The sequence below is a fragment of the Pseudomonas sp. UTLPPB19802 genome, from assembly GCF_059730225.1.
This window is the reverse complement of record NZ_AP048545.1, coordinates 6,095,511-6,315,046: the sequence shown is the minus strand read 5'-3', so window position 1 is coordinate 6,315,046 and position 219,536 is coordinate 6,095,511. Positions and strand designations below refer to the sequence as shown.

At 61.3% G+C, this 219,536-nt stretch carries 232 protein-coding genes, 1 other RNA gene and 4 pseudogenes (2 of these 237 cut by a window edge); 137 read left to right on the top strand and 100 right to left on the bottom strand.

What is annotated here, in order from left to right; translation table 11 throughout:
* The 13 genes from AC6I6U_RS27545 to AC6I6U_RS27485 form a co-directional block, all read right to left on the bottom strand.
* On the bottom strand, positions 1–118 hold the 5' portion of the coding sequence (locus tag AC6I6U_RS27545; protein ID WP_497879136.1) for a hypothetical protein. It extends 206 nt beyond the left edge of the window; 118 of the gene's 324 nt are visible here — the first part of the coding sequence; its start codon is at positions 116–118; its stop codon lies off the left edge, out of view.
* Between the two features lie 56 nt (positions 119–174).
* The gene (locus AC6I6U_RS27540) at positions 175–504 is read right to left on the bottom strand and encodes a hypothetical protein (RefSeq protein WP_497879135.1); all 330 of its coding nucleotides are present in this window, start codon (positions 502–504) and stop codon (positions 175–177) included.
* 46 nt (positions 505–550) lie between these two features.
* Positions 551–739: a YfdS family phage-associated protein gene (locus tag AC6I6U_RS27535; protein ID WP_497879134.1), complete on the bottom strand. Its 189-nt coding sequence runs from the start codon at positions 737–739 to the stop codon at positions 551–553.
* Positions 736–1,416, bottom strand: a complete 681-nt coding sequence (locus AC6I6U_RS27530) for a hypothetical protein (RefSeq protein ID WP_497879133.1) — start codon at positions 1,414–1,416, stop codon at positions 736–738. Before AC6I6U_RS27530 ends, AC6I6U_RS27535 begins: the two co-directional genes overlap by 4 nt.
* Before the next feature lie 45 nt (positions 1,417–1,461).
* Positions 1,462–2,406: a helicase-related protein gene (locus AC6I6U_RS27525; protein WP_497879132.1), complete on the bottom strand. Its 945-nt coding sequence runs from the start codon at positions 2,404–2,406 to the stop codon at positions 1,462–1,464.
* A gap of 15 nt (positions 2,407–2,421) precedes the next feature.
* Positions 2,422–3,225, bottom strand: coding sequence for an SNF2-related protein (locus tag AC6I6U_RS27520; protein ID WP_497879131.1), 804 nt, complete (start codon positions 3,223–3,225; stop codon positions 2,422–2,424).
* Positions 3,222–3,614, bottom strand: a complete 393-nt coding sequence (locus AC6I6U_RS27515) for a hypothetical protein (protein WP_497879130.1) — start codon at positions 3,612–3,614, stop codon at positions 3,222–3,224. Before AC6I6U_RS27515 ends, AC6I6U_RS27520 begins: the two co-directional genes overlap by 4 nt.
* A complete protein-coding gene (locus AC6I6U_RS27510; protein ID WP_497879129.1) occupies positions 3,611–3,889 on the bottom strand; it encodes a hypothetical protein in 279 nt (92 codons plus the stop codon). Before AC6I6U_RS27510 ends, AC6I6U_RS27515 begins: the two co-directional genes overlap by 4 nt.
* Complete coding sequence (locus AC6I6U_RS27505; RefSeq protein ID WP_497879128.1) at positions 3,886–5,118, bottom strand: hypothetical protein; 1,233 nt, start codon at positions 5,116–5,118, stop codon at positions 3,886–3,888. Before AC6I6U_RS27505 ends, AC6I6U_RS27510 begins: the two co-directional genes overlap by 4 nt.
* Positions 5,115–5,312 (bottom strand): hypothetical protein, encoded by a 198-nt coding sequence (locus AC6I6U_RS27500; RefSeq protein ID WP_497879127.1) that lies wholly within the window; start codon positions 5,310–5,312, stop codon positions 5,115–5,117. Before AC6I6U_RS27500 ends, AC6I6U_RS27505 begins: the two co-directional genes overlap by 4 nt.
* The gene (locus AC6I6U_RS27495; protein WP_497879126.1) at positions 5,309–5,797 is read right to left on the bottom strand and encodes a DUF4406 domain-containing protein; all 489 of its coding nucleotides are present in this window, start codon (positions 5,795–5,797) and stop codon (positions 5,309–5,311) included. Before AC6I6U_RS27495 ends, AC6I6U_RS27500 begins: the two co-directional genes overlap by 4 nt.
* Before the next feature lie 30 nt (positions 5,798–5,827).
* Positions 5,828–7,285: a phosphoadenosine phosphosulfate reductase domain-containing protein gene (locus AC6I6U_RS27490; RefSeq protein ID WP_497879125.1), complete on the bottom strand. Its 1,458-nt coding sequence runs from the start codon at positions 7,283–7,285 to the stop codon at positions 5,828–5,830.
* A 267-nt stretch (positions 7,286–7,552) separates the two neighbouring features.
* Positions 7,553–9,610, bottom strand: coding sequence for a DNA cytosine methyltransferase (locus AC6I6U_RS27485; RefSeq protein WP_497879124.1), 2,058 nt, complete (start codon positions 9,608–9,610; stop codon positions 7,553–7,555).
* Positions 9,611–9,694: 84 nt separating this feature from the next.
* Here AC6I6U_RS27485 and AC6I6U_RS27480 point away from each other — a divergent pair, with 84 nt between their 5' ends.
* Positions 9,695–9,922 (top strand): hypothetical protein, encoded by a 228-nt coding sequence (locus tag AC6I6U_RS27480; RefSeq protein WP_497879123.1) that lies wholly within the window; start codon positions 9,695–9,697, stop codon positions 9,920–9,922.
* Positions 9,923–9,946: 24 nt separating this feature from the next.
* Here AC6I6U_RS27480 and AC6I6U_RS27475 read toward each other — a convergent pair whose 3' ends face one another.
* From AC6I6U_RS27475 to AC6I6U_RS27445, 7 genes are all read right to left on the bottom strand, one after another.
* Positions 9,947–10,690, bottom strand: a complete 744-nt coding sequence (locus AC6I6U_RS27475; RefSeq protein WP_497879122.1) for a GIY-YIG nuclease family protein — start codon at positions 10,688–10,690, stop codon at positions 9,947–9,949.
* A gap of 83 nt (positions 10,691–10,773) precedes the next feature.
* Positions 10,774–11,844 carry a hypothetical protein gene (locus tag AC6I6U_RS27470; protein WP_497879121.1) on the bottom strand — a complete coding sequence of 357 codons (1,071 nt, stop codon included), beginning with the start codon at positions 11,842–11,844 and terminating at the stop codon, positions 10,774–10,776.
* Positions 11,845–11,903: 59 nt separating this feature from the next.
* Entirely contained in the window at positions 11,904–12,911 is a 1,008-nt protein-coding gene (gene yejK / locus AC6I6U_RS27465; protein ID WP_497879120.1) for a nucleoid-associated protein YejK, read from the bottom strand.
* Between the two features lie 44 nt (positions 12,912–12,955).
* Positions 12,956–14,113 carry an RNA-directed DNA polymerase gene (locus tag AC6I6U_RS27460; protein ID WP_497879119.1) on the bottom strand — a complete coding sequence of 386 codons (1,158 nt, stop codon included), beginning with the start codon at positions 14,111–14,113 and terminating at the stop codon, positions 12,956–12,958.
* 205 nt (positions 14,114–14,318) lie between these two features.
* A complete protein-coding gene (locus tag AC6I6U_RS27455; RefSeq protein WP_497879118.1) occupies positions 14,319–14,672 on the bottom strand; it encodes a four helix bundle protein in 354 nt (117 codons plus the stop codon).
* A 55-nt stretch (positions 14,673–14,727) separates the two neighbouring features.
* A complete protein-coding gene (locus AC6I6U_RS27450; protein ID WP_497879117.1) occupies positions 14,728–15,315 on the bottom strand; it encodes an Lcl C-terminal domain-containing protein in 588 nt (195 codons plus the stop codon).
* Between the two features lie 117 nt (positions 15,316–15,432).
* Positions 15,433–15,909 carry a hypothetical protein gene (locus AC6I6U_RS27445; protein WP_497879116.1) on the bottom strand — a complete coding sequence of 159 codons (477 nt, stop codon included), beginning with the start codon at positions 15,907–15,909 and terminating at the stop codon, positions 15,433–15,435.
* A 113-nt stretch (positions 15,910–16,022) separates the two neighbouring features.
* Between AC6I6U_RS27445 and AC6I6U_RS27440 the strand changes: the two genes are divergently transcribed.
* The gene (locus tag AC6I6U_RS27440; RefSeq protein WP_497879115.1) at positions 16,023–16,244 is read left to right on the top strand and encodes a hypothetical protein; all 222 of its coding nucleotides are present in this window, start codon (positions 16,023–16,025) and stop codon (positions 16,242–16,244) included.
* Here AC6I6U_RS27440 and AC6I6U_RS27435 read toward each other — a convergent pair.
* The 6 genes from AC6I6U_RS27435 to AC6I6U_RS27410 form a co-directional block, all read right to left on the bottom strand.
* The gene (locus AC6I6U_RS27435) at positions 16,241–16,723 is read right to left on the bottom strand and encodes a hypothetical protein (RefSeq protein ID WP_497879114.1); all 483 of its coding nucleotides are present in this window, start codon (positions 16,721–16,723) and stop codon (positions 16,241–16,243) included. The two genes, AC6I6U_RS27440 and AC6I6U_RS27435, sit on opposite strands and share 4 nt — an antisense overlap.
* A gap of 75 nt (positions 16,724–16,798) precedes the next feature.
* Positions 16,799–17,110, bottom strand: coding sequence for a hypothetical protein (locus tag AC6I6U_RS27430; protein WP_497879113.1), 312 nt, complete (start codon positions 17,108–17,110; stop codon positions 16,799–16,801).
* Positions 17,107–17,469: a hypothetical protein gene (locus AC6I6U_RS27425; protein ID WP_497879112.1), complete on the bottom strand. Its 363-nt coding sequence runs from the start codon at positions 17,467–17,469 to the stop codon at positions 17,107–17,109. The genes AC6I6U_RS27430 and AC6I6U_RS27425 overlap by 4 nt, the downstream gene beginning before the upstream one ends.
* Positions 17,470–18,165: 696 nt before the next feature.
* Positions 18,166–18,651 (bottom strand): Lcl C-terminal domain-containing protein, encoded by a 486-nt coding sequence (locus AC6I6U_RS27420; RefSeq protein WP_497879111.1) that lies wholly within the window; start codon positions 18,649–18,651, stop codon positions 18,166–18,168.
* A 66-nt stretch (positions 18,652–18,717) separates the two neighbouring features.
* Entirely contained in the window at positions 18,718–18,843 is a 126-nt protein-coding gene (locus tag AC6I6U_RS27415) for a hypothetical protein (protein ID WP_497879110.1), read from the bottom strand.
* A 508-nt stretch (positions 18,844–19,351) separates the two neighbouring features.
* Complete coding sequence (locus tag AC6I6U_RS27410; protein ID WP_497879109.1) at positions 19,352–19,609, bottom strand: hypothetical protein; 258 nt, start codon at positions 19,607–19,609, stop codon at positions 19,352–19,354.
* A 47-nt stretch (positions 19,610–19,656) separates the two neighbouring features.
* Between AC6I6U_RS27410 and AC6I6U_RS27405 the strand changes: the two genes are divergently transcribed.
* Complete coding sequence (locus tag AC6I6U_RS27405) at positions 19,657–20,484, top strand: hypothetical protein (protein ID WP_497879108.1); 828 nt, start codon at positions 19,657–19,659, stop codon at positions 20,482–20,484.
* A gap of 91 nt (positions 20,485–20,575) precedes the next feature.
* Here AC6I6U_RS27405 and AC6I6U_RS27400 read toward each other — a convergent pair whose 3' ends face one another.
* Positions 20,576–21,340: a S24 family peptidase gene (locus tag AC6I6U_RS27400; RefSeq protein WP_497879107.1), complete on the bottom strand. Its 765-nt coding sequence runs from the start codon at positions 21,338–21,340 to the stop codon at positions 20,576–20,578.
* Between the two features lie 88 nt (positions 21,341–21,428).
* On the opposite strand from AC6I6U_RS27400, the gene AC6I6U_RS27395 reads away from it, so the two are divergent.
* From AC6I6U_RS27395 to AC6I6U_RS27190, 42 genes are all read left to right on the top strand, one after another.
* A complete protein-coding gene (locus tag AC6I6U_RS27395) occupies positions 21,429–21,674 on the top strand; it encodes a hypothetical protein (protein WP_497879106.1) in 246 nt (81 codons plus the stop codon).
* Positions 21,675–21,742: 68 nt separating this feature from the next.
* The gene (locus AC6I6U_RS27390) at positions 21,743–22,165 is read left to right on the top strand and encodes a phage regulatory CII family protein (RefSeq protein WP_497879105.1); all 423 of its coding nucleotides are present in this window, start codon (positions 21,743–21,745) and stop codon (positions 22,163–22,165) included.
* Between the two features lie 148 nt (positions 22,166–22,313).
* A complete protein-coding gene (locus AC6I6U_RS27385; protein WP_497879104.1) occupies positions 22,314–22,979 on the top strand; it encodes a phage antirepressor KilAC domain-containing protein in 666 nt (221 codons plus the stop codon).
* A 1-nt stretch (position 22,980) separates the two neighbouring features.
* Positions 22,981–23,961 carry a phage replication protein gene (locus AC6I6U_RS27380; RefSeq protein ID WP_497879103.1) on the top strand — a complete coding sequence of 327 codons (981 nt, stop codon included), beginning with the start codon at positions 22,981–22,983 and terminating at the stop codon, positions 23,959–23,961.
* The gene (locus tag AC6I6U_RS27375; protein ID WP_497879102.1) at positions 23,948–24,763 is read left to right on the top strand and encodes a hypothetical protein; all 816 of its coding nucleotides are present in this window, start codon (positions 23,948–23,950) and stop codon (positions 24,761–24,763) included. Before AC6I6U_RS27380 ends, AC6I6U_RS27375 begins: the two co-directional genes overlap by 14 nt.
* Positions 24,756–24,971, top strand: a complete 216-nt coding sequence (locus tag AC6I6U_RS27370; RefSeq protein ID WP_497879101.1) for a hypothetical protein — start codon at positions 24,756–24,758, stop codon at positions 24,969–24,971. Before AC6I6U_RS27375 ends, AC6I6U_RS27370 begins: the two co-directional genes overlap by 8 nt.
* Positions 24,968–25,399: a VRR-NUC domain-containing protein gene (locus tag AC6I6U_RS27365; RefSeq protein ID WP_497879100.1), complete on the top strand. Its 432-nt coding sequence runs from the start codon at positions 24,968–24,970 to the stop codon at positions 25,397–25,399. The genes AC6I6U_RS27370 and AC6I6U_RS27365 overlap by 4 nt, the downstream gene beginning before the upstream one ends.
* Positions 25,396–26,688: a tyrosine-type recombinase/integrase gene (locus AC6I6U_RS27360; RefSeq protein ID WP_497879099.1), complete on the top strand. Its 1,293-nt coding sequence runs from the start codon at positions 25,396–25,398 to the stop codon at positions 26,686–26,688. The genes AC6I6U_RS27365 and AC6I6U_RS27360 overlap by 4 nt, the downstream gene beginning before the upstream one ends.
* Positions 26,685–27,182 (top strand): hypothetical protein, encoded by a 498-nt coding sequence (locus AC6I6U_RS27355; protein WP_497879098.1) that lies wholly within the window; start codon positions 26,685–26,687, stop codon positions 27,180–27,182. Before AC6I6U_RS27360 ends, AC6I6U_RS27355 begins: the two co-directional genes overlap by 4 nt.
* On the top strand, positions 27,179–27,496 hold the full coding sequence (locus AC6I6U_RS27350) for a hypothetical protein (RefSeq protein ID WP_497879097.1): 318 nt from the start codon (positions 27,179–27,181) through the stop codon (positions 27,494–27,496). Before AC6I6U_RS27355 ends, AC6I6U_RS27350 begins: the two co-directional genes overlap by 4 nt.
* A gap of 11 nt (positions 27,497–27,507) precedes the next feature.
* A complete protein-coding gene (locus AC6I6U_RS27345) occupies positions 27,508–28,086 on the top strand; it encodes a hypothetical protein (RefSeq protein ID WP_497879096.1) in 579 nt (192 codons plus the stop codon).
* On the top strand, positions 28,083–28,688 hold the full coding sequence (locus tag AC6I6U_RS27340) for a phage holin family protein (protein ID WP_497879095.1): 606 nt from the start codon (positions 28,083–28,085) through the stop codon (positions 28,686–28,688). Before AC6I6U_RS27345 ends, AC6I6U_RS27340 begins: the two co-directional genes overlap by 4 nt.
* A 19-nt stretch (positions 28,689–28,707) precedes the next feature.
* Complete coding sequence (locus AC6I6U_RS27335) at positions 28,708–28,971, top strand: hypothetical protein (RefSeq protein WP_497879094.1); 264 nt, start codon at positions 28,708–28,710, stop codon at positions 28,969–28,971.
* A gap of 72 nt (positions 28,972–29,043) precedes the next feature.
* On the top strand, positions 29,044–29,223 hold the full coding sequence (locus AC6I6U_RS27330) for a hypothetical protein (RefSeq protein WP_497879093.1): 180 nt from the start codon (positions 29,044–29,046) through the stop codon (positions 29,221–29,223).
* Complete coding sequence (locus AC6I6U_RS27325; protein ID WP_497879092.1) at positions 29,214–29,600, top strand: HNH endonuclease; 387 nt, start codon at positions 29,214–29,216, stop codon at positions 29,598–29,600. The genes AC6I6U_RS27330 and AC6I6U_RS27325 overlap by 10 nt, the downstream gene beginning before the upstream one ends.
* 253 nt (positions 29,601–29,853) lie before the next feature.
* The gene (locus AC6I6U_RS27320; RefSeq protein ID WP_497879091.1) at positions 29,854–30,333 is read left to right on the top strand and encodes a phage terminase small subunit P27 family; all 480 of its coding nucleotides are present in this window, start codon (positions 29,854–29,856) and stop codon (positions 30,331–30,333) included.
* Entirely contained in the window at positions 30,333–32,060 is a 1,728-nt protein-coding gene (locus AC6I6U_RS27315) for a terminase large subunit (protein ID WP_497879090.1), read from the top strand. The genes AC6I6U_RS27320 and AC6I6U_RS27315 overlap by 1 nt, the downstream gene beginning before the upstream one ends.
* Complete coding sequence (locus tag AC6I6U_RS27310) at positions 32,060–32,224, top strand: hypothetical protein (protein WP_497879089.1); 165 nt, start codon at positions 32,060–32,062, stop codon at positions 32,222–32,224. Before AC6I6U_RS27315 ends, AC6I6U_RS27310 begins: the two co-directional genes overlap by 1 nt.
* Positions 32,217–33,527, top strand: a complete 1,311-nt coding sequence (locus AC6I6U_RS27305) for a phage portal protein (RefSeq protein WP_497879088.1) — start codon at positions 32,217–32,219, stop codon at positions 33,525–33,527. Before AC6I6U_RS27310 ends, AC6I6U_RS27305 begins: the two co-directional genes overlap by 8 nt.
* A gap of 3 nt (positions 33,528–33,530) precedes the next feature.
* A complete protein-coding gene (locus AC6I6U_RS27300; RefSeq protein ID WP_497879087.1) occupies positions 33,531–34,388 on the top strand; it encodes a head maturation protease, ClpP-related in 858 nt (285 codons plus the stop codon).
* Positions 34,389–34,390: 2 nt separating this feature from the next.
* Positions 34,391–35,581 (top strand): phage major capsid protein, encoded by a 1,191-nt coding sequence (locus tag AC6I6U_RS27295; RefSeq protein ID WP_497879086.1) that lies wholly within the window; start codon positions 34,391–34,393, stop codon positions 35,579–35,581.
* Positions 35,582–36,131: 550 nt separating this feature from the next.
* Positions 36,132–36,608: a head-tail connector protein gene (locus tag AC6I6U_RS27290; RefSeq protein ID WP_497879085.1), complete on the top strand. Its 477-nt coding sequence runs from the start codon at positions 36,132–36,134 to the stop codon at positions 36,606–36,608.
* Positions 36,608–36,949, top strand: a complete 342-nt coding sequence (locus tag AC6I6U_RS27285) for a phage head closure protein (protein ID WP_497883115.1) — start codon at positions 36,608–36,610, stop codon at positions 36,947–36,949. The genes AC6I6U_RS27290 and AC6I6U_RS27285 overlap by 1 nt, the downstream gene beginning before the upstream one ends.
* On the top strand, positions 36,942–37,427 hold the full coding sequence (locus AC6I6U_RS27280; RefSeq protein ID WP_497879084.1) for an HK97-gp10 family putative phage morphogenesis protein: 486 nt from the start codon (positions 36,942–36,944) through the stop codon (positions 37,425–37,427). Before AC6I6U_RS27285 ends, AC6I6U_RS27280 begins: the two co-directional genes overlap by 8 nt.
* A complete protein-coding gene (locus AC6I6U_RS27275) occupies positions 37,424–37,792 on the top strand; it encodes a DUF3168 domain-containing protein (protein WP_497879083.1) in 369 nt (122 codons plus the stop codon). Before AC6I6U_RS27280 ends, AC6I6U_RS27275 begins: the two co-directional genes overlap by 4 nt.
* 52 nt (positions 37,793–37,844) lie before the next feature.
* On the top strand, positions 37,845–38,570 hold the full coding sequence (locus AC6I6U_RS27270; protein WP_497879082.1) for a phage tail tube protein: 726 nt from the start codon (positions 37,845–37,847) through the stop codon (positions 38,568–38,570).
* A gap of 9 nt (positions 38,571–38,579) precedes the next feature.
* Positions 38,580–38,930 carry a phage tail assembly chaperone family protein, TAC gene (locus tag AC6I6U_RS27265; protein WP_497879081.1) on the top strand — a complete coding sequence of 117 codons (351 nt, stop codon included), beginning with the start codon at positions 38,580–38,582 and terminating at the stop codon, positions 38,928–38,930.
* 29 nt (positions 38,931–38,959) lie between these two features.
* Entirely contained in the window at positions 38,960–39,214 is a 255-nt protein-coding gene (locus tag AC6I6U_RS27260; RefSeq protein ID WP_497879080.1) for a hypothetical protein, read from the top strand.
* Positions 39,215–39,234: 20 nt separating this feature from the next.
* A complete protein-coding gene (locus tag AC6I6U_RS27255; RefSeq protein ID WP_497879079.1) occupies positions 39,235–42,003 on the top strand; it encodes a phage tail tape measure protein in 2,769 nt (922 codons plus the stop codon).
* Complete coding sequence (locus tag AC6I6U_RS27250) at positions 42,004–42,342, top strand: phage tail protein (RefSeq protein ID WP_497879078.1); 339 nt, start codon at positions 42,004–42,006, stop codon at positions 42,340–42,342. It begins immediately after the preceding gene.
* The gene (locus tag AC6I6U_RS27245) at positions 42,339–43,532 is read left to right on the top strand and encodes a hypothetical protein (RefSeq protein ID WP_497879077.1); all 1,194 of its coding nucleotides are present in this window, start codon (positions 42,339–42,341) and stop codon (positions 43,530–43,532) included. The genes AC6I6U_RS27250 and AC6I6U_RS27245 overlap by 4 nt, the downstream gene beginning before the upstream one ends.
* The gene (locus AC6I6U_RS27240) at positions 43,532–43,867 is read left to right on the top strand and encodes a hypothetical protein (protein WP_497879076.1); all 336 of its coding nucleotides are present in this window, start codon (positions 43,532–43,534) and stop codon (positions 43,865–43,867) included. The genes AC6I6U_RS27245 and AC6I6U_RS27240 overlap by 1 nt, the downstream gene beginning before the upstream one ends.
* 23 nt (positions 43,868–43,890) lie before the next feature.
* A complete protein-coding gene (locus AC6I6U_RS27235; RefSeq protein WP_497879075.1) occupies positions 43,891–44,574 on the top strand; it encodes a phage minor tail protein L in 684 nt (227 codons plus the stop codon).
* Between the two features lie 5 nt (positions 44,575–44,579).
* Positions 44,580–45,344 (top strand): C40 family peptidase, encoded by a 765-nt coding sequence (locus AC6I6U_RS27230; protein ID WP_497879074.1) that lies wholly within the window; start codon positions 44,580–44,582, stop codon positions 45,342–45,344.
* Positions 45,345–45,382: 38 nt separating this feature from the next.
* Positions 45,383–45,730 (top strand): hypothetical protein, encoded by a 348-nt coding sequence (locus tag AC6I6U_RS27225; protein ID WP_497879073.1) that lies wholly within the window; start codon positions 45,383–45,385, stop codon positions 45,728–45,730.
* Between the two features lie 52 nt (positions 45,731–45,782).
* Positions 45,783–46,361, top strand: coding sequence for a tail assembly protein (locus AC6I6U_RS27220; RefSeq protein ID WP_497879072.1), 579 nt, complete (start codon positions 45,783–45,785; stop codon positions 46,359–46,361).
* A 57-nt stretch (positions 46,362–46,418) separates the two neighbouring features.
* Positions 46,419–49,496: a TipJ family phage tail tip protein gene (locus AC6I6U_RS27215; RefSeq protein WP_497879071.1), complete on the top strand. Its 3,078-nt coding sequence runs from the start codon at positions 46,419–46,421 to the stop codon at positions 49,494–49,496.
* A 1-nt stretch (position 49,497) separates the two neighbouring features.
* Positions 49,498–49,800 carry a hypothetical protein gene (locus tag AC6I6U_RS27210; RefSeq protein ID WP_497879070.1) on the top strand — a complete coding sequence of 101 codons (303 nt, stop codon included), beginning with the start codon at positions 49,498–49,500 and terminating at the stop codon, positions 49,798–49,800.
* 895 nt (positions 49,801–50,695) lie between these two features.
* Entirely contained in the window at positions 50,696–51,334 is a 639-nt protein-coding gene (locus AC6I6U_RS27205; protein WP_497879069.1) for a glycoside hydrolase family 19 protein, read from the top strand.
* Positions 51,331–51,699, top strand: coding sequence for a ubiquitination-like system serine protease family protein (locus tag AC6I6U_RS27200; protein WP_497879068.1), 369 nt, complete (start codon positions 51,331–51,333; stop codon positions 51,697–51,699). Before AC6I6U_RS27205 ends, AC6I6U_RS27200 begins: the two co-directional genes overlap by 4 nt.
* Positions 51,684–52,046, top strand: a complete 363-nt coding sequence (locus AC6I6U_RS27195; protein ID WP_497879067.1) for a hypothetical protein — start codon at positions 51,684–51,686, stop codon at positions 52,044–52,046. Before AC6I6U_RS27200 ends, AC6I6U_RS27195 begins: the two co-directional genes overlap by 16 nt.
* Positions 52,043–52,369, top strand: a complete 327-nt coding sequence (locus tag AC6I6U_RS27190) for a hypothetical protein (RefSeq protein ID WP_497879066.1) — start codon at positions 52,043–52,045, stop codon at positions 52,367–52,369. The genes AC6I6U_RS27195 and AC6I6U_RS27190 overlap by 4 nt, the downstream gene beginning before the upstream one ends.
* A gap of 299 nt (positions 52,370–52,668) precedes the next feature.
* Here AC6I6U_RS27190 and AC6I6U_RS27185 read toward each other — a convergent pair whose 3' ends face one another.
* Entirely contained in the window at positions 52,669–53,337 is a 669-nt protein-coding gene (locus AC6I6U_RS27185; protein ID WP_497879065.1) for an SOS response-associated peptidase, read from the bottom strand.
* A 107-nt stretch (positions 53,338–53,444) separates the two neighbouring features.
* On the opposite strand from AC6I6U_RS27185, the gene AC6I6U_RS27180 reads away from it, so the two are divergent.
* Positions 53,445–53,738 (top strand): hypothetical protein, encoded by a 294-nt coding sequence (locus tag AC6I6U_RS27180; RefSeq protein ID WP_497879064.1) that lies wholly within the window; start codon positions 53,445–53,447, stop codon positions 53,736–53,738.
* A gap of 644 nt (positions 53,739–54,382) precedes the next feature.
* Here AC6I6U_RS27180 and AC6I6U_RS27175 read toward each other — a convergent pair.
* The 4 genes from AC6I6U_RS27175 to AC6I6U_RS27160 form a co-directional block, all read right to left on the bottom strand.
* Positions 54,383–54,937, bottom strand: a complete 555-nt coding sequence (locus AC6I6U_RS27175) for a hypothetical protein (protein WP_497879063.1) — start codon at positions 54,935–54,937, stop codon at positions 54,383–54,385.
* Between the two features lie 476 nt (positions 54,938–55,413).
* Positions 55,414–55,971, bottom strand: a complete 558-nt coding sequence (locus tag AC6I6U_RS27170; RefSeq protein ID WP_497879062.1) for a Smr/MutS family protein — start codon at positions 55,969–55,971, stop codon at positions 55,414–55,416.
* A 76-nt stretch (positions 55,972–56,047) separates the two neighbouring features.
* Positions 56,048–56,371, bottom strand: a complete 324-nt coding sequence (locus tag AC6I6U_RS27165) for a hypothetical protein (protein WP_497879061.1) — start codon at positions 56,369–56,371, stop codon at positions 56,048–56,050.
* Between the two features lie 137 nt (positions 56,372–56,508).
* Positions 56,509–57,099: a cysteine hydrolase family protein gene (locus AC6I6U_RS27160; protein ID WP_497879060.1), complete on the bottom strand. Its 591-nt coding sequence runs from the start codon at positions 57,097–57,099 to the stop codon at positions 56,509–56,511.
* 219 nt (positions 57,100–57,318) lie between these two features.
* Between AC6I6U_RS27160 and prmB the strand changes: the two genes are divergently transcribed.
* Positions 57,319–58,227 (top strand): 50S ribosomal protein L3 N(5)-glutamine methyltransferase, encoded by a 909-nt coding sequence (gene prmB, locus AC6I6U_RS27155; protein WP_497879059.1) that lies wholly within the window; start codon positions 57,319–57,321, stop codon positions 58,225–58,227.
* Positions 58,228–58,266: 39 nt separating this feature from the next.
* Here the strand turns inward: prmB and AC6I6U_RS27150 are convergent, their stop codons facing one another.
* A complete protein-coding gene (locus AC6I6U_RS27150) occupies positions 58,267–59,058 on the bottom strand; it encodes a hypothetical protein (protein WP_497879058.1) in 792 nt (263 codons plus the stop codon).
* Positions 59,059–59,157: 99 nt separating this feature from the next.
* Positions 59,158–60,159, bottom strand: a complete 1,002-nt coding sequence (locus tag AC6I6U_RS27145) for an alpha/beta hydrolase (protein ID WP_497883114.1) — start codon at positions 60,157–60,159, stop codon at positions 59,158–59,160.
* 82 nt (positions 60,160–60,241) lie between these two features.
* Here AC6I6U_RS27145 and aroC point away from each other — a divergent pair, with 82 nt between their 5' ends.
* From aroC to AC6I6U_RS27125, 4 genes and pseudogenes are all read left to right on the top strand, one after another.
* Positions 60,242–61,333, top strand: a complete 1,092-nt coding sequence (gene aroC / locus AC6I6U_RS27140) for a chorismate synthase (protein ID WP_497879057.1) — start codon at positions 60,242–60,244, stop codon at positions 61,331–61,333.
* Entirely contained in the window at positions 61,333–62,487 is a 1,155-nt protein-coding gene (locus AC6I6U_RS27135; RefSeq protein ID WP_497879056.1) for an MFS transporter, read from the top strand. The genes aroC and AC6I6U_RS27135 overlap by 1 nt, the downstream gene beginning before the upstream one ends.
* Before the next feature lie 25 nt (positions 62,488–62,512).
* Entirely contained in the window at positions 62,513–63,058 is a 546-nt protein-coding gene (locus AC6I6U_RS27130; protein WP_497879055.1) for an acireductone dioxygenase, read from the top strand.
* 391 nt (positions 63,059–63,449) lie between these two features.
* Positions 63,450–63,635, top strand: a pseudogene (locus AC6I6U_RS27125) (response regulator transcription factor); the annotation flags it as partial.
* A 40-nt stretch (positions 63,636–63,675) separates the two neighbouring features.
* Here AC6I6U_RS27125 and AC6I6U_RS27120 read toward each other — a convergent pair.
* Positions 63,676–63,948, bottom strand: a complete 273-nt coding sequence (locus AC6I6U_RS27120; RefSeq protein ID WP_010449793.1) for a DUF3509 domain-containing protein — start codon at positions 63,946–63,948, stop codon at positions 63,676–63,678.
* A 391-nt stretch (positions 63,949–64,339) separates the two neighbouring features.
* On the opposite strand from AC6I6U_RS27120, the gene AC6I6U_RS27115 reads away from it, so the two are divergent.
* The 5 genes from AC6I6U_RS27115 (at position 64,340) to AC6I6U_RS27095 (ending at position 70,117) form a co-directional block, all read left to right on the top strand.
* Positions 64,340–66,178, top strand: a complete 1,839-nt coding sequence (locus tag AC6I6U_RS27115) for a long-chain-acyl-CoA synthetase (RefSeq protein ID WP_497879054.1) — start codon at positions 64,340–64,342, stop codon at positions 66,176–66,178.
* A gap of 107 nt (positions 66,179–66,285) precedes the next feature.
* Entirely contained in the window at positions 66,286–66,804 is a 519-nt protein-coding gene (locus tag AC6I6U_RS27110; protein WP_497879053.1) for an ankyrin repeat domain-containing protein, read from the top strand.
* Between the two features lie 93 nt (positions 66,805–66,897).
* Positions 66,898–67,428, top strand: coding sequence for a hypothetical protein (locus tag AC6I6U_RS27105; RefSeq protein ID WP_497879052.1), 531 nt, complete (start codon positions 66,898–66,900; stop codon positions 67,426–67,428).
* Positions 67,429–67,502: 74 nt separating this feature from the next.
* Positions 67,503–67,694 (top strand): PLDc N-terminal domain-containing protein, encoded by a 192-nt coding sequence (locus tag AC6I6U_RS27100; protein WP_010449788.1) that lies wholly within the window; start codon positions 67,503–67,505, stop codon positions 67,692–67,694.
* Between the two features lie 341 nt (positions 67,695–68,035).
* Complete coding sequence (locus AC6I6U_RS27095) at positions 68,036–70,117, top strand: LTA synthase family protein (protein ID WP_497879051.1); 2,082 nt, start codon at positions 68,036–68,038, stop codon at positions 70,115–70,117.
* Between the two features lie 98 nt (positions 70,118–70,215).
* On the opposite strand, the gene AC6I6U_RS27090 is transcribed toward AC6I6U_RS27095, so the two are convergent.
* Positions 70,216–70,368 carry a DUF3309 family protein gene (locus AC6I6U_RS27090; RefSeq protein ID WP_186677347.1) on the bottom strand — a complete coding sequence of 51 codons (153 nt, stop codon included), beginning with the start codon at positions 70,366–70,368 and terminating at the stop codon, positions 70,216–70,218.
* A 284-nt stretch (positions 70,369–70,652) separates the two neighbouring features.
* Between AC6I6U_RS27090 and AC6I6U_RS27085 the strand changes: the two genes are divergently transcribed.
* A complete protein-coding gene (locus AC6I6U_RS27085) occupies positions 70,653–71,468 on the top strand; it encodes an SDR family oxidoreductase (RefSeq protein WP_497879050.1) in 816 nt (271 codons plus the stop codon).
* 178 nt (positions 71,469–71,646) lie between these two features.
* Positions 71,647–71,838: a carbon storage regulator CsrA gene (gene csrA, locus AC6I6U_RS27080; protein ID WP_497879049.1), complete on the top strand. Its 192-nt coding sequence runs from the start codon at positions 71,647–71,649 to the stop codon at positions 71,836–71,838.
* A gap of 10 nt (positions 71,839–71,848) precedes the next feature.
* Here csrA and AC6I6U_RS27075 read toward each other — a convergent pair whose 3' ends face one another.
* The 17 genes from AC6I6U_RS27075 to AC6I6U_RS26995 all read right to left on the bottom strand — a co-directional run bounded on the left by AC6I6U_RS27075 (position 71,849) and on the right by AC6I6U_RS26995 (position 84,846).
* Complete coding sequence (locus AC6I6U_RS27075) at positions 71,849–72,076, bottom strand: YheU family protein (RefSeq protein WP_497879048.1); 228 nt, start codon at positions 72,074–72,076, stop codon at positions 71,849–71,851.
* A 116-nt stretch (positions 72,077–72,192) separates the two neighbouring features.
* Positions 72,193–73,386, bottom strand: coding sequence for an osmoprotectant NAGGN system M42 family peptidase (locus AC6I6U_RS27070; RefSeq protein WP_497879047.1), 1,194 nt, complete (start codon positions 73,384–73,386; stop codon positions 72,193–72,195).
* A gap of 70 nt (positions 73,387–73,456) precedes the next feature.
* On the bottom strand, positions 73,457–75,202 hold the full coding sequence (ngg, locus tag AC6I6U_RS27065; protein WP_497879046.1) for an N-acetylglutaminylglutamine synthetase: 1,746 nt from the start codon (positions 75,200–75,202) through the stop codon (positions 73,457–73,459).
* A 4-nt stretch (positions 75,203–75,206) separates the two neighbouring features.
* Positions 75,207–76,979 (bottom strand): N-acetylglutaminylglutamine amidotransferase, encoded by a 1,773-nt coding sequence (locus tag AC6I6U_RS27060; RefSeq protein ID WP_497879045.1) that lies wholly within the window; start codon positions 76,977–76,979, stop codon positions 75,207–75,209.
* Positions 76,980–77,014: 35 nt separating this feature from the next.
* The gene (locus AC6I6U_RS27055) at positions 77,015–78,139 is read right to left on the bottom strand and encodes a tyrosine-type recombinase/integrase (RefSeq protein WP_497883113.1); all 1,125 of its coding nucleotides are present in this window, start codon (positions 78,137–78,139) and stop codon (positions 77,015–77,017) included.
* Positions 78,040–78,384 carry a hypothetical protein gene (locus AC6I6U_RS27050; protein ID WP_497879044.1) on the bottom strand — a complete coding sequence of 115 codons (345 nt, stop codon included), beginning with the start codon at positions 78,382–78,384 and terminating at the stop codon, positions 78,040–78,042. The genes AC6I6U_RS27055 and AC6I6U_RS27050 overlap by 100 nt, the downstream gene beginning before the upstream one ends.
* A 74-nt stretch (positions 78,385–78,458) precedes the next feature.
* Entirely contained in the window at positions 78,459–79,937 is a 1,479-nt protein-coding gene (locus tag AC6I6U_RS27045; RefSeq protein ID WP_497879043.1) for a phosphoadenosine phosphosulfate reductase domain-containing protein, read from the bottom strand.
* Positions 79,934–80,572, bottom strand: a complete 639-nt coding sequence (locus AC6I6U_RS27040) for a hypothetical protein (RefSeq protein WP_497879042.1) — start codon at positions 80,570–80,572, stop codon at positions 79,934–79,936. Before AC6I6U_RS27040 ends, AC6I6U_RS27045 begins: the two co-directional genes overlap by 4 nt.
* The gene (locus tag AC6I6U_RS27035) at positions 80,569–81,123 is read right to left on the bottom strand and encodes a phosphohydrolase (protein WP_497879041.1); all 555 of its coding nucleotides are present in this window, start codon (positions 81,121–81,123) and stop codon (positions 80,569–80,571) included. Before AC6I6U_RS27035 ends, AC6I6U_RS27040 begins: the two co-directional genes overlap by 4 nt.
* Complete coding sequence (locus AC6I6U_RS27030) at positions 81,123–81,326, bottom strand: hypothetical protein (RefSeq protein ID WP_497879040.1); 204 nt, start codon at positions 81,324–81,326, stop codon at positions 81,123–81,125. The genes AC6I6U_RS27035 and AC6I6U_RS27030 overlap by 1 nt, the downstream gene beginning before the upstream one ends.
* A 14-nt stretch (positions 81,327–81,340) precedes the next feature.
* A complete protein-coding gene (locus AC6I6U_RS27025) occupies positions 81,341–81,925 on the bottom strand; it encodes a hypothetical protein (RefSeq protein ID WP_497879039.1) in 585 nt (194 codons plus the stop codon).
* A gap of 45 nt (positions 81,926–81,970) precedes the next feature.
* Entirely contained in the window at positions 81,971–82,297 is a 327-nt protein-coding gene (locus AC6I6U_RS27020) for a pyocin activator PrtN family protein (protein WP_017127891.1), read from the bottom strand.
* A complete protein-coding gene (locus AC6I6U_RS27015) occupies positions 82,294–82,719 on the bottom strand; it encodes a hypothetical protein (RefSeq protein WP_497879038.1) in 426 nt (141 codons plus the stop codon). Before AC6I6U_RS27015 ends, AC6I6U_RS27020 begins: the two co-directional genes overlap by 4 nt.
* A gap of 140 nt (positions 82,720–82,859) precedes the next feature.
* On the bottom strand, positions 82,860–83,144 hold the full coding sequence (locus AC6I6U_RS27010; RefSeq protein ID WP_497879037.1) for a phage antirepressor KilAC domain-containing protein: 285 nt from the start codon (positions 83,142–83,144) through the stop codon (positions 82,860–82,862).
* A gap of 10 nt (positions 83,145–83,154) precedes the next feature.
* Positions 83,155–83,733, bottom strand: coding sequence for a hypothetical protein (locus tag AC6I6U_RS27005; protein WP_497879036.1), 579 nt, complete (start codon positions 83,731–83,733; stop codon positions 83,155–83,157).
* On the bottom strand, positions 83,730–83,987 hold the full coding sequence (locus AC6I6U_RS27000; protein ID WP_497879035.1) for a hypothetical protein: 258 nt from the start codon (positions 83,985–83,987) through the stop codon (positions 83,730–83,732). Before AC6I6U_RS27000 ends, AC6I6U_RS27005 begins: the two co-directional genes overlap by 4 nt.
* 79 nt (positions 83,988–84,066) lie before the next feature.
* Positions 84,067–84,846, bottom strand: a complete 780-nt coding sequence (locus tag AC6I6U_RS26995; protein WP_497879034.1) for an XRE family transcriptional regulator — start codon at positions 84,844–84,846, stop codon at positions 84,067–84,069.
* A gap of 107 nt (positions 84,847–84,953) precedes the next feature.
* On the opposite strand from AC6I6U_RS26995, the gene AC6I6U_RS26990 reads away from it, so the two are divergent.
* From AC6I6U_RS26990 to AC6I6U_RS26830, 33 genes are all read left to right on the top strand, one after another.
* Complete coding sequence (locus AC6I6U_RS26990; protein WP_497879033.1) at positions 84,954–85,244, top strand: transcriptional regulator; 291 nt, start codon at positions 84,954–84,956, stop codon at positions 85,242–85,244.
* Positions 85,245–85,579: 335 nt separating this feature from the next.
* Positions 85,580–86,098 (top strand): phage regulatory CII family protein, encoded by a 519-nt coding sequence (locus AC6I6U_RS26985; RefSeq protein ID WP_497879032.1) that lies wholly within the window; start codon positions 85,580–85,582, stop codon positions 86,096–86,098.
* Entirely contained in the window at positions 86,091–86,318 is a 228-nt protein-coding gene (locus AC6I6U_RS26980; protein WP_497879031.1) for a TraR/DksA C4-type zinc finger protein, read from the top strand. The genes AC6I6U_RS26985 and AC6I6U_RS26980 overlap by 8 nt, the downstream gene beginning before the upstream one ends.
* Positions 86,308–88,524 carry a VapE domain-containing protein gene (locus AC6I6U_RS26975; protein WP_497879030.1) on the top strand — a complete coding sequence of 739 codons (2,217 nt, stop codon included), beginning with the start codon at positions 86,308–86,310 and terminating at the stop codon, positions 88,522–88,524. Before AC6I6U_RS26980 ends, AC6I6U_RS26975 begins: the two co-directional genes overlap by 11 nt.
* Positions 88,517–88,879, top strand: coding sequence for a PA0613 family protein (locus AC6I6U_RS26970; protein ID WP_497879029.1), 363 nt, complete (start codon positions 88,517–88,519; stop codon positions 88,877–88,879). The genes AC6I6U_RS26975 and AC6I6U_RS26970 overlap by 8 nt, the downstream gene beginning before the upstream one ends.
* Positions 88,880–89,395: 516 nt before the next feature.
* The gene (locus tag AC6I6U_RS26965; RefSeq protein WP_497879028.1) at positions 89,396–89,740 is read left to right on the top strand and encodes a phage holin family protein; all 345 of its coding nucleotides are present in this window, start codon (positions 89,396–89,398) and stop codon (positions 89,738–89,740) included.
* 195 nt (positions 89,741–89,935) lie between these two features.
* Positions 89,936–90,538, top strand: coding sequence for a terminase small subunit (locus tag AC6I6U_RS26960; protein ID WP_497879027.1), 603 nt, complete (start codon positions 89,936–89,938; stop codon positions 90,536–90,538).
* A gap of 4 nt (positions 90,539–90,542) precedes the next feature.
* The gene (locus AC6I6U_RS26955; protein ID WP_497879026.1) at positions 90,543–92,588 is read left to right on the top strand and encodes a phage terminase large subunit family protein; all 2,046 of its coding nucleotides are present in this window, start codon (positions 90,543–90,545) and stop codon (positions 92,586–92,588) included.
* A 1-nt stretch (position 92,589) separates the two neighbouring features.
* A complete protein-coding gene (locus tag AC6I6U_RS26950) occupies positions 92,590–92,796 on the top strand; it encodes a phage head-tail joining protein (protein WP_054064802.1) in 207 nt (68 codons plus the stop codon).
* Positions 92,793–94,274 carry a phage portal protein gene (locus AC6I6U_RS26945; protein WP_497879025.1) on the top strand — a complete coding sequence of 494 codons (1,482 nt, stop codon included), beginning with the start codon at positions 92,793–92,795 and terminating at the stop codon, positions 94,272–94,274. Before AC6I6U_RS26950 ends, AC6I6U_RS26945 begins: the two co-directional genes overlap by 4 nt.
* Complete coding sequence (locus tag AC6I6U_RS26940) at positions 94,271–95,422, top strand: head maturation protease, ClpP-related (protein ID WP_497879024.1); 1,152 nt, start codon at positions 94,271–94,273, stop codon at positions 95,420–95,422. Before AC6I6U_RS26945 ends, AC6I6U_RS26940 begins: the two co-directional genes overlap by 4 nt.
* Positions 95,419–95,766, top strand: coding sequence for a head decoration protein (locus AC6I6U_RS26935; RefSeq protein ID WP_054064799.1), 348 nt, complete (start codon positions 95,419–95,421; stop codon positions 95,764–95,766). Before AC6I6U_RS26940 ends, AC6I6U_RS26935 begins: the two co-directional genes overlap by 4 nt.
* 61 nt (positions 95,767–95,827) lie before the next feature.
* Entirely contained in the window at positions 95,828–96,823 is a 996-nt protein-coding gene (locus tag AC6I6U_RS26930; protein ID WP_497879023.1) for a major capsid protein, read from the top strand.
* A 2-nt stretch (positions 96,824–96,825) separates the two neighbouring features.
* Positions 96,826–97,140: a head-tail joining protein gene (locus AC6I6U_RS26925; RefSeq protein ID WP_497879022.1), complete on the top strand. Its 315-nt coding sequence runs from the start codon at positions 96,826–96,828 to the stop codon at positions 97,138–97,140.
* Positions 97,137–97,802 carry a hypothetical protein gene (locus AC6I6U_RS26920; RefSeq protein ID WP_497879021.1) on the top strand — a complete coding sequence of 222 codons (666 nt, stop codon included), beginning with the start codon at positions 97,137–97,139 and terminating at the stop codon, positions 97,800–97,802. Before AC6I6U_RS26925 ends, AC6I6U_RS26920 begins: the two co-directional genes overlap by 4 nt.
* Positions 97,792–98,301 (top strand): hypothetical protein, encoded by a 510-nt coding sequence (locus tag AC6I6U_RS26915; RefSeq protein ID WP_497879020.1) that lies wholly within the window; start codon positions 97,792–97,794, stop codon positions 98,299–98,301. The genes AC6I6U_RS26920 and AC6I6U_RS26915 overlap by 11 nt, the downstream gene beginning before the upstream one ends.
* Positions 98,298–98,858 (top strand): phage baseplate assembly protein V, encoded by a 561-nt coding sequence (locus AC6I6U_RS26910; protein WP_497879019.1) that lies wholly within the window; start codon positions 98,298–98,300, stop codon positions 98,856–98,858. The genes AC6I6U_RS26915 and AC6I6U_RS26910 overlap by 4 nt, the downstream gene beginning before the upstream one ends.
* 52 nt (positions 98,859–98,910) lie before the next feature.
* On the top strand, positions 98,911–99,159 hold the full coding sequence (locus tag AC6I6U_RS26905; protein WP_497879018.1) for a hypothetical protein: 249 nt from the start codon (positions 98,911–98,913) through the stop codon (positions 99,157–99,159).
* Between the two features lie 5 nt (positions 99,160–99,164).
* Entirely contained in the window at positions 99,165–99,491 is a 327-nt protein-coding gene (locus AC6I6U_RS26900) for a GPW/gp25 family protein (RefSeq protein ID WP_497879017.1), read from the top strand.
* Positions 99,488–100,372 (top strand): baseplate assembly protein, encoded by an 885-nt coding sequence (locus AC6I6U_RS26895; protein ID WP_497879016.1) that lies wholly within the window; start codon positions 99,488–99,490, stop codon positions 100,370–100,372. Before AC6I6U_RS26900 ends, AC6I6U_RS26895 begins: the two co-directional genes overlap by 4 nt.
* Positions 100,372–100,983, top strand: coding sequence for a phage tail protein I (locus AC6I6U_RS26890; protein WP_186680640.1), 612 nt, complete (start codon positions 100,372–100,374; stop codon positions 100,981–100,983). The genes AC6I6U_RS26895 and AC6I6U_RS26890 overlap by 1 nt, the downstream gene beginning before the upstream one ends.
* Entirely contained in the window at positions 100,976–102,880 is a 1,905-nt protein-coding gene (locus AC6I6U_RS26885) for a phage tail-collar fiber domain-containing protein (RefSeq protein WP_497879015.1), read from the top strand. The genes AC6I6U_RS26890 and AC6I6U_RS26885 overlap by 8 nt, the downstream gene beginning before the upstream one ends.
* Before the next feature lie 10 nt (positions 102,881–102,890).
* On the top strand, positions 102,891–103,319 hold the full coding sequence (locus AC6I6U_RS26880; protein WP_497879014.1) for a phage tail assembly chaperone: 429 nt from the start codon (positions 102,891–102,893) through the stop codon (positions 103,317–103,319).
* A gap of 91 nt (positions 103,320–103,410) precedes the next feature.
* On the top strand, positions 103,411–104,574 hold the full coding sequence (locus tag AC6I6U_RS26875; protein ID WP_497879013.1) for a phage tail sheath C-terminal domain-containing protein: 1,164 nt from the start codon (positions 103,411–103,413) through the stop codon (positions 104,572–104,574).
* A gap of 15 nt (positions 104,575–104,589) precedes the next feature.
* On the top strand, positions 104,590–105,099 hold the full coding sequence (locus AC6I6U_RS26870; protein WP_497879012.1) for a phage major tail tube protein: 510 nt from the start codon (positions 104,590–104,592) through the stop codon (positions 105,097–105,099).
* Positions 105,100–105,132: 33 nt separating this feature from the next.
* The gene (locus tag AC6I6U_RS26865) at positions 105,133–105,429 is read left to right on the top strand and encodes a phage tail assembly protein (RefSeq protein ID WP_497879011.1); all 297 of its coding nucleotides are present in this window, start codon (positions 105,133–105,135) and stop codon (positions 105,427–105,429) included.
* A 130-nt stretch (positions 105,430–105,559) separates the two neighbouring features.
* On the top strand, positions 105,560–108,103 hold the full coding sequence (locus AC6I6U_RS26860; protein WP_497879010.1) for a phage tail tape measure protein: 2,544 nt from the start codon (positions 105,560–105,562) through the stop codon (positions 108,101–108,103).
* A 9-nt stretch (positions 108,104–108,112) separates the two neighbouring features.
* The gene (locus AC6I6U_RS26855; RefSeq protein ID WP_497879009.1) at positions 108,113–108,958 is read left to right on the top strand and encodes a phage tail protein; all 846 of its coding nucleotides are present in this window, start codon (positions 108,113–108,115) and stop codon (positions 108,956–108,958) included.
* Positions 108,933–109,139: a tail protein X gene (locus AC6I6U_RS26850; protein ID WP_054064903.1), complete on the top strand. Its 207-nt coding sequence runs from the start codon at positions 108,933–108,935 to the stop codon at positions 109,137–109,139. Before AC6I6U_RS26855 ends, AC6I6U_RS26850 begins: the two co-directional genes overlap by 26 nt.
* 56 nt (positions 109,140–109,195) lie before the next feature.
* Positions 109,196–110,242 (top strand): phage late control D family protein, encoded by a 1,047-nt coding sequence (locus tag AC6I6U_RS26845; RefSeq protein ID WP_497879008.1) that lies wholly within the window; start codon positions 109,196–109,198, stop codon positions 110,240–110,242.
* Between the two features lie 27 nt (positions 110,243–110,269).
* Positions 110,270–110,833: a glycoside hydrolase family 19 protein gene (locus AC6I6U_RS26840; RefSeq protein WP_497879007.1), complete on the top strand. Its 564-nt coding sequence runs from the start codon at positions 110,270–110,272 to the stop codon at positions 110,831–110,833.
* The gene (locus tag AC6I6U_RS26835) at positions 110,815–111,357 is read left to right on the top strand and encodes a lysis system spanin subunit (RefSeq protein ID WP_497879006.1); all 543 of its coding nucleotides are present in this window, start codon (positions 110,815–110,817) and stop codon (positions 111,355–111,357) included. The genes AC6I6U_RS26840 and AC6I6U_RS26835 overlap by 19 nt, the downstream gene beginning before the upstream one ends.
* Positions 111,358–111,506: 149 nt before the next feature.
* Entirely contained in the window at positions 111,507–112,301 is a 795-nt protein-coding gene (locus AC6I6U_RS26830) for a DNA adenine methylase (RefSeq protein WP_497879005.1), read from the top strand.
* A 71-nt stretch (positions 112,302–112,372) separates the two neighbouring features.
* On the opposite strand, the gene AC6I6U_RS26825 is transcribed toward AC6I6U_RS26830, so the two are convergent.
* The 3 genes from AC6I6U_RS26825 to AC6I6U_RS26815 form a co-directional block, all read right to left on the bottom strand.
* Complete coding sequence (locus tag AC6I6U_RS26825) at positions 112,373–112,912, bottom strand: hypothetical protein (protein WP_497879004.1); 540 nt, start codon at positions 112,910–112,912, stop codon at positions 112,373–112,375.
* A gap of 200 nt (positions 112,913–113,112) precedes the next feature.
* Complete coding sequence (locus AC6I6U_RS26820; protein WP_497879003.1) at positions 113,113–114,183, bottom strand: ParA family protein; 1,071 nt, start codon at positions 114,181–114,183, stop codon at positions 113,113–113,115.
* Positions 114,184–114,260: 77 nt separating this feature from the next.
* The gene (locus tag AC6I6U_RS26815) at positions 114,261–114,983 is read right to left on the bottom strand and encodes a hypothetical protein (RefSeq protein ID WP_497879002.1); all 723 of its coding nucleotides are present in this window, start codon (positions 114,981–114,983) and stop codon (positions 114,261–114,263) included.
* Between the two features lie 491 nt (positions 114,984–115,474).
* Between AC6I6U_RS26815 and AC6I6U_RS26810 the strand changes: the two genes are divergently transcribed.
* The gene (locus AC6I6U_RS26810; RefSeq protein WP_497879001.1) at positions 115,475–120,340 is read left to right on the top strand and encodes an NEL-type E3 ubiquitin ligase domain-containing protein; all 4,866 of its coding nucleotides are present in this window, start codon (positions 115,475–115,477) and stop codon (positions 120,338–120,340) included.
* Between the two features lies 1 nt (position 120,341).
* On the opposite strand, the gene mnmC is transcribed toward AC6I6U_RS26810, so the two are convergent.
* Positions 120,342–122,342 carry a bifunctional tRNA (5-methylaminomethyl-2-thiouridine)(34)-methyltransferase MnmC2/FAD-dependent 5-carboxymethylaminomethyl-2-thiouridine(34) oxidoreductase MnmC1 gene (gene mnmC, locus AC6I6U_RS26805; RefSeq protein WP_497879000.1) on the bottom strand — a complete coding sequence of 667 codons (2,001 nt, stop codon included), beginning with the start codon at positions 122,340–122,342 and terminating at the stop codon, positions 120,342–120,344.
* A gap of 139 nt (positions 122,343–122,481) precedes the next feature.
* Here mnmC and pap point away from each other — a divergent pair, with 139 nt between their 5' ends.
* Positions 122,482–124,011 carry a polyphosphate:AMP phosphotransferase gene (gene pap / locus AC6I6U_RS26800; RefSeq protein ID WP_497878999.1) on the top strand — a complete coding sequence of 510 codons (1,530 nt, stop codon included), beginning with the start codon at positions 122,482–122,484 and terminating at the stop codon, positions 124,009–124,011.
* A 102-nt stretch (positions 124,012–124,113) separates the two neighbouring features.
* Positions 124,114–125,298: a thiolase family protein gene (locus AC6I6U_RS26795; RefSeq protein WP_497878998.1), complete on the top strand. Its 1,185-nt coding sequence runs from the start codon at positions 124,114–124,116 to the stop codon at positions 125,296–125,298.
* Positions 125,299–125,441: 143 nt separating this feature from the next.
* Here AC6I6U_RS26795 and AC6I6U_RS26790 read toward each other — a convergent pair whose 3' ends face one another.
* The gene (locus tag AC6I6U_RS26790) at positions 125,442–125,645 is read right to left on the bottom strand and encodes a DUF6316 family protein (RefSeq protein ID WP_497878997.1); all 204 of its coding nucleotides are present in this window, start codon (positions 125,643–125,645) and stop codon (positions 125,442–125,444) included.
* A 28-nt stretch (positions 125,646–125,673) separates the two neighbouring features.
* Positions 125,674–125,838: a hypothetical protein gene (locus AC6I6U_RS26785; RefSeq protein ID WP_497878996.1), complete on the bottom strand. Its 165-nt coding sequence runs from the start codon at positions 125,836–125,838 to the stop codon at positions 125,674–125,676.
* An 18-nt stretch (positions 125,839–125,856) separates the two neighbouring features.
* Between AC6I6U_RS26785 and AC6I6U_RS26780 the strand changes: the two genes are divergently transcribed.
* On the top strand, positions 125,857–126,810 hold the full coding sequence (locus AC6I6U_RS26780; protein WP_497878995.1) for a DMT family transporter: 954 nt from the start codon (positions 125,857–125,859) through the stop codon (positions 126,808–126,810).
* A gap of 192 nt (positions 126,811–127,002) precedes the next feature.
* On the opposite strand, the gene AC6I6U_RS26775 is transcribed toward AC6I6U_RS26780, so the two are convergent.
* A complete protein-coding gene (locus AC6I6U_RS26775) occupies positions 127,003–128,397 on the bottom strand; it encodes a class II fumarate hydratase (RefSeq protein ID WP_497878994.1) in 1,395 nt (464 codons plus the stop codon).
* Between the two features lie 205 nt (positions 128,398–128,602).
* Here AC6I6U_RS26775 and AC6I6U_RS26770 point away from each other — a divergent pair, with 205 nt between their 5' ends.
* The 7 genes from AC6I6U_RS26770 (at position 128,603) to AC6I6U_RS26740 (ending at position 136,501) form a co-directional block, all read left to right on the top strand.
* Entirely contained in the window at positions 128,603–129,124 is a 522-nt protein-coding gene (locus tag AC6I6U_RS26770) for a DUF2059 domain-containing protein (protein ID WP_497878993.1), read from the top strand.
* A gap of 12 nt (positions 129,125–129,136) precedes the next feature.
* Complete coding sequence (locus AC6I6U_RS26765; RefSeq protein ID WP_497878992.1) at positions 129,137–129,433, top strand: BolA family protein; 297 nt, start codon at positions 129,137–129,139, stop codon at positions 129,431–129,433.
* Positions 129,434–129,625: 192 nt separating this feature from the next.
* Positions 129,626–130,564: an oxygen-dependent tRNA uridine(34) hydroxylase TrhO gene (gene trhO, locus AC6I6U_RS26760; RefSeq protein WP_497878991.1), complete on the top strand. Its 939-nt coding sequence runs from the start codon at positions 129,626–129,628 to the stop codon at positions 130,562–130,564.
* Positions 130,565–130,600: 36 nt separating this feature from the next.
* A complete protein-coding gene (locus tag AC6I6U_RS26755; protein ID WP_497883112.1) occupies positions 130,601–131,203 on the top strand; it encodes a DsbA family protein in 603 nt (200 codons plus the stop codon).
* Entirely contained in the window at positions 131,196–132,995 is a 1,800-nt protein-coding gene (locus tag AC6I6U_RS26750; protein ID WP_497878990.1) for an ABC transporter ATP-binding protein, read from the top strand. The genes AC6I6U_RS26755 and AC6I6U_RS26750 overlap by 8 nt, the downstream gene beginning before the upstream one ends.
* Positions 132,996–133,206: 211 nt before the next feature.
* On the top strand, positions 133,207–135,663 hold the full coding sequence (locus tag AC6I6U_RS26745) for an EAL domain-containing protein (RefSeq protein ID WP_497878989.1): 2,457 nt from the start codon (positions 133,207–133,209) through the stop codon (positions 135,661–135,663).
* A gap of 82 nt (positions 135,664–135,745) precedes the next feature.
* Entirely contained in the window at positions 135,746–136,501 is a 756-nt protein-coding gene (locus tag AC6I6U_RS26740) for an iron-containing redox enzyme family protein (RefSeq protein WP_497883111.1), read from the top strand.
* A 44-nt stretch (positions 136,502–136,545) separates the two neighbouring features.
* Here the strand turns inward: AC6I6U_RS26740 and AC6I6U_RS26735 are convergent, their stop codons facing one another.
* The 5 genes from AC6I6U_RS26735 to AC6I6U_RS26715 form a co-directional block, all read right to left on the bottom strand.
* On the bottom strand, positions 136,546–137,472 hold the full coding sequence (locus tag AC6I6U_RS26735) for a GGDEF domain-containing protein (RefSeq protein ID WP_497878988.1): 927 nt from the start codon (positions 137,470–137,472) through the stop codon (positions 136,546–136,548).
* 359 nt (positions 137,473–137,831) lie between these two features.
* Entirely contained in the window at positions 137,832–138,572 is a 741-nt protein-coding gene (locus AC6I6U_RS26730; protein WP_497878987.1) for a YciK family oxidoreductase, read from the bottom strand.
* 59 nt (positions 138,573–138,631) lie between these two features.
* Positions 138,632–139,303 (bottom strand): N-acetylmuramic acid 6-phosphate phosphatase MupP, encoded by a 672-nt coding sequence (mupP, locus tag AC6I6U_RS26725; protein ID WP_497878986.1) that lies wholly within the window; start codon positions 139,301–139,303, stop codon positions 138,632–138,634.
* Positions 139,304–139,306: 3 nt separating this feature from the next.
* The gene (gene ubiG, locus AC6I6U_RS26720; RefSeq protein WP_497878985.1) at positions 139,307–140,005 is read right to left on the bottom strand and encodes a bifunctional 2-polyprenyl-6-hydroxyphenol methylase/3-demethylubiquinol 3-O-methyltransferase UbiG; all 699 of its coding nucleotides are present in this window, start codon (positions 140,003–140,005) and stop codon (positions 139,307–139,309) included.
* A gap of 65 nt (positions 140,006–140,070) precedes the next feature.
* Positions 140,071–141,402, bottom strand: a complete 1,332-nt coding sequence (locus AC6I6U_RS26715) for a TRZ/ATZ family hydrolase (RefSeq protein ID WP_497878984.1) — start codon at positions 141,400–141,402, stop codon at positions 140,071–140,073.
* A 115-nt stretch (positions 141,403–141,517) separates the two neighbouring features.
* Between AC6I6U_RS26715 and mtnA the strand changes: the two genes are divergently transcribed.
* From mtnA to AC6I6U_RS26650, 13 genes and pseudogenes are all read left to right on the top strand, one after another.
* A complete protein-coding gene (gene mtnA, locus AC6I6U_RS26710; protein ID WP_497878983.1) occupies positions 141,518–142,594 on the top strand; it encodes an S-methyl-5-thioribose-1-phosphate isomerase in 1,077 nt (358 codons plus the stop codon).
* 325 nt (positions 142,595–142,919) lie between these two features.
* Positions 142,920–145,718, top strand: a complete 2,799-nt coding sequence (gene gyrA / locus AC6I6U_RS26705; protein WP_497878982.1) for a DNA gyrase subunit A — start codon at positions 142,920–142,922, stop codon at positions 145,716–145,718.
* 202 nt (positions 145,719–145,920) lie between these two features.
* Positions 145,921–147,006, top strand: a complete 1,086-nt coding sequence (gene serC / locus AC6I6U_RS26700; RefSeq protein WP_497878981.1) for a 3-phosphoserine/phosphohydroxythreonine transaminase — start codon at positions 145,921–145,923, stop codon at positions 147,004–147,006.
* Positions 147,006–148,100, top strand: a complete 1,095-nt coding sequence (gene pheA / locus AC6I6U_RS26695) for a prephenate dehydratase (RefSeq protein ID WP_497878980.1) — start codon at positions 147,006–147,008, stop codon at positions 148,098–148,100. The genes serC and pheA overlap by 1 nt, the downstream gene beginning before the upstream one ends.
* Positions 148,101–148,111: 11 nt before the next feature.
* Complete coding sequence (gene hisC / locus AC6I6U_RS26690; RefSeq protein ID WP_497878979.1) at positions 148,112–149,224, top strand: histidinol-phosphate transaminase; 1,113 nt, start codon at positions 148,112–148,114, stop codon at positions 149,222–149,224.
* A gap of 28 nt (positions 149,225–149,252) precedes the next feature.
* Positions 149,253–150,152, top strand: a pseudogene (locus AC6I6U_RS26685) (prephenate dehydrogenase/arogenate dehydrogenase family protein); the annotation flags it as partial.
* Between the two features lie 20 nt (positions 150,153–150,172).
* Entirely contained in the window at positions 150,173–150,862 is a 690-nt protein-coding gene (gene cmk, locus AC6I6U_RS26680; protein ID WP_497878978.1) for a (d)CMP kinase, read from the top strand.
* A 120-nt stretch (positions 150,863–150,982) separates the two neighbouring features.
* Positions 150,983–152,668 carry a 30S ribosomal protein S1 gene (gene rpsA, locus AC6I6U_RS26675; protein ID WP_010449734.1) on the top strand — a complete coding sequence of 562 codons (1,686 nt, stop codon included), beginning with the start codon at positions 150,983–150,985 and terminating at the stop codon, positions 152,666–152,668.
* A gap of 192 nt (positions 152,669–152,860) precedes the next feature.
* On the top strand, positions 152,861–153,151 hold the full coding sequence (locus AC6I6U_RS26670) for a hypothetical protein (protein ID WP_497878977.1): 291 nt from the start codon (positions 152,861–152,863) through the stop codon (positions 153,149–153,151).
* 123 nt (positions 153,152–153,274) lie between these two features.
* Positions 153,275–153,571, top strand: coding sequence for an integration host factor subunit beta (gene ihfB / locus AC6I6U_RS26665; protein ID WP_497878976.1), 297 nt, complete (start codon positions 153,275–153,277; stop codon positions 153,569–153,571).
* 656 nt (positions 153,572–154,227) lie between these two features.
* Positions 154,228–155,247 (top strand): MraY family glycosyltransferase, encoded by a 1,020-nt coding sequence (locus AC6I6U_RS26660; RefSeq protein WP_497883110.1) that lies wholly within the window; start codon positions 154,228–154,230, stop codon positions 155,245–155,247.
* A gap of 80 nt (positions 155,248–155,327) precedes the next feature.
* A complete protein-coding gene (locus AC6I6U_RS26655; RefSeq protein WP_497878975.1) occupies positions 155,328–157,322 on the top strand; it encodes a polysaccharide biosynthesis protein in 1,995 nt (664 codons plus the stop codon).
* A gap of 111 nt (positions 157,323–157,433) precedes the next feature.
* A complete protein-coding gene (locus tag AC6I6U_RS26650; protein WP_497878974.1) occupies positions 157,434–157,769 on the top strand; it encodes a ComEA family DNA-binding protein in 336 nt (111 codons plus the stop codon).
* A 68-nt stretch (positions 157,770–157,837) separates the two neighbouring features.
* Here the strand turns inward: AC6I6U_RS26650 and AC6I6U_RS26645 are convergent, their stop codons facing one another.
* The 3 genes from AC6I6U_RS26645 to eat form a co-directional block, all read right to left on the bottom strand.
* Positions 157,838–158,398, bottom strand: a complete 561-nt coding sequence (locus tag AC6I6U_RS26645) for a TetR/AcrR family transcriptional regulator (protein ID WP_497878973.1) — start codon at positions 158,396–158,398, stop codon at positions 157,838–157,840.
* A gap of 99 nt (positions 158,399–158,497) precedes the next feature.
* A complete protein-coding gene (locus AC6I6U_RS26640) occupies positions 158,498–158,665 on the bottom strand; it encodes a DUF2897 family protein (protein ID WP_497878972.1) in 168 nt (55 codons plus the stop codon).
* 121 nt (positions 158,666–158,786) lie between these two features.
* Positions 158,787–160,151 (bottom strand): ethanolamine permease, encoded by a 1,365-nt coding sequence (gene eat / locus AC6I6U_RS26635; RefSeq protein WP_497878971.1) that lies wholly within the window; start codon positions 160,149–160,151, stop codon positions 158,787–158,789.
* Positions 160,152–160,411: 260 nt separating this feature from the next.
* Here eat and pyrF point away from each other — a divergent pair, with 260 nt between their 5' ends.
* Positions 160,412–161,110, top strand: a complete 699-nt coding sequence (pyrF, locus tag AC6I6U_RS26630; protein WP_497878970.1) for an orotidine-5'-phosphate decarboxylase — start codon at positions 160,412–160,414, stop codon at positions 161,108–161,110.
* 48 nt (positions 161,111–161,158) lie between these two features.
* Here pyrF and AC6I6U_RS26625 read toward each other — a convergent pair whose 3' ends face one another.
* Positions 161,159–162,163, bottom strand: a complete 1,005-nt coding sequence (locus AC6I6U_RS26625) for an NADP-dependent oxidoreductase (protein ID WP_497878969.1) — start codon at positions 162,161–162,163, stop codon at positions 161,159–161,161.
* A gap of 250 nt (positions 162,164–162,413) precedes the next feature.
* On the opposite strand from AC6I6U_RS26625, the gene AC6I6U_RS26620 reads away from it, so the two are divergent.
* The 4 genes and pseudogenes from AC6I6U_RS26620 (at position 162,414) to AC6I6U_RS26605 (ending at position 166,933) form a co-directional block, all read left to right on the top strand.
* A complete protein-coding gene (locus AC6I6U_RS26620; protein ID WP_497878968.1) occupies positions 162,414–163,175 on the top strand; it encodes an SDR family oxidoreductase in 762 nt (253 codons plus the stop codon).
* A 251-nt stretch (positions 163,176–163,426) separates the two neighbouring features.
* Entirely contained in the window at positions 163,427–164,851 is a 1,425-nt protein-coding gene (locus AC6I6U_RS26615; protein WP_497878967.1) for an aminotransferase-like domain-containing protein, read from the top strand.
* A 72-nt stretch (positions 164,852–164,923) separates the two neighbouring features.
* Positions 164,924–166,024: pseudogene (locus AC6I6U_RS26610) on the top strand (methyl-accepting chemotaxis protein); the annotation flags it as partial.
* A gap of 27 nt (positions 166,025–166,051) precedes the next feature.
* Positions 166,052–166,933 (top strand): methyl-accepting chemotaxis protein, encoded by an 882-nt coding sequence (locus tag AC6I6U_RS26605; protein ID WP_497883109.1) that lies wholly within the window; start codon positions 166,052–166,054, stop codon positions 166,931–166,933.
* A gap of 158 nt (positions 166,934–167,091) precedes the next feature.
* Here AC6I6U_RS26605 and AC6I6U_RS26600 read toward each other — a convergent pair whose 3' ends face one another.
* Positions 167,092–168,282 carry a benzoate/H(+) symporter BenE family transporter gene (locus AC6I6U_RS26600; protein WP_497878966.1) on the bottom strand — a complete coding sequence of 397 codons (1,191 nt, stop codon included), beginning with the start codon at positions 168,280–168,282 and terminating at the stop codon, positions 167,092–167,094.
* Positions 168,283–168,500: 218 nt separating this feature from the next.
* Here AC6I6U_RS26600 and AC6I6U_RS26595 point away from each other — a divergent pair, with 218 nt between their 5' ends.
* Positions 168,501–169,256, top strand: coding sequence for a GntR family transcriptional regulator (locus tag AC6I6U_RS26595; protein ID WP_497878965.1), 756 nt, complete (start codon positions 168,501–168,503; stop codon positions 169,254–169,256).
* Between the two features lie 135 nt (positions 169,257–169,391).
* Here AC6I6U_RS26595 and guaD read toward each other — a convergent pair whose 3' ends face one another.
* From guaD to xdhA, 4 genes are read right to left on the bottom strand one after another with little or no spacing between them, the layout of a single operon-like run.
* Positions 169,392–170,696, bottom strand: coding sequence for a guanine deaminase (gene guaD, locus AC6I6U_RS26590; RefSeq protein WP_497878964.1), 1,305 nt, complete (start codon positions 170,694–170,696; stop codon positions 169,392–169,394).
* An 8-nt stretch (positions 170,697–170,704) separates the two neighbouring features.
* Entirely contained in the window at positions 170,705–171,547 is an 843-nt protein-coding gene (gene xdhC / locus AC6I6U_RS26585) for a xanthine dehydrogenase accessory protein XdhC (protein ID WP_497878963.1), read from the bottom strand.
* A complete protein-coding gene (xdhB, locus tag AC6I6U_RS26580; protein ID WP_497878962.1) occupies positions 171,544–174,021 on the bottom strand; it encodes a xanthine dehydrogenase molybdopterin binding subunit in 2,478 nt (825 codons plus the stop codon). The genes xdhC and xdhB overlap by 4 nt, the downstream gene beginning before the upstream one ends.
* Positions 174,014–175,468 carry a xanthine dehydrogenase small subunit gene (gene xdhA / locus AC6I6U_RS26575; protein WP_497878961.1) on the bottom strand — a complete coding sequence of 485 codons (1,455 nt, stop codon included), beginning with the start codon at positions 175,466–175,468 and terminating at the stop codon, positions 174,014–174,016. Before xdhA ends, xdhB begins: the two co-directional genes overlap by 8 nt.
* 361 nt (positions 175,469–175,829) lie before the next feature.
* On the opposite strand from xdhA, the gene AC6I6U_RS26570 reads away from it, so the two are divergent.
* The 6 genes from AC6I6U_RS26570 (at position 175,830) to AC6I6U_RS26545 (ending at position 185,022) form a co-directional block, all read left to right on the top strand.
* Positions 175,830–176,489, top strand: a complete 660-nt coding sequence (locus AC6I6U_RS26570; protein ID WP_497878960.1) for a GntR family transcriptional regulator — start codon at positions 175,830–175,832, stop codon at positions 176,487–176,489.
* Between the two features lie 2 nt (positions 176,490–176,491).
* Positions 176,492–179,980 (top strand): chromosome segregation protein SMC, encoded by a 3,489-nt coding sequence (smc, locus tag AC6I6U_RS26565; protein WP_497878959.1) that lies wholly within the window; start codon positions 176,492–176,494, stop codon positions 179,978–179,980.
* Positions 179,981–180,243: 263 nt separating this feature from the next.
* Positions 180,244–181,110, top strand: a complete 867-nt coding sequence (zipA, locus tag AC6I6U_RS26560; RefSeq protein WP_497878958.1) for a cell division protein ZipA — start codon at positions 180,244–180,246, stop codon at positions 181,108–181,110.
* Between the two features lie 195 nt (positions 181,111–181,305).
* Entirely contained in the window at positions 181,306–183,663 is a 2,358-nt protein-coding gene (gene ligA, locus AC6I6U_RS26555) for an NAD-dependent DNA ligase LigA (protein ID WP_497878957.1), read from the top strand.
* 643 nt (positions 183,664–184,306) lie between these two features.
* An RNA gene (gene ffs / locus AC6I6U_RS26550) (signal recognition particle sRNA small type) lies at positions 184,307–184,403 on the top strand.
* Positions 184,404–184,713: 310 nt separating this feature from the next.
* Positions 184,714–185,022, top strand: a complete 309-nt coding sequence (locus AC6I6U_RS26545; RefSeq protein ID WP_497878956.1) for a hypothetical protein — start codon at positions 184,714–184,716, stop codon at positions 185,020–185,022.
* A gap of 182 nt (positions 185,023–185,204) precedes the next feature.
* Here AC6I6U_RS26545 and AC6I6U_RS26540 read toward each other — a convergent pair whose 3' ends face one another.
* The 5 genes from AC6I6U_RS26540 to AC6I6U_RS26520 all read right to left on the bottom strand — a co-directional run bounded on the left by AC6I6U_RS26540 (position 185,205) and on the right by AC6I6U_RS26520 (position 189,277).
* On the bottom strand, positions 185,205–185,990 hold the full coding sequence (locus AC6I6U_RS26540) for a hypothetical protein (protein WP_497878955.1): 786 nt from the start codon (positions 185,988–185,990) through the stop codon (positions 185,205–185,207).
* Positions 185,972–186,682 (bottom strand): hypothetical protein, encoded by a 711-nt coding sequence (locus AC6I6U_RS26535; RefSeq protein WP_497878954.1) that lies wholly within the window; start codon positions 186,680–186,682, stop codon positions 185,972–185,974. Before AC6I6U_RS26535 ends, AC6I6U_RS26540 begins: the two co-directional genes overlap by 19 nt.
* Before the next feature lie 525 nt (positions 186,683–187,207).
* Positions 187,208–187,453 (bottom strand): hypothetical protein, encoded by a 246-nt coding sequence (locus AC6I6U_RS26530; RefSeq protein WP_497878953.1) that lies wholly within the window; start codon positions 187,451–187,453, stop codon positions 187,208–187,210.
* A gap of 8 nt (positions 187,454–187,461) precedes the next feature.
* Positions 187,462–187,941: a hypothetical protein gene (locus AC6I6U_RS26525; RefSeq protein WP_497878952.1), complete on the bottom strand. Its 480-nt coding sequence runs from the start codon at positions 187,939–187,941 to the stop codon at positions 187,462–187,464.
* 337 nt (positions 187,942–188,278) lie between these two features.
* Positions 188,279–189,277 carry a GlxA family transcriptional regulator gene (locus AC6I6U_RS26520; RefSeq protein ID WP_497878951.1) on the bottom strand — a complete coding sequence of 333 codons (999 nt, stop codon included), beginning with the start codon at positions 189,275–189,277 and terminating at the stop codon, positions 188,279–188,281.
* Between the two features lie 190 nt (positions 189,278–189,467).
* Here AC6I6U_RS26520 and AC6I6U_RS26515 point away from each other — a divergent pair, with 190 nt between their 5' ends.
* The 3 genes from AC6I6U_RS26515 to AC6I6U_RS26505 are packed head-to-tail and all read left to right on the top strand — an operon-like array spanning position 189,468 to position 191,228.
* Complete coding sequence (locus AC6I6U_RS26515) at positions 189,468–190,235, top strand: alpha/beta fold hydrolase (protein ID WP_497878950.1); 768 nt, start codon at positions 189,468–189,470, stop codon at positions 190,233–190,235.
* Between the two features lie 28 nt (positions 190,236–190,263).
* Positions 190,264–190,893 carry an FMN-dependent NADH-azoreductase gene (locus AC6I6U_RS26510; protein WP_497878949.1) on the top strand — a complete coding sequence of 210 codons (630 nt, stop codon included), beginning with the start codon at positions 190,264–190,266 and terminating at the stop codon, positions 190,891–190,893.
* A 26-nt stretch (positions 190,894–190,919) separates the two neighbouring features.
* Entirely contained in the window at positions 190,920–191,228 is a 309-nt protein-coding gene (locus AC6I6U_RS26505; RefSeq protein ID WP_497878948.1) for a YciI family protein, read from the top strand.
* Between the two features lie 259 nt (positions 191,229–191,487).
* Here the strand turns inward: AC6I6U_RS26505 and AC6I6U_RS26500 are convergent, their stop codons facing one another.
* Positions 191,488–191,952 carry an Lrp/AsnC family transcriptional regulator gene (locus AC6I6U_RS26500; protein ID WP_497878947.1) on the bottom strand — a complete coding sequence of 155 codons (465 nt, stop codon included), beginning with the start codon at positions 191,950–191,952 and terminating at the stop codon, positions 191,488–191,490.
* Between the two features lie 187 nt (positions 191,953–192,139).
* Between AC6I6U_RS26500 and AC6I6U_RS26495 the strand changes: the two genes are divergently transcribed.
* Positions 192,140–192,325: a type II toxin-antitoxin system Phd/YefM family antitoxin gene (locus AC6I6U_RS26495; RefSeq protein ID WP_497878946.1), complete on the top strand. Its 186-nt coding sequence runs from the start codon at positions 192,140–192,142 to the stop codon at positions 192,323–192,325.
* Positions 192,326–192,477: 152 nt separating this feature from the next.
* Positions 192,478–192,615: a hypothetical protein gene (locus AC6I6U_RS26490; protein WP_497878945.1), complete on the top strand. Its 138-nt coding sequence runs from the start codon at positions 192,478–192,480 to the stop codon at positions 192,613–192,615.
* Positions 192,616–192,919: 304 nt separating this feature from the next.
* Here AC6I6U_RS26490 and AC6I6U_RS26485 read toward each other — a convergent pair whose 3' ends face one another.
* The 5 genes and pseudogenes from AC6I6U_RS26485 to AC6I6U_RS26465 form a co-directional block, all read right to left on the bottom strand.
* Positions 192,920–193,381 carry a hypothetical protein gene (locus AC6I6U_RS26485; RefSeq protein WP_497878944.1) on the bottom strand — a complete coding sequence of 154 codons (462 nt, stop codon included), beginning with the start codon at positions 193,379–193,381 and terminating at the stop codon, positions 192,920–192,922.
* A gap of 273 nt (positions 193,382–193,654) precedes the next feature.
* A pseudogene (locus tag AC6I6U_RS26480) lies at positions 193,655–193,780 on the bottom strand (helix-turn-helix domain-containing protein); the annotation flags it as partial.
* A 106-nt stretch (positions 193,781–193,886) separates the two neighbouring features.
* A complete protein-coding gene (locus AC6I6U_RS26475) occupies positions 193,887–194,732 on the bottom strand; it encodes a hypothetical protein (RefSeq protein WP_497878943.1) in 846 nt (281 codons plus the stop codon).
* Between the two features lie 264 nt (positions 194,733–194,996).
* The gene (locus tag AC6I6U_RS26470; protein ID WP_497878942.1) at positions 194,997–195,899 is read right to left on the bottom strand and encodes a DUF2167 domain-containing protein; all 903 of its coding nucleotides are present in this window, start codon (positions 195,897–195,899) and stop codon (positions 194,997–194,999) included.
* An 82-nt stretch (positions 195,900–195,981) separates the two neighbouring features.
* Positions 195,982–196,857, bottom strand: a complete 876-nt coding sequence (locus AC6I6U_RS26465; protein ID WP_497878941.1) for a LysR family transcriptional regulator — start codon at positions 196,855–196,857, stop codon at positions 195,982–195,984.
* Between the two features lie 106 nt (positions 196,858–196,963).
* On the opposite strand from AC6I6U_RS26465, the gene AC6I6U_RS26460 reads away from it, so the two are divergent.
* On the top strand, positions 196,964–197,953 hold the full coding sequence (locus AC6I6U_RS26460) for a DMT family transporter (protein WP_497878940.1): 990 nt from the start codon (positions 196,964–196,966) through the stop codon (positions 197,951–197,953).
* Position 197,954: 1 nt separating this feature from the next.
* Here AC6I6U_RS26460 and AC6I6U_RS26455 read toward each other — a convergent pair whose 3' ends face one another.
* Positions 197,955–198,269: a helix-turn-helix domain-containing protein gene (locus tag AC6I6U_RS26455; protein WP_497878939.1), complete on the bottom strand. Its 315-nt coding sequence runs from the start codon at positions 198,267–198,269 to the stop codon at positions 197,955–197,957.
* A gap of 430 nt (positions 198,270–198,699) precedes the next feature.
* Here AC6I6U_RS26455 and AC6I6U_RS26450 point away from each other — a divergent pair, with 430 nt between their 5' ends.
* Positions 198,700–200,397 carry a putative bifunctional diguanylate cyclase/phosphodiesterase gene (locus AC6I6U_RS26450; protein WP_497878938.1) on the top strand — a complete coding sequence of 566 codons (1,698 nt, stop codon included), beginning with the start codon at positions 198,700–198,702 and terminating at the stop codon, positions 200,395–200,397.
* Here the strand turns inward: AC6I6U_RS26450 and AC6I6U_RS26445 are convergent.
* Positions 200,371–201,153 carry a substrate-binding periplasmic protein gene (locus AC6I6U_RS26445; protein WP_497878937.1) on the bottom strand — a complete coding sequence of 261 codons (783 nt, stop codon included), beginning with the start codon at positions 201,151–201,153 and terminating at the stop codon, positions 200,371–200,373. The two genes, AC6I6U_RS26450 and AC6I6U_RS26445, sit on opposite strands and share 27 nt — an antisense overlap.
* Positions 201,154–201,302: 149 nt before the next feature.
* Between AC6I6U_RS26445 and dnaX the strand changes: the two genes are divergently transcribed.
* The 3 genes from dnaX (at position 201,303) to recR (ending at position 204,557) form a co-directional block, all read left to right on the top strand.
* Positions 201,303–203,420, top strand: a complete 2,118-nt coding sequence (gene dnaX / locus AC6I6U_RS26440; RefSeq protein ID WP_497878936.1) for a DNA polymerase III subunit gamma/tau — start codon at positions 201,303–201,305, stop codon at positions 203,418–203,420.
* A 63-nt stretch (positions 203,421–203,483) separates the two neighbouring features.
* On the top strand, positions 203,484–203,822 hold the full coding sequence (locus AC6I6U_RS26435) for a YbaB/EbfC family nucleoid-associated protein (protein WP_497878935.1): 339 nt from the start codon (positions 203,484–203,486) through the stop codon (positions 203,820–203,822).
* 132 nt (positions 203,823–203,954) lie between these two features.
* Complete coding sequence (gene recR / locus AC6I6U_RS26430) at positions 203,955–204,557, top strand: recombination mediator RecR (protein WP_497878934.1); 603 nt, start codon at positions 203,955–203,957, stop codon at positions 204,555–204,557.
* A 53-nt stretch (positions 204,558–204,610) separates the two neighbouring features.
* On the opposite strand, the gene AC6I6U_RS26425 is transcribed toward recR, so the two are convergent.
* From AC6I6U_RS26425 to AC6I6U_RS26365, 13 genes are all read right to left on the bottom strand, one after another.
* Entirely contained in the window at positions 204,611–204,943 is a 333-nt protein-coding gene (locus AC6I6U_RS26425; RefSeq protein ID WP_497878933.1) for a hypothetical protein, read from the bottom strand.
* 149 nt (positions 204,944–205,092) lie between these two features.
* Positions 205,093–206,019, bottom strand: coding sequence for a glycosyltransferase family 2 protein (locus AC6I6U_RS26420; protein WP_497878932.1), 927 nt, complete (start codon positions 206,017–206,019; stop codon positions 205,093–205,095).
* A gap of 3 nt (positions 206,020–206,022) precedes the next feature.
* On the bottom strand, positions 206,023–207,447 hold the full coding sequence (locus tag AC6I6U_RS26415; protein WP_497878931.1) for a lipid II flippase MurJ: 1,425 nt from the start codon (positions 207,445–207,447) through the stop codon (positions 206,023–206,025).
* A gap of 9 nt (positions 207,448–207,456) precedes the next feature.
* A complete protein-coding gene (locus tag AC6I6U_RS26410) occupies positions 207,457–208,278 on the bottom strand; it encodes an acyltransferase (RefSeq protein ID WP_497878930.1) in 822 nt (273 codons plus the stop codon).
* The gene (locus tag AC6I6U_RS26405; RefSeq protein WP_497878929.1) at positions 208,275–209,663 is read right to left on the bottom strand and encodes an O-antigen ligase family protein; all 1,389 of its coding nucleotides are present in this window, start codon (positions 209,661–209,663) and stop codon (positions 208,275–208,277) included. The genes AC6I6U_RS26410 and AC6I6U_RS26405 overlap by 4 nt, the downstream gene beginning before the upstream one ends.
* Positions 209,663–210,763, bottom strand: a complete 1,101-nt coding sequence (locus AC6I6U_RS26400; RefSeq protein WP_497878928.1) for a glycosyltransferase family 4 protein — start codon at positions 210,761–210,763, stop codon at positions 209,663–209,665. The genes AC6I6U_RS26405 and AC6I6U_RS26400 overlap by 1 nt, the downstream gene beginning before the upstream one ends.
* Positions 210,754–211,974: a glycosyltransferase family 4 protein gene (locus tag AC6I6U_RS26395; protein WP_497878927.1), complete on the bottom strand. Its 1,221-nt coding sequence runs from the start codon at positions 211,972–211,974 to the stop codon at positions 210,754–210,756. The genes AC6I6U_RS26400 and AC6I6U_RS26395 overlap by 10 nt, the downstream gene beginning before the upstream one ends.
* Positions 211,971–213,305, bottom strand: a complete 1,335-nt coding sequence (locus AC6I6U_RS26390) for a cellulase family glycosylhydrolase (protein ID WP_497878926.1) — start codon at positions 213,303–213,305, stop codon at positions 211,971–211,973. Before AC6I6U_RS26390 ends, AC6I6U_RS26395 begins: the two co-directional genes overlap by 4 nt.
* Positions 213,295–214,485: a glycosyltransferase gene (locus AC6I6U_RS26385; protein ID WP_497878925.1), complete on the bottom strand. Its 1,191-nt coding sequence runs from the start codon at positions 214,483–214,485 to the stop codon at positions 213,295–213,297. Before AC6I6U_RS26385 ends, AC6I6U_RS26390 begins: the two co-directional genes overlap by 11 nt.
* A complete protein-coding gene (locus tag AC6I6U_RS26380) occupies positions 214,485–216,479 on the bottom strand; it encodes a GumC family protein (protein WP_497878924.1) in 1,995 nt (664 codons plus the stop codon). Before AC6I6U_RS26380 ends, AC6I6U_RS26385 begins: the two co-directional genes overlap by 1 nt.
* Positions 216,480–216,497: 18 nt before the next feature.
* Entirely contained in the window at positions 216,498–217,271 is a 774-nt protein-coding gene (locus tag AC6I6U_RS26375; RefSeq protein ID WP_497878923.1) for a polysaccharide biosynthesis/export family protein, read from the bottom strand.
* A 69-nt stretch (positions 217,272–217,340) separates the two neighbouring features.
* Positions 217,341–218,798, bottom strand: coding sequence for a mannose-1-phosphate guanylyltransferase/mannose-6-phosphate isomerase (locus AC6I6U_RS26370; RefSeq protein ID WP_497878922.1), 1,458 nt, complete (start codon positions 218,796–218,798; stop codon positions 217,341–217,343).
* A 1-nt stretch (position 218,799) separates the two neighbouring features.
* Positions 218,800–219,536, bottom strand: the 3' portion of a protein-coding gene (locus AC6I6U_RS26365) for an undecaprenyl-phosphate glucose phosphotransferase (protein WP_497878921.1). 700 nt of this gene lie beyond the right edge of the window; only the last 737 of its 1,437 coding nucleotides appear in the window; its start codon lies beyond the right edge, outside the window — the gene reads right to left on this strand; the stop codon is at positions 218,800–218,802.

The following is a 219,536-nucleotide window of genomic DNA, read 5'->3' as shown; positions in this document are numbered from 1 at the left end:
CGACGCGGTCGCAGTTTGCGCTGCCTCCGTCATTGTCACAGGCGGCAGCGGCAACCTTCCCGGCCTCCGCTGCGATTCGGATCTTGTCCGGCAGGCCGGAGAGTTCTTCTTTTGTCATGGCAATAGGGATCCTGGCCCGCGCGGCGGCCGCCGGGCTGAATGAGAGGGGATGGGTTACAGCAAGGCTTCGACGACGCGTCCGGTGTCGTGGAAGTACCAGTCGCTGTCGGTCAGGTTGTTGATCATGAAGTCGGCGAAGGCCGCTGCCGGTATGCGCGACATGAGGCGTTCGAACTTGGGTGGCGGTCCTTTCCACGTTGGCTCAATGCCCAGCAGATTGGCGGCAGCCAGGTTGTGGTGCCCATCGATGATGATCCGATAGACCTGGCCCCGCAGTTCGAGGTCGACGGTGCGGACCACGAACACCTTGAACTTCGCTGCCTTCCTGGCGACGACGTCGCGGCTCAGGTGGCGTTGGCTGCTGATGAGTGGGGGCTGGTTCACCTGGCCCCCCCGTAGATCAGGTAGGCCATATACACAAGGGGTAGGATCATACAAGGTGCGCTCCTGCTTCCAGCAGGCCGTCGCGATCGGCGCGAAGCCTGTCGCGCTCTTGGGCCAACTGCTGAACCTCTCGATATAGGTACTGGGCGGTCGTTTCGTTGACCAGTTGGTTACCTGGTATGGCTCGCCCCTTGAGCATCGCCTCCAGCTCCAGCAGGGTGAATTGTTCGATCATGGTGTCACCCGCTTGAACTCGACGACCCACACCCACGGGTTTGCGTCCCAAGATTCGGTGCCATTGATGCTGCTCCAAAGGCATTCGAACAACTGGGTCGCGCTCAGCGTTTCGTCGGCATCAGGCACATGGCGGAGGAAATCCACACCCTCTGCGTCGGCCTGCTCCTCGCTGATATCCTGCAGGCGCTCTACATGCACCTCGGTTATTTCCAGCAGCACGCGGCTTGCCCAGCGCGGCATGTGGATAGAGGGTCGGGTTCGGCCCTGCGAGATCATGGAGCAACCGGTCTGCCGGCTACTACCGTCTGCCGGGTACCAGATCGGCTCGCCCTGGCTCAGGTCCCGTGGTGAGATCGAATCGACCTGGGCATCTGCTACCCAGGCTTCCCGCACCCACAGGCGGTCGCCTGGCTGGCCGTGCGGACAAACGATCAGATCTCGCTCGTACTTTCCGCTTCCACTGGCAAGTTCACGGCGGATGAGTACACCGAATTTACCGCGTTTCGGGTGAGGGCTATTGATCGTCCCGCAGGTCATACCGGCTTCGTTGAGACCGAATTCCCAGGAACGATCGGGGGCTTTCATCATCCGCCGCGTGACCGTCTTTTGCCCGCTGAGGATTGCGCGGACCATCGGCCCGCTGAACAGAATCGGGCGTTCCTTTACTTCAGGCATGAGCTCTCCCTGCCGCGTCTGGCGGCATAGGTTGAAAATGGGCTTTCAGGTCAGCTCGAACTGCTGCTGTGACCTGATCGGAGTGGGTTTGGGTGCTGTGGCCAGTTGCACGCCGCTGTCCTTGAGGAACTGCTTGGCGAGCTGGCGCAACTGGTTTTCGCCCAGGTCCCGGCGTTCGATGAGGTTGTCGCCGGGGTTGCGAACGCCCTCGATCTGCTCGCGCTTCACGCCGAGGACGTCGGAAACGATGGGGTCGCTGCCTTCGCCTGAGATCAGGAAAAACGCCTGGACGGGTTCGGTTTGGCCGTCGCGATGGACCCGGCCAATGCACTGCTCATGGACACCAGGTGACCAGTCCAGCTCACCGAAGACCACGGTGCTGCATGCATGCTGTAGCCCGTCGATGCCGGCGCCAGATCTCAGGCTGATCAGCATCACCTTGCTGTCCCCGGCAATGAACGCCTCTTTCGCCGCCTGCTTTCCCCGGGGCGACTCGCTGCCGGTGTACATCACTGGGTTGAGGTCGGCCAGCTTCTCCCGCCAGATGCCATACACCTCCCGGTGCCAGCCAAACAGCAGGACCTGCTGGCCGCTCTCCACCAGCAGCCGAACGAATTCGGCCACATACGGGGCCTTGGCAATGCCGGTAGCCTGGCGCACCAGTTGGTCGAACTCACCAGCCGCCTGCATCTTCTCGCCGCGGTATGACTCATTCTGCGCCAGGATCACCTGGGCAAGGGCAACAGCATCGCCGGTGATCCGTGCCAATGCTGCGCTGTCCGATTCGATCTCGTGCGGGATCTTCGAAAGTTCTGGCAGCTCTCGGCCAACCTCCGCCCGGGTGCGCCGAAGCATGATGCCCTCGCGGCGAAGGTAGGTGCCGAACTGCTCGGAGTCCTTCAGCTTGGGCTTTTCGCCTGGTGACCCGATGCACCACTCGCGAAGGAACTCGTCATAGCCGCCCAGGGCGTCCGGAATCAGCGGGTTCACGACGTGATAGAACTCCTATCCGTAGTTGTAGATCGGCGTGGCGGTGAGTCCCATGCGTAGGCGCGCCTGGCCGGCCAAGTAGCTGCAGGCCCGGTAAATTTCGCTGTCCGGGCTTCGCAGTTGCTGGCACTCTTCGAAGACCACGTACTGCACGATCTCGCCGAGCACCTCGGCCCAACCCCGCAGCTTGTGATAGCTGACCAGGATCACGTCGGGGAGGGTGTCCCACAGGTCCGGTATGCGCTGGCGCGGCTGGCGTACCAGCGGGTAGGGCTGACCCTTTCGAATGTGGTGCACCCGCAGGTTGGGTACGAACTCGGCCAGTTTCTCCGGCCAGTGGTTGGGCAGTGCCGCGGGGTAGACCACAACAGCCGGCAGATTCGCTGGCACGGCCATTGGGCAGATGCCCGTCACCGTCTTGCCCAGGCCCAGGTCGTCGGCCAGCAGCAGTCCCCCGCGGATATCGAGCTGAGCCCCAGCGTAGCGCTGGTACTCGCGTGGTGGCTTCGCCAGCTCAAAGGCGGGCACCGGCAGGCGTCCGGCGACGAGATCGGCCAGCCCTTGTTCCATGTCGACATGCTTGTCTGCCAGGCGGTGGAGGCTCTGCTGCGCTTCGGCCTCCATGGTCATCGGGTAGCGCTGGAGAAACCAGAGCAATTCCCGGCTGTTCTCCGGACTGCCCAGCAGGTCGATATGCTCCCCGGCGCTTTGGGGAACCCTGGGGAAAACGCGCTTGAGGCGCGCACGTACCTGTGGTTCACAGGTGACCCGCCAGTACCGCCCGTTGTATGCCACCGATCCATAGTTGTTTGAAATCATAGAGCTTGCCGTCCGAGCCTGATCATCTGGAAAGGTTTGCCGCCCCACTCGGGTCGGCCTTTGAGGGGGGAACTTGCCCACCGTTGTGTGCTGGCGAGGAGGACGCCGGTGACGTGCGGCAGGTGGATGTAGCGGTCGACCTGGCGCAGGGCCTCGGCCAGTGATCCATCCACCTTCACCTCGACAACAATTCCTGCCAGCCAGAAGTCGGCGCGATTCTTTGCGTCGAGGATGCGCTCCCGCTGGTACGTGAGGCTGGCTTGGTCCATGACCTTGGCCAGGGCCTCGTGCAACTGGACCTCATTGCCGTAGCGGTACAGGAAGGAGCCCAGAGTTCGGGCCAGACTGGACAAGTGCATATGCACCACCGGGTCTGTTCTGTGGTTCATGGCTGGCTCTCCAGTTCGGCGGCGATCAACTGAATTTCAGCGAACAGCTTCTGCTGCTTCAAGCGCCGATCTTCGTAGATGGCCTGCAGGTTGAGATTCAACTTTTCCAGCGCCGCAGACCGTGACAAGTGGACCTGGCTTTCATGGAGCATGTAGGTTCGCCCAGGGCCCTGGTAGCACTTCGGCCCTGACCCATTCACCAGGTGAGCCCGGGTATGGAGCTGGATTGGCTCGACCCGGCGCATTCGGACATTGACCATCCATAAGTCGCTCATGAATGCCTGTCCTGCCGATCACTCCAGGCGCTGACGATCGAGGCGCCCGGGCCGGGTGGGGACGTACTGACTCGGTCTGGGTACGCGCCAGGTAGAGGGCCGAACTGGGGCTTGCTGGCTTGCTTGGCCCGGATTTGCTCAACCTTCGTCCAGATGCGTGCCAGCTCCGTTTCGGCCTGCTGGTGCATGTCCAATTCGTTTGCCAGACAAAGGGCGGCAAGCGTGACCATCACGCCGCCAACTTCCTGGCCAGGCTCACCGGTAGGACGGCCAAACACGTAGTCGACGAGCTGGTGCGCCTCGTCAGCAGTTGCGCCGAGAGCCTGAACCAGCTCAAGCGCCTCCTCGAGGAATCGGTGATTGCGCTCTTCGCGGTCGCCGGCGATCATCTCGCCGAAGCACTTGAGCAGCCAGGGCTGAACGCGTCGCTGGAAGGACATAGGAGCGCTCGGCTCTGCGCTGTCGGACAGACCGGATAGCAACTCGTCGGCCCTTGCCTGAGCCCAGTCACGAATATGCTTGGCCAGCATCTTAACGCCCAGGGCGGCAGTGTCGTTGGCGATCCGGAGATCTGATTTCAGGAGCTTGACCTCGGCGCGGAGCCGCTCGATCTCTGCCAATTGCCCAAGGTGACGACGGGCAAAATCGGCGTTCACAGCCACAAGCCGCTCGACCTCGCTGTTGTCGACGGGGTTGGGAGTATCGAGCATCGGCAGCCAGCCAACCGGAGTCCCCTTGCCCTCGGTGAAGTGGTCGTGATCCCAGCACCAGCCGGCGAATTGCCAGCGATCCTCGCCGTCGCTGTCGAAGTTGTTGGCGCCAATGGTGGCAGCCTGTTCCTCGTCTTCGGTCGAGTGGTCGGTGAATTCGACGAGCAGGCGCAGCATGGAGTCGTCACGCGGCGCGGTCTCCATGTCCCGCCAGCCTGGGTTGTGATCCTCTTGCGTACCGCAGTTGGTGCAGACGAGAAGGAACTCTCCGTCGTCGGTCCATTCGTGATCGCAGCCCACCGGTTTACCCTGGTGATGGTCGACCATGTTGTCGACGCCAACGGAATGGTGTTGCTCGGCCGGTGCGGCGTCGAGCATCGCTCGGTACGCGTGCCCCATTGCCGTCGGATTCATGGACGCGGGGCTTCCATCAGCCTCTATATAGGCTTGGCAGCCAGCAACCTTCTGCCTGTTGGTTGGTTCGCTTGGCACGCTGACCATCTTCTGTTCGTTGCTCATGCAGCCTCCTGCGGGTAGGTCTGTTCGCCCTTGGCGCCCTGGTCGGCGTCGTTGGCAATCTGGTTGAGGGTCCGTGCCAGCTCGCGCAACTGGCCCGACGTGAGAAGTGCGCCGCGGGCAGGGAGGCCCTTGACGAAGGTGAGGCCGCGTTCATCGATTGTGACGACGAACCGGGACCGGACTTTCTGGCTCATGCGGCCTCCGGTTCTTCAGTGAGGGAGCTGGCGCGGATCACTCGCAGCCCAAGCTGGGTCGCGATTTCAACCTCAAGCCTGGCGCCCTTGGATTGCTCCCAGCCGGGGAGGGTAGCCACGGTGTCGCATGTCAGCATCTGGGGGATGGACATGCGCATGTAGAGCTCCCACTTGTCCCGCACTGGTTTTGGGTTTTCTGCCGGGTTCTCGACGTGGTGGCCCAGGTCGCGGAGGCGGGCGGCTTCGGCGTGGAATGCCGGGTAGTTGTAGTCGGGCAGGCCGGTCATCGGGCCGCAGAGGTAAACGCGGTATTCGGCTCGTTCGTCATGCCAGCTGTCTACCTCGAACTCTCCGGGGCGAAGACCGAGTTGTCTGCCGTTCGGCATGACAGCGGCGACCGCGCCGTGGCTGTTCGTCCAGGCCGGTAGAATTTCCTGCTGCTTGGCGAAGGGTACCGGCCCGTCGATGTGCTTTTGTTCGGACATGGGGATACCTCGCCGATATGGCGTGAATGGTCAGGAGAACAGCAGCGGCTGGACGGTGCCGTCGGCGAAGACCTTGTCGAGTGGCGTGGTAGCCACCGGTTCGTCGCCGTCCCAGCCCTGGGGCCAGGTCTCGGCAGCGATCAGCTCCCGGATCCTGGTTTCCTCCTCGGGGTTGATCATGTCGACCAGGGGACGACCGAGGCGCTTGGCCGATTCGTTGATCTCGGCCTGTATGCCGAGCAGGATGCTCAGGGCCATCAACCGAGATTCCAGAAGGATCGGCCCCATGCGTTGCGGGTTCGAGGCGATGTTTCCGCTCTTGAGTATCTCGGCCCCGGCTTTGCGCAGCCTGTGTTTCGGTTCTCGCAGCTCTCGCCACAGGACCCTGATGCGCTTGAGTGGCGCCATGTACGCCCAAGCCGGGTTGAGCAGGATGGTGTCGAGCGCCTTGTCCTCGCTGGCCAGTGGGCAGCCAGTGCAGCCTGTCCTGGCATTGATTTCCTCGGCCTCGTCGCCGCCGTATGCATCTGCGATGGTCGCTGTTGACCAGTCGCCGAATTCAGCCAAGGGCGCCCAGTGCTTGAGCCATTCCCAGACGTGGCAGACGCGCCAGTGCAGCAGCGGTGCCAGAGTTGCGATCCGACCCTTGATGCCTTTCGCCTCGGGCAGCACCTTCTGGTACCAGCCCTGGCCGCATTCAGCACCGTCCTTGCCGCAGCTCATCTCAATGCGCTTGTCACGGATCGCGCTCTCTCCCTGGCGAACACCTGTGATCATCAGGAAGTTGCCATCCAGCTCGGCGATACGCTTTTCAACTGCAGCGATCATCGGGTCGATCTTGATCTGGCGGGTGCACCAGCGCAGCGTGTTGTTGTTCGGTGGCGGGACGCCGCGCCCCAGGATGTAGACCATGAAGCGCTTGTCCATCGGAGCTGTGACGACTTCGACGTGGATGCCGCGCTCCTGCAACTCGTCCATGATCTGGGCGGCCGCGTTGGCCAGGGGCAGCAGTTCTTGCCGGGTGTCGGCGTAGAAAACCGTGAGAGTCTTCGGTTTAGGGATCTTGCCGGTGTCGATAAGGTAGATGATCAGGGTCAGCGTGGCGCTGCTGTCCTTCCCGCCAGACCACGCGACACCCCAGTGCTCATGGTCGGCGCCGTAGGCCTGCAGGGACTGGATCGTGAGTTCGATGCTCTCGGTCATCTGCAAGCGCTTGGCGCCTGCGGCGAAAATGTCGCTTTGCCGCGGGGCTGTAGCCTCTGCAGGGGGAGTGGCAGGCTTGGGCTCAACCTTCTTGAGTGCTCGGAATTTAACTCCGATGATTCTTCCTTTGGCATAGCCGCTGGTGCACTTGAGAATCGCGTAGCCGTCTTTAGGATTCACGCTCAGCACAGTGCCTTGGCAGCGGTACTTTTCTCTGTAGAGAAAACTGGCCTCATCATCTGGCGCGAATACCGTTGTGGTGGTCATTCGGTTTTCTTTGGGCATGGAGATACCTCGCCGGGCCTGGCCCGGGCGGTGGTGTTGCTGAATGCATCAGCTACAGTTGAAAGGTCATTCACGAGGAGTGCAGAAAATGTCGTGTCGGATCTGTCGTGAACCTGCTGAAGATGTTGCGCCTGCAGGTGACTACCTGGAGTGGAACTGCCAGGCCTGCAGGCGTTACCGAATAAGCCAGACGCTGCTGGCGGAGATGGAGGCCCTGGGCCTTCGGCTTGATGTCGAACCGACCCGGCTTTGGATCGCGACAATCAGCTAGGCCGCCACCGCCTGCTCGGTTTTGGACCGCCAGGGGTCATTGGCCCTAGCGAGCGCTGCCATCGGCGGCGGGCTGACGCTGTTGCCGCACATGTGCACCTGCTGGGTCTTAGTGAAAGGCTTGCCGTCGGCGCCGTGGCTGATGATGTAGTCGGCGGGAAAGCCCTGGGCCTTGTACAGCTCGGCCGGCTTCAGCATCCGCAGGCAGATGTCGACGATCACGTAGGGAGTACCTTTCACCATTACTGTGGCCATGGCCAAGCGGTCCTTGGTGGTGATGGTCGGTGCCGGCGCATCGCAGGCGCTGATGTTCTCTGTGCCGTAGTAGCTGATCAGGAAGGCGGCGACCCGCAGGGCACCGGCTTCGTGTTCTGGCGACAAAGTGAGCGAAACCAGCGAGCTCTTGCCACCGCCACCGGCGGTGATGGTCGGCGCCGGTTCTTCCAGGCCCTGGCCGACGCTGGCGCCGAATGCCCGCTCCATGAAAGCGCTGACCAACCCGTGGTGCTGGCCGCCGGCGCTGACTGTGTGTAACGGGTCGTTCAGGTCGCGTGCATCGCAGTTGCCGCGCAGGTGCACCAGGTTCGCCACCGCCAGTTGCTGCTGGCTGCCGGTGTTGGTCACCGTGGTCATCGGGTCTTCGATGCTCTTGGCGTCAGTGGTGTTGAAGCCGCCATTCATCTGCGCCATGAACACCGTGGAAATGCCCATGGCGTGCGCGGCCCCAGCCGGGCGCTGATAGTTGCCGCCGCTGGTGATGGTCGGGAGTGGCTCATCCAGTGCTTTGCCCGCATCATTGAAGCGAAACTTCACCAGGTGCGCCGCAGCAAGGGCGTGCTTAACGCCGCCAGCTACAACCGTGCCAAGTGGTTGATCCAGACCAGGTACGCGCGGCTCTTGTCCTTGGCGCTCGCCGTAGCCTGACTGAATTAGGGTTGGGCTGATCAGCGTCAGCTCGCCGCGATTCGCGCAGGTCACCGTTGGCAGAGGTTCGAGTGGATTGTTGATTCGGTCGCTGCCCTGGTGTGTTGCTGGCGCGATGATCGGGCTCACAACCGAGAAGGCGCCGCCCTTCGGGTAGGAGGTGATGGTGCGCAGCGGCTCGTCGACGGACTGGACCGACTCACCCGACCAGTTCGCGATCGGCACGATAAACGGAGCCGGGTTATCGATTACGAATTTCTTCATGCCCTTGGCAACTCGTCGCAAAGTGGCTGGGGCCAAGTCCTTGCTGCGGCCGAAGATGCTTTTGCCCAGGTCAGTGAAATCGATGCAGTCGGCGGCGGTACGCCACTTCTTCTGGCCCTTGGCGGGGTTCTTCGCGTGGGTTGGCTCCGGCCACACGATCGGTTCGCCGTCGCAGCGGGCAATCATGAACAGGCGCTCGCGGCTGGTTGGAGCACCAAAGTCGCACGCCTTGATGACTCGCCACTCCACCTGGTAGCCCATGCCTTCGAGCAGTTGCACGAACCGGCGCCAGGTGATGCCGCGGCGTTTCGGGTCGGGTACCAGGAACTGCTGTTGCACAGGCACGCGCTCGCCGATGGCCGCCACGGTGCCGTCCAGCTTCATCACCCGGCCGGTGGCTTTGTCTCGCTTGGCGATCAGCGGGCCCCACTGGAGGATCTGCTTCACGTTCTCCAGACTGATCACGCGGGGCTTTTTCTTGCCGGCCCACTTCAGGCCGATCCACGACAGGTTGCGGATCTCGCGCTTGCGCGGCTGCCCGCCGGCTGCCTGGCTGTGATGCGTGCAGTCGGGGCTCATGTGGAACCAGCCAACAGGCCGGCCCTGGCATTCCTCGTCCGGGTCTCCTTCGAACACGTCCGTGGTGAAGTGGCGGGCATGCGGGTGGTTGGCGGTATGCATGCTGATAGCCGCCGGGCTGTGGTTTTTGGCAACGTCGACCTTCCGGCCAAGGCCCATTTCCAAGCCGGTGCCGGCGCCGCCGCCACCGCAGAAGAAGTCGACCACCAGCTCGTCGTCCTGTTGGTTAAGGGCCAGGCTGAACTGGGTTTTGAAGTCCAAGGGGTTTTTTTTCTGGAATGCAGACATGGGCGGTCCTCGCCAGAGTGGCGTGATCGTTTGAAGTGGGCTATTGGTTGATAGCTGGCACAGGGCCGGCTCAAGGAGGAGCAAATGGACGTTGAGACGCGTAACAAACTGATCGCTGAAGAAACTGGGCTCACGCTGGGGCAGGTCGGCACCTACTGTCTTGATGTGGAACCTCAACCCGATGGCTCGTGGCTTGTGTACTTCGCCCTCGATGCCGACCTCGACCCTGAGGTTTCCAGCAGGCTGCCTGTCTCGAAGCTCATCCGCATCTCGAAGGAGAGGGTGGAAGGCTACGAACGGGGGAATGGCTGATACCCGGCAGGTGGAGCCGGCGGCTCATAACAGCACCGCCTGGGCTGCATGTGCCGTCGCCGCTGATGGCCGAACGGTGTTGAACCCTGTATCCACCGCCGACAGCGTATCGACCCAGTAGGCCTCCCGCTGGGTGATGTAGGCCGCCCGGTCCTTGCACTCGTCTGGATAGACGATCACCTCGAGGACCGAGAATTCCCAGTCGGTGATGTTCGTGCTGCCCAGGGCCGCGTGGAACTTGCACCCGCTGGGCTTGCTCAGGTGCTGCCACCAGCGAAGTGTGAACGGCTGGGTGGTCTGGCCGACGTAGGCCCGGCCGGTGGACTTTTGACGAACCTGGTAGATCACCGGCGGTGACCGGCCTTCGCTCGCCAGCCGGAACTCCGAAAGCTCACGTCCGACCGCAGCCTTCCGGCACGCCTCGGTGCAGTAGTCGTGGCTCTTCGTCTCTGTGTAGGGGTCGTTGTACTTGTCGATCAGCTTGAACACGGTGCCGCACTCTTTGTACGGGGTGTCATCGAAGCGCTTCAGCAAGTAGGTGTCGTGCTCGCCGATCTCTTGGATGAGCAGCAGGTAGTCGTGGTTGGCTATGTCCTTGAGCTTCACGGCCATCGGAAACTTGCGCTCGTACAGCTCATCGACCGCCGCCCTGGCGCCCTTGCGGTCTTCCGCTTCGACCATTCCGCTGAACACTGGCGGCCAGGCCCAGCCGAATTCGTCCTCGTCGTATTGCTGGCGGCCTTTGATCTGATAGTAGAACTTGGTCATGGATGCTCCATGCAGGCGCCGCTCGCGCCGGGCGGCGTTCATCGTTTTAGAGGGGGAGGGAGCTGGCGGGCAGCGCCGGAGGATCAGGCAGCGTTTCGAACCGGTACTGCGCGGAGGTGGTCTTTCTCGTCGGCATCGCCTAGGTAGGGCTTCAGCTCTGCGCGGGTGTACTTGCCAGCCTTGTTCGTGTCGCTGGTGTAGCCGCTGTAGTTCGGGCCGAAGTAGGCCCCGCCGTGGCGATCCGTCCAGATCATGAAGAGCGATTCTTGAGGTGGGAACAGGATTTTCTTCAAGGTCTCGGCGCGCTTGAAGTCCATCCGCGCAGCCGCTGCCGACATAAGTGACTCCAGTCGTTTGCGTCGCAGCCACTCATTGCGTTTGCGGCGCAGTTCGCCAGGGTTTACGGTCCAGATCTCGCAGTTGGCAACGTTGGTGTAGTCGTATCGGGATGTGATCACCCACCACATCTGACCGCTGTTGTAGTAGGCGGTGCCAGGTAGCACGCGGCCTTTCCGATCGCAGATCCAGACCTTCTGCCCGTGCTGCAGTAGCTCGCCATCCTTCGACTTATAGCTGTGTTTCGGGGCAACGAAGTCAACCAGGCGGCCCTTGTTTAGATGCGATGCATGGTGCCGCTCCACCTGTTCTAAGGCAGTGCTGATTCCAGGGCCCATACCCCTAAGGTCAGCGGGGGTGAACTTGTAGTCGGTGAAAACAGCGCACAGGTAGTCGCGGATTTTGCGGCGGGTACGCTCCATCTCCAGGCGCATGACGTAGGGCATGTGGAACTCTTTGTTGGACTGATAACGCCCGCCAAGGTCTGGGCGATCTGGAGCGTTCACGTTCTGGAACATCTCGAAAGTGATCGAACGACCGCTAACCTTCAGGTCAGCCTTCAAATCGCCCTTGCTGCACCACCGCATGCCGTGGGCAATGCACTTGTAGTTCTTCTCGGCATCGAGATCTGGGCCTACAGTCCAGCCCAGCCGGTTTAGGGTCTGGATGATGCGCTTGAAAACCTCACGCTTGAACTGTTTTTCCCAGGCGTCGGCTCCGCGAACACCGCCAGCATCGCGAGCAGCGGATATGCCTTCTTCCCAGATAGACAGGCGAGCGTCGCCGAACGAGAGATTACCTTTGCGTTGAATCTGCATTTTGAATGCTCCATGCATGCGCCGCCTGCGCTGGCCGGCGGGGGAAGGTGATGTGGTGCTTACGCGGTAGCGCGCTTGAGCTGGTCGATCAGCGGGGTGGGCAGGCCGGTCAGTAGCAGGCTGCCGGCCTCGGCGTCGAACTCGACCTTGTTGCCCAGCAGGTGCTGCTCGAAGCTGATCGACAAGCCTTCGACGCGGCCGGTGAAGCGCCGGAATTGGTTGATCGTCTTCTTGTCCGCAGGAATCTCCGGCGACAGGCCGTAGTCCTTGTTCCGGATGAACTCGGCGAAGTTGGCCGGGCGGTCCTCGTCCAGCAGGGCGGAAAGCTCGTTCAGGCTCACAGCGGCACCGAGCTTGCCCTGAGCCGAGGCGTAATCAACCAGGGCCTGGGTCTTCTCGCGGGCGTCGTCTTCGGCCAGGTCCTCGCTCTCCACGAAGTCGCTGAAGGCCTTGAGCAGGGTACGGGTTTCGCCGGCGGCGTCGATGCCCTCGGTCACCCCGATGAAGTCTCGGAAGTATGCGGTGGCGCGGCGAGCGCCCTTCGGCTTGATGAACGAGATGTACTGCCGCGATGCCGGGTTGTTCTTCCACTCGCTCAGGTTGATGCGGGCAGCGAAGGAGAGGGCGCTGGTGTCGAGGTGGCGGGACACCGCGACTGTGAGGTCGTGGGCGATGGCCACCGTCTCAACCTGTTGCAGGATCGCGATCGACAGGTAGTCGGTCATCCCCTGCCTGAAGTGGGCGAACAGGACGTGGCCGCCGGTGGAGAGATTCGATTCCTCCAGCAGCTTGGTCAGGTGCTCGGCCGCGGTCCTGGTGAACTCCACAAAGCCCAGTTCGTCAGCGGTGAACTTGCTCAGCCAGCCGCTGAACGGGTACGCGCCGGATTCGGCGTGAAAAAATCCCCAGGCCTTGCCCTGCTTGGCGTTGTAGTTGCCGTTCAGATCGAACAGCAGGTTGTCCATCGCCGGGCTGTCCGGCAATTTGTGGTTGGCCAGGTGGAGCACCGCCGGGCTGCCGTCCGGCTTCTTGTCGATCTGGTGGATTACCGCGTTGAGAATGGGCATGGGGTTTCCTCCGGCGCCTGGTCGGCATGGTGGGGGCTGAGGGGTTATCGTTTCGGGTAGGTCTTGGTCAGTTCGCCGTTGACGACATGCCCGCGGCGAAGCACGAGGTTCGCCAGTGCGGCTCGGTCTTTCTGGCTGTGACTGGCCTGAGTGAGCAGGCCGAAGTAGCTGTTGGCTGTCTCGCGCAGGTTCTCAGTGGGTACTGCGGCAACCCGCTTCACTGCATGGGCGACTGAGCGCTTTCGCGTTGTCCGGCGGTGCGGTTTGATGACGTGCCCGACGAAGTCGACGCCGCGGTCGATTGGCTGCAGGATCGTCTTCTTCGGATTGAGCTTTGCGCCCAGGGTCGGCAGGAACTGCTCAATCTGCCGGTGCCACTCGTTGAGCTGCTGGGGTGACTCATGCAGCAGCACGAAGTCGTCGACGTACCGTATGTAGTGCTTCACCTTTAGGGTGTGTTTGCAGAACTGGTCGAGCGTATCCAGGTAGATGTTCGCGAAGAACTGCGACGACAGGTTGCCGATCGGCAGGCCGAGGTGGGCTGGCTGAGCGGTGAGGCGCTTGTGCTGCGGTACGCGGTTGAACAGGTGTCGCGGGCTGCGGGTCTCGCAATCCTCACGCGGGTCGTGCATCAGGATCGTCAGGGCCAGTTCCCGCCACCACGGTTCGGCGATTCGCCTGGTCAACTGCCGGGCCAGGACTCGCTTGTCGATCGCCACGAAGAAATTGGCGAGGTCGCACTTCAGATAGAAGCCCGGTACGGTCCAGTTCTGCGTCTGGCTGCGGATCTTCGCTTCAAGGCGCTTTGCTGCGTACAGCGTGCCGCGCCCAGGGATGCAAGCGCAACTGTCCGCTACGAAGCTGCTTTCGATCTGTGCGCCGATGTGGTTGTAGAGCAGGTGATGGACGATGCGGTCCCTGAACTCGGCAGCCCAAACCTCGCGGGCTTTCGGTCTTGTGACGACGAAACAAATTGATCGGCCTGGCCGGTAAGTGCCGGAAACCAGGTCTTCGTAAAGCTCCAGCAAGTTGATCTCCATGTCCTGCTCGTACCGTAGGGCGCTCGCGGTGTTCCGCTTGCGCCGCCGGCAGTCGTAGTAGGCCTGTACGAGACTCTCGAACTGAAAGGGTGCAACACTCAAATCTGCGGACGGGGCGCACGAGACGCTCGAAGGTCTTGACGTTGTCGTTGAGCCAGCCATCTTCGAAGTCCACGGAGTAGGCGCGGTCGGCTGAGTACTGCGACCTGTCGTGCTATCTACGTCGCCGGGGCGACTGCTCATCCCGGAAACTGCGCTGGACCAACACGGATGCTTTAGACCGGTGGTATCCATTGGTGCGCATGGCGGTGGCCGAATGGCCAGCGGCACGACCAGATTTAGCGCTCAGGCAGGAGGGCCGTGACCCTCAAGCAGCGGGCGCGGTTGCGTTCTTTTTCCAGGCATTGGCCTGACGGCCAACTGAAGCTGTCAACTTCATTGCCCTGGCATGCTGCCCGTGGCTGATCATTCCTTTGTTGGTCAGCGCACGAAGCAGGTAGTTGAGCATCCAGATGCTTTCGAGGAGGTTGTTCAGGTGAGGGCGCTTGTCCCGCGACATGTTGGCCCTTCCGATCAGCACAAGGGCTTGCAGGCACTCATCCCTGATCTTTGCCCCAACAACCTGTTTGAGATCGCGGGGAATATTGCGTACCAGGTCGAGCGCCAGGCCGAGAAGCTCCTCGGCGGTTTTGTGAATCTCAAGCTCCGTGTGAATGGCCATCCTGGCCTCCTAAAAGCGAGGGCGCCGAGGCGCCCAGGAATGAATAACTGAATGATCAGAAGTATTTTCTGCGGACGGGGCGCACGAGACGCTCGAAGGTCTCGACGTAGTCGCCGAGCCAGCCATCTTCGAAGTCCACGGAGTAGGCGCGGTCGGCTGAGTACTGCGTGCTCGTCCAGTGGTAGGCCTTGCTGAACACTTCCGGAACCGTGATCTCCAGGAACTGAGCCTCACGCCGCGACATCAGGTAGAAGTCACTGTGACCATCACGTTCAAACGCAGAGCAGAACTGGGCGGCGGGGTAGTTGCCATCGGTCTCCACCAGGTCTGCGGTGTTAGTCATTCCGTCGTGCGAACTGTTCGCTCCATCGAGCTCATCGCCGTACCCGCCGAATACATGCTTCGCTTCGGCATCGGCGCCGGTTGGCACGATCAGGTAGTAGGGCTTGCCGTTACCTGGGTACAGACCGCCGTTCACGCCTCCTTCGCCCGGCCAGGGCTGGCCGATAGCAGGGACGCCAGCTTCATTCGCTGCCGGCGTGATGCCGATCGACAGGCTGGCCAGCTTGAGCACCACCTGTTCATCCGGGCTACTGATCATCAGGTCGCCGCGGGTGTAGGTCGTCAGTTGATTCGCTTGCATAGAATTCTCCTGAGGAAATAGGTTGCAGGCGGCCGGCACTGCCCGGCACGTTTCTGGTCTGATCGCCGTCCTGACGAACCCGGAATCGCCTGCGATGAAAAGCATTGAAGGGGTGAATTACTGGATGATGAGGCTGCGGACGGGGCGCACGAGACGCTCGTTGGTCTTGTCGTTGGTGAGGAGCCAGCCATCTTCGAAGTCCATGGTGTAGGCGAGGTTGGCTGAGTAGTGCGTGCTCAGCCAGTGCCAGCGATCCTCGCGCAGCTCAATCAGGCCTTCGGCCTTGGCAGCCATCAGCAACTGGCCCTGCAGGCAGGACGGGATGAATGCATCCAGCTCCAGGGCTTGCCTGGCGATCACGCTGCCAGCCTCAGCCATTGCGCGGGTGTTCGCTTCGCCGTCGACGTAGGAGGTGGCACCGGTAACGTCCTGGCCGTACTCGCCATATTCACCGGAAAGCTCGTTGTCGAGCAGCACAAGAACGTGCTCATGATCGCCGAGCCAGTAGCGGGTGACGAACTTTCCGCCGGCAAGTGGTTGGCCGCGAGCAGGGAGGTCGGCGGCAGCTACGGTCTTCTGGGTTGCTTGGGTCATTGGTATCTCCAGGGTGAGCGCCGGCCTGCCGAGGATTCGGCATGGTGGCAATTTGTAAGTGGCTGGGGTATCAAAGGAGACCGGCATGCGGCCGGCTCAAAAGGAGCTTGAAAATGGTTATCAGCAGCGAGTTCACAGAGGGTCAGATCCACGTGGTGCTTACGCAATCGCCAGCGGGTGGATGGGACATTGAATCTGTTCAGGTCTGTGGCCGGCAGGCTGTTCAGCGTCGAAGGGGGGAGTTCGCGTCCGAGGCTGAAGCCAAGGCAGCGGCTCTTGCCAAGGCAGAAGCCTTTGCAAAAGAGGCTGGCGTTGATACTGGTCTCGACCGCTAAGGCGAGGCTTCTTCCTCAAGGGCCAGGATGTGCGCTTCGCGAATCCCGGCCCTCCTGATTTTTTGCGCCACGCTTTCGCTTACAGTGATTTCGTGGCGCATCGTTTTGACGTACGGGGCTGATCCGGCTGGGCCCTGGCGGTGGGCGGCCAGGATCAATAGTTCAATTGTCCGCTTCTCCGGCATGTCACCGGACAGGTCGGCCAGCCGCTGGCGCGGGCCTGGCCGGATGTAGTGCCGGACTCTGCCGGACTTGCCAGCGGCGAACTCGAAGCCGGCGACCTCCGGAAACTCAGCGGGTCGAGCATTCAGGATGAGGTTCTGCACAGCTTCGCTGCGCTCGCTGATCCCGTGCCAGGCCTGCAGTTCCGCCAGCATCTCCTCGATGCCCGGGCGAACCGTGTGCCGCAACTCCACTTCCCCCAGGGCCTTGCGCCTGGCTGCCGTGCTCTCGTCGCGTTGCTGCTGCGTTGCTGCCATGTGCTGCTCCGGCTTCCGGCGCCAGGTCCGGCCACGCCTGGCGTCGGCGCTGGCGCACTTTGTTGCTGATGCGCTTCATTGCTCGCTGAACCTGAAGCCGTTTTCCTGGGCGATCAGCAGCGCGCGTTTCACGTTCATGCTGAGCAGCCTGGCGGTGGCCGCGGCGGTATGGCCCGCCTCCGCCATCTTGCGCACCTTCGGCGCATCCTTGTCGCGTTGGGCACGCAACCGCTGGTGATGTCCGCCGATGCCGTTGGTTGGAGTATCAACGCCGACGCCGATCGGTATGGGCTGAACCTTTCCGCCGGCGGCGAAGAACCGGTCGATTTGCCGGTTGAGATCGTCAGCCAGCGCCCGGCGCGGGTCTGGTATCGGGGCGCCGATCATGGCCGGGCACCGTAGAACGCGAATACCGCAAGCACGCAGGCGGTAACGATGGTCCAGCGCAGCAGCAGGCTGAAGAAGCGCCGGCCTGTTGCTCGAGCTGCACTCAACAACTGCGCGTTCTGTTCGAGATCCTGGGCGAACTGGCAGGCGCTGGCATGTCCGGAGCGTGCGCCGCGGGAGCTGCCGGTTGCGCGGTCGATGATATCGAACGTGTTCTTGCCCAGCGGCACAACGTTGAAGCGCGGCGGGTTGGCCGGGGCCGGTCGGCCGATCTTCTGGTACATCTCGGCGGTGGACAGGGTCATGCGGTCACGCAGAACTTGCAGAACGGCCTGTTTCTGGCGAATGGTCTGGTTCATGTCGATTCCTTCATTGTCGGGTTGCAGCTACTCGTCAGCACTCTCGCGTCCTCGCTGTTTGCCGGTGGGCGAGAGGAGGAGAGTGCTGGCGAGTAACGGCAGGCGAAAAAAAGCCCGAGTTGCCCCGGGCTTTTCTGTGGCTCACACAGACCTCCCTATGTGCGCCTTGGCCGCCCATGGGCGGTTCACTGCAACGGCTATTTCTTCATGGCGGATGCTCCTGATATCGCTCACTGGGTTGGCAGTGTCCACCGGAAAAGGTCCCATGCAACGGGCGCGCTGCTGGCGACCGCCCGTTGGTGTTGCGTCAGGTTTTCTTGTGCGCTGTGGTTGGCCGCCGCTTTTGCGGTGATGCGCGGTCACATCTCTGGCCCGGTTTCCGCTGCCTGCCGTGGTCTGTAGTCGCGGCCTTCAGGCTTGCCGCAATCCCGAGGTGACGCCGTTACTGGTGCATTGGTGAAAATCCTCCGCGCGGGAGAGTGGGGGTCGATGCAGGGGGCCGGCTTGATCCGGTGTGTACTCGTCCGCATCGACGGTGCGATCTGTACTACATGCAGGGGGCCGGTCTGGCCGGCGTGTGATCATCCGCATTGGCGAACCCTGTGGCGTGGCGACCAACCACCCAACGACAGGTGCCACAGGGCTCGCCAATGCGCCCTCTTTCGAGGGCTGCCTGCAGTTAATTGAATAAATGAATCACTGAAGGAATCTGCGGACGGGGCGCACGAGACGCTCGTGGCTCTTGCCGGTGTCGTTGAGCCAGCCAGCTCCGAAGCCCATGAAGTAGGCGGTGTTGGCTGAGAACTGCGATGACGACCAGTAGTACCAATCAGTTGCGAAAGACTCCGACGCGAACTGCCAGCCGTGGTGCAGCTCTCCAATGGATGGGAGATAGAAGTCGGCGTGGCCGTCTGCGGTGTAGCCAGAGGCAGCAATAGCTGCATGGTGCTTGCCGTCACGGATGATCAGGGCGGCGGTGTTCGAGCGGCCATCGGCGCGACTGTCGGCGCCTTCGACCTTGTCGCCGTACGAACCCCACTCGTGGCGACCTGGTACGTCTTCAGCAGCGTAGATGACGTGGCAGAGGCCTTCTGGGTACTGGCGGACGCCGCCGTAGATGCCACCCTGGCCGGGCCAGATTTCACCGATTGCGGGTGGAGTCAGTTTCTGTTGTGCGGTCATTTTGATGCTCCTGTGTCGGGTTGATTTCCCGTCTGACCCTCGTTGGAAGGCCAGCCAGTGAAATCCTCAGGCGCGGCGCATCAGTTCAAGGATCAGCGCTTTCTCGTAGCCCGGAACGAGGCAGTTGCAGGTGTTGTTGATGCGGTCGGACTTCACGGCTACGCGGGCTTTTCTGAATTGCTTGCGGTTCATGCTGTGGTTCTCCAGTGGTTTCCCAGATGCCACTCATGGAATGGCACCTGGTGAAACCCCGGACCCGCTACTGGCGACGGCCCGGGTTTGTTGCGTAAGCAATGTCCGCTGCGCTCTGCCACCGACAGCTTTGCGCTTCATGTGTTCGGCCTTGAGCTTCCCTCGTATCGCGCGTCAGTCGGAGTCAGCGTGATGGTCACCGGGTTCAGGTATTCGCTACGCAACAGTCAACTGCAGCTCGGTGGCGCAGAAATCTAGGGCAGTTCGTCGCGGGGTGCCGGTCCGTTTTCCGGCTGGACTTGCTACTTCATTGGCAGGGTCCTCCTGTTGGTTGATCGCTGCTCGTGCTTTGCCAGGCACCTACGCCCGTTCTGAGGGCATCCCGGCAGGGAGCATCTGCAACGCAGCCCTCCATCCGCTTCCCGTGGCCCGGCCTATATTCCTGCCGTGCTGACGTTCCGCCTGACTTCGAGCTGGCCAGTTCCAGAGCTGGCATGGGGATCGAAATTTATTGCTCGCGCTGTACCGTTGCCGGGATCGATCCGCGAGGTTCCATGACTGTTAAAGAGCGGCGCAGCTTTCGCTGCTGGCCAGGAAGCGTGTGTACTGGCTTGAGGTGAAATTTATCTACACGATAAATTTGTGTCAATATCATTTTGATAAATTTATCCCGATTTCTAATTTCGTGTTTATCGGAGGCTTTCTGCAGGGTGATAAATTTCCAGAAACCTCCTTCCTGGCAGGGCTTGTGTCGGGTCGTCTTCATGCTGGCGCTTTGATAGAGTCGACAGATCACACAGGGAGGTCTGACCGATGAAGAAAGTGGCTTTCGCGGTATCTATTGGGTTGGCCCTGGTTGGTTGCGGAGATGCCGATAGAAATCGGGCTGAAAAGCTTCAAGGGGAGGTACGGAAGCTGCAGTCCGAAAACCTCCAGCTCAAGGCAGAACTGGAGCTTGAAAAGAATGGTGTCCAGCGACTGTTGGCGAGAGCAAACGACGCGAGGTCATCAGGAGACAATGCCTCGGCCAAGGCGGCTCTGACTGACCTGGTCCGACGCTATCCGGAAACATCTGAGGCGTTAACGGCAAAGGCGCTACTAGCGGTAATATCTCAAGAGGAAAAGACTACGGAGCTTGAAAGGCAAGCGTCTGAGGACAAAAAGCGTCAGGAAGCTAAAGCAACAGCGGAAAGGCTGGACAAGAACCTCAAAAAAGATACAGACGAGATCAAGGGAATTGTCTGGGTTTCCCACAAGTCGACCCCAACCCGTGAAAACCAGCTGTCGTTGTACTTTGGCAAAAAGGAGGGGAGTCCCAGAGCGCTGCCTCTGCGGCTTAAACTCCAGTATCACTCGTCAAGCTGGCTGTTCGTAACAGGGGTGACCATCAAGGCCGATGATCAGACGTTCGAAATGGGATCTCTGGAGTTTGAGAGAGATCATTCCTATGGCGGAGTTTGGGAATGGTCAGACACTGTGGCGAGTGACTTGGCAATGCTAAGAAAGATATCCGAAGCAAAGAAGGTAACCATCCGATTTGAAGGTCGCCAGTACTATCATGACTTCATTTTGCCAGAATCACAGAAGCAGGCCATTAAGGATGTGATTCTTGCGTGGGAGCGATACGGCGGAAAAGTATGATTTGCTGGCCACGATGGGAGGCAAGGACAATCTCCTTGCCGAAACTTTGCCCATCCTGCTGATTCCGTTTTACTTGATCTACTGGGGGCACTTAGAAAAAAGACGCACCCCAGAAAACACGCCCTATGATCGTGATCTCTTCCGCGACTAATTCGTCTGCTGTGTACTCTTCATCAGGGTGCTCGTCACGATTGAAGCTACGCAGGCGCAACCCCCCACGGGCCAGGCGATAGAGTTGCTTCACGCGTACGTGCCCAGCATGACTGAGTGCATACATCTTACCGTCGATAACATCAGACACCTTGTTTTTTCCGCGATCGACTGCAACTGTTCCCCCGTTTTGCAGCACTGGCTCCATTGAGTTTCCTGAGATTGAGACGCATACGGCCTGGTCAGGTTGAACCCCAAGGTTCCGAACCGTGTACTTACCGAAACGCAGCTTTCTAGTGCCACTTACCTCGATCACTGTCTTTCCGCCTCCTGCGGAGAGCTCAACTTCCTTCAGGAAAGGAAGCTCAATTTCATCATCATCTAGAGGCGTGTCATCAGCCCATTGATCGATACCTTCGGACTCAATCTGAGCATTTGGTACCACTTGCCTTTTGCTTTCGATTTCTTGGTGGTGCTGGTCAAGCCAGCCATGGGGAAGGCCTGTCGCTTCCTCAATCTTCCTTGCTAGCTGATTGCCCAGGTTCCGCTTGGGGTTGGGCGATACGATTAGGCTGATGACGGACGGCGCAGTGCCGCATGCCGAGGCAAATTCAGCCTGTGTAGGGAAGCGAGCAGCCAGGGCTCGCAGGTTTTCTCGTCGAATCGTGTTCATATCCATATGTGAATGATCGCCGCTTTTATCCATGTGATAAATAATCTTCCTGATAAATGATCAGTTGCCTGCCGTTTGTCTTTCAGATAAATTTCGTTTATCTCCCAGAAAGGCAAAGACAATGAAAAAACCCATTCCTGAGATGCAGGCCTGGCTTTCCGAAGCCAGCGCCGACGAGAGACAGCGCGTGGCCGAAGCGTCGGGAATATCGGTCGGCTATCTGTGGCTGATCGCTGGAGGGCACCGCAAACCATCCGAGACTGTTGCTGTGAGTCTCCACAAAGCGACCTCCGGGCGCGTATCGGCCTTCTCGTTTTTTCCGAAACTAGCCGCGATCGCGGCAAGCACTAGCAAGCAGTCTGCTTGAAGCCGGTGAGAAACATTTTGCAATGCGTGATGGCACGCAGCCACTGAAACAAAAATGAGGTTTTACGAATGGACGAATTTCTGCGGGCCTGCCAGAGCGCGGTCCTCGACAACGAAGCGAAGGTGCTGGCCGGCCAGATGGGTGTGCCACACGTGAGCCTGCTGCAGCGCGCCAACCCGGACAATGATGCGCACCACCTGACAATCGAGCACCTGTTCGGGATTCTGCTGCATACACAGGACATGCGCCCATTGGCGGCTCTCGCTGACCAGTTCGGTTTCGAGCTCGTGGCGAAAACTGCGCCGGCGCCGAAGGCACTCACCGCTTCGATGATGCACGTCGGCAAAGAGATCGCTGACCTGACCCTGGCCGTGCATACGGCGCTCGAGGACGGCCACGTCAGCCAGATCGAGAAGCAGGCAATTCGGAAGGAGATCGAACACGTCCGCCGTGAGCTGGGCGTCATGGAGGAATCGGTAAAGGTCGCCTGAATCGCAGGCACAAAAAAGCCGGCGTGAGAGGCCGGCTGATTCGTTAAAACTGAGGAGTTTCATTATGCACAGAGCAGCCGCTCCAATCAATACGGCTGAGTGTGCGCCACGTTCTGTTTATCCAGTAAACGTGGCGCACATACAGACGATGTCTTCCCGCGAGATCGCGGAACTCACCGGCAGCACACACGACAACGTGCTGAAGACCATTCGCGCGCTGGTAGCCAAGGGTGTCGTTTCTGGAAACGAGACCCCATACCGTCATCCGCAGAACGGCCAGACCTACCGCGAGTACCTGCTGACCCAGCGCGACACCCTGGTGGTCGTGTCCGGGTACAGCGTCGAGCTGCGAGCCCGGATCATCGATCGCTGGCAAGAACTGGAAGGCCGGCAGGCCGCCCAGCCCACGGTCCCGCAGACATATGTCGAGGCCCTTCGGCTGGCGGCCGACCAGGCCGAGCAGAACCTGCAACTCCAGCACGTCATCGAGAGGCAGGCCCCGAAGGTTGCTGCGATCCAGCGCCTGGCGGCCGCCGGCGGCGCGATCTGCATCACGGATGCTGCCAAACAGTTGCAGATGCAGCCTTCGAAGTTGTTCGCCTGGATGTCGGCGAATCGGTGGATCTACCGGCGCGACGGCTCAACGCGATGGATCGCCTATCAACCCCGCATCGCCAGCGGGTATCTCATTCACAAAGTCACCGAGCTGAAGCCCAACCCGGATACGGGTGTGGAGCGAGCGGCGTTTCAGCCGCTGGTGACACCAAAGGGCCTGGCTCGTTTGGCAGAGCTCCTCCAAGGCGAGAACCTCTAACATGCAGTTTACAGTGACCGTTAACCAGGTGAAGGCGCTGGAGTGGGGGCTGAATTCTCAGCAGGCCCTGCTGTTCGCCTTTGTCTACGGCTGTCCGAGCTGGGCAAAGCCAGTGAAGACCGATAACGGGATATTCTTCGCGCTCAGCAAGGCGAAGATTGTCGAAGAGCTGCCGCTGCTCACGGACAAGCCAGACACCGCATACCGAATGCTCAAGGCGTTGGATGATGCCGGGCTTATCGAACTTTCCAGCACATCAAACATCACGCTATTTCGTCTGACTGAGAAGGCGGCAGAGTGGAATAGAAAAGTGGATGGGTCGGAAAAATATCCGACCCCTGATGCGATCGATGGTCGGAAAAAAATCCGATCCACCTCGGAAAAATCTCCGAGCAAGATCGGAGAAAAATCCGAGGACGGGTCGGAAAAATCTCCGACAAATCAGGATACCAATAATCAGGGTACCAATCAGGTAACCAGTAATCAGGATTTGCAGGACGGCTCGGGCAAGCCGACCTGCTCCCCGAGCTTGGTGCTGGTGGTTGATCACGCCGAGGCCCCACGGGTCGAGATCCCGGCCGACATGCCCGGACCAAAAGACCAGTCCTGCAAAACCTTCAAGGCCTGGGCCAACTACGCCATGGCTTACCGCAAGCGCTACGGCACCTGGCCAGTCTGGAATGCCAAGGCCGGCGGGCAACTTGGCCAACTGGTTGACCGCCTCGGTGTCGATGTCGCTCACCACGTCGCCGCGCACTTCCTGAAAACCAGTGACGCCGCCGTGCTGCGCAAGTGCCACAGTCTCAACGAGCTGCTGGCCAACGCCGAGAGCTACCACACCCAGTGGATGACCGGTCAGCGCATCAACGGAACAACCGCCCGCCAGATGGAGCGTACTGAGGCGAACCTGTCCGCGGCAGAACAGGCCGCCCAACTGGTCCTGGCCAAGCGCAAAGCAGGTGACCGCAATGAATACCTTTGAAATGAACGACCAGCAGGTCGCCGGGCTGGCAGCCGCCATCTGCGCGACCGCCGAGGCCATGGGGCAGGAAATGAACCCGGGTACTGCGGCGATGATGGCCGAAGACCTTTGCGCCTACCCGGTGCTCGTTGTCAAAGCCGCGCTGAAGGCCTGCCGATTCGAGGTGAAGGGTAAGCTGGCCATGATTGACATCCTGCAGCGTGTTCAGGCGTCCGATGGCCGGCCGGGCAAGGACGAGGCCTGGGCGATCGCCATGACCACCAACGACGAATTCGAAACCGTGGTGCTGACCGATGAGATCCAACTGGCCCTGGCTGCTGCCAAGCCTGTGCTCGACGCCGGCGACAAGGTCGGCGCCCGGATGGCGTTCATCAGCGCCTACGAGCGCTTCGTTACCCAAGCCCGTGCAGATGCCAAGCCGGTGAGCTGGCACGTGTCTGTCGGGTTCGACGCCACCCGCCGGGTCCAAGCCATCACCCGAGCCGTGCAGATGCAACGAATCCCGCAGGAGCACGGCCAGAAGTACTTGGCAGACATGAATATTGCGCAGGTCACTGAAGATGGCCGTGCCATCGCCGGCCTGCTGACTGGGGCGGTCACCCGACCCGAGCCGAATCTCCGGGAGAAACTGGCAAAGGTGAAGGAATCAATGCAGGAGATGCGCCAGGCAAGCGCAGAAAAGAAACTCGAAATGCAGATCGCTGCGGCAAACGACCTTGCCGAACGCCGAGCGATGCTGGTCAATCAGGCCCAAGGCCTAGCGTCCGGTCCGAGCAGTATGGGGGGCCCTCGACATGGATAACCAGCGCCTGGCACCAACGAACCCGGCAGATTACCGCTACGCGGTGCACTGCTGCTCCTACAAGCTGGACCTCGGCAGCGAGCCAGATCGGGCGGTTGCACTGTTTGATGATTCGGTGGCTGCTGTACGTTTCGGCGGATCGATGTGGCCGAGTACCTTCGAGGTGATCGATCTGTCCACCGGCGAGAATATCGGAGGTGGTGCATGAAGGCGTTCTCCATCAAACCATTCAGGCCCAGGGTGGCCCGGGCCAAGCCGGTGGACCGGGAGGGGCTGGAGCAGGCTGCGCTGATGCAGGAGCTGGAACTCACGCTGCCAGTGGTTTTTGAGCTGATCTATCACGTTCCAAACGGTGGCCACCGGCACAAGGCCACGGCTGCGCGCCTGAAAGGACAAGGCGTGAAGGCCGGCATACCGGATCTGGTTCTGCCGATGGCGCGCGGCGGGTACTTCGGGCTGTACATCGAGTTCAAGGCCACCCCACCGAACGACGCCGAGGTCTCGGCCAGCCAACACGCCCGCATCCGGATGCTCAACGAGCAGGGCTACCTGGCGATCGTGTGCCGTGGGCACTTTGATGCCATGGAGCAGATCCGGGCCTACGTGCGGCTCCCGAACACAATGGTGGCAGCATGATCCAGACACTCGTTGTTTCGTTCTCGGACGCCGAGCTTCGGCGCCGGGCAGAAGATCCCGCCGCGGTGCTGCTGCGCGACCCACGTCACCCAGGCCTGCGCTTTCGGTTCACCGAGTCGCGTCCGCGCGGTTCCTGGTACCTGCTGGTGCGCCGGCAGTGGCGAAAGATCGGTGCATACCCGGAGCAGGGCGTGAAGGCCGTGGTGACCGCGCTGCCAGACATTCGCCAGCGCCTGCTGGAGGACGGCAAGGCCGCTGTGTCCGGCTGGGAGACGGTGGGCGACCTGCTGAACTGGTTCGCCGATCGCCTGGAGCGCAACCGGAGCCTGTCGACCAAGCGCCGGGCCACCGCCAAGTCAGCCATTGCCTGCCACCTGATGCCGCGTGTGGGCGCGCTGCTGATCGCCGACGTCAGCCGTAGCTCGCTGGACACCCAGCTCATCTGGCCGATGCAGGAAACCCTGTCGCTCGAGTACGTGCGCTTGGTGTTCGGCCTGCTCGTGGACGCCTTCCGAAAGGCCCACGGCCTGGGCATGATCCCGAGCAACCCGCTGGCCGGCATCCGCTTCAGCGACTTCACCAAGGCCAGGATCAGGGCCCGGGCGGCCCGGCTGCGTGGGGTGCAGATTGGTGAACTGCTCGAGCAACTGGCCCAGGTGATCGCCGAGGAGCCGGCGGACGCAATGCTGGCGCTGCTGATGCTGTGCCACGGCAACCGCGTCGGCGAAACCCGGATGGCGCAGTGGGCGCATGTCAGCCTGGCGGTGCGCAACTGGCACATCCCGGCCGAGAACACGAAAACCCGGGCCGAGCACTCCCTGCCGCTGACCGACCAGGTGTGCGGCCTGCTGGCCTGGTACCGGAACGAGCAGCGGGAGCGCGGCTACACCGGGCAATACCTGTTCCCAGCGAAGGCCGGCCGGTGCATCAGCGAGAAGCAGGCGGCCGACGTGTTCACGCGGCTGGGCCAGGGCCAATGGACAAGCCACGACCTGCGCAAGCTGGCCAGGACCTGCTGGGCAGAGCAGGGCATCGACTTCCTGATTGGCGAGCTGCTGATCAATCACGCGATGGGCCACAACGTGCAGGCCTACATCCAGACCACCGCCGAGGAGCGCAAGCGTGCAGCCCTGGAGCAGTGGCACGCCTTTCTAGACACCCAGGGTTTCGACGTTATCCATGGTGTGAAGGAGGCTAGAAACGCAGATTCCGATAATTGCCTGAAAGCCGCGCCGTACGAGGCTTGCGACGTGATTCAGGAAACAACCATAGGCGAGGATTCCAAATGAGCGAAAAGACCGAAAAAGCGGTGCTGGCTGCCACCGTCGATGCCGCCGGGCCTCGACTCGAAGTGTCGGTGGTGGGCTGGAATCAGTTCACCCTGGACGTCGCGGAACTGAAGCAGCTGGCTGACCGCGTGCTGAATGATCGCCGGTTCTGCGGGGACGAGAATCACAAAGCACTGGCTGATGGCGTCCTGGCCCTGATCGCCGAGAGCGAGCGTTTGGAGGTCGACAACGGCAGCTTGCGTGGTAGCACCAAGCGCATGGGTGAAGACGCTTCGAAGATGCAGAAGCAGGCGCGCAAGCTCCAGCGCGAGGCGGAAAGGCTAAAGGTCGAGAACGAGGCGCTGCGCAAGGATGCGGAGCGGTATCGCTTCGTTCGCAACCCGATAGGTACCAGTTCACCTTTGGCTATCTGGAACGAGGGGAAGATGCCTTTGTTCAGTGGCATGGCGGATGCGGTAGTTGATGAGTTCATGGGCAAGGAGGTGCTGGCGTGACCAAAAGCCACGGCCCGGCATTCCGCAAGCAGGTGATCGATATGGTCCGGTGCCCAGTCTGCCGCGGCAAAGCGGTCACCAAGGGGGTCTTCCACGACCTGGACTGCATGAACTGCAACGCCAGTGGCTGGGTCGAGGCTGGCACCGGTGAAGCTCTGCCGCTGGAGTATCTGGTGACCCAGCTCAGCCTCAAGCTGCAGGCAGCTCACCGGCAGATTGAACAATTGAACAGAGCCTCGGCCGGCGGGCCGGAGGCCTACTACGAGCAGAACAACCGACGCGGCCCGGGCGGCACGAACTACACCGGGGATTGAGGGGAAAGGACATGATCTATAGCAGCGTACTCTCGGCGGTCGTGTCTGCCCTGGCGGCAGAAGCGATCGACAATACCAACAAGCAGGCCTGGCAGAAGCTCTACGTGCCGGGTAGTGAAGACGGCCACGACATGGCAACCCTGAGTCGCTCAGTAGAGCGTGGGGATATTAGCCGCATGGATGCCGACTGTTGGGTGTTCGCGCGCTTGCACAGCCAGCTAAAACCTCGGCACTGGGATGTGCTGGTGGCCAAGTACAGCACGCATAAGGGGCGCAAGGTGCAGTCAATCGGGCGCCTGTGCCCTTTGGTTTCTTCTCATGCGCCGGCGCTCTTCATCAGCGGTGCCGTCACTGCCTGGGCCATTCCCAAGATGAAAGGGGCAGAGGGGAAGCGCTCAAGCGACATCATTGTGCTGCCGGCAGAGTTCTATGACATCAACCGTTGGGACCCTGAAGCCCGCCCCGAGCGAACCCGGCGTCGCTGGAAAAGGGGTATTGAGGATGCGCTTGATTTGATGGTCAATGAAGCGCTGGTGGAGGCGGGCGCGATCTTGGACTACGAAGGCCTGGCTCTGGAAAATGCCGCTTGACATCAAATGGCCGCATGGCCGAATATTTCTCCATCCTGTCATTCCTGCGCGTTGCAGAGGATCGACAATCGAAAGCCCAGCCGTTGCGCTGGGCTTTCTCGTTTATGCAGATGAGTGCCATGGCTGAATGGCAGATTGCGGCGCTCGCTCCCACTAGGCCCGCTGAAATAGAACGAGAGGGAGCCAGCCGGGTACGCACCGGCCGTCTGCACCAATTCCAAGCCCTGGCAATTGCCGGGGCTTTTTCATTTGCGCTCCCCTCAACGGGAAGAACCGAGATGCCGAACATGCCAGAGAAAGACCCATCGTTCTGGGTGTTGGTACTGACTGCCCTTCGTGATAACGGATTGGCCATGGGCCTCACGTTTGTCTTGACCTGGCTTCGCATTCAGTACGACGCCAAGGGAGCCAGCCCGTGGCGCCAGTTCATCGAGGCTGCGCTGGGCGCACTGATTGTGATGGTGGTCGGTCTGGTGGTGAAGGAGCTGGGGTTCAGTATCGCCTGGTCGTTCGCCACCGCCGGCTTCATTGGTGTGCTTGGTGTCGAACAGGCACGCAAACTCGGCAAGCGTTGGGCAGAGCGCAAGGTTGAGGAGGTTTGACCTTGCGCCACGTTTTCGAATGCGCCATTTCGTGGCGCGCACGGTGGACATCATGCCAAGGGCGAAGCAGCCATACACGCCATGCAAGCTTTATGTCGATGGAGCTGATGGCATCGCTGTCGGTGACTACATCACCACTGCTGCCGGGTCGGCCTACTTGGTGCAGACACTGCGGGTGAGTCGCACCAGGCCTGAGCGCAAGCACGTGGACTGCCTGCGCTGGCCGATTGCCGAAGTGCCTTCAGATGCTAGGTGCTACCAGTTGACCTGGTACAAACGATGAGGAGTGGGCCCATGGCCTGCACTGGATGCGCCGCCCGGCGCGAGTGGATCAATAAGTGGATGAGGGTAGCCCGTGAGCGAGCAAGCAATCTCTTTGCTGCAGCAGATACTGGAGCAGCAGCAACGGCTGACCGTCCTTCTGGAGACGATCGCCGGCCAGAACCTGGCGCTAATCGAAGCTCTGGCGGATGAAGGCGGTGCTGATCCTGGTGCGCCTCCAGAGACCTACCTGAGCGGCGCCCCATGCCGCTGAGGCCGCAGCGTCCATGCCGGGCCTCAGGCTGTCGTGCACTGCATCGCAATGCCTCGGGCTACTGCGATGCTCATGCCGACCAGGTCAAGAGCCTTGCACGGGAGAAGCCTCGCGAGAGCTCGACCTCAAGGGGATACGGGTACAAGTGGCAGCAGGCAAGGGCCGGATACCTGGCAAAGCATCCGCTGTGCATCAGGTGCCAGGCGCGCGGGCTTGTGGTGGCGGCCACCGATGTGGATCACGTCGTGCCGCACAAGGGCGACATGGCGCTGTTCTGGGATCGATCGAACTGGCAGGCCTTGTGTGGTCCGTGCCACTCGAAGAAGACGGCATCGGAGGATGGCGGGTTCGGCAATGCTCGACGCGAGATTTTATAGCGCTATAAAAATCTTATTTTTCTAAGAAATTTTTCATGACGAGGGCTGTAGGAATCCTCGGTGTTGGGGTGGCGCACCGGTTTGGTGCGTATTTCCAGTCGGATCGCGCGGAATCGGCCAGAAATGGTGAAAATGAGAATATTTCTCGTTAATGGGGAGGGGGAGGGTCAAAAGTTCAGGCCCTTCCGCTTCTAGACCGCGCCCCCAGTCATTTTTTTACACCCGCGAAATATAAAGTTTAGTGGAGGCGCCGATGCCAGGGGTTGCCGGGCGCTCTGGCCGTCGCCCAAAACCCACGGCCCAGAAGGAGCTGGCCGGCAATCCCGGCAAGCGCAAGCTGAATAAGGACGAGCCGGATTTCGCTCTGGTGACCAACGTCGATCCGCCTGAATGGCTATGCGAATACTCCACCAAGGTTTGGGAGATGCTGGTTCCTGAACTCCTGCGGGCAAAGGTGCTGGCGTTGACCGACATGCACAATGTCGAGGCGTTCTGCACTGCGTATGGCAACTGGCGAAGGGCACAGGAATCGGTCATCGCCCACGGCATTGTGGTGGCTGGTGCCACTGGCGGCCCAGTGAAAAACCCGGCGCTCACCGCCGCCAATGAAGCTATGCGGCAGATGGTCACCTTCGGTTCGATGCTGGGTCTGGACCCGGCCAGCCGGACGCGGATCATCGGCGGCAACAAGCAGAAATCCACCAACGAGTTTGCAGCCCTACTGAGTTCCTGATGACCCGAGCCAAGTACACCAATGTCGACAAGGCAATGGTGTGGGCAAGGTCTGTCCTCAAGGGCAAGTTTCCGGCATGTCGCTACATCCACCAGGCGATCGAGCGGCATTTCGAGGATGTGGCGGCCAGCCGATCAAAGAACTACCCGTACAAGTTCGACCCGGCCAAGGCTGAGAAAAAGCTGCGCCTGATACAGCTGCTGCCCCACACCAAGGGCGAATGGGCGTTCAAGCGGCAACTGATCACGCTTGAGCCTTGGCAGCTCTTCGGCCTGGCCTGCACATTCGGCTGGGTCCGGAAGAAGGGCGGGTACCGTCGCTTCCGCGAGAGCTACTGGGAGGTGCCGCGCAAGAACGGCAAATCGGTGATTGCCGCCGGCGTCGGCATCAGCATGTTCACCGCCGACAACGAGTTTGGCGCTGAGGTCTACTCTGGTGCGACCACCGAGAAGCAGGCGTGGGAGGTGTTCCGACCTGCAAGACTGATGGTCAGCAGGTCGCCCATGCTGATCGAGGCAGCTGGCATCGAGGTAAACGCCTCGAACTTGAACATTCCGTCGAACGGAAGCCGCTTCGAGCCGCTGATCGGCAACCCAGGTGATGGTGCGTCCCCATCCTGCGCGATCATTGACGAATACCACGAGCACGACAGCGCGGCCCAGTACGACACGATGCTCACCGGCATGGGCGCACGCCGGCAGCCGCTGATGTTCATCATCACCACCGCCGGCGCGAGCATCGAGGGGCCGTGCTACGACAAGCGCCGCCAGGTCATCGAGATGCTCAACGGCACCGTGCCGGACGACGAGCTATTCGGCTACATCTGGACGCTCGACGAGGGCGACGACTGGACCGACCCGAAGAACCTGGCCAAAGCCAACCCATGCATGGGTGTGTCGGTATTTCAGGAGTATCTGGAGAGCCAGTTGGCCAGGGCGATCCGCTCGGCGCGCTTCACCAACACGTTCAAGACCAAGCACCTGAACCTGTGGGTGAGTGCCAAATCCGGCTTCTTCAACATGGAAAGTTGGAAGGCCTGCGAGGACAAGACGCTCACGCTTGAGCAGTTCGAGGGGCAGGAGTGGATCGCGGGTTTCGACTTGGCGCGCAAGCTCGATATGAACTCCAGGGCCAGGCTCTTCTGGCGCGAGATCGACGGAAAGATCCACTACTACAGCGTGGCACCGGCGTTCTGGGTGCCCGAGGACACCGCGAACGACGTGGACAACAAGCGCATGTCCGAGCGCTTCCAGGCCTGGGTCAATACCGGCCACCTGACCGCCACACCTGGCGCCGAGGTGGACTACCGCGAAATCCTCGAGGACACCAAAGAAGCCAACAAGCTGGCACCGATCAGGGAGAGTCCGATCGACCCGCACGGCGCCACGGGCCTGAGTCATGACCTGGACGACGAGGGCTTCAACCCGATCACTATCACCCAGAACTACACCAACATGTCCGACGGCATGAAGGAGCTGGAGGCCGCAATCGAGGCGGGCAGGTTTCATCACGACGGCAATCCGATCATGACCTGGTGTATTGGCAACGTCATCGGCAAGAACCTGCCTGGCAATGATGATGTAGTGCGCCCCATCAAGCAGGGCGAAGACAACAAAATCGACGGCGCAGTGGCGCTCATTATGGCAACCGGCCGGGTTATGGCGCAGAACCTGGTGAGCAACAGCGTCGATAACTTTATGGCCGCTATCCGGAACCCAATCTACTGATGGACACTGCGACGATTCTTTATCTGGTCACCGCGCTGCTGGGCTTCGGTCTGATGGTGGCTGGTGTATTCATCCTGGCCGGCACTGGCTGGGCTCTCATCACCGCCGCGGTCAGCATGTTCTGTATCGCTGCCTTCGTTCGTCGGGGAATAGTCAGTGGCTAACACAATTCTTCGTGCGCTTGGAAACGCGGCTCGGCGGCCATCGGCCAGTATCGGCGAGTGGGTCGGTAAGAGCATCAGGCTGACCGATGGCGGTTTCTGGAGCGCTTTCACGGGCGTCCAATCGAGCAGCGGCAAGACGGTCACCGTCGACAAGGCCATGCGGCTTTCGGCAGTTTGGGCATGCGTTCGCATCATCTCTACCTCGGTCGCCGGTCTGCCTCTGAACATTTATCGCAGGCTGCCTGATGGCGGTCGCGAGAGTGCCAGGGATTTCCGGCTCTACGATGTCGTTCATACCAGTCCAAACGAGGACATGGCCGCCTTCCATTTCTGGCAGGCAGTCGTGGCGTCGATGCTTCTGTGGGGAAATGGATACGCCGAGATTCACCGGAGTGCCGGCCGGGTTGTTGCCTTGGATTTCCTGTTGCCATCTCGTATCGATTTGGAAACGGATGACGACGGGCACCTTACCTACTTTTATCGCCCCCCGAAGGGCGCAAGGCGACAGATCCTCAGGGAGAACATGCTGCACATTCCAGCTTTTACCCTGGATGGTCGGGTTGGTATGTCAGCAATCCGCTACGGCGCCGACGTGTTCGGCAGTGCGATGTCGGCTGATGACGCAGCCAACAGCACATTCAAGAATGGGATGATGCCCACTGTCGCATTCTCCCTTGATAGGACACTGACCCCGCCCCAGCGCGAAGACTTCCGAGCCTACGTACAGACCATTACCGGAGCGCTGAATGCTGGGAAGAGCCCAGTACTGGAGCAGGGTGTCAAGCCAGAGCAGTTGGGGATCAACCCAACTGACGCCCAGTTGCTTGAGTCCCGGGGACACAGCGTAGAGGAGATCTGTCGTTGGTTCGGTGTGCCTCCCTGGATGGTCATGAAGACCGATAAGGGCAGCAACTGGGGAACCGGTTTGGAGCAACAGCAGATCGCTTTCCTGACCTACTGCATCATGTCCTACACCGCACCGATCGAGCAGTGTGTCAACAAGTTCTGCCTGTCTGCTGTCGATCGAATCAACTACTACGCCGAGTTCTCCCTGGAGGCATTTCTCCGCGCAGATAGTGCTGGCCGCGCTGCTTACCTCAGCACCATGGGCCAGAACGGCTACATGACCCGCAACGAAGGTCGTCGGAAAGAGAATCTACCGAGCAAGCCAGGCGGCGATGTGCTGACTGTGCAATCCAACCTGGTGCCGTTGGATCAGCTCGGTAAACAAAACGATGGGCAGACTGCCCGCGAAGCCCTGAAAGCCTGGCTGCAAGATACAGACAGCAACCCTCGGGAGTAACCCATGAAACACAAGATCCAGTCTCGCGGCCTGCGCAGCGAGATGAGCCCGCGTGCGCTCGAAAAATGGAATCCCGCCATCCAGGCTGCGGTGGAAAACACCAGCGACACCATCACCGTATACGGTGTGATTGGTGAGGATTGGTACGGGGACGGTGTCACTCTCAAACGAATCGACGCTGCGTTGCGCTCGATTGGCGAGAAGGATGTGACCGTCTACATCAACTCGCCAGGCGGTGACATGTTCGAGGGAATCGCCATTTACAACCGACTGCGGGAGCACAGTCACAAGGTCACGACCAAGGTTCTTGGCATGGCCGCGAGCGCAGCCTCGGTGATCTATCTGGCCGGGTCGGAAAGGCAGGTGGCCAGTAGTGCTTTCCTGATGATTCACAACTGCTGGACGTTTCTCGCCGGCAACCGCCACTACCTGCGCGACGTCGCCGACGACATGGAGGAATTCGACGCAGCCATGGCCGACCTCTATGCCGAAACCTCTGGGCAGCCGGTCAAGGAAATGGCCGACCTGATGGACGATGAGACCTACATCCGCGGTAAGCGAGCCGTGGAATTGGGCCTGGCCACCGGCCTGCTTTCGGCTACCGAAATCACCGAGCGCGAAACCGAAGAGACCGGACAGGCCAATGCGCTAAAGGCCATGGATATGGCGCTGGCCAAGTCCGGCATGCCTCGATCCGAGCGCCGCGAATTGTTCGCCAATTTCAAGTCCGGCATGCCTCGCGCTGCCGGCGGGGGCACGCGTAACGCTGCCCCGACCGACAAGCAAAGCGCTGTCGCGCCAGACCTCACCGCCTCTCTGAGCGCGGCAACCAATCTACTCAACTCTCTGAAAGGACAATGACCATGGATTTCGAATCCCAAGTCGAGGAACTCAACGCCAGCCTGAAGGGCATTGGCGACCAGATCAAAACCCAGGCCGAGGCGGTCGACAAGCAAATCAAGGCCTCGGGCGAGATGAATGCGGAGACCCGTGCCAAGGTCGATGAGCTTCTGACCAAGCAGGGTGAAATCAGCGCGCGTCTCGGTGAGGCCGAGCAGAAGCTGGTCAATGCCAGTCGCGACCGTCGTGACCCAGAGCGCCAGAAGTCCGCAGGTGAAATCGTCACCGCGTCCAAGGAAATGGAAGGTGTTGACTCTGCCTTCCGTGGCTCCCGCCGTATTGCTGTAACCCGGGCAGCAATTACTTCCGTGCCCGGGTCCGCTGGCGACCTGGTCACTCCCGATCGGCTCTATGGCATTCAAGCAGCCCCTGAGCGTCGCTTGACCATTCGCGATCTGATCGCCCCTGGGCAAACTGGCAGCAACTCGGTCGAGTATGTGCAGGAGGAGGGCTTCACCAACAGCGCGCGGCCTGTTGCAGAAGGTACCGCAAAGCCGTATTCCGACCTCACCTTCAAGCTGGAGCAGGCACCAGTGAGGACTCTGGCGCACCTGTTCAAGGCCAGCCGCCAGATTCTCGATGATGCCCCCGCCCTGCGGAGCTTTATCGACGCTCGTGCTCAATACGGCCTGAAGCTGGCCGAAGAGGCTCAGTTGCTGTTTGGCAATGGTACCGGTGCGAACATCGGCGGCATCGTTCCTGTTGCACAGGTCTACGCGCCTCCGGGCAGCGTGACCGTGACCGGGGAGCAGCGGATCGACCGCCTTCGACTGGCTCTGTTGCAGGCGGAGCTCGCTGAGTTCCCAGCCGACGGCATCGTGCTCAACCCCATCGATTGGGCGTTGATCGAACTGCTCAAAGACTCCGAAGGCCGTTACCTGATTGGCCAGCCTCAAGGAAACACCCAGCCAACCCTGTGGCGCCGTCCTGTCGTATCTACCCAGGCTATGCCTCAGAACGACTTCCTCGTGGGTGCCTTCGGACTCGGTGCCCAGATCTTCGATCGCATGGATGTCGAAATCTTGATCTCCACCGAGAACGACAAGGACTTCGAAAACAACATGGTCACCGTCCGCGCTGAACAGCGGCTGGCACTGGCTGTATATCGCAGCGAGGCGTTCGTCACCGGGCCCCTGACACCAGCAACTCCGTAACCCATCCACAACGGGCACCTGTGATGGTGCCCATCTGGAGAAAATTATGGCGCGCAAGAAAACCACTCAAGCACCTACCGAGTCCGTCAGTGGGGCGGTAGCGAATGAGCCAGGCCCATCCCAGCCTCCGTCGATTGTCAGTGCGGTCACTGTGTCGGACCCAGCATCAGCTACGTCTACGACCGCCGGCGGGCAAGGCAGCAACTCAGGTAACAGCACTGCCGAGCCTGGATCGGCATCCGAATCGGATGCTGCAGCAGCCAGCACTATTCCGGTGCCTGGCTCTGGTGATAGTTCCGCCACCGATGGCCTGGGGCTGGCGGGCTCGCAAGTCCTGTTGGGCAATGAGTCGGCATCATCTGCTTCCGCTGAAGTGCCGGCACCAGAAAATCCGAATCCAGCAATCGTTAACATATACCCCATAAGGACCTACATGGATGAAGGTGAACTCCGGCGGCGGGGCGGTCCGGCTTATCCCGTTCCCCGTCGGCATGCCGATGTTCTGGTGCAAAGAAATCTGGCGTCTCTCATGCCAGCGAAGGAGTAATTCATGTCCGTGATCGACATCGCCATGGCCATGCATCACCTGCTGGCTGAGCCTGACGACCAGGTGCTGGTGCAGACGCAGCTTGATGCGGCGGAAGATGCGGCGATGATGTTCCTGAATCGCCGCTTCTATGTGGATCAGGTCGCGCTCGACGCGGCTCGTGCTGGTGTGCAGGGTGCGTTGCAGGCAGCCAAGAGCGCGAATGCCGCAGCGGTTGAGGCTGCCGAAGCGGAGCAGGACCACGCACTGCGCTGTCGCCTGCTCAACCATGCCCGCCAGACGCTGGCCGACGCCTATGATCAGGCCGACACAATCGCTTATGGCGTGGTGATAAATCCTTCGATCCAGGCGGCGTGCCTGCTCAAGCTGGGCCATCTGTTCGCCAACCGTGAGGAGGTGGTTACCGGGGTGACCGCTGTCGAGCTTCCTCTGGCGTCTCAGCACCTGCTGATGCCATATCGCATCCGGATGGGTGTTTGATGCTGGCCGGAAAGCTGCGGCACCGCATCGATATTCAGGAGCTGGTCCCTGTACGCGATCAGGGTACCGGGGAGTTCGGCGACCCCCAGTGGATAACGCGGTGGGAAAAATGCCCAGCAAGTGTCGAGCCGCTGTCGGCCCGAGACTTCATTGCCGCTCAGGCCGGCCAGGCAGAGGCAACGGGGCGCATGGTCATTCGGTACCGCGTCGGAGTACTGCCGACCATGAGGATCGTTTACCGGGGTGAGCTGTACAGCATTGTTGGGCCTCCTCTTGAAGACCCGAAATCTGGCTTGGAGTATCTGACGATCTTGGTGTCGAAGGGGGTGAAGGATGGCTGACGGCGTCCAGTTCAGCATCATCGGCCTGGATAGCCTGCTCGAGAAGCTTGAGACCATCACCTACGACATGAAACGCAAGGGTGGCCGATCTGCGCTTCGCCGGGCCGCGCAGGTGGTGGTGCAGAATGCCAAGGAACGTGCTGAGCGCATCGACGACAAGGAAACCGGGCGATCGATTGCTGACAACATCGTGCTCCGTTGGAACGGCCGCCTGTTCAAGCAGACTGGCAATCTAGGGTTTCGAATCGGGGTACTACACGGCGCTGTGTTGAGGGATGGTGGAGACCTCAGGCCAAACTCTCCGACGCCTCACTGGCGACTGATTGAGTTCGGTACCGAGCACATTTCGGCAGTTCCGTTCATGCGACCTGCGCTGGCCGATAGCATCAGCCAAGCCACCAACACTTTCGTCACCGAGTACGAGAGAGCAATTGACCGCGCCATCAGGCGAGCTGTAAGGAGGGCGACCACTCAATGAATGCACCAATCTTTGAGGTTTGTGTTCAGGACCCAGGTGTCACCGCGTTGCTTGGTTCGGGGGCGGACCTGCGTTTGTACTCATTCGGAGAGGCACCGGAAGGTGTCGCCAAGCCCTATGCGGTCTGGCAACTGGTGAATGGCCAGCCAGAGAACTTCCTCTCCGGGCGACCAGATGCTGATGGTTTCAGTCTGCAGGTGGACGTGTACGGCAGCACCGGCCCATCGGTCCGTGCGGTGCGCGACGCCATTCGCGATGCAATCGAATTGCAGGCCTACGTTACTCGATGGGGCGGTGAGAGCCGCGATACCACCACCAAAAACTACAGAACCAACTTCGACGTGGACTGGATAGTCCGCCGTTGAACACGCCAAGCCCGCCTAGTGCGGGTTTTTCTTTGCCCGACAGGAGATCACCATGTCGATTTTGACCCAAGGTACCCAGGTCTATGCCCTGGTGCCGCCCCTCACCGGTACCGGCCCATCGACTGTGATGGAGGTTGAGTGCGCGACTGCATTCAACCCGGCTGGCTCGCCAAAAGAGCAGATCGAGGACACCTGCCTCAGCTCGAACGAACGCACCTACAAGCCGGGTTTGCGCACCCCTGGCCAGGCGTCCTTGACCATCAACGCGGACCCTAACAGTGCCAGTCACATTCGCCTTCACCAGTTGTCCGAGACCGATGGTGATACGACCATCAAGTGGGCTGTTGGCTGGTCGGATGGCAAAGCGGTACCTACCGTTTCTGTATCTGGCTCCCTGGACCAGATCACCATTACCAATGCAGGCAGCGGATACACCTCTGCTCCGACTGTCACCCTCACCGGTGGCGGTGGTAGCGGAGCCACCGCTGTGGCCGTTCTCGACGGCGATGAGGTATCGGCGATCAACATCACAAGTGCGGGGAGCGGATACACCAGCGCGCCGACCGTGAGCTTCACCGGCGGCGCCGGTTCTGGTGTAGCTGCCAGTGCCACGATCAACGCCGAGGAGGATTTTGTTCTTCCTCCCACGCGTACCTGGTTTGTCTTTGAGGGCTATGTCGCGGACTTTCCGTTCGACTTCGCCGCTAACGCTGTGGTCAGCACCGCGGTATCCATCCAACGGTCTGGCGGCAGCGCTTGGGTCAAGAAGTCTGCATAAGGGAAGCCTATGAACCTGCAGGAATTGGAAGACGCCGGCGGACTGGTCGGCGCTGAGAAGGTCAAGAAGGAAATCGTCTGGGAGCACGACGACCCCTCCACCGGGAAGAAGGTCACCGACAAGTTCAGCATTTTCGTAATGCCGCAGTCGTTCGGCATGATCGAGCGGTTGTTCTCCGATGGTGAAAGCGAACAGAGCCGCAATGCTCGCTACATCTCCGCCTGCGTGACGCTCGGAAAGAAAGGCGAGGAGTCCATTCCCTACGAGAAGGCTTACCGCCTTTCCCCAGGGCTGGGCTGGGCGATCCTGGCCGCATGTCATGAAGTGAACAGCACCGGGGCTGACCGCGCAAAAAACTGACTGCCGCCGACGAGTTCTGGCACGAACTGGTGCTGAACGGAATCGGCGGCCGATCGGTGGCTGAAGCAAAGCGCCGCCTGACCTACGTGGAAGTTATGGGTTGGGTGGCCTATCGCAACAAGCACGGCTCACTCAGCGTTGGCTCTCGCGTTGAGCAAATGGGGGCGGTTGTTGCCCTACAAGTAAACCGGCTGGCGGGCGGCAAGGCCGACCTTCTCGATTTTATGCCCAGCCATGCACCTGCCCCTGTTGATTTGGAGCAGGCCATGGAGCAGTGGGCGTGACCCTTTGATGGAAATCTGACATGGCAACTCGTTCGCTTGGGAGCCTGACCCTTGACCTTATCGCCCGCATCGGTGGGTTTGAGCAGGGAATGGATAGGGCCGCCCGTGTCTCCGGTAGGCGCATGCGGGATATCCAGCAAAGCGCCGAGGCGGTTGGCCGGCGGGTGGGCGTGGCCCTGGGGGCTGTTGCTGCTGCTGCAACCGGCGCCGGCGCGGCAGCTCTGGTGATGCTTAAAAGCACTGCCGCCGCGACTACGGAGTCAGACCGCTGGGCGAAATCCCTTGGCATGAGCACCACCACGCTCCAGCAGTGGCAGTACGCTGCCGAGCGAGCTGGTCTAAGCGCTGACAACATGGCTGATATTTTCAAGGATATCAGCGACAAAATCGGTGACGCCCTGGTCACAGGTGGCGGCGAGGCCGTAGACGCAATCGACAAGCTTGGCCTGTCGTTGGATTCGCTGGCCAGTATGACCCCGGACAAGCAGCTCCTGGCCATTTCCGAAGGATTGAAGAAGGTCGGATCGCAGTCGGAGAAAATCAACATCCTCGAGAGCTTGGGTAATGATCTTTCGAGAATGTTGCCGCTGCTGGACAACGGCGCAGAGGGCCTGCGCAAGTATATGCAGCAAGCCAAGGACTTCGGTGTTGCGCTGGATCCTGCTCAGATCGCCAGCCTGGTCAAAGCCAACGAGTTGATCGAGGACCTGCAGGCTCAAGTTCAAGGCTTGCGCAATGAGTTTGTGTCGGGGCTTGCGAACGTTGATTTGAGCCCGCTCCAGCATTCCCTGGACGGAATTCGCGACATCGTTAAGGACCCAGGCTTTCAGCAGGGAATCACAGATCTTGCGGCAATGGTCGTTAAGCTGACTGGCGCCGCGGCGCTTGGCCTGGCTCAGCTACCTGCTGATCTCAAGAAAATGAGCAGCGACCTGCAGTACGTCCTCAGCGTGTTTTCCTCGGACCAAAAGGGTCGGCATCTGGCCGGGGTTGAGGACGAAGAAACAACCAACCGCGCCCTGGACAGCTACAACAAAACCCAGGGCAGCTGGAACAAGTTCGCAGTAAACCCGACGATGTTCGTGGGGGAGATGTTCGGGCAGGATCTGGCTGCCGCGAAAAAGGCATCGGACGAGCGCCTTGAAAGCTACAAGGCCTATACCGAACTGCGCGGGTGGGGCGACGACAAGATCGCTGAGGGCGACAAGAAGCTGGTCGAAGGCGGGAAGCAACTCGCGGAACAGGAAGGGAAGGTTGCCGCTGCCCGCAAGGGCTCGAATGGCGTGATCGACAAGCTTCTCGACTCCTATGACAAGCTGGCGAAGCTCGAGAAGGACAGGGCATCACTGACTGCTGCGATGGCCAAGGACCCGGAAAACGCCGAGCGGTACCGGCGCGCGATCGCCGATATCGACAAGCAGGTCGCCCAGCTCAATGGAACCACCAAGAGCGCAACGGACGCACAGAACAAGCTCAAGCAGCAGCTCAAGGAAGCAGCGGCGACATATAAGGAACTGAAACAGTCTTTTGACCCGGTTAGTTTCGCTGCTGATGAATTCAAGAAGCGCGGCACGCAACTCGACCTGCTGCTGAAGAACGGCAAGATCACTCAGGACGAGTACAACAAGGGCATCGCTGAGATGGCCAGGCAGTTCAACATTGCCGTGGCCACCACCGATCCCCTCGTCTTGCGCATGAAGGAGATCGCTACATACCAGGAAGCCCTGGACGTTCAGTTGAACAACCTGAAGCTGTCCGGCCAGCGTGCCGCTGATGCAGTCGGAATGGGCAGTAGCCGCGCTGCATTGCAGGAGCAGTTGAACGGCGTCGACGACAGTTATGCCGAGGACCGGAAGGCCCTGGCCGCGCAGTTCGCTGACGACCAGTCCGCTGATGCCCTGGACAAGTACAACGCCAAGCTCGATGCGCTAAAGAAAAATCATCAGCAGATGACCGATCAGGTTCAGGCCAACTATGGGGCGATGAAAGAAGCCCAGGGAGACTGGACGAACGGTGCCCGCGGTGCTTGGGAGGACTACCTCGACAGCGCCCAGGACGTTGCCGGCCAGACTCGTTCCCTTTTCAGTAACGCCTTCAGTTCGATGGAGGATGCGATTGTCCAGTTCGCAACGACCGGCAAGCTGTCCTTTTCCGACTTCGCGAAGTCGATCTTGGCAGACATGGCGCGTATTGCTGCGCGGCAGGCGGCCTCCTCAGCGCTGAGTTCTCTGTTCGGTATGGCGTCATCTGCGCTTGGTGCCTACTTCGGCGGTGGTGCTGGAAATGGTCTGGCGGCCGGTTCCGCGGGTGCCACCTCTTCGAGCCTGGGAGCTTCTGCTGCGGGTTACTCATCGACTTACTTTCCACAAGCCAAGGGCGGCGCCTGGGCTGATGGAGTTCAGCTTTTCGCAAACGGGGGCGCCTTCACCAATAGCATCGTCAGCAGGCCAACAGCGTTTGGAATGGGCAATGGAACGCTCGGAATTATGGGCGAAGCAGGGGCGGAGGCAATCCTTCCTCTGGCGCGAACGGCGGACGGAAAGCTCGGTGTTCGCGCTATCGGCGGTGGCAACTCATCAGGCAGCGGGGCCGGTGGTGGAATGCTCGTTCAGATCAATGCCCCTGTCAGCATATCGATTGTTGATCGAGGCGACGAAGGCATGCAACTTGACCCGGCAGCCCTGCAGAAGAACATACAGACCCAGATCAAGGCCGGTATCGAGAAGGGCATTGCCGACTCTTGGAAGCCGGGCGGCCAGAGCTACATGCAATCCAAAGGACGAACATAAATGGCAATCGAGACTTTCACCTGGTGCCCCAAGATTGAGCCTCTAGGTACCGTAGAGTTCAAGGTCAAGAGCGCGAAGTTCGGTGATGGTTACGAGCAGGTGGCCAAGGATGGCATCAACAACAAACGCCAGAATTGGCCGCTGACGTTTGTCGGCGCCGAGGCGAAGATCAAGGAAATCGCCGATTTTCTCGATCGCCACGCCGGCGCCACGCCCTTCTACTGGACGGCGCCTCTCGGCGATCAGGCGCTATACCGCTGCAAGACCTACCAGCCATCACCACTCGGGGCTGGCATTTACTCGTTGACTGCGACCTTTGAACAGGCATTTCACCCATGATCCAGCCAATCAACATCGGTTCGGCGCCGAACGACGGCACGGGCCAGGACCTGCGGTCGGGCGGCCAGGTCATCAACGACAACTTCGCCGAGCTCGATACCCGCACCACGGCCGCCCAGGCGAAGGCTGACCAGGGCGTTTCCGATGCGGCTACCGCAAAGTCGGCAGCAGATGCGGCGCGGGCGAAAGCAGATGCGGCGGTGCCAGGTGCTGCCCTGGGCGTATCTGTTGCGCAGTTGATCAACGGCACTGTGCCTGCCGGCCAGTTGCCGAGTTTCGTCGATGACGTACTCGAATTCCCGACGCTCGCCAACTTCCCGGCGAGTGGCGAAACCGGGAAGATCTACATCGCGATCAACGGCGGCGACAGTCCGACCAACCCTACGCGTCAGTACCGCTGGAGCGGCACTGCGTATGTGTTGATCCCGGCATCGCCAGGGTCCACTGACCAGGTGCCGGAAGGCACGACCAATCTGTACTTCACCGCTGCTCGGGTCCGCTCGACGCTGTTGGCCGGCCTGGGCGCTGCTGTAAACGCCGCGATCCTAGCAAGCGACACGATCCTCCAGGCCCTCGCAAAGCTCCAGGGCCAACTCAATGCAAAGCTCGGCGCGGGTGATACCGCGGTCGACTCGGCGAAGCTGAACGGCCAGGCGGCGTCGTTCTACACGGCCCTGATGACAGGGGCTACAGCGTCTGCAGAGGGCGCAAAAGGCTTGGTGCCTGCACCACCGGCTGGCGCGGTTCGCGTGTTGAGTAGCTTAGGCACATGGATCGCGCAGGCAACGGGCAGTACCTGGGGGGCAATTGCAGGCACGCTTTCGGCGCAGACTGACCTTCAGGCCGCTCTGGACGCGAAGATCGGCGGTAGCTACAGACAGATCAGCAACGCCTGGGTCTACTTCAACGGAACCGGAACGCCGGTGATCTACAACTCGCACAACGTTTCGGCCGTGACGAAGATATCCACGGGCATCTATGACATCACCTTCACCTCGGCAATGAACAACGCAAACTACCTCACTGTCGGTGGTGCCTCGGATGACTCTGCAGCGGCTGCCATAGTCTGTGAAACCGGTTTGAACGCAGCAAACAAAACGACTGCCAAGGTTCGAGTGTCTGTGTTGAACACAAGCTCCTCCGGCAGAGATGTCAGTAGGGTCGGGGTCGCGATTTATGGGGGGCTGTGATGAAAGTAATCCTTGATAAAGACGGCTATGCGGCGGTACCTACGGGCGAGGTCGAAATCTACGAATTGGCAGAAATAATGGGCGGGACGGTAATTGATATTGCCGACTATGTTCCGCCGATGCCGACGATCGATGAACTTAGGGCGATTGAGTCGGCCTGGCAGGAAACTGAACTCAAGTTCATTGAAAACCAGCTGCTTGCCATTGAGGAAGAGGCTCAAGACGCATTGCCCGGCACCCGCAAAGACTGGCTGCAGTACCGAACGAAGGTTCGTCTGTGGCACGAGTCGCCTGACTTCCCTGGGCAGGAAAAACGCCCTGTCAGACCTACCTAACCCTCTCTCACAAGAACACCAGTATGCCAATCACAGCAGATATCCAGACCCTGGAGCCTGGCGCGTGGGTGGAGCTTTTCGAGCTCGACGCCACGATGCTGGGCGCCGAGCTTTACCGTTTCCACGGGTACCCACAGCAGACCTCGATCTTCTGGCAGGGCAACGAGTATTCGCCCTGGCCTATTCAGGCTGAAGGCTTCGAGATGACAGGGCAAGGCACCCAGCCGACCCCGACCCTTTCCGTGGGCAACGTCGGCGGTTTTATCACTGCCTTAGTGCTGTACTTCGATGACCTGGTGGGTGCGAAGTTGACCAGGCACCGGACGCTTGGCAAGTACCTCGACGGCCAGCCCGAGGCCGACCCAGAGGAAGAGCTGCCGCCGGACATCTGGTACGTCGAGCGCAAGTCAGGCGAGAACAACGAGGTCGTGTCGTTCGAGCTGTCGACGGCCCTGGATTTCCAGGGTGTGCAGCTCCCGCGCCGGCAGATCGTCGCGAACGTCTGCTGGTGGCTGAGCTGTGGCGGGTACCGCGGGCCCTATTGTGGCTACAACGGCCCGCCGGTGGCCGACGAGAACGACATCATCGTCACGGATGCCGCGAAGGATAAATGCGGCGGCAAGCTGACTAGCTGCAAGCTGCGCCACGGCGCGAACAACCCGCTCCCCTACGGCAGCTTCCCTGCCGCCGGCCTGATCAGGACCTGACCCATATGAACAAATCGACCCGCGCCGCGATCGAGCGGCATGCTATCGCAGAGTACCCGCGGGAATGCTGCGGGCTCGTGATCAGGGAAGGTCGGAAGGAGGCCTATGTCGAGTGCCGCAACACCGCCTCGACGCCCAGCGAGCACTTCCGCCTGGCACCGGAGGACTACGCCGCCGCTGAGGATCGCGGCCAGGTGCTGGCGGTGGTGCACAGTCACCCCGACTACCCGGCAACGCCCAGCGAAGCCGACCGGGTATCGTGCGAGGCCTCCGGCTTGCCTTGGCATATCGTCGAGGTGCGGAAGGGCGACGACGAGCAGATTCGGGCCGGCGAGCTGGTGAGCTTTTCCCCTGAGGGCTACGAGGCCCCGCTGATCGGCCGCAAATTTGCCCACGGCGTGCACGACTGCCTGAGCATCATCCTCGACTTCTACCGGCGTGAAATGGGCGTCGACCTAGGCAACTACCAGCGCGAGGACGGCTGGTGGGATAGGGGCGGCAACCTGTACCTGGAGAACCTGCCGGCGGCCGGGCTCGAAAAGGTTTCGACACTGCAGCACGGCGACATCGTGCTGATGCAGATCCGGTCCCCAGTGCCGAATCACGCCGGGGTGTACCTGGCTGAGGGCGTGCTGAAGACCGAGCCGCATCACCACCCAGCGCCTGGCTCGATCCTGCACCACTTGTATGGGCGGAACAGCAAGCGCGACCCGTACGGCGGCTATTGGCAGGAGGTCACGGTCAGCTACTGGCGGTACACCAGGCCCTGACGTGGTATGGTCTGCCGATTTCACAAGGAGCGTTTTCTATGAGGTTCTCAATCTTGGCGCTGGCATCTGCATTGCTGCTGGCTGGATGTGTTGGGCCTGGGGATCTGGCAAAGAATGACCCGACCATCAAGTCAGTAACTCACAAAGATCCGAAGCAGTATGCTTTGTGCGTGTTCCCGCGGTGGCAAGATACGCGGACTGATTCTTCCATGGCAGAAACGGAAAGCGGGTACCGGCTCTGGATTGCAAGCAACAACATGGCAGATGAACTGCTTGAGGTTCGCAAGACAGCAAGCGGAAGCTCGGTAACGCTTTACCAGCGCATGGCCTGGTCAAAGCTTATGGGGCGAAGCGCAATAGAGGCTGCAGTTAAGTCCTGCCTCTGATTTCCATTTTTCATAACCGCCTACGGGCGGTTTTTTATTGCCTGGAGGAAACATGAGTGAGAGTGCAGAAAAGATGCAGACGGTACTGCTGTCTGGGTCGCTTGCAAGGATGTTTGGTCGCCGGCACCGGATGACTACGGCCGGCGGGTTTCGGGACATCATGGGGTACTTTCGTCAGTTCCCAGGGTTCGAGCGGCACATGGCCGAAAGTTCCAGCAAAGGCATGCGGTACGCGATTTTCAATGGGAAGGAGAACGTCGGCGAGGACGACCTTGCGAAGCCTACAGGGCACGATGTTATTCGTATCGTTCCGGTCATAGCAGGGTCAAAGCGTGCGGGTCTTTTTCAGACGCTAGTTGGTGTGGTTTTGATCGCTATGTCATTCGTTCCAGGATTCCAGGCTTTGGCTCCAGTTGGATTTGCACTTGCGGCCGGCGGCGTTATGCAAATGCTCAGCCCGCAGGCCAAGGGCCTGGGCACGCAGGACAGCCCCAACAACCGACCCAGCTACAGCTTCAACGGCGCTGTGAATACGAGTGTTCAGGGCAATCCGGTACCGCTGCTCTATGGCCGCATGATCGTCGGCAGTGCGGTGGTCAGCGCCGGCATCTACGCCGAGAACCAGATGTAACCCACTCTCCAGACCAGGCCCGCCGAGCGCGGGCTTTTTTTCGCCCGAAGGAAAGTCATGAACGATCACATCATCACCGGCAGCAAGAGCGGTGAGTCGAAGCCGCGCCCGGCAGTTGAGGCGCCCGACAGCCTGCAGAGTACTGCTTATGCCCGAATCCTCGATCTGGTGAGCGAGGGCGAGATTCTCGGCCTGGCCAACGGCATGCAGTCTGTCTTCCTCGATGAGACGCCGCTGACCAATGCCGACGGAACGCTCAACTTCAGCGGTGTCACCCTTGACGCGCGCTACGGCAGCCAGGACCAGGACCACATCGCTGGCTTCCCTGCAGTGGAAAGCGAGATCGGCGTGAGTGTCGAACTGCGCTACGGACAGCCCTGGACCCGCGCTGTAACGAACCTGCAGTTGTCCGCAGTGCGCGTCCGGCTGTCGGTGCCGCGCCTAGCGCAGACCAGCTCCAGCAACGGCGATACCAACGGCTATTCGGTTTCGTACCGTATCGAGGTGTCGACGGACAATGGCCCGTTTGTGACCGTGTTGGGCGCGGCGTTCAGCGGCAAGACCACCACAAAATACGAGCGGTCGCACCGGATCGACCTTCCAGAGGCAAGCAGTGGCTGGCAGGTACGAGTCACCAGGCTGACGCCGAACAGCACCAGTGGGCTCATCGCCGACACCACGAACATCGACGCGATCACCGAGATCATCGACGCGAAGCTGAGGTACCCGGGGTCGGCCCTGGTCGGCCTGCAGTTCGATGCCTCGCAGTTCCAGTCGATCCCGACGCGATCCTTTGACTTGCGCGGTCGGATCATCCGGGTGCCCAGCAACTACGACCCGCAAGGCCGGATATACCCTGGCGTGTGGGACGGCTCGTTCAAGACCGCCTGGACCGACAACCCGGCCTGGATCTTCTACGACCTGCTGCTGCATTACCGGTACGGCCTGGGCCACCTGCTGAACGCTGCCCAGGTGGACAAATGGGAGCTTTACCGGATCGGCCAATACTGCGACCAACCGGTACCGGACGGGAAGGGCGGCACCGAGCCGCGGTTCACCTGCAACCTGTTCTTGCAGACTCGGGCGAATGCACTGGATGTGTTACAGGACCTGGCCACCACCTTCCGCGGCATGAGCTATTGGGCCGCCGGATCGGTCATGGCCGTTGCTGACATCCCAGAGGATCCGGCATACACGTACTCCAACGCGAACGTGATCGATGGGAAGTTCGGGTACACCGGGTCTGCGAAGAAGACGCGCTACACCGTTGCGCTGGTGAGCTGGAACGACCCAGCAGACTTCTACCGGCAGAAGGTCGAGTATGTCGACGACCAGGCCGGCATCGCGCGGTACGGCATCCAGCAGACCGAGATGACCGCCACCGGCTGCACCTCCCAGGCCCAGGCCCAGCGCATCGGCAAATGGGCGCTGCTGACCAACCGCCTGGAGACCGAGAGCGTAAGCTTTTCGGTGGGCCTGGATGGCGCAATGGCCCGCCCAGGGCAAATCATTCGGATCGCAGACAACGACCGCGCAGGCCGCAGGATTGGCGGTAGGCTTCGCTCTTCAACGCTCGACACGTTGATTCTCGACGCAGATGTGAAGGCATTCCCGGGCGACACGATCACCCTGATCATGCCCACCGGGAAGGCTGTGTCGCGGGCGATCAAGTCGGTCGGTTATCCACTGACCTGGGATCAGAATGGAATCAAATGGGATAACGGCACGATCACGCTCGACACCACGGGCTTTCCCTCCGATGTGCAGCAGATTGTGCTGGCCCAGGATCTGGACGACCTGCCGCCGACGCACTCGATGTGGGCAATCGATTCGCCCACGCTTGCCACCCAGCTTTTCCGCGTCATGTCTGTTGCCGAAGACTTTTCCGACTCCGAGATCAAGTTCACGATCACCGGCGTGAAGCACAACGCGAGCAAGTTCGACGCGATCGACAACGGCACCCGGATCGAGACGCCGCCGGTGACCGTGATCCCGCCGAGCGTGCAGCGTCCTCCGGCCAACGTGGCCGTCAGCAATGACCACTTCGTCGACCAGGGCAGTGCGGTCAGCGTGATGACGATCACCTGGGAGAAGCCAGAGGCCGCGATCGCATACGAGGTCTATTGGCGCAAGAACGACGGTGACTGGATTTTCGCGGGGCGCACCGGCACCACGTCCATCGATGTGAGCGGCATCTACGCCGGCAGGTACGTGGCGAAGGTGCGGGCAATCAACTCGCTGGATATCGGCTCAGTGTTCGCGACGTCGGCCGAGACCGTGCTGAACGGCAAGACAACGCCGCCGCCGGTACCGTCGTCATTCACAGCCGAGTCGATAGTTTTCGGCATAAAGTTGAAATGGGGTATCCCGGCAGGGCTAAGCACTGCCGATTTGCAGCGCACGGAGATCTGGTACGGCCAGGCCAACAACATCAGCGAGGCGATCAAATTTGGCGACTATGCGTACCCGCAGACCGATCTGACGATCATGGGCCTGGCCGCCGGCGTCCGGTTTTTCTTCTGGGCTCGCCTGGTGGACCGGATCGGAAACGTCGGTGCCTTCTACGGACCTGTCACCGGGCAGTCGTCGGCAGACGCGGGGCCTATCCTGGACTACCTGAATGACCAGATCACTGAAACCCAGCTCAGCCAGCACCTGCTGGAAAAGATCGACTCCGGGGGCGGCGCCCAGGTCGAGATCGAAGCACTGAAGACCGAGTTGGCCGCGATGTACAGCATCAAGACCCAGCTCACTGTCGACGGAAAGCCATACCTGGCCGCCATCGGGGTGGGGGTTGAGAACGACGAAGGGATCATCACCAGCCAGGTGCTGATCGCCGCAAGCCGCTTCGCGATCATCGACCCGAACACGACTGATGTTTTTTACCCGTTCGTTATCCAAGGAAACGAGGCTTACATCAAGTCGGCATTTATTGAAAATGGGTCTATCACAAATGCCAAGGTAGGCGACCTTAGTTCCACTGATTATGTTTCCCAGCTGACAGGATGGAGACTTGGCAAGGATGGTACGTTTGAAAATAACGGGGCCAATAGCAACGGTAGGATGGTTATGACAAGCACGTCACTCAAGATGTATCACGCGAATGGAAATATCGCTATTGACTTGAGTTTGTAATATGACTGGTCTTGTTGTGAAAAAATCTGACGGTCAGGTCATGATTGATATGACTATAAGCATAAGTCAGACGACTGGATTTGTTGATACCGGTTCGGCTAATGGAAGCATCCAGATTCCTTCTCTGCCACAAGGGAAAAGGGCATTTTATATAGTTGTTCCGCTGGTGGATACTGCAAGGGAGAAAGGGAAATCTCCCGGTGTCACTATCTCTGGAACAACCCTGAGCTGGGTATACTCATATACGACTAATGGCTGGGGTTTCTTTTCGGCTAATTGCAGGATTTATTATGGGTACTTCTGATGACATCGCCTAAGCTCATTGTTTATAAAGAGAATGGGGAGATTCTCTTTGATACAAGGATGATATCCTATGGCCTTGTGAAAAGTGGGAACATGCAGTATCTACAGACTTGGAGTCGCAGGCAGTTCAAAGGTGGAAACATTGACCCTAGCTGGGGCGGCAATTGGACCGAGTCGGTACTAACCAGTCCCGGTCCTCAGGCGGACGTTGTGTATGGTTTTACTATTGCCAACGCACTCTCCCCGATAGTTTTCATTTCCGGTCGCGCTGCGAGAATTGGGTCAACAAGGAACGCTGATGGGAGCATAACTTTTTACTACTCTGGGGCACCGGGTCCTATTCCGTATTACTGCTTTGACCTTATGGGGGACAATATCCCAGGCGGGCCATATATCAAAACGTGGCTTGACGATGGGACTATAACATTCAACTCCTTGCAGCCACCGCTTAACGTGATTGGCACCGTAGATGCTCCTGCGCCTGTCGGGGGGCTGGAGGGTGGCACGACAACACCATACGCCGGGGGATACAAGTACTATGTGTCAACTCCAGCATCTATGTACTTTCAAGTCGATATCGCCTTGTCTTCCGGGATTAACTACGCGACTTACTTGCCATGGTCTCGAGGCGGGGGGAATATTTTGGGGACTGAGGCCGCTTCTGCCGGGCTAGGTCACAGCACTATCGAAGGTGCGTTCGGCAGGCCTGGCGGTGTTAGTTTCGTTTTTTGTCCTTCAGCAGGAGGGCAGCAAAGTTCAAATAGAGCCGTTGCTTCTACAATTTGGCTTAACACTGCATCATCGCCTAGGCCTAGCGCTCTGTTGATCAATACTGCAGGACTTCCTTTTCCATACAACTAATAAGTGTTTGCGCGTAATATGCGCAGGGGGCACATATGCCTATTACTCAGCAGCAACTGCTGCGCATTCTCCCCAACGCCGGCCCCGCAGCCGGCGTTTTCGTTTCTGTGCTGGCCACCGCGATGCAGCGGTATGCGATCGTCGGCCTGCTGCGCGAGGCTGCATTCATCGCCCAGGTCGGACATGAGTCGTCGCAACTGCGCCAGGTGCTGGAGAGCCTGAGCTACCGCGCCGACCGTATCGTTGCCCTGGGCAACGCGTCGAAGCCCGGAACCCGTTGGCGCAGTCTTGTGCCCCGTGCTGCGGAACTAGCGGGCAACTCCATCCGGCTCGGCAATGCGCTGTACGGCGGCCGCCTGGGCAATGGCCCGGAGGCCTCCGGCGACGGCTACAAGTTCCGCGGGCGTGGGCTGATCCAGATCACCGGCCGCGCGAACTACGCGGCGTGCAGCCAGGCGCTGTTCGGCGATGACCGCCTGGTGAAACAGCCGGAGCTGCTCGAGCAGCCGCAGTATGCCGCGCTCTCGGCTGCCTGGTTCTGGGCGACCAGCGGGTTGAACACGCTGGCGGACGCCGGCGACTTCAAGGGCATCACCGGGCGGATCAACGGCGGGCAGACCGGAGCCGCAGACCGCCAAGCGCTGTACGACGCTGCGCTGGCGGTGCTGGCATGAACGAAATCAAAACCATTGGGCGCGTCTTGGGGCAGGCTGCCGACGGCTCGTTGATGTTCTTCTGCAACGGCTGCAACGAGCCGCATCGTCTTCAGGTTGGCGCCGGGCCAGAACCCCGCTGGGGCTACAACGACAACCCTGATGCGCCGACGTTCACCCCGTCGATTCTGGCGAAGGGGGTGCAGCGCCTGACTGATGAGGAGCATTCGACCCTCATGGCTGGCGGTCATGTCGAGCCCCGCCCATTCGTTTGCCATTCGTTCGTGACCGATGGCCGCATCCACTACCTGGGCGATAGCACCCACCACCTGGCCGGCCAAACGGTCGATCTGCCCGATTGGGAGGAGTCATGGAATCAGTGGTGATGCGAATGATCGGCGCCGGCCTGCTGATCGTGCTGGGCATGGCCATGGGCTCCTGGGCGACCACCAGCCATTTCCGTCCACTGCTCGACGCCGAGCAGGATCAGGTGGCCACCTGCAAGTCTGCCCGTGACAACCTCACCGGCCTGGCGGCGGAGCAGGGCAAGGCCCTGGGCGAGCTGACCCTGGCGGCGAACGCGCGCCAGGCCAGGGCAGAGGAAGCGGTGAAGGAGGCCCAGGCCAGCGCCCAGGGCGACTACGCCGCGGCGAATCGCTTGCAGCAGGAGCGAACCGGCGGCGACCAGTGCGCAGCTGCCACCTCTATCATCGACAAGGAGCTTGGGCTATGAGCCTGCAGATGCTACGAAAATCGGCAGGACCTCGAGAAAAATGCAGGACCTGGCGAAAAGTGCAGGTGCTGCAGGTGCTGCTGGTCGGCCTGCTGCTGGCTGGCTGCGCGGGCAACACAAAGCCTCAGGTTCAGTACGTGCGTGTCGAGGTTCCAGTGCAGGTGCCTTGTCGCACGCCTGACGTGGCAGTTCCGCCTTGGGCCGCTGCCGGCCTGCGTAAGGACGACAGCCTGGAAGTGAAGGTGAGGGCGCTGCTGGCGGAGCGTCGGCAGCGAGTAGGCTATGAGAAGGAGCTTGTCGCGGCGACCGGCGCCTGTCGGTAGACGCGCTGTTGCGGAGGGTTTGTCTCCGCAATTATGCTGTCACAATACTGGCGCCAATAAATTCACGAGGTCTAATGTGTCATACAGAATGCCATTCTTTGCGTTCGGCTTGTTTTGCGCGCTCCTCGGCGGAGGATATTCGCTAAGTACCCTTAAACAAATAAATGACTTTGAGGAATCAGCCATGGCCTGCACGAGAGAGGCAATCGTTACTGGGAGTTCGTCATGCGACAAGGAACTGATCGCAAAAGAGAAGGCGCTTCAGGCGAAGTCGAGAGTGGCGCTGCCGGAGAGCTGATTTACCCAGTAACAGGAACAATGAGCCCTGCGCCCTGATTCCGCACGTTACCCACTTCAACGCTTACTCGGTACCACTCGAACGCCTCGGCTGGCTCGCCCAAATGGACGGCTATCTGCTCGGCTTGCACTCCGGCAGTGCCGTCGCTCAGCCATTCGAGCGCCAGGCCCGGCGACAGAACGATAGGTCGCCGATCATGGACGTCGACCAGGCCTCCCTGGGCATCGGCAGTGATGATCACGAACCCGTCGTGTTCACCGCCGGCGAACTGGCCGATCGAGGCGCAGAGGGAAGGGCGCCCGTCCCGCCGCCGGATGTAGTAGGGCTGCTTTTTCGGGCCGCCTTCGTCCACCCACTCATACCAGCCGTCGAGCGGTGTTATCGCTCTGTGCGGCCAGATTGCGCGGAAGAACGCACCGTGGGCGACTTTCTCGACCCGGGCATTGATCGGCGCCGCTCGATCGGTTGCCCAGTGCGGCCGCCATCCCCATCTCACCAGGTCCGCCCGCGGTCCTGCGTCATCCACACGCAGCACCGCCACCTGGGTGCTGGGTGCCACGTTGTACCTTTCCAGCGCCTGCTCGCCGACGTTGTTCTGCCAGGCCCCAGGCATGCTCAAGACTTCGACGAATTCGTGGATTCCTCGATACTGGCTCAATCTCCCGCACATGCGCCGCCCTCCAGTCATTACAGGAGAGCATAGTCCGCCAGGCGGTACTTTCGTTCGTTGTAGGCTTGGTGGCTAAATGCTGTATTAATATCCAGTATTGGTGAGCCATGTACTTCCTCCTCGTCCGCCGCCGGGAGCGCGGTGTTGCTATCCCCAGCGATCAGCTCAGCAAGATCAAGCCGCTGCGCGCAGACGTTCACCTCCAATACAGTCACAGCCAAGCGCTTGGCCGCCCTTGCATTGAAGCCTGGGTCTTCAATCCCGGCCCGGGCGAGGACATCATCCCGAGGCTGCATGACGCCTGCGTCAACGGCATGGCTCAGCGCGGGATGAACATTACTGGTTTCGAAGAGGTGGATGGTGTCATGTATGCCCAGTCATGGTGGTGTCGTGCAGAGTAATCCAGGGCCAGGCCCTGGACAGATACCTCAAGAATGGTTGGCGGAGCTCTATGATCGCTTTGAGCTTGCTGCGGATCCGGATGGGCGGGCGGAGGTGTTGGTGGAGATGGCTATGGCGGCGCACCGCCGCGCGGAGGTAGGGGATGGGGAGTTGAGCGAAATGCTTGAACTCGCGGAGGCGGCCAGGTTGTGGGGGCTGGCTGAAGCTGAGGAATAGGTGCTTGGCACCACAAATTGCTGTAGCTGTCAGCTATCATCGCCCAAGGATGTGCCGTAGGCGGATTGGTTCATGGAGCTGCTCGAGCAAAAGTTGACAGGCCTGTGGCTCAACGACTTGTCAGAATAAAAGGCGACGGCTCAGAAGGACCGACCGCCCTGGCAGAGTGCCAAGCTTATTGCCTAGAGATTCAGAGTAAGCGGAATTTTGTCAAAAAAAAGCCCCATTTAAGGGGCTTTCTTCATCGCTTCTGTTCGGCGCGTAGGTTTGGGAGAGGCTTTCCTTGGCGTTGGCATTCGGCCCGCAGTCGTTCGTCGGTCCGGATGTATTCGGCGAGCATAGATGTCAGCTCTGCATTCGATTTTGAGCGTTTTATACGGCTCACGTCGAGGTTGCTCATCGCCACGGTGGTCATAGCTATTCCCTTTCAGAAAGTCAGGACACAGTCCCGATTTTGGTAGTACGCAGCTCTCATGTAACTGAGGTTATGCCGGTAGAGAGCGCCATCATGCGTTAGGAATTCCTTCTCATCTGAGTACCCTAGCGCCTGAATAAGTTCATCAAAAAGTGTGTCAAATACCTGCTCCCCTACTGCTAAGTGCTCCCGGAGCGGGTGTGTTTCTTCCAAATCATCACGAAAGACATAGTGATCAGACGATTCCAGGCTTAGCTGCCGAGGGCGGTGGTACATTAGCACTGCCGGTTCAGCAGGGTGAAGCGCCTTTACATTGTCCTGATGTCTGATCGCAAACCAGACCCATATGAACGCCGCAGCGCTCATGATATGTCGGTCCATCAGAATCTCTACTGTAGCTTTCGTGTTTATAACTGCAAGGATCAGTGCAAAAGCCGACGGCACATGACCACCATTGTTGTGGCGGAGGATGATCCTGATCGTCTCTGCATCATCAGAACCATTCAGCGCATCAATGATAGGCGCGACGGTATCTGGTGAAATTTCCTTTTCAATTTCGAAATCCATACGACCCTTAGCTGGCGAATCCGTTCGCTCAGTCCTGAGCGAAAAAGTCGGCGGATTCTATAGGCTACTTTACCTGTAGGAAAGCAGTTTCTAAGGCTTTTTGCCATCAAGAATTGTATCGGCAGAGAATTCAATAACTTAAGTTCGGTATTGATTTTCTAGGCGGGCTGCCCTTATCGAGGCTGGTGTTTCAACGGGGGGGCATGAATTTCCCGGGATGGGAACGGTTTGCCGCCTGTCTGCACACATCGTCGGCTCATACCAATTTTTGTACCAATGCACGCGTATGCAGGGTGAAAACCGGGTATCCCTGAGTAGGGGGAGCCCCGGTTTTGCTGGGTTTCGTTACCTTGCCTTACCCATTCAGAATCGCGGTGTAATTCTGTTCCAGGGACATGAAGCTACCTGTGGGGAGTCTACGCAAAGGGCAAGGATACGGCGGCTCGCAGCCGCCTGCAAATTCGATGACGGTCCGGTTACTCGTCGCGACCTTCCATCATCGTCCGCTTGAGCATCACGTACACCGCGCCAGTGCCGCCGTGGCGGGCCTGGCAGGAGGTGAAACCGAGAACCTGGGCATGCTGGCGCAGCCAGGTATTGACGTGGCTCTTGATCATCGGGCGCTTGCCATCCAGGCGCACGGCCTTGCCGTGGGTGACGCGCACGCAGCGGATTTCGAACTTCGTCGCTTCGGCGAGGAACGCCCAGAGGGTTTCCCGGGCCTTTTCCACCGTCATGCCGTGAAGGTCGAGGCTGCCTTCGAATGGAATCTGGCCGGCCTTGAGCTTGCGCATCTGGCTTTCCTGCACACCGTCGCGGGACCAGTGCAGGTCGTCTTCGGGGCCGACGTCGATGACGAACTGGTCGGACAGGCCGTCCACCGTGGTGGTCTCGCTGCGCACGGTTGCCGCCAGGCGCAGCTTGGCCAGTTGGGCTCGGTCGGACTTGGGCTTGCCGGTATCGGCACGATCGTGCTTGATCGGCTTTACACCGCGGATTTCGCTTTGGAACAGGGAAAAATCGTCGTCTTGCATGTCAGTCTCCGCAGGAACCGCCAGTTTACCCAAGTGACGGGCTTCAAGTCACAGGCGATTCCTGGAAGAACAGCGTTCAGTCGTGCTTTTTCATCAGGTGCGGGGCCATGTTCAGCGACTGGCCTCGGCGCATCCGACGGCGGCAGCGCCGCCACAGCCAGACGCCGACATACAGCACCAGCAGGCCGACGACCAGGATGGTCGCCGAGCCTCCTGGGCTGGCATTCAACTCGCCCATGGCCGGGGCATGCCCGAGCAGGCTGGCGGTACCGGCCATCGCCAGCAATACACCGAACGTCGCCAGCAGTGCCGCGAAACCGGCACCCAGACGCGAACGCCAGTTGCTCTGGCCCTTGGGGCGCAGCCGGCGAGCGTCGAATCCATCATCGGATATCTTCATTATTCCGATTTTCCTCTTTGATTATCGGCCGTTCGACCGAGAGAAGGTCGGCTTGTTCCGGACACGCAGGGGAAATCGGAGTATGAGCGGGGCGCTAGCGGATGGGCGGTCGTCAGGAACGCCCGATCCTGCTGGGCTCAGGTCAGGTCCCGGGTCAGTGCCAGGGTGGCGAAATTATCAGCCATGATCGCCATTTCGGTGCGCTGGACCTGGGCGGCGCTGATGATTTCGCCCTTGTGGGGAAGGTCGCGGGTGGCGCAGGCATCTTCGACCAGGGTGCAACGGAAACCCAGGTTCTTCGCGGCGCGCACGGTGGTGCTGACGCTGGAGTGGCTCATGAAACCGCAGACGATCAGGTCCAGTGGACCGATGTCCTGCAGCTGTTTTTCCAGGCCGGTGCCATGGAAGGCGCTGGGCAGCAGCTTGCCGATCAGCGTTTCGTCGCCCTGGGGCTCCAGGCCGGGAATGAACTCGCCGCGTTCGCCCTGCGGGTCGAACAGGCCGCCAACGGTGCCCAGGTGGCGGATATGCACGATCGGCCGGCCGGCCGCGCGCGCCGCAGCGAGCAGTTGCTTGATGTTGTCGACGGCTTCTTCCATGCCGGACAACGCGAGCGGGCCGCTGAGATATTCTTTCTGGGCGTCGATGATCAACAGGGTGGCGTGGCTCAGATTGGCTGCCGCATAACCTCGGCCACTGAGTTGAAACATCGTCTTTGGAACGGACATTCGGGGGGCTCCTGTGCGTGGGGCTTTTGCCCATTGTCCTCCGGCTGAGCGTTTATGTGAATCGCTACCGACGCAGGCACCGTGTTTATTGGCCTGTAGCCGTGTCAAGAGGGCGGCGCCGATGGTCGGAAAAGTGCGGGGTGATGTCTTTTTGCCTTGTTTCCACCCGAGGTTCGTTTGGCTGTTAGAATCGCCAGTCGTTTTTTCAGGAGTCTACCCGTGATCACTTCCCGCCTGCGCACCCTGCGCGACCATATTCGTTGGGCTGTCAGCCGTTTTCACGGTGCGGAACTGTTTTTCGGTCATGGCACCGACAACGCTTGGGACGAGGCTCGCCAACTGGTGCTGGGCGCCTTGCACCTGCCTTGGGAAATCGCCGACAGCTACCTCGACTGCCGCCTGGAAGACGAAGAACTGACCCGCCTGCAGCACCTGCTCAAGCGCCGGATCGAGGACCGGGTGCCGACCGCCTACCTGCTGGGTGAGGCGTGGTTCTGTGGGTTGCCGTTCATCGTTGACGAGCGGGTGCTGATCCCGCGCTCGCCGATCGGCGAACTGATCGAAAGTCGCTTCGCGCCCTGGCTGGGAGCTGAGCCGGCGCGCATCCTCGACCTGTGCACCGGTTCGGGTTGCATCGGGATCGCCTGCGCCTATGAGTTCGAAGAGGCGGAAGTCGTCCTGGCGGACCTGTCCTTCGACGCGCTGGAAGTGGCGAACCGCAATATCGAGCGCCACGGCGTCGACGAGCGTGTGTTTACCGTCCAGGGTGACGGTTTCGACGGCTTGCCGGGGCAGCGCTTCGACCTGATCGTGTCCAACCCGCCGTATGTCGATGCCGAAGACTTCGCCGACATGCCGCCGGAGTATCAGCACGAACCGGAACTGGGCCTGGCCTGTGGCGACGATGGCTTGAACCTGGTGCGGCGAATGCTGGCCGAGGCGGCGGATCACCTGACCGAGAAGGGCCTGCTGATCGTCGAGGTGGGTAACAGCCAGGTGCACGTCGAGGCGTTGTATCCGGAAGTGGACTTTGCCTGGTTGGACTTCGAGCGCGGCGGGCATGGGGTATTCATGCTGACAGCGCAGCAGTGCCGTGAGCATCAGGCGTTGTTCGCTTCGAAGATCTGATCCTGGCTGTGGGAGCCGGTTCGACCGGCTCCCATGAGGCTATCGGTGGGTGGCGATCCAGATCAGCAAGCCGGCCTGGAACACCGCGAAGGCCACCAGGCAGGTGATGGTGAAGCGCAGCCCGCTGTCCTCGCGCTTGAACTTGCTTACCCGTTCTTCCTGCTGGCGCAGCTTCACTTCCTTTTCCTGCAGGTTCTGTTCGGCCTGCTGGAGCATTTGCGAGGCTTCGAGAATCTCCACGAATTGCACTTTCTCGGTGTTCCACTGGGACAGCATCTCGCCGACTTGCATGTCCTTGTAGCTGCCCTTGAGGTGCTGGGGATCGGCATAGACCACATCGAAACCCTGGACCCGCAGGAAATGGTCGCGGCGCAGGCGGGTGTCTTCGTTCAGGGCGTCCTTGTTCTGCAGGGCGCCGCCGTCGATGCGATAGTGTGACCACTTCTTCTGCGCCCAGATCGCGGCCTGGGCCACCAGGAAACGCCCGATTCCACGGTTCCACGGCTCCACCTGCAAGCCGCCTTCAGGCCCGAAGTGCACGCGCTTGGTGGTGTGGTCGACCCAGACGTCGAGATGGTTCTGTTCCTTGCGCACCTTCTGCGCCGGCAACTGGATGTTCATGCGCAGCAGGCTGCGCTCCTTGCTGTTGCGCTCGGCGTAGCCGAACTGGACAAAGCGCAACGGTCGCCCGCCGGTGTTGCGGTCGGTGGCCAACGGGGCCAGGCGCAGCATCTTGAAGTGCTCGGCTTGCACATCGGCCCACGGCAGTTCCACCGGCGCGGGTTCGACGGCTTCGGCGGTGCTTTCGGGTGACGCTTGAGTTTCTGTCATTCGGCGAGATCCTGTCCGTGTCCAGCTTGCCGGTAACAATCGCGATACCGGCAATGCCCTTATCGGCCGTTTCGGCCAGGACTGGAGGGAAAAATCATCTCAATGGCGAGCAAGTCCGTCGATAAAGCCTGTAATCGGCTGTTCCAGGCCGGCGGCGAGCGGCAGCTGCGGGTTGTTGTAGGAGGCCATCTGGTGCTCGATGTCGTCAGGCACGATACGCATGATGTGGTTCATGCCGTCGATGATCGCCAGTTGCGCATCCGGCTTGGCCGCTTTCAGCGCCTTGGCGTCGTCGACGCCGACCTGGATATCGTTGCGCCCCTGGACGATCAGGGCCGGCACCTGCAGGTGACTGAAGGCCGCCGCCGGATCCTGGCGGAACAGGCTGATCAGGTAAGGTTGGACGCTGGCGCGGAAGATCGGCTGCAGCGGTTCCGGGATGTTGGCGTCCGTCCGTCCGGCCTTGAGGCTGTCGAGCAGTTCGTTGCTGCGCAGCATCAGGGCCGGCGGCAGGCGCTTGGCCAGTTGCTGGCGCAATACCTGGTCGACCGGGCGACCGCTGCCCGAGACGGAAATGACTCCGGCGGTATCCAGTTTCGGCGCAGCGAGCGTGGCGATCAGCGCACCTTCACTATGGCCGAGCAGGATCAGCGGCCCCAGGCGTGGGTCGGCCTTGAGCTTTTCTCCCCAGGCCACGGCATCGGCGACGTAGGCTTCGACACTCAGGTTACGCTCGTTGGGCGTCGCTGCGAGGCTGGCGGCCACGCCGCGCTTGTCATAACGCACGCTGGCAATGTCGTGCCGAGCCAACATCCAGGCCAGGCGCTTGAGGCTGTCATTGCGCCCGCCGTCCGGGTTGTTGCCGTCGCGGTCGGTGGGGCCGGAACCGGCAACGATCAGGACCACCGGCACCGGCTTGTCGGACTTGGGCAGCAGCAGCGAACCGAACAACCGGCCGTTACCGGTATCGAGTTCGATCGGTCGTTGCAGCACCACGCCGGCCTGGGCAAGGCCGCTGAACAGGGTCAGGGTCAGGAGCAAAAGTCGCAGCATCATCACGCCATCATGGATAAGGTGCCGGTTGGACTCGCAACCGTCGATAAGGTTCGAGGATGAAGTCGTTGGACAGCCTGCGTATACTGGGCCGCTCGGTTATCTAGATCTGATTCGCGGAGCGTCCTGCATGTCCGGCAATACCTACGGCAAGCTGTTCACTGTCACCACCGCCGGCGAAAGCCATGGCCCGGCGTTGGTCGCCATTGTCGATGGCTGCCCGCCAGGCCTGGAGTTGTCGCTCGACGATCTGCAGCGCGACCTCGACCGGCGCAAGCCCGGCACCAGCCGGCACACTACCCAGCGCCAGGAACCGGACGAGGTGGAGATCCTTTCCGGCGTGTTCGAAGGCCGCACCACCGGCTGTGCCATCGGCCTGCTGATCCGCAACACCGACCAGAAGTCCAAGGACTACTCGGCGATCAAGGACCTGTTCCGCCCGGCCCACGCGGACTACACCTACCACCACAAGTACGGTGAGCGCGACTACCGTGGTGGCGGGCGCAGTTCGGCCCGGGAAACCGCCATGCGCGTGGCCGCCGGCGCCATCGCCAAGAAATTCCTCGCCAGCCAGGGCATTGTCATCCGCGGCTACATGAGCCAGTTGGGCCCGATCGAGATTCCGTTCAAGACCTGGGAGTCGGTCGAGCAGAATGCTTTCTTCAGCCCCGATCCGGACAAGGTGCCGGAGCTGGAAGCCTATATGGACCAGTTGCGTCGGGACCAGGACTCGGTGGGCGCGAAGATCACCGTGGTTGCCGAAGGCGTGATGCCTGGCCTGGGCGAGCCGATCTTCGACCGCCTGGATGCCGAACTGGCCCATGCGCTGATGAGCATCAACGCGGTCAAGGGCGTGGAGATCGGCGCCGGTTTCGCCTGTGTGGCCCAGCGGGGCACCGAGCACCGCGATGAACTGACGCCCGAAGGCTTCCTCAGCAACAATGCCGGCGGCATTCTCGGCGGCATCTCTTCCGGCCAGCCGATCGTCGCGCACCTGGCGCTGAAGCCGACCTCGAGCATCACCACCCCGGGCCGTTCCATCGATATTCATGGCAACCCGGTGGATGTGATCACCAAGGGGCGCCACGATCCGTGCGTCGGTATCCGGGCAACGCCGATCGCCGAAGCGATGATGGCGATCGTGCTGATGGACCACCTGCTGCGCCATCGCGCGCAGAATGCGGATGTGCGTGTCAGCACGCCGGTGCTGGGCCAGCTGTAATGTCGGGAGCGCCGCTCCCCTACTGGCGGCTTTCCGGCTTCTACCTGTTTTATTTCGCCCTGCTCGGCGCCACGGCGCCGTACCTGGCGCTGTACTTCCATCACCTGGGGTTCGCTCCGGCGCGGATAGGCGAACTGGTAGCGATTCCGATGCTGATGCGCTGCGTGGCGCCGAACATCTGGGGCTGGCTGGGTGACTACACCGGTCGGCGCCTGTTGATCGTCCGCTGCGGCGCTGCCTGCACGCTGCTGGCGTTCTCGCTGATCTTCCTCGACAAGAGCTATGCCTGGCTGGCGCTGGTCATGGCTTTGCACGCGTTTTTCTGGCATGCCGTGCTGCCGCAATTCGAGGTCATCACCCTGGCGCACCTGCAAGGCCAGCCGGGGCGCTACAGCCAGATCCGCTTGTGGGGTTCGATCGGCTTCATCCTCGCGGTGGTGCTGATCGGGCGCCTGTTCGAATGGCTGAGCCTGGATATCTATCCGATGACGGTCGTGGTGATCATGGCCGGCATCGCCCTGAGTACCGCCTGGGTGCCCAATGCCCAGCCAGCGGCCCAGGGCAGCCGGTTGGCGGGCGAGGGCTTTTTCAAGCAATTGCGCTGTCCCGGCGTGCTGGCGTTCTACGGTTGTGTCGCGCTGATGCAACTGAGCCACGGTCCCTACTACACCTTCCTGACCCTGCATCTGGAGAACCTCGGCTACAGCCGTGGTTTGATCGGCCTGCTCTGGGCCCTGGGAGTGGTGGCCGAAGTGCTGATGTTCCTGGGCATGAGCCGGATCCTGGCGCGGTTTTCCGTGCGCCGGGTGCTGATGGCAAGCTTTCTCCTGGCGGCCTTGCGCTGGCTGCTGCTCGGTTCCCTTGCCGAGCACCTGTGGTTGTTGCTGCTTGCCCAGTTGCTGCACGCGGCGACGTTCGGCAGTTTTCACGCATCGGCCATTCATTTTGTCCAGCGCAGCTTCGGTTCGCGTCAGCAGGGGCAGGGCCAGGCCCTCTATGCCGCGCTATCCGGGACGGGCGGGGCGTTGGGCGCGTTGTACGCCGGTTACAGCTGGAATGCCCTGGGGCCCACCCTGACTTTCAGTATCGCCAGCCTGGCGGCCCTGGCCGCCGCGATTATCATTGCCACACGCATGCGAGAGGAACGGCCCTGAGCCCGCCCCGAGGAAAGAGAAGCCCATGAGCAGTCTGTCCGTTTACCCTGTTGCCAGCCCTGACCTTCCGAACAAGGTCCTGACCCATGTCGACGATATCGCCGCGACCCTGGCAGAGCAGGGCGTTCGTTTCGAACGTTTACCCGTGGCGGCACCTGTCCGACCCGGGACTGGTGAGGAGCAGGTGCTCGAGGCCTGTCGTGCACAACTCGATCTGCTGATGAGTGAACACGGTAGCGTTGCGGTCGAGGTCATCAGCCTCGACAACCATCATCCGCAGAAGGCAGAGCGCTGTGCGCAACTGTTTTGCGAGCAGCGTCAGGACGCGAACGAAATACGTTTCTTCCTTGGCGGGCGGGGCCTTCTCAACCTGCATCTTGGTGATTATGTTTATGCGGTGTTGTGTGAACGCAACGATTTGATCTCGATACCGGCCGGCACCGCCTGCTGGTTCGACCTGGGCGAAGAGCCGCGCTGCGTGGCCATTCGCCTGTTCGACAAGGCCGAGGGGCGGGTGGTTGCGCTTGGCGAGGGGCACCTGGCTGGACGTTTCCCCCGTCTTGACGACTGAAGACAGGGTGTGTCGACATTAAACAAGTAGCGGACGGCTTGAGTAATTAAAACTTGAGTCGGAAGCGCATGTTTTAAATTGTAGGATTTTGCCTAATGAAATGTCGGCCATCCCTGTTTATTTTTGTAGTTGGTTGTTAATTCCCGCTTCTGTGTAACTCTCTCTTTTTGACGATTGTTCGGACAGTAATTGTCCGAACTGTCGAAAGTCACAGGGAGAAACTGACATGAGCATGCCCAAGATACCGCTGGCCGATCCCGCACAGACGGCCCGGCATCGACCGGCGGATATCAAGGATTCCCGGGAGCCGCTTAAACAGGATGTTGTCCAGGTGGTGATTCTGCCGGCCTTGAAGAAAGATCGTGGCAGCCGTCTCGCCAAGACCCAGACATTGAGCGAGAAGGAGTTGGAAGTGCTCAAGTGGGCCAGGGCGGGCAAGACTGTCTGGGAAATCAGTGTGATCCGCAACGTGTCCTAAGCTACGGTCAAATTCCATCTGCGCAACATCTACCACAAGCTGGGTGTGAGCAACCGTGCCCACGCTGTCGGCGAAGCCGTCAATCGCGGGCTGGTCTAGGCAAGGCCTCGGGTAGCAGTTTCTCTCGCAGCAGTGTCTATCAATGATACGACGGCAGGGCAAAACGGTTCTGGCTCTGCAGCAGGGCAATCGATGGCAGTTCGCTGGGCTGGCCGGCGAGGTCACGGCGGATTGCGCTGATCACCCAGGTCAATTGCTCGGCGGTGTGCAACTGGGCATAGGAGATCGAGCGTTTGACCTGCTTGCCGTCGCTGTCACGCAGGGTCAGCAGGACGCCACCGTCAGGACGTGGCTGGGTGGTGACTTCGTAGTTGGAGAATACAGAAGAGAATTTTTCCTGGATCAGGTCCATGTCGGTCGACTCCGTCAGCGCGTGAATGGCTAGGTATGGAGTGAGGGTTGCAGTGACTGTGCCAGTATTTGTCTTTTAAAAAATTGTATATAAATCAGTTAGTTAATGATTTTATGATTTTTGGGTGTCGTGCAAAATGCAAGATATGCTGTCGTGCATCCTGCATTTTGCCTATTGATTGCGAGGCGGGTCCAAGGCGCGATCCGGATGGTCACAAGGATACAAAACTTTGCAAAACCTTCATGTACAGCCTCGGCGGGGTTGCCGTATTTTCGAGATCAAGCGGACCCCAGGCGGCGGTTCGAGCCCCAGCGCCGTGACAAGGACGATGTACGAGGTCGCCGGCCCGGACGACACTCGGTCGATAATAATAAAAGACAGGATGTGACCCATGAACGTTCAAACCGATGACGTGATCACCTGGGGCATGATGCTCCGCAAACTCCCTACCGTTGCCAAGGCGCTGCCGCGTGTGATTCGTGGCCTCAAGCTGTCCAAGGTGAAGACTCCCGACCAGCCGTGCGGGCTGGCCTGGAGCTTCGAACAGGCCGTGGTGCGCAATCCTTCGGGGCCGGCGCTGCTGTATGGCAATCGCTCCCTGAGCTACCTGCAGGCCAACCAGTGGGCCAACCGGATTGCCCATTACCTGGCCAGCCAGGGCATCGGCAAGGGTGACGTGGTGGGCGTCATGATCGAAAACCGCATCGAGTTGCTGGTGACGATCCTGGCGCTGGCGAAGATCGGCGGAGTCTGTGCGATGCTCAACACCTCCCAGACCCAGGGTGCCCTGGTCCATAGCATCACCCTGGTCTCGCCCGTGGCGATGGTGGTCGGCGCGGAACTGCTGGAGGCCTACTCGGCAGTGCGTGAGCAGGTGCAGGTCGATCCGGCGCGGCACTATTTCATCGCCGACCAGGAGACCGATGTCGATCCGGGCGAGGCGCCTGCGGGCTGGATCAATCTGATGGGCGAGAGCGTCGGCCAGGACCAGGCCAATCCGGCCAGCAGCCAGCAGATCTTCGCCGATGATCCGTGCTTCTATATCTACACCTCCGGCACCACCGGCCTGCCCAAGGCCGGGATATTCCGCCATGGCCGATGGATGAAGACCTACGCCAGCTTTGGCCTGATCGCCCTCGACATGAGTCCGCAGGACGTCCTCTATTGCACCTTGCCGCTGTACCACGCGACGGGCTTGTGCGTGTGCTGGGGATCGGCCATCGCCGGGGCCTCGGGCTTTGCCTTCCGGCGCAAATTCAGCGCCAGCCAGTTCTGGGAAGAGGCGCGACGTTTCAATGCCACCACCTTCGGCTATGTTGGCGAGTTGTGCCGCTATCTGCTGGACCAGCCGCCCAGCCCTGCGGACAAGCACAACAAAGTGACGAAGATGATCGGTAACGGTTTGCGCCCGAGCGTCTGGCGGGAGTTCAAGCAGCGCTTCGAGATCGATCACATCAGCGAGTTCTATGCGGCCAGTGATGGCAACATCGGTTTCACCAACGCGCTCAATTTCAACAACACCATCGGTTTTTCCCTGATGTCTTGGGCCTTGGTGGAGTACGCTCCGGATTGCGGTACGCCACTACGCGATGCCGACGGTTTCATGCGCAAGGTGCCCAAGGGCGGCCAGGGGCTGCTGCTGGCGCGGATCGACGACAAGGCCCCGCTGGATGGCTACACCGAATCGGCCAAGACCCAGAAGGTCGTGCTGTGCGATGTGTTCGAAAAGGGTGACCGCTATTTCAATACCGGCGACCTGCTGCGCGATATCGGCTTCGGGCACGCGCAGTTTGTCGACCGTCTGGGCGACTCCTATCGCTGGAAGGGTGAGAACGTGTCCACCACGGAAGTGGAAAATATCCTGCTGCAACACCCCCACATTGCCGAAGTGGTGTCCTACGGAGTGGAAATCAGCAACACCAACGGCCGGGCCGGCATGGCGGCGATCACTCCGGCCGAATCGCTGGCGACCCTGGACTTTGCCGAACTGTTGAGCTTCGCCCGCCAGCAAATGCCGACGTACGCGATCCCGCTGTTCCTGCGGGTGAAGCTGAAGATGGAAACCACCGGCACCTTCAAGTACCAGAAGGGCCGGTTGCGCGACGAGGCCTTCGATCCCGGGAAATCCGGTGACGATCCCATCTATGCCTGGCTGCCGGGTTCCGACACCTATGTGCAGGTAACGGGGCAGATGCACGAGGAAATTCATGCCGGCAAGTTCCGTTATTGATTCTGGCTATGGAAGCGCTTGAAAAATAAGGCATGACAGGGAAACTCCAGCCCGGGAAACTGGCTCAATAGATGACCAGTTTCTTGTTCAGCCACAGGGAGTCCGAAATGTCCGATCAAGCCCGACAAATGACCGAAGAAGAAGCCGCCGAGTTTGCCGAGCAGGTATTCGACGTGGCCCGCAAGGGCGATGCGGCGATGCTGGCGGCCTTGCTGGGCAGTGGCCTGCCGGCCAACCTGCGCAACCACAAGGGCGATACCCTGCTGATGCTTGCCAGCTACCATGGCCATGCCGATGCGGTGCGGGTGCTGCTCGAACACAAGGCCGATCCGGAGATCCGCAATGCCAATGGCCAGAGCCCGATTGCCGGTGCGGCCTTCAAGGGCGATCTGCCGATGGTCCAGCTTCTGGTCGAGGGTGGCGCGCAGGTCGAGGGTGCTTCGGCGGACGGGCGCACGGCCCTGATGATGGCGGCGATGTTCAATCGCACCACCATCGTCGAGTACCTGCTCAACCAGGGCGCCGACCCGGATGCCACCGATGCCAATGGTGTGACGGCGCTGGCCGCAGCCCGGACCATGGGCGCGACCGAGACTGCCGCTCAACTGGAGCGGCTCAACGCTTGACGCTGCCGGGGCCTTGCAGGTCGAGCACCTGCAAGGCCCCGGTATTTGCGCTATCCTTCGCGCCCCCGAACAACCCCAGGTCGCAGGCTAGCCATGAAAACCGCCCTCATCGAACTCATCACTAAAATCAGCTCCGGCTGCATGGGCGAGGCCGAGATCCTGCAAATCGCCGACGAGGCAGCCCAGGCCTATGCGGACGAGGCTGGTTTCCTGGCAGCCAACCCGGATATCAACTACGACGACAGTTTCCCGATCCCGCTGGGTGAATGGGTGGTGGTGGGCAGCCTGCCGGAGACGGTGCTGTTCCAGGCGGATACCTACATGGATCTGTTCGCGCAGATCGTCGAGTCCTTCGGCAAGGACGTGCCGTTCAATATCAAGCCCAAGCAACTGGCCAAGGTCGAGGCCTTGACGGCGTTGAACCGGATCCAGATCCAGCTCTCCAGCATGAACCCCGAGCAAGGTGGCTATGTCCTGATGAACTTCAGCCAGTTGCTGGATGACGAACTGCAGGCGGTGCTGGTCTACGGCAATGACCTGCCACGGGTCCTGGAGCTGTGCGAGCAGGTGGGTATTGCCGCCGCGCCCTCCCTGGAAGCTCTGCGGATTGCCCTGCACGTCTGAAGCCGGCGAAAAAGGGAACCCTGCTCATTGCCGACTATCCTAGAGAGGGCAGATCCTCATTCGGGAGTAGCATTATGGGTTCAACCTTCAACGGCCTTGTTGGCCTGATTATCCTGGCCCTGGATATCTGGGCCATTCTCAATGTCCTGAAAAGCGGCGCCGAAACCGGGATGAAAATTCTCTGGGTTTTGTTGATTGCCCTGCTGCCGGTGCTGGGGTTGATCATCTGGGCCATCGCCGGGCCACGCGGTAACGTGCGGATCTAGCCGCATCCCGACAAGACGGCCAGGCGTCCCCTGTCGAAGCGGCGAATTGCGCTTCGGCAGGTTGTTCCTTTTATGTGTCAAAACATACACCCAACGAAATTTTCACATTCCGTCTAAGACAATTCCGTCGCTTAACTCAGCCCTCTCACGCCGCAAATCGTTGCCTTGCAACGGTTTTTGTCTTGTCGAGGGCGGATTTCAACGGTTAATGACGATCATGGGTGGTAAACAGCCGATGATCGTGCAACATTTGCCGGCTTCGCGTCCCCCTCGCGATACATAGAGGGCGGGGCGCCGCTGACCCGACTTTTCAACTTGAATCCAACGAGCCCGCAATCGACATGGCAAACCCGGACGCCCTGAGCAAGCAGCGCCCCTCAACGCGCCTGCCGCAACCGACCGTTAAGTCTCACCTGGCCTATACGCTGTTGTGCGCATTGATCATGATGGTGATGTTCACCCTGCTACGGGTGGCGTTGCTGGTCTATAACCGCGAGATGATTCTCGACACCCCGGCCTCGACTTTCCTCGAGGCGTTCGGCAATGGCCTGCGTTTCGACATCCGTATCGTCGTCTACCTTTGCATTCCGTTGACGCTGGCCTTCCTCAGCGCCCGGGCCATGGCTGCGCGCGGCCTGTTCCGCTTCTGGCTGACCGTGACTTCAAGCCTGGCACTGTTCTTCGGCCTGATGGAAATGGACTTCTACCGGGAGTTCCACCAGCGCCTCAACGGCCTGGTGTTCCAGTACGTGAAGGAAGACCCTAAAACCGTCATGAGCATGCTCTGGTACGGTTTCCCGGTGGTTCGCTACCTGTTGGCCTGGGCCGTGGGTACCGTGGTGCTGAGCCTGCTGTTCCGCGGCGCCGACCGTATCACCCGTCCGAGTGCCGGGTTCAGTGCCCGCGCCGGGGGGCGTACCGTTGCGCCGTGGTACGCCCGCACCGCGCTGTTCGTGGTGCTGCTGCTGGTCTGTGTGGTCGCCGCCCGTGGCACCCTGCGCCAGGGGCCGCCGTTGCGCTGGGGCGACGCCTACACCACCGAGTCGAATTTCGCCAACCAGCTTGGCCTCAATGGTTCGCTGACATTGATCTCGGCAGCCCACAGTCGTTTGTCCGATGATCGCGACAATATCTGGAAGGCCACCCTGGATCAGCCTCTGGCCCAGCAGACCGTTCGGGACATGCTGCTGACCGGTAATGACAAACTGGTCGACAGCGATATCGCCGCTATCCGCCGTGACACCCTGCCACCGGCGCAGAACACCCTGCCGATCAAGAACGTGGTGGTAATCCTGATGGAGAGCTTCGCCGGTCACTCGGTCGGTGCCCTCGGTCGTCCCGGCAACATCACCCCGTACTTCGACAAGCTGTCGAAGGAAGGCCTGCTGTTCGAGCGTTTCTTCTCCAACGGTACCCACACCCACCAGGGCATGTTCGCCACCATGGCATGCTTCCCGAACCTGCCCGGTTTCGAGTACCTGATGCAGACGCCGGAAGGCAGCCACAAGCTGTCCGGCCTGCCGCAACTGCTCAGTGCCCGCAAGTATGACGATGTGTATGTCTACAACGGCGACTTCGCCTGGGACAACCAGTCGGGCTTCTTCGGCAGCCAGGGCATGACCACCTTCATCGGCCGTAATGATTTCGTCAATCCGGTGTTCTCCGACCCGACCTGGGGTGTGTCCGACCAGGACATGTTCAACCGCAGCCTGGAAGAGTTGAAGGCGCGTGAAGCCAGCGGCAAGCCGTTCTATGCCCTGTTGCAGACGCTGTCCAACCACACGCCGTATGCGTTGCCAACGCCCTTGCCGGTCGAACGCGTCACCGATCGCGGCACGCTCAACGAGCACCTGACGGCCATGCGTTATTCCGACTGGGCACTGGGCCAGTTCTTCGAGAAGGCCCGTCAGGAACCTTACTTCAAGGACACCCTGTTCGTGGTGGTGGGTGACCATGGTTTCGGCAACGACGAGCAGATCACCGAGATGGACCTGGGTCGTTTCAACGTGCCGCTGCTGCTGATCGGCCCGGGTATCCAGGAGAAGTTCGGCACCCGTCGCGACACCGTCGGCACCCAGATCGATATCGTGCCGACCATCATGGGGCGCCTCGGCGGTGAGTTCCGCCAGCAGTGCTGGGGGCGTGACCTGCTCAATCTGCCGGAAGGCGACCAGGGCATCGGCATGATCAAGCCGTCGGGCAGCGAGCCAACCGTGGCGATCATCAGCGGCGATCACATGGTGGTTCAACCCAAGGACATGCCGGCCAAGCTCTGGCGCTACCACCTGGGTGCCAATCCCGGCGGTGAAGTACTCTCCGATTCGCCGGACGAGGCTGCGCTGAAGCAGAAACTCGGCTCCTTCATCCAGACCGCGACCAAGAGTCTGCTGGATAACACCGCAGGGGTTGCACCGAGCAAGTAACACACTTGCGGTTTTACCTGCACCATGAAAAACGCCCCGATATTTCGGGGCGTTTTTCGTTGCCGGATAGAACTTGAAGTCAGTCTCGCGAACTTGCGTCATATCCTGCCGAGCAATACCAGAATCAGCAGAATGACCAGTACCGTACCAATGACGCCCGAGGGACCGTAACCCCAACTTCTGGAGTGCGGGAAGACTGGCAGGCCGCCGATCAGCAGTAGAATCAGGATGACAATCAGAATAGTACCCATGGTGTTTTCCTTATTGGTTGCCCCGTCAGTACACAGTTCGATTCATCATTCAAATAACGAACCGCTTAAAATCTCCGACTGGGCGGCTGCGCAGAAAATTCAGTTTTTTATCAAGAAATTTCCTTCTGGCTTTCCGGCCTTTCAAACACGGGCACGATAACTCCGACACTCGCCCTCGGCTGCAACTTTGCCTTGAGCATTCAGCAATCTGATGGTGCATGGGTGGCTGATCTTCCTTCGCTACACTGCGGCTCACTTCTTCCGAACGCACAAGGCATTCTCCTATGCAAAATCGCATCATGATCACTGGCGCGGGCTCCGGTCTGGGTCGCGAAATCGCCCTGCGTTGGGCGCGGGAGGGCTGGCGCCTGGCCTTGTCCGATGTCAGCGAAGCCGGCCTGCAAGAAACCCTGGCGCTGGTGCGCGAAGCCGGTGGCGACGGGTTCACCCAGCGTTGCGATGTGCGTGACTACAGCCAGTTGACGGCCCTGGCCCAGGCCTGTGAGGTCAAGTTCGGCGGCATCGATGTGATCGTCAACAACGCCGGCGTGGCCTCGGGCGGCTTCTTCAGCGAACTGTCCCTGGAAGATTGGGAATGGCAGATCGCGATCAACCTGATGGGGGTGGTCAAGGGCTGCAAGGCCTTCCTGCCGTTGCTCGAGCAGAGCAAGGGCAAGATCATCAATATCGCCTCCATGGCCGCCCTGATGCAGGGGCCGGCGATGAGCAACTACAACGTTGCCAAGGCAGGGGTGGTGGCGTTGTCCGAGAGCCTGCTGGTTGAACTGGCACAGGAGGAAATCGGGGTTCACGTGGTCTGTCCTTCCTTCTTCCAGACCAACCTGCTGGATTCCTTTCGTGGACCGACCCCGGCAATGAAAGCCCAGGTCGGCAAGCTGCTGGAGAGTTCGCCGATTACCGCCAGCGACATTGCCGACTACATCCATGAGCGGGTCGCACAGGGCGAGTTCCTGATTCTGCCCCATGAACAGGGGCGCATGGCCTGGGCGATGAAGCAGAAGAACCCGCAGTTGCTCTATGACGAAATGACCGTAATGGCCAACAAGATGCGGGCCAAGGCCCGCCAGCCTGCGCAATAGCGTGCCGCGCGTCCGGTCAGGCGGTGGTGAAAGGTCTGATGGGGCGCGGTATGAAATCTGATTCTGTAGGGCGAATCGGCCGTGTCGGTAAGGGCAGGCTGATTTGCCGCCGCTGCATTGAAGGGGCCGATTGGGCCGGGCAGTCTTGGGCACTCATAAACCCCTGAGGATGAGTGCCATGCTTGTATTGAGTCGTGTCGTGGGCGAGAGAATTTCAATCGGCGACAACATCACCGTGCGGATTCTGGCCGTGAATGGCAATCACGTGCGGTTTGGCGTGGAGGCGCCAAAGAATGTGAATGTCCATCGGGCGGAAATCTATCGCCGAATCCTGACGAAGGTCGAGACCGTTCGTGATCCCGTGGTCTAGGGGCGCAGCCTCAATCGAAGAACTCCTTGGGCACCGCGTGCCTGGGCACCAGCTGGCACTGCTGGCTTTCCAGATCGAAGAAGATCACTGCCTGGCCCTTGCTCAATGCCTGCCTGACCCTGAGTACGCGTGTTTCCTGGGGGGTGTCATCGCCGTTGTCGGTGCCGTCGCGGCTGACGAAATCCTCGATCAGCCGGGTCAAAGTATCGGGTTCGAGTTGGTCGTGGGGAATCAGCATGAAAGGCTCTCGTCGGTAATCGGCGTGATGCTACTGCGCCGAGCCGATCCCGGCTACCGCCAATCGGCGAATAGCCGGAGATCGATGGCTGCCTGGTGGGCCTGCCACCCCAACTCTCAGTCTGGGGGATTGCGCTGGCCGATCAGGCTGTCCACGGTGGGGACCCGTGTGTCGCTTTCCATCTGGGTCTCGTGCTCCAGTTGCCGGCTGAAGCGGTCGAGAGAGCCGCTTGCCGGTTGCGCATCGCTGGCGAACACCGGGGGGCTGAGCAGGTAGGCGCCTAATAGGCGGCTCAAGGCGGCCAGGCTGTCGATATGCGTGCGTTCGTAACCATGGGTGGCATCGCAGCCGAATGCCAGCAACGCCATGCGGCTGTCATGTCCGGCGGTGGCCGCCGAATGGGCATCACTGAAGTAGTAGCGGAACAGGTCGCGGCGTACCGGCAGTTCATTGGCTGCTGCCAGGCTCAGCAAGTGGCGTGAGAGGTGATAGTCGTAGGGACCACCGGAGTCCTGCATGGCAACGCTGACCGAGTGTTCGTTCGAGTGTTGGCCGGGGGCGACCGGGGCGATGTCGATCCCGACGAACTCACTGACGTCCCAGGGCAAGGCCGCAGCCGCGCCGCTGCCGATTTCCTCGGTAATGGTGAACAGCGGGTGGCAGTCGATCAGGGGCTGCGCACCGCTTTCGACGATGGCCTTGAGCGCCGCGAGCAGGGCTGCCACGCCGGCCTTGTCGTCCAGGTGACGGGCGCTGATGTGACCGCTTTCGGTGAACTCCGGCAGCGGATCGAAGGCGACGAAGTCACCGATGCCGATGCCCAGTGAGTCGCAATCGGCACGGGTCGCGCAATAGGCATCCAGGCGCACTTCGACGTGATCCCAGCTCACCGGCAGCTCATCCACCGCGGTATTGAAGGCGTGCCCGGAAGCCATCAGCGGCAGCACACTGCCACGGATCACCCCGGTATCGGTGAATAGGCTGACCCGGCTGCCCTCGGCAAATCGGCTGGACCAGCAGCCGACCGGTGCCAGGCTCAGTCGACCATTATCCTTGATCGCCCGCACGGCAGCCCCGATGGTGTCCAGGTGCGCCGAGACAGCGCGGTCGGGGCTGCTCTGGCGGCCCTTGAGGGTGGCGCGGATGGTGCCGCGGCGGGTCAGCTCGAAGGGAATGCCGAGCTCTTCGAGACGTTCGGCGACATAGCGCACGATGGTGTCGGTGAAGCCGGTCGGGCTGGGAATGGCGAGCATTTCCAGCAGCACCCGTTGCAGGTAGTCGAGGTCGGGTGTGGGAAGGGAGTTTGTCATGGCTACTCCTTTGAGCGAGGAAACCCTTGTGGGAGCAGGCTCCCACAGAGGCTTGAATCAGCCGCGGCGGTTATTGCACCGGCTGGCTATGGGGAAACAGCAGGTCGATGAAGCGCTCCGCCGTTGGCTGTGGTTCGTGGTTGGCCAGCCCGCAGCGCTCATTGGCCTCGATGAATACATGTTCCGGCTGGTCCGCTGCAGGAACCATCAGGTCCAGTCCGACCACCGGGATATCCAGGGCCCGCGCTGCCTGGATGGCCGCCTCGACCAGGGCCGGGTGAAGGATATCGGTGACGTCTTCGAGGCAGCCGCCGGTGTGCAGGTTGGCGGTGCGCCGCACTGCCAGCTGTTCACCGCGGGCCAGCACGGTGTTGTAGTCATGGCCGGCGGCGTGCAAGGTGCGCTGGGTTTCAGCATCGAGGGGAATCCGGCTTTCCCCACCCGTGGCGGCCTGGCGTCGGCGGCTCTGTGCCTCGATCAACGCGCCGATGCTGTGTTGGCCGTCGCCGATCACCTGGGCCGGGTGGCGCAGGGCGGCGGCAACCACCTTGAAGCCGATTACCACGATGCGCAGGTCGAGGCCTTCGTGGAAGCTTTCCAGCAACACCCGGCTGTCGAAGACGCGGGCCGCCTTGATGGCCTCTTCGACTTCCTCGGGGGTGCGCAGGTCGACTGCCACGCCATGTCCCTGTTCGCCATCGAGGGGCTTGACGACGATGCGCTCGTGGGCGCGCAGAAAGGCCAGGTTGGCTTCGGCACTGCCCGCCAATTGCTGCTCGGGCACGTTCAGACCGGCCTCCTGGAGCACTCGATGGGTCAGGCTCTTGTCCTGGCACAGGCTCATGCTGATGGCACTGGTCAGGTCGGTCAGCGATTCACGGCAGCGTACCCGGCGGCCGCCGTGGCTGAGGGTGAACATCCCGGCGGCGGCATCGTCGACCTGTACGTCGATCCCGCGCCGATGGGCCTCTTCCACCAGGATCCGGGCATAGGGGTTGAACCCGGCCTCCGGTCCAGGGCCAAGGAATAGCGGTTGGTTGATGCCGTTCTTGCGCTTGATCGCAAAGGTGCTGAGGGTGCGAAAACCGAGCTTGGCGTACAGGCTCTTGGCCTGGCGGTTGTCATGCAGCACCGACAGGTCGAGGTGGTTCAGGCCGCGGCTCATGAAGTGTTCGACCAGATGACGGACCAGTACCTCGCCGACGCCCGGTCGACTGCATTGCGGGTCGACCGCCAGGCACCACAGGCTGCAACCGTGTTCCGGGTCATGAAAGGCCTTGTGGTGGTTGAGGCCCATGACACTGCCGATGAGCGCACCGCTGTCCTCGTCCTCAGCCAGCCAGTAGACCGGCCCGCCTTGGTGTCGCGGGGTCAGCCGATCCTCGTCTACGGGCAGCATGCCGCGGCCTACATACAGTTGGTTGATCGCCTTCCAGTCCTCGGCACTTTGTGCCCGGCGGATGCGAAAACCGCGAAATACCCGGGTGGCCGGGCGATAGTCGCTGAACCACAGGCGCAGGGTGTCCGAAGGGTCGAGGAACAGTTGTTGCGGGGCCTGGGCCAGCACCTGTTGGGGAGCGGCGACATACAGGGCGATGTCGCGCTCGCCGTCGCGTTCGTTGAGCAGTTCACCGGCCAGCACGGCCGGGTCGGCGAAGGTGTGGCCGATCAGCAGTCGACCCCAGCCGCAGTGCACGGCCACCGGTTCCGGCGCCGGCTCGCTGCCGTCCTCGGCCAGGCGCGCCTGCAGGCGCTCGTAGGACGGCGGCTGGCCGCGCAGCAGGCGTTGGCTGTAGGTGGTGGCGTGAGCTTTCATCAAGTCAGATTCCTTGTTCGCTGAGCCACAGGTTCAGGGCTGCCAATTGCCACAGCTTGGAGCCGCGCAGCGGGGTGAGTTGTCCTTGTGGATCGGTCAGCAGGCGATCGAGCATCGCCGGGTTGAACAGGCCGCGATCCTGGCTTGGGTCGAGCAGCAGTTCGCGGACCCATTCCAGCGTGTTGCCCTCCAGGTGCTTTAGGCCGGGCACCGGGAAGTAGCCCTTCTTGCGGTCGATGACTTCGCTGGGAATGACCAGTCGGGCGGCTTCCTTGAGCACCTGCTTGCCGCCGTCCGGCAGCTTGAATCGCGCCGGTATGCGCGCCGAGAGTTCCACCAGCCGGTAGTCGAGAAATGGCGTGCGGGCCTCCAGGCCCCAGGCCATGGTCATGTTGTCGACGCGCTTGACCGGGTCGTCCACCAGCATCACCGTACTGTCCAGGTGCAGCGCCTTGTCGACTGCAGCATTGGCGCCAGGGCGGTCGAAGTGGTCACGGACGAAGTCGCCGGCAGCATCCTGCGCGACCAGCCAGGCAGGTTGCACGGTGGCGGCGTAGTCGTCGTAGCTGCGGTCGAAAAACGCATCGCGGTAGGCCGCCCAGGGATCGGCGGCACCGTCGACCTGCGGGTACCAGTGGTAGCCGGCGAACAGTTCGTCGGCGCCCTGGCCGCTCTGCACCACCTTGCAATGCTTGGCCACCTCGCGCGACAGCAGGTAGAAAGCGATACAGTCATGGCTGACCATCGGCTCGCTCATTGCCCGGAACGCCGCCGGCAACTGTTCGATGATTTCCCGTTCGTCGATGCGCAATTGATGGTGACGGGTGTCGTAGTGACGGGCGATCAGGTCCGAGTACTGGAACTCGTCGCCGCGCTCGCCGCCGGCATCCTGGAAGCCGATGGAGAAGGTCGACAGCTGTTCCACCCCGGCTTCGCGCAGCAGCCCGACCAGCAGGCTCGAGTCGACGCCACCGGACAGCAGCACGCCGACATCCACGGCCGCCCGCTGGCGAATTGCCACGGCCTCACGGGTGCTGGCAAGCACCCGGTCGCGCCAGTCTTCCAGGCCCAGGTCGAGTTCATCGGCCTGTGGGCCATAGTTCAGCGACCACCAGGTCCGCTGCTCACTGTTGCCATTGGCGTCGATACGCATCCAGGTGGCCGGTGGCAGCTTTTCGACACCGGCCAGCAGGGTGCGCGGTGCGGGCACCACGGCATGGAAGTTCAGGTAGTGGTTGAGGGCGACCGGGTCCAGCAGCGGGTTGATGTCGCCGCCCTGCAGCAGTGCGGGCAGGCTCGAAGCGAAGCGCAGGCGCTGGTCGGTGCGTGACAGGTACAGAGGCTTGACCCCGAGACGGTCGCGAGCGATGAACAGGCGCTGGGCATCACGCTCCCAGATCGCCAGCGCGAACATGCCGTTGAGTCTAGGCAGCAGCGCCTCGCCCCAGGCGTGATAGCCCTTGAGCAGCACCTCGGTGTCGCCACCGGAGTAGAAGGCATAACCCAGTTGTTCCAGCTCCCGGCGCAGTTCCGGGAAGTTGTAGACCGCGCCGTTGAAGGCCAGGGACAGGCCCAGGTCGGGGTCGATCATCGGCTGCGCCGAGGCATCCGACAGGTCCATGATTTTCAGTCGACGGTGACCGAGGGCAATCGGCCCCTGGCTATGGAAACCCCAGGCATCAGGGCCACGGGGAGCCATGTGATGGGTGATCCGCTCAAGGGCGGACAGGTCCGCAGGGTGTCGATCGAAACGTAACTCGCCAGCAATTCCGCACATTTTGCTAAGGCCCTTATATTTACTGGGCCCGAGCGCTACCGCCGTTCAGTTAGTACCAATTTTGTACCACTTTCAGGCATTTCCAGCTTCTCAAGCTCCGCCCTGTCCCCGGACGTGTTGATCCACTTGGCATAGGTCGAGAGCAGCACCTGTACACTGTGCCCCAGCTGTGACGCAATGAACGCAGGGTTCATTCCAGCCATCAGGCACATGGTTGCATAGGTGTGCCGGGTGTCATACATCCTGCGACGTCTTATCCCCAGCTCCTTTAGTGCTGCCAACCAGTAGCGCTTCGGACCCGTCTCGGATCGGACGTACAGCTCTGATCTTTCGCCCGTTCCTTCCGGCGCGAAAACATAATCAGAGCGCGCCGCTGTAAGAGGTCTGGCACGTTCGAGTGCCTCCCAGGCGCGATCGTTCAATAAAACTTCCCTGATCACTTTCGTTTTCGTCCGCTCCTTGATCTTTCCGTAGATCCGGATACGGCGTACTTTCGCGGTACGGTTGCGCGCATCAATCTCGTTCCACTGCAGGGCTATGGCCTCGCCCGGCCGCATCCCCGAGTAGAACGAGAACTCAAAAAAGCATGCGTAAATGGTCTGTATGCCACTTGTCATTTCGTAGAGTTTTGCGATCACCAGGTCAGCCTCGGCGCGTGTGAAGGGATCGATCTCGCGCTTTGGCACTTTGTTGGTTGGTATCGTCCTGGCTGGGTTCTTGTCGATCAGCTCATCGTTTACTGCTTGATTGAATAGGCTGGTGACCAACCGAACAGCCGTCTTCCTTCGACTGGCCGACGGCCAGGTTATGCCGTTGACCACTTTGCGCATCAACATAGGTGCAATCTTGTCCATGGGCAGATGAGCAAGGGGAGGAACCCAGTACTTCTGCATCGCGCTCCGGTAGTTCTTCCGGGTGCTGTCTTCGATCTGCAGGCCGTCCAGCCACTCCTGGGCATAGTCGAAGAAAATGGGTACGGTGCTGTCCGGGGCGCTTCGTGTCCCCGGGAACAGTTCAACGTAACGTTCTGGCGTGAGTGCGCCCAGGCGGGCAAGTTGTTTCACTTGAGAACGTAGAGCCTCGGCTGCTGCGATTCCTTTTGCAGTCTGCGGGAAGGGGAGCGTTTCGCAACAGCGCCTCTTGTTCCATGAGAACCTGATCCTGATCGACTTGCCGACGAATTCGACGCCGGCTGGGAGGTCCATTGGCTCTCGAGCCATTCGTCATATCTCCATTTGCTGTACATAATTCGCCCATCGATCTTCGACCAGACTCCGGCCGGGATGATGTTGCGTTCTCGTTTCCTCTGCAGGGCTTTTGGGGTGGTGCCCAGCAATTCGGCCATTCGCTTTTCGGTCACCTTGTCGTGACCTGATTCGTCGGCCAGCTTTTCCGCTGCTGCCATGTTTCTCTCCGTGCCACCGGCTGTGGTCGGTGGCTTTTAATGGTTTGTGCTGTTGTGCGATTGCTGGCGGGTAATCAGCCAAACAACAAGGGTTGCACGGCGCCGTCGGAAAACACCTTGTCGAGCGGGGTGGTCGCGATTGGCTCGTCACCGTCCCAGCCCTGGGGCCAAGTCTCTGCGGCGATCAGCTCGCGGATCCGGATCTCTTCCTCGGGGTTGATCATGTCGACAAGGGGGCGGCCGAGGCGCTTGGCTGATTCGTTGATCTCGGTCTGAATGGCCAGTACGCGCTCCAGCGCCATCAAGCGGGACTCCAGCAGGATGGGACCCATACGCTGGGGGTTTGAGGCAATGCTGCCGTCTTTCAGCAACTCGGCCCCGGCCTTGCGCAGCCTGTGCTGAGGTTCGCGCAGCTCTCGCCAGAGGACCCTGATGCGCTTAAGGGGCGCCATGTACGCCCAGGCTGGGTTAAGCAGGATCGTGTCGAGCGCCTTGTCCTCACTGGCCAGAGGGCAGCCAGTGCAGCCCGTCCTGGCGTTGATTTCCTCGGCCTCGTCCCCGCCATATGCATCGGCGATTGTGGCTGTTGACCAGTCGCCGAATTCCGCTAGGGGAGCCCAGTGCTTGAGCCATTCCCAGACGTGGCAGACGCGCCAGTGCAGCAGCGGTGCCAGGGTTGCGATCCGGCCCTTGATGCCTTTCGCCTCGGGCAGCACCTTCTGGTACCAGCCCTGGCCACATTCGGCGCCGTCCTTGCTGCAAGACATTTCGATGCGCTTGTCGCGAATCGCGCTCTCGCCTTGGCGGACGCCCGTGATCATCAGGAAGTTGCCATCCAGCTCGGCGATACGCTTTTCAACTGCAGCTATCATCGGGTCGATCTTGATCTGGCGGGTACACCAGCGCAGCGTATTGTTGTTCGGTGGCGGGACGCCGCGCCCCAGGATGTAGACCATGAAACGTTTGTCCATCGGTGCTGTGACGACTTCGACTTGGATACCGCGTTCCTGTAGCTCGTCCATAATCTTGGCGGCCGCGTTGGCAAGTGGCAGCAGCTCCTGCCGGGTTTCGGCGTAGAAGACGGTGAGCGTCTTCGGCTTCTGAATCTTGCCTGTATCGATCAGGTAGGTGATCAATGTCAGTGTGGCGCTGCTGTCTTTTCCGCCCGACCAGGCAACACCCCAATGCTCATGGTCGGCGCCGTAGGCCTGCAGGGACTGGATCGTGAGCTCGATGCTCTCGGTCATCTGCAGGCGCTTGGCGCCGCCGGCGAAGATGTCGCTCTGCCGTGGGCTGTTGATGCTGGCGGGAGAGTGTTCAGGCACAGGCACAGGCACAGGCACAGGCACAGGCACAGGCACGGGTTCAGGCTCAATCTTCCTGAGGGCTGGGAAGTTGACGGCTATTGTCCTGCCTTTGGCATAGCCGCTGGTGCACTTGAGGATCGCGAAGCCTTCAGGGTTCGTACTAAGCACGGTGCCTTGGCAGCGGTACTTATCCCGGTAGATAAAACTAGCCTCGTCTTTGGGGGCAAACATAGTTCCAGTAGTCATGGCGTCACCGTCTTGATTGCTGAAAGCAGTGCTGAGAGTTCAGCAATAACTGCATCGCAGCGCTCGTCGAGGTCGTGGCCATTGATTACGACGTTTTCTGGTGTGAGGCCCGCGAACAGCCCTCCATTGTGGATGGTGTCGATGTCGGCTTGACGCAGCACCTGGTAGCGCAGGGCGTTTCTGCTCATCAGGCGGTTGTCGGCCTGAAGGTTTTGCTTGTCGACCTGCAACTGAGCGATATGCTTCTGAGCGGCCTCGAGCAGCAACCAGACCTCGGTCATGCCGGCGAACTCAGCTACGTGCTTGGGCGACATCTGGGCCCATTCATCTGGGTGGACGTTTGTCAGGTCGGCAGGCCAGTAGCGAGGGCCACCCGCACGGCTTCCTGCAGTTGACGTAGGGTACGTATACCCCTTGGCAAGCTGCGCGGGCGGGCGATTCAGAGCTATCAGCGATGCTTCGGGTATGGCTGCCTCGCGCAGCTTTTCGTGGGGTACAAGACCCTCGGTGGTGGCGCTGAGAGGGGCAATAATGCTGGCTGCTTCGCAGCCGCAGTCTGTTACAGGCGTGGTGATCCCGCTGTCGTTGCGGAGCAAAGCGGCCTGGGCTTGTGTGGTGTCCTGTGCGTGCGTCATGCCGCTTTCCTCCGGTGTTCGATAGCGAGTTGATCCATCAGGCGCTGGTGAAACGTGAGCCGGGCTTCGGTGGCCGACCACGGGCGGATCCGCTCGGCCAGGGGCTCGATGTTGCTCAAGGCATCGCTAATGGCCGTGTCCGGTGGCAGCAGGTCGCGGTGTTCCGTTGCCAGTGCTACCTGGTCGGCGTGTTTAATTGGATCGGGCAGGAAAGTGGTCACGGCAAGCGGGAGGTCGAAGCGCTGGCAGATGCGCAACCACAGCCGATGCTCCATGCGCTGGTACTCGGGCATTGCACGCTTGATCGGGCGCGGCATGTCGCCGATGTAGGCCTCGGTGGCGTCGTGGAGCAGTGCCGCGAGCTTGAACTCCGGCGGCACCAGGTCAGCGACCATGCAACTGTGCTGGGCCACGCTGTAGAACACACGGGTGTGGCCGTTCCAACGGCACAGGTGAGCGAGGGCATGGCTAATGTCACGCGGATCGATCATGTCGACCTGGGGCGCGAGGACGTCAAAGCTCTTGCCGGTGTGGGTGAGGATCGAGGGCATCACGCGGCCTCCTTCTTCAGGTCGACCAGCAGCAGGGCGTTGCCGGTGGCTTTGTGCAGTCGGCGCAGGGCATCGGGGCCGATCAGCTCGCTGAGCTGGCGGTCGAATTCCTTGTTGTGGCGCTGCAACGCGGCCAGCTCGGTGGTGGCCTTATCGTGCTGCTGTTGCAGTTGGCCGGCGGCTTGTGGTGTCAAACGAAGCATCGGAATGGATCGGCTCATACGTCACCGCCGGATGCTTTTGGGTTTTGGGGATCGAATTCCGAGGTGGCGTTTCGGAAGAACTGTTGTGCCTTTTGAGAATCTTTGCGACACATTTTTTCGGTAGGTGCGCGCTCTACTATCAATTTCCCTGAGGGCTGGATGACTGAGCTGTCTGCTTCGGCCAAGACCGGTTCTGATGCAAGTGGGCCTAGTAGCACCGCCATGGCCAGTGCTTGGTCGCGGAGAGCTAGCGAGTCACGTTCGAGCTTTTTGCCGGTACGGAATGCGCTGAATGTTTCGGCCGCAATTCGCAGCTTTTCGGCAATATCCAGGAGAGTTTGACGGGCTGGTTCACCTAGCTTCGACGCGGCCAAGGCCCTTTTGTAGTGGGTGTACAGCTTGTTGTGGTTCTCCCGGGCCTGATCGAGCAGCAACTGCAAGTCCATCAGTGTTCCGTGGTCGTCCGAACTCTGAATGGCCTTGCCTTCCTCGATGCCCTCGGCACGACCGTCGGACAGGCCGCCTCGGTAGCCGCCCCAGTAGGTCAAGCCGATGAACAGGATGGCGATGATCAGTGCGCAGATCTGCATGGTAGTCATGTGGTGTACTCCTGGTGGTTTTGGCTGGTGGTGTCAGCCGTCGGGTTACTGGTCTTGCTCGGGTGCTTCGGTTCTCTGTTGTGCCTGGTCTTCGTCGGCCTTGTAGGCGCGGATGTCGATCAGTGCGGCAACATGTTTGATGTGCACGAACTTCGGTGCCTTGCGGCTGTTGTCCAGGGTGGTAACGGGCAGCTGAATACGGCCGTTCTGGATCTCGGCGGCGAAGGTCTGCTCGTTCAGGTTGCGGAAGTACTGCACGCGCAGCTTTTCCAGCGGGATCAGCACGTCGCCGAAGGTGCGGTAGAGCAGCTCGACGGTGGCTGCCTCCGGCGCAGGCATGAGCCGCAGTGGGGATTGGTTGGATTCCTTCATGCGGCCTGTTCTCGCTTGGCGATGGGGTGCAGGTCCAGCAATGCGGCCTGGGCTGTCTCTCCGCTACCGTAAAGCGTGGGGAGTTCGTCTGCCGATGCTGATGAGTAGGCTGTAGGGCGAAGGACGACGAAGAGGGTTGCGCTGTTACCGTAATCGGTCATGGCCGAGTTGATAGAAACGTCGTAGGACCAATATCCGAGTACTGGCAGCAGCAGTTCGCTGTAGTAACTGAGCTTGACCTGCTCGCGGTGCAAGTTGATCAGGCGCTGAAGGTCGGTATCAGGGGTGGTGATCGGCGCTTCAACAAGCGAGGCTGCTGTGGCAATGCTATGCAGGGCTGCAGCCAGGTTCTCGACGGTGCGTTGCTCAACGGGAGTGCGCAGTAGCGCCAAAATCTGTTGGTCAATCAGGTTGTGGTCCATGGTCCTTCTTCCTTTTTGGGTGGTTCCAGTAGAGGAGGCAGTGCTTTTTGGTCAGCTCGCGCAGATGTTCCGGCACGTCGAGCAGTGCGGCGTTGCGCTGCTCGCGTGTCGGAAGGGCTACGATCTGGCGGGCGTACTCCCTAGGCCACGTCACGGCGATCTGCCGGGACGGCAGGAAGGTCGAGGCCAAGCTGCTTGGCCAGCCATGGGATGCCGGCTTGCCGCACCCGGGTGGACTGGCTGTACTGCATACCAAAGGTTTCGTGGTACCAGCTGCTGTCCTTGACGCGCAGGTACTCGCGGTCGCGGACGGGGAAGGCAGGTAAGTTTTCCTCGTTCAGCAGGCCTTTCTCGCGCATTAGCGCCATGAGCTTTGGGCGGGTGGTGCCGAAGTACCTGGCGGTTTTCTGGAGGTCGCGGTCCATGTCGTCCCCCTTATGCCGCGTGCGCGGCCGGCGTAGCGGCTGCTGCGAGGTGGTCGAGGGATTGGATCAGGCGTTTGTATATCTCGATGTCGCTACCGCACACGGTGAAGCACTTGGTGCGGGGGCGCGAGTTGCCGATGCTCATGATCGTCGTGACGCCGGTACGGGTCTGGTTGCGGTGTACGGCGACGTTGATCGGCAGTGCGAAGCCGAGGTCGAGGCTCGCCGATCCGCCGCGGCTGATCAGTTCGAACACCTGTTGCTTGTGTTCGATCTCAAAGTTGCCGTATTCGCGTTCCGCGTGGGGCAGCTCGGCCGGCGTGACAGTCTCGGCCGGCCCGTTGACGATCTCTTCAATGAAGTCGGCCAGCTTGAGGTGCATCTTCGGGCTGTTGGGCAGGGTCAGCGTGTGGTGTTCGCTGCCGAGCATGACGCCGAAAGTGGTGTTGGCCTCGTTGTGTTCAACGGCGAGGCGGAACGATACCACCTGGCGTTTCGGCTCAGACCTGAGCGTGTGAGTGAAGGTCTCGGTCAGGCACGACTGGGCTTTCAGCAGGGACAGCGTGCGGTTGTTCAGTTTGAACTTCATGCTGCACGGCCTCCGTCGTTGGGATCGAACGGAGCAGGCGCCGAGCGGGTCAGGCGTTTGTGTTTGCTGGCGATGAAGGTGCAGCCGGATTCGCGCGCCAAGCGGCGAATCTCGAAGATGCGTTCAATCCCGTAAATCGCAGGATGGGCATGCAGGGTTGCAACGGTGCTGCAGTCGCTGTTGGGGTTTACTGGCCGGCGATTTGTGGCCGAGGATGCGGCTGGATGGATGTGGAGTATTGCGGTGGTGTGCATGGTGTTGCCTCGCTCTGTGGTGGAAGAGTGAGGCAAAAATAACCTAGGTTTTAATTTGTAGCAATAACCTAGGTGTTAATTAGGTGATGAGCGACGAGTTTATCGGGTTCAGCGTTGACCACCAGAAGACTCTGCCGATGATTTGGATGCGGTTCTCCATTACCTGCTCGAAGGTGTAGTCCTCGTCTGCATACTCCTCGCGGTTGTAACTCCGAAGGCGGAGTCCACCGGGAATGCGGTAGAGGAACTTGATCCTCAACAGGCCGTCGTGGTCGAGGGCGTAGACCTGGCCGTCAAGGATCTTGGTCATCCCTTTGTCTATACCTAGGGTTGCTCGATCCAGGATGAGCGGGTGGTTCGAGTTGCCTGTGTTCGTGGCGCAGGCTGCATTCGTTGGGTCTATGCCGGCTTTGCGCAGGGTGTAGCTGGAGAAGCGCACCTTGCGGCCTTCGTCAATCTGAACGGTCGACTTGCCCAGCCCTGAGGCTATCTCAACTTCTTTGTAAAGCGGCAACGCGACCTCATCGTCATCCATGGGGGTAAGGTCGTCCCAGGGCGAAAGCTCGCCCAGGACGAAGGGAGTACCGTCTTTGGGGCGTAGTCTGTAGTTACTTACGCCTGCTTCTGGGTTTTGGGGTGTAGTCCCTAGTTCAAGCCAGTCCACGTCGACCTGTAGTGCGCGGGCAATCGCTGGCAGGAAGCGGCTTTTTTGAGATTTTCCGGAGCTGATTTTCTGGATGCTGGCCTGAGAGCAGCCTGCGAGCGCGGCCAGGGCTTCCTGGCTGACGGCGCGTTCTGACATCGCGTGGTTCAGGCGTTCAGCGAGCGTGGGGAGCTGAGATTTATCTAAGTAGTTCATGGGCTCAGGTTATGACCACGGTTATAGAATGTCCAACAGCCAGGGTTGTTGACGAATTAAACTTTAGGTTATAGTCTGCCGGTCAGTTACTCGTTTGAGGTCTGTCCATGTCTACAAATCACCTTGATCAAAGCAGCTCAACTCCTGAGGCTATTCCTCAGGGTCAGGCCGCTCTGTTGCGGGTCCTTGAGGCCTGCGGCAACAACCAGTCGGAACTGGCGCGCCGGTGCAACGTGAAGCAGCCCCATGTCTGGAAATGGCTGAAGGCAGGCCGGGTTCCAACAGAGCGTGTTCATGCTGTGGCTCGTGCTTCCGAGGGCAAGGTTCTCCCTCATGAGCTGCGCCCGGATCTGCCTGACCTGTTTCCTGCGCCAGGGTTCTGCGCTGTTGCAGCGTAGTGCTTAGAAAAAAGGCGACCCAAAGGTCGCCCAGTTTCCCCCGACTCGCGCCACCACAGCGTTGTCGGGCCGCGATGAAGGTCGGCATGCACACCACATGCAAAAGCCGCCGATCTTTACCGCGTATGCCAAGGCACGGATGCCTTGGGTTGCTGCTCTCTCCACCACAGATCGGGCAGCTGTTGCGCCAGGGGTGAGCGACGGATCGCTTGCCTCGGCACGGTGCCGGTTTTGATCTTGCGGATCTGGCCGGCGTTTGGGCCTCTTCAAGCCACGCGGCAAATGTAACACCACTACATGTCGCGCGGCACTGGCAACTTACAAGGATTAATGCCATGAGCCGTATTGCTCTGCACAGCGTTGATCGAGCCAAGCGGGAAGTCCTGCCGCTCGATCTCGCGCTTTACCATGCCGTCCGTGACTACCCGGGTGGCGCCGCCGCTATCGCTGCCACCACCGGCCGCAACGCGACAACCCTGCAGCACAAGCTGTCCCCGACCCACCCAAGCCACTCCGTGAACATTCAGGAGTTCGGTGAGATCCTCGAGCTGACCAAAGATCGCCGCATCCTCGATGCGGTGCATTCGTTGGTCGGCGACACCATGTGGCAAGACCTTTCCGACACCTACACCGGTGACATGCCGGAGACCTTGACCACCGGCATTGCTGCCTACTTCCGCCAGGTCGCCGATCTGGCCGACACATGGGCGAAGAGCATCGGCGACGGTGTTGTATGCGATCAGGAGCTGGCTCAGATCCGCCTGCAGGTGTTTCGTGGTATTCAGGGGCTGCTCGGGCTGTACAACCGCGCTTCCTACGTGAACCAGACGACAAGGGGGGCGAACCGTGGCTAATGAAGCTGACTTCGCAAACGACCTTGTGCAGGAGCGCCTCGACCAGGCACTTGCCTCGCGTCTTGCAAACTTGCCTTCCATTGCGGCGCATTCCTTCCTGTTCTGTGAGCGCTGCTCTGCGCCGATCCCTGAGGCCCGTCGCCTTGCTATTCGCGGCTGCACCTTCTGCGTGACCTGCCAGGGCATCAACGAACTGCATGAGGCCCGCCATGCTCGATGAGGTTCTGAACCAGTTCAGCGACTACGGTCTGGACCCCAAGCTGCCCTTGGTGTTCGGCAAGCTGACCCGCTGCAAGTCTGGTGCTGACAAGGGCACGGAAAAGAACGGCTGGTACGTGGTGCATGAGCACCGCACGGAGAAGGGCGAGACGCTAATCTTCGGCAGCTTCGGTGACTGGCGCTCGGGTGAGACGCAGAAGATCAAGGTCAAGGCCGGCAAGATGAGCGCCGAGGACCGAGAGGTCTTGCGCGCCCGTCAGGAGGAGGCCAAGCACAAGGCGGCTGAGGTAGCGGCCAACGCGGCGCGCCGAGCGGCTAGCCGTGCTGCTGGTATGTTCAAGCGTATGCCTGAGAATGGGCGCAGTGCTTATCTTGATCGGAAGCAAATCGTCGGTTTTCGTGTTCGCTATGCACCCCGTTCGGGGGCGGTGCTGGTTCCGATGTGCAACGCCCGCGACCAGATCGTCGGCCTGCAGGTGATTTACCCCGAGAAACAGGAAAGCACCGGGCGGGATAAGTCCTACTGGCCGGCGGGCATGTCGAAGGAGGGGGCTTTCCACCTTATAGGCCCGGACCCAAACCCTGGCGAGCCGATACTTGTGTGTGAAGGCTATGCGACCGGCGCGAGCCTGCATATGGCGACCTCCTTGACGGTCGCCATTGCCTTTGATGCGGGAAACCTCATGGCTGTTTGCAAGGCTATGCGTGAGCGCAGGCCAGGCCGCCCAATCATCATTTGTCGCGATGACGACTGGAAGACCAAGCGCCCCAACGGCGAGCCCTGGAACCCAGGCGAGGAGAAGGCCAACAACGCCGCCACAGTTGTCGGTGGCCAAGTCGTGCCTCCAGTGTTCTCTGGCGATCGCGAGGACAAGTGGACCGACTTCAACGATCTGCACTGCGCCGAGGGATTGGACGCTGTCCGCCGCCAGGTGCTGGCGGTCGTTCGCCCACCAGCAGCTGGTGGCTGGAAGGACCAACTGGCCAGGACCGAGACCGGCATGCTGATCGCTCACATGCAGAACGTCGAGCTGATCCTCGGCAACGACGAGCGCTGGGCCGGCGTGATCGGCTTCAGTTCGTTCAGTTCGAAGATCGTGAAGCTGCGGGCAGCCCCGTACGGCGGTGGTACCGGCGACTGGGTCGACATTGACGACATGCTTGTGATGAGGTGGCTCGCGCAGCAGTACAACCTGCGCGTAAAAGCCGGCAGCGTGATTGAGGCGGTCAGCGTTGTGGCCCACGACCACATGTTCCACCCTGTTCGAGAGTACCTCAATAAGCTGGAGTGGGACCGGGTGAAGCGATTGGACACCTGGTTGACCGACATCATGGGTGTTGAGCTGAACGACTACAGCTCCAAGGTTGGTAAGCGCTGGATGATCTCGGCTGTTGGCCGTGTCATGAAGCCCGGTTGCAAGGCCGACTGCGTGATGATTCTTGAGGGCGCGCAAGGCGCTGGTAAATCAACTGCGATGTCGGTACTCGGTGGCGAATGGTTCATGGATACCCCGTTCACCCTGGGCGACAAAGATGGCTTTCAGGCGATCCGTGGCAAGTGGATCGTTGAACTCGGTGAGCTGGACAGCTTCAACAAGGCTGAATCACTCCAGGCCAAGCAGTTTTTTGGGGCGTCGACCGACACATACCGCGAGAGCTACGGCCGCAGAACGCAGGACGTGCCACGCCAGTGTGTTTTCGTGGGTACGACCAACCAAGACGAATACCTGAAAGATGCTACTGGCAACCGGCGTTATTGGCCTGTGGCATGCACAAAGGTCAACCTTGAGCAGTTGCGGGAGAACCGCGACCAGTTATGGGCCGAGGCGATGCACTGCTACATGTCCGGCGACATCTGGTGGGTCAACCCTGATGAGTCTCCGCTGTTCGCAGAGGCTCAGGAGGGGCGGTTCGTGGTCGATGAGTGGGAAGGGCCGATTTTGAAATGGCTCGAAGAGTCTCAAATAGGTGAGACCACAACCGGCAGCGAGATCCTGCAGGGTGCCCTCAAGCTGGACTTCGGTCATTGGGGCAAGCCAGAACAGATGCGGGTTGGTGCGATCATGCACCGGTTCAAGTGGCGTAAGGTCCGTCAGGCAGCTCTACCCAAGAGCGGTGTCCGGCCGTGGGCCTACAAGAAACCGGCCGACTGGGGGCGTAATTCGCAACTGGTGGTCGAGCGATTCGAGGAGCCTTGCTTTGATTAGGGAGGTCGACGCTTGGCTGCGTGCTTGGGCCCAGGATCTGCACAGCGAGTTCACGAAGGGTGGGCTGGCCGGCGGCAACATGGTCGCGATGATGATGGAGAGCAACGGCCAGTTGATCCGAGGGCGCCGGGCTTTCCGTGCCCCGCTGGAGGGCCCGTTGGATATCGAGCTGATAGTGACCAAGCATATGCCGCAGCACCTGGTGACAGTCGTGTACGAGCACTACTGCAACTTCGATGCGGACATGCGGCTTCGCTATGCCCATTGCGGGTGCGGCCGCCAGGCCTACTACGATCGCCTGCATGAGGCGCATCTCTTCATCTGGGCGAAATGGCACGGGCTGGAGGCTGCGTGATCCTCGATCTTACTCCGTCTGCTGCTGTCCTACTGGCCCGACCTGTCCCACTGCAATTCAACGTAGCAGGACTGGCGCGGGCCGCGTTGCTTCTGGCCTGTCCTACTGTCCTGCCTTCCTGTGTGTCATGCACACATGAGCGCAGCGCAGATGCATACGCGCAGTCGCGCGCACGCGTGTTTTAAAATTTTCCTCTTTACGCGAGAAAAGGATAAATAAGGTAGGACAGTGGGGCAGAGCCCCGAATTTAGGCGTCTGTAGCTGTCCTACTTCGACAGGAACAGGTTAGGCAGCATGGACAGCGCCGCAGGCGCTGGAAGCCGGAACTGAGATATTCACCGACATTGCCGGGACGTTCACCAGACATTCACCGGGTGGCATTAAAACGGGGTTGCTGCCACCGGAATCGACCTGTAAAAAGTAGTCATCTTCGATAGGTGCGACCGCATGATGCGGCAGGCACTCCACACCAAACCCGGCCATTGCGCCGGGTTTTTGCGTTTAAGGGGCAGGAGAATGACGAGCGAGCAGCAAGCGTTGATTGAAATGCCGATCTGGATGGTGATCTTGCTGGCGATGATCGGTGGGGTATCGGGGGAGGCATGGCGCGCGGACAAGGACGGCATGCGCGGGTGGCCGCTGATGCGGCGCCTCGCACTTCGCTCCGGTGCCTGCGTTGTCTGCGGGTTGTCGACCATGATGCTGTTGAACGCCGCCGGGGTTTCGATCCTGGCGGCGGGCAGCATCGGGTGCATCACCGCGATGGCCGGCGCCGATGTGGCGATCGGGCTCTACGAACGCTGGGCGGCGAAGCGCCTGGGCGTCTGTGATGTGCCGCCGGTCGATGGCGGGCAGGGCTGATGGGCTGGAGGCCACGTATTCCGTGGCTTTCAGAGATTTGCACCAAAAAAAGGCGCCGGGGACCCTGCCAAAGTGGCCCGGACACGGGACCGGGAACCCGCGGGAAAGCGTTAGCGAACGGGTTGCCAGCTTACTGAAATTCAACCCGTTGAAATTGAAAGGAATCCATTGAAAAGCCGTTGAAAAGGAGGGCTTATGGCAGATTCTTTGTACCTGTCAAAGAGCGCCTTCGCGGCGCGAATCGGTCGGTCGCCGAGTTACATCACCTGGTTGAAAAACAACAACCGCCTGGTGATTGCGCCGGATGGCAAACAGATCGATGTACTGGCGACCGAGGCACTCATTCTTGAGACCGCCGACCCTAGCAAGGCCGCTGTCGCGGCTCGCCACCACCAAGAACGGCTCCAGCGGGACGTTTACAGCCAACTCTCGACCCTCGCCGAGCCGACAAACACGGCTGCGCCGCAGCCAGTTACTCCCAGCGATGGCCGGCAGCCGGACTTCCAAAAAGCCCGAGCGCTGCGCGAACACAACCTTGCGCAGATGGCCGAGATCGAACTGCGCAAGGTCAAGGGCGAGTTGGTCGAGGCTGCGGCGATCAAGCTGGCGGCCTACAGCAACGGTCGTTTGCTGCGCGATCAACTGCTGGGCCTTTCGACCCGGCTGGCCCCGGAGCTGTCCGCCATTACGGACCCCTGGCAGATCGAGAAACACCTGACGGCGGCGATCCGCCAAACGCTGGAGGACGCCGAGCGGCTGTCCACGGCGGATCTGGAACACACCCTTAACCCGAGTTGACCCTATGCATACGGAAATCCCCGATGGTGCAGAGGTGTACCGCGAGGCGTATTTCCGTGGGCTGCGTCCCGACCCTGATCTCTGGATCGACGAATGGGCCGATGAGTACATGCGCATTCCCCGGGACACTGGCGCCGCTGAGCCCGGTCAGTACCGTACGGCGCGGACACCTTACGCCCGTGAGCCCATGCGCTGTCTTTCGCCGGCACACCCCTGCAAGCGTGTCGTCACCATGGTGGCCTCGCAGTTGATGAAAACGCAGATCGCCCTGAACTGGATCGGCGGTCTGATCCACATGGCTCCGTCCAACATCCTCACGCTGCTGCCGAGCCTGGGGCTGTCGAAGCGGGTGTCGGCTCGTATCGGCAAGACCATCACGGCGACCCCGGTGCTGCGCGAGCGCGTGGCGTCCAGCCGGTCCCGTGATGCTCGCAACACCATGGACACCAAGGAGTTCGAGGGCGGCGCCCTGTATGTCACCACAGCCGGCTCGGCCGCCAACCTGGCCGAACTTACGGCACGGTATGTCTACGGCGATGAGGTCGACCGTTGGGAGGTCGACGTTGGTGAGGAGGGTGACCCGGTAGAGCTGGCTGAAACCCGAGGCAGTAACTTCGGGCGCAACGCTAAGTTCTACTTCTCCAGTTCGCCGACCATCAAGGGCGCCTCGCGGATCGCGGATCTGTTCGAGGTCAGCGATCAGCGTTACTACTACGTCCCCTGTCCGACCTGCGGGCACTACCAGGTGCTGGAGTGGGAGCGGCTGCACTACAGCAAGGACTTCAGTGTGGTGCATTACGAGTGCGCTGCAGCTGACTGCGACGTGATGATCGAGGAGCACCAGAAGGGCGACATGCTCGCCCGTGGCGAGTGGCGGTCACACTCTCAGGGCGACGGTGAGACGGTTGGTTTCCACCTCAACGCGCTGTATGCGCCGCTCGGCTGGCAGGATTGGCCCTCGCTCGCCAAGCAGTTCGAGCGGGCCAAGAAGGCCCAGGCCAAGGGCGATCTGGAGCCCATGCAGGTGTTCTACAACACGCGCCTTGCGCGGGTGTGGGACAGCGCCCAAGAGCAGACCAAGGCGAGCGCACTGCGCGACCGGGCGAAGCTTGAGAACTACACCATGGGCAGTATGCCCGCTGGTGTGCTGATGCTCACCGCTGCCGTGGACACTCAGGACAACCGCCTGGAACTGATGGTGGAAGGCTGGGGCGTCGGGATGGAGCGCTGGGTGGTCGATCACCAGGTGATCTCGGGTGATCCGGCAGACGAGCGCACCTGGGCGGCGCTTGATGAGCGGCTCAAGGTTCGCTACCAGCATCCTTGTGGTGTTGGCCTGGCGATCCTCGCGACAGGTGTCGACTCCGGTGGTCACCACACTGACGAGGTGTACCAGTTCTGCCGCCTGCGCCGTTGGCGCAACGTCTTCGCCCTCAAGGGGGCGAGTAAGCCCGGCCGGCCAGTGATAGCCCAGCGCCCATCAATGGTCGACGTGACATGGAAGGGCCAGACGGAGCGCAACGGTGCTGAGCTGTGGTTCGTCGGTACCGACACCGCGAAGGACTGGATCTACAACCGGTACCAGTTCGAGAGCGGGCCCGGCGCCGTGCACTTCCCGAACGACATGCCTGATGACTTCTTCGATCAGTGCGTGGCCGAGCGCAAGGTTGCCCGCTATGTGCGTGGCCACAAGCGCATCGAGTGGACCAAGGGCAAGGGCGAGCGCAATGAGGCGCTCGACCTGCAGGTGTACAACCTGGCGATGGCCCATTACCTGGGTATCAACCGCTATCACGAAGTCGATTGGGAGCGTGCCCGTCAGGCGCTGGCCCAGGCGGGGCTGTTCGATCAGCCGCCCACGAAAACGCCACAGCAGGCCGACGCTGTTGCCGAGCCTGATGACAAACCGGATTTGGACACGGATCAGGATTCAACGCCTGCTGCACCGCCCCCGGCACCACGACCACCGCCGCCACCTCCGGCTACGCCGCGTAGTGCGCCACCACCGCAACGCCGCAGCTCCAGCAGCGGCTACCTGAAGAGACGCTGATATGGCATACACAAAAGCAGACCTCGCCACCGTCGAGCGTGCGATCGCGCGTGGTGAAAAGGTCGTTCGGTACTCGGACCGCACCGTCGAGTATCGAACGGTCGACGAGTTGATCAAGGCCCGCGACCTGATCCAGTCCGAACTGGTGAAGGCCGCCGGCCCGCGTTCGCGTGTGACTCGCCTCTACCATGGGGGCAAAGGACTATGAGCGGACGTTATATGTCCCTCGGCCGTTCGGGCATCTTGGTGCCTGAGCGGATCAAGGCCAGCTACGAAGGCGCCGCCGAGGGACGGCGTTCATCGGGGTGGGACGCGCCGGACACCGGCGTGAACAGCCTGATCATGCCGGCCTTGCGCAACCTGCGTTCTCGCTCCCGCAGCGCGGTGCGCAATGACCCGTACGCGGCCAACGTCATCGAAAAGCGGATCAGCAACCTGATCGGCACCGGCATCACGCCGCATCCCCAGCTCGCCGACAAAGAGTTACGCAAGGCCATGCAGGTGCTGTGGGAGGACTGGGTCGATGAGGCTGACGCGGATCAGCTCACCGATTTCTACGGCCTGCAGGCCCTTGTCGCTCGTACCGTGGAGCAGTCGGGCGAATGCTTCATCCGCCTGCGCCCGCGCCGCCCGGAGGATGGCTACGCGGTGCCGCTGCAACTGCAGTGCCTGGCGCCGGAGTTCGTTCCGCACGACAAGTTCGAGGTGGCCCGCTTCGGCAACGTCATCCGTGCCGGGATCGAGTTCAACAGCATGGGCCGGCGGGTGGCGTACTGGTGTTACCGGGTCCACCCCAGCGACAAGTCCTCGCTGAATGTCGGCTACAACCAATTGGTGCGTGTCCCTGCTGAGCAGATGCTGCACATCTTCGAACCGTTGGAGCCGGGTCAACTGCGTGGTGTGCCGCGCCTGGCTCCGGTACTCAAGCGCTTGCGCAGCCTGGACAACTTCGATGACGCAGTGCTGTTCCGGCAGGAAGTGGCCAACCTGTTCGCGGGCTTCGTTCGCAAGCCCGTGCCGGATGGGCGGCCACAGCTCGACCCCCTCACTGGGGCGCCCTTAGACCTCGACCGAGATGGCTTCACCCCCATGGTGGGGTTGGAGCCCGGTACGGTGCAGGAGCTGGGGGCAGGCGAGGAGATCGAGTTCTCTGACCCACCGGACGCGGGCAACAACTACCGCGACTTCATGCGGCAGCAACTGATGGCCGCTGCAGCCGGCACCGGCTTGCCGTACGAGTTGATGACCGGCGACATGCAGGGCGTGAACGACCGCGCGATCCGTGTGGTGCTGACCGAGTTCCGGCGTCGGCTAGAGCAGCTCCAGTTCCAGGTCTACGTCCACCAGTTGTGCCGTCCTGTGCGGCAAGCCTGGTTGGACATGGCTTTCCTGGCCGGGGCGCTCGACCTGCCGGACTACTCGCAGCGGCGTCGTGAATACCGGCGGACCCGCTGGGTGCCACAAGGCTGGGCCTACATCCACCCCGTGCAAGACGTCCAGTCTCGGCAGATGGAAATCGCTGCCGGCTTTACCACGCGCAGCGAGACCTGTTTGCGCAACGGTACCGATGCCGAGGTGGTGGACGAAGAGAACGCCGCCGATCTCGCCCGGGCGCAGGCTCTGGGTATCAAGTACAGCACTTTGTCGGCGGTCGAAGACGATCCCGACGAGAAGGAGAAACCATGAACCCCTTGAAACCAATCCGCATCTTCAACAAGGCGCCTGCGCCTCAGCCGGAAAACGAGCAGCACTGGTACCGTATCAGCGCCGCGACCAAGGCTGAAGGCGCCGCTGATGCCGAGCCGGCGCCGATCGAGATCTATATCTATGGCGAGATCGGTGGCTGGGGCATCACCGCCAACCAGTTCCTCCGCGATCTGAAGGCGATCGATGACGGTGTCTCGCCGGTGCATGTGGCCTTCAACACCAACGGCGGCGACCTGTTCGAGGGGGTGGCCATTCATAACGCGCTGGCCCGCCTGGGCGAGCGCTGCACCGCCCGGATCGATGCCTTGGCGGCCAGCGCAGGCAGCGTTGCGGTGTGCGGCGCTCACCGCGTGGTGATGGCGTCGAACGCGATCCTCATGATTCACAACCCCTACACCTGGATCGAGGGTGACGCCGATGAGTTGCGACGGGTGGCCGATGTGCTCGACCAGGCGTTCGAGGTGATCATCGCGGCTTACAAGGCCAAGTCGCCCGAGATCGACGAAGCCGAGCTGCGGCGCCTGGTCAACGATGAGAGTTGGCTCACCGCCCAAGAGGCCCTCGACCTCGGGCTGGTCGATGAGATCGGCAGCGGTGTGCAGGTGCGGGCCTGCCTGGGCAATGGCGCGGCCATGGCTCGGTACCAGAAAACCCCGCAGCCGTTGCTCGATCAGTTGGCCGGCAAGCCACCAGCAGAGAATCCGGCAAAGCCGCCTGCAACGACCAAGCCTGACGTTGCTGACTCCACGGCCCTGGCGCTGATGATCACCCAGGGCTGCGCAAAGGCCGGTATCGGCAACCTGACTGAGACGCTGATCGCGTCGACGAAGCTGACTGACGCAGCGACGGTACAGGCCGCGATGAAGCAGGCCAAGGGCGTACACGATCTCTGTGTCGCGGCGCGGCTGCCTGAGCTGACGAAAGAGTACGTCGCTGCCGGCCTGGACGCTGATGCGGTGCGGGCGCGGTTGTTCGAGAAGATTGTCAGCTCTGGTAAGGGCTTCGAGATCAACAACGCCTTGCCGCCTGCTGACGATGAACAACCGCCGGTCAAGGCGCAACTCCCCAACCCATCCAGTATCTGGGCTGCCCGCCGGCAGGCCACCAATAAAGGAGCACGACCATGAGCAACATCCAACAGGAACCGGTCCACGCCGGTGAGTTCCTGCTGTCCGAGGGTGCAGGGAAGATCTCCCGTGAAGCCATTAGTGTCGCCGCTGGCCCGGCTCTGGTTGCGGGCCAACTGCTGGGGCTGGTCACGGCTACCGGCGAGTTCGCCGCCTACAACCCTGCCGCCGAGGACGGTACCGAAAACGCCGCCTGCATCCTCTTTGCCCCGCTCGGTGAATCGGACACCTCACGCCGGGGGCGCGCTGTCGTACGGTTGGCTGAGGTCACCGAGGCGCTGCTGACGGGCGTCGATGTTGATGCCGAAAAAGCACTGGCCGCGCATTTCATCATCTTGCGCTGATCTGACCCTTCCTTCCTCCCAGCCCCGCCTTGAGCGGGGTTCTTACTTTCTGGAGTACCCCATGGCTGAGATTGCCATTTTTCAAGACGATGCTTTCAGCGTTGCAGCCCTGACCGCCGCCATCAACGAGCAGGAGTACGTGCCGGGCCGTCTGGCCGCCCTCGGCCTGTTCCGTGAAGAGGGCGTCCCGACCCTGACTGTCCAGCTCGAAAAGGACGGCGACACCCTCGCGCTGGTGCCGGCGGGCGAGCGCGGTACCTCTGGCCTGGTGGTAAGCGGCAGCAAGCGCAAGCTGATCCCGTTCAACACCATCCACCTGCCGCAGCGCTTCTCGATCAAGGCTGACGAGATCCAGGGCATTCGTGCGTTCGGTGCCCTGACCGAGTTGCAGGCCGTTCAGGCCGTGGTGAACAAGCGCCTGAGCAAGGCTCGCAGCCAGTTGGATGCCACCCACGAATTCCATCGTATGGGCGCGCTCAACGGCAAGCTGCTCGATGCCGATGGTGAATCGGTGCTGCTGGACATCTACAAGGTGTTCGGCGTGCAGCAGCAGTCACTGCCGATGGGGCTGAACAACCAGGACACGAACATCCAGGCCCAGTGCGTGGACGCGCTGGACATGCAGGAAGATGCCCTCGGCAACGTCACCACCACCGGCGCCCGTGCGTTCTGCGGCAAGACGTTCTGGAAGAAACTGATCGCCCACCAGTCTGTGGTCGAGACCTACAAAGGCAGCCAGCAGGCCGCATCGCTGCGCGGTGACGGCCGCGAGTCGTTTGACTTCGGTGGTATCAGTTGGGAGCGTTATCGCGGCAAAGTCGGCGGCAACGCCTATGTGGCCGACGATGAGGCCCGCTTGGTGCCCGAGGGCGTCTCGGATCTGTTCCTGTCGATCTACGCGCCGGCCGACTACATCGAGACCGTCAACACCGAAGGTCTGCCGTACTACAGCAAGATCGAGGAGATGCCATTCGGTAAGGGTGTCGATGGTGAGGCGCAGTCCAACCCCTTACACATCTGCACCCGTCCTCGTGCCGTTATCCGCTTGACGGTCTGATCATGGCCTTCCGGGACTTGATCGACGATGTCGACGACACGGTGTTTGATGTCCTGGGCGATCGCGCCCTGATCGAGGGCCGAAAAGTGCACGGGATGTTCTCCGCACCTTGGCTGCAACCCAAGCTGGGCCGAATCACCACCGCGTTGCGTGAGCCTCACCTGGTGATCCGGGTGTGTGACAACGCCGGGGTGGAGATCCGGCAGAAGGTTGTTATCGATCTTCCGGCAGAAGATGGCGGCGGTACCTACACAATTGCGAGCATCGAGCCCGGCGGTGATGGGCTCGTTGCCCTGGTGCTGAGGAAAACGGCATGAGCGTAGGCAGCTATCACCGGCAAACGGTCAGTGAGGGGATGATCTTCCTGCAGGCAAATCCCCAGCAGGTCGCCCAGTTCGACGAGTTCGCGGGCTTGGCACCGAAGGCGATCGCGGCAGCACAACGCCGGGCTATCAACAAAACGTTGCGCTGGCTTCGGACGCATGTCGGCCGCTCGGTGGCGGTGCAGGAGCGTATCGCGGTCGCCTCGGTGCGGCAGCGTCTGCGGGCCTATCCGGTCGGCAGCAACGGTCAGGGCCGGCTATGGTTTGGCCTCGACCCGATTGCAGCGAGCCGCGCAGGGCGTCCACGGCAGACCCGGGCGGGTGTGTCTGTGGCTGGTCGCCGTTACGCGGGCGCCTTCTACAAGGCGGTCTACGGCAGTCAGGCGGATATCTGGATCCGCACGGGCAGCAAGCATTTCAGGGAGAGCGACTACCCGAACAGCAATGTCTCGGGTGGTGGTGGCGCCAGTTCGGGCTGGATTGCCGAGAACGGCGGTCGCTTCCCCCTGGCCAAGGCGATGATCTCGCTCGAGGACGTCCGGCGGCATTTTGAGTCATGGACCAATCGGGCCCATCAGCGGCTGCTGGAGGTGATGAGGCAAGAGCTGAACTACGAACTGCAGAAATTCTTGGGGAGGATTGGTAATGGACGATGATCCGATACCACTGGACAGTCTTTACGCGGCCATGGAAGCGCATATCGCCAAGGCTATACCGGCGCTGGCCTATGTGGGGACTATGCCGGACAAGCTCGATCGAGTGCCTCTGCCGGGTGTTGTCATCGAGCTGACCGAGTGGGAGCCAGGTCATGACCCTGGTACTGGCGAGGTGGGGCTGGATGTTCGTTTCGAGGCGCGGGTGATCGTCGCTGGCGAGGAGGAGAATGCGTTGCGCATGGCGGCATTTGCGGCGGCGCAGATCACGATTCTGTTGCGTATGCAGACCTGGGGCCTGGCTGTCGAGCCGGCGAAGTTTGTTCGTGCTGCCCAGGACTGGAGTCGTCCTGAGCTGGATGGTTACGCGGTCTGGATGGTTGAGTGGACCCAGATCATCTACCTGGGCGAGGAGGAATGGCCCTGGCCGATCGAGCCCGGTGGCAAGCCCATGGTGCCTGGTGATGACGGCAACCCGGTCGAGTTGGAGGATCCCGTATGAGTTACGCCTCTGCACAGCATGACCGGATGATCGCTGACCTGGTGCTTCCCTGCTTTGTGGTCGCGGTCGATCTGGAGGCTGGCAAGGTGAGGGTTTCCGATGGCGATGACTGGAGCAGCGCCTGGGTGAAATGGCATTCGCAGGCGGCGGGCAAGGCCCGGCACTGGCGGGCGCCAAGCCTGAATGAGGAGGGTATCTTGTTCAGCCCGAGCGGGGATCCGGCTCAAGGGACCTTCGTGCCAGGGCTGTACGGCAAGGCGGGCCCGCAGGCCGACAACCGTGATCACGTCGAGGTCTGGCGCTTCGATGATGGCGGCAGCCTGGTCTACGACTGGCAGGCCAACAGCTACACCATCGAGTTGCCGGCCGGCACTGTCACGGTCAAGGTCGGTGGCTCCCAGGTTGAGGTCACGCCTGCCCAGATCAGCGTGCAGTCCAGTCAGATCAATCTGGTGGGTGCGGTCACGATCGATGGCACGCTCAACACCACCGGCAACATCACCAGCGCTGGCTCGATCATGGATACGACCGGCAACAGTCCTAACCACAAGCACTGACCTTTACCTATCAACCAGCCCGCCGCGTGCGGGCTTTTTTCTGGAGCATCCCATGAGCAAATCGAGCCCCGTTGTGCCGCCCGATTCGGCAGAGGGCCAGGTAGTGGCCCCTGACACTGTCAGCGCGGCAATCGCCGTCGGCCCCGCGCGTGTCTTTCGCGACAAGGTCTACACCTCGCGCACGCTCGTCATGTCGGACGGCAGCACCATCCCCGTCGCCCGTGGCCGTGTCAGCGCGGCCGACGACGATCAATACGCCTTCCTGAAGGCCCACCCCGAGTTCGAGCCCTTGCAGGAGTAATCGCGATGATCGGAATGGATCGCCGTACCGGCTTGCCCCTTTCCGATCGTGAACACCTGGTGCAGTCGATCGAGGACATCGTGACGACGCCGATCGGCAGCCGGCGACAGCGCCCGGAGTACGGCTGCGACCTTCGCCGCTTTGTCGATCTGCCAGTCAACGAGGGGTGGAAAAGTGCCGTACAGGCCGAGATCGCCCGTGCGCTGGCACGGTGGGAGCCTCGTTTCAAGCTTGAGCGGGTGAGAGTTCTTGCTGTGTTGGGTGGCCAGATCTCGCTGGAGCTGTCCGGTCAGTACATGGGCGATAGTCTGCTGGTGGAGGTGGCCGCGTGAGTATTGTTGATTTGTCGGCGCTTCCTGCGCCGCAGGTGCTTGAGAGTCTGGATTTCGAGGAGGTGTATCAGGCCGACCTCGCCACCTTCCGTTTGTACATGGGGGAGAACTGGACCGCGCAACTTGAGAGCGATCCGGTCCTTAAGCTGCTGGAGGTCGGTGCCTATCGTAAGGTCGGCAATCGGGCTCGGGTCAACGATGCGGCAAGGTCGTTGCTGCTGGCCCATGCAAAGCGTGGTGACCTCGATCAGTTGGCGGCGAATGTCCGCCTGCAGCGCCTGGTTGTCCAGGCCGAGGATCTGGCAGCGGTGCCTCCTGTGGAGCAGGTCCTGGAAGAGGACGATGCACTGCGCGAACGGGTCCAGCTCGTTTACGAAGGGCTGACCACGGCGGGGCCGCGTAGCAGCTACATCCTGCATGCCCGTAACGCCTCCGGCCAGGTTGCAGACGCTGAGGCGCAAAGCCCGTCGCCGGCGGTGGTTGTTGTCACGGTGTTGGCCTTGGCCGGCGAAGGGGTTGCTGGTCAGGATCTGCTGGATACGGTGTACGCGGCATTGAGCGACGAGGATGTCCGACCGCTGGGTGACCGGGTGTTGGTTCAGGCTGCTGAGATCCTGCGGTACCGGATCGATGCCGTTGTGCACATGGCCGGTACCGGATCAGAAAACGAGGCGATTCTGGCCGAGTGCCAGCGGCGACTTGCGGCGTGGATCAACCCCCGGCGCCGGCTGGGTGTCGAGGTGTCGCGCTCGGCGGTGGATGCGCAGTTGCACATCAGCGGTGTGCGTAAGGTCGAGCTGGCCAACTGGGTGGATATCACGCCGAGCCGGTCGCAGGCGGCGTACTGCACGGGCTTCAATGTTGTGATGGGGGAGAGCTGATGGACAGCCTTCTCCCCAACAACAGCACCGAGTTGGAACGTGCCATCGAGGCAGCCGCTGACGAGGTCGTCGAGGTGCCCCTGCGCACCCTGTACAACCCTGACACCTGCCCGGCGCACCTGCTGTACCAGCTCGCTTGGGCCTGGTCAGTGGATCGCTGGGATAACGCCTGGCCCGAGGCGACAAAGCGGGCGGTGTGCCGATCGGCGTTCTTTGTGCACTCGCGCAAGGGCACGATCGGCGCCATTCGCCGCGTGGTCGAGCCGCTGGGCTTTCTGCTGAAGGTCACCGAGTGGTGGCAGACCCAGCCCATGGGCGAGCCCGCGACCTTCGCTCTAGAGGTCGGTGTACTCGACACCGGCATCACGGAAGACATGTACACCGAGCTGACGGCGCTGATCGATGACGCCAAACCGGTCAGCCGGCACATGTCCTCGCTGAACATCAGCCTGCAGAGCCCCGTCACCTGCGTTGTCGGCGTGATGGCCTACGACGGCGACGAGCTTGATGTTTACCCGTGGGAAAATCCCGATATCGACGTGCAGGTGCTGGGCACCTACGGCGTCCACACAATCACGAATGACGAACAGGACGTGTACCTGAATGGTTAACCAAAACTCTATTTTTGGCGGCATGCTGACGAATGCCGGTGCCGCCAAGAAAACCAACTGTGATGCCCTGGGCATCCCCTGGCAGCCGAGTCACATGCTCATTGGCAACGCGAATGACACTGACCCGGTGCCGTCACCCACCCAGACCAAGCTGATCAATCAGGTCTACCGGGCCCCGCTCAATCAGCTGTACGTGTCTCCTACCGATGCGAATGTCTTGGTGGCGGAGCTTGTGCTGCCTCCGGACGTTGGGGGCTGGTGGATCCGCGAGCTGGCCCTGGAGGACATCGACGGCGTGTTCTCGGCCGTGGCGAACTGCGCGCCGAGCTACAAGCCGCTGCTGGTCCAGGGCTCGGGCCGCAACCAGGTCGTGCGGATGCACATCGTCACAAGCAACACGGCGAACATCCAGCTCAAGATCGACCCGGCGGTGGTGTTGGCAACGCGTGAGTATGTCGACACGTCGATCGTCGCGGCGCTGAACAAGCAGGATTTCAAGCATTCGGTGCAGGTGGCCACCACCGCGCCGATTGTGCTGAGCGGCCTGCAGACGATCGACGGTGTCGCGCTGGCGGCTGGTGCTCGGGTGCTGGTCAAGGATCAGGCCGCCGGCAGGGACAATGGGATCTACCTGGTAGCGGCAGGGGCTTGGCCTCGTGCTGCCGATGCCGATACGAGCATCGAAGTCACTCCGGGGCTGTTTGTGCATGTTGAGCAGGGCGCTGTCGGTGGCGACAGCATCTGGCAACTGATCACTGACGCGCCGATCACTCTGGGCACGACGCCGCTTGCGTTCGAGATGATCGCCGGTCGGACAGGCGTTGTCGCTGGCACTTACACCAAGCTGACGGTGGACAGGAATGGTCGGGTCATCGCTGGTACGAATCCGACCACGCTGGCCGGCTACGGCATCACCGATGCCTACACCCGTGGTGAGGTCGACTCGAAGGTCGCCCAAGCGTCCTCGCTGCCGGTTGGCTCGATGGTGGCGTTTCCCAAGGGAACGGTACCGCCTGGTTTTCTGGAGCTGGACGGCAGCGTGCAGAGCATTGCGACCTATCCGGATCTGGCCGCTTACCTCGGCACATCGTTCAACAAGGGCGATGAGGGGGCTGGCAACTTCCGGCTGCCGGAGTCTCGTGGTGAATTCCTACGGGGTTGGGACCATGGGCGAGGTCTCGATGTTGGACGTGAAGTCGGAACAAGCCAGGGTGATGCTCAGCAGAACATCATGGGTTGGGTTGGTGGCGTGCGAGGTGATGCTGCTGCGATTACACCGAGTGGTCCGTTTGCGATTATTTCCGACGCTGGGAACTTCACCAACGGCGGTGGCCTTCTCAAAAACGTAAACTTTGACGCGTCGAGGGTTATCAGGACAGCGGCCGAGGTGCGGCCGCGAAACTTGTCGGTGATGTGGTGTATCAAGGCTTGGAACGCACCCGTCAATCAGGGAAATATCGATGTTGCGGCCCTGGCTGCTTTGGCCGCTCAGGCGACGGAAACCCGGCAGGGCACCGCCAAGGTTGCAACCGCCACTCAGATGTCTGCAGGCTCTGATGACAGCACCATCGTCACGCCGAAGAAACTTCGACTGGGCTTCTCCGTCAGTCTTGCCACCAATGGTTATCTGGTGCTCCCGTCGTGGTTGGGTGGCCTGGTTATTCAATGGGGGTACTACGCGGGTTCTCTCGACGACTTAACGGCGCTCGTCTCCTTTCAGTTGGCCTTTCCTGCTCAATGCCTGAACGTCATCGCTGTGGGTGATGGGGGGCAGTCCGGAGGTGGAGCGTTTGTTGGTGTAGGGGTGCAGAAAATCAGCAAGGAGCAGTTCAGGCTCAATGGCTATGCTACGGGCATGTCGACGGTGGGTTATCACTGGTTGGCACTGGGATACTAGGAGGTAGTGGATGAAGCGTTTTTACAGTCCAACCACTCGGTCCAGTTACTTGCAGGGCCTCAACAGTGAGATCCCAGGTGACGCGGTTGAGATCTCCGAGGATCTGTATTTGTCGGTGATCGGCAATCCAGCTCCTGGAAAAATCAGGGCGCATGATGAGCATGGTCTTCCATACTTGATCGATGCACCGTTGCCGGTTGTCGATCTAGCTGCCCAGGAGCGAGGGTGGCGCGACGCCGAGTTATCAGCTGTTACCTGGTTGCGTGATCGGCACCGTGACCAATCGGATATCGGAGCTGCAACGACTTTGACCGATGAGCAGTTTGCCGAGTTGCTTCGTTACATGCAGGCCCTGCGCGATTGGCCTCAGTCTCCCGAGTTCCCTGCCCAAGAGAATCGACCGGTCGCCCCCGCCTGGATTGCTGATCAAGCCGAATAACCGCCCCGCATCGCCGGGGCATTTTTTTACCCGTCTCTAACCCCCCATGGCCCCGCACTGCGGGGCTTTGTCGTTTCTGGAGAGTACCTCTATGAGTTTCTACCACGGCGTTACCGTGACGAACGTCGACACCGGCAGCCGTACCATCTCGCTGCCGTCGTCGTCGATCATCGGTCTTGTCGACACCTTCACCCCGGCTCCGGAATACACCGCGCAGCCGAATGACCTGGTGCTGATCACCCGCGAGAGCGAGGCGATCGCGGCCTGGGGGCCTGACGCGGCGATCACGAAAGCCTGCCAGGCGATCTATCAGCTCGGTGGAGCTGTCATTGTCGCGTGTGGCGTAGCGAAGGTCGCCGATGCTGCCCAGCAGACCTCGTCGATTATCGGCGGCGTCCTGGCCAGCGGTAAGCGGACAGGCCTGCAGGCGCTTCTCGACGGGAAAAGCCGTTTCAACGCTCAGCCGCGGCTGCTGGTTACGCCGAAGCACAGCTCGACCCTGGCGGTCGGCACAGCGCTTGTCGGCTTGGCCAACAAACTGCGAGGGCTGGCGATCCTGGATGGGCCCGGTACCACTGACGAAGCAGCACAGGAATACGTCAAAAACTTCGGAGAGAAGCGGGCGTATCTCGTTGACCCTGGTGTGCAGTACTGGGACACCACCGTGAACGCGACGGTGGATGCCCCCGCGTCGGCGTGGGCTGCCGGTCTGTTTGCCTGGACCGACAGCGCGTATGGGTTCTGGGCATCGCCATCGAACAAGTTGTTTGTCGGTATCACCGGCACAACGCGTTCAATCGAGTTCCTCGACGGTGATGAGACCTGCCGCGCTAACCTGCTGAACAACTCGAATATCACCACGATCATTCGTGATGACGGCTACCGCCTGTGGGGTAACCGAACCCTGTCGAGTGATCCGAAGTGGGCCTTTGTTACACGTGTCCGAACCATGGACATCGTGATGGACGCGATCCTGTACGGGCACAAGTGGGCGGTCGATCGGTCCATCACCGCTACGTACGTCAAAGACGTGACGGACGGTCTGCAGGCGTTCATGCGCGATCTGAAGGCCCAGGGCGCAATCATCAATTTCGAAGTTTATGCCGACCCAGAACTCAACACCGCAAGCCAGTTGGCGAAGGGAAAAGTGTTCTGGAACATCCGGTTCACGGATGTCCCTCCGGCTGAAAACCCCAACTTTCGTGTCGAGGTCACTGATCAGTGGCTGACCGAAGTCCTTGATACCGCCGCGTAAGGAGCGACCCACATCATGGCAATGTTTCCCGAAACCCTGTCGAACCTGAACCTCTTTGTAGACGGTGTCAGCTTCCAGGGCGATGTACCCAGTCTGACCCTGCCGAAACTGACCCTCAAGATGGACGAACACCGGGGCGGTGGCATGGACGTGCCGGTCGAGCTGGAAATGGGCATGGAAAAGCAGGAAGCGGGCTTCACCACGACAGGTGTACGCCGCGAGTCGCTGAAGTTCTTCGGCCTGGCCGATGGTTCCGCCTTCAACGGCACGTTCCGGGGTGCCTACAAGGGGCTCAAGGGCAAGATCACCCCGGTGATTGTCACCCTGCGCGGGACCCTGAAAGAGGTCGACATGGGCGACTGGAAGCCCGGCGACAAGGCCGAGATCAAGCACTCGGTGGCGCTCATCTACTACCGGCTCGAAGTCGACGGTCGCGAGATCTACGAGATCGATGCGCTCGGCATGAAGCGCGTTATCAGCGGCGTTGACCAGCTTGCCGCACAGCGTCAGGCGCTGGGCCTGTAACCACTGTCCCTCTATCCGTAAGGAAACAATTCAATGAGCAAGAAAGTTCCTGCCTACCTGGAGATCGATGCCGAGCGCGTCGTCGTGAAATTGAGCACACCGTCCGAGGCAAATGGCATCAAGGTCGACAAACTCGTCATGCGCGCCCCGACCGTGCGTGATGTGCGCGCTGCCGCTGCGACTTCGAACGGTGACGATGAGGTGCGCGAGCTACAGCTGTTCTCCTCGCTCACCGAGGTCGGCGTGAAGGATTTCGAAGGCTTCACCATGAAGGACTACACCCGCTTGCAGGCCGGCTATTTTCGTCTGGTGCAAGACGACGAGCTTTGACCCTGGCACCCAGAAGCGGCTGGCCAAACGGTTAGCCGCAGAACTGGGTTTCTCGGCGGCTGAGATATCGACGATGTCATGGGCTGACATGATTTGGTGGCTCACGGATTGAGCCTGCAGGAGGTGACGCATGGCGCGTTTGGCGATTGCGTTGGAAATTGGCGGTGCCGTGGCGTCGTCGCTCGGCGCCGCTTTTGGTACTGCCCAGGGCCACATCAAGAAACTGGAAGACGCGGGCAGCAAGGCGAAGGTGTTGAAGAACACCATCGGCGAGACCATCAAGCTGCGTGACGAGTGGAAGCGTGCCCACGACAGCGGGGCCGCCTCTGCGGCTGGCCTGTTGCGTAAGCTGGAGGGCAATCTGGATGCCCTGAAGCGGCAGGGCGTCGAGGTCGGGCGCCTGTCGCGGGAGTACCAGCGCCTCGGCCGGGAAGTGAAAGCGGCTGAGATGCAGCAGAAAGGGCGGCAGCAGATCGACTCGGGCAAGTCCATGCTCAAGTCGACGGTGGGGGCTGCTGTCGTGGGGGTGGGCATGGCCGCGATCCCGACCAAGATCAGCGCGGACTACCAGGCGATCGTCCGCGACATCGCGATCAAGGCGGATGTCGCGAACAAGCCCGAGGAAGCGCAACTGACACGGACAGTCCTCGACACGTCGAAAGACACGGGCATGTCTCGTAATGACGTGGCCGACCTGGTCAACCAACTCGTTGGCGCCGGCATGGAGCTGGACAAGGCCTTGTCCTACGCACCGATCGCGGCGAAGTTCGCGGTCGGCCAGGGGGCCAGCGGCGTCGACACGGCGTCGATGATCATGGCGCTGCAGCAGAACGCCAAGATCAACGACCCGAAGGTCATGCAGCAGGCGCTGGAAGCGATCGCATACCAGGGCCAGGCCGGTAGCTTCGAGGCGTCAGACATGGCGCGATGGTTCCCGCAGTTGCTGGCGAGCATGGAGAAGAACGGCAGCACCGGCCTGGACGCGGTGACGTCGCTTGGCTCGATGCTGCAGGTACAGATGAAAACCGCCGGCAGCTCGGACGAGGCGGCGAACAACTTCAAGAACTGGGTCGAGAAGATCGGCGCGGGTGATGTGGTCAAGGCCTACAAGGATGCGGGCATCGACTATCAGGCCTCCCTGAACACGGGCATCCAGAAAGGGATGTCGACGATTGAGTCGTCGATGGCCCTGGCCATGAAGTACGTCGAGGCCACGGACCCGGCCAAGGCCAAAAAGATCAAGGACGCGAAGGCGGCGATCAGCAAGGAAGCGGATCCGGAGAAGGCGAAGGCCGCCCTAGATGCGTTGGAGAAGACCTTGCGTACCGGTGACTTGTTCGCCGACATGCAGGTCAAGGCCGCGCTCACGGCCTATTCGCAGAACAAAGACCTCTACACCCAGCTCAAGAACGATTCGGCCAATGCCACCGGAATCCTCGACAAGAACCTGGCCGAGCGGCGTGAGACGTCCTCGCAGATCTGGGCAGAGACGATGCAGTCGATCAACGACAGCATGCGCAGCGTCGGCGACGCAATCCGGCCGGCCACTGACAAAGTCGCGGAAGGCATCACGTTCGTTGCCAAGAAGCTGACAGATCTGTCGGACAGCTCGCCCAAGGTTGTCATGGGCATCGCCGGTATCACGGCGGCGGTCGGTGGGCTGATCACCCTGTACAGCACGGCGAAGATTGGTCGCGGCATGCTGAATGTGGTTCGCGGCCGACGCGGTCGTGGTGCTGCAGCTGGTGATGGCGAGGTGCCACAGACCGGTAACAAGGTGGTCGACGCAGGCCTGGGCGCGTTGGGCAAGGTGCTCGGGAACGGTGCTGCGAACGACGTCGGTGCCGCTCTCGGCGAGCCGCAGCGGGTTTTCGTTGTGAACGCCCGGGAGATCGGTGGCATCGGGTCCACAGGTGGTGTAGGCGAGCCTGGAGGGCGCCGCCGTCGCGGTCGTCGGCGCCGGGGCGGTCGTGGCGTAGGAGCAGCGGTTGCCGGTGTCGCAACGATCGTCCCGGTCGCTGCAGAGGCTGGTCGGATGGGGCGAGTCGTCGGAGCCTTGAGCAAGGCCTCGAAGGTCGCGGCGAAGCTGCCCGGCGGCAAGATCGTTGACGCCGGTATGTCTGTACTCGATACCGCGCTCAACGCAAAGACCCAGGACGAGAAAGCCGAAGGCTACGGTGGCGCTGCCGGCGGCTTGGCCGGCGCCCTGGCCGGTGGTGCTGCAGGCGCGGCGATCGGCTCTGTTGTGCCGATCATTGGTACCGCGATCGGCGGCGCGATCGGTGCGGCGCTGGGCGGCATGGGCGGCGAGGGCCTGGGTAGCTGGCTCGGTAAGAAGTGGTTCGGTGAAGACGAACAGGTCGCCGATGCTGACAAAACCAAGGTGTCAGCACCTGGTGATATCGCGCGCTCGATCTCTGCGACCGTTCCGGCACCGACGGCGCCGGTTGTGGCCCAGGCGCTGGAGCAGGCTAAGCCTAGCGAGCCACCCCGGGTCGACCAGCAGTTCTCGTACTCGCCGAACATGCCCATCACGATTCAGGGCGATGCCAAGGATCCGGATCAGCTGTTCCGCTCCCTTGAATCGCGGCTGCGTAGCAGTTGGGAGCAGTGGTCGCGGGAGTCGATGGCACGACAGTCGGCTGGCCAGCTATTCGATGAACCCCACGTTTAAGGAGGGTGTATGGCATACATGGAGTCAATACAATCAACGCTCTCGTCGTTGTTTGCAGCGGGGGAGGCTGGCCGTACCAGCCTCGACGGCATGTTGGTCCCGTTGACCAGCGCTGTCAGTGATATGTCTGGGGCTGTTGACGAGCTGGAGGGGCTACCGGTGGTTGGCCCAGCAGTCGGGGAGAAGCTGCAGCGGACGATGCGGGCCATCAGCGCGGCGCAGTCAACGGTAGGGCAGATCGCGTCGACCTACAGCCGGGTTGTCACAGGGGCAACTGCAGTGCAGGAGCGCTTGGGCTCGTTGAGCGAGCAGGCGGGCAAGGCCAGCGCGGCGATCAATCGCATCGCCGGCCAGGTCAGCCCATCGCTTACCGGCATTCTGCCAACCAGCGCGATCACAGCGGGCAGCTCGCCGGCAGCGGCAGCCATCAAGCCGTTCCCGCATCTGCTGATCCTGCAGCCGCTGGATCACAAGCTGCAGCCGTACTACTTCAACCTCGACACCGCGACCTTTGACGAGTTGCGGCGGCAGACCTCGGCGCGCTGGGCGGCTCAGGAACGCCTGACCCGCGACATCGCACAGCAGGCCGTGGGCCACGGCGAAGACAAGTTGAGCCTCAAGGGTGCGATTTTTCCGGGTTTCAAGGGCGGGCTCAAGCAACTGGACACGCTCCGCTCGATCGCTCGATCGCTGCAGCCGGTGAGCCTGGTAACGGGCTATGGCGAAGTGTTGGGCACCTGGTGCCTGGTCAGCATCGACGAGGAGCAGAGCGCATTTCTGGCCGGCGGGATCCCGCGAAAACAAGGCTTCTCTCTGGAGTTCGTGAAGTATGGCGAAGACATGCAGAACGTCTAGCGGGGATCTGCTAGATACCCTGTGCTACCGCTACTACGGGCACCTCAACGGCACCATGGAGGCGGTGCTGGAGGCCAATCAGGGCCTCGCTGACGAGGCGCAGCCGTATCGTGCCGGCGTCCTCATCACACTGCCGGATCTCCCGGCACCGTCCACCGAGACGATCCTCTTGTGGGATTGACCTGGTTCATTCACTGAGCCCCGCCATGAGCGGGGCTTTTCTTTTCTGGAGTGCACATGCAACCAGCATTTCGTGTTGTCGCTGACGGCAAAGACATCACGGCGTTGATCAATGACCGGCTTCTGCTGCTGCGGACCACCGACAAGCCCGGCATGGACTCGGATGAGTTCGAGCTGCGGATTGACGATCGAGACGCGGCGGTGGCGTTGCCGCGCCGTGGTGCGGCCGTTGAGATCTACATGGGATATGCCGGGCAGGCACTGGCCCGCCTGGGTAAATACGCGGTCGACGAGATCGAGGTATCAGGTCCGCCGAGTACGGTGGTCATCCGGGGCAAGGCCAGCGACATGCGCGGCTCCGGCAAGACCACACGCAGCGGCTCCTGGGAAAACGTGCCCCTCTCGAAGATCGTCAGCGACGTGGCTGCGCGCAACGGCTGGACGCCGGTTTGTCCCGTGCAGACCAAGGTCGAGCGCATCGACCAGCGCAACGAATCGGACTTCAACTTCATCACCCGGCTGGCAAAACAGTACGACTGCACGGCGAAGGTCGCCGACGGCAAGCTGCTGGTGATGCCCCGTGAGGCCAGCAAAAGCGCAAGCGGCAAGTCGTTCGCGGCGATCACGATCACCCCGGCCGACGTCAGCCGCTGGCAGTTCCACCTCGGCGATCGCAGCTCGCAGAAGGCCGTGAAGACAAAGCACAAGAAGGACGGAAAGCTGGTCACGGTCGAGCTGGGGAACGATGACGTCCCGTCTGGGTTGCCGGCTGTCCACACCGATCGGCACATCTATCCGAACAAGACCGCCGCCGAGCAGGCTGCAAAGGCAAAGCTGGCCGCGTTCAACCGCAGCACTGCCGGGGTGCGCCTGCAGATGGCCGGGCGTACGGATCTCTTCGCTGAACGCAAGATCAACGCCCAGGGCTTCAAGGTCGGCCTCGATGGCGAGTACCTGGTGGACAAGGTCGAGCAGACCTTCGACGCCTCGGGCTTTTCGACTGTTGTCGAGTGCAACGGCGGCAAGAAGGGCAAGGCGAAAGCCAAGGGCAAGAAAAAGAAGGAAACCAAGCCACTGAAGGTGGTCGACGTGAAACCGACCTGATTGGTCGATCCATACAGGAGCACAGCAATGACAGTCACCGTGCAACAGCTTCAGCAGATCCTCCCGGGCGCCGGCAAGAAAGCCGGCGTTTTTGTGTCTGCACTCAACACGGCCATGGACCGCCGGCAGATCAACACTCCCAAGCGCGCGGCCGCGTTCCTGGCCCAGGTCGGCCACGAGTCCGCGCAGTTGCTCTACGTGCGCGAGCTGGGCAGCGACCAGTACCTGAGCAAGTACGACACCGGCACCCTGGCTGCCCGCCTGGGCAATACCCCTGCCGCTGACGGTGATGGCCAGCGCTATCGCGGTCGCGGGCTGATCCAGATCACCGGCCGAACCAACTACCGCCAGTGCAGCCTCGCGCTGTTTGGCGACGAGCGTCTCCTGCAGCAGCCGGAGCTGCTCGAACAGCCACAGTGGGCCGCTGAGTCGGCCGCGTGGTTCTGGCAGCAGCAAGGGCTCAACGAGCTGGCCGATGCCGACCAGTTCAACAGCATCACCCGCCGGATCAATGGCGGGCTGAACGGCCTGGAGGATCGCCTGCAGATCTGGGCGCGGGCGAGGGCGGTGCTATGCGCCTCCTCGAACTGATCCCGGCACCTTACCGCCTGGTGGCTTTCGTCGTGCTGCTGGCCCTGGTGGCCGGTAGTTCGGCGGTGGCGTCCTGGCAGGTTCAGAACTGGCGCTACGGTCAGCAGTTGGAGCATCAGGCCCGACTGCAGGCGGACGCGCTCAACGAGCATTCCCGCGCATCGGCCGCGCTGCAGCGTGCCGAGCAGGACAAGCGCCTAGCCCTGGAGCAGCGGCTTCAGGCCAGTGACCAGACCCACTCGAAGGAAATGAATGATGTGCAACAGAATCAGGCTCGCCTGCGTGATCGCCTTGCTACTGCCGATCTGCGGCTGTCAGTCCTCCTTGATCGGAGCGACCCCGCCGCCGGATGTGCGCTGCCAACCACCCCCGCCGCCGGCAGCGTGGTTCATGCAGCCCCGCGCGCCAGACTTGACCCGGCGCATGCTCAACGAATTGTCGGAATCACCGACGACGGCGATCAAGGACTGATCGCACTGAAGGCCTGTCAGGCCTACGCAAAGGAAGTTTCAACCCCGCACTAAAAGGAGCGGCCGGTCTGGGTGTTGCTGCACCCGTTCCGGCCGCCGTCCCCGCAGATCATCCCTGCAAGTCCAGCCAAGGCTCCTGCTTCGTGCACAAAGCGCGAGGAGCCTAGCACCTGTTTATCTATACAGTAAAGGTCTTGCTCTCAATGTCCTCTCCGATTGTTCCCTGGATGGGCGGCAAACGCCGCCTGGCCGACCGCCTCATCCCTCTCTTTCCTCCCCATGAATGCTACGTCGAAGTATTTGCCGGCGGTGCCGCGCTCTACTTCATGCGCCCCCAGGCCGCGCCCGTGGAGGTCCTCAACGACCTCAACGGCGACCTGGTGACGCTGTACCGCGTCGTGCAGAACCATCTCGAAGAATTCGTGCGCCAGTTCAAGTGGGCGCTGTCCTCGCGGCAGATCTTCGAGTGGCAGAAGATGACCCGCCCTGAAACGCTGACTGATATCCAGCGCGCTGCCCGGTTCTTCTACCTGCAGCAGCATGCCTTCGGGGGCAAGGTTTCCGGCCAGACGTTCGGTACCGCGACCACCGGCCCGGCCATCAACCTGCTGCGGATCGAGGAGAACCTCTCGGCCGCATGGCAGCGCCTCGCCGGCACGTACGTCGAGAACCTCCCCTGGCTTGAATGCGCCGAGCGCTACGATCGGGCGCATACCTTCCACTACATGGACCCGCCTTATTGGCAGACCGCCGGCTATGGTGTCGATTTTCCGTTCGAGGAGTACGAGCGCATGGCCGACTTCATGCGGCGCTGCAGGGGCAAGGTGATGGTCAGCATCAACGATCACCCGGACATCCGCCGGGTTTTTGAAGGCTTCCATTTCGAGACGGTGGATATCCGCTACACCACGGCCAATCAGCGGCAGGGAAAGGCGGAGGTGACGGGTGAGCTGGTGATCATGAACTGGGAGCCGGCTGCGCTGGGTGGGTTGTTTTGAAATACTCGGCCAGCATTGTGCTGGCCCGGGCCTACTTGCTGTGATTGGTTGCTGCTGCTTAGAGCGAATGATCAGTTTTCTAAGATTTTGTGTGCCATCGAGCTTATCTTAGACTTGAAGATTTCAGATTGTTTCTCAAAATTTATTTGAGCTTTTTCAAAGTCTTCTGCGGAAAGTTTGCTTTCCTTGGGGTCGGTGAAGAATGGAACGACTTGGCGTCTGGCTTGTTCAATGGGTTCGTATTCCTTAATCAGGTTGGGGAAGTGAACTGCAATTATCATTTTGTACTTTTGGTAGTCTCCTGGAGTTATCAGGTTTAAATTGGTAACTCCTTCCAGGGTTTGGGCGTATGTAAGCTTGCCTCTGTAGCATCGGTAATGGTAGAGGTAGGTATTTGAAAAATGCATCTGCCACTTGTCGAATAAAATGTAGAGGTCTTCTATTTTGCTGAGCTTCAACTCTTTTGTTTTTTGCTCGCTTTGTGTTTGGTTGTTGAGTCTTGCAGTTTTGAAATTGTATCTGCTTGTTATGAATACGGCTAATAGCGTTGATGCTGCCGCGATCGCTGCCGCTACGAGGGGAGTGATTTCTTTGAGGTCTGATATTTGCAATCGTTTTGTCCTTTTGAGTATAAAGATGGCTTGCGACTAGGTGTGGCTGGTTAACGTAAAGGTGCAAGCCTAAATCTATTTCCTGCTGTGGCCTTATGATTTCTTTTCGGCAGTTTAAGAAAAGCGCCTAAATCTCCTTGGTCTGGAGCTGGCGCTTTTCTGATCAATGAAGCAGATCAACTGATAGAAGTGCCGGATAATTAGAGCATGTTGATTAAGCTATCAACAGCTTTTTGGCACTCCGCTACGCGTTCGTTGTTGACCTTAATTTGTTGGCCGTGAATTGGATAGTGCCCACCTCGCAATTGTGAAAGAGGGCGGCCGATGTGCGCGGCAACCACGCCCGCAGTGTTGAAGTCTCTGAGTGCTACAGAATATTGAGCTCGGAATTCCTGAACGTTTTGGGGAACTGGGCCGCGATTAGTGAAGTAATTTGGTGATGTGTTGTATGCGGCGAATAGGGCGTCAGCGGTAGCATCTGAAAGTGCCGAAAACGCAGAGGCAGCACCCTCATACTGTGTGAGACGGTTCCCGACTATCACATGTATTTGAGGGACAATCATGCCAAGGGCTGCTGCTTTTGCGGCAAAAGTCCAAGATCCATATATGGGGTGAGGTGGGTTTTGGCCATGAAGCAGAATAAATAGAGCATTTGCCGCGACGCGGGATGAGTCGTCCGCGTTAACTGGGACGATAAGTTTGTCGCCGGCAGATATGGCAAGTTCTGTGTAGATTGAAAAGCTTGGGTTGGTGTCAATAAAAACAGCAATTTCTTTGTTAGGGTATTTTTCGGAAAAAGATTGAATCAGGTTTCTGAAGATTAAATGTATCCATTTCCACGGCTGGCTGTTTGGGATCAGTGAAGGGGCATTGGCCGCGCCAGTTATTGCTGGTGACATTGGCTCCAAATTTCCATCACCACACAGCAGTGCCAGATTCGTCGGGGCTGCTTGGTTTACGCTGCTCACTTGAACAAGAAATTTTAACGGATCCGGAAGTGGAGCTCCTGGACCAGCGGAAATGACTGTGCTCAAATATCCAACTACAGATCTTGGAGTGGCTTCTGTGCAAAGCTGAAGTACATAGTTCTCCCCGTTAGTACCGCCCCCGAGGAGCATCATGCTTGAATTGGATTGCGGGCATAAGTCAATTACTAAAACCATTTTGTTTGGATTTAGTTCTGCATATCGGGTAGCTGTGTGGAATGCGATGGTGCTTTTACCTACACCACCCTTGTTGTTCCAGACGACATAACTTTCAATTTTCGCCATTGCTAAGTTCCATTTGCGTGGTGAGCACCTTAGTTACGGTGCGTTGGAGCATAGTCGCATTTGGCCAGCCTTTTCGTCTACATCGTCCTGCTCTGCTTCGCATTGATGATGAATCCAAGGCCTGCGCAGGCCTGGCAGTCCTCTCGTAATGCGAAACGATCCATGCAAGTGGGGCACTTCATGAACATGGCCGTAGCCAGCAGCGGTCGCGCTCGTTGGTATGCGACGAAGTCGTGGTTCTCCATAGCAATCTGGGCGGTGTCGGCCAGCGCTCGGTATGCATCGGGATCATCAATGTTTGAGTACTCCCGACCATTGATCCGCTGGCCGGTCAGTACCAGGTCGTAGACGCTGCCGTCCGGTCTTATGACCGTGAGCCCGTTCATGTCCCAGACCTCGGAGTTGATGCGAAACACCAGTCTACGAGTTCCGTTCTCAGAGATAACCTGTGCGGCCCAAGGGCCGAGCTTCTCCACTGTGGCGTCCGGGTAATAGATCATGGTGCTGATTTTCCCGAGAGCTGGTCCCCCGTGCCGTGGTACCACGTCGTAGAAACCGGCTGTCATGAAGGCTGGTTCGCAGTCAATCAAGGTTTCAACGGCATGCCAGTAGGCGGCATTGGCCATCTCGTCCATCTCCAGCTTCTCGATCGGATCGATGATCTGGGCGGCGGCCATTTCCCTGCTGATATCAAGGCAGATGATGCGATGCGCCTCGGGGTTATCCAGCCTCGACTGGTGGTTGTCGAGGTGCTGCTGCCAGTAGGCAAGCCATTCTGCTTTGGTGCGGAGGCTGATCATGGAATGCGCGCTTATAACTGTATGTGCATACAGTAATTGAGGCTTTGCAGTCTCGCCACTCAACTCGACGAACTGCGATGTGGCGAGGTGCTTCAGGTGGGCTCAGGTCTGTACCACTTTTTGTACCAATCGTGTTCCCGATAGGGGCTTGAAGGGGTCATTGAGTGCGCTGGAGCCCCCTATTTTCCGCGTTTAGGGTTCGCCAGCTATTCCGCACATAAGTCCTTACCGGTTTTCCGTTGGGGAGGGTGACTAGGAAACTGACTCGTTGCGGGCAGGGGAGTTTTATATCGATCCGTTATAAGCAATTCGCCGAGCATGGCTCCCGGCATGGAGCCGCAGTGGCGGGTGTTGCCGAAAAACGGTATCAGCGGGGTATGCGAGTGGTCTGTTTTTACGATCCAAGTCGCTGATATACAACAGTTTTTCGAGCTATTTATGCCGCTGCGGATTGATACCCTCCAAGGACATGGATGACGAGGACCTTGGAAATGTCGGCAGTTACCCCGCCAGTGCCACCTGCACCTGACGAGTACAGCGAAAATGAAGAAGTGGTCAGGGCCAATGCCCCCGCCTGGCTGTTGCAGGCGAAGACGGAGAACATCCGGCAATTGGGCGAATACATGCGCGATAGCCAGCTGTTCAAGACCGAAGTGTCGCTACGGCTCAAGGCGCTCAAGCCGGTTCGCGAGTTCTGCGAGCCTTTACTCGAGCAGGCCCTGCTCAAGCGATTCGGGGCAGGGCTGGATATGCACAGGGATGTGTTGTTCGTTGCCGATCGCTGGCCGGATCTTCCCAGGCCTTTCGGGCCTTCGGCTACCTTTCCGATGATGTTCACCCGCCATACCCTGCTGGAAGCGGCCCTGCAGAATTTCGAGGCCGATGAAGAGTTTCCTCCGCAGTCGCATATCAGCCTATCTGGCGGGCCGAGGTCGGCATTCACTCCGGCGGCATTGGTCTCGCTGGTACGTGAACTGGACCTCGGAGGGCTTTATCAACAGCATCTCTGCGATGTCTTTCATCTGCCTTCCCGACAGGAGCAGAAGGCGGACGAAGACGGGCAGCGGATCGAATTTGCCATGACGCAGCAGCGAAAGGCTGACCTGCTGGTGGACGGCTGTATCGCCTGCATGAAGAAGGATATCGATGATGGCGCCTATCAACAGCTTTGCGCACTGATCGAATCCAATACCCGCGTGGCCACTGATGGTTCGCGGATCCAGGTCAACGAGTTGCGAATGCTTGGGGTCACGTTATCGGCAGTCCGCGTGTTTACTCTGCAGGCTGGGCCGACGGGCGAGGGGGCGGGAGCCGATCGCGGGCTGTTGGTGCATGTGCCCAATGATCCGGTCAGTCGCTTCAAGCACTATCCCTCGCTCGAGGTCTTTCGCGCCGAGTTGTGCCAGCGTCTGTGGGAACCGGCGTACGAAGCTTTTTTTTGCAGCCTGGTCGGTCAAGGCGAATTACCGGCCTTTCTCGGAGCATTGCGCAAGCGCCTGGCCCGGCCAGCCCCGGGTGCCGATGGCAAGCGCGGCACCGAGCCGGACCCGCAAGCCGACCTGCAGTTGAAGTGCGTGGCAATCAACGACGGATTGTTTTCCCGACTCTATCGACAGCAGGTGGAGCGCCTGCAGGATGACGCCCGCAAGGTGGCAGTGCCGACCGAGGATGTCGATCAGGCTGCACGTACCGCCAGTTACCAGGCCCGGCTGGGGGCAGGGATGACCATACTCAACCTGGTCGCCTTCGCCAATCCGTGGGTCGGCCTGTTGATGATGGGGGTGGCCGTGGGCGAGCTGTTGGCTGAAATGTACGAGGGGTATCAGGATTGGCAGCAGGGTCACCACGACGAGGCAATCGCCCACGTGCTATCGGTGGTCGAGGACATCGCAACCATGCTCGCCACAGGGGCCGCCCTGCACGTGGGTGGTCGGGTGATCGGCAACCTGCTTGAGCGGCAATCGGCATTCTTCGATGAATTGGTGCCGGTGCGTTCGAGCGATGGGCGCTACCGGTTATGGCAGCCAAGTCTTGAGCCCTATGTGCATGACGAGCCGCGTTTCAGTTTGCACGAGCCGGATAGCCAGGGCTTCTACCGCGGCGGTGCCACCGATGACGGGCATCGTTACCTGGCGATTGCCGGGCGGCCATATCACGCCTATCGGGATGAAGCTGTCGGAGGCTGGCGGCTGCGCCATCGCAGCCGTGAATCGGCCTACGAGCCGTTGCTGGAACATAACGGCGCCGGCGGCTGGAGACTGGCCCATGAATGGCCGCCGCAATGGCAGGGACAGCTCTACCTGATGCGCCGATTGGGGCCGGAACTCACATTGTTGACGGATGAGGATGTCGAGCGGGTCCTGGCGATCCATCGGCTCGATGAACCGTCGTTGCGCCGCTTGCACATGGACCGAGGGGGCATCCCTGCACCGCTGCTCGATTCGATTCGGCGTTTTCGATTGGACCGCGAATTGAGCTGGTTGGCCGCTCCTGCCGAAGCGCCACCGGCGGCGGCCCGTGCCCTGCTGGATTTGAAACTGCACATCCTGCCGGATCTACCGGGTTGGCCCCGTAGTGGCACGATCAGCCTGATGGATGCCTCCGGCGCCTTGATCCATGAGTATGGCGCGGACCTGACTTCGCGACCGTCGCCGATGAAAGTCTCGGCCACGGCGCTCGATGCAGGCGGCTTGCAGGTGATCATCGATGAATTGGGCCGTTCGAGATGGTCGGCGCTGTTCGGGGCGTCAGTGCGGCCAGGTGAAGAGGTGGCCCGACTGGAGCAAGCGTTGCAGGCCCATGTCGGTAAACATCGCCAGGCTCTGTTCGAGCGGCTCTATCGCTTGCGCTGGCTGTCTGACAGTGGTGTTCCGGGGAGTTTGCGCCAACGCTTCCCCGAGTTGCCGGACGTGGTTTTGCGCGACGCTGTCGCACAGTCCGCCGTGGAGGTGCGAAACCGGCTGTTGACGAGTGCGCGCCTGCCCTTGCAACTGGTTGAGGACGTCAACGACATCGTCCGCGAAATCCGCGTTGATCGGGCCCTGGAGGGCGGCTTCCTGCGCTCGGCAAACAGTCCGGATACCGCGAGGTTGCAGGTGCCCCTGCTCGAAAGTCTGCCGGGTTGGCCCGCTGATCTGCGCCTGGAGGTACGCCAGGATAGTGTCGACGGCCCGTTGCTGGCTGAGGTCGGCAAGGCCGACTTGACCAGGCGACGGATACTGGTCGGCACCCGACAGGGATATCAGGCATTCGACGGGGCCGGCCGGCAGCTTGGCGAGCAGGTCTGCGCAACCGATGCGCTGAGTGCCGTCGTGTTGAACACGCTGAGTGTGGGTGAGCGCATGGCCATGGGAATCCGGTTGGGGGAGGAGGGCCGGTTGCACGGATTACTGATCAAGGCAGCCATGGCACGCCCGCAGGCTGCACGGGAGGAGGCGCTCGGCCTGGCGCCGAGAAAGCCCGGCCACTCGTCGAGTCTTTGGCGACGTGCCCCTCTGTCCGAATGCACGCGTGTCAGGCGCGGTGGGGTGGAGGCGACCCGGCGCAGCCTGCGCCGAGTGACCCAGTTATATCCCGATTTCTGTGAGGCCGACGCACGGGCGTTCCTGATGTTGCTGGGCGACGACTCGGCGCTGGTACGCAACCGGCTCCGCTCGCTGGAACTGGAGCTTGAACAGTTGTGTTCGGCATTGAATAGCTGGCACGGTGGTTACGTCGTGCCACTGCAGCGCTATATCTGGTTCGGCAGCATGCAGGAAAATCGCAAACAGGCGGCCCAGATCCTCGAACGTTGCTGGCGCCGGCAAACCCCCAGGACCTACGACGACAACGGCGTGGCGATAGGTCATGGCCTGAGCCTGGAGGGATTGCGGGTCGCGAGTCTGCCTGATCTGCCGCCGGCGATCAGTTTCGAACATGTCACCGAATTGTCGCTGAAAAGCATGGACCTGAACACGATTCCTACCGGCTTTCTCAAGCGTTTTCCCAAGCTGCGCAAGCTTGAATTGGGCAACAACCGCCTGGAATCGCTGCCGGTGGACATTGCCCAGATGAGCGAGCTACGAGAGCTGCACCTGCAGGATAACCGCATCGTCCTCGACCAGGATTCGGTAGGTCGGATTACGGCGCTGCGCCAACTGGAGGTCCTGAATCTGAATGGCAATCACGATGTCGGCCTGCTGGATGTCGGTCGGTTGCCGCATCTGCGGCGCCTGCTGTTGCGCGGTACCGGCATCGAACATTTGCCGACGGGGTTGTTGACGCGCACCAGCCTGTCGGTGGCGGACCTGCGTGGCAATCTGATCCAGTTATTGCCCGGTGAGCTCTACAACGCGCCGTCACCGATCACCCGACGCATCATCCTGCGTAACAATCCACTGGGACGGGCCAACCAGAGCCCTTTGGCTGCCTACCGCTTGCGTACCGGCATCGCCTTTGGCATACCCGAGTCCGAACTGGCGCTGGATGAGTACAGTTCGCGCCTGCGCTGGTTGACCGATATCGAGGGTCAGCGACGTAGTCGCCTGCAATCCCTGTGGCAGAGCCTCTGGCATGAACCGGGCAGCCAGGAACTGTTCGATCTGCTCGGACGCCTGAGCGGCAGTGCGGATTATCTCAGGACCCGCGCCGACCTCGTGCGGCGGGTCTGGGAGGTGTTGGAGGCGGCGGCCGAGGATGGTGCGTTGCGTCGCGAGTTGTTTGACCTGACGGCCAATCCGATGACCTGTGTCGACAGCGCGGCGCAGAATTTCAGCCATCTGGAAGTCCGTGTGCTACAGGCCAAGGCCCGGGCACTGGCGACACAGGGTGAAGAACCGAACCAGTTGCTCAAGTTGGCACGGGGCCTGTTTCGGTTGGAACAGATCGATGCCATTGCGCGTGAGCATGTGCGGGATCTGGCGGACAAGCCGGAGGTATCTTCGAGCCGTCTGCCCGACGAAGTCGAGGTGAACCTGGCTTACCGGGTCGGCCTGGGACGCCTGATGCATTTGCCCGGGCAGCCCAAGGACATGGTGTTCACTTCTCTCGCCCAGGTTTCCGAGGCACAGCTACAGGCCGCGCAACGGCGTATCCTGGCGGCAGAGCAGACGCCGAGCCTGACGGCATTCATCGCTGGCCGCGACTTCTGGGTCGAGTACCTGAAAAAACAGCATCCGCGCGAGTTTTCCCGTTTCAACCAGCCGTTCCATGACCAGGAAGAAGTGATGTTGCGCGAGTCCCCCGACATGCTCAGCGAGAAGTACTTCCGGCGACTGTCGACCCTGATGGACACCCGCAAGTTCGAGGAGCAGCGGTTTCTGGCCAGGTTGACCCTTGATGAGTTGGAGAAGCATCCCGCGCCATCGCCCGGCACCTGATTCAACCGCCGTTGCCGGGCCGTGCCTTGCCCCGCGTGAGGGCGCGCCAGGCGAAGCGGTTCGGGTGACAGGCTTCGGCGACCGCGCGTGGTAGCGGCAGCGGCTCGTTTTCCAGCCAGGCCGCGAGCAGTTCGCCCGACAGCGGTGCGGTGATCAGGCCGCGTGAACCGTGGCCGCTGTTGATGTACAGGCCGTCGAGCCAGGGGCAGGGCAGTTGCGGTACCTGGCGTGCGTCCTTGGCCAATACCCCGTAGGTGTCGGCGAATTGAACGGCGTCGGCCAGGGGGCCGATGATCGGCAGGTAGTCCGGGCTGGTGCAGCGGTAGGCCGCCCGGCCCTGCAACTGTTGCGGATCCTGCTCGGCGGCGTGCAGACGCCGGGACAGGTCGACGGAAATTTCTTCCAGCAGCGCCAGGTTGCCAAGGTGTTCGGCGGTGGTCGGGGTCAGGTCCTCGCTGTTGAAGTCGAAGCTGGCGCCCAGGGTATGTTCGCCGAGGCGGGCCGGGGCCACGTAACCCTCGGCGCAGACCACTGTCCGCAGGGCGCTGCTGTCGGTGGTCTGCTCCAGGCGGGTGATTTGCCCACGAATGCGCTTGAGTGGCAGTTGCGCGGCGGCGGCGAAGCGTTTCACCTCGGCGGCGCCGGCCAGGATCGCCACCGGGGCGCTGGCCAGCAGCGTCTCGGCATCCCAGGCCTGCCACTGGCCGTCGACCCGGCGCAGTTCAAGAGCGTCGCTGTGGGGGCGGACGTCGATCAGCGGATGGCTGGCCTGCCAGCCACACAGCGCCGGTGGATGCACCCAGCCGCCCTCGGGGAAGAACAGTCCGCCATGTTCCAGAGCGACACCGGCTTGCGCTTGCGCCGCTTCGCGCTCCAGCCGATGCAGCAGGTCGGGGCTGAAGGCCGCCGCCAACTGTGCCTGGCGTTCGGCCTCTTTCTCATCGAACGCCAATTGCAGGACGCCACACCCGTCCCAGTCGAGGCCCTTGTGCAAGTGTTCGAGCAGACGCCGGGTATGCCCGAAACCGCTGAGGATCAGTTGTGACAGTGCCGTACCATGGGCTGACAGCTTGAGGTAGAGCACCCCCTGCGGATTGCCCGAGGCCTCCTGCGCCAGGGCGTCGCGACGCTCCAGCAGTGTCACCTGCCAGCCCCGTGCGGCCAGGCTCGCGGCACTGGCGCAACCGGCCAGGCCGCCGCCGACGACCAAGGCCCGCCGCTCCCCGGCAACCTGTCCGGGGTAGGCAAACCAGGGCCGCGTTGCCGCTGGCGCCGGCACGTCCTCGGGCCAGCCGATGAACTCGCCGCGCAGGACTTCCCATTTATGGCCGATGCCTGGTGTGCGTTTCATCTTGAAGCCGGCCGCGTTCAGCGAGCGCCGCACCCAGCCGGTGCTGGTGAAGGTGCTGATGGTCGAGCCGGGCGCCGCCAGTCGCGCCAGCTCGGCGAACAGCTCGGGGCTCCACATCTCGGGGTTCTTCGCCGGGGCGAAACCATCGAGGAACCAGGCATCGACCCGGGCATCCAGCTGCGGCAACTGCTCCAGTGCATCGCCGACCAGCAGGGTCAGGCTGACACGTGCGTTGTCCAGCAGCAGGCGCTGGAACCCCTGGTGGATGGCCACATACTGCTTGAGCAGGGCCGTGGCGAAGGGCGCCAGCTCCGGCCAGAGCGCCAGGGCGCGTTGCAGGTCGGCGTGGCTCAGCGGGTATTTCTCCACGCTGACGAAATGCAGCCGTGCATCCGCCGGCGCATACTGCTCGAACAGTTGCCAGGCGCAGAGAAAGTTCAGCCCGGTGCCGAAGCCGGTTTCGCCGATCACCAGTCGGCCACCGGGTGGCAGGGCCTCGAACCGCTCTTTCAGGCGATTCTGTTCGATGAAGACGTAACGGGTTTCCTCAAGGCCCGAGCCATCGGAAAAGTACACATCATCGAATGCCCGGGAGCGGGGCCGTCCCTGGTCGTCCCAGTCGATCTGGGCATGCGGTGGTACGCGGTTCATGGAGCAACTCATCGGCAGACAGTCGGCCATTCTAGCCGATTGGCCGGGATGGGATTGATCCACGACAAATGCGAGGGACTTCGTGACCCACGCCGTGGTCCGATCCGTTAACCTTGCTCAATTCTGGAAGGAGCCCTCCATGTTCGAATCCGCTGAAATCGGTCACGCCATCGACAAAGAAACCTTCGAAGCTGAAGTCCCTGCGTTACGCGAAGCCCTGCTCGAAGCCCAGTTCGAATTGCAGCAGCAGAAGCGTTTCCCGGTGATCGTGCTGATCAATGGCATCGAGGGCGCCGGCAAGGGCGAGACCGTCAAGTTGCTCAACGAGTGGATGGACCCGCGGTTGATCGAGGTGCGCACCTTCGACCAGCAGAGCGACGAGGAACTGGCCCATCCGCCAGCGTGGCGCTATTGGCGCCTGCTGCCGGCCAAGGGCCGGATGGGGGTATTCTTCGGTAACTGGTACAGCCAGATGCTGCAGGGGCGGGTGCACGGCCTGTTCAAGGATGCGGTGCTGGACCAGGCCATTGCCGGGGCCGAGCGCCTGGAGAAAATGCTCTGCGACGAAGGCGCACTGATCTTCAAGTTCTGGTTCCATCTTTCCAAGAAACAGATGAAGGCCCGGCTCAAGGCCCTCAAGGATGACCCACTGCACAGCTGGCGTATCAGTCCGTTGGACTGGCAGCAGTCGGAGACCTACGACACCTTCGTGCATTTCGGCGAGCGGGTGCTGCGTCGGACCAGTCGCGACTACGCGCCCTGGCATGTGATCGAGGGCGCGGACCCGCACTACCGCAGCCTGACGGTGGGCAAGATTCTGCTCGAAGGCCTGCAGGCGGCGCTGCGGAACTCCCAGACCAAGTCGGTGCCGGGGAATGTCGCGCCGCTGCCGCCGGCTGTCGACCAGATGAGCCTGCTCGACAGCCTGGACATGAGCCTGGCGCTGGAGAAGTCCGACTACGAGGAGCAACTGATCACCGAACAGGCACGCCTGTCGGGCCTGATGCGCGACAAGCGCATGCGCAGGCACGCCCTCGTCGCGGTGTTCGAGGGCAACGATGCGGCGGGCAAAGGCGGGGCCATCCGGCGTGTGGCGGCGGCCCTCGATCCGCGTCAGTACAACATCGTGCCGATTGCCGCACCGAGCGAGGACGAGCGCGCCCAGCCCTATCTGTGGCGCTTCTGGCGACAGATTCCGGAACGCGGCAAGTTCACCGTGTTCGACCGCTCGTGGTACGGCCGGGTGCTGGTGGAGCGGGTCGAGGGCTTTTGCAGTATCGACGACTGGATGCGCGCCTACGGCGAGATCAACGACTTCGAGGAGCAGTTGAGTGATGCCGGTGTGATCGTGGTCAAGTTCTGGCTGGCCATCGACAAAGAGACCCAGTTGGAACGGTTTCAGCAGCGCGAGGACATCCCCTTCAAGCGTTTCAAGATCACCGAGGACGACTGGCGCAACCGCGACAAGTGGGATGTTTACCGCACTGCGGTGGGCGACATGGTTGACCGCACCAGTACCGAGATTTCCCCCTGGACCCTGGTGGAGGCCAACGACAAGCGCTGGGCCCGGGTCAAGGTACTGCGCACCCTCAACCAGGCGATCGAGGCGGCCTTCGCCCAGCATGACAAGAAGGATAGGAAAGACAAGAAGGGCAAGAAGACGAAGTAGGACGATGACCACGCATACGCCCAGTGAATGATCATCGCGGTTCCGGATCAGTCGAGCCTATGCTCAGGCTTTCCTGGACCGACAATGACAATGAGGTGTCCCATGCGTGAAGTGGTGATCGTCGATAGCGTGCGTACCGGCCTGGCCAAATCGTTTCGCGGCAAGTTCAACCAGACCCGGCCCGATGACATGGCCGCCCACTGCGTCAATGCCCTGTTGGCACGCAACGGTATCGACCCGGCCGCGGTCGAGGACTGTATTGTCGGCGCCGGCTCCAACGAAGGCGCGCAGGGCTACAACATCGGGCGCAACGTGGCCGTACTGTCGCAACTCGGTACCGGCACGGCGGGCATGACCCTCAACCGCTTCTGTTCCTCGGGCCTGCAGGCGATCGCCATTGCGGCCAACCAGATTGCTTCCGGTTGCAGTGACATCATCGTCGCCGGGGGTGTCGAGTCCATCAGCCTGACGCTGAAAAGCGTCAATACCGATAACCTGATCAACCCGCTGCTCAAGGAGCAGGTGCCGGGCATCTACTTCCCCATGGGGCAGACCGCGGAAATCGTTGCCCGGCGTTACCAGGTCAGCCGCGAGCAGCAGGATCTCTACGCTCTGCAAAGCCAGCAGCGCACCGCTGCGGCCCAGGCGGCCGGGCTGTTCGCCGACGAGATCGTGCCGATGACGGTGACCTACGCGGTCGAGGACAAGGCCAGTGGGCAGATCCAGCAGTTGCAGGGGGTGGTCGATCGGGATGATTGCAACCGGCCGGATACCACCCTGGAAAGCCTGGCCGGCCTGAAGCCGGTGTTTGCCGAGGATGGTTCGGTGACGGCGGGCAACTCCTCGCAACTGTCCGATGGCGCCTCGATGACCCTGGTCATGAGCCTGGAGCGGGCCCTGGCGCTGGGGCTCAAGCCCAAGGCGTTCTTCCGTGGTTTCACCGTGGCCGGTTGCGAGCCGGATGAAATGGGCATCGGGCCGGTGTTCTCGGTACCCCGGCTGCTCAAGGCCAAGGGGCTGAGCGTGGCGGATATCGACCTGTGGGAACTCAACGAAGCCTTTGCTTCGCAGTGCCTGTACAGCCGCGACCGGCTGGAGATCGACAACGGCAAGTACAACGTCAATGGCGGTTCGATTTCCATTGGTCACCCATTCGGCATGACCGGTTCACGCCAGGTCGGGCACCTTGTCCGTGAGTTGCAGCGGCGCAACCTGCGCTACGGCATCGTGACCATGTGCGTGGGTGGCGGGATGGGCGCTACGGGGCTGTTCGAAGCCGTGCGCTGATTGTTCTGTCTTGCCTTTGATCGGTGTACGACGCCGCCCTTGTGGGAGCCGGCTTGCTGGCGATTCGCCTGGGGCGGCCGTCCAGCACCTTATGTGGCGTAAGCTATATCGCTATCGCCAGCAAGCCGGCCCCCACATAGAAATCAGAGAAAATCCCGAATATCCTGCGCCAGCTGCATGCGCTTGATGTACAGCTGGCTTCCCCGCTCTGCATCGGCCCGGCTGAAAAAGGGTCCTTCCAGGGTGTTTTCCCGGGTGCTGAAGAAATACTGGCCATTGATAGCACTGACGCGGTCACTGCGAAAATGCGTGGCCTCGGTGCTGTCCTGGGCGCGCTTGCCGAACATGGAGAAAAGCTCCAGAGTGGGTGGGGTGTCAGATAAACATCATAAATCCTGCGCAGATACGCTGCCCGATTCTTCGATCAACGGCTAAAGCCAATTTATTGGCGACGTTCGAGCGTCGTTCGATGTCGTTTTTAATCGGCAGGGCGGCTGTAGAGCGGGCGGCGAGCGGCTTAGAATGGCGGCTCGAATCCATCGCCCCACGGGACTTTCCATGCATATTTCATCCGGCCGTTGGGGCTACGGGCTGTTTCTCGCCCTGCTCACCGCTGTGCTCTGGGGCATCCTGCCGATCAAGCTCAAGCAGGTGTTGCAGGTGATGGACCCGGTCAGCGTGACCTGGTGTCGGTTGATGGTTTCCGGTGGTTTTCTGTTTTTCTACCTGGCGCTCAGCAAGCGGTTGCCAAGCTGGCGCGCGTTGGGGCCACAGGGTGGCTGGCTGGTGCTGCTGGCGGTGTTCGGGCTGGTGGGCAACTACGTGTTGTACCTGATGGGCCTCAATCTCCTGAGCCCCGGCACTGCGCAATTGGTGGTGCAGATGGGGCCGATTTTCCTGTTGATCGCCAGCCTCTTCGTGTTCAAGGAGCGCTTCAGCCTGGGCCAGGGGGTCGGGCTGGCGGTGCTGTTGGTGGGCTTCGGGCTGTTCTTCAACCAGCGCCTGGAGGAGCTGCTGACTTCCCTGGGCAACTACACCGCCGGGGTGCTGCTGGTGTTGCTGGCCTCGACGGTCTGGACCTTCTATGCCCTGAGCCAGAAACAGCTGCTGACGGCCTGGAACTCGTTGCAGGTGATGATGGTGATCTACCTTTCCTGTGCCTTGTTGCTGACCCCCTGGGCGCGTCCGGCGGAGATACTGCAATTGAGCCCACTGCAGGGTTGGCTATTGTTGGGCTGTTGCCTGAATACCCTGGTGGCCTATGGTGCGTTTGCCGAAGCGCTGGCGCACTGGGAAGCTTCACGGGTCAGTGCGACCCTGGCGATCACGCCGCTGGTGACCTTCGGTTCGGTGGCCGTGGCCGCCTGGATCTGGCCAGACTACGTGCATGCCGAAGACATCAATGGCCTGGGTTATGGCGGGGCGCTGCTGGTGGTGCTGGGTTCGGCGCTGGTGGCCCTGGGGCCCTCGCTGATTGCCGGGCTCAAGGCCCGGCGTGCACGATTGGCATGATGGGTTTGAGCGGTTAACCCCGTGGCGAGCGGGCTTGCCCGCGCTGGGCCGCAAGGCGGCCCAAAGCCTGGTTGCGCGATATATCAGATACACCGCGATTACAGGTTCTGCGACTGCCCTGCAGTCGAGCGCGGGCAAGCCCGCTCGCCACAACACGTTATCTGTCTCGGCTTGCTAGGGGCAGGCACCCCATCAGCCGTTCTTGCCCGATTCCAGCATGTTCTCCGGGCGGACCCAGGCGTCGAACTCTTCGTCGGTGAGATAACCCAGTTGCAGCGCAGACTCGCGCAGAGTGAGGTTCTCGGCGTAGGCCTTCTTGGCGATTTCCGCTGCCTTGTCGTAGCCGATATGCGGGTTCAGCGCGGTGACCAGCATCAGTCCACGCTCCAGGTGCGCGGCCATTTGCTGCGGGTCGGGTTCCAGGCCAGCGATGCAATGCGCCTGGAAGTTGCTGCAGCCATCCGCCAACAGTTGAATCGACTGCAGCAGGTTGTGAATGATCACCGGCTTGTAGACGTTCAGTTGCAGGTGGCCCTGGCTTGCTGCGAAACCGATGGTCACGTCGTTGCCCAGGACCTGGCAGGCCAGCATCGACAGGGCCTCGCACTGGGTGGGGTTGACCTTGCCGGGCATGATCGAACTGCCCGGTTCATTGGCCGGCAGCTTGACCTCGGCGAATCCGGCACGAGGGCCGGAACCTAGCAGGCGCAGATCGTTGGCGATTTTCATCAGGGCCACGGCGAGGGTCTTGAGCGCCCCGGACAGGCTGGTCAGCGGTTCATGGCCGGCCAGGGCGGCGAACTTGTTCGGTGCACTGACGAACGGCAAACCGGCCAGGGCGGCGATTTCCGCAGCGATCGCCTCGGAGAAACCATGCGGTGCATTGAGTCCGGTACCCACCGCCGTGCCGCCCTGCGCCAGCTCGCAGACCGCCGGCAAGGCCGCGCGAATCGCCCGTTCGGCATAGTCGAGTTGGGCGATGAACGCGGAAACTTCCTGGCCGAAGGTGATCGGCGTGGCATCCATCATGTGGGTACGCCCGGTCTTGACCAGTTTCATATGGCGGGCGGCCAGTTCGGCAAGACCGCCGGACAGTTCGGCGATTGCCGGCAGCAGTTGCCGGTGCACGGCCTGGACAGCGGCAATGTGCATGGCGGTGGGGAAGCAGTCATTGGAGCTTTGCGAACGGTTGACGTGGTCGTTCGGGTGCACTGGCGACTTGCCGCCACGGCCCTTGCCGGCGAGTTCGTTGGCGCGCCCGGCTATGACCTCGTTGGCGTTCATGTTGCTCTGGGTGCCGCTGCCGGTCTGCCAGACTGCCAGTGGGAACTGGTCGTCGTGTTCACCGGCGAGCACTTCGTCGGCCGCCTGTTCGATCAACCGGGCGATATCGGCGGGCAGGTCGCCGTTGCGGTCATTGACCCGGGCCGCGGCCTTCTTGATCAGTGCCAGGGCGTGCATCACGGCCAGCGGCATCTTTTCGTTGCCGATGGCGAAGTTGATCAGCGAACGTTGGGTCTGTGCACCCCAGTAGGCTTCTTCCGGGACATTCACCTGGCCAAGACTGTCGGTTTCGATACGGCTCATCGGACACGCTCTTCCTTACATGACTGAAAATGACTGATTACTGGAGTTTAGGCCCTGATCTGCCGGCCAGGTTCCCCATACAGGTTTTTGCCGGTGCAGGGGACTTGAAACTGTCACAATCGGTGTCGGGGTTGAGTGACACACTTTGTTAGGCGCAGAATGGGCGTTCTTGGGGTTTTACCTCGCCTGCTAGAAAGGAAACTCGATGACCCGTCTTCGTGCCCTCTGTACCGCGGTTGCTTTGGTATGCGCCAGCGGCCAGGTTTTCGCCGATACCGCCAGCCACAACGCCAGTGCCGAAGCTTTCCTGACGCTGGCCCACGCCGACAAGCTCGGAACCCCGGTCTACGCACAAGTGCAGCAGATGTTCGCCCAGCGCTTTGCCCAGACCCAGGCGCCAGATTCGAAAAAACCGCTGCTCGATACCTACCAGGCCAAGGCCAACGCCGCCCTGGACAAGGCGATCGGCTGGGACAAGCTCAAGCCGGACATGGTCAAGCTCTACACCAGCAACTTCAGCGAGTCGGAGCTCAAGGACCTGGTAGCGTTCTACCAGTCGCCGCTGGGCAAGAAAGTCCTGGAGAAAATGCCGCAACTGACCCAGCAATCGGCCCAGATGACCCAGGCCAAGCTGGAAAGCGCGGTGCCAGTGGTCAACAAGCTGCTGGAAGACATGACCAACGAGCTGGCGCCAGCCAAGCCTGCCGCTCCGGCCAAGAAGAAGTAAGCGGGGCCTGGAATGAGCATGCAACAACGTATCGAGACCGCCCTGGGCGCGCTGCACCCCGAGCACCTGCAAGTACTGGATGAAAGCCACATGCACAGCCGTGGGTTGCAGACCCACTTCAAGGCGGTGCTGGTCAGCGAGCAGTTCGCCGGGTTGAACAGCGTCAAGCGCCACCAGAAGGTCTACGCCACCCTGGGTGACCTGATGGGGCAGTTCCATGCGTTGGCCCTGCATACCTACACCCCTGAAGAATGGGTGAAAATCGGCGCGGCACCGGCATCGCCGACCTGCGCCGGCGGAGGGCACTAGGCCCTGCACAAAACTGCCTGCGCGGCGATCATGTTGCCTTGAAAACAGGCTTGCCTGATTGCCGCTCGGTGAGTTTTTGTACAGACCCTGAGATCGCCTTTTGCTAGAATCCGCAACGCGCCGCTCTGTCGGCGCGTTTTTTTTGCATCCGGTTCGCCCTTTGCGAGGGCAGCCACCTGGAGAGAAATACCCATGACCCAACCTGTCGTCGTGGCGGCACTGTACAAGTTCGTCACCCTCGAGGATTACGTTGCCCTGCGCGAGCCACTGTTGCAGGCGATGCTCGCCAACGGTATCAAGGGCACGCTGCTGATTGCCGAAGAAGGCATCAACGGTACCGTTTCCGGTAGCCGTGAAGGCATCGATGGCCTGCTGGCCTGGCTGAAGAACGATCCGCGCATGGTGGATCTGGATCACAAGGAATCCTACTGCGACGAGCAGCCGTTCTATCGGACCAAGGTCAAGCTGAAGAAGGAAATCGTCACTCTCGGCGTCGAAGGCGTGGACCCGAACAAGAAGGTTGGCACTTATGTCGAGCCGCAGGACTGGAATGCCCTGATCACCGATCCGGAAGTCTTGCTGATCGATACCCGCAACGATTACGAAGTGTCGATCGGCACCTTCGAAGGCGCCATCGACCCCAAGACCACCAGCTTTCGCGAGTTCCCCGACTACATCAAGGCCAACTTCGACCCGGCCAGGCACAAGAAGGTCGCGATGTTCTGCACCGGCGGCATTCGTTGCGAAAAGGCTTCGAGCTACATGCTCGGCGAGGGCTTCGAAGAGGTCTATCACCTCAAGGGCGGCATCCTCAAGTACCTCGAAGAGGTGCCCCAGGAGGAAAGCCAGTGGCGTGGCGACTGCTTCGTGTTCGACAATCGTGTGACGGTACGTCATGACCTCAGTGAAGGTGATTACGACCAGTGTCACGCCTGCCGCACGCCAGTCAGCGTCGAAGAGCGTGCATCGGAGCACTATGTGCCGGGTATCAGTTGCCCGCATTGCTGGGACTCGCTGAGCGAGAAGACCCGTCGCAGCGCCATCGACCGGCAGAAGCAGATCGAACTGGCCAAGGCCCGCAACCAACCGCATCCTATCGGCTATAACTACCGTCAAGCTTCCGAGGGCTGAACCATGTCCGCACGCCTGCTCTATGTGATGGATCCGATGTGCTCCTGGTGCTGGGGCTTCGCCCCGGTGGCCGAGGCGCTGGTCAGGCAGGCGCAGGCAGCGGGTGTCGAGTTGCACCTGGTGATGGGGGGATTGCGCACCGGTAGCGGGGCCGCGCTGGAACCCACCACCCGGCGCTACATCCTGGAGCACTGGCAGGCGGTCACCGAGACCACTGGCCAGCCGTTCAAGCTCGACGGTGCCTTGCCGGACGGTTTCGTCTATGACACCGAGCCTGCCTGCCGCGCGGTGATCACCGCGCGCAGCCTGGCGCCGGACTGCGCATGGACCCTGGTGGGGCTGATCCAGAAGGCGTTTTATGCCGAAGGGCGTGATGTCACGCAGGCCTCGGTGCTGGTGGAACTGGCGGAAAAGGCCGGTCTGCCGCGCATCGAGTTCGCTGGCGCCTTCGACACTGCCGAGCAGCATAAGGCCACTTCCGCCGATTTCACCTGGGTCCAGGACCTGGGCATCGCCGGCTTCCCGACTCTCCTGGCCGAACGCAATGGCCAGCTGGCGCTGCTGACCAATGGCTACCAGCCGCTTTCCGAGCTGTCACCGCTGCTCGGTCGTTGGCTGGAGCGCGCGGCCTGTGCCTGAGCCGGCATCCTCGCACGACCGCCTGAGCTGGGCGCAAATCCGCCGCCTGGCACTGCAACACCGAAAAGCCTTGTGGACTGCCAACTCGGTGGCGGTGCTGGCGACCTTGTGCAGCGTGCCCATTCCGTTGCTGCTGCCCCTGTTGGTGGATGAAGTGCTGCTCAAGCACGGTGATGCCGCGCTGCAGGTGATGAATCACCTGTTGCCCGGAACCTGGCAGACGGCGGTCGGCTACATTGGCCTGATGCTGCTGGTCACCCTGTGCCTGCGCTGCTCGGCATTGTTGTTCAACGTCGTGCAGGCCCGGTTGTTCGCCGGCCTCGCCAAGGACATCGTCTACCGCATTCGCAGCCGCCTGATCGAGCGCCTGAAGCGGATCTCCCTCGGCGAGTACGAGAGCCTGGGCAGTGGCACGGTGACCACGCACCTGGTCACCGATCTGGATACGCTCGACAAGTTTGTTGGCGAAACCCTCAGCCGGTTCCTGGTGGCGATGCTGACGCTGCTCGGCACCTCCGCCATCCTGGTCTGGATGCACTGGAAGCTGGCACTGCTGATCCTGTTGTTCAACCCGCTGGTGATCTATTTCACGGTGCAGTTGGGCAAGCGCGTCAAGCACCTGAAGAAACTGGAGAACGACAGCACGTCGCGCTTTACCCAGGCGTTGACGGAAACCCTCGATGCCATCCAGGAAGTGCGCGCCGGCAATCGCCAGGGCTTTTTCCTCGGTCGCCTCGGCCAGCGGGCACGGGAAGTGCGCGACTATGCCGTGGCCTCGCAGTGGAAAAGCGATGCATCGGGACGGGCCAGCGGTTTGCTGTTCCAGTTCGGCATCGATATCTTTCGGGCGGCGGCGATGCTCACCGTGCTGTTCTCGGACCTGTCGATCGGCCAGATGCTCGCGGTGTTCAGTTACCTGTGGTTCATGATCGGCCCGGTGGAGCAGTTGCTGAACCTGCAATACGCCTACTACGCCGCGGGCGGCGCGCTGACGCGAATCAACGAGTTGCTGGCGCGGGCCGACGAACCCTCGTATCCGGGAGGCGTCGATCCCTTCGTCGGGCGCGAGACGGTCGGTATCGAGGTGCGTGGCCTGAGTTTTGCCTATGCCGAGGAGCCGGTTCTCGATCAGTTCGACCTGTCCATCGCACCCGGTGAAAAGGTGGCGATCGTCGGGGCCAGCGGTGGCGGCAAAAGCACCTTGGTGCAGCTGCTGCTCGGGCTCTATGTGCCGCAATCCGGCACGATCCGTTTTGGCGGTTCGACCCAGGCCGAGATCGGCCTGGAAACTGTGCGCGAGAATGTCGCCGTGGTACTGCAGCACCCGGCCCTGTTCAATGACACGGTGCGTGCCAATCTCACCATGGGCCGCGAACGCAGCGACGAGGCCTGTTGGCGCGCGCTGGACATCGCCCAGTTGGAGGACACCATCCGCAGCCTGCCACAGGGCCTGGACAGCATTGTCGGGCGTTCCGGCGTGCGCCTGTCCGGGGGCCAGCGGCAACGCCTGGCCATCGCGCGAATGGTGTTGGCGGAGCCCAAGGTGGTGATCCTCGACGAGGCCACCTCGGCGCTGGATGCGGCAACCGAGTACAACCTGCATCAGGCCCTGGGGCGTTTTCTCAGCGGGCGTACCACGCTGATCATTGCGCATCGGCTGTCGGCCGTGAAACAGGCGGACCGGGTGCTGGTGTTCGATGGCGGGCGAATTGTCGAGGATGGCGACCACCAGCAACTGATTGCCGACGGTGGCCTGTATGCGAAGCTGTATGGTCATCTGCAAAAAATTTGACGCTCTTGAGTTTGACTCTATTTTCTGTGCTTAGTAATTGAATTAATTACAAGAAATGAGTTTTTCCCGATATGGTCGCGTACCTGGCCAAAAGCACCGATCTTGAGCGACCCAACAATCCGTCCGAGTTTTTGGAAATTAGCCTAGGCTGTGCTTTCAGGGGCGAAAATCTCTCGGCTGTTCATCCGGCTGTACTGGTGCAAGGGTACTCATGAAGCGCAAGCAGACTCTCGGAACGCCACGGCTTTTGGGCATTGTCTGGCCGTTTATCGCCGTCGTCCTGTTCCAGGCATTGCTCGGATGCCTCAGTCTCTATGTGCTCTCGGCCGTGCGCGGTTATGTCGCTGGCGAGAGCCTCTGGTCCAAGGGCCAGAAGGACGCGATCTATTACCTCAATCTCTATGCCGACAGTCGCGACGAGGCGATTTTCCTCAAGTACCAGCAGGCAATTGCCGTGCCCCAGGGCGGGCATGAATTGCGCATTGCCCTGGATGCGCCAAAGCCGGACCTGGAGGTGGCCCGCCAGGGCATCCTGCAGGGTGGCAACCATCCTGACGATGTCTCCAGCATCATCTGGTTGTACCTGAATTTCCGCCACTTCAGTTACCTTGAGCGGGCGATCGAGAAGTGGGCGGTGGGAGACAGCTATCTGGTGCAACTGGATGAGGTTGCCCGGCAGATGCACCAGTCGATTTCCGCCAACCGGGCGACGGCCGCCGATATCCAGCGCTGGAAAAACCACATTCTCGCCATCAACGACGGCGTTACGCCGGCGGCGAAAGCGTTCTCTGATGCCCTGGGTGAAGGTTCGCGGGTGATTTTGCGCCTGCTGCTGGCCACGAACGTCACCACCGCGCTGGTGCTGATCATTCTTGCCTTGCTACGCACCCACAAGCTGTTGGCCCAGCGCCATGCCTTTGCCGATGCGCTGCAGGTGGAGAAGGAGCGGGCGCAGATCACCCTGGAATCCATTGGCGATGGCGTGATCACCACCGATGTCGGTGGGGCCATCGTCTACATGAACCCCGCCGCGGAGCAATTGACCCACTGGAAGGCCAGCCAGGCTTATGGCTTGCCGTTGTCGGCGCTGTTCAACCTGCTCGATGAAAACGCCCAGGACGAGGGCTTCACGCTGATCGAACACATCCTCAGCGGGCAACTGGGCGGTGGTAGCGAGCATTCCAAGCTGATCCAGCGGCTGGATGGCAGTACGGTGTCGGTGGCGTTGGTCGGGGCGCCGATCCGTAATGCCGGCAAGGTCGGTGGCGCGGTGCTGGTGCTGCATGACATGACCCAGGAGCGGCAATACATCGCCAATCTTTCCTGGCAGGCCACCCATGACGCACTGACCGGTCTGGCCAACCGGCGCGAATTCGAATATCGCCTGGAACAGGCGCTGCACAACCTGGTGCGCCAGCAGGCCCGGCATGTGCTGATGTTCCTCGATCTCGACCAGTTCAAGCTGGTCAATGACACCTGTGGGCATGCCGCTGGTGATGAACTGCTGCGACACATTTGCGCGCTGCTGCAGTCTGGCTTGCGCGAGGGCGATACCCTGGCGCGGCTGGGTGGGGATGAATTCGGAATTCTGCTAGAGAATTGCCCTTCAGAAGCGGCCGAAAAGATAGCGGAAAACTTACGGCAGACTGTGCAGAACCTGCACTTTGTCTGGAAAGGGCGGCCCTTTGTCACCACGGTCAGTATCGGTCTGGTTCATCTGCAGCCGTCCGCGACCCTTGAATCCTGCCTGCGTGCCGCCGATATGGCCTGCTACATGGCCAAGGAAAAAGGTCGTAACCGGATTCAGGTGTATCACGCCGACGACTCCGAGTTGTCCCTGCGATTTGGCGAGATGGCGTGGGTCCAGCGCCTGCACATGGCCCTGGAAGAAAACCGTTTTTGCCTGTATTCGCAGGAAATTTCCCCGCTGGATCAGACCGATCATGCAGGTGGTCATGTAGAGATCCTGCTGCGCCTGCATGATGAGGCTGGCCGAATGATCCTCCCCGACAGCTTTATTCCGGCTGCCGAGCGCTATGGCCTGATGAGTCAACTGGACCGCTGGGTGGTGCAGAATGTGTTCAAGGTGATTGCCGAGTGCAGTGCCCTGGGGCGTCAGGAGCAGATGGCCATGTGTGCGATCAATCTGTCAGGCACGACCATTGGTGACGAGGATTTCCTCGGTTTCCTTCACGAACAATTTGCATTGCATGGTGTGTCGCCGAGTCTGATCTGTTTTGAAATCACCGAGACCAGCGCCATCTCCAATCTGGGGAGCGCGATTCGCTTTATCAATGAACTCAAGGGGTTGGGTTGCCAGTTCTCCCTGGACGACTTCTGTGCGGGTATGTCTTCATTCGCTTATCTCAAACATTTGCCTGTAGACTTCCTGAAGATCGATGGAAGTTTTGTAAAGGATATGCTGGACGACCCGATTAACCGCGCCATGGTCGAAGTGATCAACCACATCGGGCATGTAATGGGCAAGCGAACCATTGCAGAGTTTGTCGAGACGCCACAGATCGAGCAGGCATTGCAGGAGATCGGTGTCGACTACGCGCAGGGCTATCTGATCGAACGCCCGCAACTGTTCACCAGCGACAGTCTGCTGCGGCGTCCCGCCCGATCTCGCCCGCTGTTGTTCAAGGCGCCCGGCACGTTCCGCTGAAAGCTTCCAGGTCTGCACAATCACCACTCAAAAGGAAAGGAGCTCAACAGTGATCGACACATTCAGCAGAACCGGCCCGCTTATGGAAGCCGCCAGCTATCCGGCATGGGCGCAGCAGCTCATTCGGGACTGTAGCGAGAGCAAGCGCCGCGTTGTCGAGCACGAACTTTACCAGCGCATGCGGGACAACAAGCTGAGCGCGAAAACCATGCGCCAGTACTTGATTGGCGGCTGGCCGGTCGTTGAACAGTTTGCGTTGTACATGGCGCAGAATCTCACCAAGACCCGCTTTGCCCGCCATCCTGGGGAGGACATGGCGCGCCGCTGGCTGATGCGCAACATTCGCGTGGAACTGAACCATGCCGACTACTGGGTGCACTGGAGTCGCGCCCACGGCGTCACGCTCGAGGAGTTGCAGGCACAGCAGGTGCCTCCCGAGCTGCATGCCCTGAGTCACTGGTGCTGGCATACCAGTTCGGCGGACTCGCTGGTGGTGGCGGTCGCGGCGACCAACTATGCCATCGAGGGGGCTACGGGCGAGTGGTCGGCGCTGGTCTGCTCGACCGGCGTTTATGCGGCGGCGTTTCCCGAGGAAGAGCGCAAGCGCGCGATGAAGTGGCTGAAGATGCATGCCCAGTACGACGATGCCCACCCATGGGAAGCATTGGAAATCGTCTGTACCCTGGCGGGGATGAATCCGAGCAAGGCGCTGCAGGTCGAATTGCGCCAGGCCATCTGCAAGAGCTACGACTACATGTACCTGTTCCTGGAGCGCTGCATGCAACTGGAAAAGGCTCCATCGGCCCGTGAGCGCGTGGCCGAACTCGCCGACAGTTGAGTCATCGGGAGCACTGCGGGATCATTGCCGCAGTGCCAGCAGGACTATCCCGCCATTGCCAGGCGATTGCGACCTTCACGCTTGGCGACGTACAAGGCGCTGTCGGCGCGTTTCAGCAGGCTCTGCAATGATTCCCCGGCGAGCAGCGTGGCACAGCCCACGCTCACCGTCAGGGCGATGGTCTGCTCGTTCGCGGCATAATCCTGGGACTGCGCACGTTGGCGCAGGCGTTCTCCCACCATGCCGGCAGCTTCCCGGCCGGTGTTGGAGAGGACGATAAGGAACTCTTCACCGCCGTAGCGGAAGACCATGTCGATATTGCGCAACTGTTCCTTGATCGTTGCGGCGATGGCCTTCAATACCTGGTCGCCGGCGCTGTGGCCGTAGCTGTCATTCACGCGCTTGAAGTGGTCGATATCGAGCATCAGCACCGAGAGTGGCTGGTTGTGGCGGCGCGCCAGTTCGATTTCCCGTTGCAGAGTCTGGTCCATGGCGATGCGATTGCCGGTTTCGGTCAATGGGTCGCGCAAGGCACTCTGCGTTGCGGCGCGATAGAGCAGGGCATTACGCATCGGGTAGAGCAGGCAGGACAGCAGGGACTCCAGGTTGCCCAGGTCTGCCTCGGTGAAGCGCTGGTTGCGCCGAAACAGCAGTTCTCCCAGGTGTTCGCCTTCATGGCTGAGGCTATAGCTCGCCGAATGATGGCCGCGCTGGCCGAACTCCAGGCGCAGGTCGCTGGAGCGGTGTGCGTAGGCGAGTGCCTCCAGTGGTACCAGGCGCTGGATCTCGCGGAAGAACAGGCCGAGGATACGCTCCGGTTCCAGGCTGGTCTGCAACTGCAGCATCAGTTGCTGGCGCAGTTGAGTCAGCGTGGTTGGGCGGTGGAACAGGGAAGGGGCCTGGCCGAAACCCAGGCGCTGCAACTTGGCGCTATCGAAATCAATGGCGTTGGTCTGGATCGGTGTTTTCATGGTGGCGGGCCCCTGGGCGCAGCATGCAGTCTTACAGGCTGGCGAGAGCGGCTTGGGCTGCACGTCGTACTGATCCATCAGTCCCGTAGGACCATTGGCATCAGTCTAGTCGCTTTGACCGAGCTTTGCGGGCTCGGCCGATGGAACGCCCCAGGCTGTCACACAGCGTGTCTGAGGTGATTAGAGCGAAAGTCGTGCCAACCAGTTCACTTAAATAAAATGCCTTGGAATTCAGTGGCTTGGTTTTTTGAGGTGAAAAAAGCCCGGCAGGAGCGGCAATTGTTTGACTTGCCATGGTGGCTTTTTGAGATTTAGTGCTTGCCGTGCCGGTATTCCGGCACGGGCGCAAAGGGGGGGAGTTACTGGGCGTTGAAGGCCTGGCCGTTGATGCCGGTACTGTCCGGTCCCATCAGGTACAGGTACACCGGCAGGATTTCTTCCGGGGTCGGGTTGTTCAGCGGATTTTCTCCCGGATAGGCCTGGGCGCGCATGCTGGTACGGGTGGCGCCCGGGTTGATGCTGTTGGCGCGCACCGGCGCGACGTTTTCCAGTTCGTCGGCGAGGGTTTGCATCAGGCCCTCGGTGGCGAACTTGGAAACGCCATAGGCTCCCCAGTAGGCGCGGCCCTTACGGCCGACACTGCTGGAGGTGAAGATGACCGAGGCGTCACGGGACAGCTTGAGCAGCGGCAGCAGGGTGCTGGTGAGCATGAACATCGCGTTGACGTTGACTTGCATGACCCGCATGAAGTTTTCGCCCGAGAGCTGTTCCAGCGGTGTGCGCGGGCCAATGATCGAGGCGTTGTGCAGCAGGCCGTCGAGATGGCCGAACTCGCTTTCGATCATCGCCGCCAGTTCGTCGTATTGGTGGGGCAGGGCGGTTTCCAGGTTGAACGGGATCACGGCCGGTTGTGGGTGGCCGGCGGCTTCGATTTCGTCATAGACCTGGGTCAGGTTGGCTTCGGTCTTGCCCAGCAACAGTACAGTGGCACCGTGGGCGGCATAGCTCTTGGCGGCAGCCGCGCCGATGCCGCGACCAGCGCCAGTGACCAGGATCACCCGGTCCTTGAGCAGTTCGGGGCGGGCGGAATAATCAAACATGGCTAAACCTCAACATATTGGGGAGGGGTGCTGCCCGTGGGAGCCGGCTCCCACGGATGTCAGCAGCTGCACAAGGCGTGGTCGAGCACTCGGCGCAGTTCCAGCGGGTGGTCGACGACCACGTCGGCGCCCCAGTGGTCCGGGTTGTCGTCCGGGTGTATGTAGCCATAGCGCACGGCGGCGGTACGGGTCCCGGCATCACGGCCCGACTCGATATCGCGCAGGTCGTCGCCAACGAACAGCACGCTGGCCGGGTCAAGGTCGAGCATCTTGCAGGCAAGGATCAGTGGCTCGGGATCCGGTTTGCTTTTCGTGACGTGGTCTGGACAGATCAACAGCGCCGAGCGATCGGCCAGGCCGAGTTGCTGCATGATCGGTTCGGCGAAGCGCACCGGCTTGTTGGTGACCACGCCCCAGACCAGCCTGGCCTTCTCGATATCCTCCAGCAACTCGGCCATGCCATCGAACAGCTTGCTGTGCACGGCGCAGGCCTTGAGATAGCGCTCGAGGAATTCCTGGCGCAGATCCTCGAAGCCTGGCGACTCGGGGTCCATCATGAAGGTCACTGCAACCATTGCCTTGGCGCCGCCGGAGATCTCGTCCCGGATCAGCTTGTCGGCGATTGGCGGCAGCCCCCGATCAGCCAGCATGGCCTGGCAGATGGCGATGAAGTCCGGCGCGGTATCGAGCAGGGTGCCGTCCATGTCGAAGAGAACCGCTCTCAGGCGCATCGGTCACTCCTCGCGCAGGGTCTGGATCATGTAGTTGACGGCCACGTCGGAGGCCAGCTTGTAGTGCTTGGTCAGCGGGTTGTAGGTCAGGCCGATGATGTCCTTGACCGCCAGGCCCGCATCGCGGCTCCAGGCGCCCAGTTCGGAGGGGCGGATGAATTTCTTGAAGTCATGGGTGCCGCGTGGCAGCAGGCCCATGATGTATTCCGCGCCGACAATGGCGAACAGATAGGCCTTGGGGTTGCGGTTGATGGTGGAGAAAAACACCTGGCCGCCGGGCTTGACCATGCGGAAGCAGGCGCGGATCACCGACGAGGGGTCCGGTACGTGCTCGAGCATTTCCAGGCAGGTGACCACGTCGAACTGTTCGGGCATCTCTTCGGCCAGGGCTTCGGCGGTGATCTGCCGGTATTCGACGTCGACACCCGATTCCAGCTGGTGCAGCCGGGCCACGGCGAGCGGTGCTTCGCCCATGTCGATTCCGGTGACCGTGGCGCCGCGCTGAGCCATGGCTTCGCTGAGGATGCCGCCGCCGCAGCCGACGTCGAGGACTTTCTTGCCGGCGAGCTTGACCCGCTCGTCGATCCAGTTGACCCGCAGCGGGTTGATGTCGTGCAGCGGCTTGAACTCGCTTTCACGGTCCCACCAGCGGTGGGCAAGGGCTTCGAACTTGGCGATTTCGGCGTGGTCGACGTTGCTCATGGGTGTATCCTCTAAAGCTTGAAAATCAGGGTGATCCCGGATCGTTCGCATCCGGGACGCTCGAATCAGTGGGCGTGTCCGCCAATGCGCTGGCCCCAGGCCCGTGCCGTGGCGCTCAGTCGCTGCTCGTCCAGGCGCGTCAGGCGCCGGTCGTCGAGCAGTTGCTTGCCGCCGACCCACAGGTGTTGCACGCAATCGCGTCCGCTGGCATAGATCAGCGTGGAGACCGGATCATAGACCGGCTGCTGGGCCAGGCCGCCGAGGTCGAAGGCGACGATGTCCGCAGCCTTGCCCAGTTCCAGGCTGCCGATTTCGCTGTCCAGGCCCAGGGCCCGTGCGCCATTGAGCGTTGCCATGCGCAAGGCACGATGGGCATCCAGGGCGCTCGCCGAGCCGGCAACGGCCTTCGCCAGCAGCGCGGCGGTACGGGTTTCTCCCAGCAGGTCGAGATCATTGTTGCTGGCTGCGCCATCAGTGCCGATGGCGACGTTGACGCCGGCTTGCCACAGGCGTTCCACCGGGCAGAAGCCGCTGGCCAGTTTCAGGTTCGATTCCGGGCAGTGAATCACGCTGGTATTGCTTTCTACCAGTAAAGCCAGGTCGTCATCGCTGATTTGGGTCATGTGCACGGTTTGCAGGCGTGGTCCCAGCAGGCCGAGTCGGGCCAGCCGAGCCAATGGTCGCTCGCCGTGCTGCTCGAGCGCCTGCTGGACCTCAAAGGCGGTTTCATGCACGTGCATGTGGATCGCCGCGTCGAGTTCTTCGGCGATGACGCGGATTTTTTCCAGGTTTTCATCACCAACGGTATAGGGCGCATGCGGACCGAAGGCTATCTTGATACGGGGGTGGTGCTTGAGATCACCGAACAGTTCGATGGCCTGGCGCAATGCGTCGTCGGCGCTGGCGGCTCCGGGAATCGGAAAATCGAGGATCGGCATGGCGATCTGCGCGCGGATACCGCTGTCGTGCACGCATTCGCTGGCAATCTTGGGGTGGAAGTACATGTCCGCGAAGCAACTGATGCCGCCCTTGATCTGTTCGGCGATGGCCAGCTCGGTGCCGTCGCGGACGAAGTCCTCGCTGACCCATTTACCCTCGGCCGGCCAGATATGCTGTTCCAGCCAGGTCATCAGCGGCAGGTCGTCGGCCAGGCCGCGGAACAGGGTCATGGCGGCATGCCCATGGGCATTGACCAGGCCTGGGGCGAGTAGCGTCCCCGGCAGCTCGCGGACTTCGCCGGCCTCGAGCTTCAAGGCCTCGGCCCAAGGGCCGATAAAGACGATGCGTCCGTCGCGGATACCCAGGCCGTGCTCCTTGAGGACTACGCCGGCGGGCTCGACGGGCACCAGCCAGGTGGGCAGCAACAACAGGTCGAGCGGGGCGGCGATGTGTGGCATCGAGGACGGCTTCCAGGTTTCATGCATCTATCAGGATGGCGAAGTATACCCGAGCGTCCGGGCGGGGTGATCGCTATAATCGGCGGCTTTTGTTTCCTTGAGTGCGGAGTGAGTCATGCGCGATCGGTTGTTGGCAGCGGAAAAGGTCAAGGCCATCGATTGGCGCCAGGGAACCTTGTGCCTGCTCGACCAGCGCATCCTGCCGTTCGAGCAGAGCTGGTTGTCCTGCGGCAGTGCCGTGGCGGTCGCCGAGGCGATTCGCGCGCTGGTCGTGCGCGGCGCACCGGCCATCGGTATTTGCGCGGCCTATGGCGTGGTGCTGGCGGCGCGGGCACGGCTTGCCGCAGGGGGCGATTGGGTCGCGGCGCTGGAAGAGGATTTCGCCTTGCTGGCTGCCGCACGGCCGAGCGCGGCCAGCCTCTCCTGGGCCCTTGGCCGCATGCGCGAGCGGCTGGCGCGGGTCCGTGACGGGGCTGATCCGCTGGCGGCGCTGGAGGCCGAGGCCGTCGCGATCCATGACAGCGATCGCGAGGCCAACCTGACCATGGCACAACTGGGCGTCGATCTGATTCGCAAGAACCAGGGCAATGCCCAGGCGATCCTTACCCACTGCAACACCGGTGCCTTGGCCACTGGCGGTTTCGGCACGGCGCTCGGGGTGATTCGCGGTGCCTTCGTCGAGGGCATGGTCGAGCGGGTCTACGTCGACGAGACCCGGCCCTGGCTGCAGGGCGCGCGACTGACGGCCTGGGCCCTGGCCAGCGAGGGTATTCCGGTTACGGTGAATGCCGACGCCGCCGCGGCCCATGTGATGAAGACCAAGGGCGTCACCTGGGTCGTCATCGGCGCCGACCGCATCGCCGCCAACGGTGATGTGGCGAGCAAGATCGGTACTTACCAGCTTGCCGTCTGTGCCATGCATCACGGCGTGCGTTTCATGGTGGTGGCGGCGAGTGCCAGTATCGACCTGGAGCTGGCCAGCGGTGACGATATCGCGCTGGAGGAGCACGACGGCGATGAGTTGTTGAGCGTCGATGGCAAGCGGCTCGACGTTCAGATAGAGACATTCAATCCGGTCTTCGACGTGACTCCTGCGGACCTGATCGATGTCATCGTGACTGAAAAGGGTATTGTCGAGCGGCCGGATGCGGCAAAGCTGGCCAAATTGATGTGCCGCAAGCGCCTGCACTGATCGGCTTTTTTCCTGGCCAGGGAGCTTTTTCGTGGCCCGGACAGCGGCATTTTGCTTTTAAGCCCCTCCAGATGCGCTCTCGAAGGCTTTCGTTGGTCGCCTGTCTGGTTCCTTGTGTATCCGGGGATAGGTGCGAGGCGGCGATTGTGATAACATCCGACGGTTTCCAGGGCTGCCCGAACCGGTTGCCCTTACTGCGCAGATCCATGGCATAACTCGTTGATTTGTCGTAAATCGCTGCCAGGCATCAGGTCGGCAGCGGCAAGCTTCGTTCGTCCCATATGGATGTGACGAAGTTTCACCAGAAAAAGGAATCAGGCTTCTCATGGGCGAACTGGCCAAAGAAATCCTCCCGGTCAATATCGAAGACGAGCTGAAACAGTCCTACCTCGACTACGCGATGAGCGTGATCGTCGGGCGGGCACTGCCCGATGCGCGTGATGGCTTGAAGCCCGTGCACCGGCGTGTCCTGTTCGCCATGAGCGAGCTGGGTAACGACTGGAACAAGCCGTACAAGAAATCTGCCCGTGTGGTCGGTGACGTGATCGGTAAGTATCACCCGCACGGTGACACCGCTGTATACGACACCATCGTTCGGATGGCGCAGCCATTCTCGCTGCGCTATCTGCTGGTAGACGGCCAGGGTAACTTCGGTTCCGTCGACGGCGACAACGCCGCAGCCATGCGATACACCGAAGTGCGCATGACCAAGCTGGCGCATGAATTGCTGGCCGACCTGCACAAGGAAACCGTGGACTGGGTGCCGAACTATGATGGCACCGAGCAGATCCCCGCGGTCATGCCGACGCGTATCCCGAACCTGCTGGTCAACGGTTCCAGCGGTATCGCCGTGGGCATGGCGACCAACATCCCGCCACACAACCTCGGTGAAGTGATCGACGGTTGCCTGGCGCTGATCGACAACCCCGATGTCACCGTCGACGAGCTGATGCAGTACATCCCCGGCCCGGACTTCCCGACTGCGGGCATCATCAACGGGCGTGCCGGCATCATCGAGGCCTATCGTACCGGTCGCGGCCGCATCTACATGCGCGCCCGCTCGACGGTCGAGGATATCGACAAGGTCGGCGGTCGCCAGCAGATCGTCATCACCGAACTGCCGTACCAGTTGAACAAGGCCCGGCTGATCGAGAAGATCGCCGAACTGGTGAAAGAGAAGAAGCTCGAGGGTATCACCGAGCTGCGCGACGAGTCCGACAAGGATGGTATGCGCGTAGTGATCGAGCTGCGTCGCGGCGAAGTGCCCGAGGTGATCCTCAACAACCTCTACGCCCAGACCCAGCTGCAGAGCGTGTTTGGTATCAACGTCGTTGCACTGATCGACGGTCGTCCACGGGTCCTGAACCTCAAGGACCTGCTGGAAGCCTTCGTTCGTCACCGCCGCGAAGTGGTAACCCGTCGTACCGTGTTCGAACTGCGCAAGGCGCGCGAGCGTGGCCACATTCTCGAAGGCCAGGCCGTTGCGCTGTCGAACATCGATCCGGTCATCGCCCTGATCAAGGCTTCGCCGACGCCTTCGGAAGCCAAGGAAGCGCTGGTCAGCACGCCTTGGGAATCCAGTGCGGTGATGACCATGGTCGAGCGTGCCGGTGCCGACTCCTGCCGTCCGGAAAACCTCGACCCGCAATACGGCCTGCGCGAAGGCAAGTATTACCTGTCGCCAGAGCAGGCCCAGGCCATCCTGGAGTTGCGCCTGCACCGCCTGACCGGCCTGGAGCACGAGAAGCTGCTGGCCGAGTACCAGGAGATTCTCAATCAGATCGGCGAGCTGATTCGTATCCTCAATAGCTCCACGCGCCTGATGGAAGTGATCCGCGAGGAACTGGAAGTGATTCGCGCCGAGTACGGCGATGCGCGTCGCACCGAGATCCTCGATGCCCGCCTCGACCTGACCCTGGGCGACATGATTCCGGAAGAAGAGCGTGTGGTGACCATTTCCCACAGCGGCTACGCCAAGACCCAGCCGCTGTCGGCCTATCAGGCCCAGCGTCGCGGGGGCAAGGGCAAGTCGGCGACCGGTGTCAAGGACGAGGACTACATCTCGCACCTGCTGGTCGCCAACAGCCATGCCACGCTGTTGCTGTTCTCCAGCAAGGGCAAGGTCTACTGGCTGAAGACCTACGAAATTCCCGAGGCGTCCCGCGCTGCCCGCGGTCGTCCGCTGGTCAACCTGCTGCCGCTGGACGAGGGTGAGTACATCACCACCATGCTGCAGATCGACCTCGAGGCCCTGCAGCAAAGTGCTGGCGCCGATGACGAGTTGGACGATGCCGATGATTCGGTGATCGAAGGCGAAGTGATCGAGGCCGATGAGGCTGTCGATGCGGCTGAAGAAGTCGATGGCGACACCGCCGAACTGGTGGCGGAGCCAACCGGCGCCTACATCTTCATGGCCACCGCTTTCGGTACCGTCAAGAAAACCCCGCTGTCGCAATTCAGCCGTCCGCGTACCAGCGGCCTGATCGCCCTGAAACTGAAGGAAGGCGACACCCTGATCGCCGCCGCGATCACCGACGGTGCCAAGGAAGTCATGCTGTTCTCCGATGCCGGCAAGGTGATTCGCTTCGCCGAAAGCGTGGTGCGTGAAATGGGCCGTGGCGCCCGTGGTATTCGCGGCATGCGCATCGGCAAGGGGCAGAAACTGATCTCCATGCTGATTCCTGAATCGGGCGCGCAGATCCTCACCGCCTCCGAGCGTGGTTTCGGCAAGCGTACCCCGCTGAGCAAGTTCCCGCGCCGCGGGCGTGGCGGCCAGGGTGTGATCGCCATGGTCACCAAGGACCGCAACGGCCAACTGATCGGCGCGATCCAGGTGCAGGAAGGCGAGGAGATCATGCTGATTTCCGACCAGGGCACCCTGGTTCGTACCCGTGTCGACGAAGTGTCCAGCCTGGGTCGTAACACCCAGGGCGTGACCCTGATCAAGCTGGCCACCGACGAGACGCTGGTTGGCCTGGAGCGCGTCCAGGAGCCTTCGGAGGTCGAGGGCGAAGAGCTGGAAGGTGCGCTGGACGTCGAGTTTGATGGCGAAATGCCTATCGACGGCGTGGCTGGCGATGCCTCGCCGGGCGATGCGGCCGATGAAATTGAACAGCAGGATTAATTAAACGCCTGCGCCTGACGTTGTAGCTACTGTAGGGCAACCCATCGTTGGACGGTGGGTCGTGATCGAGCGCGGAGCGGTCGTTGTCGGACCGCTTCGTCGTATCAGGAGTATCGGGATTCGCTGATGTCGGCGGGTCGTTCCTGCAGGGTGCCGGGCAGGCCTGGCGGCGTGTATATCTTCAAGCATAGCGAGAGTGGATGTGAGCAAACGAGCCTATAACTTCTGCGCAGGTCCTGCTGCGCTGCCTGAAGCTGTCCTGTTGCGTGCCCAGTCGGAGTTGCTGGACTGGCACGGCAAGGGGCTGTCGGTCATGGAAATGAGCCATCGCAGTGATGAATTCGTCTCCATCGCCGAGCAGGCCGAGCAGGATCTGCGCGATCTGCTGGATATCCCCTCGAACTACAAGGTGCTGTTCCTGCAGGGTGGCGCCAGCCAGCAGTTTGCCCAGGTGCCGTTGAACCTGCTGCCGGAAAGCAGCAAGGCCGACTATATCGAAACCGGCATCTGGTCGAAGAAGGCCATCGAGGAAGCTTCGCGGTTCGGTAACGTGAACGTCGCGGCCAGCGCCAAGCCCTATGACTATTTCGCCATTCCGGGCCAGAACGAGTGGAAGCTGTCGAAAGACGCCGCCTATGTCCACTACGTGTCTAACGAAACCATCGGTGGCCTGGAGTTCGACTGGATTCCGGAAACCGGCGACGTACCGCTGGTCACCGACATGTCCTCGAACATCCTCTCGCGTGCGGTGGATGTTTCCCGTTTCGGCATGATCTACGCCGGCGCGCAGAAAAACATCGGCCCAAGCGGTATTGTCGTCAATATCATTCGTGAAGACCTGCTGGGGCGCGCCCGTTCGATCTGCCCGACCATGCTCGACTACAAGGTCGCGGCCGATAACGGTTCGATGTACAACACCCCGCCGACCCTGGCCTGGTACCTCTCGGGCCTGGTGTTCCAGTGGCTCAAGGAGCAGGGTGGTGTCGAGGCGATCGGCAAGGTCAACGACCTCAAGCAACGCACGCTGTATGACTTCATCGATGCCAGCGGCCTTTACAGTAATCCGGTCAACAAGAGCAACCGCTCGTGGATGAACGTGCCGTTCCGCCTGGCCGATGATCGCCTGGACAAGCCGTTCCTGGTCGGTGCCGAGGCCCGTGGCCTGCTGAACCTCAAGGGGCACCGTTCCGTAGGCGGCATGCGTGCCTCCATCTATAACGCCGTGGGCCTCGATGCGGTCAAGGCGTTGGTGGCGTACATGGCGGAATTCGAGAAGGAACACGGCTGATGGCTGAGCAAGAACTCAAGGCGCTGCGCCTGCGGATCGACAGTCTCGACGAGAAGATCCTCGAGCTGATCAGCGAGCGCGCACGTTGCGCCCAGGAAGTGGCGCGGGTGAAGATGGGCTCGCTGGCCGAAGGCGAAGTGCCGGTGTTCTACCGTCCGGAGCGTGAGGCCCAGGTACTCAAGCGCATCATGGGCCGCAACCAGGGGCCGCTGGGCAACGAAGAGATGGCGCGGTTGTTCCGTGAAATCATGTCGTCCTGCCTGGCCCTGGAGCAACCGCTGAAAGTGGCTTACCTGGGCCCCGAGGGGACTTTCACCCAGGCTGCGGCGATGAAGCACTTTGGTCATGCAGTGATCAGCAAGCCGATGGCCGCCATCGACGAGGTGTTCCGCGAGGTGGCCGCCGGCGCGGTGAACTTCGGTGTGGTGCCGGTGGAGAACTCCACCGAGGGTGCGGTCAACCACACCCTCGACAGCTTCCTTGAGCACGATATGGTGATCTGCGGCGAAGTCGAGTTGCGTATCCACCATCACCTGCTGGTGGGCGAGAACACCAAGACCGACAGCATCAGTCGTATCTACTCTCATGCGCAGTCCCTGGCCCAGTGCCGCAAGTGGCTGGATGCCCACTACCCGAATGTCGAGCGCGTGGCGGTGTCGAGCAATGCCGAGGCGGCCAAGCGGGTCAAGGGTGAGTGGAACTCGGCGGCGATTGCCGGTGACATGGCGGCGGGCCTGTATGGCCTGACCCGTCTGGCCGAGAAAATCGAGGACCGTCCGGACAACTCCACCCGGTTCCTGATGATCGGCAACCAGGAAGTGCCACCGACTGGCGACGACAAGACCTCGATCATCGTCTCCATGAGCAACAAGCCGGGTGCACTGCATGAGCTGCTGGTGCCGTTCCATGACAACGGTCTCGACCTGACGCGAATCGAAACCCGCCCTTCGCGCAGCGGCAAGTGGACCTATGTCTTCTTCATCGACTTCGTCGGCCATCACCGCGACCCGCTGGTCAAGGGTGTGTTGGAGAAGATCAGCCAGGAAGCGGTAGCGCTCAAGGTGCTGGGCTCCTACCCGAAAGCGGTTCTTTAAGGACGTTGGACATGAGTGGCGACTTCCTCGCCCTGGCGCAGCCGGGCGTGCAAAAACTTTCGCCTTACGTTCCGGGCAAGCCCGTGGACGAATTGGCGCGTGAGCTGGATATCGATCCGGCGAACATCATCAAGCTGGCCAGTAACGAAAACCCGTTGGGCGCCAGTCCCAAGGCCCTGGCGGCCATTGCCGACGCGCTGGTTGAGCTGACCCGTTATCCGGATGGCAACGGCTTCGAGCTGAAGCAGCGCCTGTCCGAACTGTGCGGTGTACAGTCGGGCCAGGTGACCCTGGGTAATGGCTCCAACGATATTCTTGAGCTGGTTGCCCGGGCCTACCTGGCGCCGGGCCTGAATGCGGTGTTCAGCGAGCATGCCTTTGCGATTTATCCGATCGTGACCCAGGCCGTTTCTGCTGATGCCCGCGTGACGCCGGCCAAGGATTTCGGCCATGACCTGCCGGCGATGCTGGCGGCAATCGACGAGAACACTCGCGTGGTGTTCATCGCCAACCCGAACAACCCGACCGGGACCTGGTTCGGGCCGCAGGCGCTGGAAGCTTTCCTCGCCGCCGTCCCCGAGCGTGTGCTGGTGGTGCTGGACGAGGCCTACATCGAATATGCCGAAGGTGACGACCTGCCGAATGGCCTGAACTACCTGTCGGCCTACCCGAACCTGCTGGTTTCGCGCACCTTTTCCAAGGCTTATGGCCTGGCGGCGCTGCGGGTCGGCTACGGGCTGTCGTCGCCGGCGGTCGCGGACATCCTCAATCGCGTGCGTCAGCCGTTCAACGTCAACAGCCTGGCCCTGGCGGCTGCGTGTGCGGCCCTGGACGATGTCGAGTACGTTGCTCGCAGTCGCGAGCTGAATGAGGCGGGCATGCAGCAGTTGGAGGCTGGTTTCCGTCAGCTGGGCCTGGAATGGATTCCTTCGCGGGCCAATTTCATCGCCGTCGATGTCGGGCGTGACGCTGGCCCGGTGTACCAGGGGCTGTTGCGCGAAGGCGTGATCGTCCGTCCGATTGGCGGCTACGGCTTGCCTCGACACCTGCGGGTCAGCATTGGCCTGGCCAGTGAAAACAGCCGGCTGCTCGAGGCTCTGGGCAAGGTTCTGGCTTGTGGTTGATGTCATGCCGATGCAATCTGTGGAGCCTATGATCGGCCGCCTGGTGGTGGTCGGTCTCGGGTTGATTGGTGGTTCATTCGCCAAGGGCCTGCGAGAAAGCGGGCTGTGCCGGGAGGTGGTGGGGGTCGATCTCAATCCGCAGTCGCGCCAACTGGCGGTGGAGCTGGGGGTGGTCGATCGCTGCGAGGAAGACCTGGCGGTCGCTTGCCAGGGGGCCGATGTGATCCAGCTGGCGGTGCCGATCCTGGCCATGGAGAAAATGCTCGGCCTATTGGCGGGCATGGACCTGGGCCGGGCTATCCTGACGGATGTCGGCAGTGCCAAGGGGAATGTGGTGCGGGCCGCTGGCGAGGCGTTTGGTGCCATGCCGGCGCGCTTCGTGCCCGGGCACCCGATTGCAGGGTCCGAGCAGAGCGGGGTGGAGGCTTCCAACGCCAGGCTGTTCAGGCGGCACAAGGTGATCCTCACGCCGCTGGCCGGGACCGATGCGGATGCGGTGGCGACGGTCGATGCGCTCTGGCGTGCGCTGGGGGCGGATGTCGAGCAGATGGAAGTCGAGCGCCACGACGAAGTGCTGGCGGCGACCAGTCACCTGCCGCACTTGCTGGCCTTTGGCCTGGTCGATTCGCTGGCCAAGCGCAACGAGAACCTGGAGATTTTCCGTTACGCCGCAGGCGGCTTCCGTGATTTCACGCGAATCGCCGGTAGCGACCCGGTCATGTGGCACGACATCTTCCTGGCCAACCGCGATGCGGTTCTGCGTGCACTGGATACTTTTCGCGGCGACCTGGATGTCCTGCGCGATGCCGTCGATGCAGGAGACGGGCATCAACTGCTGGATGTGTTCAAGCGGGCCCAGTCGGCTCGTGAACATTTCGGCAGGATCTTGGCCCGACGGGCCCGCAAGGACACAATGAACGTCAACGATGATCAGAAAGAGGCTCAGTCGTGAATATTCAAGCTCCCGTCATCGCCATCGACGGACCTAGCGGCTCGGGCAAGGGCACCATCGCCGGCTTGCTGGCCAAGCGCCTGGGCTGGTGCCTGCTGGACTCCGGTGCACTGTACCGGCTGCTGGCTTTCGCTGCGCGCAACCATGGTGTCGACCTGACCAACGAAGAATCCCTCAAGCTGCTGGCCGCGCATCTCGATGTGCAGTTTATCGGCGCGACCGACGGTCAGCCGGAGCGGATCATCCTGGAAGGGGATGATGTCACCCAGGACATCCGCAACGAGTCGATCGGTGCCGGTGCTTCCCAGGTCGCTTCCCTGCCGGCGGTGCGTGACGCGCTGCTGCAGCGCCAGCGGGCATTCCGCGAGGCGCCGGGGTTGGTGGCCGACGGTCGCGACATGGGCACCGTGGTGTTTCCCGATGCGCCGCTGAAGGTGTTCCTGACCGCCAGCTCCGAGGAGCGTGCCCGTCGTCGCTACTTGCAGTTGAAGGCCAAGGGCGATGATGTTAGTCTGTCGAGTCTGCTGGATGAGATCCGTGCGCGTGATGAGCGCGATACCCAGCGCGCGGTGGCCCCGCTCAAACCGGCGGCCGACGCGATACAGCTGGACTCCACGGAGTTGTCCATCGAGCAGGTGCTGGAACGCATCATGAGCGAGATCGCCATTCGCGATATCGCCGGGTGACCAAGAGGGGTGCAGGGGACCAGTCATAGTCCTGCATGGCCTCTTTCATATGAACGTAACCCATACCGTCTGGGGTGTGGCAGATGGGCGTATTCTTCGCCCTCATCAACAGGAATTAAAATGAGCGAAAGCTTTGCGGAACTCTTTGAAGAGAGCTTGAAGACCCTGAATCTTCAAGCTGGTTCGATCATCACCGGTGTTATCGTTGATATCGATTACCAAGCTCGTTGGGTAACTGTCCACGCTGGTCTGAAGTCTGAAGCTCTGATCCCGCTGGAACAGTTCTACACCGATGCTGGCGAACTGAACATCAACGTCGGTGACGAAGTTCACGTGGCGCTGGATTCGGTTGAAGATGGCTTTGGTGAAACCAAGCTGTCCCGTGAAAAAGCCAAGCGCGCTGAATGCTGGATCGTTCTGGAAGCAGCCTTCGCAGCCGAGGAAGTGGTCAAGGGCGTTATCAACGGTAAGGTTAAGGGCGGCTTCACTGTCGACGTTAACGGCATCCGTGCGTTCCTGCCAGGTTCCCTGGTTGACGTCCGTCCAGTGCGCGACACCACGCACCTGGAAGGCAAAGAGCTCGAGTTCAAGGTCATCAAGCTCGACCAGAAACGCAACAACGTTGTCGTTTCCCGCCGCAGCGTCCTGGAAGCCGAGAACTCCGCCGAGCGTGAAGCTCTGCTGGAATCCCTGCAGGAAGGCCAGCAAGTCAAGGGTATCGTCAAGAACCTCACCGACTACGGCGCATTCGTTGATCTGGGCGGCGTCGATGGCCTGCTGCACATCACCGACATGGCTTGGAAACGCATCAAGCACCCGTCGGAAATCGTCAACGTTGGCGACGAGATCGATGTCAAGGTTCTGAAGTACGATCGCGAGCGCAATCGTGTTTCCCTGGGCCTGAAGCAACTGGGTGAAGATCCATGGGTCGCTATCAAGGCTCGCTACCCAGAAAGCACCCGCGTGACCGCGCGTGTTACCAACCTGACCGACTACGGCTGCTTCGCTGAGCTGGAAGAAGGCGTTGAAGGCCTGGTACACGTTTCGGAAATGGACTGGACCAACAAGAACATCCATCCTTCGAAAGTCGTACAAGTCGGCGACGAAGTGGAAGTCATGGTTCTGGACATCGACGAAGAGCGTCGTCGTATCTCCCTGGGCATCAAGCAGTGCAAGTCGAACCCATGGGAAGACTTCTCTGGCCAGTTCAACAAGGGCGACAAGATCTCCGGTACCATCAAGTCGATCACCGATTTCGGTATCTTCATTGGTCTGGACGGCGGCATCGACGGCCTGGTTCACCTGTCGGACATCTCCTGGAACGAAGTCGGCGAAGAAGCCGTACGTCGCTTCAAGAAGGGCGACGAGCTGGACACCGTCATCCTGTCGGTTGACCCAGAGCGCGAGCGCATCTCCCTGGGCATCAAGCAGCTGGAAAGCGATCCGTTCTCCGAGTACGTCTCGGTCAACGACAAAGGCGCTGTTGTCAAAGGCACCGTGAAAGAAGTTGACGCCAAAGGCGCCATCATCGTTCTGGCCGACGATATCGAAGCGACTCTGAAAGCCTCCGAAATCAGCCGTGACCGCGTTGAAGATGCGCGTAACGTCCTGAAAGAAGGCGAAGAAGTAGAAGCCAAGATCATCAGCGTTGATCGTAAGAGCCGCGTAATCCAGCTCTCGATCAAGTCGAAAGACGTTGAAGACGAGAAAGAAGCCATCCAGAGCCTGAAAGCCGCTCCGGAAGGTGAAGCAGCTGACACCACCATGGCTGCTCTGCTGCGTCAAGCAATGGCTAAACAGAACTGAGTTCTGTCTGACCGTTGAAAAAGGGCGACTTAGGTCGCCCTTTTTTTGTGCCTGGAATTCGCCTGTAACGGAAGCGAAACAAAATCAGTCTTGCGGCGGTCATATTTAAAAGTGTAAAGATGCAAGTGTCTGAGGCGGTCGTCGTTCGTTGCCAGAGGCTTTTCTCAGGGTATTGCCTTGATAAGGATGTAAATGAGCAGGCTCATAGCTGTAATTGCCCTGGCATTGCTCGCCGGGTGTACCACCAATGCCAAGACTCACGCCAGGCATGGAGTGAACGGTGTCGAGATCGACTGCTCGGGGCTCGGTTCGGGCTGGGAGAAGTGCTACAAGCGTGCGGCTCGCGAGTGCAAGGCTCAGGGCTACAGGGTCGTTACCAAATCCAGCGACGCCAAGGATGACGAGGGTGATTATCTGTTTGGCTGGAATCCGGCAGGCTCCGTTACGCGGACCATGCTGGTTATCTGCAACCAACCACAGTAGCCTGCCTGAGCTTCGACTTATCTTGTAGGCAGATAAGTCAATAGGTGGGCTGTTCAAAACCATTCAGCCGTGCTAAAACCTTCGAAATGCTTTTCCTAGCTGCTTGAAAAAGAAGGGAAAAATATGACGAAGTCGGAATTGATCGAGCGAATTGTCACCCATCAGGGCTTGCTCTCATCAAAGGATGTCGAGCTGGCCATCAAGACCATGCTTGAGCAGATGTCCCAGTGTCTCGCGACTGGGGATCGGATCGAGATTCGTGGGTTTGGCAGTTTCTCATTGCATTACCGTGCGCCAAGGGTCGGGCGGAATCCGAAGACCGGACAGTCGGTGAGCCTGGATGGTAAGTTCGTGCCGCATTTCAAGCCGGGCAAGGAACTACGTGACCGGGTGAACGAAGAGGAGGAGGGTGACAGCTGATCAGCTTGCCAGGAGTATTGGCTGACCTTTTGATTGCAGGGTTGCGTATCGAGACGCTTCGCGGCAGTGTTTTCTCTGGACGGCTGCGGCAAGGTGTTGGTGATATTTGATCGGAGTTTAGATAGCTGCTGGCATGTCTGGTGTGGTGCTCCGGTATTTTCCAGTGATTTCGCGATACTTGTCTTCCGCTGTTGATCGCTCTATTGAAGCTGCTATTGGCGATTTTTTCTTTTCTTCCTTCAATTATTGAATTGAATGCCTTCTGACTTGTTCGGCGCCCCGTAATCTCCTGTTCTCTGGGACGTGCAACGGGTTTGAGTGTTCGTGGGTTTCGCGCCTAGTCCTTCCTTATTGTCTACCTCTATCCGGTTCGTGATGGCAAGCATCGCGTTGTTGCGTAGAATGCTCCCCCTTGCTTCTGCTTCAGGCCTTGTGTAGGTCGCATCCTGATGCGCCAACCGTGTGCTTGGGCAAGCTGGGTTTTCCTGCTGGATTAGTTTCATTTTGACACCTCGATACCATTGGTATATTTCCGGGCAGGATGTCTTTTGGGCGTGATTTCATGTTTCCTGCATTTGTCCAAGGCTTGCCGGTTCAAGCACTCGACGAGTTTTTCATGAATACCGTATTTTGAATGTGCTGGGATCTTGAGTCTGATGATGATTTTTTTATGCTGTCTGGTCGTTTTGACGGTGTCGTTGTGTTTGACAGGGGTACTTCGTCGCTATGCATTGACACGTAGTCTGATTGACGTTCCCAACGAACGTAGTTCCCACACCGTTGCCACCCCCCGGGGCGGTGGTGTGGCCATTGTCATCAGCTTTCTGGCGGTTTTGCCCATTTTGGCATTGATGGGCATTTTGTCCTGGCCGACAACGTTGGGGTTGTTGGGCGCAGGAGGTGCTGTCGCCGTTGTGGGGTTTCTTGATGATCATGGGCATATCGCTGCCCGCTGGCGGCTGCTGGCTCATTTTTCCAGTGCGGCGTGGTTGCTTGTCTGGCTGGGTGGATTTCCGCCACTCGAGATCATGGGAATGCAGGTCAGTCTGGGAGTGGTAGGGTCGATTCTGGCGGCGTTCTATCTGGTCTGGATGCTCAATCTCTACAACTTCATGGACGGAATAGATGGTATCGCAAGCGTAGAGGCGGTGACGGCGTGCCTGGGGGCCTGCCTTGTGTATATGCTCAGCGGTGATGTCGCCCTGGTCTGGCCGTCCTTGCTGTTGGCAATGGCCGTATGTGGTTTCCTATACTGGAATTTCCCTCCTGCCCGCATATTCATGGGTGATGCTGGCAGCGGTTTCCTGGGTGTGATGCTTGGAGGGCTTTCCCTTCATGCCGCCTGGAGCAAGCCTCAACTGCTATGGGTCTGGCTCATCCTGCTGGGGGTGTTCGTAGTCGATGCCACGTTTACACTTGGGCGACGTCTCTTGCGTGGCGACAAGGTATATGAGGCCCATCGCAGCCATGCTTATCAATATGCGTCGCGGCAGTTGGGTAGCCATTTGCCGGTCACCCTGGCGGTAGCTGCAATCAATGTTTTCTGGTTGTTGCCCATCGCCCTGTGTGTCGGACTTTCGATACTGGACGGGATCACCGGGCTGCTGGTCGCTTATGCGCCCCTGGTTGTTCTCGCTTTCAGGTTTCATGCGGGTGAGCTGGAAAAGACGCGCTGAAGCGTTGCTTTCCCAGGTTGCAACCGTGGGTGCTGTTGGCAGTATGTGTTGATTTTTCGGATATCGGCTTTAGAGGGGTTATGGATAAGATTAGAGCCTGCTTGTTGGGCCTCCCGCGTCGGCAAAAACGCATTCTCCAGGTCATTGCCGACATCTTCCTGGTCTGGCTGGCCTTGTGGATGTCATTTGTCGTCAGGCTGGGGTTGGACGATGTGATCAACCCTTTCACCCAGCATCGCTGGCTGTTTCTTTCCGCTCCGGTGGTTTCCATTCCGCTGTTCATCAGGTTCGGCCTGTATCGCGCCGTGATGCGCTATTTCGGCAACGATGCTCTCATTGCCATCGTCAAGGCGGTGAGCCTGTCCGCATTGATTCTCGGTGTGGTGGTTTATCTCTACAGCAATCATCAGACGCTGGTGCCGCGGTCGATCATGTTCAACTACTGGTGGTTGAGCCTGATCATGATCGGTGGTCTGCGTTTGGGCATGCGCCAGTATTTTTTGGGCGACTGGTTTGGCGCTTCCCAACACATGCCGTTTGCCAATCGCGATAATGGTTTGCCAAAGGTTGCGGTATATGGGGCAGGTGCCGCTGGCAATCAGTTGGTTGCTGCGTTGCGAATGGGGCGGGCGATGCAACCTGTCGCTTTCATCGACGACGACGGTAGTATCGCTGATCGCAGTATCTCGGGCCTGCAGGTTTACAAGCCCAGGCATATCCAGCAGATGATCGACGCGACGGGTGCCCAGGAAATCCTCCTGACAATTCCTTCCTCTTCCCGTGCCAGGCGTCGCGAGATCCTCGGTCTGCTCGAGGGCTATCCTTTGCACGTACGCAGCGTGCCAGGTTTCATGGATCTGGCCAGTGGGCGAGTCAAGGTCGATGATATCCAGGAGGTCGACATCGCCGACCTGCTCGGGCGTGACGCGGTACCTGCCCAGTCCGAACTGCTCGAGCGCTGCATCAAGGGGCGTTCAGTGTTGGTGACGGGGGCAGGCGGTTCAATCGGCTCGGAGCTCTGCCGGCAGATCCTGGCCTTGCGTCCGACGACACTTCTGCTCTTCGAGCACAGCGAGTTCAATCTCTACAGCATCTTGTCCGAGCTTGAGCGCCGTGTGGACCGCGAGTCGCTGCCCGTGCGCCTGCTGCCGATCCTGGGTTCGGTTCGCAATCAGGATAAATTGCTGTCGGTCATGAAGACCTGGCATGTCGAAACGGTTTATCACGCCGCGGCCTACAAGCATGTCCCTATGGTCGAGCACAACATCGCCGAAGGTGTGCTGAACAACGTGATCGGTACGCTCAATACCGCGCAAGCGGCGCTGCAGGCGGGAGTGGCCAACTTTGTGCTGATTTCCACCGACAAGGCGGTGCGACCGACCAACGTCATGGGCAGTACCAAGCGTTTGGCCGAACTGACCTTGCAGGCCCTCAGCCGCGAGCAGGCACCGGTGCTTTTTGGTGATTCGAACAACGTATCGCGGGTCAACAAGACCCGTTTCACCATGGTCCGCTTTGGCAACGTGCTGGGCTCGTCGGGCTCGGTCATTCCCTTGTTCCACAAGCAGATCAAGGCAGGTGGGCCTCTGACGGTGACGCACCCGAAGATCACCCGCTACTTCATGACTATTCCGGAAGCTGCCCAGTTGGTGATCCAGGCCGGTTCCATGGGGCAGGGCGGAGATGTATTTGTCCTCGATATGGGTGAGCCGGTAAAAATCGTCGAGATGGCGGAAAAGATGATCCATCTTTCCGGCTTGAGTGTCCGTTCCGACAAGAACCCCCATGGCGACATCGCCATCGAGTTTTCCGGCCTGCGTCCGGGTGAAAAGCTCTACGAGGAATTGCTGATTGGCGACAACGTGGCAGCAACCCCTCATCCGATGATCATGACTGCCAATGAAGACATGCTGCCCTGGGATGTGCTCAAGCTACGCCTGGCCGAATTGCTCACTGCCGTGCAGAACGATGACTACGCACGTGTCCGACAACTGTTGCGGGAGACTGTCAGCGGCTACGCACCGGATGGCGAGATTGTCGACTGGATCTATCAGCAGCGCCGCCTGGACCCCTGAGCTACACACCCGGTAACGGCCTGGCTTTTGACAAGCCCCTGGCATCACCTAGGTTTGAAAGGCAGCTTCGGAAAAGCTGCTTTTCCCCTACGATGCCAAGGAGTGTCACTTATGCGTACAGGCGTTCTTCCTTCCCTGCTGTTAACCTTTCTGCTCGGTGCTACCGGCGCCGTCAATGCCGCGCCAGCCAATCCGGCTGTCCAGCAGCAACCCCCGGCCTCGAGCCAGGCGATGTCCACTACCAAAGCTGGCAAGGTCAATCTCAACACCGCCGATGCCCAGACCATCCAGCGCGAACTCACCGGTATCGGTGAAGCCAAGGCGCAGGCCATCGTTGCCCATCGCGAGGCGAACGGGCCGTTCTCTTCGGTGGATCAATTGCTGGAGGTGAAGGGGATCGGCAAGTCGATTCTCGACAAGAACCGCGACCAGCTGGATATCAACTGACGCCGATCGCCTGATCCTCGAGGCCGGTTGGAGGACCGGCCTCCTTTTCCGATGGGTTGGGTCCGGCGTTACTCGATCTGGTCCTTCAGATGCGCCTTGGTCACTTCCAGGATCTTTTTCGCCAGTTCCGGATCTTCCGCGCTGCGCGACATCACCAGCGCACCCACCAGGGTCGCCAGCATGACGATACTTTGCTCTTCGGCATCAGGCCCCGACCCCAGTGCCGTTTCCACCTGCCTGAGGCGCGACTCGATCACTGTGTCTGTCGTCGGGCTCGGCTCGCCACGCTGGCCCAGTTCCGAGCACATGGTCGGAATCGGGCAGCCGTGCTCGGGGGTGGTCTGGTGCCACTCGGAAAGGTAGCTGTCGATGAATGACTGCAGGGGCTTGTCCTGGCTGAACAGCATGTCGCAATGCACGTCCAGTTCGGCCGCCGCTTCCTGCAGGGCCTTTTCGACCAGTTCATCCTTTGACTTGAAGTGTGCGTAGAAGCCGCCGTGGGTCAGGCCCAAGGCTTTCATCAAGGGCTGCAGGCCGGTGGCACCAATGCCGTCGCGCCGAAAGCGTGCTGCCGCTTCCTTGATGATGCGCTCGTGGGTCTGTGCCTTGTGATCTTGTGAATAGCGCATGGCAGAACCTCCAAATCCATCGCCAATGATAACTGTGACTTGGAGGGGGATGGCCATACTTTTTTATCGAGGTGTTCAATTTCGTTCAAGTACCGTCGGTCAGCGATCCTGTGCGTCCTTGGCATCCGCTTCGGCATTGCGTTCCTGAACGCGTTTACGTTGTTCTTCGGTCAGTTCCACCTTGCTGGCGGTGTCACGCAACATCATCAGGCCTCCAACGATGGAGCCGATCGCGACCAGCAGGATCAACCAGGCATACCAGGGCATAGGGTTCTCCTTGATGGACCGATTCCGGGCGAACGATTCACATCGGTTGTCGGTCCTTGCCACTTTGAGTGAAGCGCTTTCTCAGTGGTTCAATTGTAACTCCGTTGTGCCCTGGTCGCTTTCAGAGTCCGGTCAGCATTGCATCCGCCGGGGCCGCCGCGCGCAACTGGCCGGTAAGCAGGAAATAGAGGAATCCGACAGCCATGAAGCCTACGAAAATCAGGCCGATCAGGGTGTTGAACCAGGCCATCGCTACCAGGCAGACAGCCGCCAGCAACAGCGCGATAGCGGGTATCAGGGGATAGCCCGGGGCCCGGAAGCTGCGTTCCAGCGAGGGCTCGGTGTGGCGCAGGCGGAACAGGCTGAGCATGCTCATGATGTACATGACGATGGCGCCAAATACCGCCATGGTGATCATCGCCGCAGTCAGCGTCATGCCACCCAGGTTGATCAGGCCGTCGCTATAGATCGCGGCAATGCCGATCAGGCCGCCGGCAATGATCGCACGGTGTGGGGTCTGGAAGCGTGACAGTTTTGCCAGCGACGCTGGCAGGTAGCCGGCGCGCGCCAGGGCGAAGAACTGCCGCGAGTAGCCGAGAATGATTCCGTGGAAGCTTGCCACGAGGCCGAACAGGCCGATCCAGACCAGCATGTGCAGCCAGCCGGAGCTGTCGCCGACTACGGCTTTCATCGCCTGGGGCAACGGGTCGTTGATGTTCGACAAGGTGCGCCAGTCGCCAACGCCGCCGGCGAAGAACATCACGCCCATGGCCAACAGTACCAGAGTCAGGATGCCGCTGATGTAGGCCTTGGGGATGGTCCGTTTCGGATCCTTGGCTTCCTCGGCGGCCATGGCCGCGCCTTCGATTGCCAGGAAGAACCAGATGGCGAAAGGAATGGCGGCGAAGATCCCGGCAATCGCGGGGGCACCGAAGCTATCCGAGCCGGCCCAGCCGTTCAGGGCGAAATGGCTGAAGCTGAAGGCCGGGGCGACCACGCCCATGAATACCAGCAGTTCAGCCACCGCCAGGATGCAGACCACCAGCTCGAAGGTCGCGGCCAACTTGACCCCGAGGATGTTCAGGCCCATGAATACGATGTAGGCGCCAACGGCGGCATGCCTGGGGTCTAGCGCCGGGAACTGCACGTTCAGGTAGGCGCCGATGGCCAGGGCGATGGCTGGCGGGGCGAAGACGAACTCGATCAGGGTCGCGAGTCCGGCGACCAGCCCGCCTTTCTCGCCAAACGCCCGCCGGCTGTAGGCGAAAGGCCCGCCGGCATGGGGAATGGCAGTGGTCAGTTCGGTGAAACTGAAAATGAAGCAGGTGTACATCGCCGCGACCATCAGCGAGGTCACCAGGAAACCGAGTGTACCGGCCACGCCCCAGCCATAGCTCCAGCCGAAGTATTCCCCGGAAATCACCAGGCCAACCGCAATGCCCCAAAGATGCAACGTGCCCAGCGTGGGCTTGAGTTGAGTGTTCATGTGTTTCTCCCTGAACCGTTTGGATACCGCTCGGGTCAGGCGAGTGCAGCGGGCGTGCCACTGCCGGGAAGGGTGTCGTAAAGCCGCAAAGGCTGTCGTATCGAGGATATTTCGTCGAGGTTGTCCGGGAATTCGACTTTAATTGGTGCAAGTGCGGGCATTTATGGCGCGTGTTCGGCAGATTTGCCGATCACCGGGTCCCGAACGCCACCGCGTTCCGCTACAATGCGCGCCGATTTCGACTTGCCTGAGAGCCCTCCATGTCCGCCTGCCAGACTCCTATCATCGTCGCCCTGGATTACCCTACCCGTGACGCCGCCCTGAAGCTGGCCGATCAACTGGATCCGAAACTGTGCCGGGTCAAGGTCGGCAAGGAGCTGTTCACCAGCTGCGCTTCGGAGATCGTCGGGACCCTGCGCGACAAGGGTTTCGAAGTATTCCTGGACCTCAAGTTCCACGACATTCCCAACACCACCGCCATGGCGGTCAAGGCTGCGGCGGAAATGGGCGTGTGGATGGTCAACGTGCACTGCTCCGGTGGCCTGCGCATGATGGCGGCGTGCCGCGAAGTGCTTGAGCAGCGCAGCGGACCCAAGCCATTGCTGATCGGTGTGACCGTGCTGACCAGCATGGAGCGTGAGGACCTGGCCGGTATCGGCCTGGATGTCGAGCCGCAGGTGCAGGTGCTGCGCCTGGCCGCTTTGGCGGAGAAAGCCGGCATGGACGGCCTGGTGTGCTCGGCACTGGAAGCCACCGCGCTCAAGAGTGCGCATCCTGGCTTGCAACTGGTGACACCGGGCATTCGCCCAGCGGGCAGTGCGCTGGACGACCAGCGTCGTATCCTGACGCCGCGTGAGGCTCTGGATGCCGGTTCCGACTACCTGGTGATCGGCCGTCCGATCAGCAAGGCTGCCGATCCGGCCCAGGCGCTGGCTTCGGTGGTTGCCGAACTGGCCTGACCCTGCGGATATGTGGGGCAAGGCTCCAGGCCTTGCCCCATGGTCTTCTCAGACCTTCAGCACCAGCTTGCCGAAGTTTTCCCCGCTGAACAGCTTCGCCAACGTCTCGGGAAAGGTCTCCAGCCCGTCGACGATATCTTCCTTGCTCTTGAGCTGACCCTTGGCCATCCAGCCGGCCATCTCTTGCCCGGCGGCGGCGAATTGCGCGGCATGGTCCATCACCACGAAACCCTCCATGCGTGCGCGATTGACCAGCAGGGCGAGGTAGTTCGCCGGGCCCTTGACCGCTTCCTTGTTGTTGTACTGGCTGATTGCGCCGCAGATCACCACGCGAGCCTTGAGGTTCAGGCGGGTCAGCACGGCGTCGAGAATATCTCCGCCGACGTTGTCGAAATACACATCGACGCCCTTGGGGCATTCGCGTTTCAGCCCGGCATGAACATCCTCGCTCTTGTAGTCGATGGTGCCGTCAAAGCCCAGTTCGTCGACCAGGAAACGGCACTTGTCGGCGCCGCCAGCGATCCCGACCACCCGGCAACCCTTGAGCTTGGCGATCTGCCCGGCGATGCTGCCCACTGCGCCTGCGGCACCGGAAATCACCACGGTTTCCCCGGCCTTCGGTGCACCGACATCCAACAGGGCGAAATACGCGGTCATCCCGGTCATGCCCAGCGCCGACAGATAGCGCGGCAACGGTGCCAGTTTCGGATCGACCTTGTAGAAACCACGTGGCTCGCCGAGGAAATAGTCCTGCACCCCCAGCGCGCCGTTGACGTAGTCACCCACGGCGAAACCCGGATGGTTCGAGGCGACTACCTGACCGACACCCAGTGCCCGCATCACTTCACCCAGGCCCACCGGTGGGATATAGGACTTGCCTTCATTCATCCAGCCACGCATGGCCGGGTCCAGGGACAGGTATTCGTTCTTGACCAGAATCTGGTTGGCGCCAGGCTCACCCACGGGGACTTCCTGGTAGGTGAAGGTCTCGCGGGTCGCGGCCCCGACCGGACGTTTGGCCAGCAGGAATTGGCGGTTGTTCTGGGTGGTCATGGCAGATACTCGATGAAATCAATGAAGCCTTGTAGATAGACCCTGATCGCCGCGAGGGCAAGTTTTGCCGGTCGGGCGAATAGGGCGCGATCCACTTCGCTGATGGTGGCCCACAGGCCGTTATCACCCTAACTTATCACCATCGTGCATGGGACGATAACCGGCCTTCTGATAGTGCTGCCCCGTGACGCCGACCTCTGGCTAGACTCAGCCCGCACGATCACTCACGCACGTTGCGAGGACAGGAATCATGAGCATGACGTTTTCCGGCCAGGTGGCCCTGGTGACTGGCGCTGCCGCCGGCATTGGCCGGGCAACCGCCCAGGCGTTCGCGGCCGAGGGCCTGAAAGTGGTGGTGGCCGACCTGGACGTGGCGGGCGGCGAGGGCACTGTCGAGGCGATTCGTGCCGCTGGTGGCGAGGCGATCTTCGTGCGCTGCAACGTCACGCTCGAAACCGAGGTGAAAAAGCTGATGGAGCAGGCTGTGTCTGCCTACGGACGGGTCGACTATGCCTTCAACAATGCCGGGATCGAGATCGAAAAGGGCAAGCTGGCCGACGGTACCCAGGACGAGTTCGACGCGATCATGGGCGTCAATGTCAAGGGTGTCTGGCTGTGCATGAAGTACCAGTTGCCGCTGATGCAGGCCCAGGGTGGTGGCGCCATCGTCAACACCGCATCGGTCGCCGGCCTTGGCGCGGCGCCGAAGATGAGTATCTATGCGGCCTCCAAGCATGCGGTCATCGGCCTGACCAAGTCGGCGGCGATCGAGTATGCGAAACGCGGTATTCGGGTCAACGCGGTATGCCCGGCGGTCATCGATACCGACATGTTCCGTCGTGCCTATGAAGCCGATCCGCGCAAGGCCGAGTTCGCCGCGGCGATGCATCCGGTCGGGCGCATTGGCAAGGTCGAGGAGATTGCCAGTGCAGTGCTCTACCTGTGCAGCGATGGCGCGGCATTCACCACCGGCCAGGCCCTCGCCGTGGACGGTGGCGCCACGGCCATTTGACCTGTCGCACTCTTCGTTGGCGGCTGTAGTTTCAAGGTAAAAAATAACCCGCGTATGCGGGTTATTTTATGTCCGCCAATCTTGTGAATGCAGTGGGAACATTCGCTTATTGGTGCAGGGAAATCGCTTTGGCCCGCAGCCTGCCTGGCTTCCAGCAATCTGCGTATAGGCTTTTTGTGCAAGCGGAAGGGGTGGTTTTGTATGGTTAACTGTTTAACGGGAAATAACCGTGCGTTGGAGCGTCACATACAATGGATCTGGAAATTGATCGGCAGGCCCTGGTGCCTGTCGTGCAGCAAGTCGTCAGTGCGATCGTCGAATGGATCCGCCTGAGCAGTGCCTGCCCCGGGGCTCGCCTGCCGTCGGTGCGGCAGTTGGCCAAGCAGAACTCCCTCAGCCAGACCAACGTGACCGAGGCCTACGAGCGGCTGGTGATGCAGGGCGTGTTGGCTTCGCGCAATGGTTCGGTGTTCATCGTCGCGCAGCCCACTGGCGTATCCCGGACGGTCTGCGAGCAGGAGTGGTACGAGGGGTTGGAGGCGAAGTGGGGCGCGTTCAGCGAGCACCCTCTCGGCGAGTTGAAACTGGGCTGCGGCTGGATACCGCAAGGGTGGCGCGAGAGCGATGATATCGGCTACGCCGTGCGTGAAGTCAGCCGCACACAGATGCAGGGACTGTTTCACTACAGTACCCCGCTGGGGCTGCCGGCCTTGCGCCAGCAGTTGCACAAGTGCCTGACCCAGAAAGGCATCCAGTCGGTGGATGGCGAAGTTCTGACGACCCTCGGGGTTACCCAGGGCCTTGACTTGCTGGTGCGCACGCTACTCAAGCCGGGTGATTGCGTGATCGTGGAAACCCCGGGTTACGGGAATCTCTACCGGCTCCTGCGGCTGCAGGGAGTCGAGTTGCTGGAGGTGCCCAGGACACGCTCGGGACCTGATCTCGAGGTATTGCGCGAACTCCTGCGCAACCACCGGCCCAAATGCCTGTTCATCAACAGTCTTTGCCATAACCCCACGGGTAGCAGCTTGACCCTGCCAGTCGCCACGCAGTTGCTGCAACTGGCCCGCTCGGAGGATTTCCTGATTGTCGAGGACGCTGTCTGCAGTGACCTGCAGGGCGGACCGGGAGTGCAGTTGGCGGCGCTGGATTCCGAGCAGCGGGTGATCTATCTCGGCGGCTTCTCGAAAACCCTGAGCAGTTCGTTGAAAGTCGGATTCATCCGCGCCCATGCCGGACTCATCCAGCGCCTGGCAGAGGTGAAGATGATCACCAGTCTCGGCGCGTCGCGATTTGCCGAGTGCGTGGTCGCCACCTTGCTGGCCAACGGTGCCTATCGCAAGTTGGTGCAGCGCCTGCGTCAACGCCTGGGAGCGGAGATGGCAACGACCCTGGACATGCTCGAGGAAAGCGGTTGGGAAGTGTTCAGCGAGCCCTCGGCTGGCATGTTCATCTGGGCGCGCAGTCGGCACTACAATCCGGCGCAGGTTCAGGCCGGTGCCCGCCAGCTCGGGGTGCTGCTGGCGCAGGACTCGGCCTTTACCCCGCGGGCAACCTCCGCCGGTTGGTTGCGGATCAACGTGGCTTATGCGAAGGACTTGCGGGCGCAGAAGTTCTTCCGTCTGCTGGGCGGTGCCGAATCGACCTCGACGATTCTGAAAACGACGCAGATGTAGCTTTTGGCCATTATTCCGGCGCCAAAGGCTTGTGTTTCACCGGTCGTGGTTGCGAACCTTCGCGAATCTTGAATGGCTTGCGCGCCTTCAGCATTCGACCGGAGATTACGCCCCATGATTTCTGCCGTGCAAGGACGTTTCGCCAGCCTCGGCATGGCGAAAAAGATGGGTATCGGTTTTACCCTCGTGTTGCTGCTCACCGGCCTGGTGGCGGCAATCGGCGTCTGGTCCTTGCAGGCCATCAGCCAGCGCTTCGACGGGCTCAAGCAGATGTCCTCGCTCAATAGCAGCCTGCTCAACGTGCGTTTGCTTGAGCAGGAGTATGCCTTGCATTCCAACCCCAGGACGGTGGATGCCCTGCACGAAGGCGTCGATGGCCTGGCGGCACAGGCCGAGATGCTCAAGGCGCAGTCGCCGGCCAACGTGGCGGTGATGAATGATGTCGAGCAGGCGCTGGCGGCGTATCGCAAGGCTTTCGACGAGTTCGTCGGGCTGACCCAGGCCAAGGATCTCGCGCTGGAAATGGCCAGTTGGTCGGTGTCGAGCGTGGCCAACAACCTGGATGTGCTGCAGGCCGGTCTGGCCGATGATGGCAGCTACACTCTCAAGCAGTCCCAGGGCCAGGACGGTAGTGACTTCCTTGAGCAGGCCGGGCAGGTCAGCCACGTTTCGCAACTGATGCTGCAGGCGATGAACGAGGCGCGGGTGCGTCTTGACCAGAGTCGCAAGGGCGACGAGGACAACCAGAACCAGGGCAAGATCGAGCAGGCGGAGCAGGCACTGGTCGGCGTCGAGCAGCTCAAGGGTTCGGTCAAGGATGCCGGCTACCAGACCGTGCTCAACGAGGTGGGTGGCCATATCGCCAGCTTCAACGAAAAACTCACTGAATACACCGGCCTGCTTGAGCAGGAGAAGAAGGTCTATCAGCAACTGCATGAGCGCGCGGCCCAGGTGGTCGAGCGGGTCAACCAGGCCTATGCCGCCGAAGACCAGTTGATGCAGGCCGAGTTGAAGAAGAACTCGCTATTGATCATCGGCTCCTCGGCGCTGGCCTTGCTGGTGGGCCTGGTGGCAGCACTGGTGATCAGTCGCCTGATCGTTGCGCCACTGCGCAGCGTGATTCGCGTGGCACAGCAGATCGCCGCAGGCGACCTGAGCGCGACGATCGAGGTGCGGCGGCGCGACGAAATCGGCCAGCTGATGCAGGCGATGCAGCAGATGGCCGCAGGCCTGAGCGGCATTGTCAGTGGCCTGCAGGCCGGGATCGAACAGTTGGCAAATTCGGCTCACTCCCTGTCGGCCGTCACCGAACAGACCAATCTTGAAGTCAGTACCCAGAAGGAAGAAACCGAGCAGGTGGCGACGGCCATGAACCAGATGACCGCCACCGTCCACGATGTCGCGCGTAATGCCGAGGAAGCGGCGCTGGCGGCGCAGACCGCCGACGAAAAGGTCGACAGCGGCCAGCAGGTGGTACGCCAGAGCATGCAGCGTATCGAGCAGTTGGCGGACTCGGCCAATTCGGCCAGCGTCAGCATCGAAAGCCTCAGTGCGGAAATCCAGAATATCGGTGCCGTGCTCGATGTGATCAAGAGTGTCGCCGAACAGACCAATTTGCTGGCGCTGAACGCCGCCATCGAGGCCGCCCGTGCCGGGGAGCAGGGGCGTGGTTTTGCCGTGGTGGCCGATGAAGTGCGGGCCCTGGCTCGGCGGACCCAGCAGTCCACCGAGGAAATCGAGCGGCTGGTCAGCGCCTTGCGTGCGGCGGCGCAGTCATCGGTGATGCAGATTCGCAGCAGTGGTGACCTGGTCAAGCTGGCGGTCAGCGATGCGCTGCAGACCGAGAGCGCGCTGGGCAGCATCGCCTCGGCGGTGTCATTGATCCAGCAGATGAACCAGCAGATCGCCGCGGCGGCCGAGCAGCAGAGTTCGGTAGCGGAGGAGATCAACCGCAGTGTCACCAGCATCCGCGCCAGTGCCGATCAGTCGGCGGTGGCGATGCAGGGCAATGCCGCGTCCAGTATCGAGTTGGCGCAACTGGGGATGGAGTTGAAGGGGATGGTTGGGCATTTCCGTACCTGAGCCTTTCAACTCTTCGTGGCGAGCGGGCTTGCCCGCGCTGGGCTGCTTGGCAGCCCCGAAAGCCAGCCACCTCGGCCCGTCACTTACACCGAGGAGTCTGGACCTGGGGCCGCTTTGCGCCCCAGCGCGGGCAAGCCCGCTCGCCACCGGCCCGTTCTTCAGGCCTTGCGCCAGTTGAGGATCAGCAACGTCAGCACGCCAGCCACGATGCCCCAGAACGCCGAACCCACCGAGAACAGGGTGAGCCCCGAGGCGGTGACCATGAAGGTGATCAGCGCCGCTTCACGCTCCTTGGGCTCGGTCATGGCGATGGTCAGACCGTTGATGATCGAGCCGAACAGCGCCAATGCGGCAATCGACAGCACCAGTTCCTTGGGCAGGGCGGCGAACAGCGCCGCCAGGGTGGCGCCGAAGGTGCCGGCGATGCCGTAGAAGATCCCGCACCAGACGGCCGCGGTGTAGCGCTTGTTCTTGTCCTCATGGGCATGTGGCCCGGTGCAGATGGCGGCACTGATGGCCGCCAGGTTGATACCGTGGGAACCGAACGGCGCCAGCAGCAGCGAGGCGATGCCGGTCACGCTGATCAGCGGCGAGGCCGGCACGTTATAGCCGTCGGCCCGCAGTACGGCGATGCCGGGCATGTTCTGCGAGGTCATGGCTACCACGAACAGCGGGATGCCGATGCTGATGGTTGCCGCCAACGAGAACGACGGCGTGGTCCAGACCGGGGTCGCCACTTCCAGCTGGAAGCCGCTGAAGTCCAGCAGGCCCAACAGTCCGGAGAGGGCAGTACCGACCAGCAGCGCGGCGAGTACTGCATAGCGTGGCGACAGACGCTTGGCCAGCAGGTAGGTGAAGAACATCCCCAGTACCAGGCCGGTGCGGTGCTGGGCAGCGACGAAAATCTCGCTACCGATCTTGAACAGGATGCCGGCCAGCAGTGCTGCGGCCAGCGAGGAAGGCAGGCGTTTGACCAGGCGCTCGAAGCTGCCGGTCAGGCCGCAGATGGTCACCAGCACGGCGCAGGTGATGTAGGCGCCGATCGCCTCGCCATAAGTGACGCCGGACAGGCTGGTGATCAATAGCGCCGCACCGGGCGTCGACCAGGCGACGGTGACTGGCGTGCGGTAGCGTAGGGACAGCCCGATGCTGCAGATCGCCATGCCGATCGACAGGGCCCAGATCCACGATGAGATTTGCCCGCTGCTCAGGCCGGCGGCCTGGCCGGCCTGGAACATCAGCACCAGCGAACTGGTGTAGCCGGTCATCATCGCGATGAAACCGGCGACCACCGCAGAGGGCGAAGTGTCGGCCAGCGGGCGCAATCGCGGGTGAGTGAGGTCGGTCATGGGGGCTTTCCTTGTACGGATAAAACGGGGCGTTAATGGCGCTTGCAGCCTAAACGCAAAGGTATCTGTTTATTGCGGTACAGCCGTGACCGCAAACAGCCGTACAGTCGTGTTGGTGCTACAGGTTGTGTACAATATGCCATGATTTTACGCGATACTTGTCAGCGATCCATTGTGGCTTATGACAGTCCCTTGCCCCGTTCCCGACTCGAGTGCCCATGAACGAACAGTTGCAGCCCCTCAAGAAACAACCGCGAGCAGGCAAGGCCGGCCGCAGCGTGACCCAGGACGATATCGTCTACGCGCATATCTTCGAGGCGATCCTCGAGCAGCGCCTGGCGCCCGGCACCAAGCTGAGCGAAGAGGCACTGGGGGAAATTTTCGGGGTCAGCCGGACGATCATTCGCCGGGCCCTGTCGCGACTCGCCCATGAGGGCGTGGTGCTGCTGCGGCCCAACCGCGGTGCGGTGGTGGCGAGCCCGAGCGTCGAGGAAGCCCGCCAGGTGTTCTTCGCCCGGCGCATGGTGGAAAAGGCGATCACAGAACTGGCGGTGCAGCACGCGACGGCCGAGCAACTGGCCGAGTTGCGGCAGATGGTTCGCGACGAGCGCGAGAGCTTTTCCCGTGGCGATCGTGGGGCGGGGATTCGCCTGTCCGGCGAGTTCCACCTGAAGTTGGCGGAAGCGGCGATGAATGCCCCTCTGATCAGCTTCCAGCGCAGCCTGGTGTCGCAGACTTCGCTGATCATTGCCCAGTATGAAAGCGGCAATCGCTCGCACTGTTCCTACGACGAGCACACCCAGTTGATCGATGCCATCGAGGCTCGGGACGCGGCGTTGGCGGTGGACCTGATGATGCACCACATGGACCACATCGACAGCAAGCTCAACCTTGACGAGGAGAGCGCTTCGGATGACCTGCATGCGGTGTTCTCGCACCTGCTGCAGACCAAGCGGCCGTCGGCCAAGCTCTGATCTCCTGACACTGTTCCCTCGTAGGAGCCGGCTTGCTGGCGATTGCGATCCTACGGTCAACCTCTCTGTTGCTGATGCACCGCTATCGCCAGCCAGCCGGCTCCCACAGGAATCGTGGGAGGGCCGGGTGTGGTATCAGCGCTGGTGCACCAGGTTCCCCGCCGCATAGGTCTGCAGTACCGTGCGGTCGTCCCCCAGGGTCATCAACACGAACAGTTTCTCGGCGATATCACGCGCCTGCTGCAGGCGATAGCTCAGCAGCGGCGTGGCATGGTAGTCGAGCACCACGAAGTCGGCATCGCTGCCCGGTTGCAGGTCGCCGATCCGCTGCTCCAGGCGTAACGCCCGCGCACCGCCCAGGGTTGCCAGGTACAGCGACTTGAACGGGCTCAACCGTGCGCCCTGCAACTGCATCACCTTGTAGGCCTCGTTCAGCGTGTGCAGGATCGAGAAGCTGGTGCCAGCGCCGACATCCGTACCGATCCCGACATTGAGCTTGTGCTTCTCGGCCATCGGCAGGTTGAACAGGCCGCTGCCAAGGAAGAAGTTCGAGGTCGGGCAGAACGCCACGGCTGAGCCGGTCTCGGCCAGCCGCGCGCACTCGTCGTCGCACAGGTGTACGCCATGGGCGAACACCGAGCGCTCACCCAGCAGTTGGTAATGGTCATAGACGTCCAGGTAGCCCTTGCGCTCCGGGAACAGCTCCTTGACCCACTCGATTTCCTGCAGGTTCTCGCTGATGTGGGTCTGCATGTACAGATCCGGATACTCGCCCAACAACTGGCCGGCCAGGGTCAACTGCTCCGGGGTCGAGGTCGGCGCGAAGCGTGGGGTCACCGCGTAGTGCAGGCGGCCCTTGCCGTGCCAGCGTTCGATCAGCGCCTTGCTCTCGGTGTAGCTCGATTCGGCGGTGTCGGTCAGGTAGTCCGGGGCATTGCGGTCCATCATCACCTTGCCGGCGATCATCCGCAGATCGAGCTTCTGTGCCGCTTCGAAAAACGCCTCGACCGATTCCGGATGGACGCTGGCGAACACCAGCGCGGTAGTGGTGCCGTTGCGCAGCAGTTCCTTGATGAAGATATCCGCAACCTGGGCCGCATGGGTCTGGTCGGCGAACTGGCTTTCGCAGGGGAAGGTGTAGGTGTTAAGCCAGTCGAGCAGTTGTTCGCCATAGGCGCCGACCATGCCGGTTTGCGGCAGGTGGATATGGGTGTCGATGAAACCGGGGGTGATCAGCGCGTCGGGGTAGTGGTTCACCTCGACATCGGTCGCCAGGCTTGGCAGCAATTCGCTGGCGTGGCCGATGGCGCTGATCTTGCCGTCTTCGACCACCAGCAGGCCATCCTCGAAGTATTCGTAGGAGGCTTCGATGCCGACCTCGGCCGGGTCGGCGAGGCTGTGCAGAAGGGCGGCGCGGTAGGCTTTACGGGTTGCAGGCATGGACTTTCTCAGTTCGTGGCTTGGCTGCGGCGCGAGGCCGGCAGCAGTTTGGCAATAGGTTCGGCGCTGGCGCTGTGCTGGCCGAAATTCGCGTTGTAGGTGGCGATAATTTCGCCGGCAATGGAGATGGCGATTTCCGCTGGCAGCTTGCCCTTGACCTCGGCCAGTCCCATCGGGCAGCGCATGCGTTGCAGCGCCGCATTGTCGAAACCGCGTTCGCGCAGGCGATGCTCGAACTTCACGCGCTTGGTCTTCGAGCCGATCAGGCCGAAGTAGGCGAAGTCGTTGCGCTTGAGCAGGGCGGCGGTGAGTTCGAGGTCGAGCGGATGGTTGTGGGTCATGATCACGCAATAGCAGCCGGCGGGCAGGCGGTCGATTTCTTCCAGCGGCTCGTCGCTGACGATCTTGCGCACGCCGTCAGGAATCAGCGGCGGAAACTCCTGCTCGCGAGAATCGATCCAGCGCACCCGGCAGGGCAGGCTGGCGAGCAAGGGTACCAGCGCACGGCCGACATGGCCCGCACCGAATACGGCGATTTCTGCCTGGACCTGACCCATCGGCTCGAACAGCAGTACCGTGGCGCCGCCGCAGCACTGGCCAAGGCTGGCGCCGAGGCTGAAGCGCTCCAGGCGGGTTTGCTGCTGGCCGCTGGCGAGCATGTCCCGGGCGATCTGCGTGGCCTTGTATTCCAGGTGGCCGCCGCCGATGGTGTCGAAGGTGCCGATGGCGCTGATGACCATCTTCGAGCCGGCGTTGCGCGGGGTCGAGCCTTGCTCTTCGATGATGGTCACCAGCACGCAGGGTTGGCCCTGGTTCTGCAGGTCGGCGAGGGCGCTGAGCCAGTAGTTCATGGGCACCTCCTGTCGGTCACTGTGGGAGCCAACTGGGTGGCGATTGCGATTTCACTTTCGGCACCGTTGTCGATTGACGCACCGCTGTCGCCACCAGGGCGGCTCCCGCAAAGGGACAGCCTGGCCTGGCGCATCTGCTCGCAGCCCCACAGCACCCGCTCGGGTGTCGCCGGTGCATCGATCCTTGGTTGCAGCCGATAGTCGGCGAGGCTCGCCACCGCGTCCTTCAGTGCACACCATACGGCAATCCCGAGCATGAACGGCGGCTCGCCCACGGCCTTGGAATGGAACACCGTGTCCTCCGGGTTCTTGCGGTTTTCCACCAGCTTCACCCGCAGGTCGCTCGGCATGTCGGCCACCGCCGGAATCTTGTAGCTGGCCGGGCCGTTGGTCATCAGCTTGCCCTTGGCGTTCCACACCAATTCCTCCATGGTCAGCCAGCCCATGCCCTGGATGAAGCCACCCTCGACCTGGCCGATGTCGATGGCCGGGTTCAGCGAGGCACCGACGTCATGCAGGATGTCGGTGCGTAGCATCTTGTACTCGCCGGTCAGGGTATCGACGATCACCTCGGCGCAGGCCGCGCCATAGGCGTAGTAGTAGAAAGGCCGGCCACGGGCCTGGCTGCGGTCGTAGTAGATCTTCGGGGTCTTGTAGAAACCGGTGCTGGACAGCGACACCTGGGCAAAATAGGCCTGCTGGATCAGCGCCTCGAAGGTCAGAATCTGGTCGCGGACCCGCACATGGCCGTTGTGGAATTCGACATCCTCTTCGCTGACCTTGTACTGCCGCGAGGCAAATTCCACCAGCCGCTGCTTGATGATTTCGGCGGCATTCTGCGCCGCCTTGCCGTTCAGGTCGGCACCGCTGGAGGCTGCGGTGGGCGAAGTGTTCGGTACCTTGTCGGTGTTGGTCGCGGTGATCTGCACCCGCTCGATCTCCACCTGGAACACCTCGGCCACCACCTGGGCGACCTTGGTATTCAGGCCCTGGCCCATCTCCGTGCCGCCGTGGTTCAGGTGGATACTGCCGTCGGTGTACACGTGCACCAGCGCGCCGGCCTGATTGAGGAAGCTGGCAGTGAAGGAGATACCGAACTTCACCGGGGTCAGCGCCAAGCCCTTTTTCAGGATCGGGCTGTGGGCGTTGTAGCGGCGAATGGTGTCCCGCCGCTCGGCGTACTGACTGCTGGCTTCCAGCTCGGCGGTCATCTCCTCAAGCATGTTGTGCTCGACGGTCTGGTAGTAGTGGGTGACGTTACGCTCGGTCTTGCCGTAGTAATTGGCCTTGCGCACCGCCAACGGGTCGAGGCCGAGGTGGCGGGCGATGTTGTCCATCACCTCCTCGATGGCGACCATTCCCTGCGGGCCGCCGAAGCCGCGGTAGGCGGTGTTCGACGCGGTGTGGGTCTTGCAGCGGTGGCCGTTGACTGTCGCATCGCCGAGGTAATAGGCGTTGTCGGCATGGAACATCGCCCGGTCGACGATCGATGCCGAAAGGTCCGGTGAGCAGCCGCAGTTGCCGGCCAGTTCGAGGTTGATCCCGTGCAGTCGGCCACGGCTGTCGAAGCCGACGTCGTACTCGATGTAGAAGGGGTGGCGCTTGCCGGTCATCAACATGTCTTCGACCCGGGGCAGGCGCATCTTGGTCGGTTGCCCGGTCAGGCGTGCGACCACCGCGCACAGGCACGCCGGACTGGCCGCCTGGGTTTCCTTGCCGCCGAAGCCGCCACCCATGCGGCGCATGTCGACCACCACCTTGTTCATCGGTACGTCGAGCACTTCGGCCACCAGCTTCTGCACTTCGGTGGGGTTCTGGGTCGAGCAGTAGACGATCATCCCGCCATCCTCGGTGGGCATTACCGAGGAGATCTGGGTTTCCAGGTAGAAGTGTTCCTGGCCGCCGATATGCAGGCTGCCCTGTATCCGGTGTTCAGCGCTGGCCAGGGCAGCGGCCGAGTCCCCACGCCGGTGGGTGTGGCTGTCGAGGACGAAGTGGCGCTTGCGCAGCGCCTCGACCACATCCAGCACCGGTTCCAGATCCTCGTATTCGATGATGGCGGCCATGGCCGCCTGGCGAGCGGTTTCCATGTCCCGCGCGGCGACGGCGAGTACCGGCTGGCCGACGAACTCGACCTTGTCGATCGCCAGCAGCGGGTCGCCCGGCAGCAGTGGGCCGATGTCCTTGAGACCGGGAATGTCCTCGTGGGTGATGGCGATGCGCACGCCGTCGAAGGCGTAGCAGGGCGTGGTGTCGACCCGCAGGATTCGCGCATGGGCACGGTCGGACAGCCGCGCATACACATGCAGCTGGTTGGGGAATTCCAGGCGGTCGTCGATATACACCGCCTCGCCGGCGACATGCTTGTCGGCGCTCTCGTGCTTGACGCTGCGGCCGACACCGGTGTTCAAGTCCCTGGAGAACAGCTCGGCAAGCTCGGCCTCGGTTTTTTCCGCCACAGGATGATTAGACATAAGCAGTCACCCGAGTCTCGATATACGGCGTTTGCAGTTCGATAAAGTATTTGCGCAGCAGATTCTGTGCGCTGAGCAGGCGGTATTCCTTGCTGGCGCGGAAGTCCGACAGCGGGGTGAAATCCTCGGCCAGGACAGCGCAGGCGCGCTCGACGCTGGCCTGGTTCCAGGGCTGGCCGACCAGTGCGGCTTCGCAGGCTCGGGCCCGTTTCGGGATCGCCGCCATGCCGCCAAAGGCGATCCGCGCCTCGGCCACCATGCCGTTGTCGATTCGCAGGTTGAACGCGGCGCACACCGCGGAAATGTCGTCATCCAGCCGCTTGGACACCTTATAGGCGCGGAACTGCCAATCGGCGCTGGCCCTTGGCACGATGACCTTCTCGATGAATTCGCTGTCCTGGCGTGCGGTCACCCGGTAGTCGATGAAATAGTCTTCCAATGCCAGGGTGCGGCTTTCGGTTCCCTTGCGCAGTACCAGTTGTGTGTTCAGCGCAATCAGCAGGGGAGGGGAGTCGCCGATGGGCGAGGCGTTGCCGATGTTGCCGCCCAGGGTGCCCTGGTTGCGGATCTGCAGCGAGGCGAAGCGCTGCAGCAGTTCGCCGAAATCCGGGTACTCGTCCGCAAGCGTGGCATGACAATCGGACAGCGGCACGGCCGCGCCGATTTCCAGGCGGTCGTCGAAACGCTCGATACGCTTGAGTTCGGCAACCTGGCCGACATGGATCATCACCGGCAGCGGGCGATGGAACTGGGTGACCTCCAGAGCCAGGTCGGTACCGCCGGCCAGCAGCCGGGCCTGTGGATAGGATTCGTACAGCTCGGCCAGGTCGGCGACGGTCAGGGGTACCAGGCAGCGCTTGTCGCCGCTATTCAGCTCGCCGGTTTCTTGGGGGGCGATGGCTTTCAGGCGGGCGATGGTCTGCGCTTCGCGGGCGTCGAACTGGTCGGTGGGCCTGTTGCAGCAGGCCTGCTCGGCGGCGGCGAGGATTGGTCGGTAGCCGGTGCAGCGGCACAGGTTGCCGGCCAGGGCCTCGTGAGCCTGGTGGTGGTCCGGCGCGTGGCTGTTCTTCTGCAGGGCGAACAGCGACATGACAAAGCCCGGTGTGCAGAAGCCGCACTGCGAACCATGGCAGTCGACCATGGCCTGTTGCACGCTATGCAACTGGCCCTGATGCTTGAGGTCCTCGACGCTGATCAGTTGCTTGCCGTGCAGCGTTGCAACGAAGGTCAGGCAGGAGTTGAGGCTGCGATAGCGAATGCGCTCGGTGCCGGTTTCATCGATGTGCAGCTCGCCGACCACCACGGTGCAGGCACCGCAGTCGCCACTGGCGCAGCCTTCCTTGGTGCCGGGGCGGCCGAGGTGTTCACGCAGGTAATTGAGCACCGTCAGGTTCGGGTCCAGGGTGTGCTCGCTACGGAGTTCCTGGTTGAGAAGAAACTGGATCACGGATGGCCTCGCAGACTCATTATTATTGTTGACCGTTGAGGCAGAATCTATTGCTGTCTGACTTCCGGGTCAACAAATATCTGACCTATAGGTCAGGTTTTTTGCTCGCTTGGGAAACTCATGATTTCAGGCAAGCCTGGATGGGCCATTCGCGCGTCAGCCCACTCCCACGGGGTGGGCTGACGCCAGTGGGCGCGCGCTTGCTCGCGAATAGGCCATCCCCGCCGCTCCTTCCAAAAGTCTAGTCGCAGATCAAAAGCGCATTTCGTGCCAAATTCCGGCCACTTGGCCCTGCGCCATCACGCACCAAGTGCGCTACACTGCGCCGCTTGCACCGACCATCGATTTTTGAAGGAAAACCATGACGTTCAAGGCGCCGGACAGCCTCGCCGAGCAGATTGCTCACCACCTCGCCGAGCGCATCATTCGCGGTGAACTCAAGCCCGGAGAGCGCATCCAGGAACAGAAGGTCACGCTGGCACTCAATGTCAGCCGTGGTTCCGTGCGCGAAGCCTTGCTGATTCTCGAACGTCGCCATCTGATCGCCATTTTGCCGCGGCGGGGCGCCCATGTGACCGAGCTGACCGCCCACAAGGTGCAGAGCCTGTGCACCCTGATGAGCGAGCTGTATATCCTGCTTGGCAACGCCGTGGCCCAGCGCTGGCAGGTGCAGGCCGACCTCGCGCCGTTCCTGCAGTTGCAGCAGCGCCTGAGCGACAGCTACGAGCGCCAGGACATCCGCAACTTCGTCGAAGACAGCTTCAACGTGATGCGCGCCGCGTATCCGTTTGCCGACAACCCGTACCTGCAGGAAACCGTCGAGAACCTCCAGCCGGCCATGAGCCGCGCCTATTACCTGGCGCTGGAGCGGCGCAAGGCGGAAATGAGCGAATACCTGGACTTGTTCGCCCGACTGCTGGCGGCGGTGCTGGCCCGCGACCTGCCGCTGATCCGTTCGGTCCTGGCCAGCTACGCCCAGCGCAGTTGTGACATTGTGCTGTCTGCCCTGGCGGTCGACTAAACGTGCGGCTCAAGTGCATCAAGTTGGCGGGGTTCAAGTCCTTCGTCGACCCGACCACGGTGACCTTCCCCAGTAACATGGCGGCAGTGGTCGGCCCCAACGGCTGCGGCAAGTCGAACATCATCGACGCCGTACGCTGGGTGATGGGCGAGAGCTCGGCGAAGAACCTGCGCGGCGAGTCGATGACCGACGTCATCTTCAACGGCTCCACCAGCCGCAAGCCGGTCAGCCAGGCGAGTATCGAACTGGTGTTCGACAACTCCGACGGCACCCTGGTGGGCGAGTACGCGGCCTACGCGGAGATCTCCATTCGCCGCAAGGTGACCCGCGATAGCCAGAACAGCTACTTCCTCAACGGCACCAAGTGCCGACGCAAGGACATCACCGACATCTTCCTCGGCACCGGCCTGGGGCCGCGCAGCTACTCGATCATCGAGCAGGGGATGATCTCCAAGCTGATCGAGGCCAAGCCGGAAGACCTGCGCAACTTCATCGAGGAAGCCGCAGGTATCTCCAAGTACAAGGAGCGTCGGCGCGAAACGGAAAACCGTATCCGCCGTACCCACGAGAACCTGGCGCGCCTGACCGACCTGCGTGAAGAACTCGAGCGCCAGCTCGAACGCCTGCACCGCCAGGCCCAGGCCGCCGAGAAATACCAGGAATACAAGGCCGAGGAGCGCCAGCTCAAGGCCCAGCTGTCGGCCCTGCGTTGGCAGGCGCTGAACGATCAGGTCGGCCAGCGCGAGTCGGTCATCGGCAACCAGGAAATCAGCTTTGAAGCACTGGTGGCCGAACAGCGCAACGCTGATGCCAGCATCGAGCGCCTGCGTGACGGCCACCATGAGCTGTCGGAGCGCTTCAACCAGGTGCAGGGGCGCTTCTACTCGGTCGGTGGCGACATTGCCCGGGTCGAGCAGAGCATCCAGCACGGTCAGCAGCGCCTGCGCCAGTTGCAGGACGACTTGCGCGAAGCCGAACGTGCACGGCTGGAAACCGAGTCGCACCTGGGGCACGACCGCACCTTGCTGGCGACCCTTGGCGAAGAGCTGGCAATGCTCGAACCCGAGCAGGAACTGACCAACGCTGCCGCCGAAGAAGCCGCTGCCGCGCTGGAAGACTCCGAGACCACCATGCACGGTTGGCAGGAGCAGTGGGACGGGTTCAACCTGAGTTCCTCCGAACCGCGACGCCAGGCGGAAGTCCAGCAGTCGCGTATCCAGCAACTGGAAGCGAGCATGGAGCGTTTGGCCGAGCGCCAGCGGCGCCTGGCCGACGAGCGCGCCTTGCTTGCTGCAGACCCGGAAGACGAGGCGATCCTCGAACTCACCGAGCAATTGGCCGAGAGCGAACAGACCCTGGAAGACCTGCAGGCCAGCGAAGAGGGTCAGGTCGAACGCCTGGAACAGCTGCGCCAAGACCTGCACAAGGCTACCCAGGAGCAGCAACAGGCCCAGGGCGACCTGCAACGGCTGGTTGGCCGTCTCGCCTCGCTGGAGGCCTTGCAGCAGGCAGCGCTTGATCCCGGTACGGGCACCGCCGAGTGGCTGCGCGAACAGAACCTGGCCGAGCGGCCACGGCTGGCGCAAGGCTTGAAGGTACAGCCCGGTTGGGAACTGGCGGTGGAAACCGTGCTCGGGGCCGACCTGCAGGCGGTACTGGTGGACAACTTCGCCGGCTTCGACCTGGGCGGCTTCCAGCAGGGTGACTTGCGCCTGCTCACGCCAATGGCGCAAGGCACGCGGATTGCCGGCAGCCTGCTGGAAAAGGTTGAAGCCGATATCGACCTGTCGCCCTGGCTGGGCCAGGTCAAGCCGGTCGGCAGCCTGGAACAGGCGTTGGCCCAGCGTGGGCAGTTGGCGGTCGGCGAGAGCCTGATCAGTCGCGACGGTTACTGGGTCGGACGGCACTTCCTGCGGGTGCGGCGCGCCAGCGAAGCCGAAAGCGGCGTGCTGGCCCGTGGGCAGGAAATCGAGCAACTGCAGCTCGATCGCGAAACGCTGGAAGAAACCCTGGCGACGCTCGAAACCCAATTGCAAACCCTGCGCGCCACCCAGCGCCAGCAGGAAACCGGTCGTGAACACCTGCGTCGGCTGCTGCAGGACGAAGCCCGCCAGCAAGGCGAGCTGAAAGCCAAGCTGTCCGCCGCCAAGGCCAAGGTCGAGCAACTGCAACTGCGCCGTACCCGGCTCGATGAGGAAGTCGAGGAACTGGCCGCGCAGCGCGCCCAGGAACATGAAGACATCGGCGAGGCCCGTCTGCAACTGCAGGAAGCGCTCGACGCAATGGCGGTGGATGCCGAGCAGCGTGAGCTGCTGCTGGCCCAGCGTGACAGCCTGCGCGAACGCCTGGACCGGGTGCGCCAGGAAGCCCGCCAGCACAAGGACCACGCCCACCAGTTGGCGGTGCGCCTGGGCTCGCTGAAAGCCCAGCACGATTCCACTCGCCAGGCCCTTGAGCGCCTGGAGCTGCAATCCGAGCGCCTGACGGAAAAGCGCGAGCAGTTGAGCCTGAACCTGGAGGAGGGCGAAGCCCCACTCGAGGAACTGCGCCTAAAACTCGAAGAGTTGCTCGACAAGCGCATGAGCGTCGATGTCGAGCTGAAGACCGCGCAGATCGCCCTCGAAGATGCCGACCGCGAATTGCGCGACGCCGAGAAGCGCCGCAGCCAGGCCGAGCAGCAGGCCCAACTGATTCGTGGCCAGCTCGAACAGCAGCGAATGGAATGGCAGGCCCTCACGGTACGCCGCAAGGCCCTGCAGGACCAGTTGCTGGAAGACGGCTACGACCTGCACGGGGTACTCGCCACCCTGGTGGCCGGGGCCAGCGAGAAGGACGCCGAGGAAGAACTTGAACGCATCGCCGGACGCATCCAGCGCCTGGGCGCGATCAACCTCGCTGCGATCGACGAATATCGGCAACAATCCGAGCGTAAACGTTATCTGGATGCGCAGGACGCCGACCTGGTCGAAGCCCTGGAGACCCTGGAAAACGTCATCCGCAAGATCGACAAGGAAACCCGCAATCGCTTCAAGGACACGTTCGACCAGGTCAACGGTGGCCTGCAAGCATTGTTTCCAAAAGTGTTTGGCGGCGGCAGTGCCTATCTGGACCTCACCGGTGACGACTTGCTCGATACCGGCGTGACCATCATGGCCCGGCCTCCGGGGAAAAAGAACAGCACCATTCACTTGTTGTCCGGCGGTGAAAAGGCACTGACGGCCCTGGCCCTGGTGTTCTCCATCTTCAAGTTGAACCCGGCGCCATTCTGTATGCTCGACGAAGTTGACGCTCCGCTGGATGACGCTAACGTTGGACGTTATGCCCGACTGGTGAAGGAAATGTCCGAGTCGGTGCAATTCATCTATATCACCCACAACAAGATCGCCATGGAAATGGCCGATCAACTGATGGGTGTCACCATGCACGAACCCGGCTGTTCGCGGCTGGTGGCGGTGGATGTCGAGGAAGCGATGGCCATGGTCGACGCCTGATTCGGCGACGGGCGAGGGCGACCGATTCAGGGCGCAAGGTGCTTTCCTCAGACCTTGCGGGAACTAGCACCGCTCATTGGGGACTTATTAATGCATACCCTGTACGACAGACGGTGTAAAGTTACCTTTGGTCGTGTTAATTTAATGTCCAATTTTCTTGTGCGTGGGAAAAAATGCCTGTCAGAACATAGAGTTGGCACCACGCTTTAAAGGGTTTTCCGCCCTTTCTTCATAGAACCATTATTTTAGAGGCACGGGATTACATGGAAATCGGTCTGCGCGAGTGGCTGATCGTCATCGGCATCATTGTCATCGCCGGTATTCTTTTTGATGGCTGGCGCCGCATGCGCGGTGGCAAGGGCAAGCTCAAGTTCCGTCTGGACCGCAGTTTTTCGAACCTGCCGGATGACGACACCAATGCCGAACTGCTCGGCCCCTCCCGCGTGCTGGAAACCCAGAAGGAGCCTGAGCTCGATGAGCACGATTTGCCATCGGTGAGCATGCCGGCGCGCGAGCCGCGGGAAAAACCTTCCAAGCGCGGCAAGCGAGCGAGCGAGCCTGCCCAGGGTGACCTGAACCTGAATCTCGATCTGGAAGAGGAAGGCCCGAGTTTCAGCAGCCGTGATGACGATTTCATCGACGACCACAAGCCGGCCGCGCGCCAGGACAAGGACCGTCATGACAAGGATCAGCCGGCTGCCGAAGAGGTACTGGTGATCAGCGTCATCAGCCGCGACCCGAATGGCTTCAAGGGCCCGGCCCTGTTGCAGAACATCCTCGAAAGCGGTCTGCGTTTCGGCGAGATGGACATCTTCCACCGCCACGAAAGCATGGCCGGCAACGGCGAGGTCCTGTTCTCCATGGCCAACGCAGTGAAACCGGGTGTGTTCGACCTCGACGACATCGATCACTTCAGCACTCCGGCGGTGAGCTTCTTCCTTGGCCTGCCAGGCCCGCGTTATCCGAAGCAGGCTTTCGACGTGATGGTGGCTGCGGCGCGCAAGTTGTCCCAGGAACTCAACGGTGAACTCAAGGACGACCAGCGCAGCGTGCTGACCGCCCAGACCATCGAACACTACCGCCAGCGCATCGTCGAATTCGAACGTCGCGCGCTGACCCAGAAGCGCTGATCTATTGGGCAGGCTTGCTGGCCTCTTCGCGGGCAAGCCCTGCTCCTACAGTTCCCTGTCGAACTTCAGTCTTGTGGTCAGCCCTTATCCTGTAGGAACCGGGCTTGCCCGCGAAGAGGCTCTCCACCTCGCCGCCGAAACCGCACTAACATATTGAGCAGCCCCGGCTGCTCTTTTGCTTTTTGAGAGACCCCCATGACCGCCGCCCAGACCCGTATTCTAGAGCTGCGTGCTGAACTGGATCAGCACAATTACCGCTACCACGTCCTCGACGAACCAAGCATCCCGGACGCCGAATACGATCGGTTGTACCACGAGCTCAAGGCCCTGGAAGCCGAGCATCCGGAACTGGTCACTGCCGACTCGCCGACCCAGCGCGTCGGAGGCACGGCGCTGACGGCATTCACCCAGGTCCGTCATGAAATCCCGATGCTGAGCCTGGGCAACGCCTTCGAAGAAGTCGACATGCGCGAGTTCGATCGCCGCGTCAACGAAGGCCTGGACCTGCCGGTCGGTGACCTGTTCGGTGGCGGCGCCGCGGTCGAATACAGCTGTGAACCGAAACTCGATGGCCTGGCGGTCAGCCTGCTGTACCAGGATGGCCTGCTGGTCCGCGGCGCCACCCGTGGCGACGGCACCACTGGCGAGGACATCAGTGTCAACGTGCGTACCGTGCGCAACATTCCCCTCAAGCTGCAAGGCTCTGGCTGGCCGGCGATCCTCGAAGTGCGCGGCGAAGTGTTCATGTCCAAGGCCGGCTTCGAGCGCCTCAACGCCGCGCAGGCGGAGATAGGTGGCAAGACCTTCGCCAACCCGCGCAACGCCGCAGCGGGCAGCCTGCGCCAGCTCGACTCGAAGATCACCGCCAGCCGCCCGCTGGAGTTCTGCTGCTACGGCCTGGGCCAGGTCTCGCAGGACATCGCCGACAGCCACATCGGTAACCTGCAGCAGCTCCAGGCCTGGGGTATGCCCATCAGCCACGAGCTGAAACTGGCCAAGGGCATCGATGACTGCCTGGACTACTATCGCGCCATCGGCGAGCGCCGCAACGCGCTGCCCTATGAAATCGACGGCGTGGTGTTCAAGGTCAACAGCCTGGCTTCCCAGCGTGAGCTGGGTTTCCGCGCCCGTGAACCGCGCTGGGCAATTGCCCACAAATTCCCGGCGATGGAAGAAGTTACCGAACTGCTCGACGTGGAATTTCAGGTCGGCCGTACCGGCGCGGTCACCCCGGTGGCTCGCCTGAAACCGGTCAAGGTCGCCGGCGTCACCGTGTCCAACGCCACCTTGCACAACATGGACGAAGTGGCGCGCCTGGGCCTGATGATCGGCGATACCGTGGTCATCCGCCGGGCCGGCGACGTGATCCCGCAAGTCGTCCAGGTGGTCACCGAACGTCGCCCGGAACACGCCCGCGCGGTACAGATTCCCGAGAGCTGCCCGGTGTGCGGCTCCCATGTCGAGCGCACCCAACTGATCAAGCGCAGCAAGGGCCGCGAAACCATCAGCGAAGGCGCGGTGTACCGCTGCGTTGGTCGCCTGGCGTGCGGCGCGCAGCTCAAGCAGGCGATCATCCACTTCGTCTCCCGCCGGGCGATGGACATCGAAGGCCTCGGCGACAAGACCATCGAGCAATTGGTGGATGAAAAGCTGATTGCCTCGCCGGCCGACCTGTACACCCTCAAGCGCGAAGACATCGTCGACCTTGAAGGCTTCGCCGAACTGTCGACCAGCAACCTGCTGCAAGCCATCGCCGACAGCAAGCAACCGAGCCTGGCGCGCTTCATCTACGCATTGGGCATCCCCGATGTGGGCGAGGAGACCGCCAAGGTCCTGGCGCGCTCCCTGGGCTCGCTGGAGCGGGTGATGCAGGCCTTGCCATCGGTGCTGACCTACCTGCCGGACATCGGCCTGGAAGTGGCCCATGAGATCCACAGCTTTTTCGAGGACGAACACAACCGCACGGTGATCAGCCAACTGCTCGAACGCGGCCTGGTGCTGCAGGACCAGGGCGAGCTGGGTGCCGAATTCGCGGCCAGCACCACCCTGGGTGGGCTGATTGCCAAGCTGGATATCAGCTCGGTAGGGCCGACGGCGGCGGAGAAACTGGCGGCCAAGTTCGGTTCGGTGGAAGGGATCATCAACGCCGACTGGCTTGACCTGCGCCAGGCATTGAATGAAAAGCCGGCGAAGGCCGTGCGGGAGTTCTTCGACGTGCCGGGCAATGCCGAACGGGCGCTGGCGATCGAGGTGCAACTGCGTGATTTCGGCATGCATTGGCAGAGCGAGAAGAAGACCGTCGAAGGCCTGCCGTTGACGGGCCAGACCTGGGTGCTGACCGGCTCGCTGGAGCTGATGAGTCGCGACGTGGCCAAGGACAAACTGGAAAGCCTGGGTGCCAAGGTCGCCGGCTCCGTCTCGGCCAAGACCCACTGTGTGGTGGCAGGCCCAGGTGCGGGCTCAAAACTGGCCAAGGCCAACGAACTGGGCCTCAAGGTGCTGGATGAGGAGGCTTTCGTCGCCTTCCTGAAAACCCACAACATCGAGGTCTGACGTCCACTCGGATATAGCGGTGAACCCTTGTGGGAGCCGGCTTGCTGGCGATTGCGATCTACCTGTGGACCGACATGTGTCTCAGCGGACTGCACTCGCCAGCAAGCCGGCTCTTCCAGATCTCGCGATATGCCCAATTCTGTAGCAGCCCCCACTTTGTGGCGAGGGGGCTTGCCCCCGTTGGCGCGCGCAGCGGGCCTAAAGCAGCCCAAACCTCTCATCCCCCGCCGGCCAACGCGCCGTCGTCCACCTGGTCGACCTGGCCCAGGTCGATGTCGACGACCTCCTGGATGCCAAACAAGTAACTACCTGACCCCGGCGGTAGGCTTCATGACTGTGAGCAGGGCTTGGGCTCATGTGCGGGCAAGTCGGATCGCCGCACCGCCTACTCCGGCAGAATCGCGTCGTACACCTCCTTGCGCGCGCCGCCGTCCTGTAGGAGCGTGGCTTGCCCGCGAATAGGCCGCCAGCCTAGACCCAACCGATGAAGTCTCCCACCGCCCGGCAGCGCTCTTCCTGTGCGCCCCAGCAGACAAGTACTTGACCCTCATCGAATTTTTATCACCACCTAGCGGTTGTAACTTCTCGTTATCTAGGTACAATGGCGCGGCTCGCTGCCAGGCGAGTGTTGTTATGGTGACCCCATCGGTCCCCCCGCAACGATTACCCGTTAACCTGGTCAGGCCCGGAAGGGAGCAGCCACAGCGGGAACATTGTGTGCCGGGGTGTGGCTGGTGGGGTTGCCTCCATGATCCCTATCCCCTGCATAATCCTCCCCACACTCGATTCAAACGCTGCATTGGCGCTTGTGTCTCGGGTAGATACGTTCCTTTAACTTCATCAACGACTGTTAGCCTATCTTCAAGATTTCAACGATGCGTTAGCTAGGCTATGTACGAAATCGCTTGAAACTTGGTTATGCGGCGTTAAAAAGCTGCTCGGAATGCTCATTGACAACCAGTCAACTGCGCTTCCTCGCCGCTTTTTGCCTTGCCTAACCTGCGTTTCAAACAATTTCGTACACAGCCTAGGCCTGCGCAGGGAAACGACATGCTGAAAGTGGTGAAAATCCGAAGCGCTGATGTTTATCGCGATGGCGGTTCGTATGGCTTCTGCTTCGACGCCGATGACGGAAATCAATACGAGTTTTTTCTGAAAACCGCTGCATTTGAACCCTCTCTAACGAAAAGCCATCATTCGCCTGTCATCTACCTTGGGGATGTGAGCGACAAGCAAATCGTACGGGGGCTTTCATGGGAGGAGGCGGATGTTTTTATCGCTTCCCTTCAGTACGAGAACTCAAGCTTCACTGAGCTAGTGGCTATTGTGAAAGGTCATGGGAAGTTTCCCCCGCAATAAGTCAATCACGCAGCGAGCGCAGTCTATATCCCCGCTACTTCCGTCCTTCAGCATATCGATTTCGACCAGCGAAAATCACCGCTCCCATGACCATGACGAAAGTCCCGGATGCTCGGTTCCGGTGTTGTCCGGTTTGCGACTGCTGCGCAGTCGAGCGTGGGCAAGCCCACTCGCCACGGGGACTACGGCAGCCGGCTCCTGGTAGCTTCGTCAACCACGATTTCGCTCTTCCCACCGTTTGGGGTACTAATCGTGAATGCAGTGGAGTAACGATACCCACCAGTATTCAGATTCAACTCTTCGCCATTGCTCGTGTATTTTCCAGTCTGGATGGCTACCACTGATTGAAGCCAGTCAGAGATGTAGTAGTTGTTGTTCAAGGTGGATGTCGAAGGGGTATTGTTGAAGGTGAATACCTGATTCTTCGAACAGCTGTATTTATACAGTTTTCCAGGTAGTCCCGGAATATATCGGCTGGCATCGAACTGGCCTTGGAACTTACAGTCCAGAAGATCCTTGCTGTAACCTGTGCCGTTGATCGCTATGGTTTTTTCCACGTAGTAGGTAAAGTCAGACGACGGCATATTGCCTTTCGTCTTCAAATTCAGTTTGGTGATCTTGACGTTAGGATCGGTAGTGTAGCTATCCAGCCCATAAAACATGGATACCGATTTGTGCGAGTACTGTGGAAGGTCCTGTGAGTCCGTGGGTTTTGGCGGCCAGGAGACGACATAGGTTTTACCGTTTTGCCAGGATGTGATCGTGGTGCCGATGATCCTGTGCTGATCATCGGCTCCCGCCAGTGGATCGTACTCGTACTGTTCCTTGAGCGCCGGGTTATCCACAGGTACGTCAGCAGGCCAGGTGCGGAGTTTCTTCATCTCGGCGAAGGCCAGGCCTTGCACGCTCACGAGGGCGAGGGCCGTGCCCAGGACGAAAGCGGATTTTTTCAACGACTGCGGGCACATACTTCACACCGTTCGATGGTAAAGGAGGAGGCGGAGATAGGTTTCAGGCTGGCACTATGTTCGATCGCGCTTCGGCTATTCGAAAGCACGGTGAAATAAGGCGTGTTGTCAATGAAATAGCTGACTTTTGAACAGCTTGCTTCAGACGAACTGACCTTGAAATCGACCCCGGTCTTGAGCTTTTTCACAATCTGGATGCTGGCCTTGCAGATATCCACCGTCTTCGAACAATCGCAGTTCGAGTTGCCGGCAGTCGGGGTGTCCTCTTCAGTTTGCGCGCGACTTTTCCAATCCTGGGTGTCCTGGGAGGCATTGCTGATCAACTGGCTCGCGTTGATGATCGCCGCCTGGCGCTGCTGCTCCTCTTGCTGCAACCGAACGCGATCTTCCGCCTGGCGTCGATAAGCCTCTTGCAGCGCCTGATCACGTTGGCGTTCCTGCTCGGCATTCTGCTCTGACTGCTGGTCGAGCAGGTCGCCGATGGCTCCCACTGCATTGATGATCTGCGTGGTCTGTTCGGCGCTGATCTTCGGCGTGGCACGTTTGGGTGCGGTTGTTGTACCGGTCGAGCCGTTGTCGCACCAGGTGGCTTTGCCTGAGCTGGTTACCAGGCATTCTGCCTGCGCAGGCAGGCTCAGACAGGCCAAGGCGCTGATTGCTATCAGCCAGGTCGGCAAGTAAACGATTTTCATATGGCACCCGTTTTCTAATGGGCGGATCATCGCACCAACCTTTCTTTTCGAGTAGTGGCTATTTAGTGTCATCGGTCGGAAAGGACACTGGCGGATTCTCATCAATATTTGACGTTCAGTTTTCCCGTTTTTATTACTCAGAAACTTGTTCCGGGAATATCCGTTTTTATTTTGGCGCCATTATCTGGACTGGGCGGGCAATCTGTTTAAATCGGTGCTTCAGTTTTTACGCGCTGAACGCTCACCAGCACACCACACTCTCATGCCGCTCCTTAAGCCAACTCGCCGCCTGGTGAGTCGAGTCCGAGAGGACGGCAATTTGCCCGCGCCCAGGGCCATGCCGGTGACCAGGGCAACATCGTATTGGGGCAGGTCATGAAACGAGCCATCGACCGGAATCTATGAAAACGGGACGTATGAAAACGGACGGATATATTTTCGTGTTTCGATTTTAGTATTGGCTGTGGCTCTTCCAAGTAGTGTTTGTGCTCGCGGTAGTGGCTTTGGTGGGCGTGCGTCCTCCCACTACGACCGCTCAACATGAAGATTACGACGAGAGAACAGCAAAGCTCCTGTGACCATGACAAAAGTTTTCCACATGATCAGCACGTCGCTATGAGGCAGCCAGGCAGTTGGGTGCAGAATGCTGAGCAATCCTATCAGCGCCGATACGATGCCAAGCCATTTGCGCCATTGAGGTGGTTTTACCCATAGATCAACCACGTACGCTAACACGAACATCAACGCGATCTGCTCCGGGGGGACGAGCATGACGGACTTCAACTTTTGATTATCAAAGTGATGGACGAGTGCTGTGGCCCGATACCCCCTTGGACCTTGGCGTCCAGAGCTATCAGCACATCACCTGCGTGATAGCGTGGGAGGCGACTGGCAACGAAAGCGGCAGTTCCTGCATTCGCTGGCAGGGCTACCAATGGGTGTGTCATTTTTCCGATTGCGAAGCCGACTGTTCCGGAAATCACACCGGTGACCGTCCAGCGCTGATCGTTCAGTGCATCGCCTTGATCCCGGTTCAAAGGCTTTGAAATGGCGACCGACATTACGCAAGGTAGGTGCCTGCCCTGCATGCGGTCGTACAGCTCTTTCACTTTCTCGACAATCTGATAGTTGTGCCGCCTCACGGCCGCAAAATGGAGCGTATTGAGCTGTTGACGGTTGTCCTCCCTGACTGTGAATTCGCTGATGTCGAAGATCACGCCGCGATGAGCGACGATCCTGTACGTCCTGTCGATTTGCATTGAAGGCCTCACTTCCCAGTTGCTCGGTTCATGAGCAGGACTTGAAAGTTGCCTCGATATCGACTTGATCGGGACTAGATATCGCCTCGCAATGTCGTCTGAATTGTCCGGAATGTCTTGGGAAAAGAGTGACGAGAAACAATGTATAAAGAGGTCGAACTCGAGCCAGTAGGCCGATTAGCATCCTGAGGAAAGCCGCCGATCAAGGCGGCTTTCACGTTTCTGGTTTTAAGGTGACGCTGTTTCTGCGGTTTCGGCGTAACCCGGTTCACGACGGCTACGCCGCCGAGCGTGGGCAAGCCCACTCGCCACAGGAGGGCGCGCGCGATCTGGGTGTTTAACGCCCACTCGCCCAGCGCTTGTAATCCGCCGGCGTCATCCCCGTCAGTTGGATAAAAGCCCGGCGAAACGAAGTTTCGTCGTTGTAACCACACTTGAGGGCTACTTGCTTGACGCTGGCCCCCGGCGTTTCCAGCAGCACGCAGGCCGTTTCGATGCGCACGCGGGTAATGAACGTCTTGGGCGATTCGTTGCTCAACTCCTTGAGGCGCCGGTGCAGGGTCCTGTCGCTTAGGTTCAAGGCGCTGGCCAAGCCTTCGGCGGTGATTCCCGGATGGCCATGACGGATGATCTGTTCCGCCTGCAGCAGCAACGGGTCGGCTGCGTTGATAAAACCACGGGGTGCATAGACTGCCTGGGGCAGTGGCAGGCTGTCGGCGACCGAAACATCGGCTGCCAACTTGGCCACCGCAGGGCCCGCCTGGCGGCGGATGACGTGCAGGGCCAGGTCGACCCAGGACAGCGGGCCGCCGGTGGTGATGATGCCATCCTGTTCTTCGACCGCCGTGCCCCACACGGTCCGGGCCTTGGGGAAACGTTGCTTGAACACGTGGTGCAGCCACCAGGTGGTGGTGCAGCGACGGCCGTCGAGCAGCCCCGCTTCACCCAGCACGAAGGTGCCGGCACAGGCTGCGCCCACCAGTACACCGTTGTCATGCCGCTCCTTGAGCCAGCCCGCCGCCTGGCGAATCGAGTCCGAGAGCGGCGGCAACTTGTCCGCGCCCAAGGCCATGCCGGTGACCAGGGCGACATCGCACTTGGCCGAGTCATTAAACGAGCCTTCCACCGGAATCAGGCGGCCTTGGGCATCGCGCAGCGCCTGGCCATCCGCGCTGATGATGGTGGTCTGGAATTCTATCCGGCCTGGGCCCGGCGGGCTCGGCAGCATTCCTTCTGGCGGGGTGCGCAGGGCCTGGTTGGTGATCCAGAACAGGTCGGCCAGCCCGGTAATCGCCGACAGCAGGCTGCCTTCTACCGCGACAATCGCAATGCGCATGGAAAGGTGGCTCGGTGAGAATATTGGGTTTGGCGAGTTTTGCATGAAACATGGCTTGTTTGCCATCTGATGCCAGTGCGGGGGGCTCTATAGACTTTGCCCCATCAGCAGATCAGGGCCACTTGGCATGAATTCATTCGCTCGCTCGCATCACGCCGCAGGAGTTTCTGCCTTCAGATGGTTGGGGCGTTTGGCCGCCGCCATCGGGCTGGTGACGCTCTTTGGCAGCGCACAGGCTGCTCCCGTTCCGGTGGGGCTGCGCAATATCGTGCTGGTACACGGGGCCTTTACCGATGGTTCCAGTTGGGCGCCGGTCATCACCCGTTTGCAGGCCATGGGGTACCACGTGACGGCGGTACAGAACCCGCTGACCTCGTTGGCCGATGACGTCAGTGCCACCGAGCGGGTGTTGCGCCGGCAGAAGGGCGACGTGCTATTGGTGGGGCACTCCTGGGCTGGTGCGGTGATCACCCAGGCGGGCAACGATGCCCAGGTCAAGGGCCTGGTCTATCTCAGTGCGCTGGTGCCCGACAGCGGCGAGTCGGTGGTGGATCTGCTGGCGGCGCTCAACGTTCCGATGGACGGCCTGGCGCCGGATGCCCAGGGCCTGGTCTGGCTGGACGATCCCCGGGTGTTTCATCAGATGATGGCCGCGGATCTGCCCATGGCGCAGGTACGGGCGCTGGCCGCGATCCAGCAGCCCATCGCGGCGGCCAGCTTTTCCGAAAAGATCCGCCATGCGGCTTGGCACGACAAACCCAGTTGGTATTTGCAGACCGAGCGCGACCAAGCGCTGCAGCCTGCAGTGCAAAAGGCGATCGCCCGGCGCATGGAGGCGAGGGTCACGTCGATCGATTCCAGCCACCTGTCATTGCTGTCTCATCCCGATGAGGTGGCCATGTTGATAGAACGAGCGGCCAGGGAAGCCAGCAAGCCCGGAAACAGCCTTTTTCAGTAAGTCATCAGCCATTGAGCGCGAGGTTTGAATGAACATTCTGCACATCGATTCCAGCATCCTGGGCGGTGGTTCCGTGACTCGGGACCTGTCTGCCGCCGTTGTTGCACAACTGAGTGCCCGCCATCCCGGGGCCAAGGTGACATACCGCGACCTGGCCGAAAATGAAATCCGCCATCTGAGCGGTGACATCGCCGCAGGGTTCCGCCAGCCTGGAGGCGGGGAGTGGGATGAGGCCACGGTGCGCGAGCACCAGGTTTCCGAAACGCTGGTGACCGAGTTTCTGCACAGCGATCTGCTGGTGATCGGTGCGCCCATGTACAACTTCTCGGTATCGAGTCAGTTGAAAGCCTGGCTGGATCGCATCGCGCAAGTGGGGCGGACCTTCAAGTACACCGAAAAGGGACCGGTCGGCCTGTCGGCGGGCAAGCGTGTGATCGTCGTCTCGGCGCGTGGCGGCTTCTACGCCCAGAGTCCTTTCGCCCACATGGACTTCCAGGAGAACTACCTCAAGGCATTCTTCGGTTTCCTGGGGACTGGCGATGTGCAGTTTGTCAGGGCCGAAGGCGCGTCGAAAGGCGAGCAGGTGCGGCAACAGGGTATCGAACAGGCCAGGGCCGCGATTGCCGATGTGCTGAATGACGGGGCGGTTTCTGCCTGAGTCCACACGATAATGAGGATTGCCCCATGATATTTGCCATTACGCTGAGCTATATCCGCCCTCTGGATCAGGTCAAGGTTCATCTGGAGGCCCACAAGGCGTGGCTGGTCCGGCATATCCAGGCGGGCACCGTCCTGTTTGCCGGACCCCTTGAACAACAGGGCGGCGGGTTTATCCTGGCGCAGGGCGAGCATCTCGCCGATATCCAGGACATGCTGGCCGAAGATCCGTTCGCGGTTCACCAATTGGTGACGTTCAATATCGGGTGCTGTGAGCCGGCGATCCGCTCCAGTGACTTTCCAGAGCGCTGGGCGCCGGGGGCCAAGTCGATCTAGATCGCCGCCCGCAACGCCTTTGGCGACAACCCGGAATGTCTTTGGGTGATAAGGCGGGTCCATGGGGTGTCGGGACAGGTGTTGTGCCGGGGCGCCCGGTCATGGTGCCGAAACGCTCATGTAGTCAAAAGTGGCTGGGGTATCAGGTGGATTGCAAAAAACGTGACTGCAAAAAACGTGACAGATCTATTTTAGAGCCTGTCATTGTTGATGCAGTGAGCCTAAGCAGATAGCGATCAGGCAATTCCACTTCTGATATTCAAAGCGGCACACTCGCCGCCTTCAACTGCCGCAACACAAAACTCGACACCGAATGTCGCAGCCCCGGAATCTTGTAGAGCTTCTCCCGTAGCAGCCGCTCATAGTCGCGGGTGTCCTTCACCGCCAGGCGTAGGAAGTAGTCGTATTCCCCCGACACCAGATACGCCTCGATGACCTCGGGAATGTCGGCCAGCGCCTGCTCGAACTTGTCCAGTTGCTCGTCGCTATGGTGCTCCAGCGTGACCATGACGATCAGGCCGTCGCGATAGCCCAGTTCGGTCATGTCGATGCGCGCCTGGTAGCCCTGGATGACCCCGGCGTCTTCCATCCGCTTGATCCGCTGCCAGCAGGGGCTCGACGACAGGCCGACCTGCTTGCCGATGTCCTGCAGGCTGGCCCGGCCGTCTCTGCTGAGCACCCGTAGAATACGCCGGTCCATGTCGTCCAGATGATTTTTTTGCATGTCATGAGTTCTGTGAAAGGATTTTCCGCATCCTAGCGCTACCGCCACAAAATACGAAAGCACTTTCCGCGCCTCAACGTCCAGACTAAGCATCCAGCCATACGTCCCCCAAGGGGCGTGGCAGGGCCGCCGGTGCAACCCACCGGGTCCTGCACAGAGCGCTGCCATCCCAAAAGGAAACGACGACATGCAGCAAGTCAAATACGGTGTGAACGATGCACAGGCCAGTCTCGAATTCATCCTTGAGCAGGTCACGCACGGGACTGAGGTGGTAATCGTGCGCCATGGCATCGAGATTGCCCGGATCACGCCGGTCGAAGGGCTCGCCAATCGCGGTATCACCCCGATGAGTGTGCCTTATGAGCTGCGCTAACGACCTGGCCGAGCTACCGGCGCCATACCCCCCGGCATAGTCTGCTGGATGACGCCTAAGGCCTGTTCATCGGGATTGCCTTTGCCGCCACCGGCATCGCCATCCTGGACAAGAGCGGGCTGATTACTGGCGGCATCGCCGGTATCGCGCAATTGGCCTGCGATGCGGTGCTGTTCATCGTGGCGAGCGTGTATCTGCCCCTTGGGAAAATGGCCTGGTCGCTACTCGGCACTGTCGAGATGAACGCGATCCTGATCATCTGGCACAAGCCTGGGCGTTATCGCGGCTGATTCAGGAAGTGATGGGGCCGGCCCAGGACGGGCCTCTTGAAAGGCGGGACGGTCCACCTCGGCTAGCCCGCCCTCCGGGGATGACAGGCGGGCAAGCCCCACTACTGTTCAATCAAGGCCTAGGCTATGTACGAAATCGCTTGAAACTTGGTTATGCGGCGTTAAAAACCGGCTCGGAATGCTCATTGACAACCAGTCAACTGCGCTTCCTCGCCGGTTTTTGCCTTGCCTAACCTGCGTTTCAAACAATTTCGTACACAACCTAGTGGCCTGTGGAAGAAGAGCTTGCTCGAATCCTGCTGAATCAGAGCACGGTTCCCAATGAAAATCCCGTCGTTATCAGGGAGCCGAGGGGCGCGAAGGTGACCGGCTCGTCTTCAATAAAATTGACGTTGACACTCAGGAAGTCTTTATTTTCAGGCACAGAGGAGCATCTTATATAGAAAAGTCTGTTGTTTTGATGAAAAATTTCCCACTCCTGATTGGTATCTCCCGAATAGCTCCTGACGATGAGTCTATTTTCATGCCACGTCCAGAACAGGCGATCATTCGGATGGGATCGAATGTGGAAAATAGCCTTGCCGAAGGATTGGAACTTCCAAAACGCGTTCGCCGGCGCAGGTAGGGCACGAGTCACTCTAACGATATTGGAATCCTCGTCATGAAAATGGAGAGCACTCAGATTTGAGTGAGTCGGGTGTAACACGAGCGGATTGGTTGGAAGGTTTTCCACGGGCTTGAGGTAGGGGGGGATATCTTTTTTCATTACCGTTCTCCTCGGCTTGCTGGGGAGGTAACCGCAATGAATACAGCGATGGCGAAGCACTGGGAGCGTTTGCCAAACACTGGCTGATACATAATACCCAGGCCCCAGTATAGCTTGGCGTTCTGACCTGCCACCCCGGCATTCCTCCCTCCCGCCCTTTGCCGGTAATCCGCGGGCGTCATGCCCGTCTGCTGGCTGAACGCCCGGAGGGATGTGGTGCATGATCTGCCGGGCCTGCAGGGGCGGTGATGTGCCGTCCTTTTAACGTGATATTTAAATCGCTGCCCGCAACTCTCTCGGCGATAATCCGTAATGTTTACGAAAACGCACCGCAAAACGTGACGTCGAGGCATGCCCGCTGGCCGCCGCAATCTCGCCAATCGGCCTGGGCGTTGATCTGCTGGCCGTGACGGGCGCAGCAGTGTCGCCGGCGCGCCCAGCCCATCAGCTCTTCCCGCCTGCTACTCATGGCAGGCCATTACTGTTGTGTCCTGTCTGCGTGGTTTCAGGCCAAGCGTATGATGGCATCATCGAACAAACGGTATTGGTGCGCAGCACCATCGTCGTCGGCGTACGTCACGATAAATCCGGCTACCTGTGTATTCAGGCTGGCCCAATACTCGATCAGCTTCGTCGCACAGTTTTCTCCACAAGGTTGCTTGCTGATGTGGAACTCGACCTGGGTGACTGTAGCCAACTTGGGCGCCAGTGCTTCTCCGTGAGCGGCCTTCCATTGCATTTCTGCATGATTGGCGTGGCTTGCGTTCGGGGCGCTGGTGTACATGTTTCCAAGCCTGCCCCACGTGCCATTGTCCTGGATGTGAACGGCGCAGGCGACATTCGCGGATTTTTTCACGGAGTCGTCTTCACGGCGGGTGGGGAGGGTGATGCCCGCGCTGCGTACATGGGTTAGCCAATGGCGGACCAGGGCTTTTCGCAAGATATTGAACCAGGTTTCAATCTCTGTGTTGATGATGCCCAGTTTGATGTCACTCAGGCCCGCCACCTGGTTTGCTGATTGATTCTGCAATTTGTTCAGGCCGTCGGAACTGAGTGGGTGTTGACTGATGATCGTATCGACAGCACTCCCATCCACCGTATTGTTGAGATAGGTTTTTGAATAGTGCAGGCAAAACTTTTTGGCCTGCGACTTCGCCTGTTCCGTGACATAGGTAATGAATGCTGATCCTTTCTGGCCGGAAGAGGCATCTGCCAGCAACCATTTAAGCGAACTCGCGTTTCCACTCTTGGGATACTTCGCCTGGTTTTTCCCCCATTCAGCCAGGCTGAGATTGGAAACCAGGGCGCATGATACGGACACACCGGGCAATACGATCAATTCCTTCGACATAAAAACCCCTGGTTGGACAACATTGAATAATTATCTGGCGAACATCTGCTTTAAATACCCAAGCGTCAAATGTAGCTCAGCCTGACACGCATGCTTGGCTGGAGCTTTTGTCAGATGTGCTTCACCCGGTGAAATTGCCCGAGGGGGCAAGGCGACCATGCATCAACCAGGTGCTGTGCAGGGAGTCGAGAAAGATGAGATCGGAGGCGGTTCGTTGATCATGGAGGAGCTCCTGTCATATAGGTGCCCCCCATCCCTACCGATTCAAGTGCGCTTGAACAGCTTGCGGAAGAAACCGGCCACGACCACCAGGCCGAGGATGATGAACTTCTTGAACGCCAGCAGGGCGACGCCGATCTTGGCGAACAGGCCGGCCTTGGCGGCGATGCCACCGGCGACCAGGGCGGCCAGGCCGTAAGGCGCCAGCTTGTCGGTCTTGGAGTCGTAGTCGGCGTAGCGGTTGCCATCGGTGAAGTTGGTGAAGGCGAGGATCTTCGGCGTTTCCTGCTTGATGGTCTGCAGGTCGGCCATTGCCGCGACGGCGTTGAGCTCGAGCACGCCCTCGCGACCCAGCACGCGGATGCTGTAGTTCAGGGTGGTCTGCTGTGCGTCGTCGGCCTTCAGCTCACGGGCCCAGTACATCTTGTGGGTGCCTTGGTCGTAGCTCGGTGGCTCGGCCCAGCCCAGCAGTGTCAGGCCGGCGTAACCCTGCTTACGCCGCTCCTTGTTGTCTTCCTCGTCATCGGCCTGCATCTGCTTGAGCAGGTCGGCGTAGTCGATCTTCGCCGCGTCATCGTCGGAGATGTGGCCGTCGTTCTTGTAGCTGATGATCACGCCCCAGCCATTGTCGGCCAGCGGGCTGACGGCGGTCGGGATGATCATGCCCAGGGTCTTGTGGCCCGGCGGGTTGCCCCAGGCTTCGGTCAGCAGGCGCTCGGTGTCTTCCGGCGACAGGTAGTAGAACTCGTTGTTGAGTTGCAGGCTGGCGATGCCGCTGGGAAGGGTGATGGTGCCATGCTGCTGCTTGAGCGTGGCCAGCCACTGTTCGGCGGTCTGGTGCGGTTGTTCGCTGGCGGTTGGCGCAGGCGCGGGAGTGCTGGCGGCAATGGCGGGCAAAGTGGTTGCGCTGAGCAACACTGCCGCCAACAACTGGCGCAGGTGTTTCATCGTAGTCCCTTACAATTTGAATTAATTTGACCGGCAGGATACTCGAAAAAGCTGGTCAATCGCCAGAATCTCGTGTTTGCAGCTACTGCGGTTGGGGCTCCAGGCGCTCCAGCAATAGCCGGGCGAAGGCCTCGCGGGCCGGGTGACGAGTGGTTTCCTTGTGCCAGATGAAGCTGTTCTGCACCGGCGTCAGCTCGTTGAAACGGTAGGTCGCCAGCCCTGTCGATTGTTCGAAGCGGCGCAGGATACCTTCCGGTACCAGCGACACGCCGGCGCCAGCGTTCACGCAGCCGATGATGGTGCCCCAACTGCCGTAGCTGGCGATCGGTGGGTTGCGGTCGTGTTCCTGCACCCAGTGCTTCAGCGCGGCGCGATAGGGGCAGCCGTTCGGCCACATGATCAGGGTACGACCCAGCAGGTCCTGTGCGCAGTGGATCGGCGGGCTGTCGGCGGCGCTGATCAGCACCAGGTTCTCGCGGTAGAGTCCGGTGGTGGCGATCTTCGGGTGATGCACATCGACGGCCACCAGGGCGCCATCGAGTCGGCGCTGGCGCACGTCTTCCATCAGTTGCGTCCAGGTGCCGGTGATCAGCTCCAGGCTGACTTCCGGGTAGGCACCCTGATATTCGGCGAGCAGGGCAGGCAGGTGCACGGTGGCGCAGGACTCGATGGCACCGATGCGCAGGCTGCCGGAGGGGCGGGTGTTGGCGTCGACGGCGCGCTTGGCTTCGTCCACCAGGTTGAGAATCTTCGCGCAGTATTCGAGGAAGATCTGCCCGGCCGGGCTGATGCTCAGGCCGCGCCCGGCGCGTATGAACAGTTTGGTGCCCAGCTCGCCCTCCAGTTGTTTGATGCGCGTGGTGATGTTGGACGGCACGCAGTGCAGCCGTTGGGCGGCGAGGGCGATGCTGCCGGTTTCGGCCACCGCTTTCACCATGCGCATTTGCGCCAGTTCCATGATTCGCTCCCGGTGAATTCTCGTCTCAATATTCGTCAATTGTGCTGATCGCCAGGCCGCTCAAGACTGGGTGCATTCCCTGGATCATCTTGGATGTCGCCTTGTCGTGAAAGCCCTGCCTTCGATAAAAGTTTCCCTTGCCACTGCCTCAGTCATTCTCTGCTGGGCCTATTCGCCGACCGGTATCCATATCGGCCTGGAAAACTACAGTCCCGGACACCTGGCCCTGCTGCGTTTCCTGATCGCTTCGGTGTTCATGGCCGGGGTGGCGCTGGTCAAGGGTATCGCCCTGCCGCGCCTGCGCGACCTGCCGTGGCTGTTCGTGCTGGGCTTCTTCGCGATTTTCCTGCATCACGTCAGCATCAATTATGGCCAGCAATGGGTGACGCCGGGGGCGGGCAGCGTGCTGGCGCAGTCGACGCCGTTATTCACCACGTTGATCGCCTGTTTCTGGCTCAAGGAGCCGGTGACCGGTTGGCGCTGGCTTGGGGTATTGGCCGGGTTCATCGGCGTATTGGTGGTGATCTGGGGTGATCGCGGGATTGGCACGTTCAACCCCCAGGGCTTTCTGATCGTGCTGGCGGCGTTGTCCTGGAGCATCTATTTCGCCTTGCAGAAGCACTATGCCCATCATTACAGCGGGCTGACCACGGTGTGCTACATGGTCTGGACCGGGACACTGCTGCTGTGCGTCTATCTGCCGGGGCTGGAGCAAGCGGTGACGCGGGCTTCGCTGCGGGTGAATGTGGCGGTGCTGGTGCTGGGGATTTTCCCGAGTGCCCTGGCGTACCTGGCCTGGGCCTACGTGCTGACGCATTCGGCGGTCAGCCGTTCAGCGGCGGTGCTGTACCTGATTCCGCCGGTGGCCATCGTGATGGCCGCGCTGGTGCTGGGGGTTGGGGTGTCGCCGATGGTGTTGGTGGGTGGGGCGATTGTGTTGGGGAGTGTGGTGGGGCTGCATCTGGAAGGGCGCAAGGGATCCGCTGATCGCGGGCAAGCCCGCTCCCGCAAGGGAGGCGGTGCCCATGGATTGGATTGCGAGGAGCTTGTGCCTCGGGTCCAGCCCCGGGGGGGGGGCGGACCTGAAGTGAGGTGATTCAAGGCTTGGACAAGGCGAGATCGACCGCGGCGATCAGTTTTCCCAAGTCCTTTGAGGGGGCTTTGTGAATGACGCCGAACAGGTAGGCTCGCTGTTCGTCCTCGTCGCCCATATCCGCGAAAAACGCTTTCAGTTTCACCCCCAGCGCATCAGCGAACAGAAACAGGGCTTCCACGCTGGGAGTGTAGGTGCCGGTTTCGAAACGACTGATGGTTTTGGGGTCAAAACCGGTTCTCTCGCCAAGTTCAGCCTGAGTCAGCCCTGCTACCTTGCGATAGCGTCTAATGGCCACACCCAAACTTGAAATTTCCATCGCTCAATTCCCATTTAGAATCAAGAACTTAACGATAAATATTGGCATTAGGCAACACCATGATTCATCACCTTCTATTGCATAATGTGATGCAAATCGTAGAATCGGTGGATCGGACAGGTTTTGGGTGATCGGGTTTCAGGTGGCTGTTTTATAAGTCGGGAATTGCGCGTATTTCCCCCGAGCCTCAAGCCACGCACGCCGAACCGAGCCTTCGGGTGTCTGTTTCGCGGGTTCCAGCGGTTAGTGCGTCTATCTGCTGATAACCTCGGTTTAACTCTAGTTGATCTTCTTCGAAGTTCTGCCCAACAGCGTGGCGTTGCCTGGTCGTGGACCGGGTCGGTTGTCGTGGCGAACGGGTGCTTGTCTCTGCGGGGGCGGATGCCCTGGTCGAGCGATTCAACCGGTAACTGCCCAAGTGAACTGACTCATGGATGAGACATACCGTAAGGTAGTGGATGCAGCCGCGATTTTTTCCGAAACGGATCTGGACGGTTGCATCACCTACGTCAACGAACTGTTCTGTGCGATTTCCGGCTACAGCCGCGAAGAGTTGCTGGGGCAGAACCACCGAATGCTCAATTCCGGCTTTCATACCACCGAATTCTTTACCCACATGTGGCGCACCCTGGGCCTCGGGCAAGTGTGGAAAGGGGAAGTGTGCAACCGCGCCAAGGACGGCTCGCTGTTCTGGCTCGACAGCACCATGGTGCCGCTGCTGGACGAGGTGACGGGGCGGGTGTGCCGGTACATGTCTATCCGCTTCGATGTCAGTGAAAAGCAGCGCTTGCTGCAGACCTTGCAGTGGCGAGTTGGCCATGACGTGCTCACCGGCCTGCCCAACCGGGCCTTTCTCTCGGAGCTACTGAACCAATCCCTGGATTTCGCCCGCCGCGAGCGCGTTCCATTGGCGGTGTGCATGCTCGACCTCGATGGCTTCAAGGCGGTCAACGACGGTTATGGCCATGCCTGCGGCGATGCCTTGCTGGTGCAGGTGGCCGCGCGGTTGCGCGGGATCATGCGGGGCGAGGATGTGGTGGCCCGGCTGGCCGGTGATGAGTTCGTGCTGATCCTGCGCTATGTGCGTGACAGCCAGGAACTGCAGGACGCATTGCAACGGGTGTTGTGGGCGATCTCGGCGCCTTATTCGATCCAGGAACAGCAGGTCCACGTCTGTGCCAGTATCGGTGTGACGGTGTTTCCGGATGACGATGAGGATGCCGACACCTTGTTGCGTCATGCGGACCAGGCCATGTACCTGGCCAAGCAGGGCGGGCGCAATCGCTTCCACCTGTTCGATGTGTCCCTGGACCAGGAGGTGCGGGCGACCTATCAGAACGTGGAGTCGATGCGCCAGGCCCTGGAAGCCGATGAGTTGCGGTTGGTCTATCAGCCCAAGGTGAATATGCGCACCGGCCAGGTGTTTGGCTTCGAGGCCCTGGTATGCTGGCAGAACCCGCAACGAGGGTTGCTCGAGCCTCATGAATTCCTGCCGCTAGTGGCGCAGGCCGATGTGATCGGCGAGATCGGCGAATGGGTCATCGATCGGGTCCTGGCGCAGATGCAGGCCTGGCTGCGGGCGGGGCATGAATGGCCGGTGAGTCTGAACATTGCCGCCCGGCATTTCCAGCGCGGGGACTTCGTTCCGCGGCTGCAGGCATTGCTGGCCCGCTATGCCGAGGTACCGCCGCAGATGCTGGACCTGGAGATCGTCGAGTCGCAGGCCATCGAGAACGTCCAGCGGGTCAGCCAGTGCCTGCAGGCCTGCCAGGCACTGGGGGTGAGGTTTTCCCTGGATGATTTCGGTACAGGTTATTCCTCCCTGAGCTACCTCAAGCAGTTGCCGACCCAGACCATCAAGATCGACCGCTCCTTTGTCCGCGATATCCTCCAGGACCACGACGACCTGGCCCTGACCACGGCGGTGATCGGTTTGGCCCGGGCGTTTGGCCGGGAGGTGATCGCCGAGGGCCTGGAAACCGCGGAACAGGGGCGCTTGCTGATGAGCCTGGGTTGCGAGGTGGCGCAGGGCGGGTTCATTGCCGGGCCGATGGCGGCAGGGGAGGTACCGGGCTGGGTCGCGGCCTTCGTGCCCTCGCCGCTATGGCGTGCCTTGCCCGCCCCCTAGGGGCAGGTCTTGCTGGGACGGGGTATTGCCGGTATACCGCCCGATGAACCCGTCGATCTCCCCGGACATCTTCATCTTCAGCAATGTTCGCAGGATCTTCTGCACCGGCAGGTCCGGATCGTTGCGCACCGCACAGCTGATCGGCTGTTCCTGCAGTACCGCGACCTCCCGTAGTTGCTGCTCCGCGGGCAGTTTCAGGTTGAACCGGTCCAGGTTCCACTGGCTGCTGACCGCATAGTGGTAACGCCCTGCCGCGAGCTTCTCCAGCACCAGCTCCTGGTTGCGAGCATCGTCGCGGATCAACCGATTGTCGTCGAACAGCGGCTGCAGGGTCGGATAGGTGTAGCCCAGCACCGTGCCGATCAACTGCCTGGGCAGTTCCTGCGGGACGACCTGGGCCGGAGCTTCGGCAGCACTGACGATGACGTCACGCTGCATCAGCAGGGGTACGCTCCATATATAGTCGCTTTGCTGGTTCGACAGCCAGGAGGGCGAGGTGTAGCAGTTCACATCGATGTCACCATGTTGCATGGCCAGTTGTACCCTGGCCCGGGCCAGCACGTGGAACTCGGCCGGCCTGCCGACCTGCTGGGCCAGGCTGGTCATCAGATCGTAGAAAATACCCTGGGTCGGCCGACCGTCCTGGATTTCGACCTGCGGCATGGCCCAACTGTCGGCCACGGAAAAACGCAGCGGCGCCGGGGTGGCGAAACAGTTGGCGGTTATCAGCGCAAGCGCGCCCCACACTAGACGCATCAGACTCTCCGTCGGGAGTACTACGTTCGAGACCGTGGATTCTCCCACAAAGTGCAGCCAAGACAGATTAGAGAAGCACGCCGGATGCAATTTCGCCCCTGCTCCGCTAGCATTAGCGGTCTTCCGCTTTCCAGATGCGACGGTTATCGATGAGTTATCAGGTTCTTGCACGTAAATGGCGTCCGCGCTCGTTCCGCGAAATGGTCGGCCAGACCCATGTGCTCAAGGCGCTGATCAATGCTCTGGACAGCCAGCGGCTGCACCATGCCTATCTGTTCACCGGTACCCGCGGGGTGGGCAAGACCACCATCGCCCGGATCATCGCCAAGTGCCTGAACTGCGAGACCGGCATCACTTCGTCACCTTGCGGTACCTGCTCGGTGTGTCGCGAGATCGATGAAGGGCGTTTCGTCGACCTGATCGAGATCGATGCCGCGAGCCGCACCAAGGTCGAGGACACCCGCGAACTGCTGGACAATGTGCAGTACGCGCCGAGCCGCGGGCGCTTCAAGGTCTACCTGATCGACGAAGTGCACATGCTCTCCAGCCACTCGTTCAACGCGTTGCTGAAAACCCTCGAAGAGCCGCCGCCCTACGTCAAGTTCATCCTGGCGACCACCGACCCGCAGAAACTCCCGGCAACGATTTTGTCGCGGTGCCTGCAGTTCTCCCTGAAGAACATGACTCCAGAGCGTGTGGTCGAGCATTTGACCCATGTACTAGGTGTCGAGAACGTACCGTTCGAAGACGACGCGCTGTGGCTGCTCGGGCGTGCGGCCGATGGCTCGATGCGCGACGCCATGAGCCTCACCGACCAGGCGATTGCCTTCGGTGAAGGCAAGGTATTGGCCAGTGATGTGCGGGCGATGCTCGGCACGCTGGACCACGGCCAGGTCTACGATGTGCTGCATGCGCTGATCGATGGTGATGCCAAGGCGCTGCTCGAGGCCGTGCGCCACCTGGCCGAGCAGGGGCCGGACTGGAACGGCGTGCTCTCGGAAATCCTCAACGTGTTGCACCGCGTGGCCATAGCCCAGGCGCTGCCGGAGGGGGTTGACAACGGCCATGGCGACCGTGACCGGGTCTTGGTCCTGGCCCAGGCGCTGCCGGCAGAAGATGTCCAGTTCTACTACCAGATGGGCCTGATCGGTCGGCGCGACCTGCCGCTGGCGCCGGACCCGCGTGGCGGTTTCGAGATGGTGCTGTTGCGGATGCTCGCCTTCCGTCCGGCTGACAGTGCCGCAGCACCCAGGCAACCACTAAAGCCAGTGGGGATCAGCCAGGCCACAGTTGATTCCGCGAGCAAGGTGGCTGGTCCGGCAATCGCCGCGCCGGCTGCCGTTGCTGTGGCACCCGTCGTTGAAGCACCAGCGCCGTCGGCTCCGCCAGCGCCAGCTCCGGCTCCAGTGGTCGAGGCCGTGCCTGAACCCATTGCCGAAGTGGCGCCTGAGCCTGAACCCGAGCCGGTGTCCCCGGCAGTCGAGGAAATCGACCTGCCGTGGAACGAGCCTGCCCAGGTGCCAACCCAGGAGCCGGTGCCAGAGCCTGCGCCCGTCGCAGAACCGGTCCCGGAGGCTTTCGTCGAGCAGCCAGCCCCGGTACCGCCCGTTGCTCCCGAGAATACCGTGCAGGCGGCCCCCGAATGGGCGGCCGAAGCTATTCCCGAATCGGTTCCGGCCCACATGGCCAGTGCCGCGGCGGGCCCCGACCGCGACGACGAGCCGCCGCTGGACGAGGACTACATCGAGCCGGACATGGATTCGGCCTACAGCTATCTGGATGAGCTGGCCACTGAACACGCCGCCGAGCTGGATAAACAGCCCGAGCCCGAGCCCGAGCCACTGCCCGCAGCGCAGCCGGCGACCGGCCTGGCCCTTGAATGGCTGCAACTGTTCCCGAAACTGCCGATTTCCGGCATGACCGGCAGCATCGCGGCCAACTGCACCCTGATCGCGGTCAACGGTGACGATTGGCTGCTGCACCTGGACCCGGCCCACAGCGCCCTGTTCAATCCGACTCAGCAGCGGCGTCTCAATGAGGCGCTGAACCAGTATCACGGACGCACGCTGACGCTGACCATCGAACTGATCAAGCCGGAGCAGGAAACCCCGGCCCAGGCCGCAGCGCGCCGGCGGCACGAGCGACAGAACGAGGCGGTGGCGTCGATTCATGCTGATCCGTTCATCCAGCAAATGATGCAACAGTTCGGTGCGGTGATCCGTGACGATACTATTGAACCTGTCGACGCCCTGGTGACCCAGGGCTAATAACTGAAGGGCGCGAGGCATGAGCCTTGCGTCCATTGTCCAAGCAACTTTGAGGTGATTCCCATGATGAAGGGTGGCATGGCCGGCCTGATGAAGCAGGCGCAGCAGATGCAGGAAAAAATGGCCAAGATGCAGGAAGAACTGGCTAACGCTGAAGTCACCGGCAAGGCCGGCGGCGACATGGTCACCGTGGTCATGACCGGCCGTCACGACCTCAAGCGCGTGAGCATCGATCCAAGCCTGCTCGAAGGTGTCAGCGAAGACGACCGTGAAGTGCTGGAAGATCTGTTCGCCGCCGCGGTCAACGATGCCGTGCGCAAGATCGAAGCCAACAGCGCCGACAAGATGTCCGGCATGACCGCTGGCATGCAACTGCCACCGGGCTTCAAGATGCCGTTCTAAGGTATCTGCTGTTGAACAATGCCAGGCCGAGTGCCTGGCATTGTCGTTTCCGGGGCTGCCGGCCTGCGCATTTGACGCTTGCCGGAGCCGCGGGTATAAACCGCCTCTCGCAGTTTTGTCGGACCTATTGCCATGAGCTTCAGCCCCCTGATTCGCCAACTGATCGACGCCTTTCGGGTTTTGCCCGGGGTCGGCCAGAAAACCGCCCAGCGCATGGCCTTGCAGCTGCTCGAACGTGACCGCAGCGGAGGCTCGCGGCTGGCCCAGGCGTTGGCCCAGGCCATGGATGGGGTTGGCCATTGTCGCCAATGCCGCACCCTGACCGAGGACGACCTGTGCCCGCAGTGTGCCGACACTCGCCGGGACGACAGCCTGTTGTGCGTGGTCGAAGGGCCAATGGATGTCTATGCGGTGGAGCAGACGGGCTATCGCGGCCGTTATTTCGTACTCAAGGGCCATCTGTCGCCGCTCGACGGCCTCGGCCCGGAAGCCATCGGTATTCCGCAGTTGCTGGCGCGGATCGAGGAGCAGGGCAGCTTTACCGAAGTGATCCTGGCGACCAACCCGACGGTCGAAGGTGAAGCCACGGCGCACTACATTGCTCAGTTGCTCACCAACAAGGGCCTGGTCACCTCGCGCATCGCCCATGGTGTGCCATTGGGCGGTGAGCTGGAATTGGTGGACGGCGGGACCCTCGCGCACTCGTTTGCCGGTCGCAAGCCGATCGCCTTGTAATAGGCGCGGACGTCCCATTGTCGGGGCGCCGCGCCCGGCGTTCCCGCTGGGTTTCAGGACGTCAGCAGTAGCACGATCTGGTCCAGGCGGGTGTTGGCCACCCAGGCCAGCAGCGCGCCGATGATGGTTGCGCCGCCTGCCATGTAGGCGAGACGGGCACGGATGGATTTCACATCGCTGCGTACTTCGCCGAGGTCGCGGTGGATGTATTCGAAGCGGGTTTCCAGCTCGGTGATGCGCGGTTCCATGGTGGTGTCTCCAGACGGGGCGTGCTGCTTGGCCGGGTTGCCGGATGAGGGGGATTGCCGTATCGGATCATGGTTGTCCGGCCATTGGTGGGCAGGTTGCAGGTGGGGCCTGATACAGCGCTTGAACTCGACTTCCATGTGTTCTCTCGTCCTCGAAGGTCCGGTCTCCGGGCGCCATCGCCCGGATAAAAGACACTTCGAAAACTCGCGCTATTTGGCTCGCGGGTCAATTGAGGCGATTCCCTGATCTCTATCGGAAAAGTCGCCGGCGGAGCAATGGCAGGCCGTTAGGCGTAGGGACTGTCCCAGTAGCGCTTGTACATGCCCAGGCGTTTCTTCAGCCCCTTGGGCAGGTGGCGCTCCTGTTGGCTGAGTTTGTAGGCGAACAGCTTCACCGCATTGCGCAGGAGCGAGCCCGGCCATGCGGACAGGCGTTGGGGGCCAAGGAATTTCAACTCGGACCGCACATAGCGCAAGCCTTCGCCGCCGGCGCCACCGAACGCCTGGCGTATCCACGGCTCGCGGGCATGGAACACGCCGATGTCGAAGTAACGGCAAAATTCTTCCCTGAGCGTGTAGTTGTGGGAGTGCCGACAGCAGGCACTGCCCTCATAGGCGACCTTCCAGCCGGCCAGCAACATCTTTGCCGCAACATACATGTCTTCCGAGAGGATCACGTGCTGCGGAAAACCGCCGATCTGTATCAGGGCCTGGCGGCGGTAGGCGCAGAAGGAATTGGAGGCGAACGCGGTCTTGATGCCCAGGCGCGGGGCGTCCTCCAGGCTCTTGACCTGCGAGGTGGGCGGGTAGTTGAACAGCCGCGCGTGCTCGGCCAATGGGCTGGCGTCGAGGTGTGCCAACTGCCGGCCGCAGACTGCGCCGATGCTGTCGTCGGTAAACGGCCAACTGATGTTGGCCAGCGCCTCGGGGTCTTCCAGGTAGGCGTCCTGGGTCATGAACACGTAGACGTCATAGTCCGGGTGGCGCTCGACCATCATCTGGCGGGTGCCGCCGTGGTTGAAGTCCTTGCTGTCGATGCGCAGCACGTTGGGGCAGCGCGACGCCGCCAGTTCGAACGTGCCGTCGCTGGAGCTGGAGTCGACGATCAGCGTGTCGAACACCGCCGTCTGGCGGTCGAGGGAGTCCAGCAGGCGTTCCAGATCCCGGCGGCCGTTGTAGGTCGGGATCACGCAGGCCACTTTCAGGGTCGACATGGTTCAGCCTCCAGGGATTGCCGTTGGCTGCCAGGGGCGCAGCCAGAGTGCCAGGGCGATCAGCAGCGCCAGGCTGTAGAGGGTACTCAGGCCCAATTGCAGCCAGGTACCCGTAAGAGGGTGCAGCAGCAATGCGGCGAAGATCATCACGCCGACGCCGAGCAGCCAGTGGCTGCGCCAGGGCACCTGGGCCAGCAATTGCTGGCGGCGCATCAGTAATAGACCGGTAAGAATCACTCCGCAGACGGCCGCCAGGGCGATCCCGATCAACCCCAGGAAATACGGCAGCACCGCCAGCAGCAGGGCGTTGAGCAGGCTGCCGGCCAGTTCGCAGGCGAGCGGCATGCGTGTATCGCCGGCGGCATAGGCGTAGCGGGCGAGCAGGGCGTTCCAGGCACCGAACATCAGGGGTACGGAGAACCACGCCAGCAACTCCGGCAGCGGGCTGTCGGCGGCCTGGTTGGGCAGCAGCAGGTTGACCAGTGCGGCCGCCGCGCCGATCAGCCCGGCGACCGCCGGCAGGGTCAGCAGGGTCGCGCTGGCCAGCCCCTTGCGCAACAGCGACAGGCGTTCGTTGCCAGCGCTGCCGCTCATCAGCCCGAGCAGCACCTGGTTCAGGCTCATCAGGGCGATCAGCGGCAGGTTGATCAGTTTGCGTGCCAGGTTGATCCAGGTGACCGCGCCTTCCCCCAGCAGCGAGGCGACCATCCGTTCCAGCAGTGCCAGGCCCTGGCTGGCCAGGTTGCTGCTGAGTAACGGACCGATCTGCTTGAGCAGTTCGCGACCGGCGCCGGGGGCGCTTGTCGCTTGCCAGGGTTTCCAGCCGCCGTGCAGCAAGGCCGGCAACAGCACCGTTGGCATCAGCAGGCTGCCCAGGACGCAGGCGCCGGCCAGCCCGGTGGGCGTTGCGTCATGCCGCAGGATGGCAAGGTAGAGCACCGGCGGCAGGTTGAACAGCAGCGAGCCGAGCCCGGCGAGAATGAACCGCGAACGGGCCTGCAACGGCACGCAGAACAGTGCGTGGAGGATGAAGCCGGGTGCACACCAGGCCAGCCAATGCAGGCTTCCCCCGGCCAGTTGATAGCCCTGGCTGTCGAGTCCGGGACCGATCAGCCGCACCCACAGCGGTGCGCCCACGCTCAGCACGGTGCCCATCAGCAGGCCGCAAAGCAGCAGGCGCGGGGCCAATGCCCCGAGCCAGTTGGCTTGTTCGCCAACCGAGCGTTGCTGGTACAGCGGCAGTGCCGCCGCGCTGAGCAGGCCGGCGGCGAGGGCCATGCGCAGGGCTTCCGGCAGGAACAGCGCAACCAGGAAGCTGTCGCTGCGCCCGCCGGCTCCCCACGCAGCTACCAGCAGCCACTCACGGGCGAAGCCGGCGGCCAGGCCGGTGAGGGTCGCCAGGGTCAGCCAGAGCGTCGAACCGAACATTCGCCTGGCTCAGTGGAACAAAGTGAACAGGCCTTTGCCGCCCACCTTGTAGTTCAGGCCACGGCAGCGTTCACCCTTGATCGCCGCATCCGGGCCACCGACGATGGCGTAGGCGGGGATCGGCTTGGACACCACGCACTGGCCGCCGACCACCGCGCCCTCGCCGATATCGGCGCCGAAGGACAGCAGCGCACGGCTGGCGATCCAGGCGTAGTCGCGGATATACACCGGCCCGCCGACCGCCCAGAATTCCGGCGCCTGGACATCATGCCCACCGGCGATGATCAGCACATGGGAGGCGATGGTCACGTGGTCGCCGATGATCAGCCCGCCGCGGGCGTCCAGTTGGCAGTGCCAGCCGACCGTGCTGTCGTTGCCGATGCGCAGGCTGTCGACGCCCAGTACCTCGGTGTTGCGCCAGACCGTCGAGCCCTTGCCGATCTTCGCCCCACCGATGCGCAGCCAGAGCAGGCGCAGGGTGTGGCTGGGGATCTTGCAGATGAGGATGTTGTAGGCCAGCTCCCACCAGCGCAGCAGGCGGTCGCGCAGGGTTGGCCAGTTGATGCCGTAGAGCGGGATCAGCGCGCCCTTGATTTCACGCCCGAGCAGGGCATAGAAGCGCCGGGCCAGCGGGTTCTCGATACGGGGCTCGATGTTCAGGTAGCTGATGAAACACAGCACGTTGCCCTTGAGCGGTTGCTCGAAGCAGACATCGTTTTCCAGCATCCACTGGTAGGCGGCCTGCAACTCCTCAAGGTTGACGGCCATTTTCTGCGCGTATTCGGGCAGGGCCTCTCGCAGGTTCAACGAGTGGAACATACGGTGTTTCATGGGTGGACTCCAGAAAGGCTCGAGGCCTTGGGCTTGAGGCGTCGGGCTTCATGCAGGTTCAGGCCCAGCAGCAGCCAGAACAAGGCGATCAGTACCTGGGTGAAGCTGAAATAGTGGTCGAAGATACCGCTGAGCAGCGCGGCCATCAGGCCGGCCGTGCTGCCTAGCCAGAGCGCGTTGTCCGCGTTCAGGCGGATGGTCTCCTGGTTGGGGCGGGTTTCCCGCCACCAGCTCCAGATCACCGTGACGAACAGCAGCATGCCGGGAATGCCGAGCTTGTAGATGAAGTTCAGCCACAGGTTGGAAATCCCCCAGAGACCGGTACCGGGTACCGGTGGTTCGGTCTTGAAGCCGATGCCGAAGGGGAACATGGCCATGGCCTGCGGGAAGTGCGCGTACTCGTCGAAGCGCACGCTGGTACTGGCGTCGTTGGTGGAAAAGATGGTCAGCAGGCGGTCCTGCAGTGGCGGGTAGAACATCAGCAGCAAGGCGCCGAAGGCCGCGCCGCCCATCAGCAGCCGACCGGTGTAGGGCACGCGCTTGCGGGCCAGCCAGACCAGTACCACGATCAGGCTCAGCAGCGCGCCACGCGAGCCGGTCAGCAGCAGGGCGATCGCTCCAAGGCCGGCGACGGCAAGGCCGAGCATCCGTGGCCAGCCCTGGCGCGTCAGGCCGAAGCAGAAGGCCACGGGCATCAGCAGGGCCATGGCGCCGCCGGTGACGTTGGGGTGCATCCACGGCGAGCCCATGCGGTTGGACAGCGCGCTGAGGCTGTCGCCCAGCACCTCGATACCGCCATAGCCGAGGCGGGCGAGGATGGGGGTCATGCTGGTGGCGGTGCCGTTCTTGAGAAACACCGGAATCGACAGCAGCAACATCAGCAGGGTCCCGAGCAGCAGCCCGATGACTGCCTGTTCACGGGACCGTGGGGTGTCCAGCAGGCGAGGTACGAGGAACAGCACCGATAGATTGAGCAGCCAGCGGATCCAGTTCACCGGACCGTTGCCCTCGGCATTCACCGTCAATTGGCCGATGATGAAGGGGAAGGCACTGAACAGCATCAGGGCCACCAGCAGGCGCTCGGTACGCAGCAGGGGTGGTTTTTCCGGCAGGTTGTTGAATACGCCTTGCACCAGCACGCTGCCCCAGACCAGCAGGATCAGCGCTTCGGATACTGTCGTGCGGATGCCGACCTGTACCGTCGAATAGGGCAGGAAGGTGGCGAACACGGTGAACAGCAACAGGCCCCACAGCGGGTGGCGGATGATCGTCACCACTCCGGCGATACCGACCAGCAGCACCAGCACCTTGAATGCCGGCAACACCCAGATCAGCACGCCGAAGACCAGGCTGAAAAACAGTGCGATGGGCATCGCGATCGGCATTATTGCAGTTCCCCGAGCAATTGATTGAAGCGCTCCCGGTACGCCGCCGTGGCGTAGTTCGCAGCCCAGGCGCGCAAGGTGGCGGGGTCTTCGGCCGGGGTTTCGGCGAGGTTGAGCATCAGCGTGGTCAGCGCCGGGCTGTCGGTCGGCGAGAAGCGCGGGCTGTCCGGCGGGGTGATTTCATCCAGTGACGAACCGCTGGCGACTGCCACCGGTGTGCCGACGCTCAGCGCCTCGATCACCGGCAGGCCGAAGCCTTCGGCATAGGACGGTTGCCACAGACGCTGTGCCTGTTGGTAGACCGCGTGCAGTTGGGCATCGCTGATGCCGCTGAGGTAGTGCAACCCCGGCAGATGCCGCAGTGGCGACGGCAGGTGCTCGGGAGCGCCGATCAACACCAGCTCGGGCACCTTGTCCGACTGCTGGCGGGCAGCCTGCCAGGCGCTGGCGAACCAGGGGATGTTCTTGCGTGGTTCACGGGTGCCGACCGCCAGCCAGTAGCGCTCCGGCAACTGCAGGTCGCCGATGTCGGCCGGTTCGCCGCTGAAACCATCGACCAGGTTGGGCAGCACCCTGATCTTGTCGCGAGCCTGGGGGAACAGCTTGACCACTTCATCGGCAGTGTACTGCGACGGCGTCCAGATCCGGTCGGCAACCTTCACCGAGTGGCCGATCGACAGCCGGTCGGTGGCGCGATAGACCCTTTCCTTGATTCGCGAACCGTGGCTGTTCTGCAGCGTCAGTTGGAACAGGTCGTGCAGTTGCAGCACATAACGCATGCCGACCGGCTTGCGGCCCAGGGGCAGGCCCATGTTGAAGTTGCAGATATAGATCTCCACCCCGGCTTCGCGCAGCGCACCGGGCAGGAAGCCGGCCTCGAACTTCAGGCGCAGCGGCAGGCGGTGAATGCCTTGCAGCGGCGCCTCCCAGCGTGGGCAATGAACACGGCGGCGCAGTGGGTGATCGTACGGCGCCACGCCGAACAGTTGCAGTCGCACCTCGGGGTTGGCCCGCAGGGCCTCTTCCAGTGCCAGGTTCTGCCGGCCGATACCGGTTTGGGCGTAGCCCGCCGTCGGGCGGTAATCCAGTCCTATGCGCATACGGACACTTCTTCTTTTTTGAGCTGTGGGAGTCGGGTGTAGACCGCTTCGAGCTGTGCGGCAGCCACGGACCAGTCGTGCTCGGCCTTGACATAGGCCCGGCCGGCGTCGGCGATCTGCTGCAGGCGCTCGGGCCGGGCCAGGGCATCGGCGAGTATCCGGGCCAGGGCGTGCGGGTCTTCGCTGCCGAGATAGTGGTGGCCATTCTCGACCTTCAGGCCGGAACTGCCCTGGTCGGTGGTGACCACCGGCAGCCCGGCGGCCATGGCCTCCAGCACCTTGAGTTTGGAACCGCCGCCCTGGCGCAGTGGCGCGAAGAACACCGAGGAACGGCTTTGCAGGGTGCGCAGGTCGGGCACGAAGCCCTGCCACTCGATGCGTGGATCGCTCCAGCGCTCGCGCCAGGCATCCGGCAGGCCGTAGCCGGCAATGGCAAACCGTACATCTGGATTGAGTTTCCAGAGTTCCGGGAGGATCTCCTCCAGTGCCCATTCCACCGCATCCAGGTTCGGACTGTATTCGTAGTTGCCGATGAACAGCAGGCGCTGGGCCCGCAGGTCAGGCGTGACGCCGGCGTAATGGCCGGTGTCGACGCCGTTGACCACCACCGCCACCGGCTTGCCGGTCTGCTGGTGCAAGACGTCGGCATCCTCGCGCGTTACCGCGACCAGCTCGGTGGCCTGGCGGAACACCCGGGTTTCCCAGCGCCGGTAGCGCCACTGGTCATACAGCGTGAAGGGTTTCAGCCAGCCCGGCAGTCGGTCGTAGCTGGCGGCGCCGAGGGCCGACTCGACGTTGTGTTCGGTGAGGATGAAGTCACGCCCGGCCTCGGCCAGCGGCTGTTCGAACGGCTGGAAACTGTAGCTGTGCTCGATCTGGATCACATCCCAGTGTTCTTCCAGCAGTTCGCGGAATTGCTGTTGCAACTGCGGCGCCGAGCCATTGACCGCGGCGAGCATCGGGTAGGGTGCCAGCAGTGCGGTGGACAGCGTGCGTAGGCTGCGCAGTGGGCGGCGCGGCACCACGATCAGCCGTTCCAGGTGCGGCAGCAGGCTCTGGCGCGTGGCTTCGTCGAGGGCCGTCTTGGATTGCACCAGCAGGGTGATCCGATGGCCCCGCGCGGCGAGGCTGCGCAGCAGGTGAAATTGCCGGGTCTTGCCGCCGCTGGTGGTGGGCCAGGGCAGGTAGGGTAGGGTCCAGAGAATTTTCATGGCGACCACACCAACAGTTGCAGGCTGGTTTTCAGCGGTACGGTAACGGCCTGGGCGTCGCTCAGGTCGGTACGGCTGCCCGCCAGGGGATCGAATAGGGCGGCCTTGGTCACGCCGGGCAATTGCAGGCTTTTGCCGCTGGCGCTCCAGAACATCCAGACGCGGGCTCCGTCGTTGCGTGTCCAGGTCACGCTGTACAGGTCATCGGGTGCGTTGCGCAGGCTGGGGGTATCGGCCGGTTGCAGTTTCGGGCCGGTCACGTCGAGGAAGTTCTTCAGCGCGGTGTAGACCGGCTTCGGCTCGCCGCCGACGTCCACCAGGCCGTAGAACTGGTCGCGCGGGGTGGCCCGGGCGTCGAAGTCGCTGAGGTTGAACAGGAATATCCGCTGGTAGTCCATGGCGCTCATCAGGGCCAGGCGGCGCAGGGTATAGTCCTGCTGGCCGGAGGTGCCGATCAGTGCCTGCATTTCCTTGGGCCCCGCGTAGCTCGACCAGCCCCATTCAGTGGCCCATACCTGGGAGACGCCGGCGTTGTGCAGGGACTTGTTGATGCTGTTGGCCTTGCTGAGGAAGTCCTTTGCCGTGGCGCTGTCGCCTTCGGGCAATTCGGAATAGGGGTGGTAGGCGGCGATGATGTCCTGGCTGGCCAATCCCTGAGTCACCAGGCTGTCGATCATCAGCCCCGGAGTGCTGTGCATCTGGCTGTAGTAGGCGAGGCCGGCGGTGGCCACCGGCTTGCCGGGCACTTTCGCGCGAATCGCCTTGGCGGTGGTGGTCAGCAGCCGGTAGTAGGCGGTCGGATCCTCTTTGGGCAGCCAGATGATGTTCGGTTCGTTCCACACCTGCCAGGTGTTCACTTGCGGATAGCGTTCGGCCAGGGTCGCCATGCGGTTGGCGAACAGGTCGAAATCCTTGGGCGGGTACTGGTCGGTGCCGGTGGCGCCTTCCGGTGCACTGCTGGCGAACGCTGGCGAACCCACCAGGTAGGCGATGATGTTGTAGTGATGGTTCTGCATCTGCTTCATCGCCCCGTCCAGGGCATCAAGCTCATAGGCGCCCGGCTGCGGTTCGATGATGGGCCAGTGGATGGTCAGGCGCACCCAGTTCAGGCCCAGCGCGTCGAGCTGGCTCATCTGTTTCTGGTAGATGTCCGGATCGAAATACTGGAACTGCACGTTGACCCCGAGAAAGTCCTTCCACTCGATCGCCCGCGGTGCCTTGAGCAGCACCTGGGTCGAGGACTGGGCGCCGGTGTCACGCCACTGCAAAGCACTGAAGACGCCGGCCAGGATGACCAGCAAGGGTACCCAGAGAAGCGGTTTACGCCACATTTTCATGTCCTCGGCACGCTTGTTCGAATACTTGCAGGAAACGGCTGGCAGTCTGGCTCCAGATGCGCTGTTCGCCGATCACGCTGGCGTGTTCGGCCCAGCGGATCGCCAGCTCGGGGGTGGCGCACAGGTGGCTGATCTCGGCAGCCAGGGCGCTGACGTTGCCCTGGGGGAAGATCACCCCGTTGCCCTGGGCGACTTCCTCGGCGAACGAGCGGGCGTCGGAGGTAATCGCCCCGCGCCCGCAGGCGGCGGCCCAGGACAAGGCGCCGCTGGTGCCGCGCAATTGTCCCAGCAGCTTGAGTTTGCTCGACTCGCGGTAGGGCAGCACCATCACGTGATGGGCCTGGATCACCTTGGGGATGTCGGCGGCCGGCAAGTCGAGTTGCCAGTCGATGCTGTCCTGCAGGCCGAGCCGCTGGATGTGCTGGCGCAGTTGGTCGAGGTAGCTACCGGAGGGGCCGAAGGCCATCTCCGGTTCGCTGCCACCGGCCAGGGTCAGGCGCAGCTTGCTGCGCAGGCCGGGTTGTTGGGTGAAGGTCATTGCCAGGGCATCGACCAGGTCCTCGATGCCCTTGCCACGATAGATGAAGCCGAAATACAGCAGTTTCAGCGGCTCCAGCGGCGGCAATGGTGCGGGTGGGATCGCCAGGTTGCCGTGGGGAATCACCGCCATCTGTTCGCTGCGCAGGCCCATGCGCTGGCGCAGGCAGCGGCTGCCCGATTGCGTGAGGGTGATCAGCCGGGTCAGGCTGCGGGCCAGTTGTCGCTCCTCACGCAGGCACAGCGGATCGGCCAGCACCGTGGCCACTTGCGGCAGCGGCGAGGGCAGCTTGCTGGCCAGCGACAATGGCCAGGGCAGGCGTTCGCGGCGCCAGACCAGGCGCTCCGGGTCGTGAATGGTGGCGGTCAGCGGCAGCGTGGTGAAGCGCGCACGCAAGGCTTTCAGGGCGTGGAATTCGGCGAGGCGACCGCCGCCGATCTCCGCATGCACCAGGTCGATGCCGTGCCAGTCGTGTTCGGCTACCGCGCGGACCGCTCGCTGCGGGTCGTTGCCCAGGCCGGCCAGCGGCGTGCTGACCTGCACGCCCTGGCTTTCCAGGGCGGTCTTCAGGTGGCCGGCGTAGTCGGCGATGCCATTCTGTTCCGGCGGCATGGGCGCGAGCAGGGCGATGTGCATCAGGCGTGACTCCGGAACCGGGCCAGGGTGTTGAGGACCCGCTCCGGAATCTCGAAGCGCCGACGATTGAGAATAATGCCGTCGACGCGCTTGAAGGCGGTGTTGAGGGTCGTCAGGGCATTTTCCAGGATCGGCACGGTGGTGGTTTCGGCCTCGATGATCAGGGTGATCAGATCGGCCTGGCGCAGGATCACGAAAGCCTCCTGGTTGGAGAAGAAGGCGCCGGCGTTGAGCAGCAGGATTTCCCCCGGCTGCGCCGGCTCAGGGCCGTCGACGCGGACATTGTGGCCGCGTTGGCGCAGCAGTTCGCTCAGGTGCTCGATGACGAAGCTGACCCCCTCGCCGTGGCGGGCCGAGGTCAGGCCGATGGTCAGGCCGTGTTCGGCAACCCGCTCCAGCGGCAGCACCCCGTAGAGCCGGTACATGCTGGCGGTGAAGGCGGTACGGCGCTGGGGCTGGCCGTCGCTGATGTCCTGCAGGCTGGTCCAGACCTTGACCCCGAAGCGCGACTCGATCTTGTCGCCGTCGTGGATGCGTTGGTCAAGCAGGTAGAAGAAGTACAAGGCCAGCAGGCCGACTGCCAGGCTCAGTGGGATCGCCAGCAGGATCATGCTCAGGCTCTTGGGGAAGATCCGGCCTTCGTTGAGGGTGGCTTGCTCGATGATCGCGATGTTGCTGATCTGGCTCTTGTCCAGCTCGCGGTCGATACGCGCTTTCTCGGTGCTGTCACTGTACAGCGCGAAGCTTTTCTCGGCGGCCTCGAGTTCACGTTGCAGGCGCGACATTTCCGGTTCGATGGCCAGGGCCTGGCGGCGATCCTGCTCCAACTGGTCCAGTTGGGTCTTCTGTTGCGCGGCCTGGGTCTGCAGGCGGCTGAGGCTGGCCTGCTGGTCGGCGAAGCTGTTCTGCAGGCGGGTATAGACCGGGTTCGGCGCCAGGTTGTCGGAGCGCTGGACCACTGCATTTTGCGAGTGGAGCAACTTCTCCAGGTTGGCGATGGCGGTGTCCATGGCCTTCACCGGTGGCGCGCCCTCCTTGAAGGTGCGCAGCATTTCCTGACGCTCGATCTGCTTGGAGTTGATCCGTTGTTGCAGGTCCTGGCGGTCGGGGTTGATGCTCATCTGCCGGCCGATGCTGATTTCTTTCTTCATGCTGTTGAGCTGCGCCTGGATCCGTTCCAGGCCGCTGCGGGTCGAGGCCACGGCGCGGGTGGTGTTCAGGTGTTCGCCGCGCAGGTTGTTGAGGTTGCGCGAGATATCGTTCAGACGCTCGCCGATGCTCACCGCCCCCAGCTCGTTGAGATGGGCCTCGATTTTTTTCTTGTAGTCGAGGATCCGCGCCTGGGTCGCCTTGCTTTCGCTCTCATAGAACGTGTAGAGGCTCTTGCGGCCCAGGCTACGGGTGCGCTCCTGCTCGTATTGTTCGATCCAGCTCTGGACGATGGTCTGGGCGACCGCCGGGTTGTTCCAGGTGAAGCTGATCTCCATGACCGAGGAGCCGGCGGCGTGGGTCACGTTGAAGTTCTTCAGCAGTTGGTCGGCGAGGCGCTCTACCGGGGTCTGTTTCTCCACCAGGCCCAGCAGTTGCAGGAGGCCGCGACCGGCATCGACCAAGGCTTGCAGCGTACTCTTGACCAGGGTCTTGAGTGTGCCGATGAAGCCTTCCTGCGGCGGTACCCTGGACAGTTCGTTGAGGTACTGCTCGGCGACCAGGCGGGCGATCGGACGGCCGCTGAGCATGCGTTCCTCATCGAGAATCGGATCGCGCTGGGCACTGGGGATAATCGTCGCCTGGCGATCGGAGATCTCGATCGGCAGGGTGCTGGTGTCGCGTCCCGGCTTGACCAGCAGCAGGGCCGTGGACTCATAGCGGTTGGGCAGCAGGAAGGCGCCCAGCAGGACGATGATGAGGGTCACCAGAACGGCGATTTTCACTTCGCGTTTGAAGATGAAGAACAGGCGCAACAAATCGCGGAAGGAGCGGATATTGATCATGTCTGTTGTCCTTAACGATCAGTTGCTGTTTTCACGCAAGTTGTAGTTCACGCCGATACCAATCGATTTCTGGAACGGAATCAGTTGGTTCAGGTACAGATCGACCCACTCGATGCCATTGCCCACGTGAGACTTGGGCACGAACACCACGTCGCCACGTTGCAGCAGCACCGGCGGCCGGTTGCTGACACCGGCGAGCATGGTGTCGCGGTAGTCGAAGAAATAGGTCTTGTAGCGGCCGTCGTCTTCCTGGCGCAGCAACGCGACGTTGCGACTGTCGCCCACCGGTAACAGGCCGCCGGCACCGATCAGGGCCTGCTCGAGGGTGGTGGTGACGGTGACCGGCAGGTTGGCCGGGTTGCGCACCGAACCACCGACGAACACGGTGTTGCCCGGTGCGGTGTTGATGTTCACGGTCAGGGCCGAATCCTGGTAGATGTTCTTCAGCTTGTCCTGCAGCAGCAGGGTCAGTTCCTGCGGGGTCAGGCCCGCGGCCTTGACGTTGCCGATATAGGGATAGGCGAAGCTGCCATCGTTCATCACGGTGAATAGCGTCAGCTCATAGATGGAGTTGGCGGTGAACGCTGAGATCGACGGTGCCTCGCCGGTGTTGCGCACGATACGCAAGGTATCGCCGGCGCGGATCCGCTGTGCTGGCAGGGGCTTGCCGGCCAATGCCTCGCCAGCCCTGTGACCTTCTTGCAGCACGTTTTTCTGCGGCAGCACCACCTTGGCCGGGATGCTGCAAGCGCTGAGTAGGAGAACACTGAAGATCAGCAAGGGGGTTTTCATCGGTCGGTCTTCCTGTGGTGCATGTCTACAGCTCCCTGACGGGCTCGGTGATGCTGGATGGTTGGGTGTTCAGGACTTGCCGGCTTCGACGGGAACCCTTCCGTAGATGTCGGTAAACCGCACGATATCGTCCTCGCCCAGGTATTCGCCGCTCTGCACCTCGATCATCACCAGGTCGATCACTCCGGGATTGACCAGGCGGTGGGTCTTGCCCGGTTTGATGAAGGTCGATTCGTTGGTGTCGAGCAGGAATTCGTTGTCGCCGTTGGTGACCCGGGCCATGCCGCTGACGACGATCCAGTGTTCGCTGCGGTGGTGGTGCATCTGCAGGGACAGCGAGGCGTCGGGCTTGACCACGATGCGCTTGATCTTGAAGCGCTTGCCCTCTTCGAGCACGGTGTAGGTGCCCCATGGGCGGGTCACCGTGCGGTGCAGGCGGTAGGCTTCATGGCCCTGGCGCTTGAGTTCCTGGGCGATGAATTTCACATCCTGGCTGCGGTTGCTGTCGGCGACCAGCAGGGCGTCCGGGGTGTCGATGATGATCAGGTCCTTGAGCCCGACCCCGCCGACCAGGCGCTTGGGCGAGTCGATGTAGCAGTTGTTCACGTCGTACAGGACGGTCTCGCCATTGCACTGGTTGCCGTGGGCGTCGGCAGGGGTCAGTTCGCGCACCGCCTGCCAGGAGCCGATGTCGCTCCAGCCGAGCTGGCACGGTACCACCGCGACCTTCTGCGAGCGTTCCATCAGGGCATAGTCGATGGAAATATCCGGGGCCTGGCCGAGAGTCTTGCCGTCGAGCTCCAGTTGCAGTTCCTGGCTGCCCTCGCGGCTGTGGCTATGGGCCAGGCATTCGCTCATGGCCGCCAGCACATCCGGGGCATGTTCTTGCAGCTCGCGCAGCAGCACGTCGGCGCGCATGCAGAACATGCCGGCGTTCCACAGGTGCAAGCCGCCGTCGACATAGCGTTGGGCGGTGGCCGCATCGGGCTTCTCGACGAAGCGGGCGACCTGGAAGCTGCCATCCTCCAGGGTCTGGCCTTTTTCGATGTAGCCGAAGCCGGTTTCGGCCTTGGTCGGGACCAGGCCGAAGGTTACCAGCCAGCCCTGGTCGGCCAGTTTGCGTGCGTTTTGCACCGCCTGGGCGAACGCGTCGAGGTCCTTGATCAGGTGGTCCGCCGGCAATACCAGCAACTGCGCATCCTCGCCATACAGCCGCGAAACGTGCAGTGCCGCGGCGGCGATGGCCGGCGCAGTATTGCGGCCGAAAGGTTCAAGGATGAAGTCCAGTGCGGCCCCGCCCTTGTTCAGCAGGCGGTAGTCATCCAGGGTGCGGAAGAACACTTCGCGGTTGGTCACCGTCAGCAGGCGCTGCACGTCGGGCAGTCCGGTGGCGCGGCGGAAGGTCTTCTGCAACAGGCTTTCACCGTCGGGCAGGCGCATGAAGGGCTTGGGCATGGCTTCGCGGGACACTGGCCAGAGCCGGGTGCCGGAACCGCCGGCAATGATGCAGGGAATGAGTTGGCTCATGTCAGAAGGCCTCGCGAGTCAGGAGTACTGCCGGGACAGTGCGGAAGAGGATGTAGAGATCGAACCAGATCGACCAGTTCTCGATGTACTCCAGATCGAACTCCACGCGTTTTTCAATTTTTTCCAGGGTGTCGGTTTCACCGCGATAACCGTTGATCTGCGCCAGCCCGGTGATCCCCGGCTTGACCCGGTGACGCGAGGTGTATTCCTTCACGGCTTCCTCGAACAGGATACCGGCGGCCTTGGTCGCGGTGGCATGGGGGCGGGGGCCGACCATGGACATGCTGCCGGCGAAGACATTGAACAGCTGGGGCAACTCGTCGAGGCTGGTCTTGCGGATGAAACGCCCGACCCGGGTGATCCGCGGGTCGCCGCGGGTGGTCTGTTTCTCGGCGTTGGCGTCGGCCTGGTGCTGGTGCATCGAACGGAACTTGAAGACTTCTATCAACCGGTTGTTGTAGCCGTAGCGTTTCTGCCGGAACAGCACCGGCCCCGGCGAGTCGAGCTTGATGGCCAATGCCACCAGCAACATGATCGGCGACAGCAGGATCAGTGCAATGGTCGACAGGACCATGTCCTCGAGTCGCTTGAACATCGGCGACCAGCCGCGCAAGGGCATCTCGGAGGCGTTGAACATCGGCAGGTTGGCGACTTCGGTGATGCGGTTGTGGGCGTGCCGGAAAGCGATCATGTCCGGCACCAGCAGCACGTTGACCGGCAGCCGGCGCAGCTCGCGAA

What these genes read in the sequence shown, in the direction of transcription:
- AC6I6U_RS27160 (WP_497879060.1), bottom strand. Translation starts at nt 57,099, where the DNA reads ATGTCCGTTCCAAAGACGATGTTTCAACTCAGTGGCCGAGGTTATGCG.
- AC6I6U_RS26375 (WP_497878923.1), bottom strand. Translation starts at nt 217,271, where the DNA reads ATGAAAACCCCCTTGCTGATCTTCAGTGTTCTCCTACTCAGCGCTTGC.
- AC6I6U_RS26910 (WP_497879019.1), top strand. Translation starts at nt 98,298, where the DNA reads ATGAGTTACGCCTCTGCACAGCATGACCGGATGATCGCTGACCTGGTG.
- AC6I6U_RS27090 (WP_186677347.1), bottom strand. Translation starts at nt 70,368, where the DNA reads ATGGGTACTATTCTGATTGTCATCCTGATTCTACTGCTGATCGGCGGC.
- AC6I6U_RS26510 (WP_497878949.1), top strand. Translation starts at nt 190,264, where the DNA reads ATGAACATTCTGCACATCGATTCCAGCATCCTGGGCGGTGGTTCCGTG.
- AC6I6U_RS26380 (WP_497878924.1), bottom strand. Translation starts at nt 216,479, where the DNA reads ATGATCAATATCCGCTCCTTCCGCGATTTGTTGCGCCTGTTCTTCATC.
- AC6I6U_RS27410 (WP_497879109.1), bottom strand. Translation starts at nt 19,609, where the DNA reads ATGAAGACGACCCGACACAAGCCCTGCCAGGAAGGAGGTTTCTGGAAA.
- AC6I6U_RS27165 (WP_497879061.1), bottom strand. Translation starts at nt 56,371, where the DNA reads ATGAAGATATCCGATGATGGATTCGACGCTCGCCGGCTGCGCCCCAAG.
- AC6I6U_RS26495 (WP_497878946.1), top strand. Translation starts at nt 192,140, where the DNA reads ATGCAGCAAGTCAAATACGGTGTGAACGATGCACAGGCCAGTCTCGAA.
- AC6I6U_RS27150 (WP_497879058.1), bottom strand. Translation starts at nt 59,058, where the DNA reads ATGACAGAAACTCAAGCGTCACCCGAAAGCACCGCCGAAGCCGTCGAA.
- AC6I6U_RS27490 (WP_497879125.1), bottom strand. Translation starts at nt 7,285, where the DNA reads ATGCCCAAAGAAAACCGAATGACCACCACAACGGTATTCGCGCCAGAT.
- rpsA (WP_010449734.1), top strand. Translation starts at nt 150,983, where the DNA reads ATGAGCGAAAGCTTTGCGGAACTCTTTGAAGAGAGCTTGAAGACCCTG.
- AC6I6U_RS27510 (WP_497879129.1), bottom strand. Translation starts at nt 3,889, where the DNA reads ATGAGCGACTTATGGATGGTCAATGTCCGAATGCGCCGGGTCGAGCCA.
- AC6I6U_RS26905 (WP_497879018.1), top strand. Translation starts at nt 98,911, where the DNA reads ATGAGCAAATCGAGCCCCGTTGTGCCGCCCGATTCGGCAGAGGGCCAG.
- AC6I6U_RS27135 (WP_497879056.1), top strand. Translation starts at nt 61,333, where the DNA reads ATGTCGGGAGCGCCGCTCCCCTACTGGCGGCTTTCCGGCTTCTACCTG.
- AC6I6U_RS27380 (WP_497879103.1), top strand. Translation starts at nt 22,981, where the DNA reads ATGCAGTTTACAGTGACCGTTAACCAGGTGAAGGCGCTGGAGTGGGGG.
- ihfB (WP_497878976.1), top strand. Translation starts at nt 153,275, where the DNA reads ATGACGAAGTCGGAATTGATCGAGCGAATTGTCACCCATCAGGGCTTG.
- AC6I6U_RS26840 (WP_497879007.1), top strand. Translation starts at nt 110,270, where the DNA reads ATGACAGTCACCGTGCAACAGCTTCAGCAGATCCTCCCGGGCGCCGGC.
- AC6I6U_RS26810 (WP_497879001.1), top strand. Translation starts at nt 115,475, where the DNA reads ATGTCGGCAGTTACCCCGCCAGTGCCACCTGCACCTGACGAGTACAGC.
- AC6I6U_RS27265 (WP_497879081.1), top strand. Translation starts at nt 38,580, where the DNA reads ATGAACCTGCAGGAATTGGAAGACGCCGGCGGACTGGTCGGCGCTGAG.
- AC6I6U_RS26870 (WP_497879012.1), top strand. Translation starts at nt 104,590, where the DNA reads ATGGCAATGTTTCCCGAAACCCTGTCGAACCTGAACCTCTTTGTAGAC.
- AC6I6U_RS26605 (WP_497883109.1), top strand. Translation starts at nt 166,052, where the DNA reads ATGCAGGCGATGCAGCAGATGGCCGCAGGCCTGAGCGGCATTGTCAGT.
- AC6I6U_RS26600 (WP_497878966.1), bottom strand. Translation starts at nt 168,282, where the DNA reads ATGACCGACCTCACTCACCCGCGATTGCGCCCGCTGGCCGACACTTCG.
- AC6I6U_RS27415 (WP_497879110.1), bottom strand. Translation starts at nt 18,843, where the DNA reads ATGAACCGCAAGCAATTCAGAAAAGCCCGCGTAGCCGTGAAGTCCGAC.
- AC6I6U_RS27300 (WP_497879087.1), top strand. Translation starts at nt 33,531, where the DNA reads ATGAAACACAAGATCCAGTCTCGCGGCCTGCGCAGCGAGATGAGCCCG.
- AC6I6U_RS26935 (WP_054064799.1), top strand. Translation starts at nt 95,419, where the DNA reads ATGAGCAACATCCAACAGGAACCGGTCCACGCCGGTGAGTTCCTGCTG.
- AC6I6U_RS26715 (WP_497878984.1), bottom strand. Translation starts at nt 141,402, where the DNA reads ATGCCACACATCGCCGCCCCGCTCGACCTGTTGTTGCTGCCCACCTGG.
- AC6I6U_RS27400 (WP_497879107.1), bottom strand. Translation starts at nt 21,340, where the DNA reads ATGGATAAAAGCGGCGATCATTCACATATGGATATGAACACGATTCGA.
- ubiG (WP_497878985.1), bottom strand. Translation starts at nt 140,005, where the DNA reads ATGAGCAACGTCGACCACGCCGAAATCGCCAAGTTCGAAGCCCTTGCC.
- dnaX (WP_497878936.1), top strand. Translation starts at nt 201,303, where the DNA reads ATGAGTTATCAGGTTCTTGCACGTAAATGGCGTCCGCGCTCGTTCCGC.
- AC6I6U_RS26930 (WP_497879023.1), top strand. Translation starts at nt 95,828, where the DNA reads ATGGCTGAGATTGCCATTTTTCAAGACGATGCTTTCAGCGTTGCAGCC.
- AC6I6U_RS26975 (WP_497879030.1), top strand. Translation starts at nt 86,308, where the DNA reads ATGCTCGATGAGGTTCTGAACCAGTTCAGCGACTACGGTCTGGACCCC.
- AC6I6U_RS26940 (WP_497879024.1), top strand. Translation starts at nt 94,271, where the DNA reads ATGAACCCCTTGAAACCAATCCGCATCTTCAACAAGGCGCCTGCGCCT.
- yejK (WP_497879120.1), bottom strand. Translation starts at nt 12,911, where the DNA reads ATGCCCATTCTCAACGCGGTAATCCACCAGATCGACAAGAAGCCGGAC.
- AC6I6U_RS26650 (WP_497878974.1), top strand. Translation starts at nt 157,434, where the DNA reads ATGCGTACAGGCGTTCTTCCTTCCCTGCTGTTAACCTTTCTGCTCGGT.
- AC6I6U_RS27075 (WP_497879048.1), bottom strand. Translation starts at nt 72,076, where the DNA reads ATGCTGATTCCCCACGACCAACTCGAACCCGATACTTTGACCCGGCTG.
- AC6I6U_RS26990 (WP_497879033.1), top strand. Translation starts at nt 84,954, where the DNA reads ATGTCTACAAATCACCTTGATCAAAGCAGCTCAACTCCTGAGGCTATT.
- AC6I6U_RS26445 (WP_497878937.1), bottom strand. Translation starts at nt 201,153, where the DNA reads ATGCGTCTAGTGTGGGGCGCGCTTGCGCTGATAACCGCCAACTGTTTC.
- AC6I6U_RS26880 (WP_497879014.1), top strand. Translation starts at nt 102,891, where the DNA reads ATGAAGCGTTTTTACAGTCCAACCACTCGGTCCAGTTACTTGCAGGGC.
- AC6I6U_RS27050 (WP_497879044.1), bottom strand. Translation starts at nt 78,384, where the DNA reads ATGGCAGCAGCGGAAAAGCTGGCCGACGAATCAGGTCACGACAAGGTG.
- AC6I6U_RS26735 (WP_497878988.1), bottom strand. Translation starts at nt 137,472, where the DNA reads ATGAAAACACCGATCCAGACCAACGCCATTGATTTCGATAGCGCCAAG.
- AC6I6U_RS27290 (WP_497879085.1), top strand. Translation starts at nt 36,132, where the DNA reads ATGTCCGTGATCGACATCGCCATGGCCATGCATCACCTGCTGGCTGAG.
- trhO (WP_497878991.1), top strand. Translation starts at nt 129,626, where the DNA reads ATGACCCAACCTGTCGTCGTGGCGGCACTGTACAAGTTCGTCACCCTC.
- AC6I6U_RS26925 (WP_497879022.1), top strand. Translation starts at nt 96,826, where the DNA reads ATGGCCTTCCGGGACTTGATCGACGATGTCGACGACACGGTGTTTGAT.
- hisC (WP_497878979.1), top strand. Translation starts at nt 148,112, where the DNA reads ATGAGTGGCGACTTCCTCGCCCTGGCGCAGCCGGGCGTGCAAAAACTT.
- AC6I6U_RS27045 (WP_497879043.1), bottom strand. Translation starts at nt 79,937, where the DNA reads ATGACTACTGGAACTATGTTTGCCCCCAAAGACGAGGCTAGTTTTATC.
- AC6I6U_RS27200 (WP_497879068.1), top strand. Translation starts at nt 51,331, where the DNA reads ATGAACGAAATCAAAACCATTGGGCGCGTCTTGGGGCAGGCTGCCGAC.
- AC6I6U_RS27235 (WP_497879075.1), top strand. Translation starts at nt 43,891, where the DNA reads ATGCCAATCACAGCAGATATCCAGACCCTGGAGCCTGGCGCGTGGGTG.
- AC6I6U_RS27310 (WP_497879089.1), top strand. Translation starts at nt 32,060, where the DNA reads ATGGACACTGCGACGATTCTTTATCTGGTCACCGCGCTGCTGGGCTTC.
- AC6I6U_RS26520 (WP_497878951.1), bottom strand. Translation starts at nt 189,277, where the DNA reads ATGCGCATTGCGATTGTCGCGGTAGAAGGCAGCCTGCTGTCGGCGATT.
- xdhB (WP_497878962.1), bottom strand. Translation starts at nt 174,021, where the DNA reads ATGTCTAATCATCCTGTGGCGGAAAAAACCGAGGCCGAGCTTGCCGAG.
- AC6I6U_RS26835 (WP_497879006.1), top strand. Translation starts at nt 110,815, where the DNA reads ATGCGCCTCCTCGAACTGATCCCGGCACCTTACCGCCTGGTGGCTTTC.
- AC6I6U_RS26955 (WP_497879026.1), top strand. Translation starts at nt 90,543, where the DNA reads ATGCATACGGAAATCCCCGATGGTGCAGAGGTGTACCGCGAGGCGTAT.
- AC6I6U_RS27175 (WP_497879063.1), bottom strand. Translation starts at nt 54,937, where the DNA reads ATGGATTTCGAAATTGAAAAGGAAATTTCACCAGATACCGTCGCGCCT.
- AC6I6U_RS27255 (WP_497879079.1), top strand. Translation starts at nt 39,235, where the DNA reads ATGGCAACTCGTTCGCTTGGGAGCCTGACCCTTGACCTTATCGCCCGC.
- pheA (WP_497878980.1), top strand. Translation starts at nt 147,006, where the DNA reads ATGGCTGAGCAAGAACTCAAGGCGCTGCGCCTGCGGATCGACAGTCTC.
- AC6I6U_RS26670 (WP_497878977.1), top strand. Translation starts at nt 152,861, where the DNA reads ATGAGCAGGCTCATAGCTGTAATTGCCCTGGCATTGCTCGCCGGGTGT.
- AC6I6U_RS26405 (WP_497878929.1), bottom strand. Translation starts at nt 209,663, where the DNA reads ATGCCGATCGCGATGCCCATCGCACTGTTTTTCAGCCTGGTCTTCGGC.
- AC6I6U_RS26660 (WP_497883110.1), top strand. Translation starts at nt 154,228, where the DNA reads ATGATGATTTTTTTATGCTGTCTGGTCGTTTTGACGGTGTCGTTGTGT.
- AC6I6U_RS26370 (WP_497878922.1), bottom strand. Translation starts at nt 218,798, where the DNA reads ATGAGCCAACTCATTCCCTGCATCATTGCCGGCGGTTCCGGCACCCGG.
- AC6I6U_RS26390 (WP_497878926.1), bottom strand. Translation starts at nt 213,305, where the DNA reads ATGTGGCGTAAACCGCTTCTCTGGGTACCCTTGCTGGTCATCCTGGCC.
- AC6I6U_RS27120 (WP_010449793.1), bottom strand. Translation starts at nt 63,948, where the DNA reads ATGGACCTGATCCAGGAAAAATTCTCTTCTGTATTCTCCAACTACGAA.
- recR (WP_497878934.1), top strand. Translation starts at nt 203,955, where the DNA reads ATGAGCTTCAGCCCCCTGATTCGCCAACTGATCGACGCCTTTCGGGTT.
- AC6I6U_RS27520 (WP_497879131.1), bottom strand. Translation starts at nt 3,225, where the DNA reads ATGATTTCAAACAACTATGGATCGGTGGCATACAACGGGCGGTACTGG.
- AC6I6U_RS27505 (WP_497879128.1), bottom strand. Translation starts at nt 5,118, where the DNA reads ATGAGCAACGAACAGAAGATGGTCAGCGTGCCAAGCGAACCAACCAAC.
- AC6I6U_RS27425 (WP_497879112.1), bottom strand. Translation starts at nt 17,469, where the DNA reads ATGAACCAGACCATTCGCCAGAAACAGGCCGTTCTGCAAGTTCTGCGT.
- AC6I6U_RS27130 (WP_497879055.1), top strand. Translation starts at nt 62,513, where the DNA reads ATGAGCAGTCTGTCCGTTTACCCTGTTGCCAGCCCTGACCTTCCGAAC.
- AC6I6U_RS26540 (WP_497878955.1), bottom strand. Translation starts at nt 185,990, where the DNA reads ATGTGCCCGCAGTCGTTGAAAAAATCCGCTTTCGTCCTGGGCACGGCC.
- pyrF (WP_497878970.1), top strand. Translation starts at nt 160,412, where the DNA reads ATGTCCGCCTGCCAGACTCCTATCATCGTCGCCCTGGATTACCCTACC.
- eat (WP_497878971.1), bottom strand. Translation starts at nt 160,151, where the DNA reads ATGAACACTCAACTCAAGCCCACGCTGGGCACGTTGCATCTTTGGGGC.
- AC6I6U_RS26920 (WP_497879021.1), top strand. Translation starts at nt 97,137, where the DNA reads ATGAGCGTAGGCAGCTATCACCGGCAAACGGTCAGTGAGGGGATGATC.
- AC6I6U_RS27530 (WP_497879133.1), bottom strand. Translation starts at nt 1,416, where the DNA reads ATGCCTGAAGTAAAGGAACGCCCGATTCTGTTCAGCGGGCCGATGGTC.
- AC6I6U_RS26780 (WP_497878995.1), top strand. Translation starts at nt 125,857, where the DNA reads ATGCATATTTCATCCGGCCGTTGGGGCTACGGGCTGTTTCTCGCCCTG.
- AC6I6U_RS26995 (WP_497879034.1), bottom strand. Translation starts at nt 84,846, where the DNA reads ATGAACTACTTAGATAAATCTCAGCTCCCCACGCTCGCTGAACGCCTG.
- AC6I6U_RS27440 (WP_497879115.1), top strand. Translation starts at nt 16,023, where the DNA reads ATGGTTATCAGCAGCGAGTTCACAGAGGGTCAGATCCACGTGGTGCTT.
- AC6I6U_RS27245 (WP_497879077.1), top strand. Translation starts at nt 42,339, where the DNA reads ATGATCCAGCCAATCAACATCGGTTCGGCGCCGAACGACGGCACGGGC.
- AC6I6U_RS26875 (WP_497879013.1), top strand. Translation starts at nt 103,411, where the DNA reads ATGAGTTTCTACCACGGCGTTACCGTGACGAACGTCGACACCGGCAGC.
- AC6I6U_RS26885 (WP_497879015.1), top strand. Translation starts at nt 100,976, where the DNA reads ATGGTTAACCAAAACTCTATTTTTGGCGGCATGCTGACGAATGCCGGT.
- AC6I6U_RS26410 (WP_497878930.1), bottom strand. Translation starts at nt 208,278, where the DNA reads ATGAAACACCGTATGTTCCACTCGTTGAACCTGCGAGAGGCCCTGCCC.
- AC6I6U_RS26860 (WP_497879010.1), top strand. Translation starts at nt 105,560, where the DNA reads ATGGCGCGTTTGGCGATTGCGTTGGAAATTGGCGGTGCCGTGGCGTCG.
- AC6I6U_RS26530 (WP_497878953.1), bottom strand. Translation starts at nt 187,453, where the DNA reads ATGCTCGTCCCCCCGGAGCAGATCGCGTTGATGTTCGTGTTAGCGTAC.
- AC6I6U_RS26470 (WP_497878942.1), bottom strand. Translation starts at nt 195,899, where the DNA reads ATGAAACACCTGCGCCAGTTGTTGGCGGCAGTGTTGCTCAGCGCAACC.
- AC6I6U_RS27115 (WP_497879054.1), top strand. Translation starts at nt 64,340, where the DNA reads ATGAACGTTCAAACCGATGACGTGATCACCTGGGGCATGATGCTCCGC.
- AC6I6U_RS27315 (WP_497879090.1), top strand. Translation starts at nt 30,333, where the DNA reads ATGACCCGAGCCAAGTACACCAATGTCGACAAGGCAATGGTGTGGGCA.
- AC6I6U_RS26830 (WP_497879005.1), top strand. Translation starts at nt 111,507, where the DNA reads ATGTCCTCTCCGATTGTTCCCTGGATGGGCGGCAAACGCCGCCTGGCC.
- ligA (WP_497878957.1), top strand. Translation starts at nt 181,306, where the DNA reads ATGACCGCCGCCCAGACCCGTATTCTAGAGCTGCGTGCTGAACTGGAT.
- ngg (WP_497879046.1), bottom strand. Translation starts at nt 75,202, where the DNA reads ATGAAAGCTCACGCCACCACCTACAGCCAACGCCTGCTGCGCGGCCAG.
- AC6I6U_RS26450 (WP_497878938.1), top strand. Translation starts at nt 198,700, where the DNA reads ATGGATGAGACATACCGTAAGGTAGTGGATGCAGCCGCGATTTTTTCC.
- AC6I6U_RS27455 (WP_497879118.1), bottom strand. Translation starts at nt 14,672, where the DNA reads ATGGCCATTCACACGGAGCTTGAGATTCACAAAACCGCCGAGGAGCTT.
- AC6I6U_RS26770 (WP_497878993.1), top strand. Translation starts at nt 128,603, where the DNA reads ATGACCCGTCTTCGTGCCCTCTGTACCGCGGTTGCTTTGGTATGCGCC.
- AC6I6U_RS27185 (WP_497879065.1), bottom strand. Translation starts at nt 53,337, where the DNA reads ATGTGCGGGAGATTGAGCCAGTATCGAGGAATCCACGAATTCGTCGAA.
- AC6I6U_RS26535 (WP_497878954.1), bottom strand. Translation starts at nt 186,682, where the DNA reads ATGAAAATCGTTTACTTGCCGACCTGGCTGATAGCAATCAGCGCCTTG.
- AC6I6U_RS26625 (WP_497878969.1), bottom strand. Translation starts at nt 162,163, where the DNA reads ATGACCACCCAGAACAACCGCCAATTCCTGCTGGCCAAACGTCCGGTC.
- AC6I6U_RS26640 (WP_497878972.1), bottom strand. Translation starts at nt 158,665, where the DNA reads ATGCCCTGGTATGCCTGGTTGATCCTGCTGGTCGCGATCGGCTCCATC.
- AC6I6U_RS27195 (WP_497879067.1), top strand. Translation starts at nt 51,684, where the DNA reads ATGGAATCAGTGGTGATGCGAATGATCGGCGCCGGCCTGCTGATCGTG.
- AC6I6U_RS27390 (WP_497879105.1), top strand. Translation starts at nt 21,743, where the DNA reads ATGGACGAATTTCTGCGGGCCTGCCAGAGCGCGGTCCTCGACAACGAA.
- AC6I6U_RS26475 (WP_497878943.1), bottom strand. Translation starts at nt 194,732, where the DNA reads ATGTCGAAGGAATTGATCGTATTGCCCGGTGTGTCCGTATCATGCGCC.
- AC6I6U_RS26485 (WP_497878944.1), bottom strand. Translation starts at nt 193,381, where the DNA reads ATGAAAAAAGATATCCCCCCCTACCTCAAGCCCGTGGAAAACCTTCCA.
- AC6I6U_RS27320 (WP_497879091.1), top strand. Translation starts at nt 29,854, where the DNA reads ATGCCAGGGGTTGCCGGGCGCTCTGGCCGTCGCCCAAAACCCACGGCC.
- AC6I6U_RS27485 (WP_497879124.1), bottom strand. Translation starts at nt 9,610, where the DNA reads ATGTCTGCATTCCAGAAAAAAAACCCCTTGGACTTCAAAACCCAGTTC.
- AC6I6U_RS27430 (WP_497879113.1), bottom strand. Translation starts at nt 17,110, where the DNA reads ATGATCGGCGCCCCGATACCAGACCCGCGCCGGGCGCTGGCTGACGAT.
- AC6I6U_RS27535 (WP_497879134.1), bottom strand. Translation starts at nt 739, where the DNA reads ATGATCGAACAATTCACCCTGCTGGAGCTGGAGGCGATGCTCAAGGGG.
- AC6I6U_RS27015 (WP_497879038.1), bottom strand. Translation starts at nt 82,719, where the DNA reads ATGGACCACAACCTGATTGACCAACAGATTTTGGCGCTACTGCGCACT.
- AC6I6U_RS27250 (WP_497879078.1), top strand. Translation starts at nt 42,004, where the DNA reads ATGGCAATCGAGACTTTCACCTGGTGCCCCAAGATTGAGCCTCTAGGT.
- AC6I6U_RS27210 (WP_497879070.1), top strand. Translation starts at nt 49,498, where the DNA reads ATGACTGGTCTTGTTGTGAAAAAATCTGACGGTCAGGTCATGATTGAT.
- AC6I6U_RS27365 (WP_497879100.1), top strand. Translation starts at nt 24,968, where the DNA reads ATGAAGGCGTTCTCCATCAAACCATTCAGGCCCAGGGTGGCCCGGGCC.
- AC6I6U_RS26820 (WP_497879003.1), bottom strand. Translation starts at nt 114,183, where the DNA reads ATGGCGAAAATTGAAAGTTATGTCGTCTGGAACAACAAGGGTGGTGTA.
- AC6I6U_RS27480 (WP_497879123.1), top strand. Translation starts at nt 9,695, where the DNA reads ATGGACGTTGAGACGCGTAACAAACTGATCGCTGAAGAAACTGGGCTC.
- AC6I6U_RS27435 (WP_497879114.1), bottom strand. Translation starts at nt 16,723, where the DNA reads ATGGCAGCAACGCAGCAGCAACGCGACGAGAGCACGGCAGCCAGGCGC.
- AC6I6U_RS27005 (WP_497879036.1), bottom strand. Translation starts at nt 83,733, where the DNA reads ATGAAGTTCAAACTGAACAACCGCACGCTGTCCCTGCTGAAAGCCCAG.
- AC6I6U_RS27470 (WP_497879121.1), bottom strand. Translation starts at nt 11,844, where the DNA reads ATGCAGATTCAACGCAAAGGTAATCTCTCGTTCGGCGACGCTCGCCTG.
- AC6I6U_RS27010 (WP_497879037.1), bottom strand. Translation starts at nt 83,144, where the DNA reads ATGGACCGCGACCTCCAGAAAACCGCCAGGTACTTCGGCACCACCCGC.
- AC6I6U_RS26615 (WP_497878967.1), top strand. Translation starts at nt 163,427, where the DNA reads ATGGATCTGGAAATTGATCGGCAGGCCCTGGTGCCTGTCGTGCAGCAA.
- AC6I6U_RS27215 (WP_497879071.1), top strand. Translation starts at nt 46,419, where the DNA reads ATGAACGATCACATCATCACCGGCAGCAAGAGCGGTGAGTCGAAGCCG.
- AC6I6U_RS27395 (WP_497879106.1), top strand. Translation starts at nt 21,429, where the DNA reads ATGAAAAAACCCATTCCTGAGATGCAGGCCTGGCTTTCCGAAGCCAGC.
- AC6I6U_RS26420 (WP_497878932.1), bottom strand. Translation starts at nt 206,019, where the DNA reads ATGTCGACCCTGAAAGTGGCCTGCGTGATCCCGACCTACAACGGCCGC.
- AC6I6U_RS27240 (WP_497879076.1), top strand. Translation starts at nt 43,532, where the DNA reads ATGAAAGTAATCCTTGATAAAGACGGCTATGCGGCGGTACCTACGGGC.
- AC6I6U_RS26645 (WP_497878973.1), bottom strand. Translation starts at nt 158,398, where the DNA reads ATGCGCTATTCACAAGATCACAAGGCACAGACCCACGAGCGCATCATC.
- AC6I6U_RS26815 (WP_497879002.1), bottom strand. Translation starts at nt 114,983, where the DNA reads ATGATCAGCCTCCGCACCAAAGCAGAATGGCTTGCCTACTGGCAGCAG.
- AC6I6U_RS27295 (WP_497879086.1), top strand. Translation starts at nt 34,391, where the DNA reads ATGGATTTCGAATCCCAAGTCGAGGAACTCAACGCCAGCCTGAAGGGC.
- AC6I6U_RS27325 (WP_497879092.1), top strand. Translation starts at nt 29,214, where the DNA reads ATGCCGCTGAGGCCGCAGCGTCCATGCCGGGCCTCAGGCTGTCGTGCA.
- AC6I6U_RS27360 (WP_497879099.1), top strand. Translation starts at nt 25,396, where the DNA reads ATGATCCAGACACTCGTTGTTTCGTTCTCGGACGCCGAGCTTCGGCGC.
- mupP (WP_497878986.1), bottom strand. Translation starts at nt 139,303, where the DNA reads ATGCGCCTGAGAGCGGTTCTCTTCGACATGGACGGCACCCTGCTCGAT.
- AC6I6U_RS26500 (WP_497878947.1), bottom strand. Translation starts at nt 191,952, where the DNA reads ATGCAAAAAAATCATCTGGACGACATGGACCGGCGTATTCTACGGGTG.
- AC6I6U_RS26385 (WP_497878925.1), bottom strand. Translation starts at nt 214,485, where the DNA reads ATGCACATCGCCCTGCTCGCGCCCATGCCGCCGGAACAGAATGGCATC.
- AC6I6U_RS27110 (WP_497879053.1), top strand. Translation starts at nt 66,286, where the DNA reads ATGTCCGATCAAGCCCGACAAATGACCGAAGAAGAAGCCGCCGAGTTT.
- AC6I6U_RS27225 (WP_497879073.1), top strand. Translation starts at nt 45,383, where the DNA reads ATGAGGTTCTCAATCTTGGCGCTGGCATCTGCATTGCTGCTGGCTGGA.
- AC6I6U_RS27230 (WP_497879074.1), top strand. Translation starts at nt 44,580, where the DNA reads ATGAACAAATCGACCCGCGCCGCGATCGAGCGGCATGCTATCGCAGAG.
- AC6I6U_RS27420 (WP_497879111.1), bottom strand. Translation starts at nt 18,651, where the DNA reads ATGACCGCACAACAGAAACTGACTCCACCCGCAATCGGTGAAATCTGG.
- AC6I6U_RS27270 (WP_497879082.1), top strand. Translation starts at nt 37,845, where the DNA reads ATGTCGATTTTGACCCAAGGTACCCAGGTCTATGCCCTGGTGCCGCCC.
- AC6I6U_RS27370 (WP_497879101.1), top strand. Translation starts at nt 24,756, where the DNA reads ATGGATAACCAGCGCCTGGCACCAACGAACCCGGCAGATTACCGCTAC.
- AC6I6U_RS27095 (WP_497879051.1), top strand. Translation starts at nt 68,036, where the DNA reads ATGGCAAACCCGGACGCCCTGAGCAAGCAGCGCCCCTCAACGCGCCTG.
- AC6I6U_RS26855 (WP_497879009.1), top strand. Translation starts at nt 108,113, where the DNA reads ATGGCATACATGGAGTCAATACAATCAACGCTCTCGTCGTTGTTTGCA.
- AC6I6U_RS26525 (WP_497878952.1), bottom strand. Translation starts at nt 187,941, where the DNA reads ATGCAAATCGACAGGACGTACAGGATCGTCGCTCATCGCGGCGTGATC.
- AC6I6U_RS26435 (WP_497878935.1), top strand. Translation starts at nt 203,484, where the DNA reads ATGATGAAGGGTGGCATGGCCGGCCTGATGAAGCAGGCGCAGCAGATG.
- AC6I6U_RS26785 (WP_497878996.1), bottom strand. Translation starts at nt 125,838, where the DNA reads ATGGATTCGAGCCGCCATTCTAAGCCGCTCGCCGCCCGCTCTACAGCC.
- AC6I6U_RS26415 (WP_497878931.1), bottom strand. Translation starts at nt 207,447, where the DNA reads ATGTTCGGTTCGACGCTCTGGCTGACCCTGGCGACCCTCACCGGCCTG.
- AC6I6U_RS26425 (WP_497878933.1), bottom strand. Translation starts at nt 204,943, where the DNA reads ATGGAAGTCGAGTTCAAGCGCTGTATCAGGCCCCACCTGCAACCTGCC.
- AC6I6U_RS27205 (WP_497879069.1), top strand. Translation starts at nt 50,696, where the DNA reads ATGCCTATTACTCAGCAGCAACTGCTGCGCATTCTCCCCAACGCCGGC.
- AC6I6U_RS26505 (WP_497878948.1), top strand. Translation starts at nt 190,920, where the DNA reads ATGATATTTGCCATTACGCTGAGCTATATCCGCCCTCTGGATCAGGTC.
- AC6I6U_RS26945 (WP_497879025.1), top strand. Translation starts at nt 92,793, where the DNA reads ATGAGCGGACGTTATATGTCCCTCGGCCGTTCGGGCATCTTGGTGCCT.
- AC6I6U_RS26950 (WP_054064802.1), top strand. Translation starts at nt 92,590, where the DNA reads ATGGCATACACAAAAGCAGACCTCGCCACCGTCGAGCGTGCGATCGCG.
- AC6I6U_RS27375 (WP_497879102.1), top strand. Translation starts at nt 23,948, where the DNA reads ATGAATACCTTTGAAATGAACGACCAGCAGGTCGCCGGGCTGGCAGCC.
- AC6I6U_RS26620 (WP_497878968.1), top strand. Translation starts at nt 162,414, where the DNA reads ATGAGCATGACGTTTTCCGGCCAGGTGGCCCTGGTGACTGGCGCTGCC.
- aroC (WP_497879057.1), top strand. Translation starts at nt 60,242, where the DNA reads ATGTCCGGCAATACCTACGGCAAGCTGTTCACTGTCACCACCGCCGGC.
- AC6I6U_RS26745 (WP_497878989.1), top strand. Translation starts at nt 133,207, where the DNA reads ATGAAGCGCAAGCAGACTCTCGGAACGCCACGGCTTTTGGGCATTGTC.
- mtnA (WP_497878983.1), top strand. Translation starts at nt 141,518, where the DNA reads ATGCGCGATCGGTTGTTGGCAGCGGAAAAGGTCAAGGCCATCGATTGG.
- AC6I6U_RS26465 (WP_497878941.1), bottom strand. Translation starts at nt 196,857, where the DNA reads ATGGAACTGGCGCAAATGCGCATGGTGAAAGCGGTGGCCGAAACCGGC.
- AC6I6U_RS27445 (WP_497879116.1), bottom strand. Translation starts at nt 15,909, where the DNA reads ATGACCCAAGCAACCCAGAAGACCGTAGCTGCCGCCGACCTCCCTGCT.
- pap (WP_497878999.1), top strand. Translation starts at nt 122,482, where the DNA reads ATGTTCGAATCCGCTGAAATCGGTCACGCCATCGACAAAGAAACCTTC.
- AC6I6U_RS27000 (WP_497879035.1), bottom strand. Translation starts at nt 83,987, where the DNA reads ATGCACACCACCGCAATACTCCACATCCATCCAGCCGCATCCTCGGCC.
- AC6I6U_RS26960 (WP_497879027.1), top strand. Translation starts at nt 89,936, where the DNA reads ATGGCAGATTCTTTGTACCTGTCAAAGAGCGCCTTCGCGGCGCGAATC.
- gyrA (WP_497878982.1), top strand. Translation starts at nt 142,920, where the DNA reads ATGGGCGAACTGGCCAAAGAAATCCTCCCGGTCAATATCGAAGACGAG.
- AC6I6U_RS26865 (WP_497879011.1), top strand. Translation starts at nt 105,133, where the DNA reads ATGAGCAAGAAAGTTCCTGCCTACCTGGAGATCGATGCCGAGCGCGTC.
- AC6I6U_RS27060 (WP_497879045.1), bottom strand. Translation starts at nt 76,979, where the DNA reads ATGTGCGGAATTGCTGGCGAGTTACGTTTCGATCGACACCCTGCGGAC.
- AC6I6U_RS26595 (WP_497878965.1), top strand. Translation starts at nt 168,501, where the DNA reads ATGAACGAACAGTTGCAGCCCCTCAAGAAACAACCGCGAGCAGGCAAG.
- AC6I6U_RS26395 (WP_497878927.1), bottom strand. Translation starts at nt 211,974, where the DNA reads ATGAAAATTCTCTGGACCCTACCCTACCTGCCCTGGCCCACCACCAGC.
- AC6I6U_RS26850 (WP_054064903.1), top strand. Translation starts at nt 108,933, where the DNA reads ATGGCGAAGACATGCAGAACGTCTAGCGGGGATCTGCTAGATACCCTG.
- AC6I6U_RS27500 (WP_497879127.1), bottom strand. Translation starts at nt 5,312, where the DNA reads ATGAGCCAGAAAGTCCGGTCCCGGTTCGTCGTCACAATCGATGAACGC.
- AC6I6U_RS27345 (WP_497879096.1), top strand. Translation starts at nt 27,508, where the DNA reads ATGATCTATAGCAGCGTACTCTCGGCGGTCGTGTCTGCCCTGGCGGCA.
- AC6I6U_RS26655 (WP_497878975.1), top strand. Translation starts at nt 155,328, where the DNA reads ATGGATAAGATTAGAGCCTGCTTGTTGGGCCTCCCGCGTCGGCAAAAA.
- AC6I6U_RS27515 (WP_497879130.1), bottom strand. Translation starts at nt 3,614, where the DNA reads ATGAACCACAGAACAGACCCGGTGGTGCATATGCACTTGTCCAGTCTG.
- AC6I6U_RS26790 (WP_497878997.1), bottom strand. Translation starts at nt 125,645, where the DNA reads ATGTTCGGCAAGCGCGCCCAGGACAGCACCGAGGCCACGCATTTTCGC.
- AC6I6U_RS27180 (WP_497879064.1), top strand. Translation starts at nt 53,445, where the DNA reads ATGTACTTCCTCCTCGTCCGCCGCCGGGAGCGCGGTGTTGCTATCCCC.
- AC6I6U_RS26845 (WP_497879008.1), top strand. Translation starts at nt 109,196, where the DNA reads ATGCAACCAGCATTTCGTGTTGTCGCTGACGGCAAAGACATCACGGCG.
- AC6I6U_RS27190 (WP_497879066.1), top strand. Translation starts at nt 52,043, where the DNA reads ATGAGCCTGCAGATGCTACGAAAATCGGCAGGACCTCGAGAAAAATGC.
- AC6I6U_RS27275 (WP_497879083.1), top strand. Translation starts at nt 37,424, where the DNA reads ATGAATGCACCAATCTTTGAGGTTTGTGTTCAGGACCCAGGTGTCACC.
- AC6I6U_RS27040 (WP_497879042.1), bottom strand. Translation starts at nt 80,572, where the DNA reads ATGACGCACGCACAGGACACCACACAAGCCCAGGCCGCTTTGCTCCGC.
- AC6I6U_RS27355 (WP_497879098.1), top strand. Translation starts at nt 26,685, where the DNA reads ATGAGCGAAAAGACCGAAAAAGCGGTGCTGGCTGCCACCGTCGATGCC.
- AC6I6U_RS27085 (WP_497879050.1), top strand. Translation starts at nt 70,653, where the DNA reads ATGCAAAATCGCATCATGATCACTGGCGCGGGCTCCGGTCTGGGTCGC.
- AC6I6U_RS26755 (WP_497883112.1), top strand. Translation starts at nt 130,601, where the DNA reads ATGTGCTCCTGGTGCTGGGGCTTCGCCCCGGTGGCCGAGGCGCTGGTC.
- AC6I6U_RS27035 (WP_497879041.1), bottom strand. Translation starts at nt 81,123, where the DNA reads ATGCCCTCGATCCTCACCCACACCGGCAAGAGCTTTGACGTCCTCGCG.
- AC6I6U_RS27335 (WP_497879094.1), top strand. Translation starts at nt 28,708, where the DNA reads ATGCGCCATTTCGTGGCGCGCACGGTGGACATCATGCCAAGGGCGAAG.
- zipA (WP_497878958.1), top strand. Translation starts at nt 180,244, where the DNA reads ATGGAAATCGGTCTGCGCGAGTGGCTGATCGTCATCGGCATCATTGTC.
- AC6I6U_RS27385 (WP_497879104.1), top strand. Translation starts at nt 22,314, where the DNA reads ATGTCTTCCCGCGAGATCGCGGAACTCACCGGCAGCACACACGACAAC.
- AC6I6U_RS27285 (WP_497883115.1), top strand. Translation starts at nt 36,608, where the DNA reads ATGCTGGCCGGAAAGCTGCGGCACCGCATCGATATTCAGGAGCTGGTC.
- AC6I6U_RS27495 (WP_497879126.1), bottom strand. Translation starts at nt 5,797, where the DNA reads ATGTCCGAACAAAAGCACATCGACGGGCCGGTACCCTTCGCCAAGCAG.
- mnmC (WP_497879000.1), bottom strand. Translation starts at nt 122,342, where the DNA reads ATGAACCGCGTACCACCGCATGCCCAGATCGACTGGGACGACCAGGGA.
- AC6I6U_RS26455 (WP_497878939.1), bottom strand. Translation starts at nt 198,269, where the DNA reads ATGGAAATTTCAAGTTTGGGTGTGGCCATTAGACGCTATCGCAAGGTA.
- AC6I6U_RS26890 (WP_186680640.1), top strand. Translation starts at nt 100,372, where the DNA reads ATGGACAGCCTTCTCCCCAACAACAGCACCGAGTTGGAACGTGCCATC.
- AC6I6U_RS27450 (WP_497879117.1), bottom strand. Translation starts at nt 15,315, where the DNA reads ATGCAAGCGAATCAACTGACGACCTACACCCGCGGCGACCTGATGATC.
- AC6I6U_RS26900 (WP_497879017.1), top strand. Translation starts at nt 99,165, where the DNA reads ATGATCGGAATGGATCGCCGTACCGGCTTGCCCCTTTCCGATCGTGAA.
- AC6I6U_RS26775 (WP_497878994.1), bottom strand. Translation starts at nt 128,397, where the DNA reads ATGAGCCGTATCGAAACCGACAGTCTTGGCCAGGTGAATGTCCCGGAA.
- AC6I6U_RS26570 (WP_497878960.1), top strand. Translation starts at nt 175,830, where the DNA reads ATGACGTTCAAGGCGCCGGACAGCCTCGCCGAGCAGATTGCTCACCAC.
- AC6I6U_RS26765 (WP_497878992.1), top strand. Translation starts at nt 129,137, where the DNA reads ATGAGCATGCAACAACGTATCGAGACCGCCCTGGGCGCGCTGCACCCC.
- AC6I6U_RS26730 (WP_497878987.1), bottom strand. Translation starts at nt 138,572, where the DNA reads ATGTTTGATTATTCCGCCCGCCCCGAACTGCTCAAGGACCGGGTGATC.
- guaD (WP_497878964.1), bottom strand. Translation starts at nt 170,696, where the DNA reads ATGCCTGCAACCCGTAAAGCCTACCGCGCCGCCCTTCTGCACAGCCTC.
- AC6I6U_RS26740 (WP_497883111.1), top strand. Translation starts at nt 135,746, where the DNA reads ATGGAAGCCGCCAGCTATCCGGCATGGGCGCAGCAGCTCATTCGGGAC.
- AC6I6U_RS27460 (WP_497879119.1), bottom strand. Translation starts at nt 14,113, where the DNA reads ATGGCTGGCTCAACGACAACGTCAAGACCTTCGAGCGTCTCGTGCGCC.
- AC6I6U_RS27220 (WP_497879072.1), top strand. Translation starts at nt 45,783, where the DNA reads ATGAGTGAGAGTGCAGAAAAGATGCAGACGGTACTGCTGTCTGGGTCG.
- AC6I6U_RS26400 (WP_497878928.1), bottom strand. Translation starts at nt 210,763, where the DNA reads ATGCGCATAGGACTGGATTACCGCCCGACGGCGGGCTACGCCCAAACC.
- AC6I6U_RS26985 (WP_497879032.1), top strand. Translation starts at nt 85,580, where the DNA reads ATGAGCCGTATTGCTCTGCACAGCGTTGATCGAGCCAAGCGGGAAGTC.
- AC6I6U_RS26965 (WP_497879028.1), top strand. Translation starts at nt 89,396, where the DNA reads ATGACGAGCGAGCAGCAAGCGTTGATTGAAATGCCGATCTGGATGGTG.
- AC6I6U_RS27475 (WP_497879122.1), bottom strand. Translation starts at nt 10,690, where the DNA reads ATGACCAAGTTCTACTATCAGATCAAAGGCCGCCAGCAATACGACGAG.
- AC6I6U_RS27025 (WP_497879039.1), bottom strand. Translation starts at nt 81,925, where the DNA reads ATGACTACCATGCAGATCTGCGCACTGATCATCGCCATCCTGTTCATC.
- AC6I6U_RS27280 (WP_497879084.1), top strand. Translation starts at nt 36,942, where the DNA reads ATGGCTGACGGCGTCCAGTTCAGCATCATCGGCCTGGATAGCCTGCTC.
- AC6I6U_RS27170 (WP_497879062.1), bottom strand. Translation starts at nt 55,971, where the DNA reads ATGCAAGACGACGATTTTTCCCTGTTCCAAAGCGAAATCCGCGGTGTA.
- AC6I6U_RS27100 (WP_010449788.1), top strand. Translation starts at nt 67,503, where the DNA reads ATGGGTTCAACCTTCAACGGCCTTGTTGGCCTGATTATCCTGGCCCTG.
- csrA (WP_497879049.1), top strand. Translation starts at nt 71,647, where the DNA reads ATGCTTGTATTGAGTCGTGTCGTGGGCGAGAGAATTTCAATCGGCGAC.
- AC6I6U_RS27070 (WP_497879047.1), bottom strand. Translation starts at nt 73,386, where the DNA reads ATGACAAACTCCCTTCCCACACCCGACCTCGACTACCTGCAACGGGTG.
- AC6I6U_RS27020 (WP_017127891.1), bottom strand. Translation starts at nt 82,297, where the DNA reads ATGAAGGAATCCAACCAATCCCCACTGCGGCTCATGCCTGCGCCGGAG.
- xdhC (WP_497878963.1), bottom strand. Translation starts at nt 171,547, where the DNA reads ATGAACTACTGGCTCAGCGCCCTCGCCGACCTGCAGAACCAGGGCCAA.
- AC6I6U_RS27105 (WP_497879052.1), top strand. Translation starts at nt 66,898, where the DNA reads ATGAAAACCGCCCTCATCGAACTCATCACTAAAATCAGCTCCGGCTGC.
- AC6I6U_RS26795 (WP_497878998.1), top strand. Translation starts at nt 124,114, where the DNA reads ATGCGTGAAGTGGTGATCGTCGATAGCGTGCGTACCGGCCTGGCCAAA.
- AC6I6U_RS27405 (WP_497879108.1), top strand. Translation starts at nt 19,657, where the DNA reads ATGAAGAAAGTGGCTTTCGCGGTATCTATTGGGTTGGCCCTGGTTGGT.
- AC6I6U_RS26915 (WP_497879020.1), top strand. Translation starts at nt 97,792, where the DNA reads ATGGACGATGATCCGATACCACTGGACAGTCTTTACGCGGCCATGGAA.
- AC6I6U_RS26545 (WP_497878956.1), top strand. Translation starts at nt 184,714, where the DNA reads ATGCTGAAAGTGGTGAAAATCCGAAGCGCTGATGTTTATCGCGATGGC.
- AC6I6U_RS27030 (WP_497879040.1), bottom strand. Translation starts at nt 81,326, where the DNA reads ATGCTTCGTTTGACACCACAAGCCGCCGGCCAACTGCAACAGCAGCAC.